The sequence below is a fragment of the Novosphingobium sp. BL-S-33 genome (assembly GCF_056857025.1).
In genome coordinates this window covers 815404-1039323 of the sequence record NZ_CM166474.1, presented here as the reverse complement: position 1 = coordinate 1039323, position 223920 = coordinate 815404, and the positions used below count along the sequence as shown (strand labels likewise).

226 protein-coding genes, 2 tRNA genes and 3 pseudogenes (2 of these 231 cut by a window edge) are annotated in these 223920 nt (G+C 64.0%); 108 read left to right on the top strand and 123 right to left on the bottom strand.

Annotated features, from left to right (window positions below):
* The 7 genes from pheT to hisN all read right to left on the bottom strand — a co-directional run.
* Positions 1-1113: the start of a phenylalanine--tRNA ligase subunit beta gene (gene pheT / locus AC1VVM_RS04885; protein ID WP_482955995.1), read on the bottom strand. The gene continues 1296 nt to the left of window position 1, outside the view; only the first 1113 of its 2409 coding nucleotides appear in the window; it begins with the start codon at positions 1111-1113; its stop codon lies off the left edge, out of view.
* 20 nt (positions 1114-1133) lie between these two features.
* Positions 1134-2231, bottom strand: a complete 1098-nt coding sequence (pheS, locus tag AC1VVM_RS04880; protein WP_482955994.1) for a phenylalanine--tRNA ligase subunit alpha — start codon at positions 2229-2231, stop codon at positions 1134-1136.
* Positions 2232-2345: 114 nt separating this feature from the next.
* Positions 2346-3023 carry a helix-turn-helix domain-containing protein gene (locus AC1VVM_RS04875; protein ID WP_482955993.1) on the bottom strand — a complete coding sequence of 226 codons (678 nt, stop codon included), beginning with the start codon at positions 3021-3023 and terminating at the stop codon, positions 2346-2348.
* 346 nt (positions 3024-3369) lie between these two features.
* Positions 3370-3732 carry a 50S ribosomal protein L20 gene (gene rplT, locus AC1VVM_RS04870; RefSeq protein ID WP_132387973.1) on the bottom strand — a complete coding sequence of 121 codons (363 nt, stop codon included), beginning with the start codon at positions 3730-3732 and terminating at the stop codon, positions 3370-3372.
* A gap of 13 nt (positions 3733-3745) precedes the next feature.
* On the bottom strand, positions 3746-3949 hold the full coding sequence (gene rpmI, locus AC1VVM_RS04865; protein ID WP_021232722.1) for a 50S ribosomal protein L35: 204 nt from the start codon (positions 3947-3949) through the stop codon (positions 3746-3748).
* 184 nt (positions 3950-4133) lie between these two features.
* Complete coding sequence (locus AC1VVM_RS04860; RefSeq protein WP_482955992.1) at positions 4134-4568, bottom strand: gamma-glutamylcyclotransferase family protein; 435 nt, start codon at positions 4566-4568, stop codon at positions 4134-4136.
* Positions 4569-4572: 4 nt separating this feature from the next.
* Positions 4573-5355, bottom strand: a complete 783-nt coding sequence (gene hisN / locus AC1VVM_RS04855; RefSeq protein WP_482955991.1) for a histidinol-phosphatase — start codon at positions 5353-5355, stop codon at positions 4573-4575.
* A 175-nt stretch (positions 5356-5530) separates the two neighbouring features.
* On the opposite strand from hisN, the gene AC1VVM_RS04850 reads away from it, so the two are divergent.
* The gene (locus AC1VVM_RS04850; RefSeq protein ID WP_482955990.1) at positions 5531-6481 is read left to right on the top strand and encodes a helix-turn-helix domain-containing protein; all 951 of its coding nucleotides are present in this window, start codon (positions 5531-5533) and stop codon (positions 6479-6481) included.
* Positions 6482-6566: 85 nt separating this feature from the next.
* Here AC1VVM_RS04850 and AC1VVM_RS04845 read toward each other — a convergent pair whose 3' ends face one another.
* On the bottom strand, positions 6567-7502 hold the full coding sequence (locus AC1VVM_RS04845) for a ribose-phosphate pyrophosphokinase (protein ID WP_132387965.1): 936 nt from the start codon (positions 7500-7502) through the stop codon (positions 6567-6569).
* A 200-nt stretch (positions 7503-7702) separates the two neighbouring features.
* Positions 7703-8677 (bottom strand): class II fructose-bisphosphatase, encoded by a 975-nt coding sequence (glpX, locus tag AC1VVM_RS04840; RefSeq protein ID WP_132387963.1) that lies wholly within the window; start codon positions 8675-8677, stop codon positions 7703-7705.
* Positions 8678-8743: 66 nt separating this feature from the next.
* On the opposite strand from glpX, the gene AC1VVM_RS04835 reads away from it, so the two are divergent.
* Entirely contained in the window at positions 8744-9253 is a 510-nt protein-coding gene (locus AC1VVM_RS04835) for a hypothetical protein (protein ID WP_482955989.1), read from the top strand.
* Between the two features lie 42 nt (positions 9254-9295).
* On the opposite strand, the gene AC1VVM_RS04830 is transcribed toward AC1VVM_RS04835, so the two are convergent.
* Both AC1VVM_RS04830 and AC1VVM_RS04825 read right to left on the bottom strand, forming a co-directional pair.
* Positions 9296-10603 carry a homoserine dehydrogenase gene (locus AC1VVM_RS04830; RefSeq protein WP_482955988.1) on the bottom strand — a complete coding sequence of 436 codons (1308 nt, stop codon included), beginning with the start codon at positions 10601-10603 and terminating at the stop codon, positions 9296-9298.
* A 101-nt stretch (positions 10604-10704) separates the two neighbouring features.
* A complete protein-coding gene (locus AC1VVM_RS04825; protein WP_482955987.1) occupies positions 10705-11577 on the bottom strand; it encodes a hypothetical protein in 873 nt (290 codons plus the stop codon).
* A gap of 367 nt (positions 11578-11944) precedes the next feature.
* Here AC1VVM_RS04825 and AC1VVM_RS04820 point away from each other — a divergent pair, with 367 nt between their 5' ends.
* The 4 genes from AC1VVM_RS04820 to AC1VVM_RS04805 all read left to right on the top strand — a co-directional run bounded on the left by AC1VVM_RS04820 (position 11945) and on the right by AC1VVM_RS04805 (position 14555).
* Positions 11945-12604: an energy transducer TonB gene (locus AC1VVM_RS04820; protein ID WP_132387957.1), complete on the top strand. Its 660-nt coding sequence runs from the start codon at positions 11945-11947 to the stop codon at positions 12602-12604.
* 74 nt (positions 12605-12678) lie between these two features.
* Positions 12679-13452, top strand: coding sequence for a MotA/TolQ/ExbB proton channel family protein (locus tag AC1VVM_RS04815; protein ID WP_132387955.1), 774 nt, complete (start codon positions 12679-12681; stop codon positions 13450-13452).
* A 111-nt stretch (positions 13453-13563) separates the two neighbouring features.
* On the top strand, positions 13564-14097 hold the full coding sequence (locus AC1VVM_RS04810; protein ID WP_207904693.1) for an ExbD/TolR family protein: 534 nt from the start codon (positions 13564-13566) through the stop codon (positions 14095-14097).
* A 23-nt stretch (positions 14098-14120) separates the two neighbouring features.
* On the top strand, positions 14121-14555 hold the full coding sequence (locus tag AC1VVM_RS04805) for an ExbD/TolR family protein (RefSeq protein WP_132387951.1): 435 nt from the start codon (positions 14121-14123) through the stop codon (positions 14553-14555).
* A gap of 83 nt (positions 14556-14638) precedes the next feature.
* On the opposite strand, the gene AC1VVM_RS04800 is transcribed toward AC1VVM_RS04805, so the two are convergent.
* Positions 14639-17122: a ligase-associated DNA damage response DEXH box helicase gene (locus AC1VVM_RS04800; protein WP_482955986.1), complete on the bottom strand. Its 2484-nt coding sequence runs from the start codon at positions 17120-17122 to the stop codon at positions 14639-14641.
* A gap of 145 nt (positions 17123-17267) precedes the next feature.
* Between AC1VVM_RS04800 and AC1VVM_RS04795 the strand changes: the two genes are divergently transcribed.
* Entirely contained in the window at positions 17268-18539 is a 1272-nt protein-coding gene (locus AC1VVM_RS04795) for an MgtC/SapB family protein (protein WP_482955985.1), read from the top strand.
* On the opposite strand, the gene pgmG is transcribed toward AC1VVM_RS04795, so the two are convergent.
* The 3 genes from pgmG to AC1VVM_RS04780 are packed head-to-tail and all read right to left on the bottom strand — an operon-like array spanning position 18536 to position 21118.
* Complete coding sequence (gene pgmG / locus AC1VVM_RS04790; protein WP_482955984.1) at positions 18536-19948, bottom strand: phosphoglucomutase/phosphomannomutase PgmG; 1413 nt, start codon at positions 19946-19948, stop codon at positions 18536-18538. The two genes, AC1VVM_RS04795 and pgmG, sit on opposite strands and share 4 nt — an antisense overlap.
* An 11-nt stretch (positions 19949-19959) precedes the next feature.
* Entirely contained in the window at positions 19960-20295 is a 336-nt protein-coding gene (locus AC1VVM_RS04785) for a J domain-containing protein (RefSeq protein WP_482902957.1), read from the bottom strand.
* A 10-nt stretch (positions 20296-20305) separates the two neighbouring features.
* Complete coding sequence (locus tag AC1VVM_RS04780) at positions 20306-21118, bottom strand: division plane positioning ATPase MipZ (RefSeq protein WP_132387943.1); 813 nt, start codon at positions 21116-21118, stop codon at positions 20306-20308.
* A 159-nt stretch (positions 21119-21277) separates the two neighbouring features.
* Between AC1VVM_RS04780 and panC the strand changes: the two genes are divergently transcribed.
* From panC to AC1VVM_RS04760, 4 genes are all read left to right on the top strand, one after another.
* Complete coding sequence (gene panC / locus AC1VVM_RS04775; protein ID WP_482955983.1) at positions 21278-22150, top strand: pantoate--beta-alanine ligase; 873 nt, start codon at positions 21278-21280, stop codon at positions 22148-22150.
* A 74-nt stretch (positions 22151-22224) separates the two neighbouring features.
* A complete protein-coding gene (locus tag AC1VVM_RS04770) occupies positions 22225-22629 on the top strand; it encodes a DUF2946 family protein (protein WP_482955982.1) in 405 nt (134 codons plus the stop codon).
* Positions 22630-22719: 90 nt separating this feature from the next.
* Complete coding sequence (locus AC1VVM_RS04765; RefSeq protein ID WP_482955981.1) at positions 22720-25005, top strand: TonB-dependent receptor; 2286 nt, start codon at positions 22720-22722, stop codon at positions 25003-25005.
* Complete coding sequence (locus AC1VVM_RS04760; protein WP_482955980.1) at positions 25005-26396, top strand: PepSY-associated TM helix domain-containing protein; 1392 nt, start codon at positions 25005-25007, stop codon at positions 26394-26396. Before AC1VVM_RS04765 ends, AC1VVM_RS04760 begins: the two co-directional genes overlap by 1 nt.
* Positions 26397-26443: 47 nt before the next feature.
* Here the strand turns inward: AC1VVM_RS04760 and cydX are convergent, their stop codons facing one another.
* Genes cydX through AC1VVM_RS04745 form a run of 3 tightly spaced genes read right to left on the bottom strand, consistent with a single transcriptional unit; the run spans position 26444 to position 29319 of the window.
* Positions 26444-26560, bottom strand: a complete 117-nt coding sequence (cydX, locus tag AC1VVM_RS04755; RefSeq protein ID WP_132387935.1) for a cytochrome bd-I oxidase subunit CydX — start codon at positions 26558-26560, stop codon at positions 26444-26446.
* Between the two features lie 10 nt (positions 26561-26570).
* Positions 26571-27719: a cytochrome d ubiquinol oxidase subunit II gene (gene cydB / locus AC1VVM_RS04750; RefSeq protein WP_482955979.1), complete on the bottom strand. Its 1149-nt coding sequence runs from the start codon at positions 27717-27719 to the stop codon at positions 26571-26573.
* Between the two features lie 13 nt (positions 27720-27732).
* Entirely contained in the window at positions 27733-29319 is a 1587-nt protein-coding gene (locus AC1VVM_RS04745; RefSeq protein WP_482905150.1) for a cytochrome ubiquinol oxidase subunit I, read from the bottom strand.
* Positions 29320-29478: 159 nt separating this feature from the next.
* On the opposite strand from AC1VVM_RS04745, the gene AC1VVM_RS04740 reads away from it, so the two are divergent.
* Positions 29479-31032 (top strand): ATP-binding cassette domain-containing protein, encoded by a 1554-nt coding sequence (locus AC1VVM_RS04740; protein ID WP_482955978.1) that lies wholly within the window; start codon positions 29479-29481, stop codon positions 31030-31032.
* Positions 31029-32618 carry an ATP-binding cassette domain-containing protein gene (locus tag AC1VVM_RS04735; protein WP_482955977.1) on the top strand — a complete coding sequence of 530 codons (1590 nt, stop codon included), beginning with the start codon at positions 31029-31031 and terminating at the stop codon, positions 32616-32618. The genes AC1VVM_RS04740 and AC1VVM_RS04735 overlap by 4 nt, the downstream gene beginning before the upstream one ends.
* Positions 32619-32622: 4 nt before the next feature.
* Here the strand turns inward: AC1VVM_RS04735 and AC1VVM_RS04730 are convergent, their stop codons facing one another.
* A complete protein-coding gene (locus tag AC1VVM_RS04730) occupies positions 32623-33015 on the bottom strand; it encodes an ArsR/SmtB family transcription factor (RefSeq protein ID WP_482955976.1) in 393 nt (130 codons plus the stop codon).
* Between the two features lies 1 nt (position 33016).
* The gene (locus tag AC1VVM_RS04725) at positions 33017-33658 is read right to left on the bottom strand and encodes a peroxiredoxin (RefSeq protein WP_482955975.1); all 642 of its coding nucleotides are present in this window, start codon (positions 33656-33658) and stop codon (positions 33017-33019) included.
* 221 nt (positions 33659-33879) lie between these two features.
* Here AC1VVM_RS04725 and AC1VVM_RS04720 point away from each other — a divergent pair, with 221 nt between their 5' ends.
* A complete protein-coding gene (locus AC1VVM_RS04720) occupies positions 33880-34140 on the top strand; it encodes a hypothetical protein (RefSeq protein WP_482955974.1) in 261 nt (86 codons plus the stop codon).
* A 657-nt stretch (positions 34141-34797) separates the two neighbouring features.
* Here the strand turns inward: AC1VVM_RS04720 and AC1VVM_RS04715 are convergent.
* Positions 34798-41373, bottom strand: a complete 6576-nt coding sequence (locus AC1VVM_RS04715; RefSeq protein ID WP_482955973.1) for a hypothetical protein — start codon at positions 41371-41373, stop codon at positions 34798-34800.
* 436 nt (positions 41374-41809) lie between these two features.
* Here AC1VVM_RS04715 and AC1VVM_RS04710 point away from each other — a divergent pair.
* The 5 genes and pseudogenes from AC1VVM_RS04710 to AC1VVM_RS04690 all read left to right on the top strand — a co-directional run.
* Positions 41810-42157: pseudogene (locus AC1VVM_RS04710) on the top strand (dTDP-4-dehydrorhamnose 3,5-epimerase family protein); the annotation flags it as partial.
* Positions 42158-42283: 126 nt separating this feature from the next.
* Positions 42284-43148 (top strand): annotated as a pseudogene (gene rfbA / locus AC1VVM_RS04705) (glucose-1-phosphate thymidylyltransferase RfbA).
* Positions 43149-43259: 111 nt separating this feature from the next.
* Positions 43260-44852 carry a glycosyltransferase family 2 protein gene (locus tag AC1VVM_RS04700; RefSeq protein WP_482955972.1) on the top strand — a complete coding sequence of 531 codons (1593 nt, stop codon included), beginning with the start codon at positions 43260-43262 and terminating at the stop codon, positions 44850-44852.
* Positions 44853-44862: 10 nt separating this feature from the next.
* The gene (locus tag AC1VVM_RS04695; RefSeq protein WP_482955971.1) at positions 44863-45660 is read left to right on the top strand and encodes a DUF5672 family protein; all 798 of its coding nucleotides are present in this window, start codon (positions 44863-44865) and stop codon (positions 45658-45660) included.
* A complete protein-coding gene (locus AC1VVM_RS04690; RefSeq protein ID WP_482955970.1) occupies positions 45657-47420 on the top strand; it encodes a glycosyltransferase family 4 protein in 1764 nt (587 codons plus the stop codon). Before AC1VVM_RS04695 ends, AC1VVM_RS04690 begins: the two co-directional genes overlap by 4 nt.
* A gap of 131 nt (positions 47421-47551) precedes the next feature.
* Here the strand turns inward: AC1VVM_RS04690 and AC1VVM_RS04685 are convergent, their stop codons facing one another.
* Complete coding sequence (locus tag AC1VVM_RS04685; protein ID WP_482955969.1) at positions 47552-48358, bottom strand: SAM-dependent methyltransferase; 807 nt, start codon at positions 48356-48358, stop codon at positions 47552-47554.
* A gap of 456 nt (positions 48359-48814) precedes the next feature.
* Between AC1VVM_RS04685 and AC1VVM_RS04680 the strand changes: the two genes are divergently transcribed.
* From AC1VVM_RS04680 to AC1VVM_RS04645, 8 genes are all read left to right on the top strand, one after another.
* The gene (locus AC1VVM_RS04680) at positions 48815-49225 is read left to right on the top strand and encodes a DUF4214 domain-containing protein (protein WP_482955968.1); all 411 of its coding nucleotides are present in this window, start codon (positions 48815-48817) and stop codon (positions 49223-49225) included.
* Between the two features lie 105 nt (positions 49226-49330).
* A complete protein-coding gene (locus AC1VVM_RS04675) occupies positions 49331-50464 on the top strand; it encodes a glycosyltransferase (RefSeq protein ID WP_482955967.1) in 1134 nt (377 codons plus the stop codon).
* Positions 50461-52143, top strand: a complete 1683-nt coding sequence (locus AC1VVM_RS04670) for a glycosyltransferase family 4 protein (protein ID WP_482955966.1) — start codon at positions 50461-50463, stop codon at positions 52141-52143. Before AC1VVM_RS04675 ends, AC1VVM_RS04670 begins: the two co-directional genes overlap by 4 nt.
* 23 nt (positions 52144-52166) lie before the next feature.
* A complete protein-coding gene (locus AC1VVM_RS04665) occupies positions 52167-53849 on the top strand; it encodes a glycosyltransferase family 4 protein (protein WP_482955965.1) in 1683 nt (560 codons plus the stop codon).
* 183 nt (positions 53850-54032) lie between these two features.
* On the top strand, positions 54033-54407 hold the full coding sequence (gene tnpA, locus AC1VVM_RS04660) for an IS66-like element accessory protein TnpA (protein ID WP_132392949.1): 375 nt from the start codon (positions 54033-54035) through the stop codon (positions 54405-54407).
* A 50-nt stretch (positions 54408-54457) separates the two neighbouring features.
* Positions 54458-54751: an IS66 family insertion sequence element accessory protein TnpB gene (gene tnpB, locus AC1VVM_RS04655; RefSeq protein ID WP_482955964.1), complete on the top strand. Its 294-nt coding sequence runs from the start codon at positions 54458-54460 to the stop codon at positions 54749-54751.
* A 62-nt stretch (positions 54752-54813) separates the two neighbouring features.
* Entirely contained in the window at positions 54814-56424 is a 1611-nt protein-coding gene (tnpC, locus tag AC1VVM_RS04650; RefSeq protein ID WP_482955963.1) for an IS66 family transposase, read from the top strand.
* Entirely contained in the window at positions 56424-56720 is a 297-nt protein-coding gene (locus tag AC1VVM_RS04645) for a hypothetical protein (protein WP_482955962.1), read from the top strand. The genes tnpC and AC1VVM_RS04645 overlap by 1 nt, the downstream gene beginning before the upstream one ends.
* A 544-nt stretch (positions 56721-57264) precedes the next feature.
* Here the strand turns inward: AC1VVM_RS04645 and AC1VVM_RS04640 are convergent.
* The 8 genes from AC1VVM_RS04640 to AC1VVM_RS04605 form a co-directional block, all read right to left on the bottom strand.
* Complete coding sequence (locus AC1VVM_RS04640; RefSeq protein ID WP_482955961.1) at positions 57265-58056, bottom strand: FkbM family methyltransferase; 792 nt, start codon at positions 58054-58056, stop codon at positions 57265-57267.
* Between the two features lie 99 nt (positions 58057-58155).
* Positions 58156-61317 carry a glycosyltransferase gene (locus tag AC1VVM_RS04635; RefSeq protein WP_482955960.1) on the bottom strand — a complete coding sequence of 1054 codons (3162 nt, stop codon included), beginning with the start codon at positions 61315-61317 and terminating at the stop codon, positions 58156-58158.
* A complete protein-coding gene (locus AC1VVM_RS04630; protein ID WP_482955959.1) occupies positions 61317-61985 on the bottom strand; it encodes a DUF4214 domain-containing protein in 669 nt (222 codons plus the stop codon). Before AC1VVM_RS04630 ends, AC1VVM_RS04635 begins: the two co-directional genes overlap by 1 nt.
* A gap of 78 nt (positions 61986-62063) precedes the next feature.
* A complete protein-coding gene (locus tag AC1VVM_RS04625; RefSeq protein WP_482955958.1) occupies positions 62064-62972 on the bottom strand; it encodes an NAD-dependent epimerase/dehydratase family protein in 909 nt (302 codons plus the stop codon).
* On the bottom strand, positions 62962-63996 hold the full coding sequence (gene gmd / locus AC1VVM_RS04620; RefSeq protein ID WP_482955957.1) for a GDP-mannose 4,6-dehydratase: 1035 nt from the start codon (positions 63994-63996) through the stop codon (positions 62962-62964). Before gmd ends, AC1VVM_RS04625 begins: the two co-directional genes overlap by 11 nt.
* 41 nt (positions 63997-64037) lie before the next feature.
* A complete protein-coding gene (locus AC1VVM_RS04615) occupies positions 64038-64700 on the bottom strand; it encodes an ABC transporter ATP-binding protein (protein WP_482955956.1) in 663 nt (220 codons plus the stop codon).
* Complete coding sequence (locus tag AC1VVM_RS04610; RefSeq protein WP_482955955.1) at positions 64697-65494, bottom strand: ABC transporter permease; 798 nt, start codon at positions 65492-65494, stop codon at positions 64697-64699. Before AC1VVM_RS04610 ends, AC1VVM_RS04615 begins: the two co-directional genes overlap by 4 nt.
* A gap of 11 nt (positions 65495-65505) precedes the next feature.
* Positions 65506-66600 carry a KpsE/RkpR family capsule polysaccharide export protein gene (locus AC1VVM_RS04605; RefSeq protein ID WP_482955954.1) on the bottom strand — a complete coding sequence of 365 codons (1095 nt, stop codon included), beginning with the start codon at positions 66598-66600 and terminating at the stop codon, positions 65506-65508.
* A gap of 322 nt (positions 66601-66922) precedes the next feature.
* On the opposite strand from AC1VVM_RS04605, the gene AC1VVM_RS04600 reads away from it, so the two are divergent.
* Both AC1VVM_RS04600 and AC1VVM_RS04595 read left to right on the top strand, forming a co-directional pair.
* A complete protein-coding gene (locus AC1VVM_RS04600) occupies positions 66923-68131 on the top strand; it encodes a polysaccharide biosynthesis/export family protein (RefSeq protein WP_482955953.1) in 1209 nt (402 codons plus the stop codon).
* A 14-nt stretch (positions 68132-68145) separates the two neighbouring features.
* Positions 68146-69441, top strand: a complete 1296-nt coding sequence (locus tag AC1VVM_RS04595) for a glycosyltransferase (RefSeq protein WP_482955952.1) — start codon at positions 68146-68148, stop codon at positions 69439-69441.
* On the opposite strand, the gene AC1VVM_RS04590 is transcribed toward AC1VVM_RS04595, so the two are convergent.
* Positions 69389-70888, bottom strand: coding sequence for a phosphomannomutase (locus tag AC1VVM_RS04590; RefSeq protein WP_482956329.1), 1500 nt, complete (start codon positions 70886-70888; stop codon positions 69389-69391). The genes AC1VVM_RS04595 and AC1VVM_RS04590 overlap by 53 nt on opposite strands.
* 56 nt (positions 70889-70944) lie before the next feature.
* Positions 70945-72024 carry a mannose-1-phosphate guanylyltransferase/mannose-6-phosphate isomerase gene (locus tag AC1VVM_RS04585; protein WP_482955951.1) on the bottom strand — a complete coding sequence of 360 codons (1080 nt, stop codon included), beginning with the start codon at positions 72022-72024 and terminating at the stop codon, positions 70945-70947.
* Between the two features lie 414 nt (positions 72025-72438).
* Between AC1VVM_RS04585 and AC1VVM_RS04580 the strand changes: the two genes are divergently transcribed.
* From AC1VVM_RS04580 to AC1VVM_RS04560, 5 genes and pseudogenes are all read left to right on the top strand, one after another.
* Positions 72439-72768, top strand: a complete 330-nt coding sequence (locus tag AC1VVM_RS04580; protein ID WP_482955950.1) for a conjugal transfer protein TraD — start codon at positions 72439-72441, stop codon at positions 72766-72768.
* A 16-nt stretch (positions 72769-72784) separates the two neighbouring features.
* A complete protein-coding gene (locus AC1VVM_RS04575) occupies positions 72785-72997 on the top strand; it encodes a conjugal transfer protein TraD (RefSeq protein ID WP_482955949.1) in 213 nt (70 codons plus the stop codon).
* Between the two features lie 105 nt (positions 72998-73102).
* The gene (locus tag AC1VVM_RS04570) at positions 73103-73474 is read left to right on the top strand and encodes an excalibur calcium-binding domain-containing protein (protein ID WP_482955948.1); all 372 of its coding nucleotides are present in this window, start codon (positions 73103-73105) and stop codon (positions 73472-73474) included.
* 351 nt (positions 73475-73825) lie between these two features.
* Positions 73826-74407 (top strand): hypothetical protein, encoded by a 582-nt coding sequence (locus AC1VVM_RS04565; protein WP_482955947.1) that lies wholly within the window; start codon positions 73826-73828, stop codon positions 74405-74407.
* Positions 74408-74737: 330 nt separating this feature from the next.
* A pseudogene (locus AC1VVM_RS04560) lies at positions 74738-74824 on the top strand (helix-turn-helix transcriptional regulator); the annotation flags it as partial.
* Here AC1VVM_RS04560 and AC1VVM_RS04555 read toward each other — a convergent pair.
* The 4 genes from AC1VVM_RS04555 to AC1VVM_RS04540 form a co-directional block, all read right to left on the bottom strand.
* Positions 74784-75371 carry a reverse transcriptase domain-containing protein gene (locus tag AC1VVM_RS04555; protein ID WP_482955946.1) on the bottom strand — a complete coding sequence of 196 codons (588 nt, stop codon included), beginning with the start codon at positions 75369-75371 and terminating at the stop codon, positions 74784-74786. The pseudogene AC1VVM_RS04560 and the gene AC1VVM_RS04555 overlap by 41 nt on opposite strands.
* Positions 75343-75768 (bottom strand): reverse transcriptase N-terminal domain-containing protein, encoded by a 426-nt coding sequence (locus AC1VVM_RS04550; RefSeq protein ID WP_482955945.1) that lies wholly within the window; start codon positions 75766-75768, stop codon positions 75343-75345. Before AC1VVM_RS04550 ends, AC1VVM_RS04555 begins: the two co-directional genes overlap by 29 nt.
* A gap of 552 nt (positions 75769-76320) precedes the next feature.
* Positions 76321-76578 (bottom strand): ArdC-like ssDNA-binding domain-containing protein, encoded by a 258-nt coding sequence (locus AC1VVM_RS04545; protein WP_482955944.1) that lies wholly within the window; start codon positions 76576-76578, stop codon positions 76321-76323.
* 574 nt (positions 76579-77152) lie between these two features.
* On the bottom strand, positions 77153-78349 hold the full coding sequence (locus tag AC1VVM_RS04540; protein WP_482955943.1) for a capsule biosynthesis protein: 1197 nt from the start codon (positions 78347-78349) through the stop codon (positions 77153-77155).
* 332 nt (positions 78350-78681) lie between these two features.
* On the opposite strand from AC1VVM_RS04540, the gene AC1VVM_RS04535 reads away from it, so the two are divergent.
* Positions 78682-80160, top strand: coding sequence for an LTA synthase family protein (locus tag AC1VVM_RS04535; RefSeq protein WP_482955942.1), 1479 nt, complete (start codon positions 78682-78684; stop codon positions 80158-80160).
* A gap of 3 nt (positions 80161-80163) precedes the next feature.
* On the opposite strand, the gene AC1VVM_RS04530 is transcribed toward AC1VVM_RS04535, so the two are convergent.
* Positions 80164-80943: an SDR family NAD(P)-dependent oxidoreductase gene (locus AC1VVM_RS04530; RefSeq protein WP_482955941.1), complete on the bottom strand. Its 780-nt coding sequence runs from the start codon at positions 80941-80943 to the stop codon at positions 80164-80166.
* Positions 80944-81150: 207 nt separating this feature from the next.
* Between AC1VVM_RS04530 and AC1VVM_RS04525 the strand changes: the two genes are divergently transcribed.
* Positions 81151-81657, top strand: coding sequence for a sterol desaturase family protein (locus AC1VVM_RS04525; protein WP_482955940.1), 507 nt, complete (start codon positions 81151-81153; stop codon positions 81655-81657).
* 420 nt (positions 81658-82077) lie between these two features.
* On the opposite strand, the gene AC1VVM_RS04520 is transcribed toward AC1VVM_RS04525, so the two are convergent.
* From AC1VVM_RS04520 to pepN, 9 genes are all read right to left on the bottom strand, one after another.
* A complete protein-coding gene (locus tag AC1VVM_RS04520) occupies positions 82078-82614 on the bottom strand; it encodes a tyrosine-type recombinase/integrase (RefSeq protein WP_482955939.1) in 537 nt (178 codons plus the stop codon).
* Positions 82547-82936 carry an Arm DNA-binding domain-containing protein gene (locus tag AC1VVM_RS04515; RefSeq protein ID WP_482955938.1) on the bottom strand — a complete coding sequence of 130 codons (390 nt, stop codon included), beginning with the start codon at positions 82934-82936 and terminating at the stop codon, positions 82547-82549. The genes AC1VVM_RS04520 and AC1VVM_RS04515 overlap by 68 nt, the downstream gene beginning before the upstream one ends.
* 165 nt (positions 82937-83101) lie before the next feature.
* A tRNA-Gly gene (locus AC1VVM_RS04510) sits at positions 83102-83175 on the bottom strand.
* A 121-nt stretch (positions 83176-83296) separates the two neighbouring features.
* Positions 83297-83833, bottom strand: a complete 537-nt coding sequence (locus AC1VVM_RS04505) for an adenine phosphoribosyltransferase (protein WP_482955937.1) — start codon at positions 83831-83833, stop codon at positions 83297-83299.
* A 118-nt stretch (positions 83834-83951) separates the two neighbouring features.
* Positions 83952-84764: a cytochrome c1 gene (locus AC1VVM_RS04500; RefSeq protein ID WP_132387857.1), complete on the bottom strand. Its 813-nt coding sequence runs from the start codon at positions 84762-84764 to the stop codon at positions 83952-83954.
* Between the two features lie 27 nt (positions 84765-84791).
* Positions 84792-86090 (bottom strand): cytochrome b, encoded by a 1299-nt coding sequence (locus AC1VVM_RS04495; protein WP_132387855.1) that lies wholly within the window; start codon positions 86088-86090, stop codon positions 84792-84794.
* A 23-nt stretch (positions 86091-86113) separates the two neighbouring features.
* Positions 86114-86647 (bottom strand): ubiquinol-cytochrome c reductase iron-sulfur subunit, encoded by a 534-nt coding sequence (gene petA / locus AC1VVM_RS04490; protein WP_132387853.1) that lies wholly within the window; start codon positions 86645-86647, stop codon positions 86114-86116.
* Between the two features lie 365 nt (positions 86648-87012).
* The gene (gene pgeF, locus AC1VVM_RS04485; protein ID WP_482902914.1) at positions 87013-87795 is read right to left on the bottom strand and encodes a peptidoglycan editing factor PgeF; all 783 of its coding nucleotides are present in this window, start codon (positions 87793-87795) and stop codon (positions 87013-87015) included.
* Positions 87796-87805: 10 nt separating this feature from the next.
* Positions 87806-90436 carry an aminopeptidase N gene (pepN, locus tag AC1VVM_RS04480; protein ID WP_482955936.1) on the bottom strand — a complete coding sequence of 877 codons (2631 nt, stop codon included), beginning with the start codon at positions 90434-90436 and terminating at the stop codon, positions 87806-87808.
* Between the two features lie 85 nt (positions 90437-90521).
* Between pepN and AC1VVM_RS04475 the strand changes: the two genes are divergently transcribed.
* Positions 90522-91367: a Rossmann-fold NAD(P)-binding domain-containing protein gene (locus AC1VVM_RS04475; protein WP_482955935.1), complete on the top strand. Its 846-nt coding sequence runs from the start codon at positions 90522-90524 to the stop codon at positions 91365-91367.
* On the opposite strand, the gene AC1VVM_RS04470 is transcribed toward AC1VVM_RS04475, so the two are convergent.
* Both AC1VVM_RS04470 and AC1VVM_RS04465 read right to left on the bottom strand, forming a co-directional pair.
* Entirely contained in the window at positions 91280-92209 is a 930-nt protein-coding gene (locus tag AC1VVM_RS04470) for a DMT family transporter (RefSeq protein WP_482902911.1), read from the bottom strand. The two genes, AC1VVM_RS04475 and AC1VVM_RS04470, sit on opposite strands and share 88 nt — an antisense overlap.
* Positions 92206-93201, bottom strand: a complete 996-nt coding sequence (locus AC1VVM_RS04465) for a threonine aldolase family protein (RefSeq protein WP_482902910.1) — start codon at positions 93199-93201, stop codon at positions 92206-92208. Before AC1VVM_RS04465 ends, AC1VVM_RS04470 begins: the two co-directional genes overlap by 4 nt.
* Positions 93202-93263: 62 nt before the next feature.
* Between AC1VVM_RS04465 and AC1VVM_RS04460 the strand changes: the two genes are divergently transcribed.
* Positions 93264-93554, top strand: a complete 291-nt coding sequence (locus tag AC1VVM_RS04460; RefSeq protein ID WP_482902909.1) for a GNAT family N-acetyltransferase — start codon at positions 93264-93266, stop codon at positions 93552-93554.
* A 216-nt stretch (positions 93555-93770) separates the two neighbouring features.
* On the opposite strand, the gene AC1VVM_RS04455 is transcribed toward AC1VVM_RS04460, so the two are convergent.
* The 3 genes from AC1VVM_RS04455 to AC1VVM_RS04445 form a co-directional block, all read right to left on the bottom strand.
* Entirely contained in the window at positions 93771-95069 is a 1299-nt protein-coding gene (locus AC1VVM_RS04455) for an amidohydrolase family protein (protein ID WP_482902908.1), read from the bottom strand.
* Positions 95066-96451, bottom strand: coding sequence for an amidohydrolase (locus tag AC1VVM_RS04450; protein ID WP_482955934.1), 1386 nt, complete (start codon positions 96449-96451; stop codon positions 95066-95068). Before AC1VVM_RS04450 ends, AC1VVM_RS04455 begins: the two co-directional genes overlap by 4 nt.
* Before the next feature lie 73 nt (positions 96452-96524).
* Positions 96525-98147 carry a peptide MFS transporter gene (locus AC1VVM_RS04445; RefSeq protein ID WP_132387835.1) on the bottom strand — a complete coding sequence of 541 codons (1623 nt, stop codon included), beginning with the start codon at positions 98145-98147 and terminating at the stop codon, positions 96525-96527.
* A gap of 277 nt (positions 98148-98424) precedes the next feature.
* On the opposite strand from AC1VVM_RS04445, the gene AC1VVM_RS04440 reads away from it, so the two are divergent.
* The 3 genes from AC1VVM_RS04440 (at position 98425) to AC1VVM_RS04430 (ending at position 99891) form a co-directional block, all read left to right on the top strand.
* Positions 98425-98706, top strand: coding sequence for an integration host factor subunit beta (locus AC1VVM_RS04440; protein WP_132387833.1), 282 nt, complete (start codon positions 98425-98427; stop codon positions 98704-98706).
* Between the two features lie 214 nt (positions 98707-98920).
* Positions 98921-99005: transfer RNA gene (locus AC1VVM_RS04435), tRNA-Leu, on the top strand.
* 214 nt (positions 99006-99219) lie between these two features.
* Positions 99220-99891, top strand: coding sequence for a PilZ domain-containing protein (locus AC1VVM_RS04430; protein WP_482902906.1), 672 nt, complete (start codon positions 99220-99222; stop codon positions 99889-99891).
* Positions 99892-99898: 7 nt separating this feature from the next.
* Here the strand turns inward: AC1VVM_RS04430 and msrB are convergent, their stop codons facing one another.
* The 3 genes from msrB to AC1VVM_RS04415 are packed head-to-tail and all read right to left on the bottom strand — an operon-like array spanning position 99899 to position 102690.
* Entirely contained in the window at positions 99899-100390 is a 492-nt protein-coding gene (msrB, locus tag AC1VVM_RS04425; RefSeq protein WP_482902905.1) for a peptide-methionine (R)-S-oxide reductase MsrB, read from the bottom strand.
* A gap of 57 nt (positions 100391-100447) precedes the next feature.
* Positions 100448-101695: an ABC transporter permease gene (locus tag AC1VVM_RS04420; protein WP_482902904.1), complete on the bottom strand. Its 1248-nt coding sequence runs from the start codon at positions 101693-101695 to the stop codon at positions 100448-100450.
* Entirely contained in the window at positions 101692-102690 is a 999-nt protein-coding gene (locus AC1VVM_RS04415) for an ABC transporter ATP-binding protein (RefSeq protein ID WP_482902903.1), read from the bottom strand. The genes AC1VVM_RS04420 and AC1VVM_RS04415 overlap by 4 nt, the downstream gene beginning before the upstream one ends.
* Positions 102691-102758: 68 nt before the next feature.
* Between AC1VVM_RS04415 and queG the strand changes: the two genes are divergently transcribed.
* Positions 102759-103823 carry a tRNA epoxyqueuosine(34) reductase QueG gene (queG, locus tag AC1VVM_RS04410; protein ID WP_482955933.1) on the top strand — a complete coding sequence of 355 codons (1065 nt, stop codon included), beginning with the start codon at positions 102759-102761 and terminating at the stop codon, positions 103821-103823.
* A 162-nt stretch (positions 103824-103985) separates the two neighbouring features.
* Here queG and AC1VVM_RS04405 read toward each other — a convergent pair whose 3' ends face one another.
* From AC1VVM_RS04405 to AC1VVM_RS04395, 3 genes are read right to left on the bottom strand one after another with little or no spacing between them, the layout of a single operon-like run.
* A complete protein-coding gene (locus AC1VVM_RS04405; protein WP_482955932.1) occupies positions 103986-104978 on the bottom strand; it encodes an LLM class flavin-dependent oxidoreductase in 993 nt (330 codons plus the stop codon).
* Complete coding sequence (locus AC1VVM_RS04400) at positions 104975-105859, bottom strand: tetratricopeptide repeat protein (RefSeq protein ID WP_482902900.1); 885 nt, start codon at positions 105857-105859, stop codon at positions 104975-104977. The genes AC1VVM_RS04405 and AC1VVM_RS04400 overlap by 4 nt, the downstream gene beginning before the upstream one ends.
* 15 nt (positions 105860-105874) lie before the next feature.
* Complete coding sequence (locus AC1VVM_RS04395) at positions 105875-106627, bottom strand: alpha/beta fold hydrolase (RefSeq protein WP_482955931.1); 753 nt, start codon at positions 106625-106627, stop codon at positions 105875-105877.
* Between the two features lie 350 nt (positions 106628-106977).
* On the opposite strand from AC1VVM_RS04395, the gene AC1VVM_RS04390 reads away from it, so the two are divergent.
* On the top strand, positions 106978-108312 hold the full coding sequence (locus AC1VVM_RS04390; RefSeq protein ID WP_482902898.1) for a glycosyl transferase: 1335 nt from the start codon (positions 106978-106980) through the stop codon (positions 108310-108312).
* Between the two features lies 1 nt (position 108313).
* Here AC1VVM_RS04390 and AC1VVM_RS04385 read toward each other — a convergent pair whose 3' ends face one another.
* Genes AC1VVM_RS04385 through AC1VVM_RS04370 form a run of 4 tightly spaced genes read right to left on the bottom strand, consistent with a single transcriptional unit; the run spans position 108314 to position 109581 of the window.
* A complete protein-coding gene (locus AC1VVM_RS04385; protein WP_482902897.1) occupies positions 108314-108496 on the bottom strand; it encodes a hypothetical protein in 183 nt (60 codons plus the stop codon).
* Positions 108496-108687: a helix-turn-helix transcriptional regulator gene (locus AC1VVM_RS04380; protein ID WP_482902896.1), complete on the bottom strand. Its 192-nt coding sequence runs from the start codon at positions 108685-108687 to the stop codon at positions 108496-108498. The genes AC1VVM_RS04385 and AC1VVM_RS04380 overlap by 1 nt, the downstream gene beginning before the upstream one ends.
* Positions 108684-109106 carry a hypothetical protein gene (locus AC1VVM_RS04375; protein ID WP_482902895.1) on the bottom strand — a complete coding sequence of 141 codons (423 nt, stop codon included), beginning with the start codon at positions 109104-109106 and terminating at the stop codon, positions 108684-108686. The genes AC1VVM_RS04380 and AC1VVM_RS04375 overlap by 4 nt, the downstream gene beginning before the upstream one ends.
* A 37-nt stretch (positions 109107-109143) precedes the next feature.
* Positions 109144-109581 (bottom strand): hypothetical protein, encoded by a 438-nt coding sequence (locus tag AC1VVM_RS04370; protein WP_482955930.1) that lies wholly within the window; start codon positions 109579-109581, stop codon positions 109144-109146.
* A 380-nt stretch (positions 109582-109961) separates the two neighbouring features.
* Between AC1VVM_RS04370 and thrS the strand changes: the two genes are divergently transcribed.
* Genes thrS through AC1VVM_RS04355 form a run of 3 tightly spaced genes read left to right on the top strand, consistent with a single transcriptional unit; the run spans position 109962 to position 113087 of the window.
* Positions 109962-111959, top strand: a complete 1998-nt coding sequence (gene thrS, locus AC1VVM_RS04365; RefSeq protein ID WP_132387810.1) for a threonine--tRNA ligase — start codon at positions 109962-109964, stop codon at positions 111957-111959.
* 13 nt (positions 111960-111972) lie between these two features.
* Positions 111973-112416, top strand: a complete 444-nt coding sequence (locus tag AC1VVM_RS04360; protein WP_482955929.1) for an acetyltransferase — start codon at positions 111973-111975, stop codon at positions 112414-112416.
* Positions 112413-113087 (top strand): spermine/spermidine synthase domain-containing protein, encoded by a 675-nt coding sequence (locus AC1VVM_RS04355; RefSeq protein WP_132387806.1) that lies wholly within the window; start codon positions 112413-112415, stop codon positions 113085-113087. Before AC1VVM_RS04360 ends, AC1VVM_RS04355 begins: the two co-directional genes overlap by 4 nt.
* Before the next feature lie 356 nt (positions 113088-113443).
* Here the strand turns inward: AC1VVM_RS04355 and AC1VVM_RS04350 are convergent, their stop codons facing one another.
* From AC1VVM_RS04350 to AC1VVM_RS04330, 5 genes are all read right to left on the bottom strand, one after another.
* On the bottom strand, positions 113444-114553 hold the full coding sequence (locus AC1VVM_RS04350) for a calcium:cation antiporter (protein WP_132387804.1): 1110 nt from the start codon (positions 114551-114553) through the stop codon (positions 113444-113446).
* A gap of 190 nt (positions 114554-114743) precedes the next feature.
* The gene (locus AC1VVM_RS04345) at positions 114744-115271 is read right to left on the bottom strand and encodes a hypothetical protein (RefSeq protein WP_482955928.1); all 528 of its coding nucleotides are present in this window, start codon (positions 115269-115271) and stop codon (positions 114744-114746) included.
* Positions 115272-115411: 140 nt separating this feature from the next.
* Entirely contained in the window at positions 115412-116200 is a 789-nt protein-coding gene (locus tag AC1VVM_RS04340; RefSeq protein ID WP_482955927.1) for a bifunctional sulfur carrier protein/thiazole synthase protein, read from the bottom strand.
* Between the two features lie 61 nt (positions 116201-116261).
* On the bottom strand, positions 116262-116474 hold the full coding sequence (gene thiS / locus AC1VVM_RS04335; protein WP_482955926.1) for a sulfur carrier protein ThiS: 213 nt from the start codon (positions 116472-116474) through the stop codon (positions 116262-116264).
* Between the two features lie 62 nt (positions 116475-116536).
* Positions 116537-116923: a MerC domain-containing protein gene (locus AC1VVM_RS04330; RefSeq protein WP_132387796.1), complete on the bottom strand. Its 387-nt coding sequence runs from the start codon at positions 116921-116923 to the stop codon at positions 116537-116539.
* A 148-nt stretch (positions 116924-117071) separates the two neighbouring features.
* Between AC1VVM_RS04330 and AC1VVM_RS04325 the strand changes: the two genes are divergently transcribed.
* The 7 genes from AC1VVM_RS04325 to AC1VVM_RS04295 all read left to right on the top strand — a co-directional run bounded on the left by AC1VVM_RS04325 (position 117072) and on the right by AC1VVM_RS04295 (position 122055).
* Entirely contained in the window at positions 117072-118160 is a 1089-nt protein-coding gene (locus tag AC1VVM_RS04325) for a COX15/CtaA family protein (RefSeq protein ID WP_482955925.1), read from the top strand.
* Positions 118157-118492, top strand: coding sequence for a divalent-cation tolerance protein CutA (gene cutA, locus AC1VVM_RS04320; protein ID WP_482955924.1), 336 nt, complete (start codon positions 118157-118159; stop codon positions 118490-118492). The genes AC1VVM_RS04325 and cutA overlap by 4 nt, the downstream gene beginning before the upstream one ends.
* Positions 118493-118912: 420 nt before the next feature.
* Entirely contained in the window at positions 118913-119392 is a 480-nt protein-coding gene (rplM, locus tag AC1VVM_RS04315; protein ID WP_482955923.1) for a 50S ribosomal protein L13, read from the top strand.
* Entirely contained in the window at positions 119392-119910 is a 519-nt protein-coding gene (rpsI, locus tag AC1VVM_RS04310; RefSeq protein ID WP_132387790.1) for a 30S ribosomal protein S9, read from the top strand. Before rplM ends, rpsI begins: the two co-directional genes overlap by 1 nt.
* A gap of 463 nt (positions 119911-120373) precedes the next feature.
* The gene (locus tag AC1VVM_RS04305) at positions 120374-120754 is read left to right on the top strand and encodes a PadR family transcriptional regulator (RefSeq protein ID WP_132387788.1); all 381 of its coding nucleotides are present in this window, start codon (positions 120374-120376) and stop codon (positions 120752-120754) included.
* Positions 120744-121310 carry a DUF1700 domain-containing protein gene (locus AC1VVM_RS04300; RefSeq protein WP_132387786.1) on the top strand — a complete coding sequence of 189 codons (567 nt, stop codon included), beginning with the start codon at positions 120744-120746 and terminating at the stop codon, positions 121308-121310. The genes AC1VVM_RS04305 and AC1VVM_RS04300 overlap by 11 nt, the downstream gene beginning before the upstream one ends.
* A 28-nt stretch (positions 121311-121338) precedes the next feature.
* Entirely contained in the window at positions 121339-122055 is a 717-nt protein-coding gene (locus AC1VVM_RS04295) for a GIN domain-containing protein (protein WP_482955922.1), read from the top strand.
* Between the two features lie 155 nt (positions 122056-122210).
* Here the strand turns inward: AC1VVM_RS04295 and AC1VVM_RS04290 are convergent, their stop codons facing one another.
* The 3 genes from AC1VVM_RS04290 to AC1VVM_RS04280 are packed head-to-tail and all read right to left on the bottom strand — an operon-like array spanning position 122211 to position 124291.
* Complete coding sequence (locus AC1VVM_RS04290; RefSeq protein WP_482902883.1) at positions 122211-123107, bottom strand: metallophosphoesterase family protein; 897 nt, start codon at positions 123105-123107, stop codon at positions 122211-122213.
* Positions 123097-123966, bottom strand: coding sequence for a diacylglycerol/lipid kinase family protein (locus tag AC1VVM_RS04285; RefSeq protein ID WP_482902882.1), 870 nt, complete (start codon positions 123964-123966; stop codon positions 123097-123099). Before AC1VVM_RS04285 ends, AC1VVM_RS04290 begins: the two co-directional genes overlap by 11 nt.
* 52 nt (positions 123967-124018) lie before the next feature.
* Positions 124019-124291: a hypothetical protein gene (locus AC1VVM_RS04280; RefSeq protein ID WP_482902881.1), complete on the bottom strand. Its 273-nt coding sequence runs from the start codon at positions 124289-124291 to the stop codon at positions 124019-124021.
* A gap of 279 nt (positions 124292-124570) precedes the next feature.
* On the opposite strand from AC1VVM_RS04280, the gene AC1VVM_RS04275 reads away from it, so the two are divergent.
* Positions 124571-124897, top strand: coding sequence for a UrcA family protein (locus tag AC1VVM_RS04275; protein WP_482902880.1), 327 nt, complete (start codon positions 124571-124573; stop codon positions 124895-124897).
* A gap of 58 nt (positions 124898-124955) precedes the next feature.
* Here AC1VVM_RS04275 and AC1VVM_RS04270 read toward each other — a convergent pair whose 3' ends face one another.
* The 3 genes from AC1VVM_RS04270 to AC1VVM_RS04260 all read right to left on the bottom strand — a co-directional run bounded on the left by AC1VVM_RS04270 (position 124956) and on the right by AC1VVM_RS04260 (position 127627).
* The gene (locus AC1VVM_RS04270) at positions 124956-125624 is read right to left on the bottom strand and encodes a LytR/AlgR family response regulator transcription factor (RefSeq protein WP_243652598.1); all 669 of its coding nucleotides are present in this window, start codon (positions 125622-125624) and stop codon (positions 124956-124958) included.
* 73 nt (positions 125625-125697) lie between these two features.
* Positions 125698-127017: a sensor histidine kinase gene (locus tag AC1VVM_RS04265; protein ID WP_482902879.1), complete on the bottom strand. Its 1320-nt coding sequence runs from the start codon at positions 127015-127017 to the stop codon at positions 125698-125700.
* Positions 127018-127135: 118 nt separating this feature from the next.
* Positions 127136-127627 (bottom strand): hypothetical protein, encoded by a 492-nt coding sequence (locus AC1VVM_RS04260; protein ID WP_482902878.1) that lies wholly within the window; start codon positions 127625-127627, stop codon positions 127136-127138.
* 230 nt (positions 127628-127857) lie between these two features.
* Here AC1VVM_RS04260 and AC1VVM_RS04255 point away from each other — a divergent pair, with 230 nt between their 5' ends.
* Both AC1VVM_RS04255 and AC1VVM_RS04250 read left to right on the top strand, forming a co-directional pair.
* Positions 127858-128862, top strand: a complete 1005-nt coding sequence (locus AC1VVM_RS04255; RefSeq protein ID WP_482902877.1) for an adenosine kinase — start codon at positions 127858-127860, stop codon at positions 128860-128862.
* A gap of 83 nt (positions 128863-128945) precedes the next feature.
* Positions 128946-129458 carry a 3'-5' exonuclease gene (locus tag AC1VVM_RS04250; RefSeq protein WP_482902876.1) on the top strand — a complete coding sequence of 171 codons (513 nt, stop codon included), beginning with the start codon at positions 128946-128948 and terminating at the stop codon, positions 129456-129458.
* A 180-nt stretch (positions 129459-129638) separates the two neighbouring features.
* Here the strand turns inward: AC1VVM_RS04250 and AC1VVM_RS04245 are convergent, their stop codons facing one another.
* On the bottom strand, positions 129639-130211 hold the full coding sequence (locus tag AC1VVM_RS04245) for a hypothetical protein (protein ID WP_482955921.1): 573 nt from the start codon (positions 130209-130211) through the stop codon (positions 129639-129641).
* 4 nt (positions 130212-130215) lie between these two features.
* Entirely contained in the window at positions 130216-131502 is a 1287-nt protein-coding gene (gene purD, locus AC1VVM_RS04240; protein WP_482955920.1) for a phosphoribosylamine--glycine ligase, read from the bottom strand.
* A 5-nt stretch (positions 131503-131507) separates the two neighbouring features.
* Between purD and xseA the strand changes: the two genes are divergently transcribed.
* The 4 genes from xseA to AC1VVM_RS04220 all read left to right on the top strand — a co-directional run bounded on the left by xseA (position 131508) and on the right by AC1VVM_RS04220 (position 135203).
* Positions 131508-133043 (top strand): exodeoxyribonuclease VII large subunit, encoded by a 1536-nt coding sequence (xseA, locus tag AC1VVM_RS04235; protein ID WP_482955919.1) that lies wholly within the window; start codon positions 131508-131510, stop codon positions 133041-133043.
* A gap of 26 nt (positions 133044-133069) precedes the next feature.
* Positions 133070-133273 (top strand): DUF2093 domain-containing protein, encoded by a 204-nt coding sequence (locus tag AC1VVM_RS04230; RefSeq protein ID WP_132387764.1) that lies wholly within the window; start codon positions 133070-133072, stop codon positions 133271-133273.
* Positions 133274-133296: 23 nt separating this feature from the next.
* The gene (locus tag AC1VVM_RS04225) at positions 133297-134157 is read left to right on the top strand and encodes a M23 family metallopeptidase (RefSeq protein WP_482956328.1); all 861 of its coding nucleotides are present in this window, start codon (positions 133297-133299) and stop codon (positions 134155-134157) included.
* Positions 134158-134222: 65 nt separating this feature from the next.
* Positions 134223-135203 carry an esterase-like activity of phytase family protein gene (locus AC1VVM_RS04220; protein WP_482955918.1) on the top strand — a complete coding sequence of 327 codons (981 nt, stop codon included), beginning with the start codon at positions 134223-134225 and terminating at the stop codon, positions 135201-135203.
* A gap of 115 nt (positions 135204-135318) precedes the next feature.
* On the opposite strand, the gene rpmB is transcribed toward AC1VVM_RS04220, so the two are convergent.
* On the bottom strand, positions 135319-135603 hold the full coding sequence (gene rpmB / locus AC1VVM_RS04215) for a 50S ribosomal protein L28 (RefSeq protein WP_132387762.1): 285 nt from the start codon (positions 135601-135603) through the stop codon (positions 135319-135321).
* Positions 135604-135718: 115 nt separating this feature from the next.
* Here rpmB and tadA point away from each other — a divergent pair, with 115 nt between their 5' ends.
* Positions 135719-136174 (top strand): tRNA adenosine(34) deaminase TadA, encoded by a 456-nt coding sequence (tadA, locus tag AC1VVM_RS04210; protein ID WP_132387760.1) that lies wholly within the window; start codon positions 135719-135721, stop codon positions 136172-136174.
* Positions 136175-136181: 7 nt separating this feature from the next.
* Here the strand turns inward: tadA and nadC are convergent, their stop codons facing one another.
* From nadC to AC1VVM_RS04195, 3 genes are all read right to left on the bottom strand, one after another.
* On the bottom strand, positions 136182-137042 hold the full coding sequence (gene nadC, locus AC1VVM_RS04205) for a carboxylating nicotinate-nucleotide diphosphorylase (RefSeq protein ID WP_482955917.1): 861 nt from the start codon (positions 137040-137042) through the stop codon (positions 136182-136184).
* 52 nt (positions 137043-137094) lie between these two features.
* Entirely contained in the window at positions 137095-137352 is a 258-nt protein-coding gene (locus tag AC1VVM_RS04200; RefSeq protein WP_482955916.1) for a putative hemolysin, read from the bottom strand.
* A gap of 81 nt (positions 137353-137433) precedes the next feature.
* Positions 137434-138108 carry a YiaD family glycine zipper/OmpA-like lipoprotein gene (locus AC1VVM_RS04195; protein WP_482955915.1) on the bottom strand — a complete coding sequence of 225 codons (675 nt, stop codon included), beginning with the start codon at positions 138106-138108 and terminating at the stop codon, positions 137434-137436.
* Positions 138109-138340: 232 nt separating this feature from the next.
* Between AC1VVM_RS04195 and AC1VVM_RS04190 the strand changes: the two genes are divergently transcribed.
* On the top strand, positions 138341-139675 hold the full coding sequence (locus AC1VVM_RS04190; RefSeq protein ID WP_132387752.1) for a hemolysin family protein: 1335 nt from the start codon (positions 138341-138343) through the stop codon (positions 139673-139675).
* Positions 139676-139924: 249 nt separating this feature from the next.
* On the opposite strand, the gene AC1VVM_RS04185 is transcribed toward AC1VVM_RS04190, so the two are convergent.
* Genes AC1VVM_RS04185 through AC1VVM_RS04170 form a run of 4 tightly spaced genes read right to left on the bottom strand, consistent with a single transcriptional unit; the run spans position 139925 to position 144218 of the window.
* The gene (locus tag AC1VVM_RS04185) at positions 139925-140341 is read right to left on the bottom strand and encodes a DUF3035 domain-containing protein (RefSeq protein ID WP_132387750.1); all 417 of its coding nucleotides are present in this window, start codon (positions 140339-140341) and stop codon (positions 139925-139927) included.
* Positions 140342-140345: 4 nt separating this feature from the next.
* Positions 140346-140882: a signal peptidase II gene (lspA, locus tag AC1VVM_RS04180; RefSeq protein WP_132387748.1), complete on the bottom strand. Its 537-nt coding sequence runs from the start codon at positions 140880-140882 to the stop codon at positions 140346-140348.
* Entirely contained in the window at positions 140879-143779 is a 2901-nt protein-coding gene (gene ileS, locus AC1VVM_RS04175) for an isoleucine--tRNA ligase (RefSeq protein ID WP_482955914.1), read from the bottom strand. The genes lspA and ileS overlap by 4 nt, the downstream gene beginning before the upstream one ends.
* Before the next feature lie 52 nt (positions 143780-143831).
* Positions 143832-144218 carry a hypothetical protein gene (locus tag AC1VVM_RS04170; protein WP_132387744.1) on the bottom strand — a complete coding sequence of 129 codons (387 nt, stop codon included), beginning with the start codon at positions 144216-144218 and terminating at the stop codon, positions 143832-143834.
* Between the two features lie 31 nt (positions 144219-144249).
* Here AC1VVM_RS04170 and AC1VVM_RS04165 point away from each other — a divergent pair, with 31 nt between their 5' ends.
* Entirely contained in the window at positions 144250-145395 is a 1146-nt protein-coding gene (locus AC1VVM_RS04165) for a serine hydrolase domain-containing protein (protein WP_482955913.1), read from the top strand.
* A gap of 80 nt (positions 145396-145475) precedes the next feature.
* On the opposite strand, the gene AC1VVM_RS04160 is transcribed toward AC1VVM_RS04165, so the two are convergent.
* The gene (locus tag AC1VVM_RS04160; protein WP_482902865.1) at positions 145476-146405 is read right to left on the bottom strand and encodes a cation diffusion facilitator family transporter; all 930 of its coding nucleotides are present in this window, start codon (positions 146403-146405) and stop codon (positions 145476-145478) included.
* Between the two features lie 10 nt (positions 146406-146415).
* Positions 146416-147033: a pyridoxamine 5'-phosphate oxidase gene (pdxH, locus tag AC1VVM_RS04155; protein WP_482955912.1), complete on the bottom strand. Its 618-nt coding sequence runs from the start codon at positions 147031-147033 to the stop codon at positions 146416-146418.
* A 221-nt stretch (positions 147034-147254) separates the two neighbouring features.
* On the opposite strand from pdxH, the gene AC1VVM_RS04150 reads away from it, so the two are divergent.
* Positions 147255-148229, top strand: coding sequence for a DnaJ C-terminal domain-containing protein (locus AC1VVM_RS04150; protein WP_482902863.1), 975 nt, complete (start codon positions 147255-147257; stop codon positions 148227-148229).
* Positions 148230-148256: 27 nt separating this feature from the next.
* Here the strand turns inward: AC1VVM_RS04150 and mnmA are convergent, their stop codons facing one another.
* Positions 148257-149426 carry a tRNA 2-thiouridine(34) synthase MnmA gene (gene mnmA / locus AC1VVM_RS04145; RefSeq protein WP_482902862.1) on the bottom strand — a complete coding sequence of 390 codons (1170 nt, stop codon included), beginning with the start codon at positions 149424-149426 and terminating at the stop codon, positions 148257-148259.
* 162 nt (positions 149427-149588) lie between these two features.
* Between mnmA and AC1VVM_RS04140 the strand changes: the two genes are divergently transcribed.
* The 6 genes from AC1VVM_RS04140 (at position 149589) to AC1VVM_RS04115 (ending at position 157113) form a co-directional block, all read left to right on the top strand.
* Positions 149589-149921, top strand: coding sequence for a hypothetical protein (locus AC1VVM_RS04140; protein ID WP_482902861.1), 333 nt, complete (start codon positions 149589-149591; stop codon positions 149919-149921).
* A 2-nt stretch (positions 149922-149923) separates the two neighbouring features.
* Positions 149924-150223, top strand: coding sequence for a CtrA inhibitor SciP (gene sciP / locus AC1VVM_RS04135; protein ID WP_132387726.1), 300 nt, complete (start codon positions 149924-149926; stop codon positions 150221-150223).
* A 335-nt stretch (positions 150224-150558) separates the two neighbouring features.
* Complete coding sequence (locus AC1VVM_RS04130) at positions 150559-151761, top strand: efflux RND transporter periplasmic adaptor subunit (protein WP_482902860.1); 1203 nt, start codon at positions 150559-150561, stop codon at positions 151759-151761.
* A 13-nt stretch (positions 151762-151774) separates the two neighbouring features.
* Positions 151775-155239, top strand: a complete 3465-nt coding sequence (locus tag AC1VVM_RS04125) for an efflux RND transporter permease subunit (RefSeq protein WP_482955911.1) — start codon at positions 151775-151777, stop codon at positions 155237-155239.
* Positions 155240-155335: 96 nt separating this feature from the next.
* Positions 155336-156556: a DUF445 domain-containing protein gene (locus AC1VVM_RS04120; RefSeq protein ID WP_482902858.1), complete on the top strand. Its 1221-nt coding sequence runs from the start codon at positions 155336-155338 to the stop codon at positions 156554-156556.
* The gene (locus AC1VVM_RS04115) at positions 156553-157113 is read left to right on the top strand and encodes a GNAT family N-acetyltransferase (protein ID WP_482902857.1); all 561 of its coding nucleotides are present in this window, start codon (positions 156553-156555) and stop codon (positions 157111-157113) included. The genes AC1VVM_RS04120 and AC1VVM_RS04115 overlap by 4 nt, the downstream gene beginning before the upstream one ends.
* A 23-nt stretch (positions 157114-157136) precedes the next feature.
* Here AC1VVM_RS04115 and AC1VVM_RS04110 read toward each other — a convergent pair whose 3' ends face one another.
* From AC1VVM_RS04110 to sucC, 4 genes are all read right to left on the bottom strand, one after another.
* A complete protein-coding gene (locus AC1VVM_RS04110; protein ID WP_482955910.1) occupies positions 157137-158000 on the bottom strand; it encodes an energy transducer TonB in 864 nt (287 codons plus the stop codon).
* A gap of 150 nt (positions 158001-158150) precedes the next feature.
* The gene (locus AC1VVM_RS04105) at positions 158151-159080 is read right to left on the bottom strand and encodes an electron transfer flavoprotein subunit alpha/FixB family protein (RefSeq protein ID WP_482955909.1); all 930 of its coding nucleotides are present in this window, start codon (positions 159078-159080) and stop codon (positions 158151-158153) included.
* Positions 159080-159826 (bottom strand): electron transfer flavoprotein subunit beta/FixA family protein, encoded by a 747-nt coding sequence (locus tag AC1VVM_RS04100; RefSeq protein WP_395392597.1) that lies wholly within the window; start codon positions 159824-159826, stop codon positions 159080-159082. Before AC1VVM_RS04100 ends, AC1VVM_RS04105 begins: the two co-directional genes overlap by 1 nt.
* 312 nt (positions 159827-160138) lie before the next feature.
* A complete protein-coding gene (sucC, locus tag AC1VVM_RS04095; RefSeq protein ID WP_132387712.1) occupies positions 160139-161338 on the bottom strand; it encodes an ADP-forming succinate--CoA ligase subunit beta in 1200 nt (399 codons plus the stop codon).
* A 206-nt stretch (positions 161339-161544) separates the two neighbouring features.
* On the opposite strand from sucC, the gene AC1VVM_RS04090 reads away from it, so the two are divergent.
* Positions 161545-162351: a 3'(2'),5'-bisphosphate nucleotidase CysQ gene (locus AC1VVM_RS04090; RefSeq protein WP_482955908.1), complete on the top strand. Its 807-nt coding sequence runs from the start codon at positions 161545-161547 to the stop codon at positions 162349-162351.
* 70 nt (positions 162352-162421) lie between these two features.
* Here the strand turns inward: AC1VVM_RS04090 and AC1VVM_RS04085 are convergent, their stop codons facing one another.
* The 9 genes from AC1VVM_RS04085 to glnE form a co-directional block, all read right to left on the bottom strand.
* Entirely contained in the window at positions 162422-163219 is a 798-nt protein-coding gene (locus AC1VVM_RS04085; protein ID WP_132387708.1) for a LytR/AlgR family response regulator transcription factor, read from the bottom strand.
* 46 nt (positions 163220-163265) lie between these two features.
* Positions 163266-164429, bottom strand: coding sequence for a sensor histidine kinase (locus tag AC1VVM_RS04080; RefSeq protein WP_132387706.1), 1164 nt, complete (start codon positions 164427-164429; stop codon positions 163266-163268).
* A gap of 168 nt (positions 164430-164597) precedes the next feature.
* The gene (locus AC1VVM_RS04075; protein WP_482955907.1) at positions 164598-165296 is read right to left on the bottom strand and encodes a DsbA family protein; all 699 of its coding nucleotides are present in this window, start codon (positions 165294-165296) and stop codon (positions 164598-164600) included.
* 38 nt (positions 165297-165334) lie between these two features.
* Positions 165335-166696 carry a M48 family metalloprotease gene (locus tag AC1VVM_RS04070; protein ID WP_482902852.1) on the bottom strand — a complete coding sequence of 454 codons (1362 nt, stop codon included), beginning with the start codon at positions 166694-166696 and terminating at the stop codon, positions 165335-165337.
* A gap of 94 nt (positions 166697-166790) precedes the next feature.
* On the bottom strand, positions 166791-167024 hold the full coding sequence (locus tag AC1VVM_RS04065; protein WP_132387700.1) for a ribbon-helix-helix domain-containing protein: 234 nt from the start codon (positions 167022-167024) through the stop codon (positions 166791-166793).
* Positions 167025-167183: 159 nt separating this feature from the next.
* Complete coding sequence (locus tag AC1VVM_RS04060) at positions 167184-167888, bottom strand: M23 family metallopeptidase (protein ID WP_243652558.1); 705 nt, start codon at positions 167886-167888, stop codon at positions 167184-167186.
* Between the two features lie 147 nt (positions 167889-168035).
* Positions 168036-168827 (bottom strand): ferritin-like domain-containing protein, encoded by a 792-nt coding sequence (locus tag AC1VVM_RS04055; RefSeq protein WP_482902851.1) that lies wholly within the window; start codon positions 168825-168827, stop codon positions 168036-168038.
* A 2-nt stretch (positions 168828-168829) separates the two neighbouring features.
* Complete coding sequence (locus AC1VVM_RS04050; protein ID WP_482902850.1) at positions 168830-169315, bottom strand: peroxiredoxin; 486 nt, start codon at positions 169313-169315, stop codon at positions 168830-168832.
* Positions 169312-172035: a bifunctional [glutamate--ammonia ligase]-adenylyl-L-tyrosine phosphorylase/[glutamate--ammonia-ligase] adenylyltransferase gene (gene glnE / locus AC1VVM_RS04045; RefSeq protein WP_482955906.1), complete on the bottom strand. Its 2724-nt coding sequence runs from the start codon at positions 172033-172035 to the stop codon at positions 169312-169314. Before glnE ends, AC1VVM_RS04050 begins: the two co-directional genes overlap by 4 nt.
* 318 nt (positions 172036-172353) lie before the next feature.
* Here glnE and AC1VVM_RS04040 point away from each other — a divergent pair, with 318 nt between their 5' ends.
* From AC1VVM_RS04040 to AC1VVM_RS04010, 7 genes are all read left to right on the top strand, one after another.
* Complete coding sequence (locus AC1VVM_RS04040) at positions 172354-174063, top strand: M28 family metallopeptidase (protein WP_482955905.1); 1710 nt, start codon at positions 172354-172356, stop codon at positions 174061-174063.
* Complete coding sequence (locus AC1VVM_RS04035) at positions 174060-175046, top strand: agmatine deiminase family protein (protein WP_482955904.1); 987 nt, start codon at positions 174060-174062, stop codon at positions 175044-175046. Before AC1VVM_RS04040 ends, AC1VVM_RS04035 begins: the two co-directional genes overlap by 4 nt.
* 36 nt (positions 175047-175082) lie before the next feature.
* The gene (locus AC1VVM_RS04030) at positions 175083-175208 is read left to right on the top strand and encodes a hypothetical protein (protein WP_482902846.1); all 126 of its coding nucleotides are present in this window, start codon (positions 175083-175085) and stop codon (positions 175206-175208) included.
* Positions 175209-175332: 124 nt separating this feature from the next.
* Positions 175333-175563: a hypothetical protein gene (locus AC1VVM_RS04025; protein WP_482955903.1), complete on the top strand. Its 231-nt coding sequence runs from the start codon at positions 175333-175335 to the stop codon at positions 175561-175563.
* Positions 175560-176447, top strand: a complete 888-nt coding sequence (locus tag AC1VVM_RS04020; RefSeq protein WP_482902844.1) for a bestrophin family protein — start codon at positions 175560-175562, stop codon at positions 176445-176447. The genes AC1VVM_RS04025 and AC1VVM_RS04020 overlap by 4 nt, the downstream gene beginning before the upstream one ends.
* 37 nt (positions 176448-176484) lie before the next feature.
* Positions 176485-176820, top strand: a complete 336-nt coding sequence (locus tag AC1VVM_RS04015) for a hypothetical protein (protein ID WP_482902843.1) — start codon at positions 176485-176487, stop codon at positions 176818-176820.
* A gap of 17 nt (positions 176821-176837) precedes the next feature.
* Entirely contained in the window at positions 176838-177059 is a 222-nt protein-coding gene (locus tag AC1VVM_RS04010; RefSeq protein WP_482955902.1) for a hypothetical protein, read from the top strand.
* A gap of 52 nt (positions 177060-177111) precedes the next feature.
* On the opposite strand, the gene AC1VVM_RS04005 is transcribed toward AC1VVM_RS04010, so the two are convergent.
* Both AC1VVM_RS04005 and AC1VVM_RS04000 read right to left on the bottom strand, forming a co-directional pair.
* Complete coding sequence (locus AC1VVM_RS04005; protein ID WP_482955901.1) at positions 177112-178929, bottom strand: AMP-dependent synthetase/ligase; 1818 nt, start codon at positions 178927-178929, stop codon at positions 177112-177114.
* 109 nt (positions 178930-179038) lie between these two features.
* Entirely contained in the window at positions 179039-180097 is a 1059-nt protein-coding gene (locus AC1VVM_RS04000) for a quinone-dependent dihydroorotate dehydrogenase (protein WP_482905147.1), read from the bottom strand.
* A 411-nt stretch (positions 180098-180508) separates the two neighbouring features.
* On the opposite strand from AC1VVM_RS04000, the gene AC1VVM_RS03995 reads away from it, so the two are divergent.
* The 10 genes from AC1VVM_RS03995 to AC1VVM_RS03950 are packed head-to-tail and all read left to right on the top strand — an operon-like array spanning position 180509 to position 187212.
* A complete protein-coding gene (locus AC1VVM_RS03995) occupies positions 180509-180946 on the top strand; it encodes an SUF system Fe-S cluster assembly regulator (protein ID WP_132387680.1) in 438 nt (145 codons plus the stop codon).
* A complete protein-coding gene (sufB, locus tag AC1VVM_RS03990; protein ID WP_482902841.1) occupies positions 180947-182455 on the top strand; it encodes a Fe-S cluster assembly protein SufB in 1509 nt (502 codons plus the stop codon).
* 46 nt (positions 182456-182501) lie between these two features.
* Positions 182502-182996, top strand: a complete 495-nt coding sequence (locus tag AC1VVM_RS03985; RefSeq protein WP_482902840.1) for an endonuclease domain-containing protein — start codon at positions 182502-182504, stop codon at positions 182994-182996.
* Positions 182997-182998: 2 nt separating this feature from the next.
* Positions 182999-183742, top strand: coding sequence for a Fe-S cluster assembly ATPase SufC (sufC, locus tag AC1VVM_RS03980; RefSeq protein WP_465138618.1), 744 nt, complete (start codon positions 182999-183001; stop codon positions 183740-183742).
* On the top strand, positions 183739-183954 hold the full coding sequence (locus AC1VVM_RS03975) for a hypothetical protein (RefSeq protein ID WP_482902839.1): 216 nt from the start codon (positions 183739-183741) through the stop codon (positions 183952-183954). Before sufC ends, AC1VVM_RS03975 begins: the two co-directional genes overlap by 4 nt.
* Positions 183947-184684, top strand: a complete 738-nt coding sequence (locus tag AC1VVM_RS03970; protein ID WP_482902838.1) for a SufD family Fe-S cluster assembly protein — start codon at positions 183947-183949, stop codon at positions 184682-184684. The genes AC1VVM_RS03975 and AC1VVM_RS03970 overlap by 8 nt, the downstream gene beginning before the upstream one ends.
* On the top strand, positions 184681-185880 hold the full coding sequence (locus AC1VVM_RS03965; RefSeq protein WP_482955900.1) for an aminotransferase class V-fold PLP-dependent enzyme: 1200 nt from the start codon (positions 184681-184683) through the stop codon (positions 185878-185880). The genes AC1VVM_RS03970 and AC1VVM_RS03965 overlap by 4 nt, the downstream gene beginning before the upstream one ends.
* Complete coding sequence (locus AC1VVM_RS03960) at positions 185877-186347, top strand: SUF system Fe-S cluster assembly protein (protein ID WP_482955899.1); 471 nt, start codon at positions 185877-185879, stop codon at positions 186345-186347. The genes AC1VVM_RS03965 and AC1VVM_RS03960 overlap by 4 nt, the downstream gene beginning before the upstream one ends.
* The gene (locus AC1VVM_RS03955) at positions 186347-186847 is read left to right on the top strand and encodes a GNAT family N-acetyltransferase (RefSeq protein WP_482955898.1); all 501 of its coding nucleotides are present in this window, start codon (positions 186347-186349) and stop codon (positions 186845-186847) included. The genes AC1VVM_RS03960 and AC1VVM_RS03955 overlap by 1 nt, the downstream gene beginning before the upstream one ends.
* Positions 186844-187212 carry a HesB/IscA family protein gene (locus AC1VVM_RS03950; RefSeq protein WP_482955897.1) on the top strand — a complete coding sequence of 123 codons (369 nt, stop codon included), beginning with the start codon at positions 186844-186846 and terminating at the stop codon, positions 187210-187212. The genes AC1VVM_RS03955 and AC1VVM_RS03950 overlap by 4 nt, the downstream gene beginning before the upstream one ends.
* Positions 187213-187414: 202 nt before the next feature.
* On the opposite strand, the gene AC1VVM_RS03945 is transcribed toward AC1VVM_RS03950, so the two are convergent.
* Positions 187415-188938, bottom strand: coding sequence for a fumarate hydratase (locus AC1VVM_RS03945; protein WP_132387663.1), 1524 nt, complete (start codon positions 188936-188938; stop codon positions 187415-187417).
* A 298-nt stretch (positions 188939-189236) separates the two neighbouring features.
* Here AC1VVM_RS03945 and AC1VVM_RS03940 point away from each other — a divergent pair, with 298 nt between their 5' ends.
* The 5 genes from AC1VVM_RS03940 (at position 189237) to AC1VVM_RS03920 (ending at position 192675) form a co-directional block, all read left to right on the top strand.
* Positions 189237-189830 (top strand): protein-L-isoaspartate O-methyltransferase family protein, encoded by a 594-nt coding sequence (locus AC1VVM_RS03940; protein WP_482955896.1) that lies wholly within the window; start codon positions 189237-189239, stop codon positions 189828-189830.
* Between the two features lie 2 nt (positions 189831-189832).
* Positions 189833-191281, top strand: a complete 1449-nt coding sequence (locus AC1VVM_RS03935) for a TolC family outer membrane protein (protein WP_132387659.1) — start codon at positions 189833-189835, stop codon at positions 191279-191281.
* Positions 191282-191363: 82 nt separating this feature from the next.
* Positions 191364-191798 (top strand): DUF2497 domain-containing protein, encoded by a 435-nt coding sequence (locus AC1VVM_RS03930; RefSeq protein ID WP_132387657.1) that lies wholly within the window; start codon positions 191364-191366, stop codon positions 191796-191798.
* A 59-nt stretch (positions 191799-191857) separates the two neighbouring features.
* Positions 191858-192289 carry an acyl-CoA thioesterase gene (locus AC1VVM_RS03925; RefSeq protein WP_482955895.1) on the top strand — a complete coding sequence of 144 codons (432 nt, stop codon included), beginning with the start codon at positions 191858-191860 and terminating at the stop codon, positions 192287-192289.
* A gap of 47 nt (positions 192290-192336) precedes the next feature.
* A complete protein-coding gene (locus tag AC1VVM_RS03920) occupies positions 192337-192675 on the top strand; it encodes a (2Fe-2S) ferredoxin domain-containing protein (protein WP_243652597.1) in 339 nt (112 codons plus the stop codon).
* A 10-nt stretch (positions 192676-192685) separates the two neighbouring features.
* Here AC1VVM_RS03920 and AC1VVM_RS03915 read toward each other — a convergent pair whose 3' ends face one another.
* Positions 192686-192982, bottom strand: coding sequence for a hypothetical protein (locus tag AC1VVM_RS03915; protein ID WP_132388535.1), 297 nt, complete (start codon positions 192980-192982; stop codon positions 192686-192688).
* Between the two features lie 163 nt (positions 192983-193145).
* On the opposite strand from AC1VVM_RS03915, the gene AC1VVM_RS03910 reads away from it, so the two are divergent.
* From AC1VVM_RS03910 to xth, 3 genes are read left to right on the top strand one after another with little or no spacing between them, the layout of a single operon-like run.
* A complete protein-coding gene (locus AC1VVM_RS03910; RefSeq protein WP_482955894.1) occupies positions 193146-193571 on the top strand; it encodes a CBS domain-containing protein in 426 nt (141 codons plus the stop codon).
* Between the two features lie 55 nt (positions 193572-193626).
* Entirely contained in the window at positions 193627-193959 is a 333-nt protein-coding gene (erpA, locus tag AC1VVM_RS03905; RefSeq protein ID WP_482955893.1) for an iron-sulfur cluster insertion protein ErpA, read from the top strand.
* Complete coding sequence (gene xth / locus AC1VVM_RS03900; protein ID WP_482902829.1) at positions 193956-194732, top strand: exodeoxyribonuclease III; 777 nt, start codon at positions 193956-193958, stop codon at positions 194730-194732. The genes erpA and xth overlap by 4 nt, the downstream gene beginning before the upstream one ends.
* A gap of 99 nt (positions 194733-194831) precedes the next feature.
* Here xth and AC1VVM_RS03895 read toward each other — a convergent pair whose 3' ends face one another.
* The 10 genes from AC1VVM_RS03895 to AC1VVM_RS03850 all read right to left on the bottom strand — a co-directional run bounded on the left by AC1VVM_RS03895 (position 194832) and on the right by AC1VVM_RS03850 (position 201345).
* Complete coding sequence (locus AC1VVM_RS03895; protein ID WP_482902828.1) at positions 194832-195482, bottom strand: cell wall hydrolase; 651 nt, start codon at positions 195480-195482, stop codon at positions 194832-194834.
* 191 nt (positions 195483-195673) lie between these two features.
* Positions 195674-196006: a DUF1491 family protein gene (locus AC1VVM_RS03890; RefSeq protein WP_482955892.1), complete on the bottom strand. Its 333-nt coding sequence runs from the start codon at positions 196004-196006 to the stop codon at positions 195674-195676.
* A 1-nt stretch (position 196007) separates the two neighbouring features.
* Positions 196008-196517: a PaaI family thioesterase gene (locus AC1VVM_RS03885; RefSeq protein ID WP_482902826.1), complete on the bottom strand. Its 510-nt coding sequence runs from the start codon at positions 196515-196517 to the stop codon at positions 196008-196010.
* Positions 196507-196968: a PTS sugar transporter subunit IIA gene (locus AC1VVM_RS03880; protein WP_132388533.1), complete on the bottom strand. Its 462-nt coding sequence runs from the start codon at positions 196966-196968 to the stop codon at positions 196507-196509. The genes AC1VVM_RS03885 and AC1VVM_RS03880 overlap by 11 nt, the downstream gene beginning before the upstream one ends.
* Positions 196969-197112: 144 nt before the next feature.
* Positions 197113-197682 carry a ribosome hibernation-promoting factor, HPF/YfiA family gene (gene hpf / locus AC1VVM_RS03875; protein WP_132387640.1) on the bottom strand — a complete coding sequence of 190 codons (570 nt, stop codon included), beginning with the start codon at positions 197680-197682 and terminating at the stop codon, positions 197113-197115.
* Between the two features lie 25 nt (positions 197683-197707).
* The gene (gene dnaQ, locus AC1VVM_RS03870; RefSeq protein ID WP_482902825.1) at positions 197708-198391 is read right to left on the bottom strand and encodes a DNA polymerase III subunit epsilon; all 684 of its coding nucleotides are present in this window, start codon (positions 198389-198391) and stop codon (positions 197708-197710) included.
* A 53-nt stretch (positions 198392-198444) separates the two neighbouring features.
* A complete protein-coding gene (gene coaE / locus AC1VVM_RS03865; RefSeq protein ID WP_482955891.1) occupies positions 198445-199038 on the bottom strand; it encodes a dephospho-CoA kinase in 594 nt (197 codons plus the stop codon).
* Positions 199035-199901: a shikimate dehydrogenase gene (gene aroE / locus AC1VVM_RS03860; RefSeq protein ID WP_482955890.1), complete on the bottom strand. Its 867-nt coding sequence runs from the start codon at positions 199899-199901 to the stop codon at positions 199035-199037. Before aroE ends, coaE begins: the two co-directional genes overlap by 4 nt.
* A complete protein-coding gene (locus tag AC1VVM_RS03855) occupies positions 199898-200482 on the bottom strand; it encodes a Maf family protein (protein ID WP_132387632.1) in 585 nt (194 codons plus the stop codon). Before AC1VVM_RS03855 ends, aroE begins: the two co-directional genes overlap by 4 nt.
* Positions 200483-200499: 17 nt before the next feature.
* Entirely contained in the window at positions 200500-201345 is an 846-nt protein-coding gene (locus AC1VVM_RS03850) for a pyruvate, water dikinase regulatory protein (protein WP_132387630.1), read from the bottom strand.
* A 348-nt stretch (positions 201346-201693) separates the two neighbouring features.
* Between AC1VVM_RS03850 and hemE the strand changes: the two genes are divergently transcribed.
* The 4 genes from hemE (at position 201694) to AC1VVM_RS03830 (ending at position 205657) form a co-directional block, all read left to right on the top strand.
* A complete protein-coding gene (gene hemE, locus AC1VVM_RS03845) occupies positions 201694-202719 on the top strand; it encodes a uroporphyrinogen decarboxylase (RefSeq protein ID WP_482955889.1) in 1026 nt (341 codons plus the stop codon).
* Positions 202720-203008: 289 nt separating this feature from the next.
* Positions 203009-203452 carry a CopD family protein gene (locus tag AC1VVM_RS03840; RefSeq protein WP_482955888.1) on the top strand — a complete coding sequence of 148 codons (444 nt, stop codon included), beginning with the start codon at positions 203009-203011 and terminating at the stop codon, positions 203450-203452.
* A gap of 216 nt (positions 203453-203668) precedes the next feature.
* Positions 203669-204925, top strand: a complete 1257-nt coding sequence (rho, locus tag AC1VVM_RS03835) for a transcription termination factor Rho (RefSeq protein WP_132387624.1) — start codon at positions 203669-203671, stop codon at positions 204923-204925.
* 15 nt (positions 204926-204940) lie between these two features.
* Positions 204941-205657 carry a TerC family protein gene (locus AC1VVM_RS03830; RefSeq protein ID WP_482902819.1) on the top strand — a complete coding sequence of 239 codons (717 nt, stop codon included), beginning with the start codon at positions 204941-204943 and terminating at the stop codon, positions 205655-205657.
* Between the two features lie 77 nt (positions 205658-205734).
* On the opposite strand, the gene AC1VVM_RS03825 is transcribed toward AC1VVM_RS03830, so the two are convergent.
* The 3 genes from AC1VVM_RS03825 to AC1VVM_RS03815 are packed head-to-tail and all read right to left on the bottom strand — an operon-like array spanning position 205735 to position 209006.
* Complete coding sequence (locus tag AC1VVM_RS03825; RefSeq protein WP_482955887.1) at positions 205735-206703, bottom strand: quinone oxidoreductase family protein; 969 nt, start codon at positions 206701-206703, stop codon at positions 205735-205737.
* A gap of 14 nt (positions 206704-206717) precedes the next feature.
* Positions 206718-208304, bottom strand: coding sequence for an FMN-binding glutamate synthase family protein (locus tag AC1VVM_RS03820; RefSeq protein WP_482955886.1), 1587 nt, complete (start codon positions 208302-208304; stop codon positions 206718-206720).
* 6 nt (positions 208305-208310) lie between these two features.
* On the bottom strand, positions 208311-209006 hold the full coding sequence (locus tag AC1VVM_RS03815) for a dienelactone hydrolase family protein (RefSeq protein WP_482955885.1): 696 nt from the start codon (positions 209004-209006) through the stop codon (positions 208311-208313).
* A gap of 135 nt (positions 209007-209141) precedes the next feature.
* Between AC1VVM_RS03815 and AC1VVM_RS03810 the strand changes: the two genes are divergently transcribed.
* The 6 genes from AC1VVM_RS03810 (at position 209142) to AC1VVM_RS03785 (ending at position 215084) form a co-directional block, all read left to right on the top strand.
* Entirely contained in the window at positions 209142-209417 is a 276-nt protein-coding gene (locus AC1VVM_RS03810; RefSeq protein WP_132387616.1) for a DUF6489 family protein, read from the top strand.
* A 39-nt stretch (positions 209418-209456) separates the two neighbouring features.
* Positions 209457-210749: a tRNA uridine-5-carboxymethylaminomethyl(34) synthesis GTPase MnmE gene (gene mnmE, locus AC1VVM_RS03805; RefSeq protein ID WP_482955884.1), complete on the top strand. Its 1293-nt coding sequence runs from the start codon at positions 209457-209459 to the stop codon at positions 210747-210749.
* A 108-nt stretch (positions 210750-210857) separates the two neighbouring features.
* Positions 210858-212705, top strand: coding sequence for a tRNA uridine-5-carboxymethylaminomethyl(34) synthesis enzyme MnmG (mnmG, locus tag AC1VVM_RS03800; RefSeq protein WP_482955883.1), 1848 nt, complete (start codon positions 210858-210860; stop codon positions 212703-212705).
* Positions 212702-213343, top strand: coding sequence for a 16S rRNA (guanine(527)-N(7))-methyltransferase RsmG (gene rsmG / locus AC1VVM_RS03795; RefSeq protein WP_482955882.1), 642 nt, complete (start codon positions 212702-212704; stop codon positions 213341-213343). The genes mnmG and rsmG overlap by 4 nt, the downstream gene beginning before the upstream one ends.
* Entirely contained in the window at positions 213340-214116 is a 777-nt protein-coding gene (locus AC1VVM_RS03790; protein ID WP_482955881.1) for a ParA family protein, read from the top strand. The genes rsmG and AC1VVM_RS03790 overlap by 4 nt, the downstream gene beginning before the upstream one ends.
* On the top strand, positions 214113-215084 hold the full coding sequence (locus AC1VVM_RS03785) for a ParB/RepB/Spo0J family partition protein (protein ID WP_482955880.1): 972 nt from the start codon (positions 214113-214115) through the stop codon (positions 215082-215084). The genes AC1VVM_RS03790 and AC1VVM_RS03785 overlap by 4 nt, the downstream gene beginning before the upstream one ends.
* 237 nt (positions 215085-215321) lie before the next feature.
* Here the strand turns inward: AC1VVM_RS03785 and AC1VVM_RS03780 are convergent, their stop codons facing one another.
* Positions 215322-215804: a GAF domain-containing protein gene (locus AC1VVM_RS03780; protein ID WP_482955879.1), complete on the bottom strand. Its 483-nt coding sequence runs from the start codon at positions 215802-215804 to the stop codon at positions 215322-215324.
* Positions 215805-215866: 62 nt separating this feature from the next.
* On the opposite strand from AC1VVM_RS03780, the gene AC1VVM_RS03775 reads away from it, so the two are divergent.
* Positions 215867-217354, top strand: a complete 1488-nt coding sequence (locus AC1VVM_RS03775) for a PQQ-dependent sugar dehydrogenase (protein ID WP_482902811.1) — start codon at positions 215867-215869, stop codon at positions 217352-217354.
* 60 nt (positions 217355-217414) lie between these two features.
* Here the strand turns inward: AC1VVM_RS03775 and AC1VVM_RS03770 are convergent, their stop codons facing one another.
* Both AC1VVM_RS03770 and AC1VVM_RS03765 read right to left on the bottom strand, forming a co-directional pair.
* Positions 217415-218242, bottom strand: coding sequence for a DUF815 domain-containing protein (locus AC1VVM_RS03770; RefSeq protein ID WP_482955878.1), 828 nt, complete (start codon positions 218240-218242; stop codon positions 217415-217417).
* The gene (locus AC1VVM_RS03765; RefSeq protein ID WP_482955877.1) at positions 218239-219972 is read right to left on the bottom strand and encodes an acyl-CoA dehydrogenase family protein; all 1734 of its coding nucleotides are present in this window, start codon (positions 219970-219972) and stop codon (positions 218239-218241) included. Before AC1VVM_RS03765 ends, AC1VVM_RS03770 begins: the two co-directional genes overlap by 4 nt.
* Before the next feature lie 49 nt (positions 219973-220021).
* Here AC1VVM_RS03765 and AC1VVM_RS03760 point away from each other — a divergent pair, with 49 nt between their 5' ends.
* Complete coding sequence (locus tag AC1VVM_RS03760) at positions 220022-220969, top strand: L-threonylcarbamoyladenylate synthase (RefSeq protein WP_482955876.1); 948 nt, start codon at positions 220022-220024, stop codon at positions 220967-220969.
* Positions 220970-220981: 12 nt separating this feature from the next.
* Here AC1VVM_RS03760 and AC1VVM_RS03755 read toward each other — a convergent pair whose 3' ends face one another.
* The 5 genes from AC1VVM_RS03755 to AC1VVM_RS03735 form a co-directional block, all read right to left on the bottom strand.
* Positions 220982-221308 carry a DUF6726 family protein gene (locus AC1VVM_RS03755; RefSeq protein ID WP_482955875.1) on the bottom strand — a complete coding sequence of 109 codons (327 nt, stop codon included), beginning with the start codon at positions 221306-221308 and terminating at the stop codon, positions 220982-220984.
* Between the two features lie 151 nt (positions 221309-221459).
* On the bottom strand, positions 221460-221993 hold the full coding sequence (locus AC1VVM_RS03750) for a CarD family transcriptional regulator (protein WP_132387594.1): 534 nt from the start codon (positions 221991-221993) through the stop codon (positions 221460-221462).
* Positions 221994-222326: 333 nt separating this feature from the next.
* Complete coding sequence (fdxA, locus tag AC1VVM_RS03745; protein ID WP_132387592.1) at positions 222327-222665, bottom strand: ferredoxin FdxA; 339 nt, start codon at positions 222663-222665, stop codon at positions 222327-222329.
* A gap of 18 nt (positions 222666-222683) precedes the next feature.
* Positions 222684-222977 carry an RNA-binding S4 domain-containing protein gene (locus AC1VVM_RS03740; protein ID WP_132387590.1) on the bottom strand — a complete coding sequence of 98 codons (294 nt, stop codon included), beginning with the start codon at positions 222975-222977 and terminating at the stop codon, positions 222684-222686.
* A 34-nt stretch (positions 222978-223011) separates the two neighbouring features.
* Positions 223012-223920: the 3' portion of a helicase-related protein gene (locus AC1VVM_RS03735; protein ID WP_482955874.1), read on the bottom strand. It continues 1659 nt past the right edge of the window; the window shows 909 of its 2568 coding nt (coding positions 1660-2568); the start codon falls outside the window, past its right edge — the gene reads right to left on this strand; its stop codon occupies positions 223012-223014.

The following is a 223920-nucleotide window of genomic DNA, read 5'->3' as shown; positions in this document are numbered from 1 at the left end:
GAGGCCGGTATCGAGGAAATTCGGATCGATCCCACGCTCGAAACGGCTGCGCGCGTCTGAGGTGAGGTTGAGCTTGCGGCCGGTCTTGGCGATGCGTTCGGGATCGAAATAGGCGATTTCGAGCAGAACGTCGGTGGTCTCGTCGCCGCAGCCCGAATGCTCACCGCCCATGATGCCGGCAATGTCATGCACGCCCGAATCGTCGGCGATCACGGTCATCTCGGCGTCGAGCGTGTAGGTCTTCTCGTTGAGCGCGACGACCGTCTCGCCATCCTTGGCGCGGCGCGCGACGACGGCGCCGTTCAGCTTGGCAAGGTCATAGGCGTGGGCCGGGCGGCCATAGGCCAGCATCAAGTAGTTGGTGGCATCGACCAGCGCCGAGATCGGACGCTGACCGGCGGCCTTCAGGCGATCCTGCAGCCACTGCGGCGAAGGGCCGTTCTTCACGCCCTTGATCACGCGGCCGTAGAACGCCGGGCAACCCTCGGCATCGGAGGTGCGCACTTCGACCGGGCAGGGGAAGCTGCCGGCAATGTCCAGCACCTCGATCGGCTTCAGCGTGCCAAGGCCGGCGGCGGCCAGATCGCGGGCGATGCCGTAGACGCCCATGCAGTCCGGACGGTTCGGCGTGATGGCCACTTCGATCACCGGATCGGCGCCGTGGTACTCCGCGAAAGGCGTGCCGACCGGTGCGTCCTCGGGCAGTTCGATGATGCCGTCGTGGTCTTCGCCCAGCTCCAGCTCGCGCGTGGAGCACATCATGCCGTTCGATTCGACGCCGCGCACGGCAGCGACCTTCAGCACCATGCCGTTGGCGGGCACGGTCGCGCCGGGGAGACCCAGCACGCCGACAAGGCCCGCACGCGCATTCGGCGCGCCGCAGACGACCTGCAGCACGCCTTCACCCGTATCGACAGTGAGGACCTGCAGCTTGTCCGCCTGCGGATGCTTGTCCGCGGTCAGCACCTTAGCCACGCGGAAACCGGCCAGCCTGGCGGCGGGATCCTCGATGCCTTCGACCTCAAGGCCGATGGCGTTGAGCTTCAGGGCGATATCCTCAAGCGAGGCGTCGGTCTCAAGGTACTGCTTGAGCCAGGAAAGCGAGAACTTCATTTTCTAAATCCTTCCCGCGCTCAAGCCGGAGTGCCAACGCCGCCCGAAAGGGTCGGCACGTCGAGGGCGGAGAAACCGTAGTGGGAAAGCCAGCGGACATCGCCGTCGAAGAAGGCGCGCAGATCGTCCATGCCGTACTTCAGCATGGCAAGGCGATCGATGCCGATGCCGAAGGCGAAACCCTGCCATTCGTCGGGATCGAGCCCGGCGAATTCGATGACGCGGCGGTTGACCATGCCCGAGCCGAGCACTTCCATCCAGCCGCCCTCGCCCTTCGACGGGTCGCCGCCGATCACGCGCTTGCCGTCAATCAGGGTGAAGCCGATGTCCGCTTCCACCGAAGGTTCGGTGAAGGGGAAGTAGCTGGGGCGCAGGCGCAGGACGATGTCCTCACGCTCGAAGAACGCCTTCAGGAAGGTCTCCAGCGTCCACTTCAGGTGGCCGAGGTGGACGTCCTTGTCGATCACCAGACCTTCGACCTGGTGGAACATCGGCGTGTGGGTGGCGTCGCTGTCCGAGCGGTAGACGCGGCCCGGCGCGATGATGCGCAGCGGCGCGCCCTGCGCGAGCATGGTGCGCATCTGCACCGGCGAAGTGTGCGTGCGCAGCAGCATCTCGCGGTTCTGGACGTCGCGATCCGGGAAATAGAACGTGTCGTGCATCGCGCGCGCCGGGTGGCTTTCCGGCATGTTGAGCGCGGTGAAATTGTGCCAGTCGTCCTCGATCTCCGGCCCAGTGGCGACCGAGAAGCCAAGGTCGGCGAAAATCTCGGCAATCTCGTCCATCACTTGCGAGATCGGATGAACGGTGCCGCGCGGCGCTTCGGGCGCGGGCAGCGAGAGATCGATGGTCTCGGCAGCAAGGCGGGTGTTCAGCACCGCCGTCTCCAACACGTCCTTGCGGGTGGTGAGCGCGTCGCTCACGCTTTCGCGCAAGGCATGGATCTTCGGGCCTTCGACCTTGCGCTCTTCGGGATCGAGCTTGCCCAGCGTCTTCAGCAGGCCGGAGATCGATCCCTGCTTGCCCAGAAACTCGACACGCAGCGCCTCCAGCGTTTCGAGATCGGATGCTTCCGCAATCCGCGAGAGCGCCTCCTGGCCGGTTGCTGCGTAGTCCACTGGTGGTCTGCCTGACTGTTGCTGAATCTGGAAGCGCGGTCCTTAGGGGGCGCGGGCAAGAATCGCAACGGCGAGGGTACGCGTGGAAGCCGGGACGGCGCCGTTAGTGGCGGATCAGAGCCCGGCGGTGCGCGCGTGGCGAATCCGCTCGCGGATCAGCGTTACCGTCAGCGGCTTGTCGAGCTGGGCATACTGGCGCGGGCTCATGCCCATGAAGTCGCGGAAGTCCCGCACGAACTGGGCCTGATCGTGATAGGCCGCGTCGATCGCGCCGATCCACTTCAGCGTCGGGTCGAGCGTGAACTGCTCGACACTGCGCAGAAAGCGCTGGCGGCGCAGCAGTAGCTTGGGAGGAAAGCCGAAAGCGGCGCGGCAAACCCGCTCGACCATGCGCGAATTCGCGCCCACTCGCTTCACGAGTTCCACCGACGAACGCAGTTCCGGATCGGCAAGTGCCTCCCCGATGGCGACGATCAGATCCTCGTGCGGAACAGGCCGGGGTTCGAGCGCGGAGAGGAAGGCGACCACCCGGTCCAGCTGCGCGCCCAGCGCGCCCTGTTCGGCCTGCAATGCGTCATATAGCGGGCGGAAGCGTTCGAAGTTGGGATCGCGGTCGCCATCGACGATGACATTGGCATAGGCGTCGGCTGTCTGCCCGGTCAGCGCGGCCCAGCCCAGCGGTGTCAGGCGAAAGCCCCACTGGCGCGAGGAGCCCATCGAAAAGTGAACTTCCTGCGAACGCGGGCCACTGACCGTGAACCGCGATCCGGTGATCGTGGATCCGTTGCGCATCGACACTTCGGTCTGTGAATCGAAGTGAAACCGGAAACTGGCCCAGTCCGGGCAGAGCACGTCCTGAAGACGTCCCCCCTCCCCAATCTCGATTTCACAGTAAAAAAGAGCCGATACGAAGCGATCAAGCTCCAATGGCACCGGGCAATATTGGATGATGACACGCCTGGCCGTCATTCCCCGCCTGTTTCTGTATCTTTTTGCCGCCAAAGTACCCCGATACATCACGTACCGCGAGTTTTGAGGGCGGGCAAAACAATTCGAGGCGCGAGTGCCGAAACACTCGCGCCTCGTATTGTTTTCGCAGTCGCAAAGCGCGGCGCCGCAAGGGTGCCGTGCCAGCGGCTTAGGCGGCGGGCAGAGCTGCCTTGGCCTGTGCGATCACGGTCGAGAACACCGAACCCTCGTTCATGGCGAGGTCGGCCATCGCCTTGCGATCGAGTTCGATGCCGGCAAGCTTGATGCCGTGCATGAACTGCGAATAGGTCAGGCCTTCGGCGCGGACGGCAGCGTTGATACGCTGGATCCACAGCGCGCGGAAGGTGCGCTTCTTGATCTTGCGGTCGCGGTACGCGTACTGGCCGGCCTTTTCGACGGCCTGGCGGGCAACGCGGATCGTATTCTTACGACGGCCGCGGTAACCCTTGGCCTGTTCGAGAAGACGCTTGTGCTTGGCGCGGGTGGTAACACCCCTCTTGATACGGCTCATCGGTCAGTACTCCTCAGTTGAGCCCGTAGGGCGCCCACTTTTTGATCGTCTTGGCATCGGCGTCGGAAATGACTTCGGTGCCGCGATTCTGGCGGATGTACTTGCCGTTATGGCTCATCAGGCGGTGGCGCTTGCCGGCTACGCCGTGCTTCACCTTGCCGGTGGCGGTGAGCTTGAAGCGCTTCTTCACACCGCTCTTGGTCTTCAGCTTGGGCATTTTCGTCTCCTTTTCACAGGGACACGTCCGGTCAGCCATGGCAGCCCTTTTCGCCAGGCGGACGCGCGAATCTCTTTAGTCAAAGACTCAACCGTGTCGATTGAAGGGGGCGCCTTTAGTGGGAGAACGGCGGGAAGGCAAGGGGTTTGGACTCTGATCCGTCCCCACCCGCCCGGCCTGCTCCTCAGCCCCCGCAGCGCAAGGTCGTAAATGCCGTGTGGCCGGTGCGTTCCAGCCAGCGGAGGTAGTGCCCGTCGCGCACCACCGGCGCCGCGCCGGGAAGCGCGAGACGCCAGAGATAGACTTGCGCCCGGGCCCTTCGGCCCGAGGCAGTGCGCACCGGCAGGCAGATGCGCCGGTACCCGCGCCCTTCATAGCGATCGAGCCGGGCAAGATCGCCGGGCGCCAATCCGAGCCGGCAAAGCGTGCCCTGAACGTGCCCCCGCCCCTGTGCCCGGACAAGCGCCGGAAACCAGCCGTCGCCGCTCTTTATCGCATGGATGCGCCCGGGAACGGAGGCAGGCTCGGCGCTTTCCGTGCGCTCCGCCAGCCATTGGCCCATACGCGTGCCCGCGTGGTGCTGGAGCGTGCCGTAGACGAACAGACAGACCCTGCGCACCACCTCAGTGATGGCAGCCCATCGCCTCGATCACGTCTTCAAGACGCGCGGGATCGCCGATCGCCAGAACATGCCCGTCGGACTGCGCGTGAAGCGGCTCACCGTTCCAATCGCACATCGTGCCCCCGGCGCCTTCCACCACCGGCACCAGCGCGGCCCAGTCGTGCAGCTTGAGCCCGGCCTCGCAAACGAGGTCGATCTGGCCCGAAGCGAGCAGGCCATAGTTATAGCAGTCGCCGCCCATCATCATGCGCTTGTGATCGGTCTTGGCCGCCAGCGCCATGAAGTGCTCACCCTCGTGATCGTCGAAATACTGCGGACCGGTAGTCGCCAGCATGGCGTCGGACAGTTCGCGGCACGGGCGCGTGCGCACTTCCTTGCCGTTGAAGGTGGTGGGCATGCCGCTGGCGCCGACCCAGCGTTCGCGCAGGATCGGCTGGTCGATCACGCCCAGCACCGGCCAGCCATCGACCAGCAGCGCAATCAGCGTGCCGAAAATCGGACGACCGGCAATGAACGAGACCGTGCCATCGATCGGATCGAGCACCCAGGTCCGGCCAGAGGAGCCCTCCTCCGTGCCGAACTCCTCGCCGATAATCGCGTCACGCGGAACTTCTGCCTTGAGAATCCGCCGCATGGCCTCTTCCGCGGCGCGATCGGCAATGGTGACGGGCGAGGCATCGGACTTTCGCTCGGCGCTCAGCCCCGTGCGGAAGTGGGGCCTGATCGCTTCGCCTGCCGCATCGGCGAGTCGCAGGGCAAGGGCGATATCCTGATCGAGTTTCATGGCGGACCTGTGCCTTTTCCAGTGCCGGAAGGTCAAGCGCCCGCCGGAAATTCATCAAGACTGGCAGAATCTTGCACATGCCCCGAACCCTTATGTGTTTTTCACACATTGCAGGAACTTGCGGCCGCCCCTATTCCGTTGGCGGGGGCATATTCTACTGCAAAGAAGTAGGGGCATGCTGCGCAGGAAAATCCCAGCTATCGATCCGGCAATCGCGCCGGAACAAGGATATACGCGGGACGGACAACCGTTATCGTACAATCGCGCGCCGGCAGCGGATCTCGCTCCGTGGATCGCGCGCGTGTCGGTGACGAAAGTGTCCGCGCCCGCAGACTACACGCTTTCGTGCAGCCTGTTCAGCGACACTGCCTTTCTGCGCATTCAGACCAAAGGCCGCTGGTGCGTCCAGACCGCCGACGGCGAACGCCGGGTCCGCGACTCGGCACTGTTCTTCGGGCCCCATTCGCGGTGCATGCCGGTGACGGTGACGGGCAGCTTCGCCAGCGTCGCCGTGGCGCTGCGCGCAGGTGCCTGCACCGCGATGCAGGGACCGCGGGTGGGCGATTTCGTGGACCGTCTGGTCAGCACCAGCGCGGTCTCGCTCCCGTCCGAGCAGTTCCTCGCCATGCTGGAACCCGATGCGCCGTCCGAAGTGTGGCTCCAGCATCTGGAGCAGGCGTTCCGCCACCGGATCGAGAGCATGAATTGCCCGCCGCCCGATCCGGTGACGCGCAGTTTCGAAGTGATCTCCTATCGCGACCCATCGATGGCGGTCAGCGATGCCGCGCGCGAGTGCGGGGTGGACCGGCGCACGCTGGAACGCGTGGTGAACCGCGATTTCGGCATGCCGCCCAAGCAAGTGCTGCGCCGGGCGCGCGCGCTGGACATGGCTAGCTATTTGCGCGGCGTCGCCGACAGTGACGAGGCCGACGAGATCGCGCTGCGCTATTACGACGAGAGCCACCTGATCCACGAGTTCACCGAACTCTTCGGCATGTCGCCCAGCCAGTTCGTGAAGCGGCCGCAGCCGATCATGACGTTGGCGCTGGAATCGCGGCAGGCGCGGCGGCTGGAAGCGCTCAACCGGCTGGCACCGGGGCAAGTGCGCCCCTGGAATGACGAGTAGCTGAAACCGGAACGGCGCAGGGGAGGCCCCTGCGCCGTTCACTGTCACCAATAATGGCCCCGAAGCGCGCAGCCCCGGCGCGTCCTCAGTCGAACAGGCTCGACACTGAGCTTTCGTCGGCAATGCGGCGGATCGCTTCGCCAATCAGCGGCGCGATCGTCAGGATGCGGATCTTGTCCGAAGCCTTGGCGTCGTCGGTCGCCTGGATCGAATCGGTGATCACCAGTTCCTTCAGCGCGGAATTGGTGACGCGCGAAACCGCCGCGCCCGAAAGCACGCCGTGGGTGATGTAGGCGGTGACGCTGGTGGCGCCTTCGTCCATCAGCGCCTGCGCGGCGTTGCACAGGGTGCCGCCCGAATCGATGATATCGTCGATCAGGATGCAGGCGCGGCCCTTCACATCACCGATGATGTTCATGACTTCCGACTGGCCGGGCTTGTCGCGGCGCTTGTCGACAATGGCGAGCGGCGCGTTATCGAGGCGCTTGGCCAGCGAGCGGGCGCGGACCACGCCGCCCACGTCGGGCGAAACCACCATCAGCGACTGGTCGCCATAGCGCGCCTGAATGTCGGCGGCCATGACCGGCGCAGCAAAGAGGTTGTCGGTCGGGATGTCGAAGAAGCCCTGGATCTGCCCGGCGTGCAGGTCCACCGAGAGAACCCGGTCGGCACCGGCTTCGGTCAGCAGGTTGGCAACCAGCTTGGCCGAGATCGGCGTGCGCGGACCGGGCTTGCGGTCCTGGCGGGCGTAACCGAAGTAGGGAATCACGGCCGTGATACGCTTGGCCGAAGCGCGGCGCAGCGCGTCGATGCAGATCAGCAGTTCCATCAGGTTGTCGTTGACGGGGTAGCTGGTCGGCTGGACGACGAAGACGTCCTCGCCGCGCACGTTCTCGTGGATTTCGACGAAGATTTCCTCGTCGGCGAAGCGGCGGACCGCCGCATCGGTCAGCGGCAGCTCAAGATAGGCTGCGATGGCCCGCGCGAGCGGAAGGTTGCTGTTGCCGGACATGATCTTCATGGCGAATCTCCGAGACGGCTGGTGATGATTGGTTGGCTGAACGCGCCCGCCTCTACTCATGAGTCATCGGATTGCAACAGAAAGCGTGGCGCGGTCACCGTGACATGAACGCGAAAACGCCGGCCCGGAGCAATCCCCGGACCGACGTTTTCAGATGCAGGCATCTGATTTATCAGAATTTATATGTGGCTCAGGAAATTTCACCCGCGAACGCGGTGCTCGCCCTTGATCCAGCGCACCGTGCCGGAGCTGGCGCGCATCACCACGCTTTCGGTGGTCATCTGGCCGCCCTTGAGGCGCTTGACGCCCTGCAGCAGCGAGCCATCGGTAACCCCGGTTGCCGCGAAAATGCAGTCGCCCTTGGCGAGGTCGCGCAGCTTGTAGACCTTGTCGAGATCCTCGATGCCCCACTTGCGGGCGCGGGCGCGCTCGTCATCGTTGCGGAACACCAGGCGGCCCTGGATCTGGCCGCCGACGCAGCGCAGTGCCGCTGCAGCCAGCACGCCCTCGGGCGCGCCGCCGGTGCCCATGTACATGTCGATCGTGGTGTTCTCGTCGGTCACGGCGATCACGCCGGCCACGTCACCGTCACCGATCAGCACGACGCCGCAGCCGAGCGCGCGCAGTTCGGCAATGAGGTCGGCATGGCGCGGACGGTCAAGCACGCAGACGATGATCTCGTCCGGTGCCACGCCCTTTGCGGCCGCAACGGCCTTGACGTTCTCCGACGGGCTTTTGGTGAGGTCGATCACGTCCTCGGGATAACCCGGGCCGACCGCCAGCTTTTCCATATAGACGTCGGGCGCGTTGAGCAGGCCGCCCTCTTCCGCCGCCGCCAGCACGGCCAGCGCGTTGGGGCCGGCCTTGGCCGTGATGGTCGTGCCTTCCAGCGGGTCCAGCGCGATATCGATGCGCGGGCCGCGACCGGGGGCGCCGCCCACCTTCTCGCCGATGTAGAGCATCGGCGCTTCGTCGCGCTCACCCTCACCGATGACTACGGTGCCATCCATATAAAGGGTGTCGAAGGCCTTGCGCATGGCTTCAACGGCGGCATGGTCTGCCGCCTTCTCGTCACCGCGGCCAACCAGTTCGGATGCCGCGATGGCAGCCGCCTCGGTGACGCGGACCATCTCGAGGACTAGGACGCGATCGAGGACTTTACTTGCTTCGGGCATGATCACTCCGCATTAAGGCGTGGAGGGAAAAGGTTCGGGTCGGGGGATTAGACAGAGGAATACCAATTGTCGAGGACATGGCGCGCGCTTTTCGCAATCGCGACACTATCTACCGCCTGCGCGCCCGGAATCGCCGCCGGAACCGCCTTTGCACAGGCCAGTTCGGCTTCCGCCTCCACTGCCAGTCAGGTAGGCCCTCCAATCACGGACGCTGACCGCGCCATGGCCGAGAGGATGATGGCGTCGGGCGGCAGAGTCACCCCCGACCCCACCCACCGCGCCTGTTCGCGCGAGGGACGGCCGGGCGAAATCGTCGTCTGCGCGCCGGACGAGGAAAAGTTTCGCGTCCAGTCCTCCGCCGAAAGCGACCCGACCGGGCCTGCCGGCACCAATGACGGCCGGCTTCATCCGCCCAATTTCGAAAAGAACATCGGCGGCATAACCGCCGCGCGCGGCTGCTTCATTCCGCCCTGTGCGCCTGCGCAGCCGCTGATCATCGACCTGTCGCAGATCCCCGAAGCCCCCGCCGGATCCGACGCAGACCTCGTCGCCAAGGGCGAGTTGCGCGCGCATTAAAAGGGTTCGGCGCGCCCCTCGCTGACGAGCGCGCCGAAAATGTCAGCCTTCGATGATCTGCATCACCAGCGGCGCGGCAGCGAGACTGTCCGAGCCCTCCAGCACGCGCATTGCCTCGCTGACGGCCGATTCGGGGCCTTCATGCGTGACGATGGCCAGGATCACCTCGCCCTCCTGCCCGGCGTGGCCCTTCTGGATCATGCTGGCGATCGAAACCCCCGCATCGCGCATGGCGGCGGTGATTTCGGCGAGCACGCCGGGCCGGTCCGGCACGGTGAAGCGGATATAGCTGCGGCTGCGGCGGTGGCCGGTGCCGGCGGGCTCGATCGCCTCCAGCTCGCTCGACGGCATCGAGAATGCCGCGCCCTTCTCGCCGCGCGCGATGTCGATGATGTCGGCAACCACCGCGCTGGCAGTCGGCCCGTCACCGGCACCGGCGCCCTGGAACAGCAGGCGGCCCATGAAATTGCCCTCGGCGACGACGGCATTGGTCGCCCCGTCGACATGGGCCAGCGGATGGTCGAACGGCACCAGATGCGGACGTACGCGCTGGAACAGGCGCGGGGTGCCTTCGGCCCGGTCGATTTCGCTCATGCCGATCAGGCGGATGACGTAGCCTAGCGAGCGCGCCTGCTCGATGTCGGCGGCTTTCACGCGTGAGATGCCGGAGGTCTCCACCGCATCGAAGCGAAGCTGTGATCCGAACGCGATGGCGGCAAGGATCGAAAGCTTGTGCGCGGCGTCGATACCCTCGATGTCGAAGGTGGGATCGGCCTCGGCATAGCCCATGCGCTGCGCCTCGGCGAGAACGTCGCCGAAATCGCGGCCGGTGTCCTCCATGGTGGAGAGTATGTAATTGCAGGTGCCGTTCAGGATGCCGTAGACCCGCTCTATGGCATTGGCGGCAGCGCCCTCGCTCAGGCCCTTGATGACCGGGATGCCTCCAGCGACCGCCGCCTCGAACTTGAGCGCGACACCGGCCGATTCGGCGGCCGAGGCCAGCTCCAACCCGTGATGCGCGATCATCGCCTTGTTGGCGGTAACGAAGCCCTTGCCCTGTCCGATGGCATTGCGCGCCAGCGCCAGCGCCGCCCCGTCCGAACCGCCGACCATCTCGACCACCACGTCCACATCGGGACGCGAGGCAAGCGCGGCGGTATCGTCCACCCAGTCGTAGCGCGAGAGGTCTACCCCGCGGTCCTTGCTGCGATCGCGCGCGCTTACCGCGGCGATGCGGATCGGCCGGCGGGCCCGCCGGGCAATCAGTTCGGCATTGGTCTCGATGAGACGGACAACGCCCGCCCCGACCGTGCCGAGACCGGCTAGCGCAATATTCAGCGGTTCAACCATGGAATTCCCTTTCGCGAGCGCGCCCTAAGCGAGCCCACCGGGAAATTCCAGTACCTTCGCGCCCCGAACCCTTAATATAGAGCCAAGAACCGCGACCGAGTTCAGCGGCTCACGGGATTGCGGACGCAAGGTCCGAGCTGGTTCAGCACCATGCGATAGTCCGCCGCCGCCTGCTTCATAGCTTCCACGCCTTCGGAAACGTTTGCACGCTGCGGCGGATTGGCCGGGAGCGAGCAGGCGAGGCGATACCATTCCAGCGTCTCAGGCTTGGGCGGATGGCCGATATCGGCCACCAGTTCGGAGAAAGAGACACCCCAGGCCGGAACCGTGCCGGGTTCATGGACGACCGTGATCGAGGCGGCCGACCCGCTTTCGGTCGAGAGGAAGATCTGGGTCTCTCCCTGCCCGGCAAGATTGCCCGGGACAAAGAGCAGTTCACGCACGCCGGTGATTCGCGCCGGCGCATCGGGGGCGACAAGCGCTTTCAGCAGGCCGCGCACGCGCGCTTCCACCTGTTCGCTCCAGAGCTGCTGCGCAGTGGGGGTAACCAGCTGCAGCTCTCCGGGGCGTCCTGCGACAGGACGTGCAAAGAGCAGGACGTCCTGCTTCTTGAGCGTCGGCGGCTTGCCGCGCGCATCGAGAGGAAGGTCCACGAGATAGGCAAAACTTTGCCCGATCGGCGAGGAGCCCGTGAGCAGCGAACGGGTATCGGCATCCACGTAGAAACGGCCCATTCCGGGCGTAAGCCCCGGCGCGCGGGCATCCTCTACGCGCGCCATCTTGCGCACCGTAGCGCGCACCACCAGCGGGGCCGAATCGGCCAGCGTGGCAAGATCGGCGAAAGTCGCCTCGCGCAGCAGCGCCGGCGCATCGTCCCGGGAAGCCGGCTGGGCCTGCGCTAGCGCCGGAAACGCCTGCACAGCCAGGGCGGCACACGCCAGTTTCAGGGCAAGACGGGGCAGATTCGCAGGCATTGGGAACGATCTCCGGAAAGCGCGGGGCGAGGCCTTAGCGACTTGCACAAGGCTGTACAAATTTCCCCCTTCCCAGCTTGGAACTTAACAGCCATGAATCAGGTGTTAACGACACGATTGCCGATAAGGCGTTGCACAGGGGCAACGGTCCCGCTAAGGAATTCCGCAAAACGGGGCAAAAAAACGAAAATGCCCCACGGTTCGCCAACCCCGTTACAACGTTTACGGTTAGGTGAACTGACAGCCGTCAGGGTGGGTAATTTAGAGTTTCGTCATGGACCTTTCCTTGGGGAGGGGGCCATGGGCGCCTTTGGCCCTGTCCGCACCCGGGTGGGGTTGGGGCTTGATTATGGAGTGATGCGTTTGAATGGCTTACGCTGACCAGCAAATGAGCGGCAACAAGATTGCCGCGCTTGTCATTGTCGCGCTGATCCACGTCTTTGTAGGCTATGCACTCGTCACGGGTCTGGCTTACTCCGCGGTGAAGCAGGTCATGAAGAAAGTGACCACAGTCGACATCAAGGAAGAGAAACCCAAGGAGGAGCCGCCGCCGCCGCCCCCCCAGAAGCAGGATACGCCGCCGCCGCCGATCGTGGCGCCGCCGCCGCCGATCAACATCGCACCGGCTCCGCCGGCCATCACGACCGTGACCACGCCGCCTCCGGTGGCGCTGCCCGCGGTTCCGATTCCGGCTCCTGCGGCACCGATTGCACCGCCGGCCCCCCCGGCCCCCTCGAAGGCGCGTGGCGCGTCGGTCAAGGGTGGTTGGACCAGCCGCTTCAACCAGGAATATCCGGCCAAGGCCCTGCGCGAAGAGCGTGAAGGCCGCGTCGGTGTCCGCGTTTCGATCGGTCCCGATGGTCGCGTCACGAGCTGCTCCGTCACCAGCTCCAGCGGTAGCCCGGAACTCGACGCCGCGGCCTGTGAAGGCATGAACCGTTTCGGTCGCTTCAACCCCGCTCTCGATGACGCGGGTAACGCAACCACCGGTTCGTACGCGACGACGATCGTCTACAAGCTCAGTTAAATTTGACGGCCTGGCCGGAACCCCCACGCGTTGGATTCGGCCAAATCCTGCATTCTTCTTGAGAGGTAAATCGCATGCTTATCGTTGACATCCTTGCCGCCGCTGGCGAAGCAGCGCCGCAGAACAAGTTCGGCTTTGTCGAAGCTCTTCAGGCCGGTGGTTTCATTTCGTACGCCACCGTGACCATCATGGGCATCATGTCGTTCGGCTCGTTCTACATCCTCTTCACCAAGTGGTTCGAACAGTCGAAGATCCTGCGCCAGTTCGGCGCAGTGCGCACCGCGTTCTGGAAGGCTCCCACCCTGCGTGAAGGCGCTGCCAAGCTGGACAAGAACAGCGCATGGCGCCAGCTCGTCGACGACGGCATCGCCGCCGAAGACCAGCACTCGAAGATGACCGACTCGCTCGAAGCCCATGACTGGATGCACGCTTCGCTCGCTCGTTCGGAAGCCTCGATCAACTCGCGTCTCGCCACCGGCCTGCCGTTCCTCGCCACCGTCGGCGCGACCGCACCGTTCATCGGTCTGTTCGGTACCGTGGTCGGCATCTACCGCGCCCTGATCGCCATCGGCATCGCCGGTTCGGCTTCGATCGACAAGGTTGCCGGTCCGGTCGGTGAATCGCTGATCATGACCGCGCTCGGCCTGATCGTCGCCGTTCCCGCAGTTCTGGCTTACAACTACCTCCAGAGCCGCAACAAGCGCATCGCCGAACTGCTGACCGGCTTCTCGGCCGACCTGCTGGCGAACATCAACTCGAAGGGCACCGTTAAGCCCGTCATCTCCACCGCCGCCGCCAAGCCCGCCGCTGCTCCGGCCAAGCCGGCTGCTGCTCCGGCCAAGCCGTAAGCAGCATGGGACGCGCTGTCACACGGTAGCGCGTCCACGGGGACCCAGGCGGCGGAGCACTTCGTTTGCATCCGTCGCCCCCCAGGGCAACGCAAGGATTAGGATAAGACTATGGCGATATCCACGGGCGGAGGCGGTGCCGAAAAACCGATGTCCGACATCAACACGACGCCGCTCGTCGACGTCATGCTGGTGCTTTTGATCATCTTCCTGATCGCGGTCCCGGTCGCGATCCAGACGATCGAAAAGCTGAAGATCCCCGTCATCGTGGCGGTCGAATCGAAGGACAAGGTGGAAAACCTCCTCCTCTCCGTCTCGACCACCGACGATTCGGGTCGCAGCGCAGGTGAACCCGGCTTCCAGGGCGCGTCGCGCAATGGCGAATGCCGCGTTTACTTCAACAACATCACGCCGGTGACCTCGCAGGAACTGTACGACCAGGCCTTCAAGCGTCTTGACGCCATCGTGAAGCGCGAAGGCGGTCCGGCAGCCCTTAGGGACAATCCGGATCTCGTGCCGCAGGTCCACATCCGCGGTGACGTGAACGCCCCCTGGCGTTGCGTGGCCGGTGCGATCTACAACGTCCAGATCGCTGGTTACCCGACGGTTGGCTTCATCACCAACCCGGTTGACCCGGGCGCGTGACGCTCGAGAAGGAGTAACATTCCATGGCAATGTCAGGCGGCAAGGATGATGGCGCCCCGATGATGGAAATGAACACGACGCCGTTGATCGACGTCATGCTCGTTCTCCTCATCATGTTCATCATCACCATCCCGGTTGCGACCCACTCGATCGATATCGATCTGCCGGTTGCAACTCCCCCGACGAACACGCCGCCGCCGGTGGACCCGATCAAGAACAAGATCGTGCTCACCGCGGATGCGAAGATTCTCTGGAACGGCAATGCCGTGGACCAGGGAACCCTGCGGAACCTGCTGGCGCAGTCGCTGACCTACAAGGTCGAGCCCGAACTGCAGTACCAGCCGGAAGCCCAGGCAAGCTACGAGCTTTCGGCTCAGGTTCTGGAGCTGATCAAGGCTTCGAACGTGACCAAGTTCGGCTTCGTCGGTAACGACCAGTTCCGCGAATTCGGCAAGTAAGCCGGGCAACGGACAGGTTCCCCCGGGAACCAAGGAAGGGGCGGAGAGATCCGCCCCTTTTTCTTTGCCCTGCGCAGACAGCCTCAGACCTCCTCGGGCGGGTCCACCCGCATCGCCAGCGAGGCAAGGCTCTCCGCCTCCACCAGCAGGTCTTCATCGGCCGCTCCGGACGGCAGCGATTCGCGGCCGATCATCGACAGGGCCGGGACCGAGAGCGGGCTGATCCGGTCCAGCCGGACATGGTCCACTTCACGCGCCGCCCGGTCGAGGACATCGGCCACGCGGGCCACATCGGTCATGCGCGCGCGGGCATCGGCCCAGGCGGCCTCTATCAGCAAGTGATCGGGTTCGTACTTGCGCAGGACATCATAGATCAGATCGGTCGAGAAGGTGACCTGCCGCCCCGACTTGCGCGTCCCCGGCTGCTGCCGTTCGACGAGCCCGGAAATCACCGCCACTTCGCGAAAGGCCCGGCGCAGCAGGTAGGACTGCTGCACCCAGTCGACGAATTCGTGCGTCAGGATATCGGGCGAGAGCAGCGCGGCGGGGTCCTCCACCGGCTTCAGCCCCCAGACCACCAGTGCATAGTCGGTGGCCACGAAACCCAGCGGCCCCAGCCCGCGATCCTCCATGCGCCGGGTAATCAGCATGCCCAGCGACTGGTTGGCCGGCCAGCCCTCGAACGTATAATACGTCGTATAGGCGGCGCCGTGGTGCGGGAAGCTTTCCACCAGCAGCCGCCCCGGCGCGGGCAAGTGCGAGCGCCAGTCCTGCACTTCCAGCCACTCTCGCACGTCATCGGGAAAACGCGCCCAGCCCGCGCGGTCGAACAGCATGGCGCGGACGCGCTCGGCCAGATGGGTCGAAATCGGCATTCGCTGGCCCATGTAGCTGGGGATCGTCGCCGAGCGTTTGGCCGCCCGCACGATCAGCTCCAGCTCGCGCAGAGCCTCGACCTCCAGATCCATGCCCGCAAACCGGAACGTGTCGCCGGGCTTGAGGCTGGCCCCGAAGCCTTCCTCCACCCGCCCCAGCGAGCGGCCGTTGCGGAAGCGCACTTCCAGCATTTCGGCATCGACGATGATCCCGGCATTGAGCCGATGGCGCGCGGCATGCTCGGGATGAGTCAACCGCCATTGCCAGCCCCCCTCCCCGTCCTTCTCGCGCACGATCCGGCGGAAGCGGTCATAGGAGCGCAGCGCGTAGCCCCCCGTCGCCACGAAATCGAGCACGCGGGCGAAGATCGTCTCCTCCACCCAGGCATATGCGGCGGACGAGCGCAGTTCGGCAAGCAGCGCCTGCTCGCGGAACGGCCCCGCACAGGCGGTGCCCATGACGTGCTGCGCCAGCACGTCCAGCCCGCCGGGGCGGAAAGCCTCACCGTCGCGCTGGCCCTCGCGCACCGCTTCCTGCGCGGCGAAAGCCTCCAGGAACTCGAAGCGATTGCCCGGTACCAACATGGCCTTGCTGGGCTGGTCGAGCCGGTGATTGGCGCGGCCAATACGCTGGAGCAGGCGGGAGGATCCCTTGGGCGCCCCCATCTGCACGACAAGGTCGATATCGCCCCAATCGACACCGAGATCGAGGCTGGCGGTACATACGAGCGCCCGAAGCCGCCCCTCGGCCATCGCCCCCTCCACCTTGCGCCGCGCCTCCTTCGAGAGCGAGCCGTGGTGGATGCCGATCGGCAGGTTGTCCTCGTTGGCGTCCCACAATTCCTGAAAGATGTACTCGGCAAGGAAGCGAGTATTGGTGAATATCAGCGTGGTGCGGTGCGCCTTGATCTGTTCGATCAGCTGCGGGATCGCCCATGTCGCCGCGTGGCCGCTCCAGGGGATGCGCTCCTCCTGTGGTAGCAGGATCGAGACTTCCGGTTCAGCGCCGGGCTCGCCCTTCACCAGTTCCACCGCGTCGATCTCCCCCCAAGGGGCCAGCCAGCCCCGGAAGGCATCGGGATCGGCCAGCGTCGCGGAAAGCCCGGCCCGCTGCAGACCCGGGCTCAGCGCCTGCAACCGCGCGAGCGACAGCGCGAGCAGGTCCCCCCGCTTGCCGGTGGCGAACGCATGGATCTCGTCGATCACCACGCGTTTCAGGCCGGCGAACAGTTCCGGCGCTTCGGGATAGGTCAGCAGCAGCGAAAGCGATTCGGGCGTCGTCAGCAGCACGTGCGGCGGCCGGGCGCGCTGGCGGGCCTTGCGGTCGGAGGGCGTATCGCCGCTGCGGGTCTCGATGCGGATCGGCAGTCCCATCTCTTCCACCGGTGCCAGCAGGTTGCGCTGGACATCGTGGGCAAGCGCCTTAAGCGGCGAGACATAGAGCGTGTGCAGCCCTTCGGGCATCGCCGTCCCTTGCCGCCGCGAGGGGCAGAAATCCGCCAGTGTCGGCAGGAAACCCGCCAGCGTCTTGCCCGCGCCGGTATCGGCAACGAGCAATGCGTGATTACCCCGGTCCGCCGCGGCGAGCATCTCCTGCTGGTGCCGCCGGACACGCCAGCCGCGTGCGGCGAACCAGTCCCCGATCTCGACAGGAACCTCGGCAGGAGAATCTGCGGAAGACTTTGCGGTCATCGCTCGGATCGGTTCACGGCCATGGCCGAACAGGTGGAGCACGTCCCGCGGCGCGAGAAAAGCCTTGTACCGCAAGAACGTCCGACTTGCGCTTCGCCGCGCGCACAGTCACCATGGCAAGCCGATGCCACCGACGCGGGGGCCCATGCCGATCGACCTCGAGCTTTCCGACCTCGCCCGACTTGCCGTGAGCCTTGCGCTCGGGCTGCTGGTGGGCATCCAGCGCGGCTGGGCCCAGCGCGACCGGCAGGAAGGCACGCGCTTCGCAGGCGTCCGCACTTTCGCACTGATCGGACTTATCGGCGGCATTGCCGGCATGCTCTTTCGCGGCGCGCCCGGACCGGCCACGGTTCTGCTCGGCGCGGCAGGGCTGCTGGTGCTGGTGGGGTACCTCCGCGACAGCCGGCTCAGCGAAACCGCCAGCGGGACGAGCGGCCTTGTCGCCCTGCTCACGCTCGCCAGCGGTTTTCTCGTCGGCGTGGGAGAGCGCCTGACCGGCACCGCCATCGCCGTCATCATGGTCCTCCTGCTGGCCCTGCGCGATCAGCTTCACGGATGGATCAACCGGCTCAGCCAGCGCGAGGTGCTGTCGATTGCGCGCTATGCGCTGGTCGCGCTGGTCATTCTGCCGCTGTTGCCGGACAAGGCTTTCGGGCCCTACTATGCGTGGAATCCGCGCCATCTCTGGTTGGTGGTCGTGCTGGTCTCGGGCCTGTCGTTCGGCGGCTATTTCGCGACCCGCATGCTCGGTGCGACGCGCGGAATCATCGCCACCGCCGCCGCCGGGGCGCTGGTGTCTTCAGCGGCCGTGACCGCCTCGCTCGCCAGCCGCATGAAGGAGGGGGAAGAGCCGCGCCCGGTCTTCCCCGCCGCCATCGCCTTCGCCTCGGTCATCATGTTTCTGCGCGTGCTGGTGCTGGTGGCCATCCTCGCGCCGATTGCCCTGCCGACGCTGGCGCGGCTGATCGCGCCCGGCCTTGTCGTCGCCATCATTGCCGCCGGTTGGTACCTCAGGCGCAGCCGCACCGCCGCCACGCCGAATCCCGGCCACGAAATCGCGATGCGCAACCCGTTCGACATTGGGCCCGCACTGATGCTGGCAGGGCTGGTCATGGTGCTGACCGTCGCCTCGCTCTGGGTTCTGGACAACTTCGGCGAGCGGGGCCTGGGAGCGGTTCTGGCGCTTGCCGGCACAATCGATGTCGATGCCGCCATCATCACTCTGGGCGGCCTGACCGGCCACTCGCTCGACGCGCGGATGGCCGGACTGGTGCTGGCCGTGCCGATCGCGCTCAACACTTTGTACAAGGCGGGCGTGGTCCTCAGCCTTGCGGGATGGCGGAATGGCCGGTCCGCCGCGCTGCCCCTTGCCGCCAGCGCGCTGGCCATCGGCGCAGCCGTTCTGACGCTGCTTTAGCGCGAAAGCCCCGAAGCGGCGAGTTGAACGTCGATTTCCGCAACCAGGCGCTCCAGCCCTTCGGCCGTCTCGCTTTCGGCGCGCGCCACCAGCATGTCCTGCGTGTTCGAGGCGCGCAGCAGCCACCAGCCATCGGCCGTGGTGACGCGCACGCCGTCCACCGCGACGACCTCGGCCCCGGCTTCGATCAGCCGCGCATGGACTTCCTCAACGGCGGCGAACTTGCGGCTTTCGGCCACCCGGAAACGCAGTTCTGGGGTCGAGACGAGGCGCGGCATTGCCGCATGCAAATCCTCGACACTGCGCCCCAGCCGCAAGGTCGCGGCGATCAGCCGCAGCGCGGCATAGTAGGCGTCGTCGAAGCCGTAATAGTCGTCGGCGAAGAACATGTGCCCGGTCATCTCGCCCGCGAGCAGCGCGCCGGTTTCCTTCATCCGTGACTTGATGAGCGCGTGCCCGGTCTTCCACATGTCCGGCACGCCGCCCAGCGCCGCGACGCTGTCGAACAGCACGCGCGAGGCCTTGACGTCGGCAATGACCTGCGCGCCCGGATTCCGGCGCAGCAGGTCTTCGGCATAGATCAGCAGCAGTTGATCCCCGCCGAGCGCGCGTCCGGCGCCGTCGATCACACCGATACGGTCCGCATCGCCGTCGAAAGCCACTCCGAAATCGAGGTTCTTTGCCGCGACGAGCGCCCTGAGGTCTGCAAGATTGGCCTCCTCGCTCGGATCCGGATGGTGGTTCGGGAAGGTCCCGTCCACTTCTGTAAAGAGAAGATGATGCTCCCCAGGCAAGCGCGAGATCAGCAGTTCCAGCACGGGTCCGGCAGCGCCGTTGCCGGCGTCCCAGCCGATGCGCAGGCCGCCCAGACGATCGGCGGGCAGGCCGGCCAGAGCGGGAAGCAAACCCTCGACATAGGCATGCTCGACGCTGCGATCTTCGATGCTGACATCTTCGAGGGAGCCGCCACGATGGACCCGTACCCAGGCGCCCACCGCAGCTATTTCGCCCAGCCGCTGGATCGCCGCCCCGAAAAACGGGCGTCCCTGCATGACCATCTTGAAGCCATTCTGATCGGCGGGATTGTGGCTGCCAGTAATCTGAATGCCGCCCTGCACGTCTTCAGCTGACGCTTCGGCGAAGTAGAGCATCGGGCTGCTCGAAACGCCGATCCGCACCACATCGACGCCGCCAGCGAGCAGGCCTTCGACCAGCGCCGCTTCCAGTGCCGGGGAACTGATCCGCCCGTCGCGGCCGACCACCACCTTGCGGCCGCCTTCGCGGCGCAGCAGCGTGGCAAATGCGCGGCCGATGGCGAGCGCGTCGTCCGTACCGAGATTCTCGCCGACGACGCCGCGAATGTCATATTCGCGCAGGATGGTCGGGTCGAAGCGATGGGTTTCCATCATGCCGGGAGGCCTCAGTTGCGGGCGCCCCGGTCGAGCGTTTCCAGCAGCAGGTCGCGGGCGGCATTGGCCTCATGGACCTTTTCATTGGATCCACCGCGATCGGGGTGGACCTGAACCACGCGGCGGCGGTGCGCTTCGAGGATGGCCTCGCGGTTCGCGCCTTCGGGCAGGCCGAGCAGGGCACGGGCCTGCACTTGCGCGTGGATTTGCGCGAATGACAGCCCCTTGTCCTCCTGCGATGCAGCGGAGTTGAGCTTCATCGTGCGCGCCAGATTGCGCCACGGCCACTGCCCGGTGGTCAGCTTCCAGGCGATGCAACCCAGTGCGATGAGCCAGATGAGTTTCATCGCCCCTGCTTCACTTTTCGTCGGCGAGTTCGAACTGCGGCTCGCGGCGGTCCGGCATCGGCAGGTTGAGCCCTGCGACCAGCTGCCGCAGTTCCTGCCGCGCGACCAGATGGCTGGTGCCGAGTTCGCCGAGGTGTCCCTTGTCGAGCAAGGTCAGGCCCGAGGGGAACAGTTCGCGGAAAATGACGCGCTCGGACAGGCCCGGCGAAATCCGGAAGCCCACCCGCTTCGACAGTTCCTTGAGCGCGCCTTCAAGGCGGCGCATGTTCTTCGCCTCGACGTGCTGGACGCGGTTGCGCACCACCACCCAGTCAAGCTCACGCCGACCTTCGTTGATCGTCTTCAACCCGCGCTTCTTGCGGGTTTCCCACATGAGTTCGGCATAGAACGAGAGCTTCTTCACGCGGAACGTGTCGTTTTCGACCTGACCGATCAGGTCGAAGTCCACGAAGCTGTCGTTCAGCGGGGTCACCAGCGTATCCGCCGTGGCGGCGACGTGGCGGGCGAACTGGTCGTCGCGGCCGGGCGTGTCGAAGATCAGGAAGTCATAGCCTTCGGCGATGGCTTCGGAGAGATCGTCAAGCTCGCCGATATCGTCCCCGTCGTAGACCGAGAAACGCGCGCCCGGCAGCGCGATGTCGCGCAGCTTTTCGGTTTCGATGCGGTTTTCGAGGTAGCGATAAAGCGTGCGCTGGCGCGGATCGAGGTCGATCGCGGCCACTTTCGCGCCCTGGTAGGCGAGCGCGATGGCGACGTGCACCGCAGTGGTGGACTTGCCGGTGCCGCCTTTTTCATTGGCGAAGACGATGCGATGCGCTGTCACGGACCCTGTCGCTTTCCCTGTTGTCGCCGGCCCTGCCCGGCAAGCGAAGTCTGATCCCCTTCCACCGGAAGCGGATATCCATTGCCGCCCGGGGCGCGCCGGCGCTAAGGGCTGGCGCGAGGACCGGTCAAGTCCATTCTAACGGAGCAGACACCCCCAATGCAAACCGTCTACAGCCTTGATCCACTGCGCCGTTCGGTTTCCGCGCTCCGCCAATCGGACAACGGCTCCGGAACGATCGCCCTCGTGCCCACCATGGGCGCGCTTCATGAAGGGCACCTGACACTCGTGCGCGAGGCGCGCAAGCGGGCGGATCACGTGGTTGTCTCGATTTTCGTCAACCCGCTCCAGTTCGGTGTAAACGAGGATCTCGACGCCTATCCGCGCCAGCTTGAGCGCGATTGCGCGCTGCTGGAGCCCGAAGGCGTGGCGCTGGTCTGGGCCCCGACCGTGGAGGCGATGTATCCGCAGGGCTTTTCCACCAATGTGGGGGTTACCGGCGTCAGCGACGGTCTGTGCGGCGCCTCGCGCCCCGGCCATTTCGATGGCGTCGCCACGGTCGTGTGCAAGCTGTTCCATCAGGTCCTGCCCGATATTGCGCTGTTTGGAGAGAAGGACTGGCAGCAACTGGCGGTAATCCGCCGCATGGCGCGCGATCTCGATCTTACCCGGCCCCATGTCGATAGCGTGATCGGGGTGGAGACGGTGCGCGAGGCGAACGGACTCGCCCGCTCCTCGCGCAATGCCTATCTGGCGGCAGAAGAGCGCGCGCAGGCGGTTACCCTGCCCACCGCAATGAAAGTCGCGATCGCCGCGATCGAGAGCGGCGAGCCGGTCGCCCGGAGCATCGCCGCGCTGGAAGCGGCGCTGATCGCGGGCGGTTTCGCGTCGGTGGACTATGCCGAACTGCGCGATGCCGAGAACCTTGACCTGCTCGGTGCCCGCAGCGAGCGGCCGATGCGCCTGCTGGTCGCCGCGCGGATCGGCAAGGCCCGGCTGATCGACAACATGGCAGTCGCGCCTTCGGCCTGATCGCCGCCCCGAACTCTCTTGACGCATGCACTTGAGCCGTGACGGGGCCGTCGTTTCCGGCTAGTCCCCCTGCCGTGGGCACTCTTCGGCACTTCTTTCGGGCCCGACCCGGACTGGCGGCACTGCTGCTGGCGGTGGCGCTGTGCCTCAAGGCCGTGGTTCCCGCCGGCTACATGCCCGCGGCGCAGGGCGGTCCGCTGATGGTGGAACTCTGCTCCGGCGCCGCCTCTACCGGCGGCAAGGTCATGATCGCGCTCGCCCGCAAGGGCGGGGCCGGAAACGACGCCGGCAAGGCGATGGACCACCCTTGCGCCTTCTCGTCGCATGCGGCGGCGGCCATCGATGCCGCGCTGCCGGTGCTCCTGGCCGCCGCGATCGCTTTCGTCTTCGTCGCCGCGATCCTGCGCGCGCCGCTGGCGCTGGCCTCCGTCCGCACGGGCTTGCGGCCACCCTTGCGCGGACCACCCGCAACCATCTGATCCCCGCCACAGCCGCGCGTTCGCGTGCGGCCCCTCCGGCTTGAGTGCACGCTGACGTCCATCGCGCGTGCCGATCAGGTGAACTTTTCGATGATCCGTATCTGGCGCGCGCTTGGCGCGGCTCCGCTTGCCCTCATTTCCCTCCCGGCCATGGCCGAGGAACCCGCAGATGCCCCATCGGGCGATTCCATCCTTGTCGTCGGCCAGCGTGACGCGCCGATCAGCCTGGAAGCCCGCGGCCTTTCGGTCAGCCTTGGCGACGAGCAGTTCCAGGGCGTGAACGCCCAAAACGTCGAAGACCTGATGAAGTACGCGCCCGATTTCTTCGTGCGCAAACGCTTCGCGGGCGATTCCAACGGCGTTCCGGGCTTTCGCGGCACCCATTCGACCCAGAGCGCGCGTTCGCTGGTGATGGTGGACGGCTTCACCGTCTCCAACTTCCTCGGCAATTCGTTCGCCTATGCGCCCAAGTGGGGCGTCGTCGGCCCCGGCGAGGTTTCACAGTTCGACGTGGTCTACGGCCCCTATTCGGCGCGCTACGCGGGCAATTCGATGGGCGGCGTGGTCAATATCACCACACGTTCCCCGGAGAAGACCGAGGCTTTCGTGACCGTGCAGGGCCTGCTCCAGCCCTACGACCAGTTCGCGACGCATGACAGCTATTGGGGCTGGTCGGGCGAGGCGGGCGTGGGCTTCCGGCAGGAAGACGGCCCGTGGTCGCTGCGCCTATCCGGCCGCCATTTCCGCAACGACGGCCAGCCGATGATGTTCTACGGCCTCACGCCATCGACCGGCACCGGCCCCGAAGTCACCGGGGCAGTGATCGACCCGAAGCAACACATGGCGGGCGCCCCCGGCACCACCGCCAGTCCGATCTTCGCGGCACAGAGCCCCGCCGCGATCACGCAGGATCAGGCCAAGCTGCGGCTCGGCTATGACGGCGCCTCCGGCGTGAGCGGCGAAGTGCTGCTGGCCTATTGGCACAATCTCGACAGCCAGACCGCCCCCGATTGCTACTTGCGCAACGCGGGCGGCAACGTGGTCTGCGACGGCCTCGTCTCGATCGGCGGGCAGACCTACAAGGCCAGCGGCGCCAACTGGTCCCGCACGGTGCGGGACGAACTGCTGGCAGGTGCCAAAGTGGCGGCGCCGCTTTCCGATGCGCTGACGCTGACCGCCAATGTCTCGACCTACCAGATCCTGCGGTCGGACGGCTTCACGTCGACAGGCTATGTGGCCGGTGCCTCGGACGGCGCGGGCACCTTGGCGCGGCAGGGACCGACTTATTGGTACACCGGCGACCTTGGCCTGACCGCCGATCTCGGCGGCGCGCAACTGGCGGGGGGCCTCAGCGGCAATTTCTACAGGACCGACATCGTCAATTACGCCCTCGCCAACTGGCGCAGTGATGCGGCAGCGGCCTTCTCGACCGAGACTTTCGGCAAGACCCGCAACCTTGCGGCATGGGCCGAACTGCGCGTGCCGATCAGCACGGTCACGCTGACGCTGGGCAGTCGCTTCGAGGATTGGCGTGCGTTCGGCGGCGGGCTTGGCCGGCTCGACACCTCGGGCCAGCCGGTGTTCAACCGCTACAACAGCCGCCACGCCAGCGCCTTCCAGCCCAAGGCCTCGGCCGAATGGGCGATCGACAATCAGACCAGCCTCCAGCTCAGCCTTGCCAAGGCCACGCGCTTTCCCACCGTGGGCGAACTGTTCCAGGGCAGTCTCAATGGCGACGGCAGCTTCAATCCCGACAGCTTCGACCCGAACCTGAAGCCCGAGCGCTCGACCGACGCCAACGTGCTGCTCGCCCGCCAGTTCGGCAAAGTGAAGCTCACCGGATCGGCGTTCTGGCAGCGAGTGAGCAACACGATCTTCGCCTTCACCGGCTTCAACCAGAATGGCGTCACGACGTCGACGTTCAAGAATATCGACCTCACTCGCCAATATGGCTTCGAACTGATCGCGGAAGCGCGTGGGCTGCTGCCCGGTCTCGACGTGGACGCCAACGCGGCGTGGATCGATTCGATTACCGTGCGCAATGACGCCGCCCCCGCCGCCGAGGGCGTGCAGTTCCCCCGCATCCCGCGCTGGCGGCTCAACGGCAATCTGCGATACCGCGTGATCCCGCCGGTCCTGCTTTCGCTGGGCCTGCGCTATGCCAGCCGCCCGAACACCGACCTGTTCGGTCTCCAGCGCGGCGATACCTACGGCTACACCTCCGAACTCTTCGCGCTCGACGCCAAAGTGAGCTGGGACGTGACCGAACAGCTGCGCCTGAGCGCGGGCGTCGACAACCTGACCAATGACCGGGCCTGGGTCTACCACCCCTACCCGCAGCGCAGCTTCCTGGTGGAAGCGGGATGGAAGATGTGATGGGCACTGCAACGCATACCGAAACGCGCCCGGAGATGCGGGCCGAACGCTGGTACCGCGCGGTTTGGCGCTGGCATTTCTACGCCGGGCTGTTCTGCGTGCCCTTCGTCCTGTGGCTCTCCGTCTCCGGCGGGCTCTATCTGTTCAAGCCGCAGATCGAGCAGGCGCTCTATGCCCCCTATCACGGCGTCGCGAGCGGACGGGCCCCGCGCCTTTCGCCCGACCGTATCGCCGCGGGCGCCGTGGCGGCGGTGCCGGGATCGATGCTCCACAAGTACGTCCTGCCCCGATCCCCGGCCGACGCGGTGGAAGTGCTGGTGGGCAAGGGCGCGACCGACATCCGGGTCTGGGTCCATCCCGAGACCGGCGCGGTGCTCTACCAGGTGCCGGAGGAAAGCCGCTTCATGCGCGTGGTCTTCCGTCTCCACGGCGAGCTGCTTTCGGGAGACTACGGCTCAGCGCTGGTGGAAACGGCGGCGTGCTGGACCATCGTCATGCTCCTGACCGGGCTGTTCCTGTGGTGGCCACGCGCGGCGAGCGGCCTTGCCGGGGTGCTCTACCCGCGCCTGTTCCGGGGCCGGACGCTGTTCTGGCGCGATATCCACGCCGTCACCGGCCTATGGATCACGCTGGGCGCGGTGTTCCTGATCGCCACGGGTCTGCCCTGGGCCAATGCCTGGGGGAGCTACTTCGGGCAGGTCCGCTATCTGACCGGCACCGCTGCCGGACGGCAGGACTGGTCCGCCGGCTCCGACGCCGACGCCCACCGGCGCGCCATGGCCGATGCCGGAATGCGGGCGATGATGTCCGAACATGCCGAGCATCACGGCATGACCATGAGCCACATGGCCGCGAGCCCCGCCGCGCTCGATTCCGTCGTCGCCCGCGCGGGCGGCCTTGGCTTCGCGCATCCGGTGGAGGTCAGCCCGCCCACGGCCTCTGGCACGCCGTGGCAGGTCCGCAGTCAGGACGAGAACCGCCCGATGCGCGACAGTGCCGAAGTCGCCAATGACGGCACCCTGATCGGCATCGAGCGCTTCTCGCAGCGGCATTGGATCGACCGCGCGGTCGGCTACGGCGTCGCCATCCACGAAGGGGCGTGGCGGGGACTGGCCAACCAGCTCGTCAATCTGGCGGTGCTGATGGGGCTGGTCACGCTCTGCCTGTCGAGCGTGGTGCTCTGGTGGCGACGGCGGCCGCAGGGCCGTCTGGGCGCGCCGGCCACGCTGGCCCCGCTGCGCCATAGCTGGGCGCTGGTCGCGCTGGTCCTGCTGATGGCCTTGCTGATGCCGCTGTTCGGGATCTCGCTGGGCCTTGCCGTGCTCGCCGAATGGAGCCTCAGGCGGATCGCGCCGAGGCTGGGCACATGGATGGGCTGGCGAACCGCCTGAAACGAAACGGCGGCGCTCCCTGCAAGAGCGCCGCCGCTGTCATGACGTCAATCGAGTACAGTTTTCTCTTCGGACGGGTCGCTGTGGAACTCGTGCCACACGCCGTTGATGATGCCGAAGCCGACGGCCAGTCCGACGCCGAGGATCCAGGAAAAGTACCACATAGTCGGCTCCTCAATAGAAATCGGGGTTAAGGCCCACTTCGCGCTCGGTCACCCGGCCGAACATGATCTTGTAGGCCCAGGCGGTGTAGGCGAGCACGATGGGCAGCAGGATCACCGTCGCCAGCAGCATGATGAACAGGGTCATGTGGCTGGACGAGGCGTTCCAGACCAGCAGGCTGGAGCGGTTGTCGATCGAGCTGGGCAGGATGAAGGGGAACATCGACAGGCCGACCGAGGCGATGATGCCCAGATTCGCCATCGAGGATCCCGCGAAGACCAGCACGTCCTTGCGCCCGCGAATGCCTGCCAGCGCCACCAGCGGCCCGGCAAGCCCCAGCACCGGCGCCAGGATCATCCACGGATGCGCGCCGTAATTGGCCAGCCACGCTCCCGCTGCCGGCACGCTTACGGCAAGCCGCGGGTTAGACGGGCCCATCGGATCGACCGCGCCGATCACCGTGTAGCCGATGTCGCCCATCGCCAGCCACACGCCGCCCGCCGCGTAGAGCACCAAGGCGACAAGGGCGGCCACCTGCCCGTAAGTCTGCGCCCGATCGCGCGCGGCTCCGTGTTCCAGCTTGAGCGTCAGCCAGCCCGCCCCGTGCAGCACCAGCATGCTGACCGAAACCAATCCGCTCAGCAGCGCGAAGGGGCTGAACAGGCCGAGCAGCGTGCCGACGTAGAAGCTGCGCAGATCGCTATCGAGCCGGAACGGCACGCCCTGCAGGACATTGCCCACCGCCACGCCGAAGACCAGCGCGGGTACCAGACCGCCGACGAACAGCGCCCAGTCCCAGCGTGAGCGCCAGCCCGCATCGGGCTTCTTCGAACGGTATTTGAAGCCGACGGGCCGCAGGATCAGCGCCGCCAGCACCAGGAACATCGCCAGATAGAAGCCCGAGAAGCTGACGGCATAGACGAACGGCCAGGCCGCGAAGATGGCCCCGCCGCCGAGGATGAACCAGACCTGGTTGCCCTCCCAGGTCGGGCCGATGGCGTTGATCACCATGCGGCGCTCGGCATCGGTGCGCCCCACGAAGGGCAGGAGCGCCGCCGAGCCGAGGTCGAAACCGTCGGTAAGCGCAAAGCCGATAAGCAGGACGCCCAGCAGCGCCCACCAGATCAGCCGCAGCGTTTCGTAGTCGAAGGGAATGGTCATCGTTGCCTCCGTCTTACTCGGCCGGGATGGCGGTGAAGGTGGTGGCGGGCGCCCGCTCGGGCGCGGGATCGCCATCGTCGTTGCCCTCGTAGATCTCGGGCCCCTTGCGGATCGTCGCCAGCATGAGCCTGACTTCGATCACCGCCATGATCCCGTAGAGTACGGTGAAGCCGGTGATGGTCGTCCAGATCTGGCCTCTCGTCAGGCTCGACGCGCCAAGGAACGTCGGCAGCACGCCGTCCACCGCCCAGGGCTGACGCCCGAGTTCGGCAACCAGCCAGCCCACCTCGATCGCGATCCACGGCAAGGGGATCGCCAGCACCGCCGCGCGCAGGAACCACTTGCGGTCGAACTGGCGGCGGACCGAGAACGTGAAGGCCGTGGCGAAGAAGGCGATGAAGAAGAAGCCCAGCCCCGCCATGATGCGGAACATCCAGAACAGCGCCGGCACATTGGGTACCGTGGTCCAGGCGGCCTTCTCGATAGTCGCGGCATCGGCCTTGCGCGGATCGGCGACGAACCGCTTGAGCAGCAGGGCAAAGCCGAGATCGTCCTTGTTCCGCTCCCAGGCCTCGCGCGCGGCAAGGTCGTTGCGGTCGACTTTCAGCCGCTCCACCGCGTCATAGGCGATGATGCCGCTGCGCATGCGGTGTTCGGCCCGCTCGACCAGCGGGATAATGCCGGTGACTTCGCCGGTGATGCTGCGCGTGGCAACAAGGCCGAGGATGTAGGGAATCCTGATCTCGAACGCCGTCTCATGCGCCGAGTTCGACGGAATGCCGAACAGGTCGAGCCCGGCGGGCGCCTGTTCGGTTTCCCACATGGCCTCGATGGCGGCCAGCTTCATCTGCTGGTTGTCGGTCAGCGCGTAGCCGCTCTCGTCACCCAGCACCACGACCGAGAGCGAGGAGAGCAGGCCGAACGATGCCGCCACGGTGAAGCTGCGCTTGGCAAGCTCCAGATGGCGCCCGCGCAGCAGGTAATAGCACGATACGCCCAGCACGAAGACGCTGGCGCAGACATAGCCCGCGCTCACGGTATGGACGAACTTCGCCTGCGCGACCGGATTGAAGATCACGTCCTTGAAGTTGGACACTTCCATGCGCATCGTTTCGGGATTGAACACCGCGCCGGTCGGATGCTGCATCCAGCCGTTAGCGATGAGGATCCACAGCGCCGAAAGGTTCGAGCCCAGCGCGACCATGAATGTCGTCAGCAAGTGGCCGCGCTTGGACAGGCGGTCCCAGCCGAAGAACATCAGGCCGACGAACGTGGCTTCGAGGAAGAAGGCCATGAGCCCCTCGATCGCCAGCGGCGCCCCGAAAATGTCGCCCACATAGTGCGAGTAATAGGCCCAGTTGGTGCCGAACTCGAACTCCATGGTAAGCCCGGTGGCGACACCGAGCACGAAATTGATGCCGAAAAGCTTGCCCCAGAACCGGGTGACGTCCCGCCAGATGGGGCGGTCCGTCATCACATAAACACTTTCCATAATTACGAGAATGAAGGAAAGGCCAAGCGTGAGGGGAACGAAGAGAAAATGGTACAGCGCCGTAAGGGCGAACTGCAACCGGGAGAGTTCAACCACTGCCATGTCGATCATGTCGAATCCTGCCTTTTGAGCGGCCTGGAGAGACAGTTAAGGTTGCCTCGTACAGGTTGGTTTCGTAGGGTCGCGTTAGGCTCGCCCAAGTGGGCTGTCAAACAATAGTTACATGGTTTCTTTAATTTGATCTATATCAAAACAACGGCGCCATGGATGGTCGACATCGCCGGCGCAGCCATGCTCTCGTGGGGTCTGGCCAGTGGTGTGGGGCAGATTGCCGCGCACGCGTCCGGGCCTGCTGCCGGTTCCCTTGCGGGATCCGGTCCCCTGCTGCTGCCCGCCGCACTTATCCTCGGCGGGGCGACCCTGCGTGCCGGCGCGGCTTTCGCCGTGGACCGGAATGCCGTCGGCACCGCGCAGGCTGAAAGCCGTGAACGCCGCCGCCGGTTGTGGCCCGCTCTCCTCGGTAGACCGCTTCCGGGTCCACTAAGCACCGGGGAAAGCACCACACTTGCCATTGACCATAACACGGCAATCGAGAATCGCGATGTCCGCTTTTCGCCGGTCCGCCTGAACGCGGTTCTGGGCCCGCTGGTGGTCGCCATTCTGGTCGCGCCGGCCAGTCTGGTCTCGGCTGCGATCATGCTGGCGACGCTGCTGCCCTTCGTGCTCGGCTCGATCCTGGCCGGCACCGCCGCGCGGCGTGCGTCCGACCGTCAGCTTGCCGCACTTTCCGCGTTGTCCGGCCTTTTCGTGGACCGTGTGACGCACTTGCCGCTGATCCGCCATTTCGGCGCCGAGGCCCGCATCTCGCGTCAGGTGCGCGAGGCCACAGATCAGGTCGCCCATCGCACGGTGACAGTGCTGCGCGCGGCCTTTCTCTCCAACGCAGTACTCGAATTCTTCGCGGCACTCTCGATCGCGCTGGTGGCGGTCTATTGCGGCTTTTCGCTGCTCGGCCTGCTGCCGTTCGCGCCGCCCGAGCGGCTGACGCTGGTACCGGCGTTCTTCGTGCTCGCCATGGCGCCCGAGTTCTATCTGCCAATGCGCCGCCTTGCCGCCGCCTATCATGAAAAGCAGCTTGGCGAGGCCGCCGCAGCCGCGCTCGCACCTTACGCCGCGCCGCCCGAAGCGCCTTCCACAGGGCCGGAACGACACTTCGACAGCCTGAGCGTTCAAGGACTGACACTCGCCTTTCCGGGCATTGCCGTGGGGCCACTGGACTTCACGCTGGCCCCACACGACCTCGTCGCCCTCACCGGCCCGACCGGCAGCGGCAAAACCAGCACGCTGGCCGTGATCGCCGGGCAACTCCAACCTGCGGCGGGTCAGGTGACCGGCATCGCCGGCGCCCCCCTGCCGAGCGAAGCCGTGGCATGGTCCGCCCAGCGCCCCCTGCTGGTCACCGGCACGCTGGCCCGCAACCTCGCACTGGCTGCCCCTCATGCTAGCCCGGAGGATATCCTTGCCGTCGCCGAGCAAGTCGGCCTCGGCCCGCTACTGGCACAGCGCAGCGGGCTCGACATGGCCGTCGACCACGCCGGGTCCGGCCTTTCCGGCGGCGAGCGACGCCGCATCGGGCTCGCACGCGCGATCCTGTCGGGCCGCCCGCTGCTGCTGTGCGACGAGCCCACCGCCGACCTCGACGCCGCCTCCGCCGCGGCCGTCATCGCGCTGCTAAAAGAGCTTGCCGGATCGCGCTGCATCCTCGTCGTCACCCACGATGCCGCGCTGGCGAGCGCCGCAAGGCTGGAGATCGCGCTGTGATCGCTCCGCGTCAAAATCTCCTCGCCGTCGCCGGGCTTGCACGCGGACGCCTGCTTGCCGCCAGCCTCTGCGCCGGTTTCGCAACGATCGCCGCCATCGGACTGCTCGGCATCTCCGGCTGCTTCCTGACCGCCGCCGCGCTGGCCGGAGCCGCCGGAACCGTGGCGGTCGGCGCTTTCAACTACCTGATCCCCAGCGCGCTGATCCGCCTGCTCGCCATCGTCCGTACCCTTGCCCGCTACGGCGAGCGGCTGCTCTCGCACAAAGTCGCGCTGGAAAGCATGGCCGCCTTGCGCGGATCGCTGTTCGACAAGCTGGCCGCGCAGGATTCGCGCAGCACCAAGGTCGACACCTCGCCGGGTGAGGCCAGCAACCGCCTGATCGACGACGTGGCCGCGCTGGAGGATCTGGTGATCCGCGAACCCGCCCGCCACGCGGCGCTGGTTTCGGCGGCCGTGAGCCTTGGCGCTGCGGCGTTCGCCGGAACTCCGGCGCTGGCTTTCCTCGCGCTCATGCTCGCCGCGCTTCCCCTGCTGTTCGGCACGGTCTCGCGCGTGCTGACGCAAGCCCCGGCCGAAGCCGCCGCAGAGGCGCTGGGCGACTTGCGCCGCCACTACATCGAACTCGCCGCCTCGCGCGCGGAAATCGCCGCTTATGGGCTGGCGGACGAGGCCATGGCCGAACTCGAACCGCGCGTCGCCCGGCTCGACCACGCCCGCGCCCACCTGTTCCGTGCCGAGGCGCTGCAGGGCGGTCTGCTGACGCTCTACGGCGCCTTTGCCATGGCCGGCGTGCTGCTGCTGGCCAATGCGTCCGCGCCCATCGTCGCGCTCGTCATGCTGGCCACAGCTTCAGCGGTGGAGGCGATGGGCGGTTTCGCGCGCAGCCTGCTGCGGCGCGCCTCGCTCGATGCCGGACTGCGCCGGATCGCCGCGCTCGACGCGCTCGATCCCACATTACCCGAACCGCTGACCGCTCAGCAGGCGGCCACGATCACATTGGGCGCGCTGTCTTTCGCACCGGGTTCCCGCGTGGCGCTCACCGGCCCCTCGGGCTCGGGCAAGACGCGAGTACTGCTGGCGCTCGCGGGCATGCAGGGACCGGCGGTTCCGCTTGCGATCGACGGCGTCGACGCATCGGCATCCACCGCCCGCCAGCTTAGCGCACAGTTCGCGCTTTCACCGCAAGACGCCCCGCTGCTGATCGGCACCGTGGCCGACAACCTGCGCCTCGCCCGCACAGGCCTGACCGAAGCGGAGATGTGGGACGCGCTCAACGTGGCGCAGCTCAAGGACCGCATTTCCCGCAGCGAGGCAGGGCTCGATACGCCGCTCGGCGAAGGCGGCGGAACATTCTCGGGCGGCGAACGCAAGCGTCTGTCGCTGGCGCGGGCCCTGCTGGCGGGACGGCCCTGGCTGCTGCTCGACGAGCCCAGCGAAGGGCTCGACGCCCGCACCGAAGCGGCGCTGGTGCAAAGCCTTGGCGCATGGCTGGACCGGACCGGCACCGGACTGGTCCTTGTCTCCCACCGCCCCGCGCCGCTGGCGCTTTGCAAGGAACGCGTGGAGATCGGCGCGCTGACCTGACCGCTCAGCGCAGGACGCGCGCGAATCCGGCAGCGCCGCCTTTGGTCGTGCTCACCGGCTCGACCAAGGCCGCAGTCGGTGCGGGCGACTGTACCCGCGTCGAGACGCCATCGCGCGCCATCCCCGCCAGAAACGCCGCGAGCGCGGCCATATGGCCGCCATCGACGCGGTAAAACACCTGCTTGCCGGTCCGCCGTGTCGCCACAAGCTCCGCCTTGCGCAGCACCGCGAGTTGCTGCGAGAGCCCGGGCTGGCCGATCTCGGTCACATCCTCGATCTCGCCCACCGAAAGCTCGGCCGCGCGGACCGCGTTGAGGATCTGGAGCCGCAGCGGATGGGCCAGCGCGCGCAGCAGCTCGGCAGTCGCGTCAAGCTCGCTTTCGGTCGCGGGGACCATGTCAGCCCTCCTTGCCAAGCGGCGTGTAGAACCACGCGGCCGGATCAGCGCTGGCGAGCACCGCCTCGGTCGTATCCTCGGGCGCGCGGAGCAGGTCCTGTCCTTCCTGCCAGTCGGCCGGGGCCAGACCGCTGCCGCCGCGCACGCGCTGGAGCGCTGCCAGCACGCGCAGGATCTCGGGAATCGAGCGGCCCACAGTCAGCGGATAGCTGGTGAGAGCCTGAAGCACGCCATCGGGATCGATGAAATAGGTCATCCGCACTGTCGCGCTGTCATGCGCGTCCGCGCCGACCATGCCGAAGCCGCGCGCGATCTCCATCGTCGGATCCTCGATGATGGGAAAGCCGATGGCGGTGCCGGTGGTGTCGCGGATCAGCCGGATCCACGCGAGGTGCGAATAGAGACTGTCGATCGAGAGCCCCACCAGCCGGCAATCGCGCGCGGCAAATTGCGGCGCGGCGCGGGCGAGCGCGAGGACTTCGCTGGTGCAGACCGGCGTGAAGTCCGCCGGGTGCGAGAAGAGGATCAACCAGTGCCCGCGATAGTCCTCCAGATCGAAGGGCCCATGCGTGCTGCGCGCGACGAAGCGCGGAACCCGGTCGCCGATACGCAGCGGTTGCAGTGCGCTGTCCTGCTGATCCACTCTATCCTCCACCGGTTTTCGGATTCGAACGCTTACATGATTATTCGCTATCGTAAAGCGTACCTGCATGCGGTCACACCATCGACGCAGCCTTGCGGAGCATATCGGAACTCCCGAGGCTATCACCCTCGTGAACATTGTAATTGAACGGACTGCCCCGCGCTGAAAGTGCGAGGCACTCTCGCCACGGTCGCACACCAGGGACACTTTCGGACAATTTGATGCCGGCGGGACAAAGCGCTGCGACACCCGACGATCACAAGGGCAAGGTCAAACACCTAAGGGATGCCCAGATGATCCGCCTCTTGCCAGCCGTCGCCGCAGTTGCCGCCTCGTCCTCCCTTGCCTACGGCATCGCGCCGGGCGCGCATCAGACCGTTCGCGCGGCCCAGCATGTCGCCGCGCAACCGGCCGTGCTGGGCTATGACAAGCCGGTATTCCTCGGCCGAATGGTCGTCACCGCCACGCCGCTGTCGCAATAACCCGCCCGGGCGAAAGCCCTTTCAGAGACCCGTGCCAACGCCGAATGTGAAAGCCCGGCCTCTGCTGGTGTAGACCATGATCACTTGGCGAAAACGCCCGTGAACCCGACGATCAACTCGTCGGTCAGATCGGTACCCTCGCCGATCGGGCGAATGCAAGGCGCCGCAATGCGCCTGATAGTCGACATTGTTGGTCGCCCAAGGCAGCCCATTCGCGCCCGGACAGGGTCTGCCCGCATGACCTGATCCTGCCGCTTCATTGGCACAAGCGACCATGGGTTCGAATTCTAAAGGCTCAGGGAAGGGGGCTGGAGAGGGTGAGGGGAATACAACAGTTTATTCAAACACTTACAATCACCGTGAGTGCCCTCAGATTCGCCAAATTTGGTCCATTTTTTGTACCCCAGTCAAAGAAAATCAAATGCGGTTCGATTCTCAAGCGCATAAAGTCTCAGGTGATCCGCATCACCCAGCGACCTTTCGCCTTCCGACTGGAAGAGACGGAAACGTCCGGGCATCAAATGGGCAATTCAGAGAAAACCGAAAACCAAACATGGGTAGTGCTTTTTCGCGAAAGCACCTTTCACCGATCCCGCTCCCTCCGACTTCGGCGGAAGGAGCGGGGCCGTTGATTTGGCTCCCAACGGAATTGCGCGATCAGAACGCCATGCTGACGCCTACTCGAGCACCGGCTCGGCGGTCGTGTTGGCCTGCCTCACCACTCAAAGCGCCAAACAGTGACAAGCGCGACGTTAGTACGACGTCGGCCCCAATCGCGGCAGTCGCAAGCAGCGGAGCGCGCGGCGCGCCGGCAGCAGTCAGGCTGAAGCTCCCGCCGCCCAAGGCCGCTTCTGCAAAGGGTGCGCGGCCATCGATTTGATAGCGTGCGCCGATTGAAAGATAGGGCCGGAAAATCGAGGAATCACTTGCACCGCCCTCAAAGGTCATAGCGCCGTCAACAAAGATGGCGTGGTCGCTCTGGTGGTTCACGTCGAGTGCGTAGGGGCTGCCTCCACTCTCCGCCACGTGCTGGCGAGAGATATTGATTGCAGTCATGCCAAGACTCGGTCGAACCAACCAACCACCGTCCAATGACATGGCATAGTCCACGCTAATGTCTCCGGTCCAACCTTGGAGATCGTAACGACCTTCGGCTGATCCTCCCGGCAAACTGCGATGAGTACGGGCATTACCGCCGTCATAAGCGACAGTCGCTTTGATGCCCAAGTCGCCGCCGGTCCAACGTCCGTGGATACCGGCCACAACCGAATCAACTTCGGTCTTTGCACTCAGCGACCCCAAGGTCTGTCGACCGTTGAGATAGCCAACGAAGCCGCCAATCGACCAAACGTCGCTTCCCCACCCAATTCCACCCAGGAATCCGTAGTCATTGATCCGCGTACTCGTCGTGCCTTGAGCACTTGCTGCAAGCGTGCGGGTACTGCCGAGTGTGCTTGCGAAAGTGAATGGGCCCGGCAGATCTCGGCGGGGTGCGAAGGCCTGGCTGCGACCGACGTCTGCCAGCTCCAGTCCCTGTTCAACAATCATCTGCCCGGCCGAGGCATATGCCTCGGGTGCCAGCCGCGCAAAAGCATCCCCATTCGTCGCGCCAGAGGAGGTCACCAAGCCCGGCACCGCGGACAGGAACGCTGGAGAGGCCGCCGCATTCGTCAGCACGCCATTCACATAGTCAATCGTTCGCTGTACCTGGGGCGTAAACGACGGGTCATTCAGGAACTGCCCCAGCAGAGAAATAGTATCCCCGTCCTGTACGATGAAACCGAATAGCGAAGCGGGTTTGACAACGTTCGTGAAGCTTCCAGTGATGCTGTCGGCAACAATCAATTCAAGTGACTGCCCGGGCTTCACGGCCTGACTTGCGACAATCTGGAGGGTGGCACCCTGAGCGATGGCCAGATTGCCGTTCACGATCAGCTTGTCCGAGACCGTCGGCGTTATCTCGAATACCGAGATAGAGCTGCCGGCAAGCGAGACATTGCCATTCACTGTCATTGTGCCCGGCGAAGCGCCGGGGCTGAGCGTACCCCTCACAACGATATCGCCATTGACCGTGCCCGCCGAACCGAATGTCGCACCGCTTGCGACATCGATGGTCGGGGCAGTGATCGTCGATCCGGCGAGTCCGATCAGTCGACCTCCGGTGAGAGACAAGCTCGCAAACGTGGCTCCCCCCGAAATCCTTGCGAGGCCGCCGCTCACGCGCAGGGCCTCAACGTCGGAGATCGAGCCGAAGTTCGTTTCACCGCCTGTCACTTCAATCGTGTCGGACCCGTTACCGCCAGCAACCGAGCCAGAAAAATTCCCTGCAATCGTCAAGCGGCTGTCTGCCGGGCCAAAGGTAAGAAGGCCCGTGGTCAGCGAGGCGCCGGTGCCGACCGTGAGATTGCCCGCCGTGCTCATGGTGTCGAACGCATAGTTCCTACCTGCGAGAACCAGCGGTCCACTTCCAGTGGTCTCAAGACGCTCGAATCCGGTAAGGCTGCCGGTTACCGTGACCGCTCCGGCCAAATCAATCAATGCGGTGTCGGTCCCCGCTCCGCCATCAACGGAACCGGTGACGCTACCGCCCGAATTGAGTTGGAATGTATCATCGCCCGCACCAAGATAGACCGCGCCGGCAATTGTTCCCTTGTCCATGACGGTCAGCGTCTGCGCTTCACCATCCAAAGCAATTTGGTCGCCATGAGCGCCCAATGTTCCCTTGATGTTCAGAGTGTTGCCTGCGAACGTCAATTTTTCGAAACCGCTCAGAGTTCCCGTAAGCGTGACCGGTCCTGGGGCGGTCACAAGCAGAGTATCGCTCCCCGTGCCGCCGTCGTAGCTGCCGGACAAGGTGCCGATGGCCAGGGAGAGGCTGTCGTCCCCCCCGCCGAGCGAAACAGCGCTAAGATCACCGTCGATCGTAACCCGCTCGGCCTCAGCGCTGCCGTCGATGCGGCCGATATTGAAGCTTCCGAGGTTGACCGTTAGATCGGCGCCGGACAGCGCCACGGTCTGATAGTCCTGATCAAGAACATAGGTCAGCATACCCATGCCATCAACGGCGAGCTGTTCAAAGCCGGTCCGCGCACCGATGCCGGTCCGATCGCCAGACAGGACGACGCGATAAAGGTCCGTACCTGCTCCGCCGTCGACACTGCCAACCACGCTGCCAGCGCCTTCGGTGTAGCTGTCGTTGCGGGCTCCAAGCTGAACATGCCCGGCTATCGTGCCCATGTTGCGAACGTTTGCGCCGGTATCGCCGCCGGTCACCGTCGTCGTGCCCAGACTTGCCAGCGTCTGGCCCGCAGCGACTACCAGCGTTCCGCCTTGCAGGTCGATCGTATCGACATTGAAGGTACCCGAATAGGAGACGCTACCGGTTCCGCTTTGCGTCAGTGTCTGGAAATTGGTGATCTGGCTTGCATCAAGCGAGCCATCGCTGCTGGCAGCGACCACAAAGTGGTTCGTGCCTGCCCCACCGTCCACCAAACCGCCAAGCACGGCATCGGCATGCTGGATGAAGACATCGTTGCCTCCGCCCATAGTCACAGGGCCCGTGACCGTTCCGCTATTCTCGAAAGAGTCATCGCCCTGATCGAGTTGAACAGCGCCATCGATCGTGCCGCTGTTCCGGATGGTGGCCGCGTACATGCCACCCAAGTACACAGCCGCGCCATCCAGATAGCTTGAGCCTGAACCGCCGCGGATCATGCCTGCGTTGTCGAGCGTCAGTTCAGTGTTGTATGCGAACACCCCGTAACCGCTGGCCCCTTCTCCACTGATCGTCCCCGTCGAAGTATTTGTGACGGAGGTGTTGTCTTGGCTGCCATATATAGACAATCCGACCGCGGATCCGGAATAGGGTCCTGAGAAGCTGTTTTCGATGGAACCGCTGTTGGTAAGCGCGATCGCGCCCTCCCCGTCCAGAACAACACCGGCGCCAATGCTGCCGCTGTTGTCAAACGTCAGACCATCCTGTCCGTAAAGCGTAACTGCCGCGCCGTCGCTGCCAGTGATGATTCCGCTGTTGGCGAAAGTTCCCACCTTGCCGGAAAATGCACCTTCGATTGTGCCCTGATTCTCGAAGCTGGACAGTATCGAAAGGTCGGTCAACGGTATGACACCGCCCAAGTAACGGGACTGAGTGAACACATCACCTTGAATTGTGGCTATATTCAGGACTTTGCCCGTACCACTGACATATAACGTGCCGGAGAATAGATCGGTCGCGGCAACGGTTGCAACGGCATCCGCCCCCACGATCTGGACCATCGCATTTTCAAAACCGATCAGCTGCTTTCCGATGTCCAGCGAAACGGTCGTGCTATTCGTCAGACCATAGCCGAACATGTCATTGCCACCACCGCCATCGATCGTGCCGGTGACGCCGGTGGCCGCGCCCGTCATGATGAATGTGTCATAGCCCGCGCCGAAAGTCAGATTGCCATCGAGCGTGCCGCCATCGGAAACATACGTGGTCGACCCGGTAGAATAGGCATAGCTGGACACATCTCCGACAATGCTCCCGCGGTTGATGATCAGCCCGCCTGAGTCAATGTTCACTGCCGTGGCGCCCTTGATGGTGCCACCCGTTTCATTCACCAAGACCGAACTGGAGCCAGCAAGGGTCACGCCTGTGGCGTTACGACTCTCGATCGTTCCGCTGTTGGAGATTTGCGCGGTGTAAGAGCCTGCCTCAACGGCGTTGCCGTCAACGCTGATCTTGCCTCTGTTAACGAGCGTGTTGAATGAGATGACGCCCTTCGCGTGGCTCGAATCGGTATCGGTAATCGTCCCCGCATTGACCACATTCGACGCGCTGCCGATGCCGACTCCGCCCCCCGTCAGCGTGATCGAGCCGGCATTGTTGACAGTGCTGCCGCCGAAGATTCCATACGCCGGATAATAGGTACCCGCAGCATTGGTCGCGGAGATTGCTCCATTGTTTGTAACACTGGCAGTGCCGGCGTTGACCACGGACACTAGGGAGTAGCCGTAAGGATCGTTTTTGGTCAGCGAGAGCGAGCCGTTGTTGACGATCGTCAAATCCTGAGTGACGCCGGCCACGCCGTAAATAAGTTGCCCAATGGTCAGGATAGAAGTGTCGATCACAGTGTGGTTCGTGCTGGAAATCGCACCTTCCAACGTCACCGTTCCGTTGCCAGTAAGCCCAATCGCGGACTCAATGGGATTTTGCGCAGTCAATGTCAGCGAGGAATGATTGTCGAGTTCGTAGGCAAGCGCCTCGAACCCGTTCGGCAGCGCCAGATTCGCTTGCGCATCCGAACCAACGGTATACCGCAGCGTATCATAGCCAGCGCCCGCATCCACTCCGCCAGTTGCACCTGCGAACGGTCGAGCCGGATCGGCATTCAGACCGACAACGAGTTGATCGTCGCCGCCGCCAAGGACAAGTGTGCCGTTAACTGTGCCGCCGGCATCCACGAACACATCGTCGGACGAATCGAAGCCTGACGTCCAGGCAAAATTGACCCCGCCGTTGATCGTGCCTGCATTCGCCACGCGGGCATACAAGCCCGTGTTGACAACACCGTTCGTTCCCCCCGTGACGATGCCGCCGGAGGCATTAATCAACGTGCCTGAATAGTTGAGCGTTACGCCGCTTTGGCCGCCAATGATGGTGCCGGTATTTGTGAGGGATGCGTTCAACAGGACAAGACCTGTCGTCGCACCGATGATGGTGCCCTCGTTAATAGTTCCTGCGTAACTGTAAGCCGACTGGAGAATTGCGCCCGCCCCCCCAGTCGACTGAATCAGTCCGCTGTTGGCGAAGGTGCCGTATTCCAGCGACACCGCTGTGCCGCTCGCCGTAATTGAGCCGTTGTTCGTGAGACTATATGCCCCGCTCACACCCGCCCCACCAACAGCGGCGATGGTGCCGTTGTTGGTAATGGTCGTAACCCCCGCCACCGCCGCCTTGCTCGAATCGGCCAGCGTCGCTGTAAGGGTCCCATCATTGACGAACGAGAGCGTTCCGCTGAAGGTATTCGCAGCCAATATAGGGCCCTGAGAGGCGAGGGCGGCTTGGCTTAGAAGGGTACCATATCCACTGAGCGTTATACCGTTGCCCGCGATGAAGGTGGAATCAAGCGTGACCGTGGCGTTGCTGGCGAGGTCAAAACCCAAGGCCTCAAAATTGGTCGGCAACGTGATGCTGCCAATCGTTGCGTCTTGGCCGATCCCGAGCACGATCGTGTCCATCCCAGTTCCGCCATCGATTGCCCCCGAGACGGAGGTCATACGGCCGTTCTCGTAGGCAACGGTTACGGTGTCGTTCCCTCCTCCCAGCAGCAGGTCACCATTGATGGTTCCCTGCCGGGTATCGACGATGCTGTTCTTGCCGGCCGCGGCAGTCGAAATCACCGAACCGTTGATGGTACCGGCATTTGTCAGATTCAGAGCGCCCGCAGCGGAAATTGCCGTTGAGCTGCCACCCAACTCTGCTCCGGAGGCATTATTGACCGTAAGCGAGCCTAACGCACTGACAGTGGGGGCCGTCCCGCTGGAGATGAGCCGGCCATAGTTCGAGATACTGGATGCCGAATAAGTGCCGTCGGGAGCAGAAACGACCGCGGTACCGGCGCCGCCGTCAATTAACCCCAGATTGGTGATGTAATTGACGCCCGATATGCCAGAGATGCTTCCCGTGGCCAGATTCGAGACCGATAGGCTGCTGTCGGTGCCGGCATTGTTCACGATGGCGGGCCCAGAAGTCCCCGTCATGGCGCCGCCATTGCTGAGAGACACGCCGATGTACCCTGTCGAATTACTGGGGCTGCGCGTCATCAACAGAGCTTGCGCTCCGGAAACAGCGCCGCCCGCAGCGACGGTCAGGTTAGCGGAGGCTGCCGGATATCCGATAGGAGCCGAGTTGACCGGCCCAGCAAGGACGGCAATGCCCGCAGCACTTCCTCCATCGATCGAGCCGTTGACGGTCAAATAGTCGTTCAGTCCGCTGAAGGTGATTGCACCCTGAGCAGACCCCGATTGCACGACCGCGCCCGGTGCGACATTGACTTGGGTGTAGGTTGTGGAAACGACGAGTCCGTCCGGATCGGTGCCGTCGCACGTCGTGGTCCCATAGGCCGCAGCGGGATCTGGACTGCACTGTGCCCACGCCGGCGATCCTGAAGCCGCGACTACCGCGGCGATGCTCGTACCGAGCGCAAAAGACCAGCGGCGCATCTGCACCGACCTTTGGTCGATCATTGAAACAATTCCCCCTAATGTGACGGCTTCGTAGCAGTCAGATTTCCGCCTGACCGTCAGATGGGAGGATGTCCAGTGCGCGTTAACCGATTACAATATTTTTACTTTGCCCCTTCCGATTGCTGAAGCGCAGGCACCTACGGTGCGGCACGGCGCACGCGACACTGAGAGCGTTGGCATGGCCAATCAGGCCATAGGCGTCCATCACCGAACCAAAGAACAGGTTCCGGCGTATGGGTTGCCGCTAGTCAAGGGCTTCAGCCACACTGATCACGCAGTTTTCAGTGCTAACGCGGGCACAGGTATTTGCAACGACCTCACCGACCTTTGTTCGACACGGAAGGACGTCAGCGCCTGCCGATCTTTGAGACAACCGACGAGTTCGCAGGGATCCACGTGCTTGGAATTCGCCACTAACCCGTTCTAAAGTCAGGCCATGGAGATAGGTGTCTATTCGATCACCGGTGTGAAACTGTTCACCCCCCGCCGCATCGGGGACGCGCGCGGCTATTTCGCCGACATCTTCCGCGCGGATATCTTCGCCGACGCCTGCGGAGAGCAGGTTTTTGTGCAGGACAATGAATCGCTCAGCGCGCGGGTCGGCACTGTGCGTGGCCTGCATTTCCAGACCGAACCGCATGGGCAGGGCAAGTTGTTGCGCTGTACCGCCGGCGCCCTCTTCGACGTCGCCGTCGATATCCGACACGGCTCGCCCACGTTCGGACGATGCGTGGGCGAGGTGCTGACTCCGGATAACGGCAAGCAGCTCTGGGTTCCGCCCGGCTAACTCACGGCTCGATTGCGGCAGAATTGCGTGGATCCATGGCGTGATCCTACCGGACTGGCCCAGGGCGCTGGAAACCGTCGTTTCCCGCCTGCTGGCCGAACAGCATCATAAGGAACAGGACCCGTGAAGGGCATTATTCTTGCAGGCGACAGCGGTTCCCGGCTCTATCCGATGACGCTGGCGACTTCCAAGCAACTGATTTCGGTCTACGACAAGCCGATGATCTATTGCCCGCTCAGCACCCTGATGCTGGCAGGCATTCGCGAGGTGCTGATCATCTCGCACTGCGCGATCTGCCTGCCTTTCAGGCCCTGCTGGGTGACGGATCGCAGTGGGGCATGGCGTTCGAATATGCCGAACAACCCCGTCCTGAGGGTCTGGTGCAGGCCTACGTCATCGGCGCGGACTTCATCGCCGGCCAGCCCTCAGCCCTAATCCTGGGCGATAACATTTTTTACGGCCACGGGTTGCCCAAGCTGCTCGCACACGCCGGTGCGCGACGCGGTGCCAGTGTTTTCGCCTATCTCGTCAAGGATCCCGAACGTTACGGCGTGATGACCTTCGACGAGTACGGACGCGCGGTTTCGATCGACGAGAAGCCGGAAAAGCCCGGTTCCAACTAGGCGGTGACCGGCCTCTATTTCTACGACGCGCAAGTGGTGGATATCGCCCCCGGGCTCAAGCCTTCCCCTCGCTGCGAATTGGAGATCGCCGACGTCAACCGTGCCTATCTCGATCGCGGCGGACTGGCGGTCGAGATGATGGGGCACGGCTATGCGTGGCTAGACACCGGCACGCCGGATAGCCTGCTCGATGCCGCCGAATATGTCCGCATTCTCGAGAAGCGTCAGGGGTTCAGTATCGCCAGTCCGGAGGAGATCGCCTTCCGACAGGGTTTCATCGATGCCGGGCAAATGGAACAGGTCATCCGCACGCTGGGGAAGTCAGACTATGGCACTATCTGCGTGGAATCCTTGGGAAAGCCTGAAACATCGAGATCGCGCACCATCCCGGTAAACCTTCCGTCCGTGCGCTTTGGTCTTGTGCTTACTCTCCAACGCTTTATCGTTGGATATGCAATCGATTAGGCCAGACAAGCTTGAGAAAATTTTCAAACTTCTGGACGCTGCTGTTGATGCATTTTGAGGCGGTGCACAGGGCCCCTCGCCCTTACCTGACCGCTCTGCGCTGGCGTTTGCTCGGCAAAAAGCTGCGGGCCCGCAGTCAGATGGCGCCTCTCCTCGGAAAATCGCCAAGGGCCTACCGCCTGTGGATCGAGCGGCAGGAAACCTATCGGCATTCTACCCATACCGCCCTCGGATCGACGCCGATAATCGCTCTGGTCGATGTCCATTGCGGGGAAGGCGGGCTGGCGGAAACGCGGGAAAGCCTCGCCTCCGAAGGGCTGTCCTATCTTCTGATCGGCGGCCGCGACGGGCTAGCCATCAAGGACGTCGCAAACCAAATCGACTGGAATTCGGGGCCCTGGCTTATGCCGATGGTCGCAGGGGATATCCTCGCCCCGCAAGCGGCCGAAATCTATCGGTGCGCAATTGCCGATACCCAAGGCAAGATCGTCTATGCCGACGACGATCTGATCGACGAGGCGGGGCGGCGCCGCTCACCCCACTTCAAACCCGATTGGAACGGCGAACTGTTCCGTCATTTTGACTTCCTGACAGGCGCCTGTGTGGTGCAGTGCCCGCGGGAATGTCTGGAAAGCGTTGCCGATGCCGATTGGGCCCGGGTGCTGGTCGCACAGGCGCTTGGTTCCGTGGCGCCCGCCCATGAGCCCTATGTCCTCCACCACCGACGTTCGAGGCCGCTGCCGCGCCTGCCCGCCGTCTCCGAGGTGCCGGCGCATGGCCAGCTGCCCAAAGTCAGCATCATCATCCCTACCCGGAATGGGCTCGATCTGTTGCGGACATGTCTGAACGGTCTGGAGGAAACCGACTATCCGGACATGGAAATCCTCATCGTCGATAACGGTAGCGACGATCGGGATACCTTAGAGTTCCTTGAAGGGATCGAAAGCGATACCCGCAAAGTTTTGAAATTCCCCGGCGCTTTCAATTTTTCGGCCATCAACAACCATGCTGCCGCCCAGGCGACCGGCCAACTGCTCTGCCTTATGAACAACGACGTGGAGGTGCTTGAGCCGCGCTGGCTGACAACGATGGCAGAGCAGGCGCTGCGTGAGAACGTCGGGGCGGTCGGCGCCCAACTGCTCTATCCCGACGGCCAGATCCAGCATTCCGGGGTCGTGCTGGGCGTGGGGGGAGGCGCCGCGCACGCCCATCGGCTCCTGCGCCCCGACGATGAAGGCTATTTTCGCCGTCATGCCCTGCCGCAATTCGTCTCCGCGGTGACGGCGGCCTGCCTTGTCGTTTCCCGGGAACGGTTCATGGCCGTGGGCGGTTTCGATGAACGCAACTTTGCGGTGGCGTTCAACGATGTCGACTTGTGCATGCGTTTGAACCGCCGCGGATGGCAGTCCCTTTACGAGCCGCGCGCACGGTTGATCCATCACGAATCGGTTTCGCGCGGCCTCGATCGCGATCCGGTCGGCGCGGCGCGCCTCGCGGGAGAGCTCGCCCAGTTGAAATCGATTTGGCGCACAGATTGCATCGTGGATCCGTTCCATCATCCCCAACTTAGTCCGTTCAGCGAACACTTCGTGCCGAGGCTGTAGAGTTTTGAGAATGGTTGGTTATCATAAAGTTATGCCACCCCATCGCATCGCTCTGCCGCAGGTGACGCTGTGCGCGGCGACGTCGATCAACCTCAAGGCCACTCTTCGGGCGCTGGAGTGTTGCCTGGGCCAGATCGCTTTTGCCGACTGCCTGCTGTTCACGGATGCGGAAATTCAGCCTGCGCATCCGGAGATTCGGGTCGTACGGATCCATAAACTCACGTCCGTGGCGGCCTATTCTGATTTCGTGCTCTCCGACCTGGTCGAACGGATCGAAACCAGCCATTGCCTTATCGCGCAGTGGGACGGCCATGTCGTCGACGCGGGCCGTTGGCGCCCGGAGTTCCTCGAATACGATTACATCGGCGCAGTATGGCCTCATTTCCAGGACGGTCATGACGTAGGAAATGGCGGATTTTCGCTGCGCAGCCGCCGTTTGATGGAAACCTGCCGAGCTCCGGAATTCGAAGCATCACACCCTGAAGACATTGCGGTTGGCCGTATCAATCGCAAATGGCTTGAGGGCAAGGGAATGCGTTTCGCTTCGCCTGCTCTGGCGGACATGTTCGCGGTGGAACGGAGAGGAAACCTCCGAGAAAGCTTCGGTTATCACGGGGTCTTCAACATGCCCTCCGTGCTGGGCGTCGAAGGGTTCTGGGACATTTATCGGGAACTCGACAATTACGGCACCGTGCGTCACGATTTTATGGGTATTTTGACGGATATGGGCCGCGGCACGGGCGGATTTGGGAGAGTCCGAAAAATGCTACGAGATCGTTTCTTTGCTTACAGAACAAGCAATCGATGAACCTTCCTCCTTTGCGCATTCCCGAAATGCTCAGAAGCCTTTTTCCAAAGCGCCGCAGGATGCCCACGGGCACTCCTGTGCCGATGCGTGCCTTGTATATTTGGCGCGAGCGCCCCGACCTTAGAGCCGCGTTCAACTTAAGACATCGCGTAGGTCGAGAAGGGTTGATCTGGTGGTATTTGCGGCACGGATTTGTCGAGATGGGATTGAATCTAACTGCCCATGACAAACCTTGCGTTGAGGCGGTTAATCGGCGTTTCGCCCGAGCAAAGCGCCTGTCCTATCTGCCCATTACGTGGCTGATGCAGGGCCTCATCGATCAATCCCCTGTGGATAGGAAATCAGCGCTTTCCGATCCCATCGGGCAGCGGCGATTTCTAGACTGGTTCTTCGCGGTGGGGCTAACCAAAGCTAATCTTTCAGAATTCCTATCTGCAGAGCAAGCACGCGCACTTAAGGGAACGGATCCTAAGGCGTTCGGATTGCCTAGACTGATGCGGTGCATCTGGTCGAGCGATTCCAAGATACGTGACCGTTTCAACGGGCTCGACGATCCCGCATTCCGTGAATGGTGCACCGCAGATGGCGCACGGGAATTCCCCATACTGGCGCATCCCATGATCAGATTGGCGCCGAAACCCAATCGGCGGTCGCCCAAGCTTAAACCGTTTGGCGTAAATTTGCTCGGTCACGCTTCCGGCAGGAGCGGGATAAGCGAAGACGTCCGCATGGCGGCAAAAGTCTTGACCCACGCTGGTGTTCCGTTCGAAATTCACGACGTTTCATCGGGGCCATCAATGCCGGCCGAGGAGCACGCCGACGCATCCGATGGTAGCTTGCCTTACGCCATAAACCTTTTCTGTATGCCCGCCCCCAGCACGATCACCGCGGTCTTCCAAATAGGCCCGAATGTGATTGCCGATTACTTCAACATCGGCTTTTGGCCCTGGGAGCTGCCGGAAATGCCCGATTTCTGGCGTCACGCGTACGACTTCATAGACGAAATCTGGGCATCTAGCCGCTTCACATACGACGCCTTCTGCCGCTCATCGCCGCGCCCGGTTCACCACGTACCCTTCGCCGTGAGTGCCGACGAAAGTGACGGGAAGAACAGAGCTGATTTCGACCTTCCCAGTGACAAATTCCTCTTCGGATTCGCCTTCGATGGGCTCTCAAGCTTTGCACGCAAGGCCCCGCTCGTAACGATACAGGCGTTTCACGCAGCCTTCCCCTCTGACACGTCGGTCAGCCTCGTGATCAAAGGTATGCGTGTTTCCGACGACCCAGCATGGAATGCAGTTATCTCCGCTGTCGGGAATGACGAACGGGTTCATCTCATCACGCAATCTCTGCCGCGGGGCAGCTTACTCGACTTATGGCGATCGATGGATTGCTTCGTATCGCTGCACCGAAGCGAGGGATTTGGGCGGAACATTGCCGAAACTATGTTGCTCGGCAAACCTGTCATCGCCACCAGCCACTCTGGCAATATGGATTTCACGCAGCACGACACTGCTGGACTGGTGCCTTGCACTCTTCGCCGGGTAATGGATGGAGAATATCCATTTGGAACCGGCCAGATATGGGCGGAGCCGGATATTCTCGCAGCAGCATCGCAAATGCAAAAAGTTCTAGGCGATCTGAGATGGCGAGAAATGTTATCTCTCGCTGGGAAGAATGAGATCGAAAAACTTTATTCCATCAGCGTCATTTCCGGAGCTTGGTCATCGATTTTGGAAGCGAGATACGCTAGTTTCTAGACTCGTTTGTCGCGGGTTAAAAAGTTCGCAGCGTCGATATCGCGTATGATGATGCCGACTTACGGGCCACTTCGCTGAGAACCTGCACGAAGTCACCTGATAAGACACTTCATAACCTGCTCACGCGATCGTCACCCTTTGCGCACTATCAATAAAAACGATGTACAGATGTGCCCGTCGAGCTCAAGTTTGATATGCACTCGACCCTTCTGAAAGTATGGAGATACATCATAATTTAAATCAAAGGGATGAATTCCAGCATCGAAGTCCATCAGTTCGATCCCGCAATTCATCCGGCGCATGCGGAAGTTAAGCTCCTCGAAATCTCTCTTACGGTAGATACAGTTTGGACCGCTCTCGAGCGTCTCGTCGTTCGAGGCGACGTTGTATTCGGTCGTGTGCACAGCGATACCGCCAGACTTAAGCAAGTGCATCGCGTTTTCAACGAACGCAAATCCATGTTCAAGCGATCCGAGGTGCTCGAACGCACAACTGCTCCATAGGAAGTCATAATCTCCCTGCATGTCCCCGATGTTGTTCATGTCAGCGGCATCAAACGCGACGAAACGCTCAAACTGATCGCGCTCAATTATGTTCGGATAATACAGGGCGTCAAGGTTGCTGGCATGTTGACCAGTGGTCACCCACCCCTGGTCTACTTGGTCGGCCATGAGATCGGTCGCGAGTACTTCCACGCCATAGCTTGCAAGCAAAGATGGCAGCGGCTCCCGCCCCACTGCGAAACCCAATCCCTTGGCCCCAAGGCGCAACATTCCTCTGTCTTTGAGCGCCTCGAGGATCGCGCAGTATTCCCAATTCTTCCGGTAACCCTGCGGATTGTCTGGACTGACTCCGAGAGGAAAGCCAAGCCTTGTCGACCAGTTGATGTACCAATCGGTTGAAAAATGTTCGTAGCGGCAAACTGTTGATTTCAGCACAACGCCTCCTTCGCGAACCAATTCGCAGACGAATACCAATACGATGCGTACCTTGAAAGAGATACTGTCGCCGTTTGCCGCATTCCCTCTGGCGCAATCTACCGAATTTTCTTCAAGCTCGCCTAGATACCATCCGCTGTTTCAAAATTAGCGCCTTCGGGCCGCCCCGGAAATGGGATGCTTTCAAAGTCTCCGCTCCCACAGTTGGTTAGACAACCGCGAAAAACTCTCATTCCCGATGATCCAGCATTGGGAGATCGGATCAAGCCCCCCCACACACTTCAATTCACATTTTGTTTCAAATCAGCACAAAGGAGACGCGTTTGTGTGCGGCCCCTCAGATGGGGGATATCTGTTATCGGCCAGATATATTCCGCGCACGGGAATTTGCGCTCGCAGCATGCACGTAGTAGGGAGCGCCTACCTTGGACCAGCGGGCGATAGGAATTCCAGGCGATGCCGGACGAAAAGGGCTATGTGGGGACACCGGCCACCGAGCCAGAATGCATTCATGCATCCTACTTTTTTGATTTCTATGACGAAGATTTTCTGTTTGAGGTCTATACGAAGCTGCTGAGGCGTAAACCGGACCCCGACGGTCTAAACGCATATCTACCTTTGATCCGCGCCGGTGAATCCCGATATCGGGTACTCCATTCTGTCTCGCGCTCAAATGAAGCGGGCGAGATCGGAGTCCGTGTATTTGGTATGAAATCCTATCGCCGCATGCGGACCTTGCGGAACATTCCCGTTTTTGGTCGGTTGCTGGATGCCGCCTTGCTGGTATGGCACGCAAAAGAAGTGACGAAAGACCTGCGCGCTCTCGAAAACCATATTTACCGCGTTTCGAAGAAGGTGGGAATTTGACGCGTAAATTGCGCATCTGTTCGAATAAATGATGAGGAACAAGTGAAGATATTGTGTCTGAGCACGTACCCGATCGAAGAACCGATGCATGGAGGGCAGCATCGGTTGAGTAACATCGTGGCCGAACTGCGAATGCGGGGACATGAAGTGTGCTCGGCGGGCGTGCTTGGCAGCGACACTTATCCGCGATCACCCTGTTTCGTGGACGCGCCGAGCTCGGAGGCGATGTCGAAGGTCTTCGATCAGAACGTGCTGATGGAAGACTGGGTCATCAGTGAGATCTTCGCGAAGGACAAGGCGTCATTCTCCGATCTAGCCAACCGAATCACGATGTCGCCCGATGTCATATTCGTTGAGCAGCCTTGGCTGTTCCAGTTCGCGGAGCGCCTGAACGCAGAAAGATTCCGAGGCCGCGCGAGGCTGTTCTACGGCTCTCAGAATATCGAGCATCAGCTGAAGGAATCGATCCTCAGGAAGTACTATGGCGACAAGCACGTCATGGAATCTCGCGAGAAAGTGCTGGAATGCGAACTCCACGCCATCGCGCGGGCTGAACGCACCTTCTGCGTTTCGCAGAACGACGTCGACTGGACGCGCGATCACGCCAGCCAGCCCCCTGTGCTCGCGGCGAACGGGGTAATCGATCGGAGAGCAAGTATGGCCGACATCACGGAGGCCAACAGGGTCACGCAAGGCCGCAAGTTTGCCCTCTATTGCGCGAGCTCTCACCTGCCGAACACGGAAGGCTTTTTCGACATCTTCGGAGGCGGTGCAGGCTGCATCCCACCGGAAGCTCGCATGGTAGTAGCGGGCGGCGCCGGAAGCGCATTAGCGACGGACCCACGCCTCGGTCGTACCGGAAGCCTGCAGCGGCAATTCATCGATGCAGGGCTGGTCTCGGAAAGCGTTTTGCGGGGGCTGTTGGCGACCGCGCATATGATTATACTGCCAATCACCTCGGGTGGCGGAACTAATCTCAAAACTGCGGAAGCGCTTTGGTCCGGCCGCCACGTCGTGGCGACATCGACCGCAATGCGCGGCTTTGAGCAGTTCACCGGCGCTAACGGTGTCCGCGTGGCCAGCGAGAGCACAGCATTTCTGAATGCTGTGCGGGAAACGTTTCTACAGCCCAACCTTCAGATCAATGTACGCGAACGCGAGGAGCGAAGCGTGGTTCTTTGGGAAAATACCTTGGCCCAGATGATGAGCAGCTTCGATACGATGGAGTTGACTGCGTGACGCCTGCAGGCGTCGGCAAAAAGCCGAAAATATGGATGAACGTCACGACAAGCGCGAACTGGCAACGCCCTGTTGTTGGCATCATTCGCGTAGAACGAGAAATTTGTCGTGAATTGAGCAAGTTGTATGGAGCAAACGAGTTTGCCCTCGGAATATTCCAGGGTAATGAGTTTGTTCCCTTCAGGGGTTCGTTGGGGCTGCCAAGCAGGGCGGAACCGCAGGGTTTTCTATGGCCCGACCGGTCCAGGCGGACGCCTCGCAATTCGACCTTTGATCCCATACTCGGCACTGCGCGCAGGTCACATCAGCTGCCGCTTGCATCCGGGGCGCAGCCGTCAGAGCCCGCGGAACGGCGTTCACAGGGAATATCTTACGGTGATATTCTGGTCTCGGTTGGGCTTGATTGGGATTATCCTTATGTCGATACTTTTGAGCAACTGAAAAACGACCTCGGCGTAAAGATTGTAACTTGTTGCTATGATCTTATACCAATTCTTTTCCCGCAATATGCGGCCGGAAACGTAGCAGCGAAATTTAGCAACTATTTCACAAAGACATCTTGGGCTTCCTCGACCATTTTGTGCATTTCGCAACGTTCAAGGAACGATTACCTAAAAGTGATGACGCAGGTTGGGGCGCCTGCGGCGGAAACCGTGGTGATCCCACTTGGCGACAACGTGCCGAAGGGCAGCGCGGCAGGTGGCCATTCCGCGGAGATTTCCGATCAGGTCCAGCGAGTAGTGGCCGAGCCGTTCATTCTGTTTGTCTCCACGATCGAGCGCCGCAAGAACCACGAAGTGCTTTACCGCGCCTATAATCTGCTGGCGCGCGAGGGGCATTTCGAGCGGCTGCCTAAGCTGGTCTTTGTGGGCATGCCAGGCTGGGGGGTTGGCGACTTGCTCAAGGATATAGAACTCGATCCCCTGACCGAGGGACTGATCGTCCAGCTTAATCATATCACCGACGACGAACTCGGTCATCTATACGAAAAGGCCGAATTCTGCGTCTATCCCTCGCTTTACGAGGGCTGGGGACTACCCGTCGGAGAGGCACTGGCGTGCGGCAAGGCGGTTCTCGCTTCGGGAGAGGGCTCGATCCCGGAAGTCGGCGGCGATCTCGTCACATACCTTGACCCCTGGAATCCACGCGCCTGGGCAGACGAGATCTTGGACTTGGTGAACCGTCCCGAACGGGTGAAAGCGATGGAGGAGACAGTCCGCGAAGGTTACCAGGTACGCACTTGGCGTGGCACAGCCGAGGTGGTGAAAACCGCGCTCGACAAGCTGCGCGAGCCACGGGAAGTCGCCGTGATGCTCGATCCCGGCTACGATTTGTACACGATGGTCGGAACGCCATGCGGACAGAGCATGCACTCGACGGGCGCAGCGGGAACGCTGACCTATGGTCCTTATCGCGCACTGCCGGCGGGCACCTATGATATCGTAATTATGTTTGACAAGCTTGAGGGCGCCGCCGGCACGCTGCGCTTCTCCTTGCGCTCAGGCCAAGCGAGCCGCGAGCATGGCGCGCTCGGGCTCGACTGCGACGAGTCCGAGCACTTCGGCATCGTCGCCACCATGACCGGCGTCTCCCTAGACGATCAGGTCGATGACTACGAGATCTGCATCGAGGTTCCTGAAGGCCTCCTTGTCACCATCAACAAAGTTGAGATCAGGTAGACATTTTTGTGAAGACCTCACTTATGAATCGCAAACCAAAGGTTTGGATGAACGTTACGGCCAGCGTAACTTGGAATAGGCCGGCGGTGGGCATCATTCGCGTCGAACAAGAGCTGTGTCGGGCGCTGACAAAGCTATACGGCGCTGACTTCGGGCTTTGCATTTTTTCGGATGACGAGTTTCGACCTTACGATGAGCGTAGAGAAGCGCGCGCAACACGGTTGGCGGGAAGCGCGGTCGTTGAAGAAAGTGCCCGACTTACGGGCTCGCCTTTTCCGCGTAGTTCGACGTTCGACCCCGTTTTGGGGGCCAAGAAAAAGGTCAGGGAACACGGCCGTCGTTTAACGGAATTTCTCAAGGCGGAAGAAAACATCGCTCAGGACGATATTATCTACGGTGATGTCATTTTATCTGCCGGCCTGGACTGGAATCATTCGTATATCGAGAAATTTCAAGAACTCAGGACAACGAAAGGCATAAAGATCGTAACAGTGTGTTATGATGTAATTCCAGTTGTGACACCTCATTATTGCGCATCTGATGTTGCCTCACATTTTAAAGAATATTTCACAAAGATATCTTGGGCCTCCTCGACCATTTTGTGCATTTCGCAATGTTCAAGGAACGATTACCTAAAAGTGATGAAGCAGGTTGGGGCGCCTGCGGCGGAAACCGTGGTGATCCCACTTGGAGACAACGTCCCGAAGAGCAGCGCGGCAGGTGGCCATTCCGCGAAGATTTCCGATCAGGTCCAGCGAGTAGTGGCCGAGCCGTTCATTCTGTTTGTCTCCACGATCGAGCGCCGCAAGAACCACGAAGTGCTTTACCGCGCCTATAATCTGCTGGCGCGCGAGGGGCATTCCGAGCGGCTGCCTAAGCTGGTCTTTGTGGGCATGCCAGGCTGGGGGGTTGGCGACTTACTCAAGGATATAGAACTCGATCCCCTGACCGAGGGCCTGATCGTCCAGCTTAATCATGTCACTGACGACGAACTCGGTCATCTTTACGAAAAGGCCGAATTCTTCGTCTATCCTTCGCTTTACGAGGGCTGGGGACTACCCGTCGGAGAGGCACTGGCGTGCGGCAAGGCGGTTCTCGCTTCGGGAGAGGGCTCGATCCCGGAAGTCGGCGGCGATCTCGTCACATACCTTGACCCCTGGAATCCACGCGCCTGGGCAGACGAGATCTTGGACTTGGTGAACCGTCCCGAACGGGTGAAAGCGATGGAGGAGACAGTCCGCGAAGGTTACCAGGTACGCACTTGGCGTGGCACAGCCGAGGTGGTGAAAACCGCGCTCGACAAGCTGCGCGAGCCACATGAAGTCACCGTGACCCTCGATCCGGGCTACGATTTGTACACGATGGTCGGAACGCCATGCGGACAGAGCATGTACTCGACGGGCGCAGCGGGGGCGCTGACCCACGGTCCTTATCGCGCGCTGCCCGCGGGCACCTATGATCTCGCGATTGCACTTGACAAGCTCGAGGGTGCGCCGGGGACACTGCGCTGTGCGATGCGTTCCGCCTTAGGGAATAAGGAGCACGGCGCGATCGAAGTGGACTTTGACGAACACGAGCATTTCGGCCTCGTAGTCACCATGACCGGCGTCTCCTTGGAGAGCCTTGTTGATGACTACGAGATCTGCATCGAGGTTCCCGAAGGCCTTCTCGTCGCCGTTAACAGCATTGATATTAAATCAAGCTGACGTGATGGCGTGGATCACCCCTGCACAAGCGTAGCTGCGTCATGTTGCGTCCATTGTAGGTCCACGTCTAGGAGTCGGCAGATCGTAACCGTCCGATTGGTACCGCCTGCCTGATGGCGCGATATTCTCTTAAGAGACGGTCATAGCGACGTCGCTAACGACGTCTCTTGATCGGGGATTGCGATGAGGGCGGAGATACTGGGTCAGGAACGTCGGCGCCGGTGGACGGATCAGCAGCGGCTTGAGATCATTGGTGCCGTTGGCGTGAATGGCGCTACACTGACAGAGGTGGCGCAGCGGCACGATGTAACCCGACAACAGATTTATACTTGGCGGTATGATTTGAAGAAGCGCGGGCTCTTGGGAGCCGCCCCCGAGCCTGTCTTTCTCCCCCTGGACTTGCCTGCCGTTCGAGCCCCTGAAGTTGCCTACAACCCTGGTCCAGGCGCGACGTCCATGGTTGAGCTGCGCCTGACGAAAGGCCGGACTTTGCGCTTTGGAAGCGACATCGAGGTCATCTCCCTGACACAGCTCATCCGCTGCGTGGAGGCGGCGTGATAGGGCCGGGAACTGGCGTACGGGTTTACTTGGCCTGCGGCGTCACTGATATGCGCAAAGGCATCTCTGGTCTTGGTCAGCTGGCCCAGACGGTGCTGCGACAGAAGCCAACCAGCGGCGCGGTGTTCGCGTTTCGAGGGCGACGCGGCGACAGGGTGAAGCTTCTGTACTGGGATGGGCAGGGATTTTGCCTGTACTACAAGGTCTTGCAGCGTGGCCGTTTTGCTTGGCCCTCTGCGGCGGACGGGACTGCGCGGTTGACCTCGGCCCAGCTCGCAATGCTGTGGGAAGGCATCGACTGGAGGCGCCCAAATTGGGGCGCGCCGCCTGCCCATGTGGGCTGATTTTTGTTTCTGAATTTCCTTGTTTTCATGGATATTCCTGCCCTTGGCTGGTAAGCAGGATCATGCTGAACGCGGCGCAAAATCTTCCCGAAGACCCAGCTTTGCTGAAGGCGATAATCGCCGACTTGCAGGCGGAAAACGCGAAGCTGGCGGCAACGGTCCGAGCACATGATCTGGTGGTTCAGGCCCTGCGTCTGCGCATTGCAAAACTGAAGAAACAGGCCTTCGGTAAATCCTCGGAAAAGATCGAACGCGAGATCGAGCAGCTGGAACTGGCCCTAGAGGACATTCTGGTCGCCGCGGCACAAACCGTCGCTTTGCCGAGTGATGTCGAAGACGATGAGGTCACTGCGCACGTAGACAGCGCACGGGCCATGGCCCGGCGCCCGCGTGTTGCGCCTGACACCCCGCGCGAGCGAAAAGAACTCGACCCGGGCAGCGCTTGTCCCGATTGCGGGGGCGAGTTACGCCTCGTCGGCGAGGACGTGAGCGAAATCATCGAAATGATTACCGCCAAGCTGAAGGTGATCGAGGTAGCGCGGCCGAAGAAGTCCTGCCGCTGCTGTGAGAAAATGGTGCAGGTGCCGGCTCCGAGCCGCCCGATCCCCGGCAGCATGGCCGGAAGCAGCCTGCTTGCCTACGTGCTCGTCTCAAAGTTCGACGATCACTTGCCGCTGTACCGGCAGAACGAAATCCTTACCCGTATGGGCGCTGACATTCCCCGCAGCACGCTGGCTGACTGGTGCGGCAAGGCGATGCGAACCCTGCAGCCCCTGATCGAGCGTATTGAGGCATCGGTCCTGGCCAGCACCGTCATCCACGCCGATGATACACCGATCCAGGTGCTGGATCACACAAGGCGGGCCAAGGGGCTCGGTAAGGGCGTGAAGCAAGGCAGGATCTGGGGTTATGTCTGCGATCAGCGCCCGTGGAACGGGCCGGCACCGCCGGGTGTGGTCTATCGCTTTGCCCCCAACTGGAAGGCGGAGCACGTGCAAAACCACCTTTGCAATGCGAGCGGCATTCTCCAGGCCGACGCCTACAAGGGATATGCGAAGCTATATGAGCCCGGCGCAGACGGCGAACCGCGCTTCCGGGAAGCTGCCTGCTTCGCCCATTGGCGACGTGACTTCCACGACATCTGGAAAGCGAACAAATCCCCAATAGCGCGAGAAGCCCTCGATCGCATCGGCCAGTTGTACGACATCGAACGCGAAATCGCCGGGAAACCTGCCGATGTTCGGCGTGCCGTCCGCCAGGAGCATAGCAAACCCAAACTCGAGGCGTTGCGCGCCTGGGCCGAGCAGCAACTCACCCGAATCCCCGTCAAGGGCGACCTGGCCAGCGCCATTCGGTATGGCTTGGGGCGCTGGCAAGCCTTCTCATTGTTCACCGAGGATGGGCGTGTCGCCATTGATAACAATGCCGCTGAGCGAGCCGTGAGACCTATTGGTCTGGGAAGACGCAACTGGCTCTTCGCCGGCTCCGAAGCAGGCGCTGAAACCCTGGCACGTGCTATGACGCTTATCGAAAGCGCCAAGATGAACGGTCTGGATCCGCAGGCTTATCTCGCCGACGTGCTCGGCCGTATCCACGATCACAAGATCAACCAGCTCGCCGAATTGCTTCCCTGGAATTGGGCGCCCCTGACGCCGCTTACGAAAGCTGTCTGATGGCTGTCGTGTCCCATGTCTTCACGCTCGATTACGTCGCCAGCATCCTGGGGGAACACCCTGACCTAATCGACGCCATCGTAAGCAACGATGACAATCTCACATTCGGATCAATCATCACCATCTCTTCCGGCCCGGATGACTACCGCACCGCGATCGCGGCAGACGCCATCGACGAGTTGCGCGCTCTCATTGCCGATAACCGACACTCACCGGAAGAGTGGGAGCTCTTCCTCGAGCACGTCATCTGCGATCCGGAAACCCTCGAAATCGTCAAGGCCCATTCGTCGCGGTAACAACCGGACGGTTACGGCAGATCAAGCAGGAGGTTGTTACCGTCGGATTGGATCTGGCGAAGAACATATTCCAAGTTCACGCGATCAGCTCCGATGGGGCCGTGCGGATTCCGGGGTTATCGCGCGCACCATTCCGAATTGATGGCGCGCAGGATTCCGAGGTGATCGCGCGCAGCGTTCCGAGAATTATCCGCGCAGCATTCCGAGATGATCGCGCGCAGATTGGGATGACGTGAAGCCTGATCGTTGGGACGTAAGCATCCGGTGAGATCACCGGACGGGTACGTTGGGACCAATCCTTCTGGCTGAGCAGCCAGGAGGATTGGATGCCGTCGAGGAGGATTACGATGCGCCATGTGCGCGAGATATTGAGACTGAGCCTGGACGCCAGGCTCTCGACCCGAGCTGTAGCAGAGCATGTCCGGACGGGGGCGACCACGGTACCGTGAAATCCGACAGGCCCTGCCGACCGCGTTCACCTGCCCTCCACCACCTCGTAAGTCACTACCAACCAGCTCAGCACGCTTTTATGCTCTCTCAACGACTACGTATTGCCCCCAAAGATAATATCTTCCACGCAGCCAAATGCGGTCATGTTGCCGTATATGAAGTCGCGCACGCCGTCAGGGGTTGAGGTCGTAAATTCCTCGCCATTCCGATTGACCTTGAACGAACCAAACCTATCGAGGATGAAATCGAGCAGTGCTCTAGGCGATAGGTTCCGGTTAGCAGTCAGCGCGAACGAATTAAATTCCATGACGAAGACAGGGTTGAATTTGTCGACAGTCCCGATCGCACCCTGAAGGACGTCCAGTTCGTAGCCCTCTACGTCGATCTTGACGAGATCCAACCTGTCCAGTTCGCGCTTCATCACGAGGCTGTCCAAAGTCGTCATCGGGACGTCGATGGTGACGGCTCCTTTCGCTTGTGAACCGATATAGCTGCCAGCGATAAAGGCCCCATTTTCCACAAATGGAACGGTGCCGAAGCTAGAACCGATGCACAGATTCTCGGTGTCACAATTCGTTAGATTGTTTGCTTCGATCATCCGCGAAAGGGCAGCGAACGCTATGGGTGAGGGCTCGACTGCGATAACACGTGAAGCGGGCACCAGGCGCGCCCCGGCGACAATGGTCAGGCCTATATTAGCGCCGATATCAACAATGACAGCGCCAGTCGGGAGCTTTGCGATTTCGCCCATGAAGACAGGGTTGTGTTCGTCTATGTCGAGGCCAGGATTTTCCATAAGATGGCGGAAATAGGAATCGGATTCAGAGCCGAAAATCAGCGCTGGGTGACCAACGGAAACCACATTAGCTACTGATAAGTCCGTCATTCAAAATTTCCCTAGTTTACTTGCGGCTACTTTGGCTGCGCGGGCCGCAAAAGCGCAGCAACTTCGTCAGGCGAAATCAGAAATCGCCCCCATGTTCGCTCACCGGGGGGAGCTTTCAAGTATCTTCCGCTTCAAGAAATAGTTCAGGGTTTCTGGATCCCCCTCCAGCCAGGACAGATCGAAAGGGAACCTTTGTTCGGGAGCGTCACGTTCGAACCAAGCCTGAAACCCATCCGCCACAGCAGGCGAAGCACAGAGGACGCCACCGATGCGAAGGATCGCGTCCAAGCACAACGCACCGCTATCGTGTGATGTCGATTTCGATCGCGGCATCTGCGCAGACTCATGGATCATTGTGTAGAGGCCGACACCGAGAATGCGCCATGCCCCAACTAAGGCTGCTCGCCCCTCACCCTGCTCGTACGGCACTTCGAGAGAGAGGTAACAGTCGCCGCCGACCGGCTCAACAATCTCATCAGTGCACCAATTATCAGGGATTTCTAAGATGTCGCACGCGAAATGCTGCGCGTAGCGGAAGCGTTGAATACTCAAGTCGTAATGGATGGGCTCTACCGCCCACCCAGTCGGCGGCGTGACCAGAAGTCGTAAGACCAGCGCGCGATCGCGCGGGTCGCCCTGCTCGGGCGCCATGCAGGTCGAGACGTCAATAAAGAGGCGTCTGGGCCGAGGGCGCGTCGGCAGATTCCGCGCGACTGCTTCGCCGAGCGCGGCCCAATCTTGCTGATTCCGGCCCGCATGACTCTCCAGAAGAGCGCGCACCAGGCCTTGTTCGCTGCTTGCAGACCGCGTGTAATAATGCTCAATCGCCTCGACATAATCGGCAGTGCAGCGACGTGGCTTGTGCTCACGGGCGATATGCGCCCTGGCGCGGCGCGCCAAGGACAGCCGGCGTTCCCGGTTGGTCCACAAGGCTTCCAGCGCGGAAGAAAGTTCTGCGACAGTGAAGTCGTCGTCGAGCACCAGAGCGACGTCCTTTGGCAAATCCGCCATGGCACCGTGTGCGTTTACGATCGTCGCCACACCCGCGTTCATGCAGTCCAGCACGGTGCCAGAGGTTTCCCCGCGCGAGAGCGTGCGCAATTGGACAGCAAGATCCGCCGCGTTTAGCCAACGGCGGAACTTACGCTGATCTGCCCAACCCGTGATCTCGACCCGACCACCTGCCGCGCTGGAACGTGCCGCGCGCTCCAGGTCGGTGGCGTAGCGATTGCCGTCGCTCTGCCCGACAAAGACGAGACGGCAGCGGGGATCGTGCGCAAGCGAGCTTGCGAGCCATGCCTCCATCAGGAGATGGTTCATCTTTGTGAGTGCAATGTGGCCGAAACTGCATACGACGAAATCCTCGGCATCGATCCCGAGTTCACGCCGTGCGGAGTTTCTATCCGAGACGATGGGCTGGCGTAAGTGCGGGATCAGTCTCCAGTCGTCGGCTGCATCCTTGCCATACCACTTGCGAGCTAGCCGCCTCGAATAATCGGCATGCACTATGACCCCCAGGGCGTCTTGGATCACTTGCAGATTGCAGGGATAATTCCAAATAACCTGGTCCGGGTCAGCGGCCCTAAAGCGCTCGATGACGGCCGGCCATCCGTGTGCTCCGGCCAGCGCTCGGGCCCAACTGCCCGGTAGCTCGCCGGTGTTGTCGCGATGGGCGATGATCCCTGAAAGGAAAAAGTCGTGCAGCACCACCACGCCCGGTATGTCACGTAATAGGCCGAACATGTGGCTGTGGAATTGGGAATTACCGAAGTGGTAGAGTACACGGTCAAATTCGCCCGCGCGCTGACGGAATTGTTCGATGTCTAGGATGCCGCAATTACCGCGGATCCAAGCATTGTCGGATGTACCCTGCTGCGTGACGACGTCGATCCGGTAGTGGCGCGCCAGTTCCAGCAGGAGTTCGGCACTATAGTCACTAATCCCACTGGCCTGCGGGGATACTGGGGACACGAAGGCGAGGCGAGGACGACGCTGCCGTACGATCGAAACGGCAAGTGAGGCAGGAACCGACATCGCGAGCCACCGGATGCGAGCCTCCTCCAGCGCCTTCCAAGCGCGTATCGCAGTCGTGTCCCAGCTAAATTCCTGTGCCTGTTTGAGGCTGTGGCGTTCCAATTCTTCGCGGACGCGGTCGTCGGTCAGTACCTCACAGATTTTCGCACTCATACCCTCGAGATCAAAGGGGTCAAAAAGCGCTTTTTCCAACCCGACGACCTCAGGCAGGCCCGACCGATCGGAGACAATCACTGCGCGGCCGCACTTCATCGCTTCAAGCGCGGGTAAGCCGAAACCCTCATGCCAGGAGGGGAATACGAAAAGCTTGCAGTCGCGATAACATGCCAGCAAATCTTCTTCGGGAATGAAGCCGGTGAGGACAAGGTCCCCTTCGGCCAGTCCGGCCTCGCGCGCGAGCTTTGACAGGCGGACGCGCTCTGCGTCTTCGACGGCGCAGACAATCGCCAGTTGATGGTCCCGGCGCACGTCCGCCGGTAGACGCGCAAACGCAGAGATCAAGCCTTCGATGTTCTTCCGGTGATCGATGCCGCCCGTGTACATAACGAACGCGCGTTCGAGCCCGTACGTCCGCGACAAGTGCGTGCGAGTTTCGGCACTCACAGAGGCAGGGGTGAAATGATCGTCGGCGGCGGTCGATATGTTCACCACCTCGTCGTCCGGCGAGCCCAGCCATGACAGGGCTTCCTGCCGCGAGGATTCCGAGATCGACAGCAGAAGGTCCGCGTTACGAACGTGGGCTAGCTTGTTCTCGTACCATCGCTCGATCAGTGGGTTGGGCAAGTAGACTTGTCGATGGATCAGCGGGATGAGATCGTAGAGCACAGCCGCGGTCGGAACTGTCGCACTCAACCGGCCGATGCTGGTGACGATGTCCTCGCCGTGACCTTCGAAAACCGAGGTGACGAGGACAAAGTCCGGCGAAACGCTGGCGAGCGCACTTTCTCGCAGGAGTTCCGCGGCGCCGCGACGGGTGTCGTTCAGGGGGTCGGCGGCGTCGACAGGACCGGGGGCAGCCCAGACGAGGATTCTCTCGTCCGGCACAAGCCCGGCTAGCGCGGCGCGAATCGGCGCGATGGTGTCGGGAAGCAGGCCATTGAGGGAGATGAATATCTCGTGATCTCCCTGGTTCCGAATGAGTCCACGGGTCAGCGCCATGGCGTACCGCCCGATCCCACGATGGCGACTTGGGCCCTGCGCGGCCTGAAGATCGATGACGATGCGCATTATGCCCTCCCGGCGGTGGCGGTTTGCCTTGCCCGTGACAGAACCCGACGTGCGTCGGGGCCCAAGGCGGCGAAGGCCTCCGAGTTCAGGTCCAGATGTGACGATGCCAGCCCGTCCGTAGCGTCGGGCAATCGCGCCGACTGAACTGCACGATGGAGCAGCGTCACCTCAATCATCCGGTCGCGCCGCCGCTGTCGCCGCCGCCGCCTGCCGGTCCAGCGCCAGAACCAGTGGTGTTCTGCTCGTTCGTCCGCCAGCAGATGCTCCAGTTCCAACCAGAAAGTGCGTTTCGTGCGCGCTTCACGGGAGTTGGTAATCTGTCTGACGATCCGCTTACGGCTTCTCCCCCGGGCAAGAATGCGAAGATAACTGTCCATGCCCTGGGGCTCGATCTGCCGGCCCAGATATCGTTGATAGATTTCTTCAAGGAAGGCACCGTCGCTCAGGTCGGACAGGGCAGCCGCGTGCCGCGCCCGGAATTCTGCCGACATTCCCATGTCCGCAAGGAACCGCAGTCTTCCCAGCCCGGCGCGTAGCGCTCCACAGCGCTCCTGCATCTCAGTGAAATCGGGGCGTCTGCCCAGTAAGCGATGGTAGGCGGCATCGACGAAGTCGGGGATCGGCAAGGCCAGAAGGTCGAGAACTGAGGCAAGTTCGTCAGCAGGCACGATGTCAGTTCTCTTCCCTTATTGTCATCCTGGTAATCTCATCGCGGGCGGACTTTGTCCCGCATCACCGATCCCAGATCAGCCTTTGAGCAAGTCGGTCGCCAGCTTTTGCAGGCTGGCCTCCAGCCCCATGTTTGGCGACCATCCGGTTGCACGGCGCAGTCGGTCGGAATTACCGACGACGGCGATTGTGTCATCGGCCGAATTGCCGCTTGCCGCGAAAGTCACACCGCCTATCGGCTTATCGAGCACCTTGGCGACGGCATGCACGACATCGCCAATGCTCGTCGCCTTGCCGCTTGCAACGTTGAATGTCGTTTCCGGCAGCTTGGGCAACTCGAGCAGCGCAAAATAGGCCTCGACGATGTCGCTCACGTCAAGAAAGTCGCGAATGCTGTCGAGACCTGCCATAACGATTGCGTCGCCGTCCACGGCATCGCGGACCCGGCGCACGATCGAGGGAATGACCAGATCCGGTCGCATCCCTGCGCCGATATGGTTGAAGGGACGGGCGATCACAGTCTCAAGGCCCCCGGAGTAGCGCGCACGCGCTACGATCGCTTCGGACAAGACCTTGGTCAGGCCATAGTGTCCGCGTGGATCAAGGGGGGTATCTTCCATCATCGGCTGCCTGCTCGCGGCATAGACCAGACAGGAACTGGCGAATAGCAGCCGACCCGTACGCAAATGCCGGCACAGGTTCAGCGTCATTTCGACCGAATCGAGAAGGGGATCGTAAGTCGAGAACTTCGAGGGGACCGTTTCGCTCGCCAGATGCAGCACATATGGCAGATCGTCCGGCAGACCTGCGACCGAGGCACGATTCAGCAGATCCACCGTACTCCAGGCGACGTCGCCAGGCAGCCAGTCGGGCCTTGGGCCGCGCCCGGTTGCGACAATGTCGAACCGTTGGCGGCCCAGCGCGACGACATGCCGGCCGACGAAACCCGATGCACCCGTTACGAGAAGGCCCGGCTTACTGGACAATCCGTGCCTCGAGCTCGTCGAAGTTGCGATGATAGTGCTCTCGCTTGGCGAGCTGCAGGTCGCTTTCAACCATCATCTTAGCCAGCGAGGCGACATCATGCGTGGGACTCCACCCAAGTGCGGCCTGCGTCTTGCTGTAGTCGCCCAGCAGGTAGTCGACTTCGGCCGGACGATAGAAGCGCTCGTCGATCTCGACGAAGTCCTGCCAGTCGAGTTCGAGTGTTTCGAACGTCAGCGCGAGGAAGTCACGGATCGAGATCGCTTTGTTCGTCGCCACGACGAAGTCGTCCGGACGGTCGTGCTGGAGCATCCGCCACATCGCCTCAACGTAGTCGCCGGCGAAGCCCCAGTCGCGTTTGGCGTCGAGGTTGCCCAGGAGCAGCTTCTTTTGGAGACCCAGCTTGATGCGCGCGGCTGCCAGCGTGATCTTGCGCGTTACGAACGCCTCGCCGCGGCGTGGGCTTTCATGATTGAACAGGATGCCGTTGCTGGCGAACATGCCATAGCTCTCGCGGTAGTTCACCGTCTGGTAGTGAGCATAGACCTTGGCGCAAGCGTAGGGACTGCGTGGCTCGAAGCGGGTGTCCTCGCTCTGCGGCGGCTTAGCGGAGCCGAACATCTCGCTCGATCCAGCCTGATAGAAGCGAACCGTGCGGGGCGCATACTGCGTCGAGGCCCGAATCGCTTCAAGCAGACGCAGGACACCGGTTCCGGTGGCATCACAGGTGTATTCAGGCTGGTCAAAGCTGACGCGTACGTGGCTCTGCGCGGCTAGGTTGTAGATTTCGTCGGGCTGTGTGAGGTCGATCAAGCGGCGGAGCGAGTTTGCGTCAGACAAGTCGCCGTAATGCAGCGAAAAGCGGTCCTCGAATTCTTCGCCAAGCAAGTGGTCGATGCGCCAGGTGTTGACCGTGCTAGACCGGCGGATCATGCCATGAACCTGATAGCCCTTCTCGAGAAGGAGCTCGGAAAGATAGCTGCCGTCCTGTCCGGTTACGCCGGTGATCAGGGCTGTCTTCGTCATCAATAAAACTCCGTGTATTCCAGCATATTCGGCGGTTTTTGTTAATTATGCAGATGTAGATTTTGACTATGAGCGTGGTAGGCTTGGTCAAAATCCTCATAGAAATTCAATTGACCATCGTTTAGAACGCCGATTTTTTGACAATGGTGGCGAACATAATTGACATCGTGTGAAATGATCAACATGGCGCGGTCGCCGCGTTTTTGGAAAAGTTCCGCCTCACACCGTTCGTGGAAGCGCGCGTCACCCACCGCGGTAATTTCATCGATCAGATAACAGTCGAATTCGATGATCATCGAAATGGCAAAGGCTAAGCGAGCCCTCATACCCTGCGAATACGAACGAATTGGCTCGCGAAGGTAGATACCAAGTTCGGTGAAATCGGCAACGAAATCAATATTTCGTTTATAGTCCTGCTTATAGATGCGGCTGATAAAACGAATATTGTCGAGGCCGGTGAGGGCACCTTGGAAGGCGCCACCGAAAGCGAGCGGCCAAGACACCGACATCTCCTGTGTCACAGTGCCGGAAGTTGGGCGTTCGGCGCCACTAACGAGGCGGATCAGAGTCGATTTTCCAGCGCCGTTGCGGCCAAGGATGCCCATCTTCTCGCCTCGCGCCAGCGTGAAGGAAATGTCATTCAACACTAATCGATCGCCTGACCGGGTCGGATAGACCTTGTTGACATGTTCAACGGTGATCATTCGGGCGTGATCTCGCGATTAATTACGGTGACTTGGGCAAGCGCAAGAAGGCTCAGCACCATGCAGCAGGCCACCATATAGGGAAGGTCATAGTGGACTTGAACCTGATCACCGAAGTAGCCTTCGCGCACCAGTTCCACGCCGTTCACCATCGGCACATAGAGGATATAGTTCTGCGCTGCCGCCGGTAGCGAGTCCACCATGAATGCAGCGCCGGAAAGCGGAAACGCAATGTAGGACACCGGATGCCAAAGACGCTCGATGATCTCGTGCTTTTCCGCAAGACTGCCCAGCAGCATAGCGAGGCTCGCGCCGAACCAGGCGATCATCAGCCATCCCTTAGCCACGGTCAAAACGTCGACGGGGGGCTCAAGCCAGCCAATGTAGATATAGAACAAGCTTAGGGTTACGAAGGAAATAGTGGCGCCGCCCCCCTCCAGCAGGAGCCGGGCGAGAAAGACGTCAACCACTCGCACGTTGCGATGATACATCAAAGCGAGATTGGGTTCGACCGCGCCAATGCAACGCGAAGGCATGTTGCGCCACAGGAGGACACTCGAATAGCCGGTCAGCGCAAATGCCACAATCGGAAGCGACGAGCCGTGGACTGCCTTCATGACTGTCCACAGGATCGTAACACCGGTCGTGAAGAGCATTGGCTCCACGAACAACCAAAGGAAGCCAATGTTATGCCGGCCGAAGCGCGTTAGGATTTCGCGCATCAGCAGTGCATGAATGACTCGTCCCTGGATTGCCGCACTCCGGCGAATCACGTTAAACTGCGAAGGTTCCATCACGAGATCGCCTAGTCTCGATGCTCCAACATTCCCGCGAGCAGCATGCTGATAATGCCCCATGCGGCAAGCCCGAGAATAAATGTCGAAAAGATTCCGCGGAACCTGCGAGGCTCCAGCGCGTCATCAGGTCGGTTCGGCTGAACGATGCGTTCAACATATGCCTGCTTGCGCCGCGCCTCGTTACGGGCGTCCTCCAGAGATGCCATTGCGCTGGCAAGCTGCTTGTCGGCGAACTGGCTCTCCAGCCAAAGGCGCTGATATCGGGCGGCCCTTGAGGAGAGCGACTTGCTACCGCCGGTGACAACGCCGAGTTGTTCATTAATCTCAGAGGCAATGCCGTTTGCACGGGTCTCCAGCACCTCAATCTGGGGATTCTGAGGCGCGAATGCCCGGAGTTCACGAAGCTGAGTGCGCGTGGCGATCAACTCGTCCTGGAGCTTGGAGACCATCTGGATCTGGACCGTGGCCTGCTTTTCCGGATCGATGACACCGGCCTCGTTGCGGTATGCGGAGAGTGCCAGTGCGGCGGCTTGCGATGTAGCCTTCGCATCAGCCACCTCGCGTTCGGCGAAACGGATCAGATCCTGTCGCCCCCGCTCATTGAGCTTGTTGACGGTCGCTTCTGCCATCTCCAGCAACTGCTCGTTGAAACGCTGCGCATCTTGCGCGGTATAAGCGCGCACGGTCAGCGTGACGATCGATGAGGTAGTGTCCTGCCGGACCTCCACTTTCTTTCCGTAATATTTGTAGAGATCCTCAAAGGTGCGCCCTATTCCTGCGGGAGCGAAGCGATCAAAGATCGAAACCGTCGGGGCGGTATAGGCGCGGACAAAGGCGCCTTTGCGATTTAGCGCCTGGAGCGCATCGCGCGAAAGAACAAAGTCGTGCGCGGCGTAAATCTCGTCACCCGCATTTGCGAAGCCCGTACTCTTAAGAAGGACACCCAAACCAGTCGTCGCCGGCTTGTCGGGACTACGAACGATGAATCTAGACTCGGATATATACACGTCCGAAGCAAAAATTCCGAAATACAACACGGCCAAGAAAGTCGGAACGACAACCGTGATCAGAAAAAGGGGTCGAAATTTCTTTATGTCGGTCATAAACGATTTCTTCATTCCGCGATCATCGGATAAATTTGTTCAGGCAGCACGCGTGTAGTCTGCACTATAATTTTTTTAGCGCAGCCACATTCATAAATTGCCAACCTTATATCATGATGCCGCTCCGGCCGTGAGCAAGCGCAAACGCAAGCGCCCTAGCCTCATGAGCTATTCGCGTCTAGTGTGGACCGTCTCAGAACGACCTAACGGGTAAGATTTCAACACACCCTTGGAGGCATCCTTGATCCAGGCTTCTGCTTGCGGCATAGGTCCGAGCCCGTTCGCCGGCTTACTGCAAGTTTGCAAAAATTGGGCTGAAGTCATGAAAAAAGTATCCACCCTTTCGGCCCGCCTGATGGCGACGGCAGGTTTTGCTCTGTCCCTTTCTGCCTGTGCGATCGTACCGGCTTCCGGTCCATCTACCCGCGGTGTCGACGGAGCGCCGGATCAATCCATCGCGGGTTCCGGTATCCAGGTTATCGACGTTACTGATGCCGTTGCGCGCGACATTTTGGCCAGCAGCCAACAGACGTCGTTCTCGGAGAGCCTTGGCGAGGGCAGGCCGATCGGATCTGTAATCGGTAAGGGCGATGTGCTCGATATCGCAATTTGGGAGGCGCCGCCGGCCGCGCTGTTTGGTGTAGCTGGAGGAGGCTCGCAATTGGCCTCGCAATCTTCCTCGCAAGCGTCCTCGTCGGGCACGATTGCCCACGGCACTACGCTGCCAGAACAGATGGTCGACAGCGACGGCCAGATCACGGTGCCTTTTGTGGGGCGTGTTCAGGCCGATGGCCGGACCCCGCAGCAAATCGCTAAGGACATTACAGGACGCCTTGCCGGGAAGGCCCATCAGCCGCAGGCGATAGTCCGTTTGGTCCGCAACGCGGCAGCGAATGTGACGGTCGTTGGAGATGTTGCCAGCAGCGCCCGGATCCCGCTCACCGCGCGCGGCGAGCGGATACTCGACGTTTTAGCGTCTGCGGGCGGCGTGAAGCAGCCGGTGGGCAAGATGACTGTCCAGATTACGCGCGATACGAAAATAGCGTCATTGCCATTGGAAATGGTGATCCGCGATCCCCGGCAGAACGTTCGGCTTCAACCCGACGATGTCATGACTGTGATGTTCCAGCCCTTCAGTTTTACGGCACTTGGAGCACTTAACAGAAATGAAGAGGTACCCTTCGAGGCTACCGGGTTGACGCTGGCGCAGGCGATGGGCCGCGTAGCTGGGTTGCAGGACGCACGCGCTGACGTCAAGGGTGTGTTCATCTTCCGCCTGGAGGATCCGGCAGCGCTTTCGCCCCAACTTCGCGCGACGGCGAAGGTCACGCCCGACGGCAAGGTTCCGGTTATATATCGCATCAATATGAAGGATCCCTCGACCTTCTTCATCGCCCAGAGCTTCCCGGTCCGGAACAAGGACGTGCTTTACGTTTCCAACGCACCATTGGCCGATTTCCAGAAGTTCCTCAACGCTGTCTTCTCGACGGTGCTTCCGGTGGCAACAACGGCGGCCGTTATCGCGCAGTAGGCGCGGGACATGCAATGAGCGGATTAGTCTTACGCCCGTTTATCGACCTATTACCGTACCGCATTGATCAGGCGCTGGTCGGGCGCAAGCTTCGCGCCTGGCGCGTCCATCGGCGGCGCGGTGAGCCTGTCCGGGCGGCACAGGAAGAAGATGCATCGCCTATAGAGGTGCGCCGCCGGCTCTACGTTGATCTCGCGGTGATCAGCCGGGACGATGCGGGGACCGGCATCCAGCGCGTTGTGCGCGCGTTGGCGCTGGCGTTGATCGAAGAAGCCGCGGAGAGGTGGGACGTCTGCTTTGTCACGGCGTTTCGGCGCACGGCCTATCACATCATCTCCTGGCCCGAAGGCGGCATGCGAGAGGCGAGGGAGATCAGGGCACGATCCGGCGACGTTTTCCTGGGCCTGGACTTCTCACTCGACGCGGTGCGGCGACATCGCCGGCAACTGGCACAGTTCCGGCGGGATGGTGGGAGCTTGTGGTTCCTCGTTTGCGATCTGCTGCCGGTGCAGCGGCCGGAATGGTTCTCAGCAAACAATGTGATCCGCTACAAGGCTTGGCTAGAGGTTATCGCCGGAATCGCCGACGGCTTCCTCTGTATCTCGCGCCAGACCGAACAAGAGCTCGAAAGCACGCTTCAGGAACGTTTCAATCTGTCTGACGACTATCGAACTCATGTAGTGCCAATGGGCCACGACATCATGGAATCGGTAGTCGATAAGGCGACCGAAGAAACGGGCGTCCCCGCCCGCTTCGAAATGGAGGTTCCCTTTACCCTGATGGTCGGAACGCTTGAACCGCGAAAAGGCCATGCCGATATTCTTGCGGCGTTCAGCGAGCTGTGGCGGCAAGGAACAGACGATCGTCTGGTGCTGGTCGGTCGCATGGGCTGGCGAGTGGACGACCTGCGCGCGCGCATTCTCAGCCATCCCGAATTCGGCGCTAAGCTTCTGTGGTTCGACGATGTCGGAGATAGTGAATTGGAGCGCATCTACCAAGCCAGTCAAGGCATGATCATCGCTTCGCATGCGGAAGGCTTCGGCCTGCCGCTAATCGAGGCACTCGGTCATCGCAAGCCAGTGCTGGCGCGCGATCTCCCGATCTTCCGCCAACACGAAAACCTTGGAGTGCGCTATTTCCCAGCCGGGGCAGGTTCCGAGGAGCTTGCCTACGACATCCGCAACTGGATTGAGGATGCGCGGACCGGGTCAATCGTTGTGAGGCCGCCGGACACGGCATGGAAGGAATCGGCCAGGGTCATTTTGGCGGCGCTGGAACCGGGCGCAACATCGTCAGAACCGCCTCGTTGAGCCAACCCGCGCGTTCGGGCGTGGCACTTTCCGTGTAGCAGCGCAATTCCGGGGCGTTGCCGCTGGGGCGCAGGTGGATGACGTCGCTGTTTTCGAAGATGATGCGCAGGCCGTCCGTGGCATCGAAGGCGCGCGCGGTTCCCGTCAACTCGCCGAACATTCCAGTTGCGCGGTCGAGGACCTCACGTTCCAATCCTTCTTGAAGCCGGGCCAGCAGGGCATGGCTTTGCTCCGTCGGAAAATCCTGAAGCCGTTCGCTGAAAGTATAGCGAGGGGGCAGCTGTTGTTGCAGAGAAGATAGCGTGACGCCCTGGTGCCGCGCCGCGACCAATACCGCCAGCATTGGCAGGACCGCGTCGCGCGTCGGAAGTGCCCCGAGCGTGCGACCTTCGGCCTCGACCGGCGTCCCGAGCAGGAAACCGCCGTTGGCTTCGTACCCGCAGATAGTTATCAGTTCCGATCCGGCGGCGAGCGCGTTCATAGCCTCGATCACGTAGGGCGATCCGATGCGGGTGCGGCGCACTTCCTGGAATGCGCCGGACAGTTCTACCGCTGAATTGCAACTTACTGGCGTTGCAACAGCCTCGATTCCCAACGCCTGTGCGCACAGGATACCCAGCACGTCTCCGCGCATCCACACTCCGGTTTCGTCTGCCAAAAGAGGACGGTCGGAATCCCCATCAGTGGAAAGGATTGCGTCGAGGCCCAGGTCCTGTGCCCATGTCCGGGCCAGCGCCTGATCCTCGGGACGGACTGCTTCTGTGTCTACTGGAATGAAGATTTCCGAGCGGCCAAGACGGACGACTTCTCCACCGAGCTCGCCAACGATCGAGGCCAGAACATCCCGGCCCACGGCCGAATGCTCGTAGATACCCAGCTTCAGCCCGCGCAGTGCCTCAGGTCCGAAGAACTGAGCATAGCGGACCACATAGGAGGTCACTGCGTCGACGAACGGACCGCATTCCTGAGCGTCCTTCAACATGCCGGCCTGGTCGAACAGATCGGGCAGAGCGACTTCTTGCGCGCGCATGGCCAGTTCATCGGGCTTGAGTACTTCGCCGTCGACGCGGTTGAACTTGATACCGTTGCGGTCGTCGGGAATATGGCTGCCCGTTACCATTAGCGATGGGATCCCCCGTTCGAAGCCATAAGCGGCAACAGCGGGGGAAGGCACGAAGCCACAGAACGCGACCTCTCCGCCCATGTGGCCCACAGCGGCTGCGCAGGCAGCTATGATGCGCGGCGACGATGGGCGCAGGTCACCGGCGATCGCGACCTGCATGCCCGGCTCGAACTGCCCGATGTCACCGAGATGTTGGAGAAAGGCGCAGGTGTAAGCGAAGCAGACAGTGTCGGTCATCGCGATGACAAGGCCGCGCGCTCCGCTGGTCCCGAAGGCCACTCCGGAGCGCGCCATCAGGTCGGTAATCGATACAGTCTGAGGCATGGATTCTCGCAAATTTTGGTGCGCGTGCTCCGGCGGAGGATCGCCGGGGTGGGATTTCATTCGGCGGGCTGCAGCACCGGGGTCTTAAGTGCTTCGGTTACCTTACGGACTTTCTGGGACTCCCCTCGGCGAAGGATCATCACCTCACCCTGTGAGACGACGACGATTAGGTCGTCGACATCGACCAGTGTGACGCGCGGGCCGTCCGTATGAACGAGGCAGTTGTTCGCGCCGAGCGCGAGGGCCCGTCCACGAACCGAATTCCCGTTGGCATCCTTGGCGCTGACGGCATGTAGGGAATCCCAGCTGCCGACGTCCGACCAGCCCATATCGACTGGCACGCAGGCAACTTGGTCCTCATGCTCCATGATGGCATAGTCGACGGATTCCGAAGGACAGTCGGAAAAGGCCCTCGGATCGGGGGTGACATGTTTGCCATTTCTTGTCGCCCCGGTCAGCGAGGCGCTGACAGCGTCCAGCATCTCGGGCTGATGTCTGGCTAGCGCAGCCAGGTACGCGTCAGCGCGGAAGAGGAAGATACCAGCGTTCCAGGCGTGGTTGCCCTCCGCAAGCATTTCGGCGGCGCGGGCAGCATCAGGCTTCTCGACGAAACGGGCCACCTCATGTACCGAATCGGCGCAAGTCACGCCCATCTTGATGTAGCCATATCCTGTCTCAGGACTGTCCGGCGTAATGCCGAACGTGACGAGCCAGCCTTCCGCCACCAGCGTAAGCGCGCGGGTAATCGCCGCGTGGAAGGCGGCGAGATCGGAGATTATGTGGTCGCTGGGCATCACCAGCAGAGCGTCGCCGGGATCCGACTCGAGAGCGGCAAGAGCGATCGCGGGCGCGGTGTTGCGGCCAAAAGGCTCCAGCAACACGAGATAGTCCTCAATGCCGGCGTTGCCGAGCTGCTCCTCAATGATTTCGGCATGCGCCGCATTAGCGACAAGGATTGGCCGCTTTACGGCTCCGCCGATGTAGTTTGCAGTCCGTCCGACGGTAAGTTGGAGCATGGTTTCCTCGGCCGTCAGCGGCAGCAGCTGCTTTGGACGTTCGGGCTTCGATACGGGCCAGAGCCGAGTGCCGGACCCGCCGGACAGAACGACAGGAACGATCGTCGTGGTGCTGTTCATCATAACTCGCGTTTGAAGAGGTGGAACGGCCTTAACCAAACCTGTTCGCCCATGCAAAATTTTCCGAGGACATGTTCAATCTGTACCGCTGTTGTCGAGAGATTCTCACGACCGCACCCGCTCCATTTCCGCAAACGCTATCTCGTGTCTGCATAGAGTTGAACGGTTCTGGTCGAACGGTGGTTTTCTATTGCGACGGCCTTCTCAGATTGCCGCCATTCGACAGGCAGGTCGTAATCTCGTTGCACGGGACGCGTGGTTGCCGATTTCGTCGCGATCCCGGACGTCCAGGCGTGCCCTCGAACGATTTCATCGCACTCGGGAACGCGAAATCCCAGAAGATTTCACGCTATTGTTCGGCGGTGAGACTCCCGATAGCTGAACCGTCCGCCTCGATCACAGAAAGGACGGACGATGCGCAAACCCCGTGACTATGACGCTGAACTCAAGGCACTCACCGACAAGGCGCGACAACTTAAAACGCGCAAGACCAGCCGGCTTGGCGAACTGGTGAACGCGACAGGTGCCGATGCCCTTTCCGCCGAAGTGCTGGCCGGAGCCTTGCTCGACGCTGCCGCCACCACGACAGACGCGGCCAGAAAGGAGGCATGGCGCAAGCGGGGCGCGGCGTTCTTTTCAGGGGGCGGCAAAGGCGCTCGCGCAGGAACTGGCAGCGAGCAGCGCAGCGCTGCGGCGGAGCCAGGCAGCGCGCAATTGCCACTTGGCGAGCCGGGCGCGGCATGATGCCCGCGCTTGGCAAGTGAAGCGGCGCGAACGCACCCGCCAGCTCATCGAACTTGGCGGGCTGATCCTCAAAGCCGAACTTGTCGAGCTGACCGGGGATGACCGCGCGGTGATCCTCGGTCTGCTCGTCGAAGCGGCGGCGAGGTTGCGCGGCGAAGATCGCGAGCAGGCACTGACGCTGTGGCGGCGGCGGGGCGTGCGGGCCTTTAGCGATCGTTTAGACTGTTAGAGGCACAACCAGCGTGTTCGCGGCGCTTCGGTCCGCGAACACGCTGCCCGGATTGGGCAAACGGGGTGCGGGGAAGCGATGTCCAACAGGAGGCGATTTCGGGCGGTGCCGATCCAGCACGGCAGTCAGTTCAGGAAACGCCCTGCGCCGCGCAAGCGACAGTCGCAAACCCGCCGGACCGCGACGTGGCTCGGCCTCGCGGCGATTGTGGGCGGCGGCGTGGGCTACCTCAGCACCCAGGGCGATACATCACTGCACACCGTCCACGAATTGCTGCCCTCTTCCGGCTCGGCCTCCTCGCCGAAGTCGTGGGCCTATTATGCTAATTGCGATGAAGCGCGCGCGGCAGGTGAAGCGCCACTCTACGCAGACGAGCCCGGCTATCGTTCGCAGCTTGATGCCGATAGCGATGGCATTGCCTGTGAGCCTTATCGCGGTTCGCATTCACACAGGCGCAGACTGCGTTTCCACTTCTAGACGGAGCGCATCAGCGGAAGATCATGGGAACGGGGTCTCCGACCGCCACACGATCCCGCCCGTTCACGCGGCCTTGGCGTAAGGATTCCCGTCTGTTATCCTACCAAGGCGCTGCGCAAAGGGCGGCGCCGGGACTGGTAATCCCGCAAGTGAGCCTAGCTCGGAAAACACAGTTTTCCGGGGTGCCGTCGCGCATGTCCAAACCCTCGGGTGAAAGGCGGCGGCGCATGTCACTTGCATGTTACCAGCTCCGGCGGCTCCCGCGCGTTAGCGTGCGGGAGTTCGGGACTGGTCCGCATGTTGTCCCGAAACCTTCCGCCAACCCGCCTAGATGCGGACCCGGAGGTGCCAATGGACGCTCTTGTTCCTGCTGCTTCACCCGATGAAATCGCCGCTGTCGCTGCGGCGCTGAATTCCTTGCCCGATGAAAACTCCGCGCTCGCCGCGCTCTGGAAAATCTATGGCGCCAAGCCGGTCAGATTGCTGCGCACCCAGCAGGGTCGCAGTCTCAGCCGCGCACGCGCCAGACGAGCCGAGGAGTTCATGGGCTCGCTTTCGCCCGATGTGCCGTTCGATTGGCACTATTTCCTCTACACGTCCGGGATCGTTGCCCAACTGGCGCTATCGGCCCACCTGCTCGATGTCGGCTTTCCCGACAGCTGGTGTGCGCGGCATGTCGGCCTCCAAGTCGACAGGTCGCTGGCCTACGCCAACGTCACCGGTTTCGGCTACGATTGCGCCGAGACCGCGCGGTTGATGCAGGTGCTGTCGCCTTACTGGAAATGGAACCGGACCCATCTGATCGACGGCAAGGTTCTCGACGACGGCAGCTTCACGCCCGATCAGATTCGCGCGCTGGTTTGCGCGCTGCTCGATCACGTCTGCCAGGTGACCGGCCATGCACGGTCGCGACAGCGGGCGATGCCATCCTGACCCAGCCATTGCGGCGCTGACATTTCAGATGGCGACGCGGTGTGATCACCGCCGAGGTCTGCTGCGATTCGGGCTTGTGCGACTGTGGCAATTCGCGCGCGTTCCGCGCGCTGAGACGGCGTGAGACAGAACCGCTGGTCGTAGGCTCCCGACTGCAAGATTAATTTGGTGTCCATAGAGTGTCGCCAGCATCCACTAACGTGCAAGTCGATGAATCTGGACCGAGAATATCCGATAAACGCCAATTAGCGCCCTTGCAGGTGGCCCAGTTTGGACCAATCTTGCTGACGGCCGGCCAGTCCCCCTCATGAAAAGGAAAGGACATGCCACATGAACATGATGCCCCCTGATCGTTTCCTGCGCCTTGATACCGTTCTCAAGCGCACGGGCCTTTCCCGTGCGACCCTCTACCGCAAGGTCCAGTCCGGGACCTTCCCGAGGCAGGTTCGCATTGCCGAGCGCTGCTGCGGTTGGCGCGATCGGCGTTGGCGGCATAGGCATCTTCTTCGGTCTCGCAGAACACAACGAAGTCGTCTGCGTATCGTACCAGCGCGCGCTTTCCGACATTGTCGCCGCGGGCGATGCGTTTCACACCGACCGCAGCTTCCATGCCGTGGAACGCGATATTGGCGAGCAACGGGCTGATGACACCACCTTGCGGCGTGCCGCTGTCGGTGTCGTTCAGGACTCCCTGCTCCACATAGCCCGCCTTGAGCCATTGACGGACCAGCTCTTTGGCTGGGAACCCATCAATGGCCGAGAGCAGCGCATCATGTCCGATATTGTCGAACGCCCCTTCTATGTCAGCGTCCAGCACCCAACGCCGCCGGTTTGTTGGCCGAGCGATGTTGAAGATCATGCTGATTGCGTCGTGGCATCCACGTCCGGGCCGGAAGCCATAGCTTCCCGGCTCGAACCGCGCTTCCCATTGAGGCTCAAGCGCATTCTTCACGACCGCCTGCATAGCGCCGGTCGAGGATGGTGGGGATACCGAGGGGGCGGAGCTTGCCGTTCGCCTTCGGGATATACACTCTTCGAACCGGTGACGCCCGCCACGGCTGATGCGACAGAACCCTGTCGATCAACTGCGACCGCGCCTCGGTCGTTTTCACTATCAACTTATCCACGCCAGGAGTGAGCTTCCCCTTATTGATCTGCGTGACCTGCCGGACACTTTTCACGGCGTTGGCTCGGCTACGCAGCATAAGCTTCTGCAACGACTTGACCTTGCGGTGGTCGTTCTCCCGGGTCGCCCGGAATATCCTTCGTCTCAGATTGCGAACGCGCCGGTTGATCTGCCGCCAGTAGACGGCTCGCCATTGGGCACATTCCTCCGGTCCGTTTACAGGGCGAGCCTGCATCCAACTTCTCCGATGGTTAGCGTTCATCACGATGATGTCGGGCGGTTCACCAAGTCCGCGTCAGCAGCCTTTCGGCTCGGGCATGGCCCTATCCGGCGGGTTATGGATTCCCCGTGCCTTTCGGCGTGCCGGCATTCGCTTCTCGGACTCTCCTGTTCCCGCTGGGTATTCGGCTGTCCCTTACGGTCGGCCTACTGCCGTGATCGGCAGTCCCCATCGGGGTTTTCCGTGTTCCGCATGATGGAGATACGGTCGGGGTGGATGCCTATGCTGTGCCGGGGCGCGGTGTCCGCAGCAGGGCCAAGCACGCCCTGTTTCGCTAAGCGCCCAACAATGCCGTATCAGCCACGATTTCGGCACCTTACTACCTCACGACACGTCGTTATAGGTTCATGAACTTCATCCGTCCGACCTTCGCCTTGCCCGAGTTCTTCCCATGGCTGGAAGTCGTCTTGGGCTTTCATCCCCGCTCTGCACCACCCAATTACTCGGATCGCACAGGGAAGTAGCGATAGAACTGGACACTGTTCTAAGTCATTGAGACTACTCCTTTCATGCGACTTCACGTCGCACGGCCTGCTTATAAGTCAGCCAACGCTGCGAAACGAACCGGCGTTCCACCGCCTCGCACCACAGGATCAGCACATTGATGCCCGAGTAGACGCGACCGGAAACGGCATTGTGTGGCATGAGGCACGGGCACCGCGCTCTGTCCCAAGGCTGCACCCAGGGAAGCCTGCCCTCTTCCAACTCGGCGACGATACGAGACGTGACCTCTCCGTAGAGGCTCTGGCGATTGATCCTGTCCATTTCTCCTGTTCCTTTCCTCAACCGCCATTGACCGGCGCCGGGGTGGCGGGGGGCGGCAGGAGCGGACCACAAGCCTCGCCTGAAATGGCGGGGTGCACCCGAAGGGCCGAAACAGAGTGGAGGACCTGAGCCACGCCCAGGTTGCGCGCCGGCATGCCGGGGCTAAAGGGCCGTGACGCCCCCGTCACCCTGGAGCCGAGGCACACGCCGACGCGCCGAAGGCACGGAGACCGCTGACGGGGCGCGGATAGCGTCCCGCCCCGTCAGCGATCGAAACGGCTTTGCCCACGAGACGCCTCAGGTGGCTCGGCCGGAGCGAAAGCGGAGGTAGAACGCGGTCAGGCCATCAGGCCTGAGATGCCCTTCCAACCCGGAAATGCAATTTCTACTCGAAAGCACGAATTATGAGCATCGCCAGAAATTTTCGGGACGCAGCCGTATTGTAGGTCGCCCGAAAATCCCCATTTCGACGCCTCGAGCACTCCCTCAATGACCGAAATTTTTTCTATCTGGGGAAATTCGTGCTTTCGAGTAGGAATTGCCTCGGCAGCGCCATTCAGTGCGCCCCCTCATCTCATTCCGGCAGCAACGCCTTGCCCTCGAAGCGAGCCACAGCGTGGCGCACAACTTTGGCGATCGCTTCTTCCGAGAAGAAGCCGCCGGGGATCAGGCAGCGCTCCACCAGCACGCGGCGGAAAGCCGCAAAGGTCTCGGCATCGGGAGCGACCGGATCCTGCCAGAAGACATCGAGGCCGTTCTGGTTGGTGATGTCCGGAATGTCGTAGACCGCCTGGCCGAGCGCCACGACCGGCACGCCCATGGCGAGGCCCAGCGTGCCGCTGGTGCTGTTCACCGTGATCATGCCGCGCGCGCGCTGCGCGACGGGGACGATGTCCCCCCAGGGCAAGTAGTCGACCCGGTCGGCGACCCCGAAGCGCGCGGCCATGTCGGCGGTTTCCTGTTGCCAGTCGCGCACCCCGTTATCGAGCGGGTGCTCCTTGACCACCAGACGCATGTCCGCCGGCGCATGAAGGGCAAAGGATTTCACGATCAACTGGAGCGCCGGGCCGATCCCCGAGAAAGGAGAGTGCAGACGGATCTGCGCATCGGAATCGAGTTGCAGCGGGAACAGGAAGTACGGCGCGCCCGATGCTTCGAGTTCGGCCATCAGTTGCTCGCTGAGCTGCTCGCGCTCCTTGCGGCGGCGCAGCTTCCGGTACCACCCGACGCCTTCGACGACCGGGTGCCAGGGGCGATGGTTGTTCCAGTGCGGATAGTGCCAGCGCGTGAACACGTCGGCGACATTGTAGAGCAGACCCTCGGTCGCGCGGCGGCGGAACGAGGCGGGGACTTGCGCATGCGGCGGCACCGGAGGCAGCGCCGCGGCCGTCTCGCGGTACCAGACCGGATCGCGCGGCAGCGTTGAATGGCCGTTGACGCCGCCCAGTTCCAGCGTGACCCAATCCGGCCGGATATAGCCTTCCTCGAACACATGCACGGGTATGCCGAGCTGGCGGCAGATCTCGATGGCGGGCCGGTGATGGTCGCGGCAGTCGCCGAACAGCGTCACGTCGGTAACGCCGCGCTCACGGACCAAGATAGCGAAGGCTTGAGGCCATTCCTCCAGCGATCCGCAGTAGTCGATGCCGTTGGGAAGGCGCCAGAACAGACGATCGCCGCCGTTGAAGTTGACCTTGTGAACGGTGTGCCCGGCTTCCATCAGCCCTTGTCCCAGACGACGGAACAGCGGGCCCATCAGGCCCTGGAGCATGAGGACCGTGCGCTTTCCGGCTGCCGCGGGCCGATTTTCCTCGACGCCGGAAGAAACTGCGTCGGCGGGAAGGTCAGGCTTGTTCAGAAAAGCGCTCCATTATGACATCTCCCGGAGACGCATGGCGCCCCGGCTTTGCACCGACACGACGTGACAGGCCTTTGACCGAAGCCGTTAGTCTGCCATGCGAAACGCGGCAAGCCTGCCGCCCTCGTTCTTGCCAGACGGAGACGCATGATGACAGCCTTGCAACTGCCCGCTATGAGCCCGGTTCCGCCCGCTGAAACGTGCTTGAAGGGGCTGGGGGCAGGATCTGGTAGCGCGGCAGGACAGTGACGATCGACGGACTGACATTCGCGGCCCTGCTGCTCGGCGCGCTCCTGCTCGATGGGCTGGTACGTCCGCGGAATTCCCAATTTTCAATACCTTCCGGCCGTAGTCTGGCGGGTTCATGGCTGCTTGCCTGGATGATGGCAGCTCTGTTCGGCCTGTTCCTGACATGCTGCGGCAATGTCGGAGTATCGGCAGGACTAGCCCTTGCCGTCCTGGCGTTACTGGCCGTGGCTTCGAACGCCAAGCATGCCATGCTGGGTGAACCGTTGCTCTTTTCGGACCTCGCACTCATCGGTGCGATATTTCGTCATCCACAGTTTTATCTTTCCGCCGTCCAGATCTGGCAGCGGATAGTCGCCGGCCTGGTGGCTGCTGTTCTTTTCGCGCTGTTGGCCTGGCTGTTCGTTTCGGCCTTGCCGCCGCACCTGATCGGGCTTGGCATTCTGGCCGTCAGCCTTGCGGTGCTGGCGCTTTCGGTGAATTCGGCGCCGATCCGGCGCCTCGCCCACGTGCCCGCTGCTCATGCCGACGTGCTGCGCCATGGGCTGCTGCCCGTGCTGCTGCTCTATTGGCTGCGCTGGCGGGAAAGCCGCGATCCGGCGCCCTGCGCCGATATCACGCGAACGCCTCCGGCCGGCGCCCCCGAACTCGTCGTTGTCATCCAGTGCGAGAGCTTTGCCGATCCGGTCGAACTTTTCGCGGACCCGAAGCTCGCCCTGCCGGGGCTGACCGCCGCGCGGGAAGACGCCTGCCAGTGGGGCCGGCTGATGGTCAGCGGCTTCGGCGCTTATACCATGCGTACCGAATACGGCGTGCTGTTCGGCCTCGACGAGGACGAGCTGGGCTTCCGCCGCTACGACCCCTTCCTCACCGCGCTGGGCGAGGCATCCTATGCCCTGCCGGCACGGCTGAAAGGCGCGGGCTGGCGCAGCCTGTTCCTCCACCCGCACGATATGCGCTTCTATGGCCGCGACCGGATCATGCCGGCGGGCGGTTTCGCCGAACTGGTAGGAGAGGACCGCTTCGCCCCTCCGGGCCCCGGAGAGGGGCGCTACGTGACCGACGCAGCGATAGCCGACGAAATCGTGGCGCTCGCGGCAGGTGCCACGGAACCGAGCCTGCTCTATGCGGTCACCATCGAGAACCACGGCCCCTGGGCGCCGGACGGCCATCCGGACGGCGACCTCAAGCAAAGCTACATGCGCCTCGTGCGCAACAGCGACGCGATGCTGACGACGCTCACCGAACGGCTTGGCGCGCTGGGCCGCCCGGCCTTGCTGGTGTTCTTCGGCGACCACCGCCCCAGCATTCCGGGCGCGACCGCACCCGGCGGGGACCGCCATACGCCCTATGTAATGGTGCGCCTCGATGCGGCGGGGCGGATCGTACCCGGCCAGAACCGGCAGGCCGACCTCACCCCGGCAGGCCTGCACCACGCGATCCTCGCGGCGGTGCTGGGCGAACCCGGTCCAGCCTGACGGCTACCGCGCCGGCGGCGCGAGCGACAGCAAGAGCCGCTCACGCAACACCCGTGGCAGCAGACGGTCGAACACACGGAGCAGGGTAAAGGGCCAGGGCATGATCGCATGCGCCTTGCCTTGCGCCGCAGCCGCCGCGATCCGGGCCGCCACATCGTCCGGTTTCAGCATCAGTGGCTTGGCTCCCGGGACCTCCCGGCCGGCGGCAGTGTCGATGAAGCCCGGTGAAACCAGGGTCACGGTGACCCCATGCTGGCGCACGCCGACCCGCAGCGCCTCGGCAAAGCGCGCCAGCCCGGCCTTGCTCCCCGAATAGGCGGCAGCGAAGGGGAGGGCATGGAATGCCGCTGCCGACCCGACCAGCACGATACCGCCGGAACCCCGCGCGGCCATACGCCCGGCCAGCGCCGCCGCCATCGCGGCGGGTGCGGCGAAATTGACCACCCCCAACCGGGCGACGAGGCCGGGATCCTCGACCAGGTCCCCCTCGGCGCGAATGTCGCCAAGACCCGAGGCGAACAGGGCCAGATCGACCGATCCAGCCTCGTCTTCGGCCAACAACGCCGCAACCGCGCCGGCCACATCGGTAATGTCGAGCGATCGCACCTCGGCCGAGGCCCCGGCCAGCCGGCAGGTCTCCGCAAGCGCCGAAAGACGCACGATATCCCGCCCCCACAAGGACAGATGCACGCCCGGACCGGCATACTGCCGTGCCAATGCGCCGCCGAGTCCGCCCGAGGCGCCGGTCACGAGAATTTTTCTTGGGAGGGAACCAGAGATCATGCGGCTGCTTCGATGCAATGGACCTACATTGTCAACATCTCAACTTATGTGGGTACTATTGGCTTGACAGACCCCGGCCCCTACTGTTCGAGATCGGATGCAATGCCATCGCTAGATCCCAGTTCGCAACGTATTCGATTGTTCAAGAGCGAGAAGCTCGAACGGCTTACGTTGATCACTCCCCGCATTTTTGCGGGAGCTTGGGCTGTGCTTCTGCCGTCGATCGCATGGACGGGCTGGGGGACGGTCGGTCCGCTCGCCGGACTGGGCCTGTTTTTGGCAGGCCTCGTGGTCTGGACACTCTTCGAATATGCCATGCACCGCTACCTATTCCACTGGGAAACCGAGGTACCGATACTGAAAGCGTTCGTCTTCTTGATGCACGGCAACCATCATGAATCCCCGAACGATCCCCTGCGCAGCATCATGCCGCTGTCGGCCAGTGTGCCGATCGCCGCAGGGGTATGGGGTCTGTTCGTGCTGTTGCTCGGGGGGCCCGGCACCTGGCTATTCCTGGGATTCATTGTCGGATACGTGATATACGACGTAGTCCACTACGCCGCACACCAATGGCCGATGCAGGGCCGGGTGGGCCAGGCGATAAAGCGCCATCATATGCGCCATCACTATGTCGACGAAGGCGGTAATTACTCGATCTCCGCCATTTTCTGGGATCGCGTGTTCGGCAGCAGAATCCACTCGCTTAAGCGGTGAAGGTCCAAATGTTACGGGAAGGATCCCCACGCTGAACCGGCGGCGCTTCGAGAGGAATTCTCTGCCTCTCAACAGTCTGACTGAACCAATTTCTCAAACCGAGCACAATCCATCAACTCAGAAAGTTGGTGGGCCCCTTCGTTGGTAAAACCCTGTTCCAGAACGATAAGAGCCTGCTTCCTCGCAAATGCCCGCCTACCGAGCATCGGCAATTCGTGCTTTCGAGTGGATATTCTCTCCGACGACGGGCAATGCGAAGCGACCGATTTCTCACGTGTCTCAGAAAATCGCCGCATTTCGCGGGATTGTGCGCACCGCCCACCTAAAAGGGCCGCATCGACCGTTCCTGCGCCGCTTCGCACGCTTGCGCATGTTCACTTGTCAATTCCGGACTTCTCCATTCGATCCTCGTGTCAATTTCTACTCGAAAGCACGAATCGCATCTCCCTCGCGAAAAGCGACCTCATTTTTCAAGGGAATACTCCTGCACGAGCAGCCTCGGTGGCACGTGTCAAACGACGCCGGGAATTGGGCCGGGGGCGCGAACACATGCGCCTGAAGCCGAAACGCAATTCTCGTCAAGGACGCGCCCTCGTAACTTTCAATGGCTCGTATCAGCGCCCCCGCTTCCTTTGGCTTCGTGATAGCGGCCCGGTGAATAGCCTTTGGCGTCACCAACGCGCCGCGCAGATCAGCACATACGTCGCGATCCGCCCTGGCCGTGGCGATCGCGAAGCGAAAGATCTGGCTGCAAAGGGCTCGGGTGCTTACCGCCGTGTAGACTTTGCGTGTCTTTTCTATCTTCTTGAGTGCCAGAAGCACCTCATGCGCCGTGATCGCGGAGATGGGACAGCCCCCGAGGTCGGGCATCACGAGACCCAGCTGCCATTCATGCTTCTTGATCGATTTGGACGATCTTTCCTCGAGCCGGAGCTTTTTCCAGCCACTCCTCGGCAATCGCTCTAAACGTGTTGGCCGCCGCGACCGACGCTTCGATCTTGTTGAGCTTGGCCTGGCGATTTGGATCGATGCCGTCCTTCAGCAGGCGGCGGGCATCGAGAAGTCGCTCTCGGGCCTCGGCAAGTCCAACCTCCGGATATCGTCCGAACGAGGCGGTCTTCTGAACTTTGTGGAAATGATAGTTCATTCGCCAGTAGCGCGCGCCGCTCGGCTTTATCAGCAGGTACAGGCCATCTCGGTCGGAGTATGGCTTGCTCTGCGGCCGAGCGTGGGCGACCGCTTGTGCGGTCAGACCAGACCTGCGTGATTCTCCGGACATGAATAGGGACCTTCCGACAGCTGTGAACAACTGCAGGTCCGTCTCCTGTGCCAAACCGGGCTGAGATTGCATGGAACATATCCGGAACTGCCCGGACATTATATCAGCAAAAACGGCAGAAAACAGCCGTTTACAGGACTTTCTGGGAGGTCCTGCGAGCGGCGGTGGAGCGGGTAGCGGGAATCGAACCCGCATAGCCAGCTTGGAAGGCTGGAGCTTTACCACTAAGCTATACCCGCCCGATCGGAACCAGCCGATGGGGCTTGCGCCGCCAGAGGCAGGCGCTTGCCATGGGAAGCGGCGGTTCGTCAACGGCTCTCTTGCGAAAATCTTGCAGGCGCCCGATAATTGCGATTTCGATCAGTGGCCCTCGAAGGCCAGCAAAGCATCAGGCGTCACGCCCGCCGTGCGCAGCCGGTCGCCGCCGCCCAGTTCGAACAGGTCGATCGCGAAGAGTGCGTGGTCCACACGCGCCCCGGCGCGGCGGAGCAATTCGATGGCCGCGAGTGCGGTGCCGCCGGTGGCCAGCAGATCGTCCACCAGCACCACGCGTTGCCCTTCGCTCACGGCGTCGGGATCGACTTCCAGCGTGTCCGTGCCATATTCGAGCGCGTAGTCGATCGCGAGCACCGGGACAGGCAGCTTGCCCGGTTTGCGGACCGGCACGAAGCCTAGCCCCAGCCTCGCTGCGATCGCCGCGCCGAAGATGAAGCCGCGCGCCTCTACGCCGGCGATGGCCTCAGCCCCCGCCGCGACGGCGCGCTGCGCCATGAGGTCTACGGCGGCAGTGAAGCCGGAGCCGTTGCCGATCAGCGTGGTCACGTCGCGGAACAGGATGCCCGGCTTGGGAAAGTCCGGAACAGAGCGGACGATGGCCTTGAGCTCGTCGATGGTCATGGCGCAGGGCCTAGCCGCTCGGACCGCGCAGGAAAAGCCAAGATCGGCGCGCCGGATGCGAAAAGCCCCGCCATCCGGGTGGATGGCGGGGCTTTCGATCGGATCGGCGAACCGAGCCTCAGTGCTTCTTGCCGGCCCAGATGTTCCGGTAGGACAGATAGCCCATCACCGTTGCGAAGAGCAGGAAGCCCAGCACGGCCAAGCCGGTCTGATGGCGCTTTTCCAACTTCGGTTCGGCAGTCCAGACCAGGAAGGCCGCCACGTCGGTGGCCATCTGCTCCTTGGTCGCCTTGGTGCCGTCCGAGAACGTTACCTGACCATCGGCGGTCAGCGGCGGCGGCATCGCGATGTTGAGGTTCGCGAAGTAGGGGTTGTAGTGCAGGCCGTCCGGAGTCTTCGAATCCGGGAACTTCTTCAGAAGGTCGGCGGGCTGATCCTGATAGCCGGTCAGCAGCGAGCGGACGTACTGCGGGCCCTCGTGACGCGCCTTGGTGATCAGCGAGAGATCCGGCGGCGTGCCCTGCCCGGCGTAGACCACCGGCGGGAAGTAGTCGGTCGCCATGCCGGCGCGCGTTTCCACTTCACCCGTGGCCGGATTGAACACCGGCACCTGGAAGCCCTTGGCGATCGCCTTCACTTCGGCTTCGCTATAGCCCAGCGCGCCGAGATCGCGGAAGGCGACGTGGCGGATCGCGTGGCAGGTCGAGCAAATTTCCTTGTAGACTTCGAAACCACGCTGAAGCTGCTCGCGGTCGAAGCGGCCGAGTATGCCGTCGCTCACAAACGTATATTCGCGGGGCGCGAGGTGGAATTCGTGCTCGGCGGTTGCTGCCGGCGGGTCGGTGATCTGCGTGTAGGCGCCCTTGCCGAACGACCACGCCAGCGCGACCGTGAAGAACAGCCCGACGAGGATCGAGAGAATGCGTGCCATGTCTTTCGTCTTTCGTTCCAGCTGGTGTCAGGCAACCGTCGCCGAGGGCGAGGGGGCAAGCTTGGCTTCTTCGTCCGCGCCGAGGACAGCCTCGGTGATGGAGAAGGGCAGCGGATCCGGCTTCTCGATGGCCGAGACGATCGGAATGATGATGAGGAAGTGTGCGAAGTAGTAGAGCCCGGCGAGCTGGCTGAGCATCACGAAGGGCTCCTGCGCCGGCGCGCCGCCGCAGTAGAACAGCACCGCCATCGCCGGCAGCAGGCCGAAGAAGAAGAACTTGCGGTAGAGCGGGCGATAGGCGCCCGAACGCACCGGCGACTTGTCCAGCCAGGGCAGGAAGAACCACACCAGGATCGCGCCGAACATCGCCATCACGCCCATCAGCTTGGCGGGGATGAACAGAAAGTCCTGCGTGAAGGCGCGCAGGATCGCGTAGAACGGCCAGAAGTACCATTCGGGCACGATATGCGCGGGCGTGCTCATCGGGTTGGCGGGGATGTAGTTATCCGGGTGGCCCAGATAGTTCGGGAAGAAGAACACCATCGCGCAGAACAGGATGGCGAAGACGCCGATCGCCCAGCCGTCCTTGGCGACGTAGTAGGGGTAGAACGGAACGGTATCGCTCTCGCTCTTCACTTCGACGCCGGTCGGGTTCGACGAGCCGGGGATGTGCAGGGCCCAGATGTGCAGGATCACCACGCCCAGGATCACGAAGGGCAGCAGGAAGTGCAGCGAGAAGAAGCGGTTGAGCGCCGCGTTGTCCGGCGCAAAGCCGCCGAGCAGCCACTGCTGGAGCGGCTCACCGACAAGCGGGATGGCCGAAAACAGGCCGGTTATGACCTTGGCGCCCCAGAAGCTCATCTGGCCCCACGGCAGCACGTAGCCCATGAAGGCGGTGGCCATCATCAGCAGGAAGATCACGACACCCAGCAGCCACACCATCTCGCGCGGGGCCTTGTACGAGCCGTAGAAGAAGCCGCGGAAGATATGGATGTAGATGACGACGAAGAAGGCCGAGGCGCCGTTGGCGTGCGCGTAGCGCATCAGCCAGCCCCAGTTCACGTCCCGCATCGTCATTTCGACAGTGTCGAACGCCACTGCGGTATTGGCCGCGTAGTGCATGGCCATGACCACGCCGGTGACGATCTGAAGGATGAGGCAGAGCCCCGCGAGGAAACCGAAGTTCCAGAAATAGTTCAGGTTGCGCGGAACTTCATAGCCGCCGCCCACCGCGTTGTAGACGAGACGCGGGATGGGAAGCTTCTCGTCCATCCACTGCATGAAGGGATGGCTCGGCTTGTATTCCTTGGCCCAGGGAAAGCTCATTTTCTTTATCCTCTCGCTTCGCCTCAGCCGATCTTGACGACCGTGTCTTTGGTGAATTCGTATACCGGAACCTCAAGGTTCTTGGGCGCGGGGCCCTTACGGATACGGGCGGCGGTATCGTACGTGGAGCCGTGGCAGGGGCAGAAGTAACCGCCGAACTCGCCGCGCGGCTCTCCCTCACCGGCCCCGAGCGGGACGCAGCCGAGGTGCGTGCAGACGCCCATCGTGATCAGCCAGTTGGTCTTGCCTTCCTTGGTCCGCTGCTCAAGCGTCTGCGGATCGCGCAGGCTGGAGACATCGACCTTGTTGGCTTCCTCGATCTCGTGCGGCGTCAGATTGCGCACGAAAACGGGCTGCTTGCGGAAGATCGCCTTGATCGCCTGGCCGGGCTGGATCGAGGAGATGTCGATCTCGGTCGAAGATGCGGCAAGCACGTCTGCCGAAGCGGACATCTGGCTGACGAGCGGGACCACGATCCCGACGCCTGCAACTCCCGCCGCGCTTACTGCGGCGATATTGATGAAATCGCGCCGGCGCACGCCGTCTGCCTCAGCCATGTTTGCCCTTGCCCTACGTTATTGACTTGTTTTTATCGACAACCCGCCCCGGTGTAATCCGGAGGCGAGCCCAGATCCTGACCACTTATTATTTAGTCTGGTATCCCCCATTACGGTTCGAGAGATCCGAACACATCACTGTGTCTGCCCCGGATCGAATACCGACGTATCGGGCTGATAACACGAAAATCCAACGTGCCAACCGCCTTTTTGGCAGGACGATGGCGTGGGCGAGCCTGCAAATTCAAGCAATAAGGTCCCGCCGCGCAAGACCGGGGCGTGGCGGAACGCGAGAGCGGCAGGATGGCGGGGGTCCGGGCGAAACGATCCCCCCGGCGATCCCCCGCAGCAATCGCCCCGGGCAATCACCCTGCGGCGATGAGCGAGAACTGCCGTCCGTAACTGGCTTCGGCCCGGTGGGTGGCGCGGCGAAACGAATAGAATCGCTCCGGCTGCGCATAAGTATCGAGGCCGAGACGCTCGATGCCGGCAATTCCGGCCCTTTCCAGCCGCGCCGCGACATAGGCTTCCAGATCGAACTGCCAGTGACCGGGCCGCCCGGCGCTGAAGAATTGCCCGTTGCCGGCCGCTTGCGCGAGGAAGCGTTCGTGGAAGCCCTCGTCCACTTCGTAGGAGACGGCGGCGATGCAGGGGCCAACCACCGCAACGATCCGGGATGGCTCAGCCCCGAGCGATATCATGGCGGCGATGGTGCGATCGGTAACGCCGGCCACCGCGCCTTTCCATCCGGCATGGGCGGCACCCACCACCCCTGCCTCGCGATCGGCCAGCAGCACCGGCGCGCAGTCCGCCGTCAGCACGCCGAGGACGACGCCGGGGCGGTCGGTGACCAAGGCGTCGGCGTGGGGGCGTTCGGCATCGCTCCACACCGTGTCGCCCACCACCACGCAATCCGGCGAATGGACCTGGTAGACGCTCGCCAGCTGTCCGCCGGGCAGCACCGCCTCGACCGCGCGGCGGCGATTCTCGGCAATGGCGACGGGATCGTCGCCCGAACCGAGGCCAACGTTCAGGCCAGACACCTCCCCCGTGCTTACGCCGCCGCGACGGCCGAGAAAGCCGTGCGGCAGGCCGTCCAGTAGCTTGGCGCGGTTGACCTCCACCGTGCTCACGTCGTCCGTGTTCATCTGGGGCGCCTCAGCCAAGGCTCTTGCCCACCTGTTCGCGCACATCGCGAGAGAGATCGGGCTGGGCCATGATCTGCTCCAGCTCGGCGCGCATCATTGCGGCGCGGACCGGCTCGATCCGGCGCCAGCGGCCGAGATGCGGCACGAATCGCGCGGTGGTCTGCGGGTTGAGCGGATCGAGGCGGCGGATCAAGTCGCCGATCAGGCGATAGCCCTCGCCGCTCGCGTCGTGGAAGCCCTTCGGATTGACCGCCAGCGACATGTAGAGCGCGCGGACGCGGTTGGGATTGCCCAGCGTGAAGTCGGGATGCTCGGCCAGCGCGCGGACGTGTTCGAGCACTTGCGGGTGGAAGCAGCTCGCCTGAAGCTGGAACCACTTGTCGATCACCAGCGCATTGCCCTGATAGCGCTTGTGGAAATCGGCGAGCGCCTCAGCCCGTTCGGGGCCGTCGAGGTTGCACAGCACGGTCAGCGCGGACTGGCGGTCGGTCATGTTGTCGGCCGCGCGGTACTGCGCGCTGGCGCGGGCCACACCTTCCACGGCGTCGCCCGAGGCGATCAGGACGAGTGCCTGCGCCTTGGTCTTGCGGGCACCGCGCGCCCCCGCGTCGCGGCCGTAGGGAACGGCGGAAACGCGGTCGTGCAGCACCTTCAGTTCATCGGCCAGTTCGCCGCCCAGCCAGTGCTTAAGTGCCTCGCGCTCCTCGTGGATCGCGTAAGGATCGGCCACCAGCACTTGCTCGGAGAGGTAGGCGACGGTCGGCAGCATCATCAGTTCGCCGCGCATCAGGTCGTCGAGCGCCTCGTCGGCAATAATCGCCGCGAAAGCCTTGCCGATGGCGGCACGGCCGGCAGCACGGTCGGCATCGGCCAGTCCGCCGCCCACCGCGGCGACAAGGTGCTGGACGACGAGGCTCTGCATCGCCTCGTAGCGGGCAAAGGGATCGTCATCGCGCGCGGCCAGGAACACGAGGTCTTCGGGATCGCGCTCGAATTCGATGGCAACGGGCGCTGAGAAGCCGCGATTGATCGACAGCACCGGCGCGCGAGCGAAGCCTTCGAAGGCGAAGCTGTCCTCGGCCTTGTCGAGCACGATCAGCCGCTCGCCCGAATGGGTGCCGGTGTCGCGGTCGAACAGGGCGACGCGCAGCGGGATCGGCATCGGCTGCTTGTCCGGCTGGCCGGGCGTGGCAGGCACGGTCTGCGAGAGCGTCAGCGTCGCCGTCTCGCCCTCGTGCGTCAGCGAAACCGAGACTTGCGGGGTGCCCGCCTGCGAATACCAGAGGCGGAACTGCTTGAGGTCCAGCCCGGCGCCGTCCTCGATCGCCTTGACGAAGTCCTCGCACGTCGCAGCCTCGCCGTCGTGGCGGTCGAAGTAGAGGTCAGTGCCCTGCCGGAAGCGTTCGATGCCCGCCATGGTCCGCATCATGCGGATCACCTCGGCACCCTTGTTGTAGACAGTCGCAGTGTAGAAGTTGCTTATTTCCTGATAGGAATCCGGGCGGATCGGATGGGCGAGCGGGCCCGAATCCTCGGGGAACTGGCCGCCGCGCAGGGTGCGCACGTCCTCGATCCGCTTGACCGGCTCGCTGCCCATGTCCGCACTGAACAACTGGTCGCGCAGGACGGTAAAGCCCTCCTTCAGCGAAAGCTGGAACCAGTCGCGGCAGGTCACGCGGTTGCCCGACCAGTTGTGGAAGTACTCATGGCCGATCACGCTCTCAATGCCGTCGTAATCGGCATCGGTCGCGGTTTCCGGCTCGGCCAGGACGTAGCGGGTGTTGAAGACGTTAAGGCCCTTGTTCTCCATCGCGCCCATATTGAAGTCCGACACGGCGACGACGTTGAACAGGTCGAGATCATATTCGCGGCCGAACGCTTGCTCGTCCCACTTCATCGAGGCGATCAGCGAATCCATCGCGTGCTGCGTGCGCTGCTCGTCGCCCGCGCGGACCCAGATGTTGAGATCGACCTTGCGGCCCGAGCGCGTGGTGAACTGCGCATGGTTGGCCACGAGATCGCCCGCCACCAGCGCGAAAAGGTAGCTCGGCTTGGGCCAGGGATCGTGCCAATCGGCCCAATGCGTGCCGTCGGCGTTCTCACCGGTGGCCGTGCAGTTGCCGTTGGAGAGCAGGATCGGGAAGGCCGCCTTGTCGCCCGCCATGTGCACCGAATAAGTCGAGAGCACGTCTGGGCGATCCGGGAAGAAGGTGATGCGGCGGAAGCCCTCGGCCTCGCACTGGGTGCAAAGCATGCCGTTCGAGGCATAGAGGCCCATGAGCTGGCTGTTAGCCGCCGGGTTCACGGCGGTTTCGACTTCGACCTCATGCGCATCGCCCGAAAGCTCGACCAGCAGGTCTGCGCCATCCAGCCGCCAGTTGTTCACCGCCTCGCCGTCGACGCGGACGGCAAGCGGGGCGATCTGGTCGCCATTGAGGCGCAGCGTCGTGCTCCCCTCACCCGCCGGATTGCGCGTTACCGAAAGCTTCGCGGTCACATGCGTGGCATCGATACCCAGCCGGAAGTCGAGCGCGATGGCCGGAACCAGCCATTCGGGCGGCCGGTAATCCGCGCGGTGGATCACGGCGGGCGTGGTGGCGGGAGCGGCTTCGGGCTGGGCGGCGTTGCTGGCGATGTCCATACGCTTGGAGTTAAGCCCCCCGCCTTGCGATTGCCAGCCGTGCCGCTACGAAAATCGCAGCGATTTTTCAGAGAAAGCGAGAGCGATGGCGCCCCGCCTGTTCATCTTCGGCCTTGGCTACACTGCAAGCGCGGTGGCCGCGCGGCTGTCCCGCATGGGCTGGGAAGTGATCTCGACCGGCCGCGACGGCACGCTGTCGTTCGAGGATGAGGGCAATGTGCGCCTGGCGCTGGCCGATTCCGATCATGTTCTTTCCTCGGTCCCGCCCGGCAACGAGGGGCGCGGCGAGCCGCTCGATCGGGTGCTGGAGCGCTATGGTCCTGCGCTGAACGGCAAGGCGCTGTCCTATCTCTCGTCCACCGGCGTCTACGGCGACGCGGGCGGGGCATGGGTGGACGAAAGCGCCCCCATCGGCACCGGCCGCCGCACCGCGCGGGCCGAGGCGGACGGCGAGTGGCTTGCGCTGGGCGCGCGGGTCTATCGGCTTCCCGGCATCTACGGGCCCGGCCGCTCGATGCTGGACCGCGTGCGCGAAGGCCGCGCGCATCGCATCGACCTGCCGGGGCAAGTGTTCAGCCGCGTGCATGTCGAGGATATCGCCTCGGGCGTGATCGCCGGGCTCCGGGCACCGGCGGGTGCCTACAACCTTTCCGACGATCTGCCCTGCGGCCAGAACCGCGTCGTGGAGGAAGCCTGCCGCCTTGCCGGGCTGCCGCTTCCCCCGCTGCAATCACTGGAGGAAGCGGCGCTCTCCCCGATGGCGCGGGCTTTCTATGCGGAGAACCGCCGCGTCGCCAATGGCAAGGCGCGGCACGTCCTCGGCTGGAAACCGCGCTTTGCGACTTACCGCGAAGGGCTGCGCGACATCAGCGCCACGACCAGCCCGACAGTCGCCAGCGCCGCCCCGGCAATCGCCAGCGCCGACCACTGATAGCCCTCGAACAGCGTCGAGATGAACATGGCGATCACGATCACGACAACGCCGTTATAGGCAGCCTTGCCCGCGCCAAGCTGGCGGATCAGCGTGTAGTAGAGCGGGAAGGTCACCACCGAACCGAGGATCGCGAGGTAGGCCGTCCCCATCCAGTAGTTCGCATCGCGCGGGATCACCGGCGGCCCCGCGAAGAGCCAGGCCACCGCCACATCGCAAAGCGTGCCGTAGAGCATCGCCCACGACAGCAGGCTCACCATCGGCAGGGCCTTGCCGGTGTCGTTGGCCTGAATCACGTTCGAAACCGACGCGCACAGCATCGCGATCAGGGCGAAGACCGTACCCAGCACGACCTTGCCGCCCAGCGGCGCTTCATGCGCCTCATGGACCAGCAATAGAGCGAGACCGGCAATGGCGATCGCACTGCCGACCACGAAGCGCCCCGTGATCGGCTGCTTGAGCAGCACCCGCGCCAGAATCGCATTGGGCACCAGCAGCAGCCCGATCATCACCGCGACAATGCCCGAAGTCAGGTGCATTTCGGCGCGATAGACGAAGTTGTAATTGCCGCAGAACTGCGTCACGCCCACCGCAAGCGCGAGCAATTGCCCTGCCCTGCCCAGCTTCAGGCTCTTGCCCATGGCGATCGCGACAACGAACATCGCCGGCGTCGCCAGCGCGAAACGCCATGCCACCGACCAGCTGGCCGGCACTTCGGCAATCTGGCCAGTGATGACGAACCAGGTCGATCCCCAGATCAGCGCCACCAGCATGAACGGCAGAATGACCGCCGGCTTGAAGAAACCGGGGGCCGCCGTGTCGCTCGCCGCGTTCACGCTCACAGCGCGGCAATCGCGCGGGCGAGCGCGGAAACGTGCTCCGGCCGCGAATCCCATGCCGTGACGAGGCGCGCCGCATCGTCGCCCCAGTCGTAGAACTCGAAGCCCTGCGCCCGCAGCGCCGCGCGTTCAGCGGCGGTGGAGGTGAGGAAAATCTCGTTAGCCTCGACCGGGTGCAGCAAGCGCGCACCGGCAGCCGCCGCGATTTCGGCGGCGGCGGCATTGGACGTGCGCGCATTCTCCAGCCAGAGGTCGCCCTCCAGCATCGCCAGAATCTGTGCGGCCAGATAGCGCCCCTTCGATTGCAGATGCCCCGCGCGCTTGCGGCGGAAGCGGACCTTGTCGGCCATGGCGGGATCGAAGAAGACGATGGCCTCGGCGCTCATCGCCCCGTTCTTGACCATGCCGAAGCTCAGCGCATCGACGCCCCGCGCCGCATCCGCCGCGCTGCCGCCAAGGAATGCCACGGCATTGCCGAACCGCGCGCCGTCCATGTGCAGACCGAGCCCCTTGCCCTTCACGAAGGCGGAAAGCGCGGCCAGTTCCTCGGGCCGGTAGACGCAGCCATATTCGCTCGCCTGCGTGATCGAGATGGCATGGGGCTGGACCTGATGCACGCCATCGCGGATCGGGTCGATCACCCGCGCAATCGCGTCGGGCGTGATCTTCGCGCTCTCACCATCGGCCAGCAGCAGCTTGGCGCCGTGGAGGTAGAAACCGGGCGCGCCGCCCTCGTCCATCTCGATATGCGCCTCGCGGTGGCAGATCACGGCGCCGTGCGGCTCGACCATGGCCGAGAGCGCCAGACAGTTCGCCGCCGTCCCCGTCGCTACCCAGAGCGCCGCGCAATCGCGGCCGAACAGCGCGGAAAAGCGCGCGTCGAGCGCTTTGCTCAGCGCGTCGCCATCGTAAGGCGAATCGGGTTCGTCGGCGGCCTTCATGGCGTCCCAGACCCTCGGGTGGACCCGTGCGGCGTTGTCGGAGAGAAACTTCATGGCCATATGCCCTAAAGCGGACGCCTTCTCCGTCAAGCAGACCTTTTCAGGAGCCCCCACATATGGTCGGCGTGACTATCACTGCCCATGAAAACGGAAATTCCGGCGAGTATATCGCCCATGTCGCCGACAGCGACGCGACCGGCCGCCTGATCTGGGCCGAGCGTGACGGCATTCGCTACGCGGAACATACGCTTGTCCCCCCGGTGATCGGCGGGCGCGGCGTGGCCGGGCGACTGGTCGAGGCGATGGTGGCGGACGCGCGGGAGAACCATTTTCGGATCGGATCGCGGTGCAGCTATGTCGATGCGGCGTTCCGGCGGCATCCGGAGTGGGATGATGTGAAGGCCTGAACTGAAGCCCTGAAACGAAACTCCATGCTCAGCCCCTAAAACCCCGTCGCCCCCGCGAAGGCGGGGGCCCCGCTTTCTTGCGCCACGAACCAGCAGAAGCGGGATCCCCGCCTTCGCGGGGACGACGGAGTGCTTGGGTGCTGATTCTACGTTCGGACGATGGCCCCGTGTTCGAGCGTGGCGCCACACTTGCAGCGCCACGCTCCGGGGAAGCCCTTACCAGTCGAAAGCCTTGGGCAGATAAGTCCGGTCGAGATTCCGGTAACGCTGCTTCAGACGGCTCTGGTGATTGTCGAGCGGCTGTTTGACGCCATCGATGAACACCTCAAGCGGGGCCGAGGACAGTTCCAGCGGGTCGCCGTCCCAGATCACCACGTCACCCACGGCGCCGGGCGCCAGAACGCCCGCCTTTCCGCCCATGCCGCTGATCTCGGCCGGGACCGAGGTGATCGCCGCGAACGCCTCGCCCCAGGTCAGGCCCGCAGCGCCGGGCAGCTTGGCGAGAGCGACGAGGTTGCCCGCCTCCTGGGGTGCATAGCGCGGCTGGTTGGAGCCACTGAACATGCCGATGGCGACCTTCACGCCCGCCTTCTTCATGCGCCCGACGTTGGACTGCGTGGCCGCCAACGCCTCGAACGCCGAAGGCAGGTCACGCAGCGGCATCGTGATCACCGGCACTTTGGCGGCGGCGATCTCACTCGCGACCAGCCAGCCCTCGGTCGCCCCGACCAATACGAGGTCGAGCTTGGGGAACTCGCTCTTGAGCGCGAGCACGCTGCGGATGTCCGCCGCACGTTCGACGCCGACGTAGAGCGGCTGGCGGCCGTCGAGCACCGGCGCCAAAGCCACCGCATCGGCGTGAGTCAACATGGCGTCCGGGCTGCGCGCGGCATTCGGCGTGGCGGCAATGTCGCGCGCTTCGCGCAAGGCACTGCGCAGCGCGACATGCGCGGCAACCCGGCTACCACCAGCCAGCTTCGCACCGGCCTCGCCCAGTTGCACGTACTGGAAGGCCCGCGCCTTGGTGACCGCGTTCGGATCGGCGCCAAGGTCGATCAGCGCGCCCTGCCCGGCGAAGATCGAATCGCCGTTGGCGGGCGCGACGCTGGCGCGGGTGACACCCCCTTCGCGGCTAATCGCGATATGCTCGCTGGACGGGTTGATCGCCGGGCTCACGTCGAGCGCGGCGTTGAAGGGCGACTTGTCCGCCGCGCTGTCGTTGCTGTTGGAGACCGCCTCGACATCCCACAGGCCAAGGTCGGTAACGGCCGAGAACAGGCCCGGCGTCACCCACTTGCCGGTGCCGTCGATGGTCTGGACACCGGCGGGCACGGCGACGCCAGCCCCGGCCGCGACCACTTTGCCTCCGCGCACGACGACAGTGCCATGCTCGATCGGCGCGCCACCGTCGCCGGTGGCGACCGTGGCGTTGGTCACCGCGAAGTCCTGCGCGAAAGCGGCGGGAGCGAAGGCCGTTGCAGCCAGCGCCGCAAGGATCAGGGCGCGGCGGCTCATTTCACGTCTCCTTCACCGAGCTGGCCCAGCTCGAAATCGCTCACCGGGCGGCGCTTGGGATCCAGCGCGTCGAACATCAGGGCGCCGTCGATCCAAACCTTCTCCGGCCGGGAATAGACCGAGAGCGGGCTGCCGTTCCACAGCACCACGTCTGCCATCTTGCCGGCTTCGAGGCTGCCGGTCTTGTCTCCAATGCCCATCGACTTGGCGGCGTTGTAGGTGAACCAGCCCACCACCTTGGCGTCGGGAATGTCGATGCCGATACGGCGGCCGTCGGCCTGTGCCTTGGCGGCTTCCTGGTTGAGGCGCTGGATGCCGTTCTCGTCGTCCGAGTGGATCACCACACAAGTCCCCGCATTGGCGAGCAGCGCGGCGTTCTCGGGAATGGCGTCGTAGGCTTCCATCTTGAAGCCGTACCAGTCCGCCCAGACGGCAGCGCAGATGTCATTGTCGCGCAGCAGGTCGGCGATCTTGTAAGCTTCGACGGCGTGGTGGAAGGCCGTGACCTTGTAGCCCATTTCCTTGGCCATATCGATCACCTGCGCCATCTCGTCGGCGCGGTAGCAGTGGTTCTGGACGAGGATCTGGCCCTTCAGCACGCCTTCCAGCGTATCCTTGCCAAGATCCCGCTCAGAATGGTCGCCGTCCATGTAGTGGCGGGCATCGATCCAGGCCTGGCGGTCCACCGAGAAGTTGCCCATGCGGGTCGAGGGCTTCTGGCCCTTTTCGCCGTAGACGCGCTTGGGGTTCTCGCCGCAGGCCATCTTCAGCGCATAAGGCGCGCCGGGGAACTTCATGCCCTGCACGGTGATCGAGGGCACGTTCTTCAGCGTGACGGTACGCCCGCCCATGAGGTTGCCCGAGCCGGGCAGGATTTCTAGCGTGGTGACGCCGCCGTTGGCCAGAGCGCGGGTGAAGCCCGGGTCCTGCGGCCAGACCGAATGTTCGGCCCAGACGTCGGGGGTGGTCGGGTTGGTCATCTCGTTGCCGTCCGCCAGCGCATCGACCGCGGGCGAGGGGTAGACGCCGAGGTGCGAGTGGATGTCGATCACGCCGGGAGTCACGAACTTGCCCCGGCCGTCGATCCGCGTGTAGCCGTCCGGGATCGCCATGTCGGCGGCGCCGATGGCGACCAGCTTGCCGTCGCGGAACAGGACCACGCCGTTCTCGATCTTGCCGCCGCGCCCGTCATAGACGGTGGCACCGACCAATGCGGTGGGCGTGCCCGGATAGGCCTTGTAGGTGGAAGGATAGGGATCGGCGACGATGGGGGCCGCCTTTTTGTCGTCCTTCTTGGCGTCGGCGCTGTTGGCGCTGAGCGCAAGCGCCGTGCCCAGCACGAGCAGCGACGTCCAGCGCCGCAATCCCGGCGTTTTGGTCATGTGGATTCCCCTGTTTTGAAGCGTATTCGCGAAACCGGCCCGGAAACCTTGGTTTCCGGGCCGGTGGTAAGTGTCAGTTCGGCTTGAGCGTTGGGTGGATGCCGGCTTCCTGTGCCTCCAGCCCGAACTCGGAGGATCCCTCCAGTTCGATATCCTGCAGCGTGTCCACGTGCATCCAGCGCTTCACCAGCCGCGCGACGAGGATGACGGCAACGCCGATACCCACGACCCACCAGCCGATCGTGCCATAGATCGCCACGGTGCCCTCGCGGGTCATCGCACCGTGCTCGCCGCCGGTCGCCTGGCCGATCATGCCGGCCACGAAGTTGCCGCCTGCCGTGGCGAAGAACCACGCGCCCATGATGAAGCTGGCAAGGTGACGGGGGGCAAGGCGGTTCATCGCACTGAGGCCCACCGGCGAGAGGCAAAGCTCACCCAGCGTGTGGAACCAGTAGATCAGGAAGATGAAGAACACGCCGACCTTGGCGCCCGGCCCGGCAACGGCATCGCCCCAGACCAGCGACACGAAGCCGAGGCCGACGAGCACGAGGCCGTAGCCGAACTTCGCCGGAGCCGAAGGCTCCACCTGCTTGCGGCCGAGCGAACGCCACAGCCACGCCAGGATCGGCGCGAAAGTCACGATGAAGATCGGGTTGACCGCCTGGAACAGCGAGGTCGGCACGCCGCCGCGCTCCACGAAGCGGTCGGTGAACAGCGAGAGCGAACCGCCCGCCTGTTCGAACAGCCCCCAGAAGATCGGCTGGAACGCCAGCAGGAAGATGATCGCGAAGATGCGCTCGCGCGGTTCCTTCGGCATGCGGAACGCTTCGACCAGCATGTAGCCGAGCAGCGCCACGGCCGAGATCAGCAGCAGCGATCCGACCACCGCCTGGAACTGGATCAGCGCCCAGAGCACCGCGACCGAAGCCGTGCCGATGCCGTAGAAGGTCCATTCGCGGTTCTTGGTGAGCGGCATGGGCGGCTCGCCCCGGCCGCGCAGGGCGGGCTTGCCGACCATGAAGATGATCAGGCCGAGCACCATGCCGATGCCGGCAAGACCGAAGCCATAGCCCCAGCCGATCGTCTCGCCGAGGTAGCCGACCAGGATCGTGCCCAGCGCGGCGCCGGTGTTGATGCCCATGTAGAACAGCGAATAGGCGCCGTCGCGGCGCTCGTCGGTGAGGTTGTAGAGCTGACCGACGATCACCGAGATGTTCGCCTTCAGGAAGCCCGAGCCGACGATGATGAAGGCCAGAGCCAGCCAGAACACGTTGATCGTGGGATCGCTCTGCCCGCCGACACCCTCGAACGCCATCAGCACGTGGCCGAAGGCCAGCAGCACGCCGCCGAACAGCACGGCCTTGCGCTGGCCGAGGTAGCGGTCGGCCAGATAGCCGCCCAGCACCGGGGTGATGTAGACGAGGCTGGTGTAGGCGCCGTAGATCAGGTTCGCCTTGCCGTCATCAAACAGCCAATGTTTGGTGAGATAGAGGATGAGCAGGGCGCGCATCCCGTAGTACGAGAAGCGTTCCCACATTTCCGTGTAGAACAGCACGAACAGACCGCGCGGGTGGCCCACCACTTCCTGGCTCTTGCGCGAGGCGATGACGCCGCCGATCGCCAAAATGGCGAACAGCAGGATCGCGCCGATCGCGCCGACCCAGTCCCCCTCGTTCCAGGTTCCGATATCCTTCATGCGCCCTCTTGTGCTTTGTTCACGCCGACCCGTGGCGGTAAAAAAGCGGACGTTAACGGGCAAATCGGCGCTGTAAATGGGGCTGCGGCCGGGCGAAATGGCTCAGCTGAGCGGCGCAGGCCCGGCTGGAGCACCAAAAAGAACTCATCCGGTAGGAGCATTGCGCGAAAGCCCCGGCAGTGGCATTTTCTGGTTCAGAGCGATCCAAGTCACGCGAAATATTGTGATTCGGGCGTGGCCGCGGATTTTTTTCGGCTGGCTCTAGGGAAGGTGCGCGATGATCAGATCTGAACTGCTGCAAGCCCTTTCGAAGGAAAATCCCGAACTGCGCTCTGAAGACGTGGAGCGCGCTGTCGACACCTTTTTTGACGAGATCGCCCAGCGACTCGCCGATGGGGGCCGTGTGGAGCTTCGTGGATTCGGTGCTTTCTCCACGCGCCACCGCGAAAGCCGCAAGGGTCGCAATCCGCGAACCGGCGAAAGCGTGGAAGTGCCGGAAAAGCGCGTGCCCTATTTCAAGCCGGGCAAGGAAATGCGCGCGCGCCTGAACGTGCACTGAGGTCCGCAAACTCCGGCCCGGTCCGGATTTGCCCCGATTTGCACGGCCGTTCGGTGAGATAGCCGGCGCCACCAGCGCGCGGGCTGTTGCGCTGTGACGGCCCGTCCAATCGCTCTTTTCAGACAATCGTTGTCCCCGGATCCTGCTTTTACGCTGTTGCCCGGTGCGCCGCGATCTGCCAGATCGCCAGCGGCTGCGTGCACAGGCACGCTGTGCGGGCGTGGCGGAATGGTAGACGCCGGGGACTTAAAATCCCCTTGGGTATCCCAGTGCGGGTTCGAGTCCCGCCGCCCGCACCAGCCCCTGAACGGGACAGCCTCCCCCGGAATAGTCTTCACACTTCGGTAACCCGCGAATCGGTATTCTCGGTGACGTACCCGCTTGGCTCGCAACAGATATCGAATCCGACCGGTCTCAGGACCGATCGCGGTCGCTCACCTTCGCGCCGGCATGGCGGACGGATGGCGATTCGCCGGAATTCGGGCAGAACGATCGACAGGGGTGCACCACGACATGACTTATCCCGACCGCGTGCCGCCGGGCGCAGAGGCCGATATCGAACCATCGCCCGCACCCACCGGCCGGGCCCCTGACCAACGCGACCAGCCGCGATTCGCGCTGCTGCTGCGTCAGGCCAAGCTGATCGGAAACGGGCGCGAATATCTGTGCATCGTGCGCGACGTTTCCGAGAGCGGGGTCAAGCTCAAGCTCTTCCATGACCTTCCCGTCGCCGACGATTACGCGCTTGAAATCACCACCGGAGAGCGCTTTCCGATGGAACAGGTGTGGGAAGAAGGCGGTGAGGCCGGTTTCCGTTTCGTCGGCCCGGTCGATCTGATCCGCTTCATTGCCGAGGCCGGCCCCTTCCCCAAGCGCCCGGTACGCCTGCGGGTCGATCATCCCGCGGTGATCGCCTTTGCCGGACAGGACTATCCCGCCACGATTCGCGATCTTTCGCGGCAAGGGGCCGGAATCGAAACCGATCAGATGCTCGCGATAGGCCAGAGGCTGCGGCTTTCCGCCAGCGAGTTGCCGGGCTTCGATGCCACCGTCTGCTGGCGTCGGCATCCGGACTATGGCCTGGTCTTCGGCCAGCTCCTGAGTCTGGAGCAATTGGCCCTGCGCACCTCGCGCATGCAGGTCGCGGTACCGGCAACCAAGGATTCCGCCGCGCCGGAGGATTGAGTCGCGCTCAGCCGGGGCGGAACGCCATGGCCACGCCGTTCATGCAATAGCGCTTGCCGGTCGGCGGCGGCCCGTCGTCGAAGACATGGCCGAGATGCCCGCCGCAACGCGCGCAGTGCACCTCGGTTCGGGGGACGCCGATCATATAGTCGGTCGACATCTCCACCGCGCCGGGCAGCGGCTTCCAGAAACTGGGCCAGCCGGTGTGGCTGTCAAACTTGGTGGCAGAGGAGAACAGCGGATTGCCATCGGCGGCACAAAGGAATGTGCCTTTGCGGTGCTCGCTATCGAGCGGCGAGGAGAAGGACGCTTCGGTCCCCGCCTCACGCAGCACGTGGAACTGCGCGGGCGTCAGCCGCCGCCGCCAGTCCGCCGTGCTGTAGCTGACGGGATAGTTCTTCGCCTCGGCCGGGTCGATGCCGCAGGCGGCAAGCACCGGCATCGCGGCGCCCACCCCCAGCCAGCCCAGAATCTCGCGGCGCGTCGATCGAATCGGCATCGAAGCTCTCCCGGCAACCAGTCCTCTACTCCCAGTTCGCCGTGCGCTCCCGTCCGGTTACACGGCTTCCGCGGCGCGGCGGGCCTTTGTGCGCTTGCCCGCGCGCGCCGGTCCCGATTTCATCACCCGCGAGCGGAACAGCCGCGCGCCGATCCGCACCAACACGACGACCCACAGCGCCTGCCAGCCGATGGCCAGCACATGCGGCAGGATCGCCGGATCCTGCGCCCCCCGCGCCAGCATCGCGAAGGGCGAGCTGAACGGGAAGATCAGGGCAGCGGTCTCGACCGTACTGCCGGGCTGGGTCATTGCGAAGCTGGCGAAGAAGAACACCATCAATTGCAGCATCGTCACCGGCATCGACAGGGTCTGCACCTCACGCACGGTGGTCGCCATCGAACCGATCGACAGGAACACCGAGCCGAGCAACAGATAGGCCATCGCGAAATAGACCACGCCCAGCCCGATCAGCATCGGCCAGCCCACCGCCGGTTCGGCCAGATGCGGCAGGTGCGATCCGCCCAGCAGGAACACCAGCGATCCCGCCGCCGCCCAGGTGCCGATGCCCACCAGCGAGACACCCAGCATCGCGAAAAGCTTGCCGAAGAACACCGAATCCATCGGAATCGCGGCAGCCAGCACCTCAATGATCTTGTTGCCCTTTTCCTCAACAAGGTTGGACAGGACCATGCCCGCCAGCATCATCGTCAGCAGGAACAGCATCATCTGCGCGCTCTGCGCGGTGGTCAGGCGGCCCCGGCGCTCGCCCGCCGAACTCGTCGCCACGGGTTGCAGCGCGATCTCCGGATAGGCGATCACGTGACCCGAGCGGGCCTGCACCGCCAGCATCGAGACCGGACCGCGCCAGTTGCCGATCAGCCCATCGGGGCCGGTCAGGACCGGTTCGGCCAGCGTGCCCGTAAGGACGGCAGCGACGCCCTTTTTCCCCGCCAGCGCCGCGCGGGCGTCGAACGTCTGGCCGGGCGCCAGCTTTTGCAGCACGATCAGATTGGGTATCGCATCGCCCAGCGCCGGGACGAGCCGCGCCCTTGCGGCACTGAGAGCATCGACATCGGCGGCGCTCATCGCCACGCCAAGGCCCGGCTGCTCCGCGCTCGCCTGCACGCGCGCGCCGACACTGCCGGCCAAAGCGCCGACGATCACCGGGAACAGCGGCCCCAGCAGGAAGAAGAAGAAGCTGCGGCTGAACAGGATCGCCGTGAAATCGCGCCGGGCCACCACCCAGGCGGCGGCAAGGACCGAGAGGCGGCCCGTACGAATGCCAGTGCGGGTCTTGTCGCTCATCGGGCCTGCTCCTGTTCGGGGCTTTCTTCCAGCGCCCTCGCCGCTGCCTCACCGGCAATGGCCACAAAGGCATCGTGCAGCCCCGCGCGCTCGATGGAGAGCGAGAGGATTCCCGCATCGCCCTCGATCAGCGCGCGCAGCAGCGGCTCGACACCGGCTTCGGGCAGCGAGAAGTTCCAGAACGCGCCCTCACGCCGCAGGTCGGCGGGAAGCGCAGCCCGCCACGGACCGTCCTCGGCGCGGGTTTCCAGCCGGACTTGCGGGCGAATGCGATCGCGCGCGACGTCGACTGGGCCCGCGAAAGGCACTTTGCCGCCGGCGATGATCGCCACATCGTCGCACAGCCGCTCGGCATGGGCGATGACGTGGGTGGAGAAGATCACCGTCGTCCCCTCCTCCGCCAGCCCGCGCATCATCTTTTCGAGCTTGCCCTGATTCAGCGCGTCGAGGCCCGAGAAGGGCTCATCGAAAATCACGAGTCGCGGGCGGTGGACCAGCGTGCCCAGAATCTGCACCTGCTGCGCCATGCCTTTGGAAAGTTGGCGAATCTGCCGGTCCGCCGCATAGCCGAGGCCGTGGCGTTCGAGCAGTTCGTGCGCGCGCTTGCGCCCTTCCTTCAGCGGCAGGCCCCGCAGCGAGCCGAGGAATGCGATCGCCTCGGTCGCCTTCATCGCCGGATAGAGACCACGCTCCTCGGGCAGGTAGCCGATGGCATGGGCCACGTCGTGCGGCCGCTCCGCGCCCAGAATCCGGCGAGTTCCCTCGTCCGGATCGATGATGCCGAGCAGCATGCGCAAGGTCGTCGTCTTGCCCGCGCCGTTGGGGCCAAGGATGCCGTAGACCGCGCCCACCGGCACCTGAAGGTCCACCCCGTCGACCGCGGTGAACCCGTCGAAGCGCTTCACGAGGCCGCGCGCCTCGATCGCGAGAGGCCGCCCGTCGGCCTGACCTCCCTCATTGCTGGCCAAGGGCCAATCTCCTAGTGCGATGTTCATGGAGGCCATTTATCCTCATGCCGTGAACCGGAGCATCCGCAAGCTTGGTTAACAACCCGATAAGTGAAGTGCCCCCCCTGAGCCTATTGGCGGGGGACCTTGAAGCGCAAGCCCGCGCGCTGGGTTTCTGCGCCTTCGGCATAGCGGGAGCGGAAGAGGATCCCGCCCGTGCGGCCCGACTCGATTCGTGGCTGGCAGAGGGCATGCACGGCTCCATGGAGTGGATGGCCGACCGCGCCCACCACCGCCGCTCGCCGCAAGGGCTCTGGCCCGAATCGCGGCGGGTCATCGCGCTGGGCATGAGCTATGCGCCCGCCGCCGATCCCCTCGCGCTGGCCGGTACGCCCGAAGTGGGCCGGATCTCGGTCTATTCGCAAGGCGCGGACTATCACGACGTGGTCAAGAAGGCGCTCAAGCACCTCGCCCGCTGGCTGGTCGAAGAGGCCCGCAAGCGCGGTTTCGGGGAGGCCGGGGTCAAAGTCTTCACCGATACCGCGCCGGTCATGGAAAAGCCGCTGGCGGCCGAGGCCGGGCTCGGCTGGCAGGGCAAGCACACCAATGTGGTCAGCCGCGAGCACGGCTCATGGCTGTTCCTGGGCGAGATCTGCACAACGCTGGACCTGCCGCTCTCCACCCCCGGCCGCGACCGCTGCGGATCGTGCCGCGCCTGTCAGGATGCCTGCCCGACCGGCGCTTTTCCCGCACCCTACCGTCTCGATGCGCGGCGCTGCGTCAGCTATCTGACGATCGAGCACAAGGGGCCGATACCGGAGGAATTCCGCGCTGCGCTGGGCAATCGCATCTACGGCTGCGACGATTGTCTGGCGGTCTGCCCGTGGAACAAATTCGCGGAGACCGCGCATACGATGAAGGCATTCCTGCCGCGCGCCGAACTCACCGCGCCGGAACTCGCGGACCTGCTGGTGCTGGACGATGCGGGGTTTCGGAAGCTGTTTTCCGGCTCGCCGATCAAGCGGATCGGCCGCAATCGCTTCGTGCGCAATTGTCTCTATGCGGCGGGGAACAGCGGGCGGGCGGCGCTATTGCCGGTGGTGGAGGCGTTGCTGGGCGACGCCGACGAGGCGGTTGCCGATGCGGCCGTTTGGGCTGCCGGAGAATTGACGAGGACCTAGAAATTCCTCCCCTGCAAGGGGAGGTGGCAGCCCGTCAGGGCTGACGGAGGGGTGTAACGCTCTCGGCGAGGCGCTCGGCTGAAAGGCTGACACCCCTCCACCACCCTTCGGGCGGTCCCCCTCCCCTTGCAGGGGAGGAACAGGACGCCCCCGATCCGCGCCTTAAACCTTCGCCCCTTCCAAAGCCCCCATCGCCAGCTCCAGCGACCGCATCTGCGCATCCGGATCGAACATCGCGCCCGAGACGATCAGTTCGTCCGCCTGCGTCCGATCACGGAAGGCAAGAATCTCATCCCGCACCCGCGCCGGAGTGCCGACGGCGCTGACCGAGCGGACCTGTTCCAGCATCGCCCGCGCCGATCCCGGCAGACCGGCGCGATAGTCGCGGATCGGCGGCGGCAGGCGGCCTGGCGTACCGGTGCGCAGCGCCACGAAGCTCTGGTCGGTGGACGAGGCGAGGTAATGCGCCTCCTCGTCGGTATCCGCCGCGAAGGCGTTGATCGCGGCCATGAAGTGCGGCTTGTCGAGCCCTTTCCCCGGCTGGAACCGCTCGCGATAGATCCGTCCGGCCTCGTCCAGCATGGCAGGCGCGAAGTGCGAGGCGAAGGCATAGGGCAGGCCGAGCATGGCAGCCAGTTGCGCGCCGAACAGGCTGGACCCGAGAATCCACATCTCGACCTCTGCGCCGTCGGCCTGCGGTGCGGAAACGCCGCCCACTGCCTGCCCGGCGAAGCGCGCCTGCAATTCGACCACGTCCTGCGGGAAGCGCTCCGATGCACCGACGATGTCCTTGCGCAAGGCATTGGCCAATCGCCCATCGGCCCCCGCCGCGCGCCCGAGGCCAAGGTCGACCCGGCCCGGGAACAGCGCCGCAAGCGTGCCGAACTGCTCGGCGATCACATAGGGCGTGTGGTTGGGCAGCATGATGCCGCCCGCGCCGATGCGGATGGTCGAGGTGGCCGCGCCGACATGCGCGAGCACGACCGAAGTGGCCCCGCCGGCAATGCCGTCCATGCCGTGGTGCTCAGCCACCCAGAAGCGCTTGTAGCCCGCTTTTTCAGCAACTTGTGCCGTACGAGCGGAAATCGCCAGCGCTTCGGCAACGGTGCCGCCTTCGCGAACCGTAACGAGATCGAGGACCGAAAGTGGGATCATGGATGGCCTTTCGCTTCGGGGCCGAGCTGAGCAAGGTAGCCCTTGGCGGTTGCCGCCTGCGGGCTGTTGGGGCTGGTGGCGACCACCGAATTCCAGCTGCGCCGCGCCGCCTCGTCGCGGCCCGCCAGCACGGCGATAACGCCTGCCTCCAGCCCGACTTCGGGATCCTGCGGGGCGAGTTCGGCGGCTTTCTCGATCTGGGTCTGGGCTTCGGCCAGCTTGTTCTGGCGGCGCGACAGCGTAGCCGAAAGCAGCCAGACCTGCGGATCGCCGGGCGCGGCCGTGCGGGCATCGGCCAGCGCGGTCCCCGCTTCGTCCAGCTGATTCAGCGCGACCAGCGCGCGCGAGCGGTCGAGCGAGATAGAGGCGAGCAGGGCATTGTCCTCCGCCGCCTTGGCATCGGCGACGGCGGGCGCGAGGATGGACAGCGCCTCCCCCGGTTTGCCGCCGCCCAGCGCGGCATTTCCCGCCATGGCGCCAAGGCGCGCGCGGCTCACATGGTCTTCGAGATCGGCGGCATCGCGCGCCTGGATGAAGGCGGTGCGTGCCTCGTCCCAGCGGTCCAGCGCGGCCAGCGCGGCGCCCAGGCACAGCCCGGCGCGGACGCGCGTGCGGCCCTGCGCCTCGTTCATCGCCTGCCGGGCGACCTCGGCCGAGTGCGCGGGGTCCGATTCGACCGCGAGCATGCAGCCTTCGTTCGACTCCGGAACCGCCGGGCCAGCGGCGGCGGCGGCATCGGCCGCCTGCTCGGCCCGGCGCTTGCGGTCCTCCTCATTCTTCTTGTCGACAATCTCACGCGGGAGCGCCGAAGAATACGGGCTGTTGATGCCGCTCGGATCGAAATTGGCTTGCATCAGCATGAGGGGGAGCAGGACGGGCATGGGATGGTCTCCGGATCAGGCCGCCGGGGCTCGGGAAAGGACCAGTTCGGCCACGCTGCGCAGCAGGACATGGACGTCGGATTCGCGCGAGAGACGGTGATCGCCGTCCTTGATGAGAATGACCTGCACCTCGGATGAACGCAGCTTTTCGGCCAGACGCAGCGAAATCTCCCAGGGCACATCGGGATCGCCCTGGCCGTGCAGCAGGCGGACCGGGCCGTCGAAGGCGATTTGCCGCTCCAACATGAGGTTAGCCTGTCCGTCCGCCCAGAAGCCGGGATGCGTGGGCGTGGGTTCGGGGCCGTAAGGATTGTCTTCCCAGATCGTCTCGCCATCGGCCAGCACGTTCTTGTCCATCTGGGCCACGCCCCAGTCGGTGAAGTCCGGCGCGGCGGCCACGCCGACCAGCCCCTTCACCCGGTCCGGCAGCGCCTCGGCCACCATCAGCATCAGCCAGCCGCCCATCGACGAGCCGACCAGCACCACTTCCCCCAGCCCCGCTGCGGCGATCAGCGCGAGCACTTCGTCCCGCCAGCGGCTGAGCGTGCCATCGGCGAAATCGCCCGGACTCTCCCCGCAGCCCGAATAGTCGAGCAGCAGACAGGCGCGGCCGCTGGCGACCGCCATGTCGAACAGCGCGGTAGCCTTGCTGCCGGTCATGTCGGACATGTAGCCGGGCAGGAAGATGAGAGTGGGGCCGACGCCGGGAGTGAAACGATGGGCGATGCGGCGCCCGTCGGGCATTTCGTGGAAACGGATTTCGGTCATGCCCGCGATTGTGGGGGTGCGGCCGGGGGACGGCAAGGGGTGAGGAGGGGAAAGATGCCGGAGAGTGGGTGAAGGTTCAGCTTGGGCGGCAGGCCTGCATGAGTTCGCCCCAATAACCTCCCGTCGCCGCCGCGAAGGCGGGGGCCCCGCTTCCTTCTTTCCACGCCGCAAGAAAAGCGGGGTCCCCGCCTTCGCGGGGACGACGAGGTTTGATTGTCTCGTGTCAGCGTGCGGAGATCCGTCCTTTGACCACACCCTCTCCGGGGCGCACCGATACCAGACGGTTGCCGCGCCCCCCGTGCAGCGCGTAAGGCATTCCGCAAGCGCCCGTTTCAGGATCCCGCCGCACGATGTCCGCGCAGATACTCGATTTTCCCACGAGACCGAGCCGGCTGGCCCTGCGGCTGGAATGGTTCGCCACCGAACGCTCGGTCCTGCTGGCGATCTGGGCGGTCTATTTCGCGCTGCGGGTCGCCGTGCTGTTCGTGGACGTGACGCCCAGCTCGGACGCGCAGTGGTATGCCCTGCGCGCGGCGGGCATGGCCTCGGGCGCCGGATACCTCAGCGATCTGGGCCAGCCGACCGCGTTCTGGCCGCCGGGTTGGCCGCTGGCGCTGGGCTTTGCGTTCAGCCAGTTCGGCGTCTCTCCGGTGACGCTGGGGATCTTCAATCTGGTGTCCGCGCTACTGATCGGGCTGCTGACGCTCGCACTGGGCCGCCGCCTGTTCGCGAGCGAGGGCGCGGCGCGGCTGGGGCTGCTGTTGCTGGCGATCTATCCCAATGCCATCGCCTATGTGCCGCTGGCGCTGACCGAGGTGTTCTACACGCTGCTGCTGATGGCCGCATGCTGGGCCGTGATCGCGCGCGAGAACCGCCTGCAACTGATCGGTGCCGGGCTGGTGTTCGGCTTCGCGACGCTGGTGAAGGCGCAGACTCTGGTCGCTGTGCCGCTGATCTTCCTGGTCGACTGGCTGCGGATGAAGCCGATGGGCAAGCGCCTGCCCGGGCTGGTGGTGGACGCCATGGTGGTCCTCGCCGCAGCGGCGCTGGTGGTCGCGCCGTGGGCCGTGCGCAACCGGGTGCAGATGGGCCACTGGATCGCGATCTCGACCAACGACGGCTATACCCTGCTCACCGGCAATCACGACGGCGCGAACGGCGACTATTCGCCCAATGCGCCAGTGGTGAGAGCGCTGATGGCCCGCACCGACCTCGATGAAACGGCGCGCGATGCCGAGGCGCGGCGGCTGGCCTTCGGCTGGATCGCCGATCACCCGCACGAATTCCTCGCCCTCGCCCCGCAGAAACTGGCAAGGCTGTGGCTGCCCGATGGCGAGGCCGAGTGGGCCTATCAGGCCGGAGCGCCCAGCTATGCCCGGCTGCCCGCCGTGTACCGCGCGCTGCGCTGGGTGAATCAGGGCTATTACCTGCTGCTGATGCTGGGCTTCGCGCTTGCCTTCGTGGTGATGACAGTGCGGCGGCTGCACGACCGGACGCGCTGGGCGGGCTGGTGGCTGCTGCCTTATGCCCTTGCGCTCTATCCGACGGCGATCAGTCTGGTGTTCTCGGGCCAGTCGCGGTTCCACTACCCGATCATGCCGTTCGTGTGCATGGCGGCGGGGTGGCTGGTGGTGGCGTCGCTGGAGCGGCTAGCCTGGCGCCGCCGCAAGGTGACGCTGCACTAAGTCAGAGCAGTGTCGGGCCGATCACGCGGACAATGACGGTAGTGGCCGCCGGAGGGCCGCTCTGGGCCGTTTCGCGACGACCGGCAGCGCTTTCGTGCAGCATCCCGAGGGCAAACGCCACCGCGAGCGCGACCGCAGCCCAAGTGCCGATTTTGCGCGGATCGGGCCGCCCGAGCATCGCCATCACCCCTTCTGGAAAACCTCTTCGATACGCATATCAAATAGTTCGGCGATCCGAAATGCCAGCGGTAGCGAGGGATCGTATTTGCCGGTTTCGATGGCGTTCACGCTCTGACGGCTGACCTCCAGCCGCTCGGCAAGGTCCTGCTGGCTCCAGCCGCGCTCCGCGCGCAGGACCTTGAGGCGGTTCTTCATGTCGACTGTGCCCCGCCGAAACGGAAGCGGTTCACCAACATGCCCAACAACAGCCCAACCGCCCACAGAGGAAACACAAAAAACACCGGCAGCTTAGGTACTTGGGGCGAAAACAATTCAAGGATGCCCCAAACACTACAAACGCCCAATGTGAGGCCCGTGGCGACAAGGAATTTGCGGACTTCCAGCATCCGCAGATATTCGTCATCAAGCTCGACCAGCAGGCGGCCCATGGCCCAGATCCAACCGACTATCGCCAGCCCCGGCAACAGCGCCAAGCCCACCGTTCGCGCATCGGCGGGTGCGCCATTGGGGATCAGTCGGGTCGCCAGCGCTATGGCACACACGTACAGCAGGCTCAGCGGCTGCATGCGCCGGACGTAACGGCGATAGGCCGGATTTTTGCGATGCGAGGTCATGTCCCATGCTCCGTTCGACGTGATGTAAGGGGAACTGTCACGGCCTTCCGGCCCGCAATCGCTGGACGAGGCCCCAGGTGCTTTGCGTCACCACCCAGACCACCGCGATCCAGTAATTGGCAATCGGCCGCATCCCGCCCAGTTCGCTGAGGAAGCCCCAGATCACCGCGCAGCACATCGCCACCGTCGTCGCGACGAGGATCTGGCGCATGACCATCAGGCGTATGTATTCGTCGCTTTCTTCGGAGAGATAGCGCGCGAAATTGAGGAAGATCGCGATCAGCGGCAGCGCCGGGACCAGCGAGAGCAGAGCCAGCCACGGCTGCTCCAGCGGATAGGCGTTAGCATGCGCGTGCAGCCAGACGATCGGCGGCAGCACCAGCGCATAGACGGCAAGAGCCGCCAGCGACCGGCGATTGTGCCGCCGCTGGGCCGGGGTGAACGCGGCCGAATGCGAGGATGCGGGCCTTGTCATGGAACGACTCCATTCGAATCGCCATCACCGGGATGACAAGCTCACTTTACATCGATGCTGAATGAAATGACAAGCTTACTTTACAAAATGACGTGCGTCCTTTCCATGGCCGATGCGGGGTGACTTTTCCGCCGACTATCGCTACATCACGCCGCGATGACGCAACTGCGCACCACCTCGACCACTACTACCACCCGGGGCCCCCGGGGACGGTTGGTCGCGGCCTGATCGCGCTGCCACCGTCGCCCGGGGTTCGGGCGAGCGGCGTCACTCTCCCGAATTCGGCCAAAATAGCGGCGCCAGAGCTTCACCCGCGCGCGCGCCTGTGCCATGGGCCCAGGTAATCCCAAGCGCCGCTGGAAACCGGAAAGACGAGTTCGATGTCCGAGATGTTCAAGATCAGCCTGCCCGACGGTTCGGTCCGCGAAATGCCGCAGGGCTCCACGCCCGCCGACGTCGCCGCCGCCATCGGCCCCGGCCTTGCCAAGGCCGCGCTTGCCGCGAAGATCGACGGCGAGCTGGTCGACCTGAGCCTGCCTTTCACCGGCGACGCCAATCTCGCGCTGGTGACCAGCCGCGACGAGGCTGAGGCGCTGGACCTTGCCCGCCACGATTTCGCGCACGTCCTGGCCGAAGCGGTGCAGGCGCTGTTCCCCGGCACGCAGATCACCTTTGGCCCTTCGACGGACGATGGTTTCTACTACGACTTCGCCCCGAATCCGGAGCGCGGGCCGTTCACTGATGACGACCTTCCGGCCATCGAGGCCGAAATGCGCAAGATCATCGCGGCCGACAAGCCGCTGCGCCGCGAGGTCTGGGACCGCGAGACGCTGATCAGCCGCTGGAAGCAGCAGGGCGAGAACTTCAAGGCCGAATGGGCCGCCGAACTGCCGGGCGACGAGCCGCTGACCGTCTACTGGTCGGGCGAGGACTGGCTGGACATGTGCCGCGGGCCCCACCTGCCCTCGACCGGCAAGCTGGACCCCGCCGCCTTCAAGCTGACGCGCGTTTCCGGCGCCTACTGGCGCGGCGACCAGAAGAACGCGATGCTTTCGCGCATCTACGGCACCGGCTGGCTGAACAAGAAGCAGCTGGCCGCCCACCTCACGCGCCTTGAGGAAGCCGCCAAGCGCGACCACCGCAAGCTCGGCAACGAGATGGACCTGTTCCACCTCCAGCAGGAAGCGCACGGTTCGGTGTTCTGGCACCCCAAGGGCTACCTGATCTGGCGCGAGCTGGAAGCCTACATGCGCCGCGCCATCGACGGCGCCGGCTACCGCGAGGTGAAGACCCCGCAGGTGATGGACGCGCGCCAGTGGGAGCAGTCCGGCCACTGGGGCAAGTACCGCGAGAACATGTTCGTCATCCCCGACGAAGTGCCCAACGTCGAGGACGAAGGCCCGATCGTGTCCGACGCGGCCGAGTGGATGGCGCTGAAGCCGATGAACTGCCCGGCGCATGTGCTGATCTTCCGCCAGGGCATCAAGTCCTACCGCGATCTGCCGCTGCGCCTCTATGAGAACGGCTGCTGCCACCGCAACGAGCCGCATGGCGCGCTGCATGGCCTGATGCGCGTGCGCCAGTTCACGCAGGACGATGCGCATATCTTCTGCCGCGAAGACCAGATCGTCAGCGAAGTGCAGGCGTTCTGCGAACTGGCCGACCGCGTCTACAAGCATTTCGGCTTCACTTACGCGATCAAGCTCGCCCTGCGTCCCGACAATCGCTTCGGCACCGAGGAGATGTGGGACAAGGCCGAGGACGAGCTGCGCAACGCCGTCGTCAACGCCGGCCTCGCCACCGAGGAATACGGCTGGGAAGAACTCCCCGGCGAAGGCGCGTTCTATGCGCCGAAGCTGGAATGGCACCTGACCGACGCCATCGGCCGCACCTGGCAGGTGGGCACGATCCAGTCCGACCGCGTGCTGCCCGAGCGTCTCGACGCCAGCTACATCGGCGAGGACGGCGACCGTCACCGCCCGGTCATGCTGCACCGCGCGATCTTCGGTTCGTACGAGCGCTTCATCGGCATCCTGATCGAGCACTTCGCCGGCAAGCTGCCGGTCTGGCTCGCCCCGGTCCAGGCCGTGGTGACGACGATCGTCTCCGATGCCGACGGCTATGCGCAGGAAGTCTCGCAGAAGCTCAAGGCCGCCGGCGTGCGCGTCGAGACCGACCTGCGCAACGAGAAGATCAACTACAAGGTGCGCGACCATTCGATGAAGAAGGTCCCGCATCTGCTGGTGGTCGGCAAGCGCGAGGCCGAGGAAGGGACTGTCGCCATCCGTACGCTGGGCGCCGAGCACCAGAAGGTCATGACCCTCGACGAGGCGATTGCCATGCTCAAGGCCGAGGCCACCGCGCCCGACCTGCTGTGATGACCGGGCCCCGATGATCCGGCCCGGCTCTCCTGACGACGCCCCGCGCGCCTTTGCCATCTGGCGCGCGGCGGTGGATGCCACCCACGGCTTCCTGTCGGCGGAGCACAAGGCCGAGATCGCGGGTCAAGTCGAGGCGATGCTCCCGGCGGTTCCCTTGTGGATCGCCGAGGATGCAGACGGCGCCGCGCAAGGCTTCATGGTCTTCGCGGACGGATCGATAGAGGCGCTCTTCGTCGATCCGGCAGTCCACGGACGGGGCTTCGGCTCCGCCTTGGTCGCCCATGCCCTGGCGCTGGAGCCGCAGGCCCGCGTCGATGCCAACGAGCAGGCCGACAACGCCCTGCCCTTCTACGAATCGCGCGGTTTTCTGCGCATCGGCCGATCCGAACGCGACGCGGATGGCCGCCCCTACCCCCTCATTCACTTGCGCCATCCCGGAAAGACATCATCATGATCAAGCGCGAACTTATCGACACCGCGTGGATTCCGGACGGGGAGAAGCTCGAACTCTACAAGCACGATCGGGACTACATGATCGTGCTGGGCCACAACGAGCTGATGTCCACGCGCAAGTGGGGCAGCGAGGAAGCGCTCGCCACCATGGCGTGGGATCGCATCAAGGGCGTGACCAAGCGCCCGCACATGCTGATCGGCGGTTATGGCATGGGCTTCACCCTGCGCGCCGCGCTGCGCACGCTGCCGGAAGATTCGAAGCTCACCGTCGTCGAACTGGTGCCCGAGATCATCGAATGGGCGCGCGGACCGATGGCCGAGCTGGCGCAGGGCTGCCTCGACAATCCCCGCGTCAATCTGGTGATGGGCGATGTCGCGCATATCATCGATGGGTCACGCGCGGACTACGACGCGATCCTGCTGGACGTGGACAACGGCCCCGACGGCCTCGTGCGCGAGGACAACAACCAGATCTATTCGAAGACCGGCCTGCGCGCGGCGCGCAATGCGCTGACGCCTGACGGCGTGCTGGCGATCTGGTCCGCCGGAGCCGACCCCGCCTTCACGCGCCGTCTGGAACGCGCCGGGTTCAAGGTGGACGAAGTGAAAGTCCCCTCGCGCAGCAACGGCAAGGGGCCGAAGCACGTGATCTGGTTCGCTACACCGGAGTAAACGGCGGCGGCGACCCGCCGGCAGGTTCCCCCCTCGTCATTGCGTGGAGGCGAAGCCGACGCGGCAATCCAGAACGGCACAAGACGGCTCTGGATTGCTTCGCTCCGCTCGCAATGACGAAGAGTTGGTGGTGCCGCTGCGCCAATAACCCCACCTAGCCACCCCAGCCATCTCGGGGTGGGCCACCATCCTCCCAACATCGTCGCCCTCGCGAAGGCGGGGGCCCCGCTTCTTGTCGACCTCTCGGTCCTACACAAGAGGAAGCGGGATCCCCGCCTTCGCGGGGATGACGGGTTTGAATTGGCTGGAACTTTGCGGCCCCGGCATCAGTCCGACGCGCGGCTAAGCCAGCAATCCTAGGGCACCAGCGTCGTGAACAGATAAGCGGCGAAGATCACCAGATGCACCATGCCCTGCACCAGCGTCGTGCGGCCAGTGCTCAGCGTCATCGACGCCACCAGCAGAGTCAGCCCCAACAGCACGATCGACTTGGATGACAGCCCGAGTTCGAGATGCAACCCCATCGCCATAGAGGTGAGCGCCACGGCGGGAATCGTCAGGCCGATCGTCGCCAACGCGGAGCCGATGGCCAGGTTGAGGCTGGTCTGCACCCGATTGGCCCGCGCGGCGCTCAGCGCGGCAAGGCTTTCGGGCAGCAGCACCAGCGCGGCAATGATGATGCCGACCAGCGCGGGCGGCGCGCCCATCGCCGCAACGGCCGCCTCGATAGAGGGTGACAGCGCCTTGGCCAGCAGGACCACGGCGATCAGCGCCACCGGCAGCATCACCGCGGCGCCGATGGCCTTGGCGGCCGGCACCTTGTCATGATTGCCGTCGTCTTCCTCGGGATAGAGGAAGTGGTCGCGGTGGCGGATCGTCTGGGCGACCACGAATGTCGCATAGAGCATCAGCGCATCGATCGAGACGAAGATCAGCTGGTTGTCGTTGTAGAACGGGCCGGCACTGCTGGTGGTGAAGTTGGGCATGACCAGCGTCAGCACCGACAGCGTCGCGAGGATGGCCAAGCCGTGGTTGACGCCGGACTGGGTATAGCCCTGCTCGTGATGACGCCCGCCGCCCAGCAGCAGGCAGACGCCGACGATGCCGTTGATGGTGATCATGATCGCCGCGATCACCGTATCGCGCGCCAGTGCCTGCGCGCCGGAGCCTTCGCTCAACATGATCGAGACGATCAGCGAGGTTTCGATCACGGTCACCGCGAAGGCCAGGATCAGCGTGCCGAACGGCTCGCCCACGCGGTGGGCGATGACTTCGGCGTGGTAGACCGCCGCCATCACCGCGCCGCCCAGTGCCACGGCGATGATGGTCGCCATGACAATGCTCGAAGGCTTGCCCAGCGCCACCGCGCAGAGCGCGATGATCGGAACAACCAGCGACCACGGCGCCAGGCCGTACGCGGAGAAGCGGGCGGCGGCCTTGGCGGCGGCGGGTTCGGAATGGCTCATGGCCCTGCACTATAGGCGAAATTGGCCGGGCGGCCAGTTGGATGAGTCGGGTGATGAATGCCCGCCATAAACGAAACGCGCCGGATGTTTCCATCCGGCGCGTCCTCCAGCCTATGCCCCCCGACACATGACTGGGCCCGTTGCGGTTGCGACCCGGCAGGCTCCGGGAGAAAAGCGATCGGAGGAAAGCTCAGGCGGCTTCCTTCTCGATCCACTCCGGATAGAAACAGGGTTCGCGATCGGACCAGCCGGGCGCGGTGGCGGCGGCTTCGCTGATCGAATGGAGCAGCAGCTTGCGGCGCTCCGGCGGGATCTGCGGCAGCGCGGCGGCGCCGCAGAAGGCGCCGGGCAGCCAGGGCCGGACCCAGGCGCCCAGCAGGCGCTCGTAAAGAAAGCGGAAGGACGCAAACGACGAAATCCGCTCCTGCGAAAGGTCGAAGGCGGCCACGCGCAGCAGCGCGCCCATGAAAACCTCGACATCGTCAAGGCTAACATCGTCCGGCCGCGCCGCGCGCAGGGCCTTGATGTCGTCATAAGCCGCATATTGCTTGCGGATCGAGATCACTTCGGCGGCGTTGCGCCCCCAGAGCTCGAAGGCATCGTGGCGGCCAAGCCCGACGTCGAGGCTGCGCCGGATATAGCGCTGCTCGCACGCGGAGAAGCTGGCGAATTCGCGCAGTTCGCTGATCGTGACTGTGGCCGTGCCAAGGTAGGTCATGCTCTGGCTCCCGTGATTCGGAAGATCGTCTCTTCCTCACGAGAGCCATTTTCCGCTCTCTCAGATTACAAAGAGCTTAAGCATGCAAAGGTTTGCTTACGGTCGCTCGCGGAAGCATTCCGAAACGATTTCGTTAACCATCAGATCAGGCCGGCAAGCGGGCTTGAAGGGTCCGCATAGCGGCGCTGGCCCATGCGTCCGGCAAGATATGCGTCGCGTCCGGCCTGCACCGCGAGCTTCATGGCGCGGGCCATGCGGATGGGATCCTTCGCCTCGGCGATGGCGGTGTTCATCAGCACACCGTCGCAGCCCAGCTCCATCGCCACGGCCGCTTCCGACGCAGTGCCGACTCCGGCGTCGACGAGCACGGGCACCTTGGCGCCCTCCACGATCAGCCGCACCGTCACCTTGTTCTGGATGCCGAGGCCCGAGCCGATCGGCGCGCCCAGCGGCATCACCGCCACGGCGCCGCATTCCTCAAGTTGCTTCGCCGCGATCGGATCGTCCACGCAGTAAACCATCGGCAGGAAGCCTTCCTTGGCAAGGATCTCGGTGGCCTTCAGCGTCTCGCGCATGTCGGGATAGAGCGTGCGCGCCTCGCCCAGCACTTCCAGCTTCACCAGATCCCAGCCGCCCGCCTCACGCGCCAGACGCAGGGTGCGGATCGCGTCGTCGGCCGTGAAGCAGCCGGCAGTGTTGGGCAGGTAAGTGATCTTCTTCGGGTCGATGAAGTCGGTCAGCATCGGCGCCTTGGGGTCCGACACATTGACGCGGCGCACCGCGACGGTCACGATTTCCGCGCCCGAAGCCTCTACCGCTGCCGCGTTCTGCGCGAAATCCTTGTACTTGCCGGTGCCAACGATCAGGCGCGAGGTGAACGTGCGACCGGCGACGGTCCAGGTGTCGGAAGCAGCGGTAGTATCGGTCAAGGTGCGCATCCTTTCGGGGGAGCGTGGATTCGGAAAAATTGGTAAGAGCGGCGCGTGCCGGTCAGCCGCCGCCGACGAAGTGGACGATCTCCAGAACATCCCCGTCCGCCAGCACGACATCGCCCAGCGTCGAGCGCGGGGCAATCTCGCCATTGTGCTCGACGGCGACCTTCTTGGGGTCGAGGCCGATATCGGCGACGAGGTCGGCAATGCTGGAACCGGGCGTGATGCGGCGCGGTTCGCCATTGACGGTGAGCAGGATGTCTTCAGCCATGGGCCGCAGATAGCGCGGAGAACGGATTTGGAAAGTGCCCAATCGGCACTTTACCGAAACCCTCAATGCGCGTGGCGCATGTTCCGGATGTGCGCGAAGGCCACGAACGAGACGCCGATGATGGTCAGCACCGATTCGGCAAAGCCATGGCCCACAAGGATAGCGCTGGCCATCAGCGCAAGGCCAAGCCCGCCGATCACCAGCGGCGCGATCCGGCCGTGGCGGGCAACGCCGAAGCCGAGCGAGATCACCCCGACGATCACAGCCAGCATCAGGCCGACGCGGTGGATCTCGGGCGACAGCAGCACTTCGCCGCCCAAAAAGTCGCTGCCGAGCCCCAGAAAGCCCACCAGCACCACGCCAAGAACACAATGAACGGCGCAAAGCCCGCTCAGGATGACGCCGGCCCGGTCCATCCGGTTTCGAATCGCGATCAGGGTGTTCCGCATGCCGCATCATCTATGTGATGTTGTAACATCATGCAAGCCCCCCGAAGAGCCGAACTGCACAAACTCTCGCCCGGTCGGCACCGCTCGCCTCACGATGAACGTCACGGGGCCTTGCGCAATTCGTCGCAAGATCGCAGGGACATCGGCCATGAGAAACGCTGACGGTCGCCCCATCCTCGGAACCACCGACGACATCGTCCCCATGGTCCGCTGGCTCCTGTTCGTAGCTGCGCTGGTGGTGATGATCGTGGCGGTCGGCGGGATTACCCGCCTGACCGAATCCGGCCTTTCGATCACCGAGTGGAAACCGCTGACCGGCGCGATCCCGCCGCTGACCGAGGCGCAGTGGCAGATCGAATTCGACCACTACAAGCGGATCCCGCAATATATCGACGTCAACGGCCCGGCGGGCATGACGCTGGGGCAGTACAAGTTCATCTATTTCTGGGAATGGGTCCACCGCCTGCTGGCACGCCTGATCGGCCTGGCCTTCGCGCTGCCGCTGGCCTGGTTCTGGCTCAAGCGCACGATCCCGCTGGGCTACAAGCCGCGCCTGCTGGCGCTGCTGGCGCTGGGCGGGCTTCAGGGCGTGGTCGGCTGGTGGATGGTCTCCTCGGGCCTGACCGCCGAAGCGGCCGACCGGGTCAGCCACTTCCGCCTTGCCGCGCACTTGCTGGTGGCACTGACGACGCTGGGCGGCCTTGTCTGGACCGCGCTGGACCTGCTCGAACTGCGGCGCGGACAGGCTCCGGCCCGTCTGACCCGATTTGCCGCGCTGGTGCTGGCGATGCTGTTCTTCCAGCTGTTCATGGGCGCGATGGTGGCGGGCCTGCGTGCGGGCTACGTCTCCGGTTCCGGCTGGTTCAGCATGGACGCCTGGCCGCTGATGCAGGGCTCCTTCTTCCCCGAAGGCGTCGAGTGGGCAGGCGGCGCGCTCCATGCATTGGTCAACGATCCCTACCTCACCCATTTCGTGCACCGCTGGTGGGCCTGGGCCGTGGTCGCCGTGCTGATCGTCATGGCCCGCAGGCTCAAGGCGATGCGTCTGCGCCTGACTTCGGTGGCGATCCACTGCGCCTTCGGCATGCAGGTGATACTGGGCATCTGCACGGTCTGGTCGGGCGTTGCGCTCTGGCTGGCGGTGGCGCACCAGCTTTGCGCCGCGCTGCTGGTGGCCGCCACGGTCTGGGGCGCGCATGGCCTCGGCCGCCGCGATCAGGTAGGGTTCGGCATATGAACGAAGACGCGCCCACCTCGATCCCGGCCCTGATCTGGAGCCCCTTCCCGGACGAGGAGAGCGCGCTCTACGCTATCGAGACCCTGCTGGACGAACGGCTGGCCGCCTGCGGCAACCTCCTGCCCGGCGTGACCTCGGTCTTCGTCTGGAACGACGAGAAAGGCACCGCGCGCGAGTTCGGCCTGCTGGTCAAGACCAACGCCGCCCTGCTCGATGCTGCCACCGCACGGCTTGCCGAACTGCATCCTTACGAAGAGCCTGCCGTGCTTGGGTGGCGCTGCGATGCCGGCACGCCGGGGACGATTGCCTGGCTGGCGGGGATCGGCGGCTAGGACCACCAGAGGCGTCCGGTCCGGCGTCTCATCACCCGCCCGCTGCCCCCTCTCCCTTACTTTTCCCGGTCATCCCCTTACTTTTTCCCGTCATCTCCGCGAAGGCGGGGATCCCGCTGCCTTGCGCATAACGATGCCATGGCAGACGGGCGCCCAAACGGTCAGGTCGCGCGAAGGCAGAAGCGGGGCCCCCGCCTGCGCGGGGGCAACGAGGTGTGTAATCAGCGGTCAAAGCCGCACTCACACAACCTCCTGCCAACCCCCGCAAACCCAAACGGTATTATTTTACCTCTATGGAATCCCGCAGTCTGCTTGACTTGCGCGTGCTTTTCGACGATTTGGCCGCCTTCCCGCAGTGCCGGAGATTCGTGAAAGCGAAGCATTCGGCCCCGCGACCTGAACATTAGGGATAGACCAGCCATGAAGGCGCTTACGAAGGTCACCCGGTCGATCAAGCCGGCCGAGGTGGAAAAGAAGTGGCATCTGATCGATGCCGAAGGTCTGGTGGTTGGCCGTCTCGCGGTCGTCATCGCTGACCTCCTGCGCGGCAAGCACAAGCCGAGCTTCACCCCGCACGTCGATTGCGGCGACCATGTCGTCGTGATCAACGCCGAAAAGGTTAAGTTCACCGGCAAGAAGCTTGGCGACAAGACCTACTACAAGCACACCGGCTACGCCGGCGGCATCAAGGAAGTGACCGCGGACAAGGTTCTCGCCGGTCGTTTCCCCGATCGCGTGCTTGAAAAGGCTGTTGAGCGCATGATCCCCCGTGGCCCGCTCGGCCGCGACCAGATGCGTGCCCTGCACCTCTACGCCGGCACCGAGCACCCGCACGGTGGCACCCAGCCCGAAGCGCTCGACGTCGCTTCCATGAACCGCAAGAACAAGGTTGGCGCGTAATGTCTGATACCGAAACCGTTCAGAGCCTGTCCGACCTCAAGGACCTCGGCGAAGTCGCCGTTGTTGAAACGGAAGAAACCTTCAAGCCCGTCGTGTCGAACGCTCCGCTGCGCGAGCAGCAGATCGACGCCCAGGGTCGCGCTTACGCCACCGGCCGCCGCAAGGACGCCGTGGCCCGCGTGTGGGTCAAGCCCGGCAGCGGCAAGATCATCGTCAACGGCCGTGACCAGGAAGTTTACTTCGCACGTCCGACCCTGCGTCTCGTGATCAACCAGACCTTCCAGGTTGCTGGTCGCGAAGGCCAGTACGACGTGATCGCCACCGTCAAGGGTGGTGGTCTCTCGGGCCAGGCCGGCGCTGTGAAGCACGGCATCGCCCAGGCTCTCTCGAAGTACGAACCGGCCCTGCGCGCTGCCGTCAAGGCCGCCGGCTTCCTTACCCGCGACCCGCGCGTCGTCGAGCGTAAGAAGTACGGCCGTGCCAAGGCACGTCGTAGCTTCCAGTTCTCGAAGCGCTAATCGCCTCCGAGAGCCTTACGGCTTTACGAAAAGGGGTCGCGGGAAACCGCGGCCCTTTTTTGTTGCGTGGTTTCGTCAGGGCTGGGCCTCGCAGGGACACGCTGGCTCGAACGGCTGAGATTGTCCCAGCCCCCAACTCCCAACCCCATCGTCACCCTGAACTTGTTTCAGGGTCCATCGCGCCGATCGAACCGCCGTGTGATTGGCGAAATTGATCCTGAAACAAGTTCAGGATGACGTTGCGGGTATTCGCCGGCGTCAGCGGAGGACGCTTTCCGGCGTCAGGACCAATCCCGCACGCCGCAGAAAACCGACGATTTACAGGCACAACGCACACATCGCAGATGGCAAGGTACCTTCCTATGACGAGGTACCTTGCCACACCCTGTATTTCTCAACGCAAGGTACCTTGCGTTACACAGTAGCTGGTTATATACACTCCTCATCCGCAGGAGATGATTCGATGTCCGAAATCGAAATCCAGTTGAAGAAAGGGGTGCTGGGGCTTTGCGTCCTGGCGCTGCTTTCGCGGGGTGACAGCTACGCTTACGAGATCGCCAGCCGCATGGCCGACGCGGTCGATATGGGCGAAGGCACGATCTACCCGCTGATGCGCCGCATGCAGTCCGACGGCCTCGTCGTGACCTACCTTGAGGAATCGCCCTCGGGTCCGCCGCGCAAGTATTACCGCATCACCGAAATCGGCCGCTCGCGGCTGGACGAACAGGTTGCCGAATGGCGCGGCTTCACCGCGGCTGTCGATGGCCTGATCGACGGCAGGATGGTCGCAGACGCGCCGGCAGCGGCGCCGCAGGAAGAAGGGGAGCCGAGCCATGACGCGTAACGAATTCATCCGGCGCCTGAAGGCAGGCCTGGCCGGAATGCCGCAGGACGTGATCGCCGAGATCGTCGCCGACTACGAAGAGCACTTCGAAGCCGGCGCCGCCGAAGGTCGCAGCGAGGAAGAAGTCGCCGCCGCGCTCGGAAACCCGGCAAGGCTGGCGCGCGAACTGCGCTTCGAGGCCGGCTTCAAGAACTGGGAGAGCGGCCGTTCGCCGTCTTCGGCCTGGGGCGCGATCCTGGCCTTCATGGGCCTCGCCACCATCGACATCCTGATCCTGCTGCCGATCGTGCTGCCGGTTCTGGGCGTGATGTTCGGCCTGTTCGTCGCCACCATCGTGATGTTCTTCGTCGGCGGCTTCGTGCTGATCGCGGGACCGTTCAGCGGCTTTCCGGGTGGCGTGCTGGTTGCCATCCTCGGCGGCCTCGGCATCATGAGCGCCTCGGTCGCCGTCGGCGCGCTGCTGACGCTGGTGAGCATCTGGATCATCAATGCCCTCATGTGGTTCGGCCGCCTGCATTATCGCGTGATCGAACCCGCCATTCACCCCGAAGACTGATCGGCACGAGAGATAAAGGAACCAAGTGATGTTCAGGAAGCTGCTCATCGTATTCGCCAGTGGCGTGATCCTCTCGATCGTCGCCTTCGGTGCAGCCTGGGTCGTCGGCGGCGACAAGTTCCGGCAGGAATTCCGCGACAACGGCGGCTGGAACTTCGAATTCGGCGATGACGAGAAGGACCACGGTCCCGAAAAGACCCGCACCTTCGCGCTCCAGCCCGGCACCCGCCTGGCCATGGACATCCCGGTCCAGCTGGTCTTCACCCGGGGCGACAAGTCCGAGATGATCGTCACCGGCCCGCAGAAGGTGGTGGACCGCCTGACCTGGAACGACGGCCGCCTCAGCGTCGACGGCAGCCTGCACATGCACAAGGGCCTCAAGGTGCGCATCACCGCGCCCGAGATCGCGGCCTTCGATTTCGACGCACCGGGCGACGTGACGCTGACCGGCCTCAATCAGGACAGCCTGACGCTGAAGGCACAGGGCGCGATCAACCTCGATGCCTCGGGCAAGGTCCGCAAGCTCGATGTCCAGACCGAGGGCGCCAGCAACCTCGACCTCGGCAAGCTGGAAGCGCAGGACGCCACGGTCAGCGTCGACGGAGTCGGCAGCGTGACGATCGGTGCCACCGGTAATGTCTCGGTCGCCATCGACGGCATCGGTTCGGTCAGGCTGGTCCGCAAGCCCGCCCACCTCACCACCGACATCAACGGCCTTGGCAAGGTCGACCACGACTACCAGTAAGCGCTCGGAAAGAGCCCAAAGGTTCAGGGAAAGGCCGCTTCCGAAATCCCCCCGCTCGGGACGGCCGATATGAAAAGGGCCGCAGCATCTCCCCCGGATGCTGCGGCCCTTTCATGTATGGTGAGGTGTCGTCTGGGTGCCGTTCAGTGCACACCTCAGTGCACAGGCGGATCGACCGGCGGAACCGCGCCGACGGGGGCCACCGGCTCACCCGGTTCGCGCGGCGGCAGCGCGTTTTCAGGCACTTCGTCGATCTGCATCGCCACCGTCGGCAAATGTTCCAGATTGCGCGCGACGACGCGGATGTCGTCGCCGGTAATGGTGATCTCGTTGAAGCTCGGCGGAGTCGAGCGGATGCGCTTCGACAGGGTGCCGGCGCCGATCATGCGCAGCGGCCCGGCGGGCGTTTCCGCCGTAAGGTCGAACGCATCGTGAATGTGCCCGGACAGCACCGCCATCACCTTGCGCCCGGCCAGGATTTCCATCGTCCGCGTGCCGTTGATGGTGAGCAGCTTGTTGTCCTTGGCTCGCCGCTCGATCAGCGGATGGTGCGCCGCCACGAGCACCCGCGTTCCCTCCGGCAGCGCATCAATGGCCGCGAGAGTTTCGCGCAGCGCATGATCGGTAACCCAGCCGTTCGACCAGGGAAACCGCTGCCACTGCGCGCGGGTGGTGGTCCGCAGCGGTACGATGGCGAGGCCCGGCAGATCGAGCTGCGCCTCCACCTGCCGCTCGATCGAGCGAAACCGGCGATAGGGATCGAAGAAGCGCTGGTAGAGGTTGAAATAGGGAATGTCGTGGTTCCCGATCTCCACCGTGACCGGGGCGTCGAGCCCCTTGATCCACTGGCAGGCGGCGCGGAATTCGTGGTGCCGCGCGCGCATCGTCAGGTCGCCGGTGATGGCCACGGCATCGGGCCGCTCACGCGCGATGCAAGCCTCGGCCCAGGCGATCGCCTCCGGATCCTCCAGCCCGAAATGAACATCGCTCAGGTGAAACAGCCGCAGGGCGCGGGGCGAAGCGGCAGGCGCGGCGGAAGCCTCAGGATTCATCGATCGTTGTCACCAGGTCGACCTCCAGGGTCGCGGGATGGAATTGCTCTTCCGTGCCGCCCTCGAACGGTTCGCCGTCGATCAGCAGGCCCATCGGCTCGCCATCTGGGCAGACCAGCCGCAGGCGGGTATGCTTGCCGAGTTCATCATGCGGACCGTCGCGAAAATCGCGATTGAGCAAGGCGATGCCCTGCCCGGCGAAGTCGCCCAGCGTGTCGGCATAATAGCCGTTCGCTTCAAGTCCGGTCGGGTTCGGGGTCACAGTGATCGCGGCATAGCCGTCCTCGCGCCCGCAGTCGACCTCGGCGCAGACCACTTTCGGACCTTTAACCGACCAGGCGATCGCCTCACGCGTAGTGGCGACCACGCCCAGCACGTTTGCCGCGCGCATCGCCTCGCGCACTTCGTTCCAGACCGTGCCGGGTCCGGCCAGCACGCCGGTCAGCGCCATGCCGTGGCGGGTGGCAATCACCGGCGGACGGGTGGTGCGCAAAGGGCCGGAGGCGAGACGCCCGACCACGTCCGTCGCAGCCACGTCGCCGTGCAGCCGCTTGGCCAGCATGTTCATGGTGCCGCCGGGCAGGACGAGCAGCGGGCCGTCCCAGCCGACCGCGCTTTCCACCACAGAATGCGTGGTCCCGTCGCCACCGAAGACTACGAGAAGATCAACCCCGGCAGCGGCCAGCGCCTCGGGCGCGGGGGAAGGTTCGTCGGGAAAGCGAAACGTGCGTTCGGGCGGATATCCGGCGGCCGCCAGCGCGGCAGCCACTTCGGCGACAGCCGCCTCGTCGTTGCTGCCGCTGGCAGCATTACAGATCAGCCAGCAGCGGCGGGGGGAAGTATCGTGATCTCCGGTCATGCGGCCAGAACCGGCCAGATCCGCCGGGGTTCCCCGCTGGACGCAGGCAGCGTCACGCCCGCCCGGAGAAGATCAGCCATGCGGCCAGCCCGTTGATCCCCGAATAGAACGCATAGAGCCAGGCCCAGGCACTCGATCCGGCGGCGACCATGATCATCGCCCCGACCAGCATGGCATATTCGACGATGAGGCTGAGGCGGCCGCCCATCGGTTCGACCAGCCAGGGAACGTGGCCAAGCATCGGATGGCCCGATTCGAGCACTGCCTTGTGCGCGGCGAAGTTGAACACGCCAAGGCAGAAGACGACAATAAGTCCCATAGCCATAGCGAACTGTACATGCGCCGATGCGATCTTGCCAGCGTCCAGCCGAATCATCTTATCGAATCGGAGAGATAGGCGATTGATCTTCGGCGCTTTGTCGCCTGTACGCGGCAAGTCATTCGTCGGCCTGGAACGTCGTTCGTCCGCCTCCCTGCCCCTTCGTCGACATGCCGTGCGCTGCGGTCGAGGTCCGCGTGAATCGCGCCTCTGTGCGGTGCACAAGACACTCACCGGGCCGATACGGGACCCCCCGCCCAGCGGCCCACCCAGGAGGAAGACACGATGATCAAGACCACTTCTATCGCAGCCGCCGCCGCTGCCCTCGCCTTTACCGGACTGAGCCTGACCATTGCCGCTCCGGTCTTCGCCAAGGACGTTACCGTCCGTTACGCCGATCTCAACCTGACGACCGTCGCCGGTCAGAAGACCCTGGAACGTCGTCTCAATGCCGCCGCCCGCGATGCCTGCGGCTACGACATGATCGATCCGGGTACACGCCTTCGCAATCCCGACGCCGTGGCCTGCTACAACAAGGCACTCGTCCAGGCCCATGAGCACATGGCTGCGGTCGTAGAGCACGCCAACGGCACCCGCGTAGCCACGAACTGAGCGCCGTGGCTTTCACGAAGTCCCTAAAAAATAATCGGAAAAAAGACTGGCGGGTCCCCTAGCGGCCCGCCATTTTCTTGACCGAGGGCAGATAGGTCCGCCCGATCCGCAGGGCCTCGCCATCGGCGGTCTCAACCGACCAGACGCCCAGCCCTTCATGACGCAGGCCCGAGACATGATCGCGGCGCAGGATGCAGCTGCGATGGATGCGGATGAAGTGCTCGGGATCGAGCCTCTGTTCGAGGCTGGTGATCGTCTGAAGCAAGAGATAGCTCGCCCCCCGGACATGCAGGCGCACATAGTCGCGCTCGGCATCGATCCGTTCGACATCGGCAGCCGGCACGCGCACGAGTTCGGAACGGTGCGGAACCCAGAATTCCTCAAGCCACTTGCCGGTCGGCAAAGTGCGCTCGCCCCGCCGGGCGCCGACGCGCGAGATCGCGCGTTCCAGCCGCTCAGGCGCCACCGGCTTGAGCACATAGTCCACCGCGTCGAGATCGAAGGCTTCCACCGCGAATTCGTCATGCGCGGTGACGAAGATCACGGCGGGCGCCTCGGCCAGTTCGCCCAGCCGGCGCGCGACGGTGAGTCCGTCCGTCTCCGGCATCGTCAGGTCGAGCAGGACGAGATCGGGTTCCAGCGCCTCGATCAGGCGCAGCGCAGCCTCACCGTCGCTGGCGGTGCCGATCACCGAGATCGAGGAAATGCGGGAGCAGATCACCTGCATGCGCTCCACCGCGAGCGGTTCGTCGTCGACGATGAGCGCGCGCAGAGGCGCGGATTCCACGGACTGTAACGATTCAGGCACGAGCAAACTCCAGCGGCATGCGCAGGACCGTGGCGAAGCCGCCAGTCTCGCGCCGTCCGAACGTGATTTCCGCGGCGTCGCCATAGCGTGCCCGCAGGCGGTCGCGCACATTGCCCAGGCCGATGCCGAAGCCCTGCACGCCCTTGACGGTTCCGCCCGGGCCGTCGTCGCTCACGGTAATCTCAAGCATGTCGTCCGCACGCCGCGCGCTGATAGCCACCGTGACCGGCCGCTGGGTAGCGGCGACAGCGTACTTGACCGAGTTCTCCACGAGCGGTTGCAGGATCATGCCCGGCACCATCGCATCCGAGACGGCCTCGTCAATATCAATCGTCGAAACGAGGCGTTTCGGGAAACGAACAGCCTCAATCTCGAAATAGAGTTTCTGAAGTTCGATCTCATCGACAAGCTTGAGGTCGCTTGTGGGATCTCCCGAGAGTGTCCGGCGATAGAATGTCGAGAGCGTCTGAATCATCGTTTCGGCATCGTCCTGCTTGCCGGTCATGATCAGCGCCGAAAGCGAATTGAGCGTATTGAACAGGAAGTGCGGATTGACCTGATAGCGCAGCGAACGCAGTTCGGCGGCGGAAGCGGCGCGGCGATATTCACCCTCGCGCCGCTCGGCCGCGCGGGCTTCCTCGGCCTTGGCCAGCGCGAAATAGAGCGCCGCCCAGGCCAGCACCAGGAAGTAGCGCGTAAATGCCGTGTCGGCCACGGTCGCCCAGCGGGCATATTCCTGTCCCAGCGCCTTGCCGGTGTGGATGGTGATCGCCGAGGCCTTGGTATCGCTGGTCGTGGTCGGCTCGGGCGGCGGTGGGGGCGGAGGCGGCGGCACATCGCTGGCGCCATCGCTCGGCACGCCCGGAGCGCCGGGCGCGCGAGGTACGGCGGCATTGGGCAGGTCGACGAGGATATTCCCCGCCTCGTCGCGGCTGATCCGGACTTTGCCCGATTTGACCGCCGCCGCGTCCTCTTCATCGCCGTAAGCCTGGCTCATCTCGATATCGGAGAAGACCGCGTCGTTGATGACGCTGAGCAGCAGCGCGAGCGGCAGCGCGCCCAGTAGAACGATCGTCAGGCGCGTACCGCCCGATTTGCGCTCCAGCAGCTGGAGCAGCGGCCAGACCGCCGCCATCACCAGCATGGACAGGATGCAGATCGTCAGCCGGCGCGAGAAGATCGGCCAGACGAAGTCATAGCCCATGACCGCGCCGCGCAGCGTGGCGACGAGAAAATAGCAGGCCCAGAGCGCTGCGAGAGAAAGGAGGACGACCCGCGCAGGTACGCGCGGCTGATTGGCGACATCCGACATGGCCTACCCGGATAGCGCGAAAGTTCCCGTCTGCGCCAGTTCGCAAATCGGACGGGAATCGACCTTCGTCGAAAGATGCCCGTTTTGGGGCGTTTTCCTTGGGGTTTCCCCGCCCTCGTCAGGGCTTACGAAGCGCGGCGATGCAGGCTGCGCGGTCCACGTCCTTGCCGTCGGATCCGCGCCGTGCGTCCACATACGTCGCCACCGGCTCCTTCGCGCCGGTGGGCGGATAGAGATAGATGTCGAGCAGGCACGCGGTTCCGGTGAACTGCAACTTGCGGGCATCGCCTTCCATGACGTCCAGCCGGGGTTCGCCGAACAGGCGCACCAGTTGCGTGCGGTCGGCGCCGATCACGCCTTCCACGCCCGGGATCGCCTGGAACTTGGGATCGCGCGCGACGTGGCTCGGCTGGCGCACGTCCGGCAGCCTCGATCCGCCGCGATGTACGGGCTTGCTGGGTGCCGGCGTGCTGGTGACCGCACCGCCGCCGCAGGCCGCGAGCAGGAGCGCCAGCGCGGCGGCCGTGAGCGGCCCCCTCAGGCGCCTGCGCACGTTTTCGGGGCAGGCGTTATCGGGAAGAGCGGACGGGATCGGGCTCGTCTGGGTCATGATTGCGCCTCGCATCGCCCGGAGCGCCGGTGCTGTCAACCGCCGCCGCGCTTGCGGAGCGGCCGGGCGCGCGCTAGAGCGGGCCCGGTTGTGAATGGAGGCAGCGCCCGGCCCGCTCCGGGTCTGGTCTGCTGCGTTTTTCCGAGCCTTCCGGGGATTTCCTCCGGCTTGAAAATCCTCCAGTCGCGGCCTGACTTCCCGACATTTCCAGAACCCAAGGATTTTCCAGCATGGCCCAACCCACCGTGCCGCCGACTCTCGATGTGATCGCCATCGGCAATGCCATCATCGACGTCATTGCCAACTGCCCCGATTCGCTGATCGAAGAGCTTGGCCTCTCGCGCGGCGGGATGATGCTGATCGACGCCGATCAGGCCAAGAGCCTCTATGAAGCGATGGGCCCAGCCCGCGAAATCTCGGGTGGTTCGGCCGCCAATACGCTGGCCGGCCTTGCCGCGCTCGGTGCCAAGTGCGCGTTCATCGGCCAGGTCGCCGAAGACCAGCTGGGCGAAGTCTTCACCCATGACATCCGCGCCGGCGGCATCGAATTCGACGTGCCCGCGCGCGCCGGCACGCCGACCGCGCGCTGCCTGATCTTCGTGACGCCGGACGGCCAGCGCACGATGAACACCTTCCTCGGCGCCTCGCAGCACCTGCCCGCCGAAGCGCTGGACGAAAGCGCCATCGCCAGCGCCGCCGTACTCTACCTCGAAGGTTACCTCTGGGATCCCGAGGAACCCCGAGCGGCAATGCGCAAGGCCATCGACGCGGCCCGCGCGGCCGGTCGCAAGATCGCCTTCACCCCTTCGGAATGCTTCGTGATCGACCGTCACGGCGCCGATTTCCGCGACCTGATCGACACCGGCAAGATCGACGTGCTGTTCTGCAACGAGCACGAAATGGCCGCGCTGCTCGGCCATGACGATTTCGAGAAGGGCATTGCCGAACTCGCGCCGAAGATTCCGGTGCTCGTCGTCACGCGCGGCGCGGAAGGCGCGGTTGCGGTTTCGCAGGGCCAGCGCGTCGAGATCGGCGCCGAGCCGATCGAGCGCGTGGTGGACACCACCGGCGCGGGCGACCTGTTCGCCGCCGGCTTCCTCTACGGCCACGTGCGCGGCAAGACCCTCGAACAGTGCCTCAAGCTCGGCGCGATCTGCGCCTGCGAAGTGATCTCGCACTACGGCGCCCGCCCTGAGGCCGACCTCAAGACGCTGGCGGCAAGCGTTCTGGGGTAATTCCCTCCTAACGACGCGCCATTGACGCGGCACAGACTCCGGGAGAGGTTGGGGGTTCGGTCCCCTCCCTCCCGCGAGGCCGCATGGCGCAGACGATTCCGGCATTGATCGATTTCGAGGCAAGCTGCTTGCCCGAATATGGCCAGTCCTATCCGATCGAGGTGGCGATAGCCCGGATCGACGGCGAAAGCCGCGCCTGGATGATCCGCCCGCTCGACGCCTGGAAACACTGGGACTGGTCCGAAGAGGCCGAAGCGCTCCACGGCATCAGCCGCGCCATGCTGGAACTGGATGGCCTGCCCGCCCGTCAGGTGCTGGCCGAAGTGATTGAATTCGTGGACGGCTGCTCGGTCTATTCAGACGCCGAGCTGGACGAATACTGGCTGGAAGTGCTGTGCCAGACGCTCGGCACAGCCCTGCCCTTTCCGATCCGCTATCTCGGCGAATGGATGATGGATCGCGGCTACACCCGCCCGCAAGTCGTCGCCGCGCTGGAAGAGGCCAAGCAGCGCCTGCCCAAGGAACACCTCGCGCGGGAGGATGCCAAACGGCTCGCCATGGTCGTGCGCCTGTTGATGGAGAGCGAGGCCGCGTGAAGGGGAGATCCTCGGATCATCGCGAAGTTCACGCTAGCACCCCACCACCGTCGTCCCCGCGAAGGCGGGGACCCCGCTTTTCTTGAGAGGTCGCGCTAAAAGGTAGCGGGGCCCCCGCCTTCGCGGGGGCGACGAAATGGGCCCGGAAACCCTCCGTTTCGTCTTTCAATCTCGCAGCGATTAGTAACCCGTAGCCTGCGCCATCGGAACCTGCTGCATCGGCTGCGGCGCCATTTGCGGCACGCTCTGCTGCGGCAGGGGCTGCCCTCCGCCTTGCGCCGCCTGAAGCCGCGCAAGGCACTCGTTCTTGCGCTGCTCGCGCGCGTCGGAATAGCTCTGCGCGGTCGGGCCGGGGAGCGCGCAATCGCGCTCAGGACGGATCGGATGCTTGGCGCGGCAGCCTGCCTCCGTGGCGAAAAGATTGTCGCTGCAATCCTGGAACGCGGCAACGTCGGCCTCATGCTGCGCGTGGCAGCTCGCGGTCCAGCGCTCCTTGTAGGACAGCTCCGCGAAATTGAGGCAATCCTGATATTCGAGCTGGGCCGATTCCTGCCGCTGCTGCTGCTCGGCCTGCGCCTTTTCGGCGGCCTTCTGGCGGGCCTGCTCGGCATCACGTTCGGCGCTCTCGCGCGCCTCTTCACGCGCGGCCTGCGCAGGCAGGACCACGCCGTAGTAATAGCCCACGCCCGAACCGGCGATCAGCGCCGCCGCCGCCAGCGCCAGCTTGAGCGCGGTATCGACCCTGCCCGCCATCGCCTTATGCGCCCTTCGCCTTTTCGCGCGCCACTTCACGCCAGCCGATATCGCGGCGGCAGAAGCCGGTGGGATAGTCGATGACGTCGACCGCAGCATAGGCCGCCGCCTGCGCCTCGGCGACCGAGCCGCCGCGTCCCGTCACGCTGAGCACGCGGCCGCCATTGGCCACCAGATTCCCGTCCTTGAGCGCGGTACCGGCGTGGAAAACCTTGGCGCCCAGCGCCTCGGCCTTGTCGATCCCGCCGATCGCACCGCCCTTTGCGGGGGTGCCGGGATAGCCGTCGGCGGCCATGACCACGGTCAGCGCGGTCTCCTTGCTGAAACGCGGCGGCTGGATCGCGGCGAGGCGGTTTTCCGCGCAGGCGTGCAGCAGTTCGACGAGGTCCGATTCGAGGCGCATCATCATCACCTGGCACTCGGGATCACCGAAGCGGCAGTTGTATTCGATGAGCTTGGGGCCCTGTGCGGTGAGCATCACGCCGAGGAACAGCACGCCCGAATAGGGCATGCCCTCGTTCTCCAGCGTGCGCACGGTCGGCGCGATGATGCGTTCGATCACTTCGGCTTCGAGCGCCGGGGTCAGCACCGGGGCGGGGCTGTAGGCGCCCATGCCGCCGGTATTGGGGCCGGTATCGCCGTCGCCCACGCGCTTGTGGTCCTGCGCGGTGGCGAAGGGGACGATGGTGGAACCATCGGTCAGCGCGAAGAAGCTGGCCTCCTCGCCCTCCATGAATTCCTCGATCACGGCTTCCGCGCCTGCCTCGCCGAAGCGGCCCGAGAAGATCTCGCGCACGGCTTCCTCGGCCTCGGCCATGGTCATGGCGACTGTCACGCCCTTGCCCGCCGCAAGCCCATCGGCCTTGATGACGACCGGCGCGCCGAACTTCGCAAGCGCGGCCATGGCGTCGGCTTCAGTGGAAACGCGCTCGTAGCCCGCCGTGGGGATGCCCGCTCGCTCGCACAGGTCCTTGGTGAAGCCCTTGGAGCCTTCGAGCTGGGCCGGCTCGCGGTTCGGACCGAACACCGGGAAGCCTTCCGCACGCAGCGAATCGCCCAGGCCGTCGACCAGCGGCGCCTCGGGACCGATCACGATCAGGCCGATCACGTTTGCCTCGCAGAAGGCCAGCACTGCCGCATGATCGGTGACATCGAGATCGATGCAGCTTGCCACTTCGGCAATGCCGGGATTACCGGGGGCAGCCCAGAGCGTCTGGCAGAGCGGGGATTGCGCCAGCTTCCAGGCCAGCGCATGTTCGCGGCCGCCAGAGCCCAGAAGAAGGATGTTCATTAGCCGTGCCTTTCGATGACGACGAATTTGACGATGGTCGTTCCGGGGGGCTGGTAGCGAAGCAAGCGGCCGGGGACAACGCCGCGCCGCTCTCGATCAGCGAGATTTCGAACCTGCTGAAGCGCACGGTGGAGGATCGCTTCGGCTTCGTGCGCCTGCGCGGTGAGCTTTCGGGCGTGAAGCGCGCGGCCTCTGGCCACCTCTATTGCGCGCTGAAAGACGACAAGGCGGTGATCGACGGCGTCATGTGGCGCGGCGGCGCGCAGCGGCTGGCATTCCGGCCGGAAGACGGCATCGAGGTGATCGCCACCGGCAAGCTGACGACGTTTCCGGGCCGCTCGAAGTACCAGATCGTTATCGAGACGATGGAGATCGCGGGCGAAGGCGCGCTGCTGGCGCTACTGGAAAAGCTGCGCGCCCGGCTCGCCGCCGAGGGGCTCTTCGCGCCCGAGCGCAAGCGCGAGCTGCCGTTCCTGCCGCAGGTGATCGGCGTCGTGACGTCACCCACCGGCGCGGTGATCCGCGACATCCTTCACCGTCTGGCAGACCGCTTCCCCAGCCATGTGCTGGTCTGGCCAGTCCTCGTGCAGGGCGAGGGATCGGCGCAGCAAGTCGCCGATGCCGTGCGCGGATTCTCGGCGATTCGCGCCGGCGGTCCGGTACCGCGCCCCGATCTGGTGATCGTGGCGCGCGGCGGCGGTTCGATCGAGGACTTGTGGTCGTTCAATGAGGAAGTGGTCGTCCGCGCCGTGGCCGAATCGACCATCCCGGTGATCTCGGCCGTGGGGCACGAAACCGACACCACGCTTTGCGACTATGCCGCCGACCGTCGCGCACCGACGCCCACTGCCGCTGCGGAAATCGCCGTGCCCGTGCGCATGGAACTCGCTGCCACGCTCGACGAACTGGCCTACCGCAAGCGTCGCTGCGCGCTGCGCCCGGTCACGCTAGGGCGCGAACGACTGGAAGCGCGCGTGCAGCGCCTGCCCAAGCCCGAGGCGATTCTCGCGGCCAAGGCGCAGAAGCTCGACGAACTCTCCGAACGCCTGCGCCGCGGCCTGCGGGACGAAGCGGGCGCGAAACGCGAGCAGTTGAATCGCGTTGCCGGCAAGCTCTCGCTGCCGCTGCTGCGCCACCGCGTGCAGGCCTCGGCCGAACGCGTCGAACGGCTCGGCCTCCACCCGCGTTTGCTTCAGCGCCGCTGGGCCATGGCGCGCGATGCGCTGGCCCCGATGGCCCGCGTTTTGCCCCAGCTCGATCCCGACAAGCCACTGGAACGAGGCTTCGCCCGCGTTACCGCGCTCGACGGGCGCACGCTGACCGGCCGCGACAGGGCCGCGCAGGAGCCCGCACTGATGCTGCGCTTCCGCGACGGCACGCTTACGGTCACCCCCGGTTCAGGCACGGAAGGGTCTAGTGCCCCTACCCCGCCTGCGCCGGCTTCGGTCGAAACCCCGACTGCAACCCCGGCACCTGCTTCGGCTTCCAGGCGCCCGGCGCGTCCAAAAGGCGAAGAACCCCGGCAGGGAGATTTGTTTTGACCAGCGCGACCTGCTAGGATTTGCCCATGCTGATGTCTTCCGCCGATCGTCCCGCCAAGCTTCAATACGGCCCCAATGGATTCCGTGTGCTGAGTGGCGGCCACTTCGTGCTCTGCGCCGTTTCCGGCGAGAAGATCCCGCTCGAGGAACTCCGGTACTGGAGCGTCGAGTTGCAGGAACCTTACGCCTCCGCTGAAATCGCCACCCGGCGCCTGCTCGGGAAAGCGTGACCCGTCGCAAGGCCCCCGGGGCAATGCTCAAGGCATCGCTGGTCGCTGGCGGCATTCTTGCCATTGCCGGGCTTGTCGTGCTGGGCGGTGCCTCTCCCGCCGCGACGACGGCCGTAGCGGGGCCTTCAGGCATCGCTTATGCCGGTGAGGTGACTCAGGGCGGCTGGGTTCGCGGCAAAGTGCCGCAGGGCACCCGCCTGCTCACGCTCGACGGCGCGCCGGTGAAAATCGCTTCGGACGGCGCGTGGTTCGCCGCATTCGATCGAGACGCCAAGCCTAGCGCAACATTGGTCGCCACGCTGGCCGATGGCCGCAAGGTATCGCAGACGATCGCCGTGGCCCCGCGCGCCTGGCAGATCGAGAATGTCGACATCGCCCGCAAACCGGGCGGGGCAACCGAGGATTTCATCAAGATCCGCCAGCCCGAACTGGACCGGATCAACGCCGCCCGCGTGCTCCAGACCGATGCGCAGGGCTGGCGCCAGCACTTCGTCTGGCCTGCCAAGGGGCGCATTTCGGGCCGTTTCGGATCGCAGCGCGTCTATCGCGGTGAACCGGCCGCCTATCATTCCGGCCTCGACATCGCCACCGGCACCAGCGGCACGCCGTTCGTGGCCCCGGCCGACGGAGTGGTCATCCTTGCTGCGGAGAAGCCTTTCACGCTGGAGGGCAACCTCCTGATGATCGACCACGGCATGGGGCTCAACAGTGCATTCCTGCACTGTTCGCAGATCCTCGTGAAGGAAGGCGATCATGTGAAGCAGGGGCAGGTGATCGGCCGCATCGGCATGACCGGTCGCGCGACCGGGCCGCATCTGCACTGGTCGATCAAGTGGAACGACGCGCGGCTCGATCCGATTCTCTTCACCGGGCCGATGAACTGACCTTTCCGGGGCAAGCGGCGCCGAACCGTCTTGCGACGCGCCGCAGAATCCCTATTCCGCTTCTTGTGCGCCGCACCATAGCCCTTCTCGCCCTGCTCGCGCTCTTGCCGCTGACTTGGGGGCGTTCGCCCCATCCCGCCAAGCTGAAGCAGCTCGAACTGGACATCGTCCCGCTCGCCCTGCCCGCGCCCGATCGGATGGCCGCCCATCTCGGTGCGTTCCATCTTGAGCAGGCCTGGCAGCTCCGCAGCCGCACGCATCGATTCGGCAGTTACTCCGCCCTGCTGATGCGCAAGGACGGGTCCATGCTGGGCCTCAGCGATTCGGGCAATTTCCTGCGCTTCCGGCCGCCGGGCGAATCACAGGCCCATAGCCGGATCGGCGAACTCCCGCTTTCGAACGGAGAGGCCAAGGAAGATCGCGACGTCGAATCGGCCACGGAAGACAGCGACGGTACGATCTGGCTCGGCCTTGAGGGCAAGAATGCGATCTACCGCATGACCCCGAAGTTCCACGTGGAAAAGCGCGTGCAACCCGATTCGATGCGCGACTGGGGCGTCAACACCGGCCCCGAGGCTATGACCCGGCTCGCGGACGGGCGATTCGTGCTCCTGCGCGAAGGGTTCTCGGGCTGGAGCAGCCATCTCCACCCGGCCGTCATGTTCGCCGGCGATCCCACCGAAAATCCCGATGGCCAGCGATTCGTCTTCGACGGGCCGGACGGCTTCAGCCCCACCGACATGGCGCAGATGCCCGACGGACGGCTGCTGATCCTGATGCGCCGCCTGATCTGGCCGATGCCCCAGCACTTCGCCGGACGCATCGCCATCGGCGATCCCAAGACGATTCGCCCCGGGCAGATCTGGCGGGTGAAGGAAGTGGCACGGCTGTCATCGGATCTGCCGATCGACAATTTCGAAGGCCTTGCCATCGTCCCGCGTGAGGACGGGCGGCCGACTATCTGGCTGATATCGGACGACAATTACTCGCCGCTCCAGCGCACACTGCTCTGGAAGATGAGCGTCGACCCTGCCCAACTGCCCTGAAATCTCGCCGATTTTCACCGCAACGCAGACATGCAAAAAGGCGCGCAAGGCCAAAGCCCGCACGCCATTTCACAAATCGGCTGAAATCACGCTCCCCGACAGGGAGCGCGAGAAATCAGGCGGCGATCTTCTTCTTCAGCTCACGCTTCACCTTGAGGGCGCGCGTGCTGAGCTTCTCGTCCGAAGACTTGAGCAGCCAGTTGTCGAGGCCGCCGTTGTGCTCGACCGAACGGAGACCGTGGGTCGAAACGCGGAACTTGAAGCTGCGCTCCAGGCCGTCCGACAGAAGCGTTACGTTCTGCAGGTTGGGAAGGAAGACGCGCTTGGTCTTGTTGTTGGCGTGGCTGACGTTGCAGCCGACCTGGCGGGCCTTGCCGGTCAGTTCGCAGATGCGGGACATGTCTAACTCTCGCTCGAAAAATTCTGTGGCCGTAAATACGGGAAGGCGCGCCCTTAGCGATTCACCCGGGCATGGTCAAGTTGCACACAGCTTTTTGAGCCGCTAGCGCTGGATCATGACCCGTTGGCCGCTCCCCGAATACATGCAACTCGCCCTCGCGCAAGCCCGGGAAGCCGCCGATTCAGGCGAAGTGCCGATCGGCGCGGTGCTTGTGAAGGACGGAAAAGTGATTGCCGCCGGACGCAACGGTCCGCGCGAACGCCACGACCCTACAAGCCATGCCGAGATCGAGGCGATTCGCGCCGGAGCGGCGATTCTCGGCAACGAGCGACTCGAAGGATGCGAGCTGTGGGTCACGCTGGAGCCCTGCGCGATGTGCGCGGGCGCGATCTCCCACGCGCGCATCGCCCGCCTCTACTATGGCGCCGCAGACCCCAAGGGCGGCGCCGTCGAACACGGTGCACGCGTGTTCGAACACGACCAGTGTCTCCACCGGCCGGAAGTCTATTCGGGAATCGGCGAGGCCGAGGCCGCGGACATGCTGCGCAGCTTCTTCCGGCAGCGCCGCTAAGCCCAACTCAAAGCGGCGTGAAATCCAGCCCGATATCCGCTGCCGGGGCGCTCTGGGTCAGGCGGCCCACCGAAACATAGGTCACACCCGAAGCCGCGATGGCGCCGATGGTGGCCAGGTTCACGCCGCCCGACGCTTCAGTCGGCACGCGCCCGGCAACCAGCGCCACGGCCTGCCGCAGCATGTCCGGGCTCATATTGTCGAGCAGGAGGTGATGCGCGCCGGCGGCAATGGCGGGTTCGATCTGTTCGAGGTGATCGACCTCACAAATGATCTGCGCGACGCCCGCCGCCTTGGCGCGGGCCACAGCCGGGCCGACGCCGCCTGCGACGAGGACATGGTTGTCCTTGATCATCGCCGCGTCCCACAGGCCCATACGGTGGTTCCGGGCGCCGCCCATGCGGGTCGCGTACTTTTCAAGGTGACGGAGCCCCGGAATGGTCTTGCGCGTGTCCAGCAGCGTCGCATGCCCGTTCATGGCGTCAACATACTCACGAGTCATCGTGGCGATGCCCGACAGGTGCTGCACGGTATTGAGCGCCGCGCGCTCGCCGGTAAGCATTGCGCGGGCATTGCCGGTCAGGCGCATGAGGTCCGCGCCAGGTTCGACGCTGGTGCCTTCCTCGACAAGGATCTCGATCTCCATCGCCGGGTCCAGGCTGCGGAAAAAGGCCGCCGCGATCGGCAGACCGGCGACCGTGATCGCATCCCGCGAATCCATCACTCCGGAGAAACGCGTATCCGCGTCGATCACACTTTCGGACGTAACGTCACGGCCTCCACCCGGAAGGCCCACGCCGAGGTCCTCGGCAAGCGTTGCGTCGACAAAGGCGGCAAGGTCGAAACCCGGGATCGCGAAAGTGCTCATGGAGCGCGTCTTTCGCGCGTTCGAACAGGAATGTCGAGTTCCATGCCCGGGTTCAATGATCGTTGGCGGGATGGGCCTCGCGAAAGAGTTGCCATTCCTCGACCACGCGGCCGTCGGGCAAATAGCAGTAGCCGGTTTCGCCCTGCGCCTCCTGACGGATTTCGCTGCGACGCCCCTGTTCCACGCAGTATTTCGAGGCCGGATTGGCCAAGCCGATAGGCGCGGCGGCCGGCTGCCTATCAGAGGCGCAGCCCGCCAGAACGAGGGCGAGGGCCGGGAGGGCAGGAGCGACAACGCTTCGAACAGTCATCTTCGTTTCCCCTCGGAGAAAGAAAAAGGGGCCGGACTTCGAAGCCGGCCCCTTTCATCATCATATGCCTGCAACGCGCGATCAATGCGCCGCTTGGGCCTGATCGGTCGTGACCGGGGTTATCTTGATCTCCACGCGGCGATTCTTGGCCCGGCCTTGCTCGGTACCGTTGTCGGCCACCGGGTAATTCTTGCCCATCCCTTGCGTCTGGATGCGCGAGGAAGAAACGCCCTGCATGATGAGGAACCGCGCGACCGAATCTGCACGCCGCTTCGAAAGGTCGAGGTTGAACGCGTCAGAGCCGACCGAATCGGTATGGCCGTACACGTCGATCAGGCTGTTCGGATATTGCTTCATCGAATCGGCCACTTTGTCGAGCGCCTGCTGGAACGCGGGGCTGATCTCGGTGGAATTGAACGCGAAAGTCACGTCGGGAAGATTGACGAGAATGCCGTCGCCTTCCTTGGTCACGTCGATGCCCGAGCCCGAGGTCTGCTCCTTCAGCTCGCGAATCTGCTTGTCCATCTGGCTGCCCACCACGGCGCCGGCGACGCCGCCGATGCCGGCCCCAACGATGCGCGCGCTGCGGCCGCCGATCACGGCGCCCAGCAAATAGCCCAGCCCCGCACCGCCGGCTGTACCAAGCGCCGTGCGGGAGGCCTTCCGTTCACCAGTATTGGGATCCGTGACACAGGCCGAAACGGCAACGAGGGAAAATACGGCCACTGCCGATGTCAGGAAACGCGACTTCATCATGATCCTTTCTTGGAGAATTACTTCCGGAGATTGTGTGTGGTCGTGAACGTGAACAGCTTATGGACACGGGCGCAGGAACGAGCGCCAGCCCCGAGTGTTCCCTTGCAAACAGTGGCTTGAGCCATCGCGGGGGAGCTTTTCACGTCTGCGCGTGTTTCTCGCGCGTTTCGGAATGCTGCATTTGCAACATGCGCTTCGCAGCGACCAAGAATTCTGCTAGCGCAGATTTATTGTGACGCCCTTTCCCTGGACCGACCTCCTCATCATCGCCGGCCTGATCCTGATCAATGGCCTGTTTTCCATGTCCGAACTGGCCATTGTCTCGGCGCGCTCGGCGCGCCTGAAGATCTCGGCCGACAAGGGCAGCAAGAGCGCGCAGACCGCGCTCGACCTGGCTGCCGACCCCGGCAAGTTCCTCTCCACCGTACAGATCGGCATCACGCTGATCGGCATCGTCGCCGGCGCCTATTCGGGCGCCAGCCTGGAACAGCCCGTAGCGGAGCGACTGGAAGCCTGGGGCGTCGCCGCGCGCTTTTCCCACCACACCGCGTTCACGCTGGTCATCATCGCCACGACATATGCCAGCCTTGTGGTCGGTGAACTCGTGCCCAAGCAACTGGCCTTGCGCGCCGCCGAATCGGTCGCGCTGGTCATGGCGCAGCCGATGGTCTGGATGTCGAAAGCCATGGCCCCGATCGTCTGGCTGCTCGATCGGTCCTCGGGCCTGATCCTGCGCCTGATCGGCGTGCGCCGCGGTGGGGAGGAGCAGATCACCGCCGAAGAACTCCAGATGATCTTCGCCGAGGCCACCCGCTCGGGCGTGATCGAGGAGGAAGACCGTGCGATCATGGCGGGCGTCATGCGCCTTGCCGACCGGCCGGTGCGCGAACTGATGACGCCGCGCAACCAGATCGACTGGATCGACGTCGACGCCGACGAGGCGACGCTGCGCGCCAAGATCGAGGCATCGCCGCACTCGCTGCTGCCCGTGGCGCGCGAATCCTCTCCCGATACGGTGCTCGGCGTGCTCAAGGTGCGCGAAGTGCTGGCCGCGCTCGTGGCCGGGCGGCCGGTAGAGATCGCGGCGATGATGAAGAAGGCGGAGGTCGTTCCCGACCAGCTCGACGCCATGGACGCGCTGCGCAAGCTTCAGCAGGCCGAAGTGCCGATGGCGATGGTCCATGACGAATATGGCCACCTTGAAGGCGTGGTGACCACCTCCGACATGCTCGCCGCGCTGGCGGGGACGTTCGTGAGCCATCAGGACGAAGGCGACGAGCCGATGGTCGTGGTGCGCGAAGACGGCTCGCTGCTGGTCTCCGGCGCCATGCCGGCCGACGCGCTGGCAGACCGCCTCGGCCTGACGCTCGACGATGACCGCGAATTCGCGACCGTGGCCGGCTACGTGTTGGCCGTGCTCAAGAAAGTCCCGCGCGAGGGCGAGCATTTCGCCGACCAGGGATGGCGTTTCGAGGTCGTGGACATGGACGGGCTCAAGATCGACAAGATCCTGGTCTCCCGAATCGATGAGGATACCGGCGACGATGGGGTGTCCGGCGAGGGCTGAGCGGCTTCATCCCGCAGATTAGTGTCCTTAACCGATACGCTTGCATCAACCCTAGGTCGTCGCCCCCGCGAAGGCGGGGGCCCCGCTTCCTTCTTCATCCGACATCGCAAGAAAAAGCGGGCTCCCCGCCTTCGCGGGGACGGCGGAATTTGGTTTTGTCGCGTGGCGGTCGATCCAAACCTCTTCCCCAACGAAAAAGAGCCGGAAGCGGATACCGCCCCGGCTCTTTTTCGTATTTGACCGAAAGGATCAGCCGCCGATGGCGGTCTGCGCGCTCTGGCCGTCGCCTTCGGGGGCGGCGAGGATGGCGCGGGTCACCTGGCCCTTGGCCACGGTGTAGGTGCCCGGATCACCCACGGTCGAGCGGATCGACGGTTCGGCCGGGCCGGCAAGGCTCAGCGCCGACTTCTCGATATCGCTGCGGGCCTGCGGACCGCCGAACAGCGCGTCGAGCGTCTGCTGCTGAAGCGAATCGTCGCTGGGCCGCGGCTGGCCTTCCTTCGGCGGGCTGAGCGCGAAATCGGGCGGCACCACTAGCGGAGTCTGACGCTGAACAGCGAATTCGTCGGGACGGGCGTGATTGAACAGGCCAGTGCTTCCGCAGCCGGACACGAGCGCCGCGCCGGCGGCGACGAGAATCAGGGCTCCGGTCTTCTTCATGGGCATCAACTCAAATCTCCGGGGCGGCGTTAGCCGTGTCGTGTCCGCCATTCGTGTCCGGCTTGTCGCGCGAAAGCAGTGAACGGGCAAGGATAATCAGGACGCCGATGGTGATGGCGGCATCGGCGATGTTGAAAACGAGGAAAGGGCGGAATTCGCCAAAGTGCAGGTCGGCATAATCAATGACATAGCCGTTGCCCGCACGGTCGCGGATATTGCCCAGCGCGCCGCCGAGGACCAGCGCGAGCGCAGCGATATCGGGCAGCTTGCGCTCACGCAGCAGCCAGACCAGCACGAAGAGCGCGATGGCCGCCGTCATCGCGACAAGCGCCCAGCGTCCTTCGGGCGAGCCCGCCGTGAACAGGCCCAGCGAGACGCCGTAGTTCTCGGTCCAACGCAAGTTGAATATCGGCAGGATCTCAATCACGCGCTCAAGCGTCGGCAGGGTCTTGAGATGGAAGACCATCCAGATCTTGACCGCCTGGTCGATCGCGAAGACCGCAGCCGCGATCAGCAGCCCGATCAGGCGGTTGCGCCAGACGCTCATGCAGGGGTCTCCGTTTCGCCGACGACCTCGTCACAGCGGTCGCACAAGTCACCGTCTTCCGAGACTTCGGGAAGGTGGCGCCAGCAGCGGCCGCACTTGTGGTCGGTGGAGGGCGTGACAGTCACGTCATCTCCCTGCCCACGCGTCACTGTCGCGGTGATGAACAGTTCCGCCAGATCGCCTTCCGGAGCATTTGCAGGAACGGTCACTTCGGCGGCGAGGCTGGAGCCGACGATCTTCTCGCGGCGCAGCGGCTCGATGGCTTCCGTCACCCTCACGCGCAAAGCGCGAAGCTCGGCCCAGCGAGCGGCATCGGCTTCTACGGCGGGGACTTCCGGCCATTCGAGCAGGTGCACGCTCTGGCTGCCCGGGAAGCGGCTCTGCCAGACTTCCTCGGCCGTGAAGACGGTGACCGGCGCGGCGTAGCGCACCAGCGCGTGGAACAGCGTGTCCAACACGGTGCGATAGGCGCGGCGCTTCGGATCCGAAGGCGCGTCGCAGTAGAGGCAGTCTTTGCGGATATCGAAGAAGAAGGCCGAGAGGTCTTCGTTGCAGAAATCCAGCAGCGTGCGGACGTACGTGTTGAAGTCGAAGTCCGCGACGGCCTTGCGCAGCGTGGCGTCGACGCCCGCCAGCAGCGAGAGCACGTAGCGCTCCAGCTCGGGCATCTCTTCAACCGGCAGCTTCTCTTCGTTCGAGAAGCCATCGAGCGCGCCCAGCAGGTAGCGCATGGTGTTGCGCAGCTTGCGGTACTGGTCGGCCACGCCCTTGAGGATCTCGTCACCGATGCGGTGATCCTCAGTGTAGTCGACCGAAAGCGCCCAGAGGCGGATGATGTCCGCGCCGTTGGTCTCCATGACCTTGAGCGGGCTGATCGTGTTGCCTAGCGACTTCGACATCTTGAAGCCCTTGGCATCCATGGTGAAGCCGTGGGTCAGCACCGCCTTGTACGGCGCATGGCCGCGCGTGGCGCAGGATTCGAGCAGCGAGGACTGGAACCAGCCGCGATGCTGGTCGCTACCTTCAAGGTAGAGGTCGGCGGTGGGGCCGACATGATCCTCGGCCGGCACCAGTTCGGGCCAGCGGCCGGATTCGAGCACGAAGGCGTGGGTCGAGCCGGAATCGAACCAGACGTCGAGAATGTCGACGACGCGCTCGTAGTCCTCGGCATCGTACTTGGCGCCGAGGTATTCCTGCGCGCGCGCGTCCGACCAGGCATCAACGCCCTGATCGCGGATCGCGTGGATGATGCGGGCGTTCACTTCGGCATCGACGAGATATTCGCCAGTCTTGCGGTCGACGAACAGCGTGATCGGCACGCCCCAGGCGCGCTGGCGCGAAAGCACCCAGTCCGGGCGGCCTTCGACCATCGCGCCGATGCGGTTGCGGCCCTTTTCGGGGACGAAACGCGTTTCGGCGATGGCGTCGAGCGCCGCTTCGCGCAGCGTCGGCGAGGCTTCGGCAGTCTCGTCCTGCGGATCGATGGCGCCGCCTTCACCTTCCCAGCGACGTTCGGCGCGGGTCTTGGAAGGCAGGTGGCCGAGAACCTTGTCCATCGGCACGAACCACTGCGGCGTGCAGCGGAAGATCACCTTGGCCTTCGAGCGCCACGAGTGCGGGTAGGAGTGCTTGTAGTCGGCCGAAGCCGCCAGCAGCGCGCCAGCCTCACGCAGGTCCGAGCAGATCGGGCCGTCGGGGGCGTTGAACTTGGGATTGATGACCGAGCCCTGGCCGCCGAGCCAGCCCCAGTCTTCACGATACTTGCCGTCCGCCTCGACCACGAACTTGGGGCCGATGCCGTTCGCCTTGCAGAGCAGGAAGTCGTCCTCGCCATGGTCGGGCGCCATGTGGACAAGGCCGGTGCCGCTTTCGGTGGTGACGAAATCACCCGCGAGCAGCGGACGCGGCTCGGCGAAGAAGCCGCCCAGCGCGTGCATCGGGTGGCGGGCGACAGTGCCCGCGAGGTCGGCGCCGAGATAAGTGCCCAGCGCGTATTCGGAGAGATCGGCCTCACCGGTCACGCTTTCGGCAACCGGGCCAAGCCCGCTGCGCGCAAAGAACGCTTCGAGCAGCGGCACCGCGATCAGGAAGCGGCGGCCGTCATGCGCGCGGTAATGGTGGTATTCGACCTCAGGCCCATAAGCGAGCGCCTGGTTGGTCGGGATCGTCCACGGCGTGGTCGTCCAGATCACCGCATGCGCGCCGACCAGTTCCGCAATCGGCGATTCGGTGATCTCGAAAGCCACGTCGATCTGGGTCGAGACGATATCCTCGTACTCGACTTCGGCCTCTGCCAGCGCGGTCTTTTCGACCGGGCTCCACATCACCGGCTTGGCACCGCGATAGAGCATCTGGTGCTCGGCAAACTTCAGCAGTTCGCCGACGATGGTGGCCTCAGCCTGGAAGTCCATGGTGAGGTAGGGCTTGTCCCAGTCACCATTGACGCCGAGGCGCTTCAGCTGCTCGCGCTGCACATTGACCCAGTTCTGGGCATAGGCGCGGCATTCGGCGCGGAATTCCTCGGCGGGAACCTCGTCCTTGTTCTTCTTCTTCTTGCGGTACTCTTCCTCGACCTTCCACTCGATGGGCAGGCCGTGGCAGTCCCAGCCGGGAACGTAAGGCGCGTCCTTGCCCAGCAGCGTCTGGGTGCGGACGACCATGTCCTTGAGGATGTGGTTCAGCGCATGGCCGATGTGCATGTCGCCATTCGCGTAGGGCGGGCCGTCATGCAGCACGAACTTCTCGCGGCCCGCGCGCGCGTCGCGGGTCTTGCGGTAAATGTCCTCATCCTGCCAGCGCGCAAGAATTCCCGGCTCCTTCTGGGGGAGCCCGGCCTTCATGGGGAAATCGGTCTTCGGCAGGAAGACGGTGCTTCTGTAATCGCGCTGTTCGGTCATATGCGCACGCGCACTAGAGCAAATGCGCGGCTCTTGGAAGTCCGTGCGCGTGTCAGCGCGGCCACGGTTCGAGCTGGCAGCCGCGATCGGGTGCGAAGGTCGCGGTCTGGCTGGCGAGCAGGGGCACGCTGGCCTTGACGCTGAGGCTCTGCGCGTCCTCCGAAAGCATCAGCAGGCCGCCGGTCCTTCCGAGCCCGGCAACGGCGAGATCGGCCTTGCAGACTCCAAGGTCTCGCCCCGATACAAAGCGGCACACGCAGCCGGTTCTTGCCGCATAGGAGGTGCTGACGAGTGCCTGCTGGCGCAGTCCCGGCCACGCGAAAGCCAGCGCCGCCACCAGCGCAAGTGCTGCCAGAAGCAGGACGTTCCGCAGCCAGCGAGATGGTTGCCTTGTCAGCCACCTGCTGTCCCCGGTCCTGTAAGTTCTGGCTGTTGCCATCCGCCCGCGCCTCGCACATCACACCCGCGTCATGCCGGTGCGCCGCCTTCCCCATATCCTCGCCCTCCTCGCCGTGCCAGCCCTCTGGTCCTGCGGAAAGTCCACGCCGGACGGTCCTCCACCGCCAAGTGCCGAAGCCGAAGCCGCGATCAAGGACAATGGCGGCGCCGCGCACGGCGCACTGGGCCGCGCTATCGACGGGCTGTTCGAAGAATCCGAGGTAGGCCGCACCGAAGCGCTGGTCATCATGAAGCGCGGTTCGGTCGTTGCCGAGCGTTACGGCGCTGGAATCAAACCCGAAACGCGCCTGCCGGGCTGGGCCATGGGCCAGTGCGTCACGACGCTGATGATCGGCCAGCTCGTCAGCGACGGTCGCCTGCGGCTCGACGAATCGGCCCCGGTGCCCGAATGGCAACGCCCCGGCGATCCGCGCGGCGAGATCACCTTGCGCCAGCTTCTCCAGATGCGCTCCGGCCTGCGGCACACCGAATCCAGTGCTATGCCCGCAGGCGGTGTTACCGCCCAGTCCGACCGCATGCGCATGCTCTTCCTCGACGGGCGCGACGACATGGCCGCCTATGCCGAAGCGCAGCCGCTGGAAGCTCCGGCGGGCGCGGTTTTCGAAAACAGCGCGGCGACGCCGGTGATTCTCGCCGATCTGGCCGCACGCGTGCTCTCGCCCGACGCGACTCCCGACCGGCGCCGCGTGGCCGTGAGCGAGTACCTCAAGAACCGCGTGCTGCTGCCGCTTGGCATGGGCTCGACGATGGTCGGCTATGATGCGCGGGGAACGATGATCGGCTCGGCCATGGTCCACGCCTCGGCGCGCGACTGGGCGCAATTGGGTGAGTTCCTGCGCCACACCGGCGCCGTGCGCGGCGCGCAGGTGCTGCCGCGCCGCTGGGTACAGTTCATGCTCGCGCCCTCGCCGCGCAATGCCGCTTATGGCGCGGGAGTCTGGCTCAATCGCCCCAAGGCCAGCGATCAGGCAATCCTGTTCCCCGGCATGGCGCCAATGAATACGTTCGCCTGCCTCGGCGAATATGGCCAGTATGTGATCGGATCGCCCGACCAGCTGCTCACCGTGGTCCGACTTGGCGAGAGCAGCCACGCGCAGGAAGGCGAGTTGCACGATCGGATCGGCAAGCTGCTCGCGCTGTTTCCCGGCGGGGTCTGATTCCCGCCTTTGTCATTGCGGGCGATAGGGCGTCGGTTTGGGGAGGGTGAAAGCAGGGTTGGACGATCTCGCGCCCGATTTCAGTCCATCGTTACTCGGATCGGCGGAAGGACGTCCTTTCCAGCAGCGCCCACTTCATCGACCAACCCCTCGGGATCGGGGTGGATGATGATCTCCAGATCGGGGAACACGGCATGGAGCCGATCCTCGATCGCATCCATGACCTTGTGCGCCTCCCGCACGGTCATCCGGGCATCGACCCAGACGTGGAACTGCACGAAATCCTTGTTGCCGGACGTGCGCGTGCGCAGGTCGTGAACCCCGGTAATGTCAGGATTCTGGGCGAGGACTTCGAGGAAACGCTGCTTCTTTTCGGCAGGCCACTCGTGGTCCATGAGCTGGTCCAGCACCGCCTGTGAGGCGCCCCATGCGCCCCAGCCCAGCCAGCCAGCGATGGCCAGCCCAAACAGTGCATCGGCGCCCGCGAACCCGAAATTATATTCCAGCACCAGCGCGGCGATCACGGCGATGTTGAGCATCAGGTCGGACTGGTAGTGGACGCTGTCGGTATGGATGGCGATGCTGCCGGTGCGGCGGATCACATGGCGCTGCCAGCCCACCAGAATGAGCGTGATGACAACGGCGACGGCCGAGACCACGATCCCGGTTGCCGCGCCTTCCACTTTGCCGCCGGTGAACAGCCGTTCGGCCGCGCGGCTGGCGATACCGATCGCGGAAATCGAGATCAGCACGATCTGGAACAGCGCCGCGATCGCTTCGGCTTTGCCATGGCCGAAGCGGTGTTTGTCATCCGCCGGCTGCGCGGCAATCCAGACGCCCAGCAGTGTTGCAAGACTTGCCACGAGGTCGAGCGCGGTGTCGGCCAGACTGCCAAGCATCGCCATCGATCCGGTGGTCCAGGCGGCCCAGCCCTTGAGGCCCAGCAGAATCAAGGCCGCGCCAATGCTCGCCAAAGCGGCACTGCGAGTGAGGAAGGCGTTTTCGCTCATGGTCGGGCCGTCAGGGATAGAGCAGCGAGCTGGTCCAGCTGCCCCCGGCCGATTCGTCGCGCACGAAGCGGCGGCGTTCGTGAAGGCGATAGGGCCGATCCTGCCAGAATTCCATGGCGGCCGGAACCACGCGGTAACCGGTCCAATGCGCGGGACGTTCGATCTCGCCGCCTTCGAAACGGGCCTTCACGTCTTCATAGCGGTCCAGGAAAGTCTCGCGGCTGTCGAGCGGCGCGGACTGGTCCGAGGCAACCGCACCGATCTGCGAATCGCGGGCGCGGGAGTGGAAATAGGCATCGGCCTCGGCGTCGGTGACGGGCGAGAGCACGCCCTCGATGCGGATCTGGCGGCGCAGGCTCTTCCAGTGGAACAACAGCGCGACATGTGGATTTTCCGCGATTTCGTACCCCTTGCGGCTGTGTCCGTTGGTGTAAAACACGAAGCCGTCCGGACCGTGGTCCTTCAGCAGCACCATCCGCGCGGAAGGCACGCCGTCAGGCGTCGCGGTGGCAAGCGCCATGGCATTCGAATCGTTGGGTTCGCTTTCGCGGGCCTCGTCGTACCAGGCCTGGAACAGCGCGATGGGATCGCCGTGGGGAATGACTTCGCGCGCTTGTTCAGCTTCCATGTCGGGTTCCTGCGAATTGGGTGCCCAAGGGCACAGTTTACACGGTACCGGGACAGAAATCGCCCGGTTCGCCACATTCCCCGACTGCACCGCATCCGGATCGCCGCGACAAATCGGCAAATCCCGTTCGGGGGGAAGGACATGGCTGCGCCATACCGATGCGGGGGGAACTAGGAAAGCATCGCTTGCCGAGCGGCGCGCGCGATCCTAGCTAGGGGACTATGGCAGCAGACCCTTATTCCACCCTTGGCGTATCGCGCACGGCCAGCGAGAAGGAGATCAAATCCGCCTATCGCAAGCTGGCGAAGGAACTCCATCCCGATACCAACAAGGACAATCCCAAGGCCGCCGACCGGTTCTCGGAAGTAACCTCGGCCTATGACCTGCTTTCCGACAAGGACAAGCGCGCCAAATTCGATCGCGGCGAAATCGATGCCGATGGCAATCCGATGGGGTTCGGCGGATTTGGCGGGGGCGGCGGGGGCCATGGCGGCTTCGGATCGGGCTTCGGCGGTGCCGGCCAGCGCGGTTTTTCGGGCGGGTTCGGCGGCAATGACGGGATTGACCTCGAAGACCTGTTCGGCGGGATCTTCGGCGGCACCGGCAACCAGCGCGGCGGTTTCGGCGGCATGGGCGGCGGGGCAGGTGGCCCCGGCGGACGTGCCCGCGCGGCGGCGCGCGGGGCCAACGTCTCCTACCGCCTCTCGGTACCGCTGCTCGACGCCGCCGAGCTGAAGCCCCAGCGCATCACGCTGTCCGATGGCAAGACGATCGACCTCAAGCTCCCGGCGGGGGTTGAGGACGGCACCCAGATGCGCCTCAATGGCAAGGGCGAGCCAGGCCCCGGCGGCGCGGGCGATGCGATCATCACGATCCAGATCCAGCCGCATGCCTTCTTCCGGGCCGACGGCGACGATCTCCGGCTCGACCTGCCGATCACGCTGGACGAGGCGCTGAGCGGTGCAAAGGTCAAGACGCCGACACCTTCCGGCGCGGTCATGCTCTCGGTGCCCGCAGGCGCCAGCTCGGGCAAGGTCATGCGCCTCAAGGGACGCGGCATGAGTCGCAAGGACGGCACGCGCGGCGACCTGCTGATAAACCTGGAAATCTCGCTGCCCGAAAACGACACCGACCTGACCAAGCGCCTTGAAGGCTGGAAGGACGCGCGTGACGTGCGCGCAAAGCTGGGAATTTAAAGATTCTCCCCCGGCGGGGGAGAATCTTCAGTCCTCGATCGCGGGCGTCGTCCCGTCGATCCATCCGCCACCGACCACGCGGTCTCCCGAGTAGATCACGGCCGCCTGCCCCGGCGCCACGCCATATTCGGGCTCGGCGAAGCGAATCGTGGTTTCCGCGCCGTCACCGAACGGACCGTCGAGCGTGATCGGCACCGGCTTGGCCAGCGAACGCACTTTCGCCGTGAGCGGGCCAGCGGGAAGCGGGCCGATTCGGTTCGTCTCGGTAATGCGCGCAGCCCCCACGCCCAGCAAGCGGCGCGGGCCGACCATCACTCGGCGACCTTCTGCCTCGATTCGGGTCACGTAGAGCGGTTCGGGCTGGCCGCCGATCTCGATCCCCCGGCGCTGGCCGACGGTATAATGGATGATGCCGCGATGAGTACCGAGTTCCTCACCGGTGAGGGCATGGACGATCGGGCCCGTCGCATTGCCTTCAGGCCGCACTTTGGTGACGATCTTCGCATAGTCGCCATCGGGCACGAAGCAGATGTCCTGGCTGTCTGGCTTGGCCGCATTGCGCAGGCCGGCGGCTTCGGCAAGGCGGCGCGTCTCGCTCTTGGGCAGTCCGCCTAGCGGAAAGCGCAGGAAGTCGAGCTGGGCTTCAGTGGTGCCGTAAAGGAAATAGCTCTGGTCGCGCGCGGGATCGGCGGCGCGGTGCAGTTCGGGACCGGCCGCTCCGACCACGCGGCGCACGTAGTGGCCAGTGGCAAGGCAGTCCGCGCCAAGATCGCGCGCCATGGTCAGCAAGTCGGTGAACTTGGGCCCCATGTTACAACGGATGCAGGGAATCGGGGTGCGGCCGGCCATGTAGTCGTCCGCGAAGCGCTCGACGACTTCCTCGCGGAACTGGCTCTCGTGATCGAACACGTAGTGGGCGATGCCCAACCGATCAGCGACAGCGCGGGCATCGCGGATGTCGTCGCCGGCGCAGCAGGCGCCCTTGCGGCCGGTGGCGGCGCCATAGTCATAGAGCTGGAGCGTCACGCCGATGGTCTCGGCACCGGTGGCGGCGGCGAGCGCGGCAACGACGGAGCTGTCGACGCCGCCTGACATGGCAACGACAATTTTGCGCGCCGAAAGCGGCGCAGGGAGCTGGAACAGGTCGGCAGGATCGAGGCCGGCCACCAGTCCGGAAAGATCGGAGAGGGCGGTCATGGCCCGCCCCATACAGCGAGACGCGCGCGAATCCTACCTTTCTTGCATCATCGGCGAACGGGCGAGGGGCTCTGGCGGTATCGGCGGACGGTTAATCAAGGTGAAGGATGGGTAAACGCGGCCTTTACCGTCCTTTGACCAACCCTGTCGTAAAGACGCCATATGAACATCGCTTTTGAACATGAAACCGGCAAAGCGGGGCATGCGTCAGGTCGCGACGGCGAGGAGTTCATCCCGGAGATCGCACCGATCGACTGGTTTGCCTTGCGTTCCCGACTCTTCGCTGCCCATGATTTTCGCATGGCACTGGCAGAGGAACCGACACCTGTGCGGCAGCACCGCCGCGGCAGTTTTGCCGGCCCTGTCGCCAATGTGATTCACGCGTATGATGGGGGAGCACGAACCGTTAACCCAAATGATTTAGCCATTCGCAAGTCAACGACAGTCAATTTCGCTTCCGTCGCCGGCGGACGCAACACCGGCGCACGAGGGTGATGATGATCGAGAACCAGAAGATTCGTCCCGCGCAAGTGATCGGGCCGCTCGGGGAACCGTTGACGCTCGACAGTCTGCCGCCGCCGAGCACCACGCGCTGGGTCGTGCGCCGCAAGGCCGAGGTCGTGGCCGCCGTCAATGGCGGGCTGCTGACGATCGACGAGGTGTGTGAACGCTACAAGCTCACGCTTGAGGAATTCGCATCGTGGCAGCGGGCGGTTGACCGCTCGGGCATGCAGGGCCTGCGCGTTACCCGCATTCAACATTATCGCGATCTTTACGAGCGTCAGCAAAAGTACTGATCGCACCTATCACAAAGGCCCGCAAGGGCCGGACAAGCGGCGGTGGACCTCGGTTCGCCGCCGTTTTGCGTTTTTCTTCGGGGAATTCAGTAATTCCGGGTGCAATGGCTTGGCGAAAAAGCCATCCTCGACGCTGGTCGATCACGGTTAGCTACAGGCCGACAGTCGATTGCCACCGATCTGCCGCAGGTATATGGCGTTTCGTATGTTTTTTTCCGCCGAAACGGTGGCGTGTGGCCGTGTGTCCGCGTTGCATTCGGCGGCATGGTCCGGGCCACACCGCTGGGTGGGTCCGGATCGTGGTGAGGGGGCCTATCGCAGGATTTGCGGTGATCATGAACTACGACAGCAGAATTGACGCCAAGGGGAACGAGCACGTGGCCATTTCCGGCAGCCCGCTGGAGGGTGACGTTGATCAGGAGCGCCGGTCGCACAAGTGGATTTGGATGATCGTCGCTGCCGCCGTGGCCGTGGTGGGCATCTGGTTTTTCGTCCACAGCAGCGGCCAGGGCGACAAGTCGAAGGACTCCGATGTCCAGACCCCGGCGGTAACGGTCGTGGTGCCGGGCCGTACTTCGGTGCAGGGCACGATTTCCGCCACCGGCACGCTGGCGGCGCGCCGCGACATGCCCGTCGGTTCAGTGGGTGAGGGCGGGCAGGTCCGCTCCGTTCTGGTCGAACCGGGCGCATGGGTGTCGCAGGGCCAGGTTCTCGCCGTGGTCGACCGTTCGGTGCAGAACCAGCAACAGGCCAGCCAGTCCGCGCAAATTTCGGTTTCGCAGGCCGACGCCCGGCTGGCGCAGGCCAATCTGGACCGCGCGCTCAAGCTGGTCGACCGGGGCTTCATCTCCGCTGCCGATATCGACCGGCTGACCGCAACGCGCGATGCCGCCATGGCGCAGGTCAAAGTGGCGCGCGCGCAGCTCGGCCAGCTTCAGGCACAGGCTGCCCGACTGAACATTCTTGCCCCGGCGGCGGGCCTCGTCCTCGAACGCAATGTCGAACAGGGGCAGGTCGTCGGCGGCGGCAGCGCCGTGCTGTTCCGGCTGGCCAAGGATGGCGAGATGGAACTGCTCGCCCAGCTCAGCGAGGACGATCTTGCCCGCATCGGCGTCGGTTCCGAAGCCCGCGTGACTCCTGTCGGCTCGAACCAGACGTTCATCGGCCATGTCTGGCAGGTTTCGCCGGTAATCGACCCGACCAATCGTCAGGGCGTCGCGCGCATCCTGCTCGCCTACAATCCGGTACTGCGTCCGGGCGGCTTTGCCAGCACCACGATCGGCAGCGGTACGGTCGATGCACCGGTCCTGCCCGAATCCGCGATCCAGAACGATGACAAGGGCCCGTTCGTCTACGTCGTCGACAGCAAGAACAAAGTTCACCGCCGCGCGGTGCAGACCGGTCTCGTCACCGCGCAGGGCATCGTCGTGAAGTCGGGCCTGCAAGGCAACGAGAAGATCGTGCTGCGCGCCGGCGGGTTCCTCAACGATGGCGACACCGTCAAGCCGCGGCTTGTCACTGTCGCCAAACCCGATTGATCGGACGCCCGCGATGAGCCTTCGCAACATCTCGGCATGGTCGATCCGCAATCCGATCATACCGATCGTCTTCTTCATCGGCGTGATGGTCGCCGGCGTCGTCGCGTTCATGCGCATGGACGTCAACAACATGCCGGACATCGAATTTCCGGGGGTCCACGTCTCGGTCTCGCAGCCGGGCGCGGCGCCAACGGAAATCGAGACGCAAATTACCCAGAAGATCGAGGCGGCCGCACGTTCGGTGCCCGGCGTCGAGGAGATCCAGTCGACCGCATCGGAAGGCAATTCCTCCACGTTCGTGCTGTTCTCGATCGGCACCAATCCGGATGTTGCCACTAATCAGGTAAAGAACGCGGTCGACCAGATCCGCAGCGATCTGCCCGAAGGTATTCTCGAACCACAAGTCATCAAGGTTGAAGCGGGCGGTGATTCGCTCGGCTACTTCGCGGTCAGCGCCGATGACATGACGATCGAGCAGCTGAGCTGGTTCGTCGACGACACCATTTCCAAGCAGCTCCTCGCAATCGACGGCATGGCCTCGGTCGAGCGCAACGGCGGTGTCGACCGCGAAATCCGCGTGGTCGTCGATCCCGAACGGATGATCGCGATGGGCGTGAGCGCCAGTGCGGTCAACAACGTGCTGCGCCAGGTCAATACCGACGCGGCGGGCGGTCAGGCCGAAATCGCCGGCTCGCGCCAGTCTGTGCGCGTGCTCGGCAATGCCGAGACGGCCTACGACCTCTCGCAGACGCGCATCAATCTGGGCGGCGGACGGCAGGTCAAGCTGTCCGACATCGCCCATGTCTATGACGGCTATTCGGAACGCACCCGCATCGCCAAGCTCCATGGCCGCGAGGTCGTGACTTTCGGTTTCCAGCGCGCGCTCGGCGCTTCGGACGTCGCGGTCTACGATTCGGCGATGACGGTGCTGGACAAGATCCGCAAGGAAAACCCCAACGTCCACATCACCCGCCTGTTCTCCGACGTTGACTACACCAAGGGACAGTACACCAGTTCGATGGAAGCGCTGGTGGAAGGCGCCGTGCTGGCCATCGTCATCGTCTATCTGTTCCTGCGCGACTGGCGCGCGACGCTGATCTCCGCGATCGCGATCCCGCTTTCGGCGATCCCGACCTTCTGGTTCATGGAAATGCTCGGCTTCACGCTGAACTTCCTCTCGCTGCTGGCGCTGAGCCTTGTGGCGGGCGTGCTGGTCGATGACGCCATCGTCGAGATCGAGAATATCGTGCGCCATATGCGCATGGGCAAATCGGCCTATCAGGCCTCGATCGACGCGGCGGACGAAATCGGCCTCGCAGTCGTCGCCACCACATTCTCGATCGTCGCGGTGTTCCTGCCCGTCGGCATGATGCCGGGCATTTCGGGCCAGTTCTTCAAGGCATTCGGCCTGACCGTCGTCGCCGCAGTGCTGATGAGCCTTGCCGTGGCGCGTCTCATCACGCCGATGGTCGCGGCCTACTTCCTCAAGGCCCACGGCCACGCGGAACACGGCGGCGGCAAGGCGATGGACCTTTACATGAAGGTGCTCGCCTGGACGCTCGACAGCACGGAGGCGCACCGTCTGAAGGCCTTGCTTGTCAAAGCCGAGAGCCGCTGGTGGTACTATCCCTTGGTCTCCGTCGCGCTGCTGGTGCTGGCAGCGGCGGGAATTGGCTTGGCTGTACTGATCTTCATGGGCGCCAAAATGGGGTTCGAGAAGATCGGGCTCGATAAGGCCGCGCTCGTGCTGGCCGCAGCCGTGGCGCCGCTCGGCGTTCCTGTCGGCATCTTCGTCCTCGGCTGGATCCTGCGCATCCTGGCGCGGACCGTCGGCAATTTCGGCACCTGGTATCGCTACTTCACCGACCGCATCATCGCACGCATGCACGATCACCGTTTCTTCGCGTTCTGCGCGGGGATGTACGCGCTGGTCGTGACGTTTGCTCTGCTGGCGGGCCTGCCCTCCCAGTTCCAGCCGAACACCAACAACGACACAAGCCAGGTCAACATCGAAATGGTGCCCGGCACCACCATCGAACAGACCGGTGCCGTGGCGGATCAGGTGACGGCGTTGATCGAAAAGCAGCCCGAAGTCGAACGCGTGCTGGAAGCCACGCGTGAGGGCAAGGCCTCGCTCTATCTGGCGCTCAAACCCGCCAAGGAACGCGACACCACCAGTATCGCGTTCGAACGGCGGCTCGCTCCGCAGCTTCAGGACATACCCGATGCCCGCGTGACGTTCGCCACCCAGTCTGGCGGCACCGGCAGCGGCCGCGACATCTCGGTCATGCTCTCGGGCAGCGATTCGGAAGTGCTCAGGAAGACCGCGCAAACGCTGGCTGACCAGATGCGCAAGATTCCCGGCGTCGTCGCACCGCGTATTGCGGCAGACATGCAGCGTCCGGAACTGGTGATCGTGCCACGCGTCGATCTGGCCGCGCAGCTCGGCGTCACCACCGCCGCGCTCAGCCAGACGATCCGCATCGCCACGCTGGGCGAGATCGACCAGAACGCCGCCAAGTTCTCGCTGAGCGACCGTCAGGTGCCGATCCGCGTGATCCTTGCCCGCACTTCGCGCCGGGACTTCTCGACGATCGAGAACCTGCCGGTCACTACCGCCAGCGGCGGCTCGGTTCCGCTGAAACGCGTGGCCGAAATCCGCTTCGGCGCCGGCCCCACGCAGATCCAGCGCTACAACCAGTCGCGCCGCATCTTCGTCGGCGCCGACCTTGGCGCGGGTCAGGTCAAGGGCCCGATCATGGAGCAGATCCAGAAGCTGCCGATCATGAAGAACCTGCCGACGGGCGTTTCGAACGCACCGGTAGGCGATGACAAGTGGCAAGCGGAGATGGTGCAGAGCTTCGTCGTTGCAGTGATCAGCGGTATCTTCCTGGTCTTCGCGGTGCTGGTGCTGCTCTATCGCCGCTTCGTTTCACCGCTGGTCAACATGGCCTCGCTGCTCCTCGCGCCGCTCGGCGGCCTGTTGGCGCTGGTGGTGGTGGGACAGCCGGTCTCGATGCCCGTCTACATCGGCATCCTGATGCTGCTCGGCATCGTTGCCAAGAACTCGATCCTGCTGATCGACTTCGCGATCGAGGAGATGGAGAAGGGCGTCGACAAGCTCACCGCGATCATGGACGCCGGGCACAAGCGCGCCCAGCCGATCGTCATGACCACGGTCGCGATGACGGCAGGCATGGTGCCGACCGCACTCTCGCTCTCGGGCGACGCGGCCTGGCGCGCGCCCATGGGTATCACCGTGATCGGCGGCCTGCTGCTTTCGACGATGCTGACGCTGGTGATCGTACCGGCCGCCTTCAGCCTTGCCGACGGCTTCGAAAAGCGCCTCGGTCCGTGGCTGCGGCGCAAGTTGCTGACGATTGAATCGCATCATCTCCATGAACACGGCGGCCATGCGCCTGGCCATGGGCATCAGGCCGGGCCCGAGCCGCTGCCCCAGCCGGTCGCCGCAGAATGATGCCGTGCCAATCTCTTAGGAGGAACCTTGCCGCTGCCCATGCGTAGCATCAAAGTGGCAAGGGAAGACCTGCTAAGGCCCGACAGGGCAAGGCGTATGCGGATGTTCGCGACGGGGCTGCTGCTGTTCATGGCGGCAGCCTTCATCGTGTTGAAGCGTCTCTCCGCGCTCCATCCCGATTGGGGCGTCCCGCTCAGCTATGCGATATCCTTCACCGAAGCGGCAATGGTCGGCGGCCTGGCCGACTGGTTCGCGGTGACCGCGCTGTTCCGACATCCGCTCGGCCTGCCAATCCCTCACACCGCGATCATTCCGGTGAACAAGGACCGCATTGCCGATACGATGGCGAATTTCCTGCGCGACAACTTCCTCACGCCGCAAGTCGTCGCGCGCCGCCTCAACGGCTTCAACATTGCCGCCAGCCTCGGCTCCTTCCTCAGCGATCCCCGCCGCGACGAGCAGTCCCGCATCCGCGCCGGCGCCGCGCAACTGATCGGCGATGTGCTGGAATCGCTCGATCCCGAAGAGATGGGCGGCATGGTCAAGGCCGGCCTCCGCCGCCAGATCGAGAAGATCGACGCCGCTCCACTGCTCGGCCAGATGCTGGAAAGCGCGATTGCCGAAGGGCGCCATCTGCCGGTGATGGAAAGCCTGCTGCGCAAGATCGGCGAGGCCATCGAAGCCAACGAGCCGATGATCCGCGAGATGATTCACCAGCGCGCCAACTCCATCATGCGCTGGACCGGCCTTGATGAGCGGCTGGCCAACGGCGTGCTGGACGGCGCCTACCGCCTGCTCGCCGAAGTGATCGTCCAGCCCGACCATCCACTACGCGCCAAAGTCGACGAGGCTCTGGCCAAGCTCGCGCAGGACCTGCGGCACAATCCCGAAATGCAGGCACGGGTCGAGCGGATCAAGACCGACTTGCTGGAGAATCCGGCCATGGCCGCGTGGATCGACGGCATGTGGGAACGCGCCCGCGCCGGTCTGCTGAAGGCCATTCGCAACCCCGACAAGGCACTCTCGGGCGCGCTGGGGGAGAGTCTTTCCCAGCTTGGTCAGGCACTTGGCGACGATCGCAAGTTGCAATACATGGTCAACCGGTTCGCGCGCCGTACGCTGGTCGGGGTCGCGTCCCGCTATGGGAGTGAGATCGTGCGGCTGGTATCGGAAACCGTGAAACGCTGGGATGCCCGAACTGTCACCGATCGCATCGAAGGCGCGGTGGGGCGCGATCTCCAGTTCATTCGCATCAACGGTACGCTGGTCGGCGGCCTGTTCGGTCTCTGCATCCACGTGGTGGACCAACTGCTGTGAGTGCCGGGGAAGAAAATCGTCCGTTCCTCAAGACCAAACGCTTCGAGCTGTGGAAGCCTGCGGCCGGCGATCTGGACGGCCTCTGCCGCCTGATCGCGGACGAGGACATGCGCCGATTCCTCGGCCCCGCCAGCCCCGATCCGATGGAGCAGTTCAACCGCCTCGGCCGGAATGCCGGAAGCTGGGCACTCTATGGTTACGGCAGTCTCTACGTGCGCCGCCCGGGCGAGGCAGATCTGCTGGCCAACTGCGGCGTGTTCCATAGCTGGCGCGGCTTCGGCAAGGGCATGGACGATACGCCCGAGGCCGGCTGGATCGTGCGCAAGGACTGCTGGGGGGAGGGCCTGGCGCAGGAAGTGATGCACACGGTGATCGCGTGGTTCGATGAGACCCATGGCCCGAAACGCATTGCCTGCATGATCGAGGAAGGCAACATCGCGTCGGAACGCGTTGCGGCAAGACTGGGCTTCATGCGCTACGGCCGGCACGAGCCTGAAGATGGGCGCGGCGCCGCCGTCAATCTGTTCGAGCGGATAAGCTCAAATACGACGACCTAAGGGAACCCCCTCTTGTTTTATCGTCAATGACTCGGCCACGGCAGCACGCTTGATACGACGAAATAAGAGCGAACCGGACTGCCGTCCTTATCAAGGGCGGGGTGAAAATGCGCGTACTTCAACAATTGCGTGCAGGTACTAGTCGCAAGATCGGGAACTTCATCGGCATCGAGAGGCTCGCACTTGATCGGTTCACCCGTTTCGTCGATATCCACGCGCACTTTCAGCTTGGTCTGATTGCTGACGTTTCTTGCCGTCTCCGGGTAGCGGATCCAATTCCCTGGATTCCCGTTAATTCTGGGTTTCTGGCTCAGCGCGTGTTGTACGGCAGGATCATAGCCCCATTTCCGGACCAGATCGTCGGTGCATTTGGTCAGGGCTTCTAAAACCGTGTCCATCCGGCCGACTTCTGCTTCCAGCGTTTGCTGGTCCCATTGGAACGTCATTGATGTGGATGTTTGCGTGCTCGCGCCATCGGAGAGGCGATCCTGGTCGCCTAGCTTGGCGTAGCGGATCAATACGCCCGGGATCGCTTTGCCGCCGCCAGAGGGGACGTGGATGAGCATCCATCCGTTTTGGGCGGGACTTGGCTGGGCGCTCCCAACCCGAAATTGGAAGTCGCTGCCGTAGGAAATGCTGGCAAATGGATTTCCTATCAACGTCAGCGTCCCCAAAGCGTCAGGAGAGACCACTTCGAAGCGGAAGCCGATGATCTCGGTGCCCCTCCTGAAAGTTCGCGCAAGGACACAGCTTTTCGCGGCGTAATCAATCGCCCACCCGCTTGTAGGTGTGAAAATCTGTGGTTCAGCGGCACTCGCTGGCGATGCATTAATTGCCATTGCAGTCGCAATTTCCACCACTATCCGCATTTTTTTGCGCATTGCCATGCCTTGGCCCCCCGGTCCCCAGTCGCTTGGATGAGTGACCTGAAACCGCGCATCAAACAAGTGCCGGAGCAAGTCCCATCGATATGATTATAAAGGAAAACCCCGGCCGTTTCCGACCGGGGTTTCGCTGTTTCAAGGCTTTAACGCCGTTCAGAGCTTGCCGGTAAGCTCTGGCACAGCGCTGAACAGATCCGCCACCAGACCGACGTCGGCGACCTGGAAGATCGGGGCGTCCTCGTCCTTGTTGATGGCGATGATGGTCTTGGAGTCCTTCATACCCGCAAGGTGTTGGATCGCGCCCGAGATGCCGACGGCGATGTAGACTTCGGGAGCCACGATCTTGCCGGTCTGGCCGACTTGATAGTCGTTCGGCACATAGCCCGCGTCCACCGCAGCGCGCGAAGCGCCGACGGCAGCGCCGAGCTTGTCGGCGAGCGGCATGATGTACTGTTCGAAGGTCTCCGAATCCTTCAGCGCGCGGCCGCCCGAGACGATCACCTTGGCGCTGGTCAGTTCCGGACGTTCCGACTTCGCGAGTTCGGCACCAACGAAGCTCGAAAGGCCCGCGTCACCGGCACCTGCGACGTCTTCGATCACGGCCGAACCGCCCTCGGCAGCAGCCTTTTCAAAGGCGGTGCCGCGTACGGTGATCACCAGCTTGGCATCACTCGATTCGACGGTGGCGATGGCGTTGCCGGCGTAGATCGGACGGGTGAAGGTCTTCTCGCCCTCGACCGAGAGGATGTCCGACAGCTGCATCACGTCGAGCAGAGCGGCAACGCGCGGGGCGACGTTCTTGCCGGTAGTGGTGGCGGGCGCCAGGAATGCGTCATGGTGGCCCATCAGTTCCACGATCAGCGGCGCGACGTTTTCGGCCAGCGCGTGTTCGTAGGCGGCGTTGTCGGCCACGTGGACCTTGGCGACGCCGGCGATCTTCGCGGCCGCCTCGGCAGCGGCACGGCAGCCAGCACCTGCGACCAGCAGGTGAACTTCACCCAGCTTGGCGGCGGCGGTGACGGTGTGGAGCGTTGCGTCCTTGACCGACGCGTTGTCGTGTTCGACCCAAACGAGCGTCTTCATTAGGCGACTCCCAGTTCCTTGAGCTTGGCTACCAGCGCATCGACGTCGGCAACCTTGACGCCTGCGACACGCACGGGCGGCTCTGAGACCTTGAGGGTCTTGAGGCGCGGAGCGATGTCGACGCCGTAATCGGCGGCGGTCTTCACATCGAGCTGCTTCTTCTTCGCCTTCATGATGTTGGGCAGCGAAGCGTAGCGCGGCTCGTTGAGGCGCAGGTCGGTGGTGACGATCGCGGGCAGCGAAAGCTTCACGGTCTCCAGACCGCCATCGACTTCACGGGTCACGGCAACGTGATCACCGTCGATCTCGACCTTGCTGGCAAACGTGCCCTGCGGGCGGCCGGTGAGGGCTGCGAGCATCTGGCCGGTCTGGTTCGAATCGTCGTCGATCGCCTGCTTGCCGAGGATCACGAGGCCCGGATTCTCTTCGGCAACGATCGCCTTGAGGATCTTGGCGACGGCCAGCGGCTCAACCTCTGCATCGGTCTCGATGAGGATCGCACGATCTGCACCCATGGCGAGTGCAGTGCGCAGCGTATCCTGCGCCTTGGCCGGGCCGACCGAGACGGCCACGATCTCTTCAGCCTTGCCCGCTTCCTTGATGCGGATAGCTTCTTCGACCGCGATCTCGTCGAACGGATTCATGCTCATCTTGACGTTGGCCAGGTCAACGCCCGTGCCGTCCGCCTTTACGCGCGGCTTCACGTTGTAATCGATCACCCGCTTAACGGGGACGAGGATCTTCATGCGATCGGGTCCTCTCTCTTAGACTGCGGCGACGGTTTAGCCGCGCGATTAAATTCGTTCAAGTTCCCCATTGCCGCCACTTAACGTATACGTCAAGCGGCTCCCGCGCCGAGTGGGGGCGCGATCGGGATCGATCGCTCCATAACGCAATTCTGCGGGATTGCGCATCGCCACGGCAGAAACTTCGGGCAGAAATGAGGACAGAACAGTGAAACGGCCAGACGAAAACCGCCGGGGCAGAAACGGAAACGGCGAGGGCTTGTGACCCTCGCCGTATTCCTTGTTCGATCCGGGGCTATCGCCTCAGCGTGATCAGGCCGCGTTCTCGACTTCGGCCACGATCTTCTTGGCGGCGTCGCCCAGGTCGTTGGCGGGGACGATCGGCAGGCCCGAATTGGCCAGGATGTCCTTGCCCTGCTGGACGTTGGTGCCTTCGAGGCGGACGACGAGCGGAACTGAGAGGTTCACTTCCTTCGCCGCGGCAACGATGCCCTCGGCGATGACGTCGCACTTCATGATGCCGCCGAAGATGTTGACGAGGATGCCCTTAACGGCCGGGTCCGAGAGGATGATCTTGAACGCCGCGGTCACCTTCTCCTTGTTGGCGCCGCCGCCTACGTCGAGGAAGTTGGCCGGGAACTTGCCGTTGAGCTTGATGATGTCCATCGTCGCCATGGCGAGACCGGCACCGTTGACCATGCAGCCGATGTCGCCATCGAGCTTGATGTAGGCCAGGTCGTACTTCGAAGCTTCGACTTCCGCCGGATCTTCTTCGGTCTCGTCGCGCAGGGCCTGCACGTCGGGGTGACGGTACAGCGCGTTCGAGTCGAAGCTCATCTTGGTGTCGAGGACGAGCAGCTGGCCGTCCTTGGTTTCGACGAGCGGGTTGATTTCGAGCATGTCGCAGTCGAGCGCCACGAAGGCCTCATAGAGCTGCTTCGAGATCTTCTGCGCCTGCTTGTTGAGGTCGCCCGAAAGGTTCAGAGCGAAAGCAACGGCACGGCCGTGGTGCGGCTGGAAGCCGGCAGCGGTGTCGATGGTTACGGTGGTGATCTTCTCGGGGGTGTTGTGGGCAACATCCTCGATGTCCATGCCACCTTCGGTCGACACGATCATGGCGACGCGGCTGGAAGCGCGGTCCACGACCATCGAAAGGTAGTATTCGGCGGCAATGTCGACGCCGTCGGTCACGTAGAGGCGGTTCACCTGCTTGCCAGCTTCACCGGTCTGCACGGTGACGAGCGTGTTGCCGAGCATTTCCTTGGCGAAAGCTTCTACTTCCTCAACCGACTTGGCGAGACGCACGCCGCCCTTGGCGTCGGCAGCGAGTTCCTTGAACTTGCCCTTGCCGCGCCCGCCGGCGTGGATCTGGGCCTTCACGACATAGAGCGGTCCGGGGAGCTGCTTTGCGGCGGCAACCGCTTCCTCGACAGTGAGGGCGGGGATGCCGGCGGGAATGCCGACGCCGTACTTCGCAAGCAGTTCCTTCGCCTGGTATTCGTGAATGTTCATCGCTGAAATCGCTTTCTGCTGGAGTGTCCGAGGAAAGGATGTGGTCCAAAAGCGCGGAGGGAGGCCCCGAACTTGATCCCGGCCGCATAAGCACATCCCTGCGCGCTTGAAAAGTCCCGTTCCCTCGCGCAATGGCGTGCACAAGACGCGCACCGGCGTGCGGGTCGCCCGCCGTTTCCGACCAGACAACGCCCCAAGGCCCGCGCATGATCGACCGCGACAGACTCGAAGCTATCGTCCGCGAGGCAGGACGGATTGCCTTGGCCGGATGGCCGGGAGACGGCCATGCCCTTGAACATTGGGAAAAAGTTCCCGGCAGCCCGGTCTGCACGCTGGACCTCGAAGTCGACGCTTTCCTCCGCCGCGAACTTTCCGCGCTGCTGCCTTCGGCCGGCTGGCTCTCCGAGGAAACTGCCGACTCGCACCATCGCAAGGCCCACGAATTGGTCTGGCTGGTCGATCCCATCGACGGGACGCGCGATTTTATCGCCGGGCGGCCCGGCTGGGCGATTTCGGTCGCGCTCGTCAATACCCGCCGTCCGCTGCTGGGCTATCTCTTCGCGCCCGCCCGCAAGCGGGAAGAGGGCGGCGAATTCTGGCATGCCGAGGCAGGCAAGGGATCATGGCGCAATGGCCGGCGCCTTCAGGCCAGCCACCGCGAGGCGCTGCCGGGCGCGCGCGTTCCGGCCAAGAAGCTCGCTGCCGAGGATGCCGATCTGGTGCTGGTGGACCAGCCCAACTCGATCGCGCTGCGCATGGCCATGGTTGCCGCCAATGACGCCGACATTCTCGCCACCCTGCGCTGGGGCTACGAATGGGACATCGCCGCTGCGGGTTTGATCGCGCGCGAAGCCGGCGCGGAAGTGACCGACGCTTTCGGCAAGCCGCTCAATTACAACAAGCACGATCCGCGCGCTTTCGGGGTGCTCTGCACGTCGAGCGCGATTCATTCGGCAGCGGTCGACCGGCTGGCGGAACGCGCCGCGCGGTTTTCGGTAGTGCCGAGGGACTGAGCGCGCTCTGATTGTCCGGGAATAGTGTGATCCGCTCAGGCCCAGGCTGTTGGCCTGAGCGGAACCCGCATCAGTGCACGAAGCGCGCGATCACGTCGCGGTAAGAGCGACTCACCTTCACCTGGGCGCCCGAATCGAGCACGAGGAAGCATTCGCCGTTGGTATGCGGCTTGACCTGGCGAACCTGATTGAGGTTGACGATGGTCGAGCGGTGCACGCGCTGGAACACGCGCGGATCGAGCCGGCGCTCAAGATCCTTCATCGTCTCGCGCAGGATCAGCGAGTTGTCGGCGGTGCGGATGCACATATAGTCGCCGGCGGCCTCGATATGTTCGATCGAATCGACGTCGATCCGGAAGATCTGACCGCGATCCTTGATGTTGATGAGCTTTTCGTAGCGATCCGCGTTGGGATCGCTCTCTTCCGGCATCGCGTCCACTGCGTCGGGCGCGACTTCGGCAAGCACCGTCTTGAGCTTTTCCGCCTCGTCCGCCGAACGCTTTTCGGAAATGCGCTGGCGCACGCGGGCCAGCGTATCGTCCAGCTTGGCCTCGTCCACCGGCTTCATCAGGTAATTGACGGCATTGGCCTCGAACGCACGCACAGCGTGCTCCTGATAGGCGGTGACGAACACGAACAGCGGCGGTTCGATTTCCATCACGCCCTTGACCACCGAGAACCCGTCGAACCCGGGCATCTGGATGTCGAGGAAGACCAGATCGGGCTTCTCTGTCTTGATCTTCCGGATCGCCTCGCGCCCGTTGGAACAAGTATCGATGATTTCGACGTCAGGATATTTTTCCAGTCGAAGCTGGAGGCCCTGGATCGCCAGTTTCTCGTCATCGACGAGGATAGTGCGAATGGTCATGTGTCACGTACTCCGGCCCGGCAAACGCGCGGGGGCCAAATTTGTTTCATCGTCCGACGGGAACGGGTTGCCGCTGAAGTTCTTCCATGTCCTCGGGAGTGGGCTGATGGTCCGCGGGCAGCTCGATCAGCACGGCAAAGCCGCCTTCAACGGGCTCCACCGTTTCGAAACGGTGCTGCTCGCCGTAGGCCTGGCTGAGGCGGTCGCGGATGTTCGAAAGGCCGACACCGGTGGATACCGGCTCCCCTCCATCGTAGGTCATGCCCGACAACCTGTTGTCGGTAGTCGGACTTTGCAAGCCCGGTCCGGTGTCCGAGACGGTGATGCGAAGCATCGGCCCGACGAGTTGCGTGGCGATGGCAATATCGGCCCCGGCCTCCTGCTGGCTGACCGCATATTTGATGGCATTTTCCACCAGCGGCTGAAGCAGGAGCGAGGGCAGCAGGCAGGTCTCCGTCGCCGGATCGATAGTGAATGTGGTGCGCAGCCGTTCCTCGAAACGCATCCGCTCGATGTCGAGATAGAGCTTGAGCGTCTCCACCTCGGTCGCCACCGTGACCCGTGCCGAGGGCTTGTTGATCAGCGTGTAGCGCAGGAACGAGGAGAGGCGGCTGAGCATGGCATTGGCCGGCTCGGTCTGCTTGAGCAGCACCAGAGTCGAGATCGAGTTCAGCGTGTTGAACAGAAAGTGCGGATTGAGCTGATAGCGCAGCATGGCCAGCTGCGCCTGCGTTGCCTGGTTCTCCAGCCGGATCAGCTGGTCGTTCTGCTCTTCCACCTGAAGGTAGAAGTTGATCGCGTAATAGAGCGCCGACCATGCGCCCAGCAGCGTCGCGTCATAGTAGAACACGCCGATGAACAGCTGGGTGAAGCTGGTGTCGCTGTCGGCCCGGTAGAGCGAGATCACCCAGGCGTCGATGAAGGCATGGAGCGCCACCGCGATCGGCAGGATCAGCGCGGTCATGCCCCAGGTCACCAGCGGCCGCTTGGTGATCAGCACGCGGTAGACAACCGAAAGCACCAGCGAGATCGAGAACCCGGTGATCGTCGCGATCAGCACCAGCACAAGGTTCGACAACGGCTGGTCGTTGGCGATCGCCGACATCGTGCGCAGTAGCATCGCGCCGCCCCAGCCCGCAAACTGGAGGCGCCAGAAGGCCTTGTCCTTGTCGGCGAAGAAGGGGATCGGCTGGATCGGCAGAACGCGCATGATGGCTATCTAGACGAAAACCGCGCGAAGCGGAAACCCGGGGCCCCGATCTGAGGTCCAGCGGGTAACGGTAGTGGAGGTGCGGCCGATTTTCTACTCCGGAACAAAGACATCGGCCCGGCAAAAGCGCTCATGAGGGGAAGGGACAGGGAGCCGTGCTCCCTCCCGCTATCCCCCACGTGCGTCCGCAACCGCCTGCGATAGCTGATCGAAGCCGACCGCGCCCGAGATCAGGCGGTCACCCGCGACCCAGCTGGGCGTGCCGCTGAAGCCAAGCCTTCCAGCGACGGCCATATTGCGCTGGAGTTCCTGTTCGACGACCGGGCTGGCGGCAACCTTGTGGGCACGTTCCATGTCGAGCCCGGCCGCTTTCGCCGCCACATCGATGGCTTGCGGATCGACTTGCCCGGACGCGAACATGGCTTCGCGGAACGGCGCGAATTTGCCCTGTTCGGCGGCAGCGAGCGCCATGCGCGCGGCTTCGGGGCTGTGCGGACTGATGATCGGCAGTTCGCGCACGACGATGCGCAAGTCCGGGTGCTTGGCAATAAGCTGCGCCACATCGGGCAAGCTGCGGCGGCAATAGCCGCAGGCATAGTCGGTGAATTCGACAAGCGTGATGGCGCCATTGGGATTGCCGAGCACGGCGCCGGGGAAGGGCGTCTCCACACTCTGCCGCACGCCCGCGAGTTGCGCCTTGGCCTGCTTGGCCTGAAGCGCGTCCATCGCCTCGTTGAGCACTTCGGGGTTGGTGACGAGATAGTTGTGAATCACGCGGCCAGCGAGCACCGGCCCGCCAAACCAGACGCCGGTGCCTACAAGAGCGAGGCCCACGGCCGTCGCTGCGATCTTCGTGCCAAGTCCCATGGTTTTCGTCGTTCCCGTATTCGTCTCGAAGCTTCGCTCTAGCGGCGCTTCTTGTTGCGTTCCAGCGCCGCGCGCGCTTCCATTTCGATGTCCTGTGCCCGCAGCCAGTCAGGCGAGCCACTCGGCAGGCCCGCTTCGGCAGCCTGCGCATTCATCAGCGCGGCATCCATCTGGTTGGACAGTGATTGCTGCTCGGCGCTAGCGAGCCTTGCGCGCGGTATGTCGCCATTGGCCGCGTAGATCGTTCCGAGCTGGTACCAGGTAAAGGGATTCTCCCGGTCCCGCGCGGCGGCGTTCCTGAGCACTGTCTCGGCTTCCTTGAAATGCTGCGGGTCTTCGGTCGCGATCAGCGCGTGGCCGAACAGTGTAGCAATCAACGGCTGGTAGGCGGTCAGTTCGGTCGCCTTGCGCAAGGGTACGAGCGCATCGTTCGGCTGGCCCGATTCGAGCAGGATCTGGCCCTTGAGTTCCAGGAAATAGGGATCATTGGGATCCACCATCAGTAGTGCGTCGGTCTCGGCGGTGGCGCGGTCCATCTCCGACTGACGGTGCCACGCATAGGCGCGGGCATAGTGCGCGGGCACCGAATTGTCGGTTTGCGGGTAGACGCGGAAAACATCGCGCGGCTCGGCCAGATAGCCGAACAGCTTGGCCTTCATGCGCACGAAACGGGCCTGGATCTGGGGATCGTCCGGCTTCGACCAAGCCGGGTCCTTTTCGTAAGTGTCCTGAAGGGTCTGGATACGGTCGCCGGTCAACGGGTGGGTGGAGTAGAACTCGTCCCCGTCCTGCGGGCGATAGCCGTAGCGGAATTCAAGGTTCTGAAGCTTCTGGAAGAATTCCAGCGAACCGCGCCCGCTGATCCCGGCCTCCGAGAGAAACTTCGCGCCCGCCGCGTCGGCCGTAGCTTCCTGCGCACGGGTATAAGCGAGGAAATTGCCCATGGCCGCCTGCTGGCCCGCCATGATCACACCCATCGCCGCCTCGCCGCCGCCGGCCGCCGCCGCCGCCGCGCCGAGCAGCAGCGAGAGCAGCGAAATGCTGGTGGCAGACTTCTCGCCCTGATTCAGAACGGCGTGGCCGCCCGTGACGTGGCCAAGCTCGTGCGCGATCACGCCCTGCACTTGCGCGGCGGTATCAGCCTCGTTGATGAGGCCGGAGTTCACGTAGACCGCCTGCCCGCCAACGACGAAGGCATTGACCGAGGAGTCGTTCACCAGAACGATGTCGACATGCGTGGGATCGAGCCCGGCAGCCACGATCAGCGGCCGCGCCATGTCCTTGAGCAGCGCCTCTGTCTCGGCGTCGCGCAGGATCGACTGCGCCACAGCCGGCGAGGCGGACCAGCCGAACAGCGCCAGGAATGTCAGGACCAATGCGGCGATACGCGCGAACGACATAGGCGCTGTTGGAACCTTTCGCGCTGAACCGGGGCTGAAGTGCCGATAGCCTAGCGCGCGGCGCAGGGCTGGCAAGCCGGGAAAAAGATAGCGATCAAGCCTTTCGAGTGGTCGCCAGCCAGACCCGGATGGCCCCGGCGAGACCGGGCGGCACGTCCGCCTCCAGCCGTTCCGCATCGATCCGCGCGACAAGCGCGTTGACCGGCACGCCCGCGTCCACGGCGGCGGCCTTGAGCATGTCCCAGAACACCGGTTCGAGGCTGATCGAGGTCTTGTGCCCGGCGATCTCGACCGAGCGTTTGACCGGAGGATGATACGGCGAGGTCATAGGCGCAAACTAACGCCCGTCCGCTTCAAGTCGAACCCCAATCCTCATGGAGCGAGCCGGCAAAAGAAAAGGCGGCTCTAAAGCCGCCTCTTCCCTCCTCTCCAAACCATCATGGCCGGACCGTCTTTGCCGCGGTTCCTGACCGGTTTGAAACTCGTGTCAGTTCTTGTCAGCCACCGCGACCTGATCGCCCTGCAGGTAGGGGAGCGGGTTCACGGCCTCACCGTCGATGCGCACTTCATAGTGGAGGTGCGGACCGGTCGAGTTGCCGGTGGTGCCGACGTAGCCGATCACGTCGCCCTTGTGGACCATCTGGCCCTCGGCAACGTTGAGACGCGACATGTGGCCATAGCGGGTTTCGAGATCGCCGCCGTGCTCCAGTTCGACGAACAGGCCGTAGCCACCGAACCAGGATGCCTTGCCGACGACACCGTCAGCGGTTGCGTAGATCGGGGTGCCGACGGGCGCGGCAAGGTCGATGCCCTTGTGTGCGCGGCGACCGCCGAGAATCGGGTGTTCGCGCATACCGAAGCTGCTGGTCAGGCGAAGGCCTTCAAGCGGGGTGCGCGAGGGGATGTTGACGCCGGAAAGGCGGGCGGTACCGGGGATCGCCGGCTTGGCCTTGGCCGCGGCGAGGCCGGTTTCCTCGTAATTCTGCCAGGAGCTGAAGAGGGTGCGGAACTGTTCGTCCTCACCGCCGCTGGCGGATTGATTGGCGGCCTGAGCGGCGCGCAGCGGGGCCGAGATGTCGGCGGCGGCTGCGGCGCTGTTGGCCAGGGCGGGGTGAGCTGCCATCGAAAGACCCGCGATGGCGACAGTAGCCGTCACCGTGCGGAACTTGGCAATGAGTTTGGTTACGACCACTCGCAATACCTTGTTATCCGCCGCAATCCGCAAGGACACGACGTTGTCGTTATCGACGGGCACGCCTTCGGCGTGCCGCGAACCCTAAGTTTTGAGATGGTCGGAACCCCCCGCCGTCTCGCGAAGTGGAGTTATGCCGATCAGTTCCTAACAGACAACCCCAAGGTAGAAATCCCGCGATAAACCGGCAGCGAGGCGCGCTGAGTCGTTGAACGGTGGCTTAACAGCCCCACGAAAATGGCGGGAAACCAGGGTTTTCCAAAGTTCCGCCGGTTCACCGTTCATCGCTTCGGCGCATGCGGCGAAATGTGTTGAGCCGAAACGGACATGGCGAATTTCATCGTCAAGGATTCTTTCGAGAATGCGCGCGCCCCGCTCGTCGCCAAGGCTACGCACTCGCTCCAAAGTAGCCGGCGTCACGTCCAGACCGCGCGCTTCCAGCACCATCGGCACAACCGCCAGGCGCGCAGCGACATCATGTCGAGTCTCATGCGCGGCATCCCACAGCCCGCTGTGCGCAGGGAGGGCGCCGTAATGGCTCCCCTGCGTGCGCAAGTGCCGATCCAGCAACGCGAAGTGCAGCGCTTCGTCGGCAGCGACCGAGAGGAAATCGCTGACGAATCCCGGGTTCATTTGCCCACCGAATCGCCCCGCCATGTCGAGCGCGAGGTCGATGGCGACGAATTCGATGTGCGCCAGCGCATGCCAGAGCGCCAATCGGCCGCGCTCCGAACCGCCCTTGCCGCGCTTGGGCATGCGATTAGGCGGCAGCAGTTCGGGCTCTGCCGGGCGGCCCGGTTTCTCGGGCATTTCGACATCGAAGGCATAAGCGAGCCGTCCCTGTCGCCAGTCGCGCGCCACCTTGCGTGTGACCATGACTTTGGCACGGGGATCGGATTCGAGCAGCACCTCGCGGATGGCTGCGGCAACGGACTGCATGATCAGAGTGCCTTTGCGGCCTCCAGCACCTGCGCGGCGTGGTCCTTGACCTTCACCTTGTCCCACACGCGGGCGATCTTGCCGTCGGGGCCGATCAGGTAGGTGGTGCGGACCATGCCCATGTAGGTGCGGCCATAGTTCTGCTTTTCGGTCCAGATGCCGAGCACCTCGGACAGCCCGCCTTCCTCGGCATCGCTGGCGAGCGGGGCCTTCAGGTCATGCTTGGCGATGAAGTTCTGGTGCTTCTTCGCCGAATCCTTGCTAACGCCCAGCAGGGCGACGCCGGCCGCATCGAACTCAGCCTTCAGGGCCGAGAAATCGAGATTCTCGGTGGTGCAGCCGGGGGTGTTGTCCTTGGGATAGAAATACACGACCAGCTTCCGGCCCGCAAAATCCGAAGCCTTCACGCTGCCGCCCTCGGGCGTTTCCAGCGCGATATCGGGGAACGGGTCGCCGGCGGCGGGGCGCCCGGAAATGGTGCTGCTCATGGGTTCATCTCCAGTGTTTCGCCGAAAGTCTCGCTCCAGCTCGCGGCGACATGCGCGCGGGCCCGGGCGAGGGCGGATTCAAGATCTTGCCATGCGCCATAGCCGCAGGCGCGCTGCAGCGCCATGCAGGAGGGCTTGCCAGGCACCTGGGTATCGGGCGCAAAGAGGCGGCCGGCCACCAGCAGACGCGTCATGACGTCATGCGATTCTACCAGCGTGGCCGGCAGCAGTCCGTCCGCTACCAGCATTTGCAGCGCCGCGCCCAGATCGGGATCGAGGCCGAGCCCGCTGCGCAACTGGGTGAAGTGGACAAGGAATTCGAGGTCCACCAGTCCGCCACGCATCAGCTTCACGTCCAGCGGGCCCTTGGCGGGTTTGTGCCCGGCCATCTTGGCGCGCATTTCCAACACGTCCGCGCGAAGCTTGTCCCCATCGCGGGGGGCGGCGAGCACGCCGTGAATCACCTCGCCGAGGTCGGCGCGCGCCTCGGCCGAGCCGTAGAGCGGACGGGCGCGGCAGAGCGCCATGTGCTCCCAAGTCCAAGCCTGCTCCTGCTGATAGCGCGCGAAGCTGTCGAGGCTGGCGGCGGGCGGGCCCTGTTCGCCCGAGGGACGCAGGCGTGTGTCGACTTCGTAGAGCGCGCCTTCGGCCGTCGGCACCGACAGTGCGGCGGTCACCCGCTGCGAGACGCGGTTGTAATAGAGCGTTGCCCCCAGCGGCCGCCGGCCATCCGATTCGCCCGCGAAATCGCCGGTGAACAGGTAGATCAGATCGAGGTCGGAAGCATGGGTGAGCACGCCGCCGCCCATGCGGCCAAGGCCGAGCACGACCAGTTCGCTGCCCGGCACCATGCCGTGGACGGCGCGGAATTCCTCCAGTGCGGCATCGGTCAGCACCACCAGCGCGGCCTCGGCAATCCGGGCGAGGGCGTGGCCGATGTCCAACGGATCGTTGGCGCCCTCGATCAGTTGCACGCCAAGGGCGAAGCGGCGATCGCCCACCTTGCGGCGGACGGTGCCCAGCTTCTGTTCGTAGTCGGCACCCGGCTCGAACTGGGTGAATTCGGCGACCAGCTCCACCACCGATCCGGGCAGGTCGAAGGCACTGGCATCGATCAGCGGGTCCAGCAGATCGGCACGCCGGGCAAGCGCGTCGGCCAGAGTGGGCGCAAGGCTGAGGATCCGCGCGAGCCGTTCCAGCAGCGCGGGACGGGCTTCCAGCAGGCGGAACAGGTTGATGGCGGAGGGCAGGTTGTTCAGCAGCTTTTCGAAGCGGGCGAAGGCGCGCTCCGGCTCCGGCGCGGCGGCCAGTGCGGCGAACAGATCGGCGCGTACGCTGGCAAAGGCGGCGCGGGCCGCGTCCGAACGCAGCGCCCGCATCCCGCCGGAGAGCCAGCCTTCGACGCGGTGGGCCATCGTCTCGGCATCGGCAAGGCCAAGGCCGGCCAGTTCGTCACGCAAGTCGTCCTGCGCGGGCATGGCGACTTGCGTAGTCGGACCGAGCGGGGTGTTGGCCATGACCAGCGCGTCATAGCGTTCGCCCACGGCATCGGTGATCTCGCGCAGTTCGTTCAGCAGGGTTTCGCCATCGGGAAGGCCGTCGAGCCGGGCCACGGCCTCCAGCGCTTCGGGGCGCATCGGCAGGGCGTGGGTCTGCTGGTCCTGCAGCATCTGCAGGCGGTGTTCGATGGTGCGCAGGCGATCATAGCTTTCACCCAGCAGGCGCGCATCCTCGGCCGGCACCAACCCGGCTTCGGCCAGTGCGTCCAGCGTGGCGCGGGTGCCGCGCAGGCGCAGCGCGGGGTTGCGTCCGCCGTGGATCAGCTGGTGGGTCTGGGCGTAAAACTCCACCTCACGAATGCCGCCGCGTCCTTTCTTCAGGTCGAAGCCGGGGCCGACCGTGGCGCTGCCGCGCGTATTGGCGCGGATCTGTGCGGTGAGGCGGCCGATCTCAGCGATCGCGCCGAAGTCCAGGCTCTTGCGCCAGACGAAGGGGCGGATTGCGGCGAGGAAGGCCTCGCCTGCGGCAATGTCGCCCGAACAGGCGCGGGCGCGGATGAAGGCGGCGCGTTCCCACGCCAGCGCGGACGATTCATAATGAGTCAGCGCCCCGTTGATCGAAATCGCCAGCGGGCTGACTTCGGACGCCGGGCGCAGGCGTAAATCGATGCGGAAGACGTAACCGTGATCGGTGACTTTGCCGAGCGTTTCCACCACCGCGCGGGCCACGCGCTGGGCGGCCTCGCCCGGCTCGTCCCGCTCCCGGCGGGGGAGCAGTTCGGGATCGAACAGCAGGATCGGATCGATGTCCGAACTGTAGTTGAGTTCGCCCGCACCATGTTTGCCGAGCGCGAGGGCGAGGAAGCCTGCGGGTTCCGCATCGGGCACGCGGCGGCGGATACCCTCAGCAATAGCGCCATCGAGCGCACGGTCGGCCAGTGCGGAAAGCTCGCCGGTGACGCGGAGCAACGGAAAGGCCCCGGCAAGGTCGCCGATGCCGAGGGCGAGAGCCAATGCCTGCTTCTCGCGGCGCAGGGCGATTCCGACATCGTCGATGCCGCTGCCGACATTGCGAGCGAACGCCAGCGCTTCCTCGCCCTTGCCTTGTGCCAGCAGCGCGGCGAGGTCCGGATGCCGGTCCAGCAGCGAGGCGAGGTAGGGGGCGTGGGCACGCGCACGTTCGATCGCGCCGGTCCAGTCGGCTTGCAGTTCGGCATCCATGCCGGGGTTCCTGCCCAAGCGGGAGCGTGAGGGCAAGCGTGTCGGTTGTTTTGAAGGACGTGGGTCGTGCCGATCCGCGCATGCCGATCACTCGTTTCTCGTCATTGCGAGCGCAGCGAAGCAATCCAGTGCCGCACAAACCGCTCCTGGATTGCTTCGCTGCGCTCGCAATGACGAAGGAAGGTACTTTGGAGGAGTGTCGAAGATGCCGTGCGTCGGCTCCGCCTTGTGCCCGCCGCCTGCCTCTGGCACGACGCCGGTCATCCAAAAGTACCGGAGGCCCGGAGAACCGGAGCCCCAAACAGGATCGCCCAGACAATGAAACGCACCGCTGCCCTGCTTGCCTCTGTTGCCCTGTGCCTTGGCACGGCCGCCATCGCCGCCCCCCAGCTGCCCAAGGGCAAGGCCCTGCCGCCCCCGGCGATGACCACCGAACCGGCACCGCAGCTGTCGGTCGACAACATGAAGACGCTGGTGAAGACGCTGTCCTCCGACGATTTCGAAGGCCGCGCGCCCAGCACGAGCGCGGAACCCAAGGTGCTCGACACCATCATCGCTTCCTTCAAGAAGGCAGGCCTCCAGCCCGGCAACAAGGGCCAGTGGCTGCAGGACGTGCCGACCGTGGAGATCACCGGCAGCAACCATTCCGCGCTGACGGTGACCGGGGCGAAGACCCCGCTCTCGTTCAAGTTCGGCGACGACTATGTAGCCGCCAGCTACCGCGTGACGCCCAAGACGCAGGTGAAGGACAGCGAACTGGTCTTCGTCGGCTACGGCATCAATGCGCCGGAACTGGGCTGGAACGACTATGCCGGGATCGACATGCACGGGAAGACCGCGGTCATCCTCGTCAACGATGCCGACTATGACGCCGCCACCGAGGAAGGCCCCTTCAAGGGGCGCCGTATGACCTATTACGGCCGCTGGACCTACAAGTTCGAGGAAGCCGCACGTCAGGGCGCGACCGCCGCGCTGATCGTGCATGACACCTTCCCCGCCGCCTATGGCTGGAACGTCGTCAATTCCAGCTGGACCGGCGCGCAGTACCGCGTGGCGACTCCCAACGACGACATGGACCAGACCGCCGCCAACGGCTGGATTCAGAAGTCGGTCGCCGAATCGATCCTGAAGGCTTCGGGCAAGGACCTTGCCGCGCTGTCGGCCGCTGCCAAGCAGAAGGGCTTCAAGCCGGTGCCGCTGGGCCTGAAGGTCAACCTGGGCTTCGACAATGCGATCCGCCGCTCCACCTCGCACAACGTCGTCGGCGTGTTGCCGGGCAAGGTGCGTCCGGATGAATACGTGCTCTATTCGGCCCACTGGGACCACCTTGGCCACTGCACGCCGGACAAGACCGGCGACGGCATCTGCAATGGCGCGGTGGACAATGCCACCGGCGTCGCCGCGCTGGCCGCGATTGCTGAGGCCAATGCCAAGGCCGGCCCCGCCGCGCGCAGTCAGGTCTTCGTGGCGGTGACCTTGGAGGAGTCGGGCCTGCTCGGTTCGGAATACTACGCTGCCAACCCGATCTACCCGCTCGACCACACCGTGGGCGGCGTCAACATGGATGCGCTGCTGCCGGGTAGCCGCACGCGATCCTATGCGATGACGGGTGGCGACAAGTCCGCCCTCACCTCGATCTTCCGCGATGAACTGGCGGACGAGGGCCTGACCGAAGTGCCCGAGGAACATACCGAGCGCGGCTACTACTACCGTTCCGACCACTTCTCGATGGCGAAGCGCGGCGTGCCGATGTTCGATCTGGCTGCCAGCACCGACTGGGTTGAGGGCGGCAAGGCGGCAGGCGACGCGGCGAGCGAGGATTACAACTCGAACCGCTATCACGGGCCCAAGGACGAATACTCGGAAAGCTGGAACTGGGACGGCATTGCCCAGACGGCGGGGCTCTACTATCGGCTCGGCCGCACGCTCGCCGATTCGGACTTCTGGCCGAACTGGCACGAAACCGACGAATTCCGCGCGATCCGCGACAAGGCTTGCGCGGCGGCTCAAGGAGGCTGCCACAAGTGACTTTCGCCCTTCCCCCCGAATGGCATCCGCAGGACTGGATCTGGATCGGCTTCCCGCATGACCCGGTCGAATGGCCGGGCTTCCTGGATGCCGCCCAGGTGCAGATGGCCGAGTTCGCCTCGGCCGTGGCCGAATCGGGGCAGGAAGTGCGCCTGATCGTGCGGGACGAGGCCAACCGTGCGCGCGCGGCCTCGCTCGTCTCGTCGAAGGTGAAGCTGGAAGTGCGGCGCTACGGCGACGTCTGGCTGCGCGATACCGGGCCATTGGTGGTTGCCGATGGCTCGGGTGCGCTCAAGGCCATGCGTTTCGGCTTCAACGGCTGGGGCGGCAAGTACCTGATGGATGGGGACCAGGAAATCGGCGCCGAACTGGCGCACGATGCCGGGCTGGAGGTGGAAACCTCGGACTGGATTCTGGAAGGCGGCGCGCTGGACGGCGATGGCACCGGGCTGGTAGCCACCACCGAGCAGTGCCTGCTCAACCCCAACCGCAACCCGCACCTGACGCGCGGCGATCTGGAAATGCTTCTGAAGCGCGATCTGGGCTACGACCGCGTGCTGTGGCTGGGTGACGGCCTGATCAACGATCACACCGACGGCCATGTCGACAACCTTGCGCGCTTCGTGGCGCCCAATGTGCTGGCCCTGCCGCGCGCGACCGGTCCGAACGATCCCAACGCCGCTATCTACGCCGATGCCAAGGCCCGGGCCGAGGCGATGGGTGTGACCGTGCGTGAAGTGCCCTCACCGGGCCGGGTAGAATCGGACGGCCGGATCGAGCCGGCCAGCTACATGAACTTTGCGATCACTTCCAAGCTGGTAGTCGTGCCGATCTACGGCACCGAGCACGACGCAGACGGCATTGCCGCCATCGCGGAACTGTTCCCCGATCGCGATACCGTGGGCGTCATGGCCGATGCCGTGCTGGCCGGTGGTGGTTCCTTCCACTGCTCCAGCCAGCAGATGCCGTCGCGGATCGCTTAACGGATTCGCAACGCCTCGAAGCGCAGTCTGCGGGGCATGGCTCGTGTACTGACCCTTACGCAAAACGCTGCCGCCATCCCGCAGGCCGAATGGCTGCGCATGGCGGTGGTGAGCGGCTGCGCGCTCGCGCTGATTCTGGCCAAGACCGCCCTGCCTTTTTGAGTCGGCCTCGCGATAAAGAGCCGTCATGCTGCATTGCAGCAAAACTTTATCACGAACAGACCGTACGCCGTTAACGGGCAGCCCCCAGTTTGAAGTCTCCCCCTGATCGCAAGGAGACTTCCCGATGCGCCCCCACACCACCCACACCTCCGCCAAAGACCGCGAGCGCCTTCGTCAGGCGATGCGCTCGAACATGCTGTTGTTGTTCTTCGGTTTGGGCGTGCTGGGATTCCTGATTGCCATCGACCGGGCGGAGTGGTTTTCCTTGAAGCCCGCCACGGGCACCTCGGTCTCGCTCTCGCACGCGGCGGCCGATCACCCGGGCCAGACCCCGGAGGCGTCCGCAGCACCATGATCGTCACTCCCTCGCTGCATCCCGTCCAGCTTGTCCGCGAGATCTGGAAACCGCTTACGGTCCTGTTCGTCTGGGACGTGATCGTGACTGTCGCGTGGTTCATGTTCCCGTTTCACGCCCCCGAATTGCCGATCACCCTGTTCGGCTCCGCGCTCGCGCTGTTTCTCGGTTTCCGGAGCAATTCTGCCTATCAGCGCTGGTGGGAGGGGCGGGGCCTGTGGGGGCTGATGATCAATGCCAGCCGCAACCTCTCGCGCGCGGCCCGCAACTTCATGCCCGATCCCGACGCGGCCGAGATGAAGCGCCGGATCGTCCTGCGCCAGATCGCCTACGTCAACGCGCTGCGCTGCCAGTTGCGCCGCCAGACGCCCGATGGCGAAGTGATCCGCCTGCTTCCGCAGGGCGAGGCCGACCTTGCATTGGCGCGCGTAAACGTGGCCAACGGCATTCTCGACGGCACCGGTCGCCGCATTGACGAGGCCCGCCGCGCCGGCTGGATCGACACTATCCAGCAGGCGCAGATGGAGCGCGTGCTCGTCGATATCGCCAATGCGCAAGGGGGCATGGAGCGGCTCAAGAACACGCCGCTGCCCAACCAGTACCGGTTCTTCCCGACGCTGTTCACGCATATCTTCTGCGTGCTTCTGCCCATCACGCTGGTCGAACCGCTGGGGTTCGCGACGCCGCTCGGCTCCACGCTTGCCGGTCTCATGTTCCTGTCGGTGCTAGCCATCGGTGACGATCTGGTCGATCCCTTCGCCAATACCGTGCACGACCTGCCGCTCAACGCGATGTGCCGCACGATCGAGATCGACCTCCTCCAGTCGATTGGCGAGGCGCCGCCGCCTGCGATAACCCCCGATCCGCACGGTGTGCTGTGGTGACCGGTTGACGGCGAGGCGTGGGAGCCTAGGACAGCCTATGGCCAGAGCAGACCGTCTCGAACGTATGGACACCCGCCGCAGCGACCTCGAAATCGAGTACCGTGCGGCATTGATCGAAGCTCTTCGCGTGACGGCGGCGGGAACGTGGGGTCTGTTCGACCACAACAAGGACCGGGCGGCGCGCGCAAAAGTCGCGCCGACGGTGGACCACCTTATCGAACTCGCCGAAGTCATCGACGACTTGCGCGATCAGCTCGATATGGATGCTTTCACACTCCATCAGGAATTTCTCGCCGCGCGCGGGCCGGTCAAGGCCGATGCTGTGGGAGAGCCGAAGCAGGCTCAGGCCTGGCTGGAGCGGTTAACGGCATAATCGATAGGGAGTTGTCCATGCGCCTTTCCAAAGATCGCCAGACCGCCCGCGCCGCCGTGCGCATCGGCAATTGGTTCAAGCTGGAAGCCCGCACGGATTTCAGCCCGCCGGGACTCGTGGCCGTGGGCATACTGGTTTCCGGGATTCTGCTGAGCACCAGCGTTCTCGTCGCCGCAGGCGGCCGCGCGCGGGCCCGTCGGTTTCAGGCGCGCGCCGATCGGTCTCTCCCTGAATCCTGATCGGCAACCGCAACCGGGTTAGCCTAAGCCCGCCCGGTCACAGTCCTTACCTTCAGTTCCGGTAGAGCACGTCCAGCCGGTCGGCGTAGCGTTCCTTCAGCTTGTGCCGACGGATCTTCAGGCTGGGCGTCATTTCTTCGTTCTCGATCGAGAACGGCTCGTCGGCGAACGTGAACTGGCGCACCTTCTCGATCACCGAGAGGTCGGTGTTGACCTGGTCGATGGCGGTGCGGATCGCACTGCGGAAGGCTGGCAGGCGCTGGAGCGCCTTGAAATCGAACTTCTCGTCATTGGCCTTGGCCCAATCGAGCGCCCAGTCGGCATCGGGAACGATGAGGCCGACGATGTAGGGCCTGCGATCGCCCCAGACCATGGCCTGCGCGATCTCGGGCTGGAGCGTCAGCATCGATTCCACCTTTTGCGGAGAGACGTTGTCGCCCTTGTCGTTGACGATCATGTCTTTCTTGCGGTCAGTGATGCGGATGCGGCCGCGATCGTCGATATGGCCGATATCGCCGGTATGGAGCCACAGTCCCGATCCGGAATCGATCAGCACCGCGCGGGTCGCGGCATCGTTCTGCCAGTAACCCTGCATGACGAGTTCGCCGCGCACGAGGATCTCGCCATCGGCGGCGATCTTCACCTCAACGTCGCGCATCGCCGGGCCCACGGTGTCGTGGCGGATACCGGCAGCGGGGCGGTTGCAGCTGATGATCGGACCGGCCTCGGTCTGGCCGTAGCCCTGGAGCAGCGTCAGGCCCATCGAATCGAAGAACACGCCGATCTCGGGATTGAGCGGCGCCCCACCCGAAACGAGCGCCTTGATACGACCGCCGAACTTGGCGCGCACCTTGGGCCGCAGCGTATGTTCGAGTACGAGGTTGAGCGCTTTGTCGCCCAACCGCCAGCGTCCGGCCTGCTGCCGCTCACCAAGGCCGATGGCCTGTTCCATCAGCCGCGAAGCGATGGCGCCCTGCTTCTCGATCTGCTTCATGATGCGCGTACGCAGCACTTCGAAGAGGCGCGGCACCACGACCATCACGGTCGGGCGCACTTCCTCGATATTCGCAGCCAGCTTGTCTAGGCCCTCGGAGTAATAGATCTGTCCGCCGAGACCAATCGGCAGGAACTGGCCGCCGGTATGCTCATAGGCGTGGCTCAGCGGCAGGAACGAAAGGAACGTCTCGCCCGGCTGCCAGCCGAAATCATCGACGATGATCTGCGCCGCACCGGCAACATTGGTCAGCAGCATACCGTGGTGCTGACGCACCCCGCGCGGGGCGCCGCCGGTGCCGCTGGTGTAGATGATGCAGGCAAGGTCCTTGCGGCCGAAGTGGGTGAGGCGCGCCTCGACTTCGGCACGCGCGGCCACCGGATCGCCCTGGATCAGGCTGTTCCAGTCGTGAGTCTCGAAAGTGCCGCCCTGCAACGCGGGCATCTGCTCCATGCCGATCACATGGCGGCACAAGTCCGTCTGCACGATCGCGGGCAGGAGGGCTTTGCCGAGCTTGGCGGAAGAGACAATGGCGGCGTGTGCGCCCGAGTTCTCCAGAATATGGATATGATCGCGCGTGGTGTTGGTGGTGTACGTAGGCACCGTCACGCAGCCCGCCGCCATGATCGCGAGATCGGAGAGGCACCATTCGGGGCGGTTTTCCGAGACGATCAGCACACGGTCCCCGTCGCGCAGGCCCATCCGCCGCAGAGACGAGGCCATCATGCAGACGCGGCGCGCCGCTTCGGCCCAGCTGACGGATTGCCACGCGCCGTCGCGCTTGGCCCAGAGCATCGGGGTTTCACCGAGGTCATCGGCGCGCTTCAGAAACAGCGAAACGAAGTTCGTGCTGTTGTCGAAGTCAACAAGATCCATGTTGACCTTGGTCCTCTCGTAAATATCAGATTTGTCGTTAGGTAATGTCTAGGCGCGCGCGCGGGTTGCGACAAGCGCGGCCAATGACGTCACCCGGCGGTTTCGGAGCCTATTCGCTGCCCACGGCTTCGGACAGGGTTGCAAAGCCGTCGCGCTTCATCAGCGATTCCAGACCCTTGCAGATCGCCCTCGCAATGCCGGGGCCTTCGTAGACCATGGCGCTATAGACTTGCACAAGGCTGGCCCCGGCGCGAATACGGGCCCAGGCATCTTCCGCACTGGCGATACCGCCCACGCCGACGAGGGGAATCGCCCCGCCGGTGGCCTTGCGGAAATCGCGCAGGCGCTGAAGCGCAAGGTCCCTGAGCGGTGCTCCCGAAAGCCCGCCAGTCTCGCCGCCGTGCTTCGAGGCAAGGGCGGGGCGCGAAATCGTGGTGTTGGAAACGATCAGCGCACCAAGACCGCGATCGAGGGCGATGCGAGCGATCGCATCGATGTCGGCCGGTTCGAGATCGGGCGCGACCTTGAGGAACACCGGCGGACGCGGCGCACTCCCACAAGCGGCGTCACGCGCGTCGATCACCGCGTCGAGCAGCCCGGTCAGCGTCGATTCGTCCTGCAAGGCACGCAGGCCCGGGGTATTCGGGCTGGAGATATTCACCGCAAGATAGGTCGCGTGCGGCGCCATCATGCGCGCCATCGTCGCATAATCGGCCACGCGATCGACCGAATCCTTGTTGGCGCCGATATTGATGCCCACCACGCCCGGACGGTCCCGACGGGCCGACAGGCGGGCCAACGCCGCCTCGCCGCCATGGTTGTTGAAGCCCATGCGGTTGATGACGGCACGATCCTCCACCAGCCGGAACAGGCGGGGCTTGGGATTGCCGGACTGGGGAAGGGGGGTAATCGAACCCACTTCGGCGAAACCGAAGCCGAGCCCCAGAAGGGCATCCGGCACTTCGCCGTCCTTGTCGAAGCCGGCCGCCATGCCCACCGGATTGGGGAAAGCGATTCCCGCAACTTGCGTGGCCAGGCACGCGGGCGAAACGGGCGCGCGCGAGGAGCCCGCCAGCTTGAGGGCCTTGAGGGCGAGACCGTGTGCCGATTCGGCATCGAGTCGGAACAGGGCGGGTCTGAGCAGCGCGTACATCACGTGGGCGCGCATAAACGGGTCGGCCGCGCGGCTCAAACGCTTCTTCGCATAGGCTCAAAAGTCGCGGAATGGCCGCAGCAAGGGCGGAATCGTGTGCGACAGTGCGATCTGCGACACGCCGTGTCGCAATTATACAATAAATCGCCCAGCCCGTTGCCTACATGAGGGTTGCGACCCGAAGGGCTCGTAGCGGGATGCGCACGAGTTCTTTATTACCTTAAGGGCGGTTCCCGGCTTGCCGGGGGCCGCCTTTTTTTATCCGAATTTGCATATTCTCTCCGATTCGGAGGGACTTGCAACAGGTGCGCTGGTTAATGCGCGTAAATCCTGTGCGAAACTCCATTGAAACGGCCGTGGTCCTGCACTAGGTGCAAATCGGAAGAAAACGATCCACTTTAGCTGCGGGTCCCGAAAGCCTCACCAATGCGCCTATCGAGCATGGCGGATTATGCCGTCGTCATCATGTCTGCTGCCGCCCGGCATTGCGGCGGATGCCCGCTCGTCGCGGGTGATTCGAAGCATGGGCGAGTCTCGGCCGCGCAATTGGCCGAGGAAACCCGGCTGCCCGCACCCACCGTGCAGAAGCTGGTGAGCAAGTTGACCGCCGCCGGCCTGCTGCGCTCGTCACGCGGCGTGGGCGGCGGATTGAAGCTCGCCCGTTCGCCCGAAACGATTTCGGTTGCGGATATTGTCGAGGCAGTGGAAGGGCCCATCGCGCTCACCGCCTGCCTCGATGTCGGAAAGTCCGAATGCCAGATCGAGGGTGGCTGCCATGTGCGCCCGCACTGGCCGCAGGTGAATGCGGCGCTGCGCGGCGCACTGGCGCAAGTGGCCCTGACCCAGCTCGTCGAGGAAGTTTGAATGACCGAAGAAACCGCTCCCGCAATCGGCGCTGAGGCGCCGGAAATGCGCGATCAGGCCGCGCGTGATGCTGCTGCCCGCGTGGCGGAGTACGAGCACGGCTGGGTTTCCGATATCGAGCAGGAATACGGCCCCAAGGGCCTGTCCGAGGATACCGTCCGCTTCATCTCCGCCAAGAAAGAAGAGCCGGAGTGGATGCTCGAATGGCGCCTGAAGGCTTATCGCCGCTGGCTGGACATGCCGATGCCGGATTGGGCGAAGCTGAAGGTGCCGCCGATCGACTATCAGGAAGCCTACTATTGGGCCGCGCCCAAGAAGAAGCCCTCGCTGTCGAGCCTGGACGAGGTCGATCCCGAGATCCTGCGCGTCTACGAGAAGCTGGGCATTCCGCTGGAGGAGCAGAAAGTGCTCGCCGGCGTCGAAGGCTCGCGCAAGATCGCCGTGGATGCGGTGTTCGACTCGGTTTCGGTCGCCACCACGTTCCGCAAGGAGCTGGAGCAGGCGGGCGTGATCTTCCGCTCTATCTCGGAAGCGATCCGCGAATACCCGGAACTGGTGAAGAAGTGGCTCGGCAAGGTCGTGCCCGTGCAGGACAACTACTTCGCGGCCCTGAACTGCGCGGTCTTCTCCGACGGCACCTTCGTCTACATCCCCGAGGGCGTGCGCTGCCCGATGGAGCTCTCCACCTATTTCCGCATCAATGCGGAGAATACCGGCCAGTTCGAACGCACCCTGATCATCGCCGAGAAGGGCAGCTACGTCTCGTACCTCGAAGGCTGCACCGCGCCGATGCGCGATGAGAACCAGCTTCACGCCGCCGTGGTCGAACTGGTCGCGCTGGAAGATGCCGAGATCAAGTACTCCACCGTGCAGAACTGGTATCCCGGCGATGCCAACGGCAAGGGCGGCATCTACAACTTCGTGACCAAGCGCGGCCTCTGCCAGGGCGCCCGTTCGAAGATCTCGTGGACTCAGGTAGAAACCGGATCGGCGATCACCTGGAAGTACCCCAGCTGCGTCCTCAATGGCGAGGATTCGGTGGGCGAGTTCTACTCGGTGGCGGTCACCAACAATTACCAGCAGGCCGATACCGGCACCAAGATGATCCACAACGGCAAGGGCAGCCGCTCGACGATCATCTCCAAGGGCATCTCGGCCGGCAAGTCGAACAACACCTATCGCGGCCTCGTCCGCGTGGCCGCCAATGCCGAAGGCGTGCGCAACTTCACCCAGTGCGATTCGCTGCTGCTCAGCAAGGAATGCGGCGCCCACACCGTGCCCTATATCGAAGTGCGCAACCCCAGCGCCCAGATCGAGCACGAGGCGACCACCAGCAAGATCAGCGACGACCAGATGTTCTACGCCATGCAGCGCGGGCTCGATACCGAGCAGGCTGTGGCGCTGATCGTCAACGGCTTCGCCAAGGAAGTGCTGCAGCAGCTGCCGATGGAGTTCGCCGTCGAAGCGCAGAAGCTGCTGGGCATCAGCCTTGAAGGAAGCGTGGGATAACGATGCCCCGCTTCCAAACTCGCAAGACACTCAAAGGAATCCTCGCATGACCGCCGCCCGCAAGACTCTCGGGATCAGCAAGACCGCCACACCGAAGGTCGATGCCAAGACCGGCTTCAACGTGACCGGCGCGCGCCTCGAAACGCTGAAGGAGCGCGCGAAGGACCAGCGCCGCAATCCCAGCGAGGCGCAGAAAGCGCTGTGGGCCGAACTGTCCGGCTCGAAGCTGGGCGGTGTGAAGTTCATGCGCCAGGCCATCGTCGGTTCGGCGATCGTCGATTTCTCGTGCCCGTCGCGCTGGATCGTGATCCAGCTCAGCACTGAGGACTCCAACCCGGACGTCAACGAGTTGCAGGACCGCAAGCTCATCGAAGTGGGCATCCGCGTGTTGCGCTTCTCCGAAGACGAAGTGCTCGACCGCATCGACAGCGTGGTGCGCGAGATCAACACCGAGATTAACGTGCCGTTCGACAAGCGCTCTGCGCGCCGGAAGGCCGGGACCACTGCCGCACCTCGCTTTGATGAGGGCGCCGAAGGATGACCATGCTCAAGATCGATAATCTTCAGGCCAATGTTGCCGACAAGCCCATTCTCAAGGGTCTCTCGCTGACGATCAATCCGGGCGAGATTCACGCGATCATGGGTCCGAACGGCGCGGGCAAGTCGACGCTGGGCTACACGCTCGGCGGCCGTCCGGGTTATGAAGTGACCGGCGGTTCGGTGGACTTCCTGGGCCAGGACCTGCTCGAACTGGAACCGCACGAGCGTGCCGCCGCCGGCCTGTTCCTGGGCTTCCAGTACCCGGTCGAGATTCCCGGCGTCTCCTTCGTCCAGTTCCTGCGCGAAGCGGCCAATGCCCAGCGCAAGGGCCGGGGCGAGGAACCGCTTTCGGGCGGCGAATTCCTGAAGCTTGCACGCGAAAAGGCGGGCCTGCTGCGCATGGACATGGACATGCTGAAGCGCCCGGTGAACGTTGGCTTCTCCGGCGGCGAGAAGAAGCGCGCCGAGATGGTGCAGATGGGCATCCTCGATCCCAAGCTGGCGATTCTGGACGAGACCGACTCCGGCCTCGACATCGACGCGCTGCGCATCTGCGGCGAGGGCATCAATTCGATCATGCGCGCGCCCGACAAGGCCGTGCTGCTGATCACCCACTACCAGCGCCTGTTGGACTATGTGAAGCCGGACTTCGTCCACGTTCTGGCCGCCGGCCGGATCGTCAAGTCGGGCGGCCCTGAACTCGCACTCCAGCTTGAGGAAGAGGGCTACGAGGCCGTCGTCGCATGAGCATGGTCTACCTTCTCTGGCACGAGGACGATCCCGAGATGGATGAAAGCACGCTGGTCGGAGTCTATGGTTCCGAGGCGGAAGCCGCCTCTGCCATTGCCCACTTTGCCGAACATCCGCAGGGATTCTCGGTCGACGCCCATTCGCTGAACGGCAATCGCTGGCTCGCCGCTATTCCGGGTGCCTTCCTGGGGAACGCGGCCAATGACTGACACCCTCACGCTTCCCACCCGCAAGGATGAGGACTTCCGCTATTCCGATTTCGACGCGCTGGCGGGCCTCTGGCCCATCGCGCGCGAAGAGATCGTGGTGGCTGCCGGTGCCGAGGAATCGCTGCAGATCGTCGAGGACGGTGCCTCGGCCGTAGCGCGCCATCTAGTGATCACGCTGGGCGCCCGCGCCAAGTTCGACCTGCGCGTGCTCTCCGCCGGCCCGGCTTATGGCCGCGTGGCGGTGGACGTGCGGCTGGCCGAAGGCGCGGACTTCACGCTGGGCGCGGCGCAGCTCGCCAGTGGCAGCGAGACGCTGGAAGTGGTGACCAAAGTGGTCCACGCTGAAAAGGACGCGACCTCCAGCCAGATCGTGCGCACCGTGCTGGCAGGCCATGCGGTCGGCTCCTACCTCGGCTGCATCGGCGTAGAGCGCGGGGCGGACGGCACCGATGCCGAACAGTCGGTCCGCGCCATGCTGCTGGACCGCACGGCAACCGCCAATGCCCGGCCGGAACTGGAAATCTACGCCGATGACGTCAAGGCAGCACATGGCTGCGCGGTGGGCGAACTCGACGCCAACGGCCTGTTCTACCTGATGAGCCGGGGCCTCACGCCGCCCGAAGCCAAGCGGCTGATGCTGCAGGCTTTCGTGGCAGAAGCCTTCACCGGGGCCCCCCGCGAAGACATGCTGAACGAAGCCGCGATTGCCCGTCTGGAGGCGATCTTGTGAGTACCGATACGCTCGTCCTGAAGGACCAGTTCCCCGGACTTGCTGGCAACTGGCACTACCTAGACACCGGCGCGACCGCGCAGAAGCCGCAGGCGGTGATCGACGCCACCGTCAATGCGCTGGGCCGCGACTATGCGACCGTGCATCGCGGCGTCTACGCCCGCTCTGCCGAGATGACGCTGGCGTTCGAGGCGGCGCGCCGCAAGGTGGCCGCGTTCCTCGGCGGGCATGAGGATGAGATCGTCTTCACCCGCGGTGCGACCGAGGCCATCAACCTCGTCGCGCAGACCTGGGGCGTGCAGAACCTCAAGGCGGGTGATCGCATCCTGCTTTCGGTGCTGGAGCATCACTCCAACATCGTGCCGTGGCAGCTGCTGCGCGACCGTACCGGCGTGGAAATCGACGTCTGCCCGGTGACCGAAGACGGCCGGATCGACCTTGAAGCGGCCGAGCGTATCCTCACCCCCGCGCACAAGCTGGTGGCCTTTGCGCATGTTTCCAACGTACTCGGCTCAGTGCTCCACGTGGAACATGCGGCGAAGCTGGCCCATGCGGTCGGCGCTAAGCTGCTGATCGACGGCTGCCAGGCGGCGCCGCGCATCGCCCTCGACGTGGCGGCGATGGACTGTGATTTCTACGTCTTTTCCGCGCACAAGCTCTATGGCCCCACCGGGATCGGCGCGCTTTGGGCGAAGAAGGCACTGCTCGATGCCATGCCCCCATGGCAGGGCGGCGGGTCGATGATCGACCGCGTCAACTTCGAGAAGACCACCTATGCCCCCGCGCCGCAGCGTTTCGAGGCAGGCACGCCGATGATCGTCGAGGCGCTTGGCCTTGCCGCCGCCATCGACTGGCTGACCGCGCAGGGCCTGGACCGTGCCGAGCGCCATGAGCGCGATCTGGCCGCCCGGCTGCGCGCCGAACTGGGCAAGCGCAACGACATCACCCTGTTCGGCCCGGCGGATTCCGTCGGCATCGTTTCTTTCGCGATGGACGGGGTGCATCCGCACGACCTCGGCACCATATTGGATGAAGAGGGCGTCGCGATCCGTGCCGGCCACCACTGTGCACAGCCGCTGATGGACCACCTTGGCGTTCCCGCCACGGCCCGCGCCAGCTTCGGCATCTATAGCGACGACAGCGATATCGAGGCGCTCATGAAGGGTATCGAGCGCACCCGGAGAATTTTTGGATGAGTGACCAGAAGCCCAGTTTCACTGTCGAGGAAGTCGACTCGGTAACGCCCGCTCCCCGCGCGCGTGTCGAGGACGTGCCCGTTCCCCCGATTGAACGGAAGCGCGACTATCTCGACGGATTCCTTGCCGAAAAGCCGCAAGGCATCGACCCCGGCCAGCCCGGCGGATCGATCTACGACGGCGTGATCGACGCGCTGAAGGAAATCTTCGATCCCGAGATTCCGGTGAACATCTACGACCTCGGCCTGATCTACGGCGTCGAAGTCTCGCCCGAGGCTTCGGTCGCGGTGACGATGACGCTGACCACGCCGCATTGCCCGGTGGCCGAATCGATGCCCGGCGAAGTCGAGATGCGCGTGTCTGCCGTGCCGGGCGTGCGTGATGCCGAGGTCAATCTCGTCTGGGATCCGCCATGGGACATGGCCAAGATGTCCGACGAGGCGAAGCTCGAACTGGGCATGCTCTGATGGCGACACTTGCCCCTACCACCATCACCGTGAGCCTTGCCGACTATGCCGACGCGGCCGATGCCGCGCGCGTGGTCGCGCTGCTGGACAGCTATGCGCGCGATCCGATGGGTGGGGGCAAGTCGCTGTCAGACGATGTGCGCGAGCGGCTGGTGCCCGGCCTTGCCGCGCACCCCGGCGCTTTCTCGCTGCTGGCCTTCGCCGGTGACGAGGCGCTGGGTTTGGCCAACTGCATCACCGGATTCTCGACGTTCGCCGCGCGCCCGCTGGTGAACATCCACGACATGGCCGTGCTGCCTGAGGCACGCGGTAAGGGCGTGGGCCGGGCGCTGATGCTGGCGGTAGAGGCAGAGGCCCGTACGCGCGGCGCCTGCAAGATCACTCTCGAAGTGCTGAGCGGCAATGACACGGCCAAGGGCCTCTATGCCTCGCTCGGCTACGGCGACTATGCGCTGGACCCGCAGGCGGGCACCGCGCTGTTCTGGGAAAAGAAGCTATGACCACCGCCACTGAAACGAAGCCCGCACGCCAGCGTCCGGCGGCGGTCATCCTCACGCCCAATGCCGAAGCGCGCATCGCCAAGCTGATGGGCGAAGCGCCCGAAGGCACCATCGGCGTGCGCCTCTCCACCCCGCGCCGGGGCTGCTCGGGGCTGGCCTATTCGGTGGACTATGTCAGCGAGGAAAAGGCTTTCGACGAGAAGATCGAGACTCCCGGCGGCCTGTTCTACATCGACGGCGCCTCGGTGCTCTATCTGATCGGCAGCACCATGGACTGGGTGGAAGACGACTTCACCGCCGGTTTCGTGTTCGCCAACCCGAATGCCAAGGGTTCGTGCGGCTGCGGCGAAAGCTTTACGGTTTGATTCTCTGATATCCTCCCCCTGTGGGGAGGGGGACCGCCTGAAAGGCGGTGGAGGGGTGTCACCGCCAGTGTGGAAACCCTCCGTCAGTGCTTCGCGCCGCCACCTCCCCTTGCAGGGGAGGAATTCAATCTCCCAAACAAAACAAAGGGGCCGATCCCGGCTTGGGATCGGCCCCTACGTCATTTCCAGATCCCGAGAAGGATCACGCCGGAAGCAGATGCTCCTTGGCGATCTTTTCCTTCCACACCAGCGGGGCGAGCTGGTGGACGTTCTTGCCTTCGGAATCGACCGCCACAGTCACCGGCATGTCCTTGACGGTGAATTCGTAGATCGCCTCCATGCCGAGGTCCGCAAAGCCGACGACCTTGGCTTCCTTGATTGCGCGGGCGACGAGGTAGGCAGCGCCGCCGACGGCCATCAGATAAGCCGACTTGTGCTTGGCGATGGACTCGGTGGCGGCAGGGCCGCGTTCCGACTTACCGATGCTGGCCAGCAGGCCAAGGTCGAGCATGGTGTCCGAGAACTTGTCCATGCGCGTCGCGGTGGTCGGGCCGGCGGGACCGACGACTTCCTCACGCACCGGGTCGACCGGGCCGACGTAGTAGATCACGCGGCCCTTGAAATCGACCGGCAGTTCCTCGCCCTTGGCCAGCATGTCGGAAATGCGCTTGTGCGCGGCATCGCGGCCGGTGAGCATCTTGCCGTTCAGCAGCAGGCGGTCGCCCTGCTTCCAGCTCTGGACGATCTCGGGGGTGAGGGTGTCGAGGTCGACGCGGATGGCGCCGGCATCGGGGGCCCATTCCACCTTCGGCCAATCGTCGAGGTTCGGCGTTTCGAGGAAGCTCGGGCCCGAACCGTCCAGCGTGAAGTGCGCGTGGCGGGTGGCGGCGCAGTTCGGGATCATGGCGACGGGCTTGCCGGCGGCGTGGCACGGCCAGTCCATGATCTTGACGTCCAGGATGGTGGCCAGGCCGCCAAGGCCCTGTGCGCCGATGCCCAACGCGTTCACCTTGTCGAAGATCTCGATGCGCAGCGCCTCGATATCGTTCTGGGGTCCGCGCTGCTTGAGCTGGGCCATGTCGATCGGCTCCATCAGGCTCTGCTTGGCAAGCTTGACGCAGTGCTCGGCCGTACCGCCGATGCCGATGCCCAGCATGCCCGGCGGGCACCAGCCGGCGCCCATCTGCGGCAGCATCTCGATCACCCAGTCGACGATGGAATCGCTGGGATTCATCATCTTGAACTTCGACTTGTTTTCCGAGCCGCCACCCTTGGCCGCGACGTCCACCGAAACCTTCGATCCAGGGACCATGCTGACCGAGAGCACCGAAGGCGTATTGTCCTTGGTGTTGCGGCGGGTGAAGGCGGGATCCGCCAGCACCGAGGCGCGCAGCTTGTTCTCGGCATTGTTGTAGGCGCGGCGCACGCCTTCATCGACCACTTCCTGCAGCGACTTCTCGGATTCGAGGCGGCAGTTCTGGCCCCATTCGATGAAGACGTTGACGATGCCGGTGTCCTGGCAGATCGGGCGATGCCCTTCCGCGCACATGCGGCTGTTGGTCAGAATCTGGGCGATGGCATCCTTGGCGGCGGGGCCTTGCTCCGCCTCATAGGCGTCGCCCAGCGCGCGGATGTAGTCCATCGGGTGGAAGTAGCTGATGTACTGGAGGGCGTCGGCAACACTCTCAATGAGGTCGTCTTCGCGGATCGTCACCATTTCGGCCATGGAAAGAGCGCTCCCGGTTTTCCTGTCGGTTCACGTGATTTTGTAGGCCCCTTAAACCGGGTTTGGATTTTGCGCAAAAGCGCATTTTCAGCGATTGGACGGCCGAAAATCGCAAGTGCTCTTCCCAAGTGCCTGTGCCATCGTCCAAACGTCGCGATAGATCGACCAAGGTATTGCAAATGGCTTGGCCTCATTCGCGGCTTGGCCTAGTAAGGCCGCCATCTAGTCCGTCTTTGCGGGGGGTAGGGGCGCAGTCGCTCCCTCATGTGCCCGCAACAGCATGAGGAATGGGACCAAAATGACCTTGACCGAGGATCGGTCCGCTGCCGCGGTAGCCCGCCAAGCCATGATCGTCAGCCAACTGCGCACCAGCGGCGTGAACGAACCGTGGGTGCTCGAAGCCATGGCCGGCGTTGCCCGCGAGGATTTCGTGCCCGCCGGTATGCGCGATGCCGCCTATATCGACCGCGCGATTACGCTGGATAACGGCCGCCAACTCGCCGCTCCCGTCGTGCACGGCAAGATGCTTGCCGAAGCCGAACCCACCAAGACCGACAAGGCGCTCCTTGTCGGCGATGCAAACGGCTATCTTGCGGCGCTGCTGCGTCCGCTGGTGGGCTCGCTCGAGGTCGTCGATCCGGCCGCGGCCAAGGACGTTGCTAAGGGTGACTACACCCTGCTGGTGATCGACGGTGCGGTTGAGGAACTGCCCGAAACGCTCACTGCCGCGCTCGCCGAAGGCGGCCGTGCGGTGACGGGGCTTGTGGTGCGCGGCGTTCCCCGCCTTGCAACCGGCATCAAGGCTGCAGGCGCACTTGCGCTGCTGCCGCTCGCCGAGATCGGGATTCCGGTTCTGCCCGAATTCGCTGCTCCCAAACGCTGGAGCTTCTGAGCATGGCCCGGTTCGCGCTGCGTACCGGGCTACTCGCGGGGGGATGTCTGACACTGGCAACGGCAAGCGCTCCGGCGCTGGCCGACACCCTGCGCGAGGCGCTGGTCCTGGCTTACCAGACCAATCCCACGCTTGAGGCGGCACGCGCGCAGCAGCGCGCGACCGACGAGGGCGTGCCGATCGCGCGCTCGTCGGGATTGCCCAGTCTGAGCGCCGACAGCTCCTTCACCAAATATGTAGACGCTGGCGCCGCCAAGGACATCCAGCCGACCAAGATCCTGTCCGCCGGGGTCGATCTGGGCGTGCCGATCTATTCGGGCGGCTCGGTGCGCAACAGCGTGGCCGCCGCCAAGATCCGCGTCGAGGCCGGACAGGCCTCGCTGCGTGGGTCGGAAAGCTCGCTGTTCTCGCAAGTGGTCGGCGCCTACATGGACGTGATCCGGGCAGAGGCGATCGTCGGGCTGAATCAGAAGAACGTGGCGGTGCTGAAGGTCAATCTTCAGGCCACCAGCGATCGTTTCCAGATCGGCGAACTGACCCGGACCGACGTGGCGCAGTCGCAGTCACGCCTTGCCGTGGCCAATGGCGACTTGCGCAGTGCCGAGGCCAACCTCGCCGCCGCGCGTGAAACCTATATCCGTCTGATCGGCAAGGCGCCCGAGGCGCTCGAAACGCCGCCGCCGTTGCCGAATCTGCCCGCCACGCCCGAGGAGGCCACGTCGGTGGCGCTCGATGCCAATCCCGACGTAATTGCCGCGCGCCAGCGCAGCAAGGCGGCGGAAAAGGATATCGACGTGGCCGGTGCAGGCCGCCTGCCGCGCGTCAGCCTGTTTTCGCAGGGTGGCTATACCGATTACCTCGGCTCGGCAGACCCACGGATCACTGGCTACGAGCACAACCATACGGTCACGGCCGGTGCGCAAGTCTCGATCCCGCTGTTTCAGGGCGGTCTTCCCGCCGCCCAGCGCCGACAGGCGCAGGCCACGGCCTCGGCCACGCTGGAACAGGAAATCGCCACCGAACGCGGCGTGATCGCGCAAGTCCGATCGGCCTACACCGCGTGGCTCGCGTCGAACGACCTGATCGTCTCTTCGAAAACCGCCGTCGATGCCGCCTCGCTTAGCCTTGAGGGCGTGCGGGCGGAGAACTCGGTGGGCAACCGCACGATTCTCGACATCCTGAACGCCGAGCAGGAACTGCTGAACGCGCAGGTCGATCTGGTGACGGCGCAGCGCAACGCCTATGTCGCCGGCTTCACCCTGCTGGCCGCGATGGGCCGCGCCGAAGCGCGCGATCTCAATCTCGACGGCGGCGTGCTCTACGATCCCCAGGTCAATTACGACCGCGTGAAGGGCAAGATCTTCGACTGGGACAACGATCCGGCCCCTGTGGCGAAGTCCACCCGGACCGTTGACACGCCGGTTCAGGACGGCGAGATTCACGAACAGTAACCATCCTTTAACCCTGATTCGGGGATGGGTGATGGGCGCGCTCGGAAAACGGGAACATCCGGCGCCAACGGGGACAGTTGCAATGCGTCAGAACGGTGAGCCTTCGGTCGAGGAGATTCTCCAGTCGATCAAGCAGGTCATCGCGCGTGACAACCGCGCGGCGGCCCGGTCCGAGCGCCAGCGCCGCGCGGGTGAGGCCATGCGCGCAGCCGCGTTCGATGACGACGTGCTGGAACTGCCCGAAGCCGCCGAACTCGCCGATGTGCTGGGCGACGAACCCGCGCTTCTCGATGACGATGCCCGCGATTCAATGCGCGAATCGCTGGCCGCCCTTGCGATGCTGTCCGAACCGGGCATGCCGCCACAGATCGTCCGCTCGGGCGAAACCTCTCTAGAAGGTCTTGTTCGCGAGCTGCTGCGTCCGGCGCTGGCCGACTGGCTCGACAAAAACCTGCCGGCGATGGTCGAACGCCTTGTCGCGACCGAGATCGCGCGAATCGTCGGCAAGAAGGGCTGACCCCTCCCGCGATGCGCTTGGGGCTGGACCTGAGCGCGCGGTCTACCTAACTCTGGCTCATGCCCAGACCAGAACCCGCGCTGCTCGATCCCGCGCGTTATCCATTTCGCTGCGAGATCGAACCCCGCTTCAGCGACCTCGACCTCAACCACCACATCAACAATGTCGCCATAGCCGGCATGCTTGAAGACGGGCGCGTGCGATTCTACCGCGCCGCCGGCGGTCATGATGCGTTCCGTGGTCTTTCAACCATGGTCGCCAGCATCTCCATCGAATACCTTGGCGAAACGCACTATCCCGAGACGCTGGTCATCCACGGCGCCACCGAACACCTCGGCCGCACTAGTCAGCAACTGGTGCAAGTCGTGACTCAGAAGGGTGAGCCGGTGGTCTTCGCGCGCACGGTGATCGTCATGGTCGGCGCCGAAGGGCCGGCGCCGTTGCCCGACGATTACCGCGCCCGCGCTGCCGAATGGGCACTTCGCCCGTGACCGCGTCGCACCGGGAGATCGATCAGGCCGCCGAAGCGCTCGCCAAGATGGGCGGCGACACCATCCAGCGCCACATCTTCATCTGTGCCGAACCGCAGAAAGGCGAATGCTGCTCGCCCGAAAAGGGGGCGGCGGCATGGAAATACCTGAAGAAGCGTCTCAAGCAGCTGGGCCTCGACGGGCCCAAGCGCGAGAACGGCGGCGGTATCGCCCGCTCCAAGGCGGACTGCCTGCGCATCTGTTTCGCGGGGCCGGTCGCGGTCGTCTGGCCCGATGGCGTCTGGTACCATTCCTGCACCGAGGACGTGCTGGAAAAGATCATCCAGCAGCATCTGATCGGCGGGCAACCTGTCGAGGAATTCCGGCTGCGGCCCCGTCAAGGGTGAGGGAGGGGCGCTACTTACCCTTCCAGTCGTCCTCGAACGGATCGACGATCGACTCGTCATGTCCGGTTCCGCTCGACAGGAAGGCGAGTCCCATCAGCGCCGAGGCCAGCAGCATCGTGAAACCGATCCCCAATGCGGCGGCGATGTAGAAGTGGACCGAAACCATCCCGTTCGAACGATAGAGCAGGATGATCGAGGCCAGCACAAGGCCGACCGTCACTGTCAACATATAGGCCATGATCCGGCGGTAGCGTGCCCAGGCGTGGGCGGCCTTTTCCGGGTCTTCAAGGGGCGAGCGCGGTATCATGCGCCCCATTTGGGCTTTCGCGCGCAGCCTCGCAAGCAAATGCTCCCGGCACGGCACTCAAAAGACGCCCCTGGCAATCGGACGAAGTGGCAGGCGCCGCCCCGCTATGGTATTCTTCGATCCAAACCGCGTTGATGAGGGCCAACCAGGGGAGAGAGCGACGATGACGATTGCGCGCATTATCGAAGGCCGTGGACCCGTCCATACCTGCCAGGTGGGCACTACCGTAGGCGAGGCGGCCAAATTGCTGGCCGAACGCCGCATCGGCGCCCTGCCGATCCTGGACGGCGAAACGCTGGTTGGAATCTTCTCCGAACGCGATGTGATCTACCGGCTGCACGAATTCGGCCCGGACATGCTCCACAAACCGGTGAACGACGTAATGACCTCTCCCGCCGTCACCGTCGAACCGTCCACGCCGGTGCTCAGCGCCCTGGCCCTGATGACCCGGCGCCGTATCCGCCACTTGCCCGTGATCGACGGCGGCCGGATGGTCGGCTTCGTCTCGATCGGCGATCTCGTGAAATATCGGATCGACAAAGTCGAATCCGAAGCCGCCGCGATGCGCGATTACATCCAGATGGCCTGATCCTTATCCGGCCCCGCACCTTGCCGCGCGGGGCCGCGAGGCTTACATCGCAGGCATGGACCAACAAACCGTGACACTCAGCCCATCGGCCGCGGCGCGCGTCGCCGCGATCGCTGAAAAGCAGGGCAAACCCGCGATCCTTCGCCTCTCGGTAGAGGGTGGGGGCTGCTCGGGCTTTCAGTACAAGTTCGGCCTCGCCGACAGCGCCGAGAACGACGACACCATTGCCGAGACCGATGGAGTCCGCCTCGTAGTCGATTCGGTAAGCCTCGACCTAGTCGACGGCTGCGTGGTCGATTACGTGGAATCGCTGGGCGGCGCCGCCTTCCGGGTGGAAAATCCCAATGCCGCCGCCGGCTGCGGATGCGGATCCAGCTTCTCCGTATGAAGAAAATCGCCACGTTCAACATCAACGGGGTCAAGGCACGCCTTCCCCGCCTGCTCGAATGGCTGGAAGAAACGCGCCCCTCGGTCGCCTGCCTCCAGGAGATCAAGAGCCAGGACGAAGGCTTCCCGATCGCGGAATTCGAGAAGATCGGATACCAAGGAATCTGGCACGGCCAGAAGGGCTTCAATGGCGTTGCCATCCTGGCCGATGGCGAAAAGCCGGTGGAGATCCAGCGCGGGCTCGACGGCGAGCCTGAGGACGAGCACTCCCGCTATCTCGAAGCCGATGTGTTCGGCCTGCGCGTCGTCTGCATCTACCTGCCCAACGGCAATCCGGTGCCCGGCCCCAAGTTCGACTACAAGCTGCGCTGGATGGAACGCCTGCGGCGCCGCATGGCCGCGATCCGGGCCGAGGAAGTTCCGGCCATCGTCACCGGCGACTACAACGTGATTCCAACCGATCAGGACGTCTGGTCGCCGCCGGCCATGGCCGCCGATGCGCTGATGCAGCCGGAATCGCGCGATGCCTACTTCCGCCTGCTGGGCGATGGCTGGACCGATGCGATTGCCACTCATAACCCGCGCGGCGGTGTCTGGACGTTCTGGGACTATCAGGCCGGTGCCTGGCAGCGCGACCACGGCTTCCGCATCGACCATGCGCTGCTCTCACCCGAACTGGCCGACCGGCTCATCTCCTGCGGCGTGGACAAGGCCTATCGCGGGCGCGAGAAGGCCAGCGATCATACGCCGGTCTGGGTGCAACTGCGCGACTGATACGCAAGAAGGGGGCGTTTCCGCCCCCTTCCATGCACAGGCACCGGCATCGAACGATGCGGGGCCGCCGGAGCGGGACAAGCCCGCTCCAGCTGATCCTCAACGATAGAAGATGTGATCGTCCACTTGGGCGATCTTGGTCAGTCGCCACTTGGGCGACACACGCGCTGCGTGGAAATAGAGCGCGCCCTGAGCCTCGCTCTTCCAGCTTTCCTGGACGGCGATGCGGGCAATGGCCAGTGCTTCGCGCCAGTCGTCCGACTTTTCGCGGATGCTGGGCATCCGGCTGCCTTGTACGAACGAGAACTGGCCGGGCTGGTAGACCACGCCGCAATAGCTGGCGGGGAAACGGCCGGATTCGCTGCGATTGATGATGACGCGGCCAACGGCAAGCTGGCCTTCCAGCGTCTCACCGCGCGCTTCGAAATAGATCGCGCCGGCAAGGCAGCGCATCTGACTGTCAACCGACCCCTCGCTGGGCTGCATGGCAACCAGCTGGGCAAGCGAGTCTGCATCCGCGGAATGATCCGGGGTGACGGCATCGTCAGCCTGATTGTCCGTCGCAGCGTTCCCATCGGTGGGAAGGGACTGGACGACCGGCGTGGAGACGTAAGCCATCGGGGTGTTCGATTTTGCCGCGACCGGAATCGGCGTAGTAGCGGCGGCGCCCGAACCCTGTGCGCCGAATAGGGCGGTTAGAACCGTAGCAGCGAGCGCAATCGCGCTGGCCAACTGAACTTTGCTTCGCATCAACTCTTGATCAAAGGCGGTGAACCAATCCGACGCAGACGGGAACGCTATGCCCCATTGGAGCATTTACATTCACACGATCTGCCGACGATCCCCCGTCTGCGTGCTAGCCGGGCATGCCTTATTGCTGCCCGAGCCGCCTGTGCGTGTGAGGTGGCCATTAACTTGCATGCCCTGCAAGTCAACTCATTTCAGGTGCCGATACCGATGAGCCGTTCGGGTCTTGCGACGTCCAGTTCAATCACCCAGAGGTCCGGGTCCTGTCGCCTACGCCTTTCGAGGTAGTCGGAGAACTCGCCCGAATCGGCCATTTCCTGTCGCTTCGCGCATGTCCAGAGCCGCGTTCCGTCCATTTGGGGCATGCGTTCGTAGACACGCCCATCCCGCCCGTTCTCGAGCAGAACGACAAGGATCGTCCCTGCGTCACGTTCACCTTTTTGTATAACCATGCCAAACCCGCCCTCGCTTTCGGCCGCGCGGATGAGCGCACTGACTTCAAGATGGGCGGGAAGGCGGGCCTCCATGTCAGGTCGTGCCGGCGTAGCCGGGCAGGCCGGAAAGCGCGATGCGGGAGCGCATGAAGGTGCCGGTTCCACGGCCGACTTCGTCGCCGTCCTCGTCCACAAGCCGCGATTCGGCGACCAGCACACGGCGGCGCCCGCTTACCCAGCGCCCTTCGGCAACGATGGTGCCGCCCTTGATCGGCTTGCTGAGAAGCAGATTGAACGAGGTCGTCAGCAGGAACCGGTCCGTGACGAGCGTGTTGGCCGCGTAGAAGGCGGCATCGTCCAGCATCTTGAAATAGATCGTGCCGTGCGCCGCACCCGCGGCGTGGAAGCAGGCAGGATCGACGTCGAACGTAATCCGCGCCAGCCCCTCACCGGGAACTTCCAGCCGCGAGGCGAACATGCCGTTGATCGGCGCCGAAGCATAGAGGCCTTCGAGCGCCCGCCAATGCAGCGCGGCACCGCTGCTGTCGGCCTTTTCGATTTCAGGCCCATTTTCAGAGCCGGCCCCAGGGGCCTCAGGCAGCATCGCGGTCGATAACGCTGCTAAGCAGGCTGTAGAGCGCTTCCGCGCCGGGAGCGTCGAGCAGGGCCTCATGCATGCGTTCATCGCGCATCATGCGCGAGATCGCCGCAAGGGCGTGAAGATGGGTGGCGCCGGCACCCTCGGGTGAGAGCAGGCCGAAGACGATATCGATCGGCACACCATCGGCGGAATCGAACTCCACCGGCGAATCGAGGCGAATGAACGCCGCAACCGGGCGGCTCAGCCCGGGAAGCCGGGCGTGGGGAATCGCGATACGCCGGCCGAATCCGGTACTCCCCAACGCTTCCCGTTCAAGGACGCGCGCAAGCACCATCTCCCGGTCCAGCCCGTAGACGTCCGTGAAGATTCCGGCGAGGCGCCCAAGGATGGACGCTTTGGTATCCGCGCTCGCCGTCGTGACAGCATCGGGCAGAAGATTGAAAAGACTGCTCATTTCGTTTTCTGGTTCTGGTCTCAGATAGGTTGCCAATGCCTAAACGCTCGCAACCCCCGGAAGGTCCGGGGGCTGCTTACTCGTCCTCCGATCAGAAGTATATGCGATCAGAAGTGCTAGCGCCGGAAGACGCTGCGGCCGGCGTCAGTGCGGTTCAACCCAGCCAATCGAACCGTCGCCGCGGCGGTAAACCATATTATGTCGGCCAGTGCCAGCGTTTTTGAACAGCAGTGCGGTGGTGTTGCGCAAGTCGAGCATCATCACCGCATCCGATACCGTTGCCTCGGGAACGTCCACCCGCGTCTCGGCGATCACCACCGGGGCATCGGCATCAAGCTCGTGATCGGCTTCGGCCGCTGGCTCCTCAAAGATGGTGTAAGCCGCCTCCTCGGTCGCCACGGCATAGGCGGTCTGCTCATGCCGGTCCTTGATGCGGCGCTTGTAGCGGCGCAGCTGCTTGTCGATCTTCTCGGACGCCTGATCGAGCGCGATATGCGCATCCTGCGCCATGCCCGTGCCCTTGAGTACAAGGTTCTGCATCACATGCATGATGATATCGCAGCGGAAGGCACCGGCCGGGGCCCGGCCGAAGGTAACTTGCGAGGACAACGCTCGATTGAAGTACTTGTCGATGATCGTCATCAACCGCTCGTTGGCGTGAACCTGCAGGGCCTCTCCAGTTTCGACCTGGTGACCTGAGACGCGGATGTCCATGAGCGAATACTCCTCTGCTATGGTATCATTCACCCCAGAGTGGGGCGTCGACCGAAGTGAGAAACTCTGCATGGCGCATCAGTTCCGCTTCGGTGGCCGCATGGGGACGCGGCTGGCGGAAAGGTCGGTCCCTGCGGGCAAGGACTTTGGTTTCCACCACGATTTCATTCACTTCCGCCATCAGTTCGAGGCCGATCTGGCGGCCGCCGCGCAGTTCCACATAGACTTGCGCCAGCAGCTCGGCGTCTAGAAGCGCGCCGTGCTTGGTTCGATGACTTCGATCAATTCCATACCGCGAACACAGCGCATCGAGCGAAAGCTTGGCGCCCGGATGGCGCACTTTCGCCAGCGCTACCGTATCGACCATGCGCGACCGATCGACGATCGGATGGCTGCATAGGGTTAGCTCGTGGTTGATGAAGTTGAAGTCGAATGAAGCATTATGCGCGATCATCGGACTGTCCTCGATAAAATCGAGGAATTCCTGCGCGCAGCTGGCGAACAGCGGCTTATCGGCCAGGAAGGCGTCGGACAGGCCGTGAACGGCCTCTGCCTCCGCAGGCATGGACCGTTCGGGGTTGAAATAGGCGTGATAGCTGCGGCCGGTCAGTACCCGGTTGACCATCTCGATACAGCCGATCTCGACCATACGGTCCCCGTTCTTGGGGTCGAATCCCGTAGTTTCGGTATCGAAGATGATCTCTCGCATTTAACCTCATATCTGCCTGCCGACGCTGCTTCGCAAGGCCTGTGGCAGGATTATTACAACGGGCCCAACGCGCGCACGATACGCTCCACCTCGGCCCCGGTCTCCGCAAGCGATACGCTGGTATCGATCACGAAATCCGCCCGCGCGCGCTTTTCGGAGTCGGGGACCTGAAGCGACAGAATCTGTTCGAATTTTTCCGTGGTCATGCCGGGACGGGCGAGCACGCGCTCACGCTGGACATCGGCCGGAGCTGAAACCACGGCGACCGCGTCGAGCCCTTCGTGCCCGCCTTTCTCGTAGAGCAAGGGAATATCGAACACGACCAGCGGCGCCTTTGCATTGTCCTTCAGGAACGCCCGGCGCATCGCGCCGACGGCCGGATGAACAATCGATTCGAGGCGGCCGAGCGCTTCCCGATTCCCGAAGACCGCAGTCCCAAGCTTCGCGCGATCGACGCCTTGCGGACCTGTGGTGCCGGGAAACGCGGCCTCGATCTCATCCAGCAGCGCACCGCCCGGCCCCTGCAATTCATGAACCGCAGCGTCGGCATCGAAAACCGGCACGCCGAGATCGCGCAGCATCGCCGCCACGGCCGACTTGCCCATGCCGATCGAGCCGGTGAGGCCCAGGATCTTCGGCCGGGTCATGCCTCCAGACGCGCGCGCAACTGCGCGTCGCTATCCTTGTCGCGCGGCGGTGTCGCGCCGAAGAAATGGCGAAACGCGTGATCGGCCTGTCCGATCAGCATCGCCAGTCCGTCCACCGTCGGGAATCCCGCCTCGCGAGCCTCTTGCAGGAACGCGGTGTCGCGCGGGCTGGTGACGATGTCGTAGACCATGCTGTTCGGCGGGGCATGGCTGAAATCGAACGCAAGCGGTGGCTGCCCGGTCATGCCCAGCGGGCTTGCATTGACGATCACGTCGAAGAGCCGCTCGCGATCATCGAAAGCGAAATCGGTGGGATGGGCGAAGTGGGCAAGATCGATCGCATGATGATCCTGCTGCGTGGTCAGCTCTTCGAGCATGGCCTTCGCCTTGGCCGGATCGCGTCCGGCCAGCACGATCACGAAGCCCCTGTCCGCCAGCGCGGCAACGATCGCGCGCGCCGCGCCGCCGGTGCCGAGAATGCGCGCCATGCGGAACAAGTGCGTTTCCGCCAGTCGCTCGCGCAGCGGTTCGAGGAAGCCCGGGGCATCTGTGTTATAGCCGACAAGCGAGCCGTCCGCCTCGCGCACCACGGTGTTGACCGCGCCGATCCGCGCGGCGAGCGGGTCCAGTCGGTCCATCAGCGGCATGATCGCCAGCTTGTGCGGCATCGTCACATTGCAGCCGCGCCAATCCGGATCGGCGCGACGCGCAGCAAGATAGTCGGCCAAGCCGTCGACCGTGACCAGGCAGCGGTCGTAGCGCGCCTCGATTCCCAGCTTTTCCAGCCAGAACCCATGAATCAGCGGCGACTTCGACTGGGCAATAGGATCGCCGATCACTTCGGCGTAAGGCTGTCCTGTCATTGCTCGATCTCTCCGAGACGGCGCAGCGCCGCCTGAACTTTGAGCAGGGGCATGCCCAGGATGGTGAAATAGTCGCCCTCGATCGACTCGAAAAGCTGGACGCCGCGTGCCTCGATACGGAAAACGCCGACGCAACCGGCAACTTCCGGCCATTCGGCATCGAGATAGTGATCGATAAAAGCATCGGACATCGCGATCACATGCAGTGACGCCACGGCGTCATCCGCCCAGACGATCTCGCCATCACGCGCCAGGGCCGCCGCGCTGTGGAGGGCCATCGTCTTGCCCGAAAAGAAGCGCAAATGCTCGGCGGCGGCCTCACGGCTGGCTGGCTTGTCGAAACGCCGACCCCCGCATTCGACAAGGGAATCGCTGCCCAGCACCAATTCGCCCGGCGCTTGCGCCGAAACGGCGAGGGCCTTGGCCTTGGCCAGAGCCAGCGCGATTTCGCCCGGCGCGGCGCCGACAAGCCCGGCCTCGATCGCCCGCTCATCAACATGCGCGGGATTGGCGCGGAACGGAATGGCGGCGGCTTCGAGCATCGCGCGCCGCGAGGCGCTCTGAGACGCAAGTACGATCATCTGTGGATTCCTGAAATTCAGATCGGGCGAGGGCCCGGCTGCCCTTGGGTGCCTTCGGCCTTGCGCTCGTTATAGAGATTGATGATGGCCGCCGCGGTTTCTTCGATCGAGCGGCGCGTCACGTCGATGACCGGCCAGGAATTGTCCGCGAACATCCGCCGCGCGTATTTCAATTCGCCCTCGACCCGGTCGGACTTCACATAGTCGGTATCGGGCGACTGGCTGAGCGAAAGCAGGCGATTGCGGCGGATCTGGATCAGCCGGTCCGGCGCAGTCGTCAGGCCGACAACCATCGGCCGCTTTAATCCGAACAGGATCGAAGGCGGCGGGCTTTCCACCACGATGGGGATATTCGCGACTTTGTAGCCGCGATTGGCAAGGTAGATCGAAGTTGGCGTCTTGCTGGTGCGCGATACGCCCGCCAGCACGATATCGGCCTCTTCCCAATCTTCCCAGGCGATGCCGTCGTCGTGCGCGATCGTGAACTGAATCGCATCGACGCGCGCAAAATAAGCATCGTCCAGCCGATGCTGACGGCCCGGACGGCCCTTGGCTTCCTGCCCCAGCAACGCTTCGAGCGCGTCGGTAACGCCGTCGAGCACCGCAATCGCCGGCAGGCCCAGCTGTTGGCAACGCTCTTCCAATCGCCCGCGCGTTTCCTCGTTTACCAGCGTGAAGAACACGAGGCCGGGATTGGCAGCGATCTCGCCCATGATCCGGTCAAGATGCTGCTGCGAGCGAACCATCGGCCAGAAATGGCGCAAAACGTCGGAATCGTCGAACTGCGCGAGGGCAGCCTTGGCGATCATTTCCAGCGTTTCGCCGGTCGAGTCCGAGAGAAGGTGCAGGTGAAATCGCGCCATGTTCGGCCTTTTTCCGGGTCTTTCAGAGTGTTCACAGAGGGGGTGTGGATATGTCCCGGCATAAACCACGGGACGGACTCGGTGACAACTCGGATCGGAGTTTTCCTCCCCGTTCCCCCGATTCAATCCGGGGCATTTGTGGACAGGCTCTGACTCTGATCCACAGCCTGTGGGTAACAGGGACAAAGAGTCTTTGACTCGGACTCTCCGGAGAGTCGCAAGTGACTCTCGAACCTGTTCATCTTGGGACAAATCGGGCAAGGAATCGCCGTCCCCGATATCCACAGGACCAACAGACTCCATCATCCTTTTAAGACTCTTATTTTTTTGGACTGGACCTGACTCTCGATGCCTGGCCTTCTTCTCGACACCCTGCTCGGAACCAACACGAACAAACGCGCCGTCTGGCTCATGCGCCAGGCCGGACGCTACCTTCCGGAATACCGAGCGTTACGCGCGGAAAAGGGCGGTTTTCTCGCGCTCGTCTACGATACGGACGCAGCCGCCGAGATCACCCTCCAACCCATCCGCCGCTTCGGATTCGATGGCGCGATCCTTTTTTCGGACATCCTCATCGTGCCTTACGCAATGGGGCAGGACCTTCAGTTCCTGGCCGGCGAGGGTCCGAAACTTACTCCCCGGCTTGTGGACCATGCGCTGCAAACCCTCGTCGCAGTGCCCGAGCGACTGACTCCGATCTACGAGACCGTGCGCAAGGTTCGCGCCGGACTCGATGCGGACAAGACCATGCTCGGCTTCGCCGGCAGTCCGTGGACGGTCGCGACCTACATGTGTGCAGGCGAAGGCAGCCGCGATCAGCATGAGACACGGGCAATGGCCTATCGCGACCCGGCCGCGTTCGAGGCGATCATTCAGGCTATCGTGGGGGTGACTGTCGAATACCTCAGCGGCCAGATCGAAGCCGGAGCGGAAGCCGTCCAGCTTTTCGATTCATGGGCCGGATCGCTTTCACCCGCGCAATTCGAACGCTGGGTCATCGCGCCCAATGCGGCCATCGTTGCGGCGGTGAAGGCCCGCCATCCGCAGACTCCTATCATCGGCTTCCCCAAGGGATCCGGCGAAAAATTAGCAGCTTACGCCCGAGAGACCGGGGTGGACGCGGTCGGAATCGATGAAACCGTCGACCCGATCTGGGCCGCGCGCGAATTGCCCGAAGGGCTGCCGGTACAGGGGAATCTCGACCCGCTGTTGCTGCTTTCGGGCGGCGCGGAGCTTGAGAATCAAACCCGCCGCGTGCTCGATGCCTTCGCGGACCGTCCGCATGTGTTCAACCTCGGGCATGGCATCGGGCAGTTCACGCCGATCGAGCACGTCGAAGCGCTGCTGGCGATCGTCCGGAACTGGAGCAGGTAAGCAAGGGGATCCATTTTTTCCGCCCGGTCTTCAGCACCGTGCCTGAATCTGCTCTCAGGCGCTCGCTGAGCGGTGAGAGCGGCTGCGGCCACTCACCCCCGGACTCATCCGGTTGCCGCGTTCAGGCACACGCGCGGCCGCCGGGAAGGGCGACCCGAAGCGGGTAGGGCAGGGGATATTGAATCCCGTCGCTTTCTTCCTCCCGCCGCAAGGCTGCCGGAATCACCTTGAACCCCGCCGGGCAAGCGTGCAGGAGATCGGCACGGACCCAACGAGACTTCGTGCGCCGATGCAGGATACGCTGGCAATGCTCTATCTCTGGCTCAAAGCCGGACACGTTATTTTCGTGATCTTCTGGATGGCGGGGCTATTCATGCTCCCGCGCTATTTCGTCTATCATCAGGAAGCAGAACCGGGCTCGGCCGAAGCGGCGCGCTGGGTCGATCGCGAGGCGAAGCTGCGCAAGATTATCCTGACACCTTCGCTCGTCATGGTCTGGCTATTCGGCATTGCCACGGCCTTTTCGATCGATGCATGGAGCCAGCCCTGGCTTCATGTGAAGCTGCTCTTCGTGCTCGGTCTTTCAGGCTATCATGGCTGGCTGGTTGGCTATGCGAAGAAGCTGGCCAAGGGAGAGCGGATGCTCACCGGCAAGCAGCTTCGCCTGCTCAACGAGATTCCGGGCCTTGCCGCGGCGGTGATTGTCGTCCTCGTGGTCGTCAAACCGTTCTGAAGCGAGTCTGAACTGTACCATCGGCTGGGCGCAGGCCGCGTCCGGCTTGTGGATCACGCGTTGACCGGAGGCTGCCCAATCCCTATCTGAACCGTGTCCCGGCTCAGGGCGGCGAGTTCTTTCGCGTGCCCGGATCCGCTTTCCCCAAGCCCATCGATCCGCCGGCCGACTCTCCAGAATATCTCCCAAAAATTTTCCATCCGGAATTCAAGCAAGATGCACCTTAAAGAACTTAAGAAGAAGTCGTCGGCCGAACTGGTCGAAATGGCAGAGGAACTGGGCGTCGAAGGCGCTTCGACGATGCGTCGTCAGGACCTGATGTTCGCCATCCTCAAGGAAGTGGCCGAAGACGGCGAAGAAATCGTCGGCCAGGGCACGATCGAAGTGCTGCCGGACGGCTTCGGCTTCCTGCGTAGCCCCGAGGCGAACTACCTTGCCGGTCCCGACGACATCTACGTCTCACCGAACCAGGTCCGTAAGTGGGGCCTGCGCACCGGCGATACCGTGGAAGGCGAGATCCGCGCGCCCCGCGACGGTGAGCGCTACTTCGCCATCACCAAGCTCATCAGCGTCAACTTCGACGATCCGGACGTGGTGCGCCACCGCGTCAATTTCGACAACCTGACGCCGCTCTATCCCGATCAGCGCCTGAAGCTCGACAGCCTGGACCCCACGGTCAAGGACAAGTCGGCCCGCGTGATCGATCTCATTTCGCCGCAGGGCAAGGGCCAGCGCGCCCTGATCGTGGCGCCGCCGCGCACCGGTAAGACCGTGCTGCTGCAGAACATGGCCAAGGCCATCACCGACAACCATCCGGAAGTCTTCCTCCTCGTGCTGCTCGTCGACGAGCGCCCTGAAGAAGTCACCGACATGCAGCGTTCGGTGAAGGGCGAGGTCATCTCCTCCACCTTCGACGAACCCGCCCAGCGCCACGTGCAGGTCGCCGAAATGGTGATCGAGAAGGCCAAGCGCCTGGTCGAGCACAAGCGCGACGTCGTGATCCTGCTGGACTCGATCACCCGCCTTGGCCGCGCCTACAACACCGTCGTTCCGTCGTCGGGCAAGGTGCTGACGGGCGGTGTCGACGCCAACGCCCTGCAGCGCCCCAAGCGCTTCTTCGGCGCTGCGCGCAACATCGAGGAAGGCGGTTCGCTCTCGATCATCGCCACGGCCCTGATCGATACAGGCAGCCGCATGGACGAAGTCATCTTCGAAGAGTTCAAGGGCACCGGTAACTCGGAAATCGTCCTTGACCGCAAGGTGGCGGACAAGCGCATCTTCCCGGCGCTGGACGTCGGCAAGTCGGGCACCCGCAAGGAAGAGCTGCTGGTTCCGAAGGACCAGCTCACCAAGATGTGGGTCCTGCGCCGTATCCTCATGCAGATGGGCACGGTCGACGCGATGGAGTTCCTGCTCGACAAGATGAAGGACTCCAAGACCAACGAGGACTTCTTCGCCACGATGAACCAGTAAGCAGGGGCTATCGGGTTGAGTATCCTCGATACGCTCGTGGCCACTTCCGCCGTGGGAGGGCCGGCCGAAATCTGGCAGCATATCGTCAACGACTTCTCGAACCTGGGATCGCCGGCAGCAATGTCGGCGTTCCTTCAGGTGCTGATGATCGACGTGGTGCTGGCCGGGGACAATGCCATCGTTGTCGGCGCACTCGCGGCCGGGCTTCCGGCCGACCAGCGCAAGAAAGTCATCGCCATAGGGGTGCTTGCCGCATTGGTGATGCGCATCGCCTTTGCCCTGATGGTGACCTGGCTGCTGGGCATCGTCGGACTCGTTTTCGCGGGCGGATTGCTGCTGCTGTGGGTCGCTTGGAAGATGTACCGCGAGATTCACGCTGGCGGACATCACTCTCCGGGCTCGCCGGAGATCGAGGGTGACGAACGCTCAGGCGTGGCACCTGCCAAGAGCTTCGCCGGCGCAGCGCTCTCGGTGGCGGTGGCGGACATCTCGATGTCGATCGACAACGTGCTCGGCGTGGCCGGCGCGGCACGCGATCATCCCGGCATTCTGATCGTCGGTCTGGTCTTCGCGGTTGCCCTTATGGGTGTCGCGGCGAACTTCATCGCCAAGTACATCGAACGCTACCGGTGGATCGCCTGGATCGGTCTTGCCGTCATCCTCTACGTGGCGGTGAAGATGATCTACGAGGGCTGGACCGACCCTCAGCTGGGTATCATCACTTTGATGTGATCCGCAGGGAACACGAATTGAAAAGGGCTCGGAAGCTTATGCCTCCGAGCCCTTTTTCTTTGCTGTATCCTGTCAGGTCAGGGCACCAGCACCGTGGAACCCGTCGTAGCCCGGCTCTCCAGTGCCTGATGGGCCTCCGCTGCATCTTCAAGCCTGAAGGTCTGCCCCACACGCGGAGTCAGCACGCCGCTGGCGATCCGGTCGAACAGCTTCTTGGCGCTCGCCGCGAGTTCTTCCGGCGTCGCCACGTAATCGGCCAGAGTCGGCCGCGTGAGATAGAGCGATCCGCCGCGCATGAGGTCCAGCGGGGGCAGGAGCGGAACCGGTCCCGAGGCATTGCCGTACGTGACCATAAGCCCCCGGCGGCGAAGCGAGGCGATGGAAGCCGCCCACGAATCCGCACCGACCCCGTCATAGACAACATGGCACATCGCGCCCGAGGTGATCTCCCGGATCTTTCCGGGCAGGTCAGCGAGATCGCACGAAAGCGAATGCTCGCCCGGAACTTGCGCGGCCTTCTCGGGCGATCCGGAATGGGCGATTACCGTCACGCCCTTGTCGAGCAGCCAGGGCACCAGCAGCGAGCCGACACCGCCTGCGGCGGAATGAACCAGCGCCACATGGCCTGCCGCCGCGGGGAATGTATCCTCGGCAAGATAGCAGGCGGTCAGACCTTTGAGCATGACGGCGGCCGCGATCTCCGGCGCAATGCCCTCGGGGATGCGCATGGCCTTGTCCGCCTTGAGCAACCGATGCGTGGCATAGGCACCGCCGCTGCTGGTCGTGCCGACGCGCTCGCCGATGCTGAATTCGGAAACGCCGTCTCCGATGGCGACGATCTTGCCGACGCTTTCGGACCCCAGCGTGATCGGCAGCGGATCGGAATAGAGTCCCTTGCGATAGTAGGTATCGATGAAGTTGAGGCCGACAGCCTCGGTCTCGATCACTATCTCGCCGGCACCGGGGGAGGGCACCGAGAAATCCTCCCGCTCGATCACTTCGGGGCCGCCGTGGCGGCGGGCGATCATCCGGTATCCGGTGGTCATGGCATTCGGGTCCTTCAGAACACGCGGCGGAAGGTTTCCGCGCGGGCCACGCGCCAGGCGCGGGCATATTGAGTGGATTCAGGATCGGCGATCAGTTCACCGGGCTTCAGGAATTCATAGATTTCGTCGAGCGGGCCGGCCTTGGCGCTGTCGATCCGCTGGTACATGTCGTGCTGGTTGAGGTCCCAGGGGCTGTCGTAGCCCATGGCGACAACGATCTCGCGCAGGGCCTTCAGCGTTTCCTTCTGGAAGCGGGCGACGCGCTCGGCCTTGTCCTCGACCACGAGTCCGCGCTGGCGCCATTCGGATTGCGTGGCGACACCGGTGGGGCAGGCGCCGGTATGGCACTTCATCGACTGCACGCAGCCCAGCGCGAACATGAATCCGCGCGCGGCGTTGCACCAGTCTGCACCCAGCGCGAAGGCACGCGCCATGCCGGCGCCGGAATGGATCTTGCCCGATGCGCCGAGCCGGATCCGGTCCTTCAGATTGGCACCGACCAGGGCATTGCGCATGAGCGCGAGCCCTTCGCGCAGCGGCATGCCGACATTGTCAGTCAGTTCCTGCGGCGCGGCGCCCGTGCCGCCCTCGGCACCGTCGACGACGATGAAGTCGGGCGTGATTCCGGTTTGCAGCATGGCCTTGACCAGCGCCATAACCTCGTGCGGCTGACCGACGCAGAGCTTCATGCCCGCAGGCTTGCCGCCCGAAAGTTCGCGCAGCTGGGCGACCCATTCGAGCAGCTCAATCGGCGTCGAGAACGCCGAGTGAGCAGCGGGGGAAAGGCAGTCCTGCCCCACTTCCACCTTGCGCGTCTCGGCAATCTCGGGAGTCACTTTGGGGCCCGGCAGTACGCCGCCGTGGCCCGGCTTGGCGCCTTGACTCAGCTTGATCTCGACCATCTTGACCTGATCGGTCTGTGCCTGTTCCGCGAAGAGAACCGGATCGAAACTGCCATCCTTGTGGCGGCAGCCGAAGTAGCCACTGCCCAGTTCCCAGATCAGGTCGCCGCCGTGCATGCGGTGGTAGGGGCTGATGGACCCCTCGCCGGTGTCATGCGCGAAGCCGCCAATGGCCGCACCCTTGTTGAGCGCCTGAATGGCATTGGCGGAAAGCGAACCGAAGCTCATCGCCGAGATGTTGAGCAGGGCGCTTTCGTAAGGCTGGGTGCATTCCTCGCCGCCGATCTTCACCCGCCAGTTCTTGGGGGCCTTTTCGTTCGGGGCGATCGAATGACCGAGCCATTCGTATTCGTCCGAATAGACATCGAGTTCGGTGCCCATCGGGTGCGAATCGATTTCGCCCTTGGCGCGGGCGTAGACGAGGCTGCGCTCCTCCACCGTGAAGGGCCGACCTTCGCGGTCGCCCTCGACGACATAGGCGCGCAAGTAAGGGCGCATGTCCTCGAACAGCCAGCGGACGCGGGCAATGAAGGGATAGTTGCGTCTGAGAGCGTGGCGGTTCTGGAAGAAGTCCCAAAACGTCAGCAGCAGGACCGGCACCATCAGTACCAGCGCCCAGCGCCACAAGGGAATGAGCCAGCAAGCGGCCGTGAGAATCACGACCACAAGCGGCACGGCGTAGCGCGGGGCGATAGTCATCGTGGTTTAGCCGACATGCTCCGCAAAGAACGCCTCGGTTCGGCTGTCCGCCAGCTTTGCCCCGGCTTCGTCCCGGCGGGCACCGATCTCGGCGGCAAAGCCGTGGTCGAGGCCTTCGTAGTCCCAGAGCGTGACGCGCGGATGATCGTCCAGTCCTTCGTGGATCGCCTTCTGCGCGGCGGCATCGACGAAGTGGTCGGCAGTCGGAATGTGCAGCATCAGCGGGCGGGCGATCGCGTGCTTTTCATTGAGCATCTGGTCGATCATCACGCCGTAGTAGCCGACCGAAGCGTCGATGTCGGTGCGGGTAGCGACCATGTAGGCGATGCGGCCACCCATGCAGAATCCGACGAGGCCGACCTTGGGGACGCCCTCCTGACGGCGAACCCAGTGGATCACGGCTTCGAGATCGCGAATGCCAAGATCGAAGTCGTGGGCCATCATGTGACCGACGGCTTCCTTGAATTCCTCGTCGTTATAGGGGCTCAGTTCGATGCCCGGCTTCTGGCGCCAGAACGTATCGGGCGCGACGGCGAGGTAGCCGCGCGCGGCATAGCTATCGGCCTTCTGGCGAATACCGGCGTCCACGCCGAAGATCTCCTGCTGGACGATGATCGCCCCGCGCGGTGTGCCTGCGGGACGGGCGACGTAGGCGGGGATCATGCCGTCGCCATCGAGCGTGGGGATTTCGGTGTTTGTCATGGGGAGTCTCCTGAGAACCTCTGGCCTTGAGAACTTCTGGGTCTTCTAACCGTTTTTCGGAGTTAGGCACGGGTGATGGACTTTGCCAACGCCCTGTGTCAGCTATGATGCAGAAATTCCAAGCAGGAGGCCGTCATGAAGGTCCAAGTCGAGGTCGAATGCTCGCCCGAAGAGGCACGGCGTTTCCTGGGTCTGCCAGACGTGACCAAGGCCAACGAAGTCTATGTGGATGCCCTTAGCAAGGCGATGCAGGGGGTTGGCAGCTTCGATCAGCTTCAGGAAATGAGCAAGCAGGTCGCCCCGATGGGCGAATTCGGGCTCAAGCTGTTTCAGCAACTCATGGAAAGCGGCGCTGCCATGGCGCTGAGCGGCGTGCTCAATCCGCAAGGCAAACCCAAGAAGGACAACTGAGTCTTCACGGGCCGATCCGGTCGGGCTAGGCGAGAGGCCATGTCCGACCACAGCTTTTCCGATACGATCTTCGCCCTTTCGAGCGGCGCCCCGCCTGCTGCCATCGCGATCGTTCGCGTGAGCGGACCCGAGGCCGGGTCTGCACTTTCCGCCCTCACCGGTTCGCTCCCCGATCCGCGTCGTGCGCGTTATCGGGTTCTGCACGATGGCGCGGGTGCGGTGCTCGATCAGGCTCTGGTGCTTTGGTTCCCCGGTCCGGCGACCGCGACCGGCGAGGATCTTGCCGAGTTTCATCTTCATGGGGGCAGGGCGGTCGTTTCCGCCATTGAGGCCGAACTGGCCCGATTGCCAAAGTTGCGCCGCGCAACTCCCGGTGAATTCACTCGCCGCGCTTTCGCCAATGGGCGCATCGATCTGGCCGAGGCCGAGGGGTTGGCCGACCTGCTTTCGGCCGAGACCGAATTGCAGCGTCGTTCGGCCATCGCGATGGCGGGAGGGGCATTCTCACGGCTGGTCGAGCAGTGGCGTGACCGGGTCCTGACCGCATCGGCATCGGTCGAGGCCGTGCTGGACTTCGGAGACGAGGACGATGTCGCGGACCTGCCGGCTGACTTCCGCAAGCGGCTTGCCGATCTCCGTGGAGAGCTTTCCGAATGGCTCACGCGTCCGCGTGCCGAGGCTTTACGCGAGGGCTATCGGGTCGTGCTGGCCGGACCACCCAATGCCGGCAAGAGCACACTATTCAATGCACTGGTCGAGGATGAGGCCGCGATCACCTCACCGCTCGCGGGCACCACGCGCGACGTGCTGACCCGGGCGGTTTCGATTGAGGGCGTGCCCTTCCTGTTCGGAGACACCGCCGGCCTGCGCGACGAGACGGGTGATGTGATTGAGGCGATCGGCATTTCGCGTGCACGCGATGCGCTGGACCGGGCCGACCTGGTATTGTGGCTGGGTCCGGAAGGACAGGGCCCAGAGGGTGTATGGGAGATTGCGGCACAGGCCGATGTGTTCCACGTGGAACAGAAGGCACAGGCTCGCCACGCCGTTTCCGCCGTGACGGGCGAGGGGATGGATCGGCTCCGGGCCGACCTGGTCGAGACTGCCCGCAAGGCGATGCCGCGCCCGGGTGATGCCGCGCTCAATGCGCGCCAGCATGCGCTGGTCGCTGAGGCGGAACGGGCATTGGCAGCAGCGGATCGGGAAAGCGATCCGCTGCTGGTGGCGGAGGCCTTGCGGTTGGCCCGGGTGGCATTCGACGCGCTGATCGGCCGGGCTACTACCGAGGATATGCTCGACGCCTTGTTCGGGCGGTTTTGCATCGGGAAGTGAGACGCGTCGGTAGGTCTCGCCCCTCGTCCTCTTTGACCCACATGTTCCACGTGGAACATGCCCTTTACAAACTTTGACGCGATTCACGCTTTCGCGTATGCGCGGCGAATGCATTCCTTCGATGTGATCGTGATCGGCGGCGGCCACGCCGGCTGTGAAGCGGCTTCCGTTGCCGCCCGCATGGGTGCGCGCGTCGCGCTCGTCAGTTTCGATCTCGACGCCGTGGGCGCGATGAGCTGCAATCCCGCCATTGGCGGATTGGGCAAGGGGCACCTCGTGCGCGAGGTCGATGCCTTCGACGGTCTCATCGGCCGCGCCGCTGACGCAGCGGCGATACACTATCGGATGCTCAACCGCTCGAAGGGCAGCGCCGTGCAGGGGCCTCGCGTCCAGGCCGACCGCAAGCTGTTCAAGGCGGCGATCCATCGCATGCTGAAAGAGCAGGGCGATCTCACATTGGTGGCTGGCGAGGCTTCCGCGCTGGTGATGGAGCAGGGAAGGGTGGCCGGCATCGATCTGGCTGACGGCACGCGGCTCGACGCCCGCGCAGTCGTGCTATGCACCGGCACCTTCCTGGGCGGCACGTTGTTCCGGGGCGAGGAGCGGATGGTCGGCGGGCGCATTGGTGAAGACTCGGCGCAGCGGTTGGCGGCCCAGATGCGCGAGGCGAATCTGCCGATGGCGCGTCTCAAGACGGGGACCCCTCCGCGTCTCGATGGCCGTACGATCGATTGGGCCCGCCTTGGCGAGCAGCCTTCGGATCGTGAGCCTTGGACCATGTCGGCGATGGGCGAACGCCGCGAGGTGTCGCAGGTCTTCTGCGCGATCACGCGAAGCAACCCGCGCACGCACGATGTGATCCGCGCGAACCTCCATCGCTCGCCGCTGTTCACAGGCGCCATCGGGGCGCAGGGGCCACGCTATTGCCCCTCGATCGAGGACAAGATCCACCGCTTTGCCGACCGCGACGGGCACCAGATATTCCTCGAACCCGAAGGGCTCGACAATCCGCTCGTCTATCCCAACGGCGTGAGCACATCGCTGCCCGCCGATGTTCAACTCGACATGCTGCGCACGATGGAAGGGCTGGAGCGCGTCGAGATGGTCGTGCCGGGCTATGCCGTCGAATATGACCATATCGATCCGCGGGCTTTGCGTACGAGTCTGGAGCTTCGCGAGATTGCCGGTCTCTATTGTGCCGGACAGATCAACGGAACCACCGGCTACGAGGAAGCGGCCGCGCAGGGGCTGGTGGCGGGCATGCATGCTGCCGCAGCCGTGCTCGAACGTGAGCCGGCCGCGCTCGATCGCGCCAACAGCTACATGGCGGTGATGATCGACGATCTTACTCTGCACGGCGTGAGTGAGCCTTACCGCATGCTCACCGCCCGCGCGGAGTATCGGCTGCGACTGCGGGCGAACAATGCCAGCAGCCGCCTGACTCCGCTTGCGATGGAAGCGGGTGCGGTCGGTCCGGCGCGCCTCGGATGGTTCGCCCGCAGGCAGGATGCTCGCGCCCGATTGGAAGCGGCGTTCGATGTCCCGGTCGCCTCGGCCGAACTGGCGCAGGCGGGTCTTCCGGTCCGTTCCGATATCGGCCGGCTTCCGATCCGGGAGTGGCTGCGCTTTGGCGGCGTCGATCTTGGCGGCCTTTCGCCCTGGATTGCAGATGAGCTGCTTGCTGATGACGCGCTATCCGAAGAGCTGGCGGAAGACGCGGCCTACGCGCCTTATCTGGATCGTCAGGAGCGCGAACTGCGTGAACTGCGCGCCAGCGAGGCGATGCCGCTGCCCGAAGATTTTGCCTATGCCGAGATCCCCGGCCTCTCACGCGAGATGGTTGAGCGACTGACCAAGGCTCGGCCCGAAACACTTGCGGCCGCTGGCCGTATTCCCGGCATTACTCCTGCGGCGCTGGCGGCGCTGCTTGTCCATGCCCGCAAGGAGGCGGCGTGATTTCCACTGAAGATGAAGCCCGTGCATGGCTGCGCGCGCTGCCTGAATACGATGACGCCGCCGAGGCCCGGCTGGAGATTCTTGTCCGTATGTTGGCGGAAGAGAACACGCAGCAGAACCTCGTTTCGGCGGCCAGTCTCGATCAGGTCTGGCTGCGGCACATCGTCGATAGCGCCCAGCTCCTCCCATATGTTCCACGTGGAACATCTTCGCCTTGGATCGACCTTGGCACCGGTGCCGGCTTCCCCGGCCTCGTGATCGCAGCGCTTCGCCCCGAATGCGAAGTGCTGATGGTCGAATCACGCGCGCGGCGAATCGAGTGGCTCGATCGAGCCCGCCTGGCGATGGGCCTCGATAAGGCGCGCGTGATCGGGCAGCGCCTCGAACTCGTAGAAACCCGTGAAGCGCGTGTCATATCGGCACGCGCATTTGCGCCGCTCGACAAGCTCCTGACTTTATCCTCTCGTTTTTCCACAAGCGACACGGTCTGGCTGTTGCCGAAGGGGCGCTCCGCACAGCAAGAATTGGAAGACCTTCGCAAGTGGCGGCATGTGTTCCACGTGGAACAGTCCCTGACGGACCCGCAAGCGGGCATCATTGTCGGCACGCTGACCGACAGGAAGGGTAAGACCAAGTGATCCGTATCGCGATTGCCAACCAGAAGGGCGGTGTCGGAAAGACCACGACAGCGATCAACGTCGCGACCGCGCTTGCCGCCACCGGCTGGAAGACGCTGTTGATCGACCTCGATCCTCAGGGCAATGCCTCCACCGGCATCGGCATTTCCGCGACCGATCGCGCCCGTTCCTCTTATGAGGTTCTGGTCGACCGGGTGCCCGTTATCGACTGCGTCATGCCTACCCGCATTCCCGGCCTCGATCTGCTGCCGGCCACGGTCGACCTTTCGGGGGCCGAAGTCGAACTGGTCAGCGTCGATGACCGTGCCCACCGCCTGCGCAGCGCGCTGCGGGGAGACCTGGGCTACGACGTCTGCTTGATCGATTGCCCACCGTCGCTTGGGCTGCTGACGCTCAATGCGCTGACCGCTGCGGATACGCTGCTGGTGCCGCTTCAGTGCGAGTTCTTTGCGCTGGAAGGGCTGAGCCAGCTTCTCCAGACGGTCGAGCGGGTGCAGCAGCGCTTCAATCCCGATCTGGGCATCATCGGCATTGCGCTCACCATGTTCGATCGCCGGAACCGTCTGACGGACCAAGTGTCCGAAGACGTGCGTTCGTGCCTCGGCCAGCTCGTGTTCGAAACCACCATTCCGCGCAACGTGCGCCTGTCCGAAGCGCCGAGCCACGGCGTGCCGGCGCTGATCTACGACCATGCATGCGCCGGCAGCCGCGCGTACATGGCACTCGCACGCGAACTGATCACCCGACTGCCCGAGAAGAGGAAAGCGGCATGAGCGACGATTCGATTGTCCGCATCAGCGTACCCCAAGCCGAAAAGCCTTCCCCGGCGAAACAGAAGCCGAAGGGGCTGGGTCGCGGCCTCGGAGCGCTGCTGGGCGAGACGCGCCGCGAGGAACCGCTGCCGTCGGGCGGCGAGGGCGTAGTAACGCCGCTGCGCGGTGGGGGAGGGCTGGCAGTGCTCGCCATCGCCGACATCACCCCGCATCCCGATCAGCCGCGCCGCATCTTCGATGAGGAAGCGCTGGAGGAACTGGCCGCGTCGATCGCCCACCGGGGTGTGATTCAGCCGATCATCGTTCGTCCGATGAGCAGCGGCGGCTACCAGCTCGTCGCCGGTGAACGCCGCTGGCGTGCGGCGCAGAAGGCGCAGCTCCATGAGATCCCGGCACTGGTCCGCGACCTCACCGAGCGTGAGGTCATGGCGCTGGCCCTGATCGAGAATCTCCAGCGTGAGGATCTCAATCCCATCGAAGAGGCGCGCGCATACAATCGCCTTGCCGAATTCGAGGGCATGACTCAGGCCGAGATCGCCCGCATGGTCGACAAGAGCCGCAGCCATATCGCGAACTTCCAGCGCCTGTTGGCACTGCCCGATGGCGTTATCGCGATGGTCGAGAATGGCAGCCTGTCGATGGGCCATGCCCGCGCGTTGATCGGCTGCGATGATGCCGAGGAAATCGCCGATGCTGCTATCGGCAAGCAGATGTCGGTGCGTGAAGTCGAGAAGCTTGTCCGCAAGAAGCTGCGCGGAGATGTCATCCCGCGCCGGGCGCGTGCCGCGCGCAATGCTTCGGACGACGCCGATATCGCCGCCGTGCAGAACCATCTTGAGGAATTCCTCGGAATGCCGGTCAAGATTAGTGCCGATTCCGATCCGAAGTCGGGGACGGTGACGATCCGTTACGCGACTCTCGATCAGCTCGATCTGGTTTGCCAGCGGCTTACGGGTGGGGCGATTTAAAGCGGGCCGGTACCCCGACGATCCCGGTGGCGATCGGGGGGCGGCTTTTCTTGCGATGTAGCTGAAGGTAGCGGGGCCCCCGCCTGCGCGGGGGCGACGAGGATGTACCGTTAGGGCTCATCGCCTGGCCATTCTCGGCCGCTAGGCGCAGCGCTTAGGTACGAAGATTGGCACGGGAGCGTGGCTCCCCCGCACTCTCACATTAACATCTTGTTCCGGATAGCTTTCTGAGCAGAATCAGATCGCTCCAGCCACCGCCGCCGCGAACTTTTCGATTCCCGCCGCGTCTGCTTCGTCGAAACGACCGGGCAGGGGGCTATCGAGATCGATCACCGCGATCACCTGACCATCCCGCAGCACCGGTACCACCAGTTCCGATCGGCTCGCCGCGTCGCAGGCGATGTGTCCGGGGAACGCGTGAACGTCCGGAACGACCTGCGTCACACCGGTTTCCGCCGCCGTGCCACACACGCCGCGGCCGAGCGGGATGCGGATGCAGGCAGGCTTGCCGATGAAGGGCCCGAGCACCAGCTCGCCCTCGATCGTGCGGTAGAATCCGGACCAGTTGAGGTCGGGCAGGTACTGCCACAGCAGCGCTGCAAGGTTGGACATGTTGGCGACCGGATCGGGCTCGCCGGCGATCAGCGCCTGCGCGGCCTCCACAAGCTCACCATAGAGTTCGGGCTTGGGCGTATCGCCCTTGGGTGCGAAGTCGTACATGGGAAAGGCGTTACTCCAAGTCGCTGTTGCCGCCTAGCCGGCTCAGGCCTATTCCATGGCCCATGCGCTCGATACTCATCAAAGCCGCCGTCGTCCTGCTGATCGTCATCCTCGCCATTGTCGGGGTGATCGCCTGGGCACAGTATTCCAACACGTCCGACCTGCCGCTCGATGCGACCACGGGTAAGGACCCCAAACTGGTCGAGGCCAGCCCGCAATGGATTCCCAGCGTCAAGCTGGTGAAGACCGTGGGATGGGCGCAGGGCGAGGCGCCCACGCCCGCGCAGGGTCTTGCCGTCAATCGCTTTGCCGAAGGGCTGGACCACCCACGCACCATGCTGACGCTGCCCAATGGCGACGTGCTGGTGGCCCTGACCAACGCCCCGGCCGATAACCGGCCGCGCGGATTCACCGGCATGGTGATGGGCTGGATGTTCAGCCAAGTCGGCGCCGATGTGCCTTCGCCCGACAAGATCGTGCTGCTGCGCGACGCCGATGGCGACGGCAAGGCTGAACAGCGTTTCGACTTCCGCACCGATGGTATGCACTCGCCCTCGGGCATGGCCTACCGCGATGGCAAGCTCTACATCGCCAACCACGACGCCGTGTTCGAATTTGCGTTCCAGCCCGGTGAGACCCAGCTTGTCGGCAAGCCGCTGCGCAAGATGATGGACCTGCCCGCCGGCGGGAATCACTGGATGCGCAATCTGTTGCTGAGCGACGATGGCGAGCACCTCTATGTCGCGGTGGGATCGTCCTCCAATATTGCCGATAACGGCATGGAAGCCGAAGCGGGCCGCGCCCAGATCTGGGAAATCGACGTTGCAACCGCCCGCCGTCGTCCGTTCGCGGCCGGCATGCGCAATCCCAACGGCCTCGGCTGGAATCCCTCGACCGGTGAGCTTTGGGCCACGGTGCAGGAGCGCGACATGCTCGGCCCGGACCTGGTGCCGGACTATCTGACCAACGTGCCCGTCGGTGCGCAATATGGCTGGCCGTGGATCTACTGGAAGACGACCTTCGATGATCGCGTCCAGTGGCCGATGGAAACGTACATGCTCGAATATACCCGCAAGCCCGAATACGCGATGGGAGCGCATGCGGCGGTGCTCGGCATGGTCTTCGCGCGCGGCGGCAACATCATGGGCGACAAGTTCGCCAACGGTGCCTTCGTGGCGCGTCACGGCTCGTGGAATCGCCGCCCGGCCGTCGGCTACGATGTGGTCTTCGTGCCCTTCGACGATCACGGCAATCCGAAGAACGTCAAGCCGGTGCCGGTGCTGACGGGCTTCCTCAAGGATGCCTCGCACACCCACGGCCGCCCGACCTGGCTGGCCTTCGACAAGACCGGCAGCCTGCTTGTCAGCGACGATACCGCAGGCACCATCTGGCGTGTGAATGCCCCGGGCGCGAAGCCCTCGGCAGAGATCAAGCCGGTGGTGGCGGCGCATATGGAGCCGCTGAAGGAACTGAAGGACCCGACGGTTCCGGGTGCCGACACCGGCACTGTCGCGGGCTTCCACAAGGAGCCGGACAAGATCCTGCCCTGAGGGCGCCGAAAACGAAAAAGGGCTGGGAAGCCGAAGCTTCCCAGCCCTTTTTCTATCCGCTTAGAGGACCTTCCCGGCCCGACCCGCCAGTTCGGTCACGTATTGCCACGCAACACGTCCGGAGCGCGCACCCCGGCGGCGCGACCATTCGAGAGCATCGCTTTCCTCGAACGCGAGTCCGTACTGCTCGGCATAGCCGTGGATGATCGCAAGGTAGGCCGGCTGATCGCAGTTGTGATAGCCGATCGAGAGTCCGAATCGGTCGGCCAGCGCGAGGCGATCGTCGATCACGTCGCGCGGGTTGATCGGGTCGTCCTGCTCGCTCATCGTCCGGCCGACGATGGCGCGGCGGTTGGATGTCACCGCAAGGCGGACATTGGCCGGACGTGCCTCCACCCCGCCTTCGAGCCAGGAGCGCAGCAGACGCGGCCCGGTGCCGTCATTCTCCTCGAAGCCGAGATCATCGATGTAGACGAGGAACTGGCGGTCTACCTTGCCCAGCAGCGTGAAGAGTGCGGTGACGCCGTGGAGAGCTTCCTGCGCCACTTGCACCAGTGCGATCCGCCCGGGATGGTTGTCCTGTGCCGCGCGGATCGAGGCGCGGATCACCGCCGACTTGCCCATGCCGCGCGAACCCCAAAGCAGCATGTCATGCGCGGCATGCCCCGCAGCGAGCCGCTCGACATTGGTGACCACGCGCTCCTTCTGCGTATCGATCCCGCGCAGCATGTCGAGCTTCGGCGCTTCCAGCGTGGCCACGGCGCGGGCTTCGGTTCCGGTCCAGACGTAGGCCGGGTGGGCCAGCCAATCGACGGTGGCAACAGGGGGAGGGGTCAGTCTTTCAAGCGCGTCGGCAATGCGGATAAGAACGTCGGTCTGGTCGGTCACGCGGTCAGTTCCTCGGTGGTGAGATCGTAGAGCAGTGCGGCGCCCTTTTCGGCCTGGACGAGCGCGCCCATGGCCTCGGGCACGATGTGCTCGGCGAAGTAGCGGGCGACGATGCGCTTGCGCTTGGCGAAGGCCTCGGGAACGTCGAGCGAGGGCAGGGCGGTGACCTGACGTTCGAGCTGCCAGGTGGCGACAGCCACGGCGCAGGCATCGAGGAAGGGCGCGCTGGCCGCGAGTCGGTCGTCGAGCGGTCCGGCAAGGAAGCGCTCGCCCGTAGCCTTGCAGCCCAGCGCGAGATCACGCAGCGGTGCGGAGCCACCGGCGGCGATCTCGTCCATCAGCGCGAACAGTACCCCGCCGCGCTCCATGCCGAGTTTGCGAGTCACAAGGTCGGCGGCCTGAATGCCGTTGGTGCCTTCGTAGATCGGGGCGATGCGGGAATCGCGGTAATGCTGCGCGGCGCCGGTCTCTTCGATGAAGCCCATGCCGCCGTGGACCTGAATGCCGAGGCTGGTAACCGCGACGCCCATGTCGGTGCACCAGGCCTTGACCAGTGGCACCAGCAGCTCAGCGCGTTGCTGAGCGGTTTCGTCCCCCATGCCGCCGCGATCCAGCCGCCCGGTGGCGTAGTAGAGCAGGGCGCGGCCGCCTTCGGTAAGCGCGCGCATGCGCAGCAGCATGCGGCGGACATCGGGATGCTCGATGATGGTGACGGGATTCTTGTCCGGCGATCCGGCGCGGGCGGACTGCACGCGTTCGGCGGCATAAGCCGTGGCCTGCTGCAGGGCGCGTTCGGCAATCTGCACGCCTTGCGCGCCGACATTGATGCGCGCGTTGTTCATCATCGTGAACATGCAGCGAAGGCCTTCGTTCTCCGCGCCGACCAGCTCGCCGAAGCATTCGCCATGGTCGCCGTAGCTCATCACGCATGTGGGAGAGGCGTGGATGCCAAGCTTGTGTTCGAGGCTGACGACCTTGAGATCGTTGCGGGCGCCGAGCGTGCCATCGCGTTCCACGTGGAACTTCGGAACAAGGAACAGCGAGATCCCGCGCGATCCGGCAGGGGCGCCGGGGGTGCGTGCCAGCACGAGGTGGACGATGTTCTCGGCCAGCTCGTGCTCACCCCAGGTGATGAAGATCTTTTGCCCGGCGATGCGATACTTGCCGGCATGCGGGCCTTCGGCGATCGGCGCCGCCGTGGTGCGCAGGGCGCCGACATCGGAACCAGCCTGCGGTTCGGTCAGGTTCATGGTGCCCGACCATTCACCGCTGACGATCTTCGCGAGGTAAGTCTCCTGCTGCGCCGCGCTGCCATGATGGACCAGCGCCTCGATCGCTCCGACCGTGAGCATCGGCAGCAGTGAGAACGCCATGTTGGCCGTGCCCATGCATTCGAGCACGGCGACGGCCAGTGACTGGGGCAGGCCTTGGCCGCCGAAATCCTCGGGCGCGGATATCGCGTTCCAACCGGCTTCGACGAAATCGGCATAGGCCTGCGCGAAGCCCTCTGGCAGCACTACGGTGCCGCCGGCCATACGGGCGCCTTCGGCATCTCCCTTGCGGTTGAGCGGGGCCCATTCCCCGGCAGCGAACTGTCCGGCGCTTTCGACGATGGCCTGCACCACATCGGCGCTGGCGGCGGCGAAGCGATCGGTTTCCGCCAGGTCGTCGAGTCCGGCGTTGACGCGCAGGGCAAGGACCTGATCGATGCTGGGGGGATTGAAGGTCATTTTCGCGGTTTTCCTTGGCATTCCTCGCAACGCGCTATAGCGGCAGGGCATGGAGCGCACCAGTCGACCCGAGCAACTCGCCGCCAATTCCGCTGGGCTAGCCCGCGCGGCCACGCTGCTGCGCGAGGGCGGTCTGGTCGCCGTGCCGACCGAGACGGTCTACGGCCTGACCGCAAGGGCGGACCGTGACGAGTCGGTTGCCGCGATCTATCGCGCCAAGGGCAGGCCCAGTTTCAATCCGCTGATCGTGCATATCGCCGATCTCGAATCTGCGCAGCGTATCGCGCGGTTCGACGCGCGCGCATTAATGCTTGCCGCTGCGTTCTGGCCGGGCGCGCTGACCATGGTGCTGCCTTTGAACGAGGGCGCGGCGATTGCCTCGGCCGTCACCGCGGGACTGCCCACGGTGGCGCTACGCTGCCCCGCTCATCCGATCATGCGTGACGTAATCGTCGAGTCCGGTCTGCCACTGGCGGGGCCTTCCGCGAACCGGAGCGGCGGCGTGAGTCCGACCACGGCCGCGCATGTAGTCGCCTCGCTGGGCGACCGCATCGATGCGGTGGTGGATGGCGGTGCCTGCGAGGCGGGCCTGGAATCGACGATCGTCGCGCTGCGCGAGGACGGTCGCTGGCAAGTCCTGCGGCCGGGTCCAATCCCGGTCGCGCGGATCCGCGACGTCCTCGGCACCGAACCTGACGCCGTGACGTCACATGAGATCGAAGCGCCCGGCCAACTCGCGAGCCACTATGCACCCGGAAAATCGGTCAGGCTGGACGCCTGCGAGGCGGAAGGGGACGAGTTCCACATCGGTTTCGGCCCGGTTGAGGGACACGTATCGCTCTCACCGTCGGGAGATCTCGCGGAAGCGGCCTCTCGGCTCTACGCGCTGCTGCATGAGTCGGCGGCTTCGGAGCTTCCTCGCGTGGCCGTGGCGCCTGTTCCGTCAGAAGGAATAGGGGCCGCGATCAACGACCGCCTGCGCCGCGCGGCGGCCTGATCCGGGGTCGTTTCAGGCGGAGCCGCTGAGGTTCTGGATGTCGGCGTAATCGTCGCGGGCCTTCGAGCAGGAATCGCGTTCGCCTTTGTCGCATTCCTTGAGGTGCCGCTGATACTGGCGCTGCAACTTGCCCAGCTTCTCGTCACGTTCGCGCATTTGGCGGCCGCGCTTCTCGTCCGCTTCGGACTGGCTGGTAGTGGCCATGTCGACAGCCGAGCTGGCGATGCGCACGGGCGCGGTTACGACTTTGCCGACAGTGCTGATGCAGCCGCTCAGTGCGAACGAGGCAGCCACACATGCCAGCGGAAAAGCGAAGCGAAGAGCAGAGTTGCGCGTCATATTGGGCGCGAACCTGTCACGCCTCTGCTGACAAGGCAATGAACGGCGCCGGGAACCATGTGGGGAATCGCAAGGGCGGAGAGCGCTAAAAGGAAAGGGCCGCCCCCTTGCGGGAGCGGCCCTTGTGTCCTTTTACGAAAGCCCCGGCGGATCAGACCGTTTCGGCGCTGTCGTAATACTTGGGTGCATACTCGTTGAGGATCGCGAGGATCTTCTTGAGCGCAGCCGGTTCGTCGGTCTTTTCCATCGCCGCGAGTTCGCGCGCGAGGCGCGAGGATGCGGCTTCGAAAATCTGGCGTTCCGAGTAGCTCTGTTCGGGCTGGTCGTCGGCACGGAACAGGTCGCGGGTCACCTCGGCGATCGACACGAGGTCGCCCGAGTTGATCTTGGCTTCGTATTCCTGGGCGCGGCGCGACCACATGGTGCGCTTGACCTTGGGTTTACCCTTGAGCGTGTCGAGTGCTTCGCGCAGTGTCTTGTCGGAAGACAGCTTGCGCATCCCGATTGCTTCGACTTTGTTCATGGGAACGCGCAGAGTCATGCGTTCCTTTTCGAACCGAAGCACGTAAAGCTCGAGCTGCATCCCGGCAATTTCCTGCTTCTGGAGCTCGATAACACGGCCCACGCCGTGCTTGGGATAAACGACGTAATCTCCAACATCGAAGGCATCGGCCTTGGTTGCCATTTATCGTCCTTTCACCTGCAGGTTCGTTGCCTTACTTACGGTGGGAGAAACCCGGGTGGTGCGACATGGAGACGATAAGTCTCCACCGCCCGGTCAGATAACTCTCCCAACCGTCTGCTTTCGAACCCTGCCTCGCAATGAAAATGCCTGCCAAACGGGCGGGGAGCCCGGGCAGTCGCGGGATTATATAGCACCGATGTGATAAAATTACCAGAGGCGTGCAAGGAATTAACCTTGCACCACGCCGGGCGTGCCCCGCGTGGTACCGGTATCGCTCGCAAGTCCCTCAGGCAAGGGGGAAACCGGTTCCCCCTGAAACCCGTCCGGAAAGGCTCAGTCGCCTTCGCCGGGCTCGGGCGAGAAGTACTTTTCCAACTTGTTTTCGACGTTCTTGAACTCATCAGCGTCGGCCGGCGAATCCTTCTTCGTGGTCAGGTTGGGCCACTCGGCCGAATATTTGGCGTTGAGTTCGAGCCACTGCTCGAGTCCGCTTTCGGTATCGGGCAGGATCGCTTCGGCCGGGCACTCGGGCTCGCAGACGCCGCAGTCAATGCACTCGCTGGGATTGATCACCAGCATGTTCTCGCCCTCGTAGAAGCAGTCCACCGGGCACACTTCCACGCAGTCCATGTACTTGCACTTGATGCAGGCGTCGACGACGACATACGTCATGGCTGCGAATTCCTCTTTTCAGACCTCGTTTCGATTGGCCGCTGCTATGGGATCACCGGGTACCCCGTCAAGCACTCTATAGCACGTGTGCGCCTCCGGGGCGGGTCCTCGACGTGTTGGCAGGGCAAGGATTTCTATCACCCTGACACCCTCCGCTGTAGGTACGGTGAGCACATCGCCGACAGAAACTTTCTGGTGGGCGCGTTCGACACGCCTGCCATTGATCCGCAAATGCCCGGCTTCGGCCATGGCCTGGGCCAGCGGGCGCGTCTTCGAAAGGCGCAGAAACCAGAGCAGCTTGTCAATCCTCAACGCAGCCCCCGTATCTTGCGCGCCGGGCCCGTCATCAGCGCCCCCTGTCGGCCCCGATCAGTTCGCCAAGCGCTGCGAAGGCGCTGTCCGCGCGGACCGGCTGCACCCGCACTTCCTCGACCTGGCGCCGCGGCGGCCGCCAGCGCCAGCGCACCGGCGCGGGCGGTCCATGCGCGTCTTCGGCAAGCGGGCGCGGCATCACGGGCTGGAATCCGGCCATGCGTAGCAGCCGCGCATAGCTGGAGGTGATCAGACCCATGGAGACCGCGCGCGCGGGATCGAGCGCGAAATCGCGTGAGGCAGGCCCGGTGCCACGCGCCTCATGGGCTTCGCGCAGCAGTTTCTCAGCCATGTCGAGCCGGATGAGTTGTTTGCCGAGATTGCGATAGCCCGGCGCGCGCTGGCGCTTGGCCGCGTCCATTGCGGGGGGCATCGCCGCCTCGGGCTCACCACCGGGTGCCTGTTTGCCGGCGACCCGGGCGAGCTGGCGCCAGAGCGTGATCGGGCCCGGGCGTAGCATCGCGGGAAGGAAGAGATCGAGCGCGCCGACGCGCACGCCGATCCGCGCAAGCATGGTGCGGCGTCCCTTGTCGAGCCGGTCCACACCGGTTTCCTCGCGCGCGGCCATGCCGCCGCATTCGACCAGTGAGATCAGCAGCGCGCGCAAGTCCGGGCCGGCTTCCTCCGAGCGACTCGCCTCATCCAGCTTGCGCAGCGGGGCGAGCGGTTCCAGCGCGGTTTCGAGCCAGGCTTCCAGCGCGGCGACAAGCGCCTTGCGCGATGGCGCGGGAATCGCATCGAGCACGCGCTCAGGCACCAGCACCGGGGCCAGCAGCGAGCGTCCGGCAGTCAGGGTGGCGATCCGCTCGCCCTCCCAGTTGATCGCACCGCCATCGAGAGTCAGCGGCGCGCCGCCTTCGTGGATGGCGGCAGCCAGCGCATC

Coding starts and splice junctions, on each gene's coding strand:
- AC1VVM_RS04875 (WP_482955993.1), bottom strand. CDS start 3,023: ATGCGCAACGGATCCACGATCACCGGATCGCGGTTCACGGTCAGTGGC.
- rplT (WP_132387973.1), bottom strand. CDS start 3,732: ATGAGCCGTATCAAGAGGGGTGTTACCACCCGCGCCAAGCACAAGCGT.
- rpmI (WP_021232722.1), bottom strand. CDS start 3,949: ATGCCCAAGCTGAAGACCAAGAGCGGTGTGAAGAAGCGCTTCAAGCTC.
- hisN (WP_482955991.1), bottom strand. CDS start 5,355: ATGAAACTCGATCAGGATATCGCCCTTGCCCTGCGACTCGCCGATGCG.
- AC1VVM_RS04850 (WP_482955990.1), top strand. CDS start 5,531: ATGCTGCGCAGGAAAATCCCAGCTATCGATCCGGCAATCGCGCCGGAA.
- AC1VVM_RS04845 (WP_132387965.1), bottom strand. CDS start 7,502: ATGAAGATCATGTCCGGCAACAGCAACCTTCCGCTCGCGCGGGCCATC.
- glpX (WP_132387963.1), bottom strand. CDS start 8,677: ATGCCCGAAGCAAGTAAAGTCCTCGATCGCGTCCTAGTCCTCGAGATG.
- AC1VVM_RS04830 (WP_482955988.1), bottom strand. CDS start 10,603: ATGGTTGAACCGCTGAATATTGCGCTAGCCGGTCTCGGCACGGTCGGG.
- AC1VVM_RS04825 (WP_482955987.1), bottom strand. CDS start 11,577: ATGCCTGCGAATCTGCCCCGTCTTGCCCTGAAACTGGCGTGTGCCGCC.
- AC1VVM_RS04820 (WP_132387957.1), top strand. CDS start 11,945: ATGGCTTACGCTGACCAGCAAATGAGCGGCAACAAGATTGCCGCGCTT.
- AC1VVM_RS04815 (WP_132387955.1), top strand. CDS start 12,679: ATGCTTATCGTTGACATCCTTGCCGCCGCTGGCGAAGCAGCGCCGCAG.
- AC1VVM_RS04810 (WP_207904693.1), top strand. CDS start 13,564: ATGGCGATATCCACGGGCGGAGGCGGTGCCGAAAAACCGATGTCCGAC.
- AC1VVM_RS04805 (WP_132387951.1), top strand. CDS start 14,121: ATGGCAATGTCAGGCGGCAAGGATGATGGCGCCCCGATGATGGAAATG.
- AC1VVM_RS04800 (WP_482955986.1), bottom strand. CDS start 17,122: ATGACCGCAAAGTCTTCCGCAGATTCTCCTGCCGAGGTTCCTGTCGAG.
- AC1VVM_RS04795 (WP_482955985.1), top strand. CDS start 17,268: ATGCCGATCGACCTCGAGCTTTCCGACCTCGCCCGACTTGCCGTGAGC.
- pgmG (WP_482955984.1), bottom strand. CDS start 19,948: ATGATGGAAACCCATCGCTTCGACCCGACCATCCTGCGCGAATATGAC.
- AC1VVM_RS04785 (WP_482902957.1), bottom strand. CDS start 20,295: ATGAAACTCATCTGGCTCATCGCACTGGGTTGCATCGCCTGGAAGCTG.
- panC (WP_482955983.1), top strand. CDS start 21,278: ATGCAAACCGTCTACAGCCTTGATCCACTGCGCCGTTCGGTTTCCGCG.
- AC1VVM_RS04765 (WP_482955981.1), top strand. CDS start 22,720: ATGATCCGTATCTGGCGCGCGCTTGGCGCGGCTCCGCTTGCCCTCATT.
- AC1VVM_RS04760 (WP_482955980.1), top strand. CDS start 25,005: ATGGGCACTGCAACGCATACCGAAACGCGCCCGGAGATGCGGGCCGAA.
- cydX (WP_132387935.1), bottom strand. CDS start 26,560: ATGTGGTACTTTTCCTGGATCCTCGGCGTCGGACTGGCCGTCGGCTTC.
- cydB (WP_482955979.1), bottom strand. CDS start 27,719: ATGACCATTCCCTTCGACTACGAAACGCTGCGGCTGATCTGGTGGGCG.
- AC1VVM_RS04740 (WP_482955978.1), top strand. CDS start 29,479: ATGGTCGACATCGCCGGCGCAGCCATGCTCTCGTGGGGTCTGGCCAGT.
- AC1VVM_RS04730 (WP_482955976.1), bottom strand. CDS start 33,015: ATGGTCCCCGCGACCGAAAGCGAGCTTGACGCGACTGCCGAGCTGCTG.
- AC1VVM_RS04720 (WP_482955974.1), top strand. CDS start 33,880: ATGCCGGCGGGACAAAGCGCTGCGACACCCGACGATCACAAGGGCAAG.
- AC1VVM_RS04715 (WP_482955973.1), bottom strand. CDS start 41,373: ATGATCGACCAAAGGTCGGTGCAGATGCGCCGCTGGTCTTTTGCGCTC.
- AC1VVM_RS04695 (WP_482955971.1), top strand. CDS start 44,863: ATGGTTGGTTATCATAAAGTTATGCCACCCCATCGCATCGCTCTGCCG.
- AC1VVM_RS04690 (WP_482955970.1), top strand. CDS start 45,657: ATGAACCTTCCTCCTTTGCGCATTCCCGAAATGCTCAGAAGCCTTTTT.
- AC1VVM_RS04680 (WP_482955968.1), top strand. CDS start 48,815: ATGCCGGACGAAAAGGGCTATGTGGGGACACCGGCCACCGAGCCAGAA.
- AC1VVM_RS04665 (WP_482955965.1), top strand. CDS start 52,167: ATGAATCGCAAACCAAAGGTTTGGATGAACGTTACGGCCAGCGTAACT.
- tnpA (WP_132392949.1), top strand. CDS start 54,033: ATGAGGGCGGAGATACTGGGTCAGGAACGTCGGCGCCGGTGGACGGAT.
- tnpB (WP_482955964.1), top strand. CDS start 54,458: ATGCGCAAAGGCATCTCTGGTCTTGGTCAGCTGGCCCAGACGGTGCTG.
- tnpC (WP_482955963.1), top strand. CDS start 54,814: ATGCTGAACGCGGCGCAAAATCTTCCCGAAGACCCAGCTTTGCTGAAG.
- AC1VVM_RS04645 (WP_482955962.1), top strand. CDS start 56,424: ATGGCTGTCGTGTCCCATGTCTTCACGCTCGATTACGTCGCCAGCATC.
- AC1VVM_RS04640 (WP_482955961.1), bottom strand. CDS start 58,056: ATGACGGACTTATCAGTAGCTAATGTGGTTTCCGTTGGTCACCCAGCG.
- AC1VVM_RS04635 (WP_482955960.1), bottom strand. CDS start 61,317: ATGCGCATCGTCATCGATCTTCAGGCCGCGCAGGGCCCAAGTCGCCAT.
- gmd (WP_482955957.1), bottom strand. CDS start 63,996: ATGACGAAGACAGCCCTGATCACCGGCGTAACCGGACAGGACGGCAGC.
- AC1VVM_RS04615 (WP_482955956.1), bottom strand. CDS start 64,700: ATGATCACCGTTGAACATGTCAACAAGGTCTATCCGACCCGGTCAGGC.
- AC1VVM_RS04610 (WP_482955955.1), bottom strand. CDS start 65,494: ATGGAACCTTCGCAGTTTAACGTGATTCGCCGGAGTGCGGCAATCCAG.
- AC1VVM_RS04605 (WP_482955954.1), bottom strand. CDS start 66,600: ATGACCGACATAAAGAAATTTCGACCCCTTTTTCTGATCACGGTTGTC.
- AC1VVM_RS04600 (WP_482955953.1), top strand. CDS start 66,923: ATGAAAAAAGTATCCACCCTTTCGGCCCGCCTGATGGCGACGGCAGGT.
- AC1VVM_RS04595 (WP_482955952.1), top strand. CDS start 68,146: ATGAGCGGATTAGTCTTACGCCCGTTTATCGACCTATTACCGTACCGC.
- AC1VVM_RS04590 (WP_482956329.1), bottom strand. CDS start 70,888: ATGCCTCAGACTGTATCGATTACCGACCTGATGGCGCGCTCCGGAGTG.
- AC1VVM_RS04585 (WP_482955951.1), bottom strand. CDS start 72,024: ATGAACAGCACCACGACGATCGTTCCTGTCGTTCTGTCCGGCGGGTCC.
- AC1VVM_RS04580 (WP_482955950.1), top strand. CDS start 72,439: ATGCGCAAACCCCGTGACTATGACGCTGAACTCAAGGCACTCACCGAC.
- AC1VVM_RS04565 (WP_482955947.1), top strand. CDS start 73,826: ATGGACGCTCTTGTTCCTGCTGCTTCACCCGATGAAATCGCCGCTGTC.
- AC1VVM_RS04555 (WP_482955946.1), bottom strand. CDS start 75,371: ATGCAGGCGGTCGTGAAGAATGCGCTTGAGCCTCAATGGGAAGCGCGG.
- AC1VVM_RS04550 (WP_482955945.1), bottom strand. CDS start 75,768: ATGCAGGCTCGCCCTGTAAACGGACCGGAGGAATGTGCCCAATGGCGA.
- AC1VVM_RS04545 (WP_482955944.1), bottom strand. CDS start 76,578: ATGGACAGGATCAATCGCCAGAGCCTCTACGGAGAGGTCACGTCTCGT.
- AC1VVM_RS04540 (WP_482955943.1), bottom strand. CDS start 78,349: ATGCTCCAGGGCCTGATGGGCCCGCTGTTCCGTCGTCTGGGACAAGGG.
- AC1VVM_RS04530 (WP_482955941.1), bottom strand. CDS start 80,943: ATGATCTCTGGTTCCCTCCCAAGAAAAATTCTCGTGACCGGCGCCTCG.
- AC1VVM_RS04515 (WP_482955938.1), bottom strand. CDS start 82,936: ATGTCCGGAGAATCACGCAGGTCTGGTCTGACCGCACAAGCGGTCGCC.
- AC1VVM_RS04505 (WP_482955937.1), bottom strand. CDS start 83,833: ATGACCATCGACGAGCTCAAGGCCATCGTCCGCTCTGTTCCGGACTTT.
- AC1VVM_RS04500 (WP_132387857.1), bottom strand. CDS start 84,764: ATGGCACGCATTCTCTCGATCCTCGTCGGGCTGTTCTTCACGGTCGCG.
- AC1VVM_RS04495 (WP_132387855.1), bottom strand. CDS start 86,090: ATGAGCTTTCCCTGGGCCAAGGAATACAAGCCGAGCCATCCCTTCATG.
- petA (WP_132387853.1), bottom strand. CDS start 86,647: ATGGCTGAGGCAGACGGCGTGCGCCGGCGCGATTTCATCAATATCGCC.
- pgeF (WP_482902914.1), bottom strand. CDS start 87,795: ATGAACACGGACGACGTGAGCACGGTGGAGGTCAACCGCGCCAAGCTA.
- pepN (WP_482955936.1), bottom strand. CDS start 90,436: ATGGACATCGCCAGCAACGCCGCCCAGCCCGAAGCCGCTCCCGCCACC.
- AC1VVM_RS04475 (WP_482955935.1), top strand. CDS start 90,522: ATGGCGCCCCGCCTGTTCATCTTCGGCCTTGGCTACACTGCAAGCGCG.
- AC1VVM_RS04465 (WP_482902910.1), bottom strand. CDS start 93,201: ATGAAGTTTCTCTCCGACAACGCCGCACGGGTCCACCCGAGGGTCTGG.
- AC1VVM_RS04460 (WP_482902909.1), top strand. CDS start 93,264: ATGGTCGGCGTGACTATCACTGCCCATGAAAACGGAAATTCCGGCGAG.
- AC1VVM_RS04455 (WP_482902908.1), bottom strand. CDS start 95,069: ATGAGCCGCCGCGCCCTGATCCTTGCGGCGCTGGCTGCAACGGCCTTC.
- AC1VVM_RS04450 (WP_482955934.1), bottom strand. CDS start 96,451: ATGACCAAAACGCCGGGATTGCGGCGCTGGACGTCGCTGCTCGTGCTG.
- AC1VVM_RS04445 (WP_132387835.1), bottom strand. CDS start 98,147: ATGAAGGATATCGGAACCTGGAACGAGGGGGACTGGGTCGGCGCGATC.
- AC1VVM_RS04440 (WP_132387833.1), top strand. CDS start 98,425: ATGATCAGATCTGAACTGCTGCAAGCCCTTTCGAAGGAAAATCCCGAA.
- AC1VVM_RS04430 (WP_482902906.1), top strand. CDS start 99,220: ATGACTTATCCCGACCGCGTGCCGCCGGGCGCAGAGGCCGATATCGAA.
- msrB (WP_482902905.1), bottom strand. CDS start 100,390: ATGCCGATTCGATCGACGCGCCGCGAGATTCTGGGCTGGCTGGGGGTG.
- AC1VVM_RS04420 (WP_482902904.1), bottom strand. CDS start 101,695: ATGAGCGACAAGACCCGCACTGGCATTCGTACGGGCCGCCTCTCGGTC.
- AC1VVM_RS04415 (WP_482902903.1), bottom strand. CDS start 102,690: ATGAACATCGCACTAGGAGATTGGCCCTTGGCCAGCAATGAGGGAGGT.
- AC1VVM_RS04405 (WP_482955932.1), bottom strand. CDS start 104,978: ATGATCCCACTTTCGGTCCTCGATCTCGTTACGGTTCGCGAAGGCGGC.
- AC1VVM_RS04400 (WP_482902900.1), bottom strand. CDS start 105,859: ATGCCCGTCCTGCTCCCCCTCATGCTGATGCAAGCCAATTTCGATCCG.
- AC1VVM_RS04395 (WP_482955931.1), bottom strand. CDS start 106,627: ATGACCGAAATCCGTTTCCACGAAATGCCCGACGGGCGCCGCATCGCC.
- AC1VVM_RS04390 (WP_482902898.1), top strand. CDS start 106,978: ATGTCCGCGCAGATACTCGATTTTCCCACGAGACCGAGCCGGCTGGCC.
- AC1VVM_RS04385 (WP_482902897.1), bottom strand. CDS start 108,496: ATGGCGATGCTCGGGCGGCCCGATCCGCGCAAAATCGGCACTTGGGCT.
- AC1VVM_RS04380 (WP_482902896.1), bottom strand. CDS start 108,687: ATGAAGAACCGCCTCAAGGTCCTGCGCGCGGAGCGCGGCTGGAGCCAG.
- AC1VVM_RS04375 (WP_482902895.1), bottom strand. CDS start 109,106: ATGACCTCGCATCGCAAAAATCCGGCCTATCGCCGTTACGTCCGGCGC.
- AC1VVM_RS04370 (WP_482955930.1), bottom strand. CDS start 109,581: ATGACAAGGCCCGCATCCTCGCATTCGGCCGCGTTCACCCCGGCCCAG.
- thrS (WP_132387810.1), top strand. CDS start 109,962: ATGTCCGAGATGTTCAAGATCAGCCTGCCCGACGGTTCGGTCCGCGAA.
- AC1VVM_RS04360 (WP_482955929.1), top strand. CDS start 111,973: ATGATCCGGCCCGGCTCTCCTGACGACGCCCCGCGCGCCTTTGCCATC.
- AC1VVM_RS04355 (WP_132387806.1), top strand. CDS start 112,413: ATGATCAAGCGCGAACTTATCGACACCGCGTGGATTCCGGACGGGGAG.
- AC1VVM_RS04350 (WP_132387804.1), bottom strand. CDS start 114,553: ATGAGCCATTCCGAACCCGCCGCCGCCAAGGCCGCCGCCCGCTTCTCC.
- AC1VVM_RS04345 (WP_482955928.1), bottom strand. CDS start 115,271: ATGACCTACCTTGGCACGGCCACAGTCACGATCAGCGAACTGCGCGAA.
- thiS (WP_482955926.1), bottom strand. CDS start 116,474: ATGGCTGAAGACATCCTGCTCACCGTCAATGGCGAACCGCGCCGCATC.
- AC1VVM_RS04330 (WP_132387796.1), bottom strand. CDS start 116,923: ATGCGGAACACCCTGATCGCGATTCGAAACCGGATGGACCGGGCCGGC.
- AC1VVM_RS04325 (WP_482955925.1), top strand. CDS start 117,072: ATGAGAAACGCTGACGGTCGCCCCATCCTCGGAACCACCGACGACATC.
- cutA (WP_482955924.1), top strand. CDS start 118,157: ATGAACGAAGACGCGCCCACCTCGATCCCGGCCCTGATCTGGAGCCCC.
- rplM (WP_482955923.1), top strand. CDS start 118,913: ATGAAGGCGCTTACGAAGGTCACCCGGTCGATCAAGCCGGCCGAGGTG.
- rpsI (WP_132387790.1), top strand. CDS start 119,392: ATGTCTGATACCGAAACCGTTCAGAGCCTGTCCGACCTCAAGGACCTC.
- AC1VVM_RS04305 (WP_132387788.1), top strand. CDS start 120,374: ATGTCCGAAATCGAAATCCAGTTGAAGAAAGGGGTGCTGGGGCTTTGC.
- AC1VVM_RS04300 (WP_132387786.1), top strand. CDS start 120,744: ATGACGCGTAACGAATTCATCCGGCGCCTGAAGGCAGGCCTGGCCGGA.
- AC1VVM_RS04295 (WP_482955922.1), top strand. CDS start 121,339: ATGTTCAGGAAGCTGCTCATCGTATTCGCCAGTGGCGTGATCCTCTCG.
- AC1VVM_RS04290 (WP_482902883.1), bottom strand. CDS start 123,107: ATGAATCCTGAGGCTTCCGCCGCGCCTGCCGCTTCGCCCCGCGCCCTG.
- AC1VVM_RS04285 (WP_482902882.1), bottom strand. CDS start 123,966: ATGACCGGAGATCACGATACTTCCCCCCGCCGCTGCTGGCTGATCTGT.
- AC1VVM_RS04280 (WP_482902881.1), bottom strand. CDS start 124,291: ATGGCTATGGGACTTATTGTCGTCTTCTGCCTTGGCGTGTTCAACTTC.
- AC1VVM_RS04275 (WP_482902880.1), top strand. CDS start 124,571: ATGATCAAGACCACTTCTATCGCAGCCGCCGCCGCTGCCCTCGCCTTT.
- AC1VVM_RS04270 (WP_243652598.1), bottom strand. CDS start 125,624: ATGCAGGTGATCTGCTCCCGCATTTCCTCGATCTCGGTGATCGGCACC.
- AC1VVM_RS04265 (WP_482902879.1), bottom strand. CDS start 127,017: ATGTCGGATGTCGCCAATCAGCCGCGCGTACCTGCGCGGGTCGTCCTC.
- AC1VVM_RS04260 (WP_482902878.1), bottom strand. CDS start 127,627: ATGACCCAGACGAGCCCGATCCCGTCCGCTCTTCCCGATAACGCCTGC.
- AC1VVM_RS04255 (WP_482902877.1), top strand. CDS start 127,858: ATGGCCCAACCCACCGTGCCGCCGACTCTCGATGTGATCGCCATCGGC.
- AC1VVM_RS04250 (WP_482902876.1), top strand. CDS start 128,946: ATGGCGCAGACGATTCCGGCATTGATCGATTTCGAGGCAAGCTGCTTG.
- AC1VVM_RS04245 (WP_482955921.1), bottom strand. CDS start 130,211: ATGGCGGGCAGGGTCGATACCGCGCTCAAGCTGGCGCTGGCGGCGGCG.
- purD (WP_482955920.1), bottom strand. CDS start 131,502: ATGAACATCCTTCTTCTGGGCTCTGGCGGCCGCGAACATGCGCTGGCC.
- AC1VVM_RS04230 (WP_132387764.1), top strand. CDS start 133,070: ATGCTGATGTCTTCCGCCGATCGTCCCGCCAAGCTTCAATACGGCCCC.
- AC1VVM_RS04225 (WP_482956328.1), top strand. CDS start 133,297: ATGCTCAAGGCATCGCTGGTCGCTGGCGGCATTCTTGCCATTGCCGGG.
- rpmB (WP_132387762.1), bottom strand. CDS start 135,603: ATGTCCCGCATCTGCGAACTGACCGGCAAGGCCCGCCAGGTCGGCTGC.
- tadA (WP_132387760.1), top strand. CDS start 135,719: ATGACCCGTTGGCCGCTCCCCGAATACATGCAACTCGCCCTCGCGCAA.
- nadC (WP_482955917.1), bottom strand. CDS start 137,042: ATGAGCACTTTCGCGATCCCGGGTTTCGACCTTGCCGCCTTTGTCGAC.
- AC1VVM_RS04200 (WP_482955916.1), bottom strand. CDS start 137,352: ATGACTGTTCGAAGCGTTGTCGCTCCTGCCCTCCCGGCCCTCGCCCTC.
- AC1VVM_RS04195 (WP_482955915.1), bottom strand. CDS start 138,108: ATGATGAAGTCGCGTTTCCTGACATCGGCAGTGGCCGTATTTTCCCTC.
- AC1VVM_RS04185 (WP_132387750.1), bottom strand. CDS start 140,341: ATGCCCATGAAGAAGACCGGAGCCCTGATTCTCGTCGCCGCCGGCGCG.
- lspA (WP_132387748.1), bottom strand. CDS start 140,882: ATGAGCGTCTGGCGCAACCGCCTGATCGGGCTGCTGATCGCGGCTGCG.
- ileS (WP_482955914.1), bottom strand. CDS start 143,779: ATGACCGAACAGCGCGATTACAGAAGCACCGTCTTCCTGCCGAAGACC.
- AC1VVM_RS04170 (WP_132387744.1), bottom strand. CDS start 144,218: ATGGCAACAGCCAGAACTTACAGGACCGGGGACAGCAGGTGGCTGACA.
- AC1VVM_RS04165 (WP_482955913.1), top strand. CDS start 144,250: ATGCCGGTGCGCCGCCTTCCCCATATCCTCGCCCTCCTCGCCGTGCCA.
- AC1VVM_RS04160 (WP_482902865.1), bottom strand. CDS start 146,405: ATGAGCGAAAACGCCTTCCTCACTCGCAGTGCCGCTTTGGCGAGCATT.
- pdxH (WP_482955912.1), bottom strand. CDS start 147,033: ATGGAAGCTGAACAAGCGCGCGAAGTCATTCCCCACGGCGATCCCATC.
- AC1VVM_RS04150 (WP_482902863.1), top strand. CDS start 147,255: ATGGCAGCAGACCCTTATTCCACCCTTGGCGTATCGCGCACGGCCAGC.
- mnmA (WP_482902862.1), bottom strand. CDS start 149,426: ATGACCGCCCTCTCCGATCTTTCCGGACTGGTGGCCGGCCTCGATCCT.
- AC1VVM_RS04140 (WP_482902861.1), top strand. CDS start 149,589: ATGAACATCGCTTTTGAACATGAAACCGGCAAAGCGGGGCATGCGTCA.
- sciP (WP_132387726.1), top strand. CDS start 149,924: ATGATCGAGAACCAGAAGATTCGTCCCGCGCAAGTGATCGGGCCGCTC.
- AC1VVM_RS04130 (WP_482902860.1), top strand. CDS start 150,559: ATGAACTACGACAGCAGAATTGACGCCAAGGGGAACGAGCACGTGGCC.
- AC1VVM_RS04125 (WP_482955911.1), top strand. CDS start 151,775: ATGAGCCTTCGCAACATCTCGGCATGGTCGATCCGCAATCCGATCATA.
- AC1VVM_RS04120 (WP_482902858.1), top strand. CDS start 155,336: ATGCGGATGTTCGCGACGGGGCTGCTGCTGTTCATGGCGGCAGCCTTC.
- AC1VVM_RS04110 (WP_482955910.1), bottom strand. CDS start 158,000: ATGGCAATGCGCAAAAAAATGCGGATAGTGGTGGAAATTGCGACTGCA.
- AC1VVM_RS04105 (WP_482955909.1), bottom strand. CDS start 159,080: ATGAAGACGCTCGTTTGGGTCGAACACGACAACGCGTCGGTCAAGGAC.
- AC1VVM_RS04100 (WP_395392597.1), bottom strand. CDS start 159,826: ATGAAGATCCTCGTCCCCGTTAAGCGGGTGATCGATTACAACGTGAAG.
- sucC (WP_132387712.1), bottom strand. CDS start 161,338: ATGAACATTCACGAATACCAGGCGAAGGAACTGCTTGCGAAGTACGGC.
- AC1VVM_RS04090 (WP_482955908.1), top strand. CDS start 161,545: ATGATCGACCGCGACAGACTCGAAGCTATCGTCCGCGAGGCAGGACGG.
- AC1VVM_RS04085 (WP_132387708.1), bottom strand. CDS start 163,219: ATGACCATTCGCACTATCCTCGTCGATGACGAGAAACTGGCGATCCAG.
- AC1VVM_RS04080 (WP_132387706.1), bottom strand. CDS start 164,429: ATGCGCGTTCTGCCGATCCAGCCGATCCCCTTCTTCGCCGACAAGGAC.
- AC1VVM_RS04075 (WP_482955907.1), bottom strand. CDS start 165,296: ATGGGACTTGGCACGAAGATCGCAGCGACGGCCGTGGGCCTCGCTCTT.
- AC1VVM_RS04070 (WP_482902852.1), bottom strand. CDS start 166,696: ATGTCGTTCGCGCGTATCGCCGCATTGGTCCTGACATTCCTGGCGCTG.
- AC1VVM_RS04065 (WP_132387700.1), bottom strand. CDS start 167,024: ATGACCTCGCCGTATCATCCTCCGGTCAAACGCTCGGTCGAGATCGCC.
- AC1VVM_RS04055 (WP_482902851.1), bottom strand. CDS start 168,827: ATGCAGTCCGTTGCCGCAGCCATCCGCGAGGTGCTGCTCGAATCCGAT.
- AC1VVM_RS04050 (WP_482902850.1), bottom strand. CDS start 169,315: ATGAGCAGCACCATTTCCGGGCGCCCCGCCGCCGGCGACCCGTTCCCC.
- glnE (WP_482955906.1), bottom strand. CDS start 172,035: ATGGATGCCGAACTGCAAGCCGACTGGACCGGCGCGATCGAACGTGCG.
- AC1VVM_RS04040 (WP_482955905.1), top strand. CDS start 172,354: ATGAAACGCACCGCTGCCCTGCTTGCCTCTGTTGCCCTGTGCCTTGGC.
- AC1VVM_RS04030 (WP_482902846.1), top strand. CDS start 175,083: ATGGCTCGTGTACTGACCCTTACGCAAAACGCTGCCGCCATCCCGCAG.
- AC1VVM_RS04025 (WP_482955903.1), top strand. CDS start 175,333: ATGCGCCCCCACACCACCCACACCTCCGCCAAAGACCGCGAGCGCCTT.
- AC1VVM_RS04020 (WP_482902844.1), top strand. CDS start 175,560: ATGATCGTCACTCCCTCGCTGCATCCCGTCCAGCTTGTCCGCGAGATC.
- AC1VVM_RS04015 (WP_482902843.1), top strand. CDS start 176,485: ATGGCCAGAGCAGACCGTCTCGAACGTATGGACACCCGCCGCAGCGAC.
- AC1VVM_RS04010 (WP_482955902.1), top strand. CDS start 176,838: ATGCGCCTTTCCAAAGATCGCCAGACCGCCCGCGCCGCCGTGCGCATC.
- AC1VVM_RS04005 (WP_482955901.1), bottom strand. CDS start 178,929: ATGGATCTTGTTGACTTCGACAACAGCACGAACTTCGTTTCGCTGTTT.
- AC1VVM_RS04000 (WP_482905147.1), bottom strand. CDS start 180,097: ATGCGCGCCCACGTGATGTACGCGCTGCTCAGACCCGCCCTGTTCCGA.
- AC1VVM_RS03995 (WP_132387680.1), top strand. CDS start 180,509: ATGCGCCTATCGAGCATGGCGGATTATGCCGTCGTCATCATGTCTGCT.
- sufB (WP_482902841.1), top strand. CDS start 180,947: ATGACCGAAGAAACCGCTCCCGCAATCGGCGCTGAGGCGCCGGAAATG.
- AC1VVM_RS03985 (WP_482902840.1), top strand. CDS start 182,502: ATGACCGCCGCCCGCAAGACTCTCGGGATCAGCAAGACCGCCACACCG.
- sufC (WP_465138618.1), top strand. CDS start 182,999: ATGCTCAAGATCGATAATCTTCAGGCCAATGTTGCCGACAAGCCCATT.
- AC1VVM_RS03975 (WP_482902839.1), top strand. CDS start 183,739: ATGAGCATGGTCTACCTTCTCTGGCACGAGGACGATCCCGAGATGGAT.
- AC1VVM_RS03970 (WP_482902838.1), top strand. CDS start 183,947: ATGACTGACACCCTCACGCTTCCCACCCGCAAGGATGAGGACTTCCGC.
- AC1VVM_RS03960 (WP_482955899.1), top strand. CDS start 185,877: ATGAGTGACCAGAAGCCCAGTTTCACTGTCGAGGAAGTCGACTCGGTA.
- AC1VVM_RS03955 (WP_482955898.1), top strand. CDS start 186,347: ATGGCGACACTTGCCCCTACCACCATCACCGTGAGCCTTGCCGACTAT.
- AC1VVM_RS03950 (WP_482955897.1), top strand. CDS start 186,844: ATGACCACCGCCACTGAAACGAAGCCCGCACGCCAGCGTCCGGCGGCG.
- AC1VVM_RS03945 (WP_132387663.1), bottom strand. CDS start 188,938: ATGGCCGAAATGGTGACGATCCGCGAAGACGACCTCATTGAGAGTGTT.
- AC1VVM_RS03940 (WP_482955896.1), top strand. CDS start 189,237: ATGACCTTGACCGAGGATCGGTCCGCTGCCGCGGTAGCCCGCCAAGCC.
- AC1VVM_RS03935 (WP_132387659.1), top strand. CDS start 189,833: ATGGCCCGGTTCGCGCTGCGTACCGGGCTACTCGCGGGGGGATGTCTG.
- AC1VVM_RS03930 (WP_132387657.1), top strand. CDS start 191,364: ATGCGTCAGAACGGTGAGCCTTCGGTCGAGGAGATTCTCCAGTCGATC.
- AC1VVM_RS03925 (WP_482955895.1), top strand. CDS start 191,858: ATGCCCAGACCAGAACCCGCGCTGCTCGATCCCGCGCGTTATCCATTT.
- AC1VVM_RS03920 (WP_243652597.1), top strand. CDS start 192,337: ATGGGCGGCGACACCATCCAGCGCCACATCTTCATCTGTGCCGAACCG.
- AC1VVM_RS03915 (WP_132388535.1), bottom strand. CDS start 192,982: ATGATACCGCGCTCGCCCCTTGAAGACCCGGAAAAGGCCGCCCACGCC.
- AC1VVM_RS03910 (WP_482955894.1), top strand. CDS start 193,146: ATGACGATTGCGCGCATTATCGAAGGCCGTGGACCCGTCCATACCTGC.
- erpA (WP_482955893.1), top strand. CDS start 193,627: ATGGACCAACAAACCGTGACACTCAGCCCATCGGCCGCGGCGCGCGTC.
- xth (WP_482902829.1), top strand. CDS start 193,956: ATGAAGAAAATCGCCACGTTCAACATCAACGGGGTCAAGGCACGCCTT.
- AC1VVM_RS03895 (WP_482902828.1), bottom strand. CDS start 195,482: ATGCGAAGCAAAGTTCAGTTGGCCAGCGCGATTGCGCTCGCTGCTACG.
- AC1VVM_RS03890 (WP_482955892.1), bottom strand. CDS start 196,006: ATGGAGGCCCGCCTTCCCGCCCATCTTGAAGTCAGTGCGCTCATCCGC.
- AC1VVM_RS03885 (WP_482902826.1), bottom strand. CDS start 196,517: ATGCTGCCTGAGGCCCCTGGGGCCGGCTCTGAAAATGGGCCTGAAATC.
- AC1VVM_RS03880 (WP_132388533.1), bottom strand. CDS start 196,968: ATGAGCAGTCTTTTCAATCTTCTGCCCGATGCTGTCACGACGGCGAGC.
- hpf (WP_132387640.1), bottom strand. CDS start 197,682: ATGGACATCCGCGTCTCAGGTCACCAGGTCGAAACTGGAGAGGCCCTG.
- dnaQ (WP_482902825.1), bottom strand. CDS start 198,391: ATGCGAGAGATCATCTTCGATACCGAAACTACGGGATTCGACCCCAAG.
- coaE (WP_482955891.1), bottom strand. CDS start 199,038: ATGACCCGGCCGAAGATCCTGGGCCTCACCGGCTCGATCGGCATGGGC.
- aroE (WP_482955890.1), bottom strand. CDS start 199,901: ATGACAGGACAGCCTTACGCCGAAGTGATCGGCGATCCTATTGCCCAG.
- AC1VVM_RS03855 (WP_132387632.1), bottom strand. CDS start 200,482: ATGATCGTACTTGCGTCTCAGAGCGCCTCGCGGCGCGCGATGCTCGAA.
- AC1VVM_RS03850 (WP_132387630.1), bottom strand. CDS start 201,345: ATGGCGCGATTTCACCTGCACCTTCTCTCGGACTCGACCGGCGAAACG.
- hemE (WP_482955889.1), top strand. CDS start 201,694: ATGCCTGGCCTTCTTCTCGACACCCTGCTCGGAACCAACACGAACAAA.
- AC1VVM_RS03840 (WP_482955888.1), top strand. CDS start 203,009: ATGCAGGATACGCTGGCAATGCTCTATCTCTGGCTCAAAGCCGGACAC.
- rho (WP_132387624.1), top strand. CDS start 203,669: ATGCACCTTAAAGAACTTAAGAAGAAGTCGTCGGCCGAACTGGTCGAA.
- AC1VVM_RS03825 (WP_482955887.1), bottom strand. CDS start 206,703: ATGACCACCGGATACCGGATGATCGCCCGCCGCCACGGCGGCCCCGAA.
- AC1VVM_RS03820 (WP_482955886.1), bottom strand. CDS start 208,304: ATGACTATCGCCCCGCGCTACGCCGTGCCGCTTGTGGTCGTGATTCTC.
- AC1VVM_RS03815 (WP_482955885.1), bottom strand. CDS start 209,006: ATGACAAACACCGAAATCCCCACGCTCGATGGCGACGGCATGATCCCC.
- AC1VVM_RS03810 (WP_132387616.1), top strand. CDS start 209,142: ATGAAGGTCCAAGTCGAGGTCGAATGCTCGCCCGAAGAGGCACGGCGT.
- mnmE (WP_482955884.1), top strand. CDS start 209,457: ATGTCCGACCACAGCTTTTCCGATACGATCTTCGCCCTTTCGAGCGGC.
- mnmG (WP_482955883.1), top strand. CDS start 210,858: ATGCATTCCTTCGATGTGATCGTGATCGGCGGCGGCCACGCCGGCTGT.
- AC1VVM_RS03785 (WP_482955880.1), top strand. CDS start 214,113: ATGAGCGACGATTCGATTGTCCGCATCAGCGTACCCCAAGCCGAAAAG.
- AC1VVM_RS03780 (WP_482955879.1), bottom strand. CDS start 215,804: ATGTACGACTTCGCACCCAAGGGCGATACGCCCAAGCCCGAACTCTAT.
- AC1VVM_RS03775 (WP_482902811.1), top strand. CDS start 215,867: ATGCGCTCGATACTCATCAAAGCCGCCGTCGTCCTGCTGATCGTCATC.
- AC1VVM_RS03765 (WP_482955877.1), bottom strand. CDS start 219,972: ATGACCTTCAATCCCCCCAGCATCGATCAGGTCCTTGCCCTGCGCGTC.
- AC1VVM_RS03760 (WP_482955876.1), top strand. CDS start 220,022: ATGGAGCGCACCAGTCGACCCGAGCAACTCGCCGCCAATTCCGCTGGG.
- AC1VVM_RS03755 (WP_482955875.1), bottom strand. CDS start 221,308: ATGACGCGCAACTCTGCTCTTCGCTTCGCTTTTCCGCTGGCATGTGTG.
- AC1VVM_RS03750 (WP_132387594.1), bottom strand. CDS start 221,993: ATGGCAACCAAGGCCGATGCCTTCGATGTTGGAGATTACGTCGTTTAT.
- fdxA (WP_132387592.1), bottom strand. CDS start 222,665: ATGACGTATGTCGTCGTCGACGCCTGCATCAAGTGCAAGTACATGGAC.